At 59.3% G+C, this 230,686-nt stretch carries 187 protein-coding genes and 4 tRNA genes (2 of these 191 only partly in view); 98 read left to right on the forward strand and 93 right to left on the reverse strand.

The window, feature by feature from the left end; all coding sequences use genetic code 11:
* Positions 1 to 336, forward strand: the end of a protein-coding gene (locus ACWUI2_RS13350) for a PAS domain S-box protein (protein WP_486983349.1). 1,089 nt of this gene lie to the left of the window's left edge; the window shows 336 of its 1,425 coding nt (coding positions 1,090-1,425); its start codon lies beyond the left edge, outside the window; the stop codon is at positions 334 to 336.
* A 66-nt stretch (positions 337 to 402) separates the two neighbouring features.
* Here the strand turns inward: ACWUI2_RS13350 and ACWUI2_RS13355 are convergent, their stop codons facing one another.
* Positions 403 to 942, reverse strand: a complete 540-nt coding sequence (locus ACWUI2_RS13355) for a DJ-1 family glyoxalase III (protein ID WP_486983350.1) — start codon at positions 940 to 942, stop codon at positions 403 to 405.
* 152 nt (positions 943 to 1,094) lie between these two features.
* Between ACWUI2_RS13355 and ACWUI2_RS13360 the strand changes: the two genes are divergently transcribed.
* The gene (locus ACWUI2_RS13360) at positions 1,095 to 1,814 is read left to right on the forward strand and encodes a DUF502 domain-containing protein (RefSeq protein WP_486983351.1); all 720 of its coding nucleotides are present in this window, start codon (positions 1,095 to 1,097) and stop codon (positions 1,812 to 1,814) included.
* Positions 1,815 to 1,936: 122 nt separating this feature from the next.
* Here the strand turns inward: ACWUI2_RS13360 and ispF are convergent, their stop codons facing one another.
* The 12 genes from ispF to ACWUI2_RS13420 all read right to left on the reverse strand — a co-directional run bounded on the left by ispF (position 1,937) and on the right by ACWUI2_RS13420 (position 15,071).
* A complete protein-coding gene (gene ispF, locus ACWUI2_RS13365) occupies positions 1,937 to 2,413 on the reverse strand; it encodes a 2-C-methyl-D-erythritol 2,4-cyclodiphosphate synthase (protein WP_486983352.1) in 477 nt (158 codons plus the stop codon).
* A gap of 147 nt (positions 2,414 to 2,560) precedes the next feature.
* Complete coding sequence (rpiB, locus tag ACWUI2_RS13370) at positions 2,561 to 2,989, reverse strand: ribose 5-phosphate isomerase B (RefSeq protein WP_486983353.1); 429 nt, start codon at positions 2,987 to 2,989, stop codon at positions 2,561 to 2,563.
* A gap of 29 nt (positions 2,990 to 3,018) precedes the next feature.
* Complete coding sequence (gene ispD, locus ACWUI2_RS13375) at positions 3,019 to 3,738, reverse strand: 2-C-methyl-D-erythritol 4-phosphate cytidylyltransferase (protein ID WP_486983354.1); 720 nt, start codon at positions 3,736 to 3,738, stop codon at positions 3,019 to 3,021.
* A 21-nt stretch (positions 3,739 to 3,759) separates the two neighbouring features.
* Positions 3,760 to 4,449: an orotidine-5'-phosphate decarboxylase gene (gene pyrF, locus ACWUI2_RS13380; RefSeq protein WP_486983355.1), complete on the reverse strand. Its 690-nt coding sequence runs from the start codon at positions 4,447 to 4,449 to the stop codon at positions 3,760 to 3,762.
* Positions 4,450 to 5,073: 624 nt separating this feature from the next.
* On the reverse strand, positions 5,074 to 6,417 hold the full coding sequence (gene sufD, locus ACWUI2_RS13385) for a Fe-S cluster assembly protein SufD (RefSeq protein ID WP_486983356.1): 1,344 nt from the start codon (positions 6,415 to 6,417) through the stop codon (positions 5,074 to 5,076).
* Positions 6,418 to 6,541: 124 nt separating this feature from the next.
* On the reverse strand, positions 6,542 to 7,948 hold the full coding sequence (gene sufB, locus ACWUI2_RS13390) for a Fe-S cluster assembly protein SufB (RefSeq protein WP_486983357.1): 1,407 nt from the start codon (positions 7,946 to 7,948) through the stop codon (positions 6,542 to 6,544).
* 67 nt (positions 7,949 to 8,015) lie between these two features.
* A complete protein-coding gene (sufC, locus tag ACWUI2_RS13395; RefSeq protein WP_486983358.1) occupies positions 8,016 to 8,774 on the reverse strand; it encodes a Fe-S cluster assembly ATPase SufC in 759 nt (252 codons plus the stop codon).
* Between the two features lie 104 nt (positions 8,775 to 8,878).
* Positions 8,879 to 9,325 (reverse strand): Fur family transcriptional regulator, encoded by a 447-nt coding sequence (locus ACWUI2_RS13400; protein WP_486983359.1) that lies wholly within the window; start codon positions 9,323 to 9,325, stop codon positions 8,879 to 8,881.
* 301 nt (positions 9,326 to 9,626) lie between these two features.
* Positions 9,627 to 10,307: a hypothetical protein gene (locus tag ACWUI2_RS13405; protein ID WP_486983360.1), complete on the reverse strand. Its 681-nt coding sequence runs from the start codon at positions 10,305 to 10,307 to the stop codon at positions 9,627 to 9,629.
* A 6-nt stretch (positions 10,308 to 10,313) separates the two neighbouring features.
* Positions 10,314 to 10,835, reverse strand: a complete 522-nt coding sequence (locus ACWUI2_RS13410) for a hypothetical protein (protein ID WP_486983361.1) — start codon at positions 10,833 to 10,835, stop codon at positions 10,314 to 10,316.
* A gap of 225 nt (positions 10,836 to 11,060) precedes the next feature.
* Entirely contained in the window at positions 11,061 to 12,350 is a 1,290-nt protein-coding gene (gene odhB / locus ACWUI2_RS13415) for a 2-oxoglutarate dehydrogenase complex dihydrolipoyllysine-residue succinyltransferase (protein WP_486983362.1), read from the reverse strand.
* 3 nt (positions 12,351 to 12,353) lie between these two features.
* The gene (locus tag ACWUI2_RS13420) at positions 12,354 to 15,071 is read right to left on the reverse strand and encodes a 2-oxoglutarate dehydrogenase E1 component (RefSeq protein ID WP_486983363.1); all 2,718 of its coding nucleotides are present in this window, start codon (positions 15,069 to 15,071) and stop codon (positions 12,354 to 12,356) included.
* Positions 15,072 to 15,173: 102 nt separating this feature from the next.
* Between ACWUI2_RS13420 and ACWUI2_RS13425 the strand changes: the two genes are divergently transcribed.
* Both ACWUI2_RS13425 and ACWUI2_RS13430 read left to right on the forward strand, forming a co-directional pair.
* On the forward strand, positions 15,174 to 15,524 hold the full coding sequence (locus tag ACWUI2_RS13425; protein ID WP_486983364.1) for a hypothetical protein: 351 nt from the start codon (positions 15,174 to 15,176) through the stop codon (positions 15,522 to 15,524).
* Entirely contained in the window at positions 15,524 to 15,916 is a 393-nt protein-coding gene (locus ACWUI2_RS13430; RefSeq protein WP_486983365.1) for a translation initiation factor, read from the forward strand. The genes ACWUI2_RS13425 and ACWUI2_RS13430 overlap by 1 nt, the downstream gene beginning before the upstream one ends.
* 67 nt (positions 15,917 to 15,983) lie before the next feature.
* On the opposite strand, the gene ACWUI2_RS13435 is transcribed toward ACWUI2_RS13430, so the two are convergent.
* From ACWUI2_RS13435 to ACWUI2_RS13450, 4 genes are all read right to left on the reverse strand, one after another.
* Positions 15,984 to 17,261: an ABC transporter permease gene (locus ACWUI2_RS13435; RefSeq protein WP_486983366.1), complete on the reverse strand. Its 1,278-nt coding sequence runs from the start codon at positions 17,259 to 17,261 to the stop codon at positions 15,984 to 15,986.
* Between the two features lie 13 nt (positions 17,262 to 17,274).
* Positions 17,275 to 17,982 carry an ABC transporter ATP-binding protein gene (locus tag ACWUI2_RS13440; protein ID WP_486983367.1) on the reverse strand — a complete coding sequence of 236 codons (708 nt, stop codon included), beginning with the start codon at positions 17,980 to 17,982 and terminating at the stop codon, positions 17,275 to 17,277.
* 5 nt (positions 17,983 to 17,987) lie between these two features.
* Positions 17,988 to 19,655 carry an efflux RND transporter periplasmic adaptor subunit gene (locus ACWUI2_RS13445; RefSeq protein ID WP_486983368.1) on the reverse strand — a complete coding sequence of 556 codons (1,668 nt, stop codon included), beginning with the start codon at positions 19,653 to 19,655 and terminating at the stop codon, positions 17,988 to 17,990.
* Positions 19,656 to 19,871: 216 nt separating this feature from the next.
* A complete protein-coding gene (locus ACWUI2_RS13450; protein ID WP_486983369.1) occupies positions 19,872 to 21,596 on the reverse strand; it encodes a TolC family protein in 1,725 nt (574 codons plus the stop codon).
* A gap of 398 nt (positions 21,597 to 21,994) precedes the next feature.
* Here ACWUI2_RS13450 and ACWUI2_RS13455 point away from each other — a divergent pair.
* From ACWUI2_RS13455 to ACWUI2_RS13520, 14 genes are all read left to right on the forward strand, one after another.
* Positions 21,995 to 22,071 (forward strand) — tRNA-Val (locus ACWUI2_RS13455).
* Positions 22,072 to 22,081: 10 nt separating this feature from the next.
* Entirely contained in the window at positions 22,082 to 22,552 is a 471-nt protein-coding gene (gene ilvN / locus ACWUI2_RS13460; RefSeq protein WP_486983370.1) for an acetolactate synthase small subunit, read from the forward strand.
* 45 nt (positions 22,553 to 22,597) lie between these two features.
* Positions 22,598 to 23,626, forward strand: coding sequence for a ketol-acid reductoisomerase (ilvC, locus tag ACWUI2_RS13465; protein WP_486983371.1), 1,029 nt, complete (start codon positions 22,598 to 22,600; stop codon positions 23,624 to 23,626).
* Between the two features lie 287 nt (positions 23,627 to 23,913).
* Positions 23,914 to 24,768: a hydroxymethylbilane synthase gene (gene hemC, locus ACWUI2_RS13470; protein WP_486983372.1), complete on the forward strand. Its 855-nt coding sequence runs from the start codon at positions 23,914 to 23,916 to the stop codon at positions 24,766 to 24,768.
* Positions 24,768 to 26,324 carry a uroporphyrinogen-III C-methyltransferase gene (cobA, locus tag ACWUI2_RS13475; protein WP_486983373.1) on the forward strand — a complete coding sequence of 519 codons (1,557 nt, stop codon included), beginning with the start codon at positions 24,768 to 24,770 and terminating at the stop codon, positions 26,322 to 26,324. Before hemC ends, cobA begins: the two co-directional genes overlap by 1 nt.
* A gap of 370 nt (positions 26,325 to 26,694) precedes the next feature.
* Positions 26,695 to 27,351: a phosphoribosylanthranilate isomerase gene (locus tag ACWUI2_RS13480; RefSeq protein WP_486983374.1), complete on the forward strand. Its 657-nt coding sequence runs from the start codon at positions 26,695 to 26,697 to the stop codon at positions 27,349 to 27,351.
* Positions 27,352 to 27,403: 52 nt separating this feature from the next.
* Positions 27,404 to 29,038, forward strand: a complete 1,635-nt coding sequence (locus ACWUI2_RS13485) for a 1-acyl-sn-glycerol-3-phosphate acyltransferase (RefSeq protein ID WP_486983375.1) — start codon at positions 27,404 to 27,406, stop codon at positions 29,036 to 29,038.
* 213 nt (positions 29,039 to 29,251) lie between these two features.
* Positions 29,252 to 30,553, forward strand: a complete 1,302-nt coding sequence (locus ACWUI2_RS13490) for a Gfo/Idh/MocA family oxidoreductase (RefSeq protein ID WP_486983376.1) — start codon at positions 29,252 to 29,254, stop codon at positions 30,551 to 30,553.
* A gap of 200 nt (positions 30,554 to 30,753) precedes the next feature.
* Positions 30,754 to 31,374, forward strand: coding sequence for an HNH endonuclease (locus ACWUI2_RS13495; protein ID WP_486983377.1), 621 nt, complete (start codon positions 30,754 to 30,756; stop codon positions 31,372 to 31,374).
* Between the two features lie 219 nt (positions 31,375 to 31,593).
* Positions 31,594 to 31,950: a c-type cytochrome gene (locus ACWUI2_RS13500; protein ID WP_486983378.1), complete on the forward strand. Its 357-nt coding sequence runs from the start codon at positions 31,594 to 31,596 to the stop codon at positions 31,948 to 31,950.
* A 26-nt stretch (positions 31,951 to 31,976) separates the two neighbouring features.
* Positions 31,977 to 33,293, forward strand: coding sequence for an FCSD flavin-binding domain-containing protein (locus tag ACWUI2_RS13505; protein ID WP_486985064.1), 1,317 nt, complete (start codon positions 31,977 to 31,979; stop codon positions 33,291 to 33,293).
* Between the two features lie 33 nt (positions 33,294 to 33,326).
* The gene (locus ACWUI2_RS13510) at positions 33,327 to 34,373 is read left to right on the forward strand and encodes a YeeE/YedE family protein (RefSeq protein WP_486983379.1); all 1,047 of its coding nucleotides are present in this window, start codon (positions 33,327 to 33,329) and stop codon (positions 34,371 to 34,373) included.
* A 62-nt stretch (positions 34,374 to 34,435) separates the two neighbouring features.
* Positions 34,436 to 35,227 carry a thiosulfate oxidation carrier complex protein SoxZ gene (gene soxZ / locus ACWUI2_RS13515; protein ID WP_486983380.1) on the forward strand — a complete coding sequence of 264 codons (792 nt, stop codon included), beginning with the start codon at positions 34,436 to 34,438 and terminating at the stop codon, positions 35,225 to 35,227.
* A gap of 152 nt (positions 35,228 to 35,379) precedes the next feature.
* Positions 35,380 to 36,411, forward strand: coding sequence for a cysteine synthase A (locus ACWUI2_RS13520; RefSeq protein ID WP_486983381.1), 1,032 nt, complete (start codon positions 35,380 to 35,382; stop codon positions 36,409 to 36,411).
* Between the two features lie 46 nt (positions 36,412 to 36,457).
* Here the strand turns inward: ACWUI2_RS13520 and ACWUI2_RS13525 are convergent, their stop codons facing one another.
* The 5 genes from ACWUI2_RS13525 to ACWUI2_RS13545 all read right to left on the reverse strand — a co-directional run bounded on the left by ACWUI2_RS13525 (position 36,458) and on the right by ACWUI2_RS13545 (position 42,034).
* Positions 36,458 to 37,936: a TonB-dependent receptor gene (locus ACWUI2_RS13525; protein ID WP_486983382.1), complete on the reverse strand. Its 1,479-nt coding sequence runs from the start codon at positions 37,934 to 37,936 to the stop codon at positions 36,458 to 36,460.
* Between the two features lie 362 nt (positions 37,937 to 38,298).
* Complete coding sequence (locus ACWUI2_RS13530) at positions 38,299 to 39,105, reverse strand: response regulator (protein WP_486983383.1); 807 nt, start codon at positions 39,103 to 39,105, stop codon at positions 38,299 to 38,301.
* Positions 39,102 to 39,746, reverse strand: a complete 645-nt coding sequence (locus ACWUI2_RS13535; protein WP_486985065.1) for a response regulator — start codon at positions 39,744 to 39,746, stop codon at positions 39,102 to 39,104. Before ACWUI2_RS13535 ends, ACWUI2_RS13530 begins: the two co-directional genes overlap by 4 nt.
* 288 nt (positions 39,747 to 40,034) lie before the next feature.
* A complete protein-coding gene (locus tag ACWUI2_RS13540; protein ID WP_486983384.1) occupies positions 40,035 to 41,318 on the reverse strand; it encodes a WcaI family glycosyltransferase in 1,284 nt (427 codons plus the stop codon).
* Between the two features lie 401 nt (positions 41,319 to 41,719).
* Positions 41,720 to 42,034 (reverse strand): septal ring lytic transglycosylase RlpA family protein, encoded by a 315-nt coding sequence (locus tag ACWUI2_RS13545; protein ID WP_486983385.1) that lies wholly within the window; start codon positions 42,032 to 42,034, stop codon positions 41,720 to 41,722.
* 553 nt (positions 42,035 to 42,587) lie between these two features.
* On the opposite strand from ACWUI2_RS13545, the gene ACWUI2_RS13550 reads away from it, so the two are divergent.
* Together ACWUI2_RS13550 and ACWUI2_RS13555 are read left to right on the forward strand one after the other, a co-directional pair.
* Positions 42,588 to 45,272: an endo-1,3-alpha-glucanase family glycosylhydrolase gene (locus ACWUI2_RS13550; RefSeq protein ID WP_486983386.1), complete on the forward strand. Its 2,685-nt coding sequence runs from the start codon at positions 42,588 to 42,590 to the stop codon at positions 45,270 to 45,272.
* A gap of 39 nt (positions 45,273 to 45,311) precedes the next feature.
* Complete coding sequence (locus ACWUI2_RS13555; RefSeq protein WP_486983387.1) at positions 45,312 to 45,584, forward strand: GxxExxY protein; 273 nt, start codon at positions 45,312 to 45,314, stop codon at positions 45,582 to 45,584.
* A 30-nt stretch (positions 45,585 to 45,614) separates the two neighbouring features.
* Here ACWUI2_RS13555 and ACWUI2_RS13560 read toward each other — a convergent pair whose 3' ends face one another.
* From ACWUI2_RS13560 to ACWUI2_RS13680, 25 genes are all read right to left on the reverse strand, one after another.
* Positions 45,615 to 46,895 carry a glycosyltransferase family 4 protein gene (locus ACWUI2_RS13560; RefSeq protein WP_486983388.1) on the reverse strand — a complete coding sequence of 427 codons (1,281 nt, stop codon included), beginning with the start codon at positions 46,893 to 46,895 and terminating at the stop codon, positions 45,615 to 45,617.
* Positions 46,892 to 47,485 (reverse strand): WcaF family extracellular polysaccharide biosynthesis acetyltransferase, encoded by a 594-nt coding sequence (locus tag ACWUI2_RS13565; RefSeq protein WP_486983389.1) that lies wholly within the window; start codon positions 47,483 to 47,485, stop codon positions 46,892 to 46,894. Before ACWUI2_RS13565 ends, ACWUI2_RS13560 begins: the two co-directional genes overlap by 4 nt.
* Entirely contained in the window at positions 47,466 to 48,650 is a 1,185-nt protein-coding gene (locus tag ACWUI2_RS13570; RefSeq protein ID WP_486983390.1) for a glycosyltransferase, read from the reverse strand. Before ACWUI2_RS13570 ends, ACWUI2_RS13565 begins: the two co-directional genes overlap by 20 nt.
* On the reverse strand, positions 48,647 to 49,876 hold the full coding sequence (locus tag ACWUI2_RS13575; protein WP_486983391.1) for a glycosyltransferase family 4 protein: 1,230 nt from the start codon (positions 49,874 to 49,876) through the stop codon (positions 48,647 to 48,649). Before ACWUI2_RS13575 ends, ACWUI2_RS13570 begins: the two co-directional genes overlap by 4 nt.
* A 16-nt stretch (positions 49,877 to 49,892) precedes the next feature.
* Entirely contained in the window at positions 49,893 to 51,260 is a 1,368-nt protein-coding gene (locus ACWUI2_RS13580; RefSeq protein ID WP_486983392.1) for an O-antigen polymerase, read from the reverse strand.
* Positions 51,261 to 51,275: 15 nt separating this feature from the next.
* Positions 51,276 to 52,433 carry a glycosyltransferase family 4 protein gene (locus tag ACWUI2_RS13585; RefSeq protein WP_486983393.1) on the reverse strand — a complete coding sequence of 386 codons (1,158 nt, stop codon included), beginning with the start codon at positions 52,431 to 52,433 and terminating at the stop codon, positions 51,276 to 51,278.
* 50 nt (positions 52,434 to 52,483) lie between these two features.
* Positions 52,484 to 53,752, reverse strand: a complete 1,269-nt coding sequence (locus tag ACWUI2_RS13590; protein WP_486983394.1) for a glycosyltransferase — start codon at positions 53,750 to 53,752, stop codon at positions 52,484 to 52,486.
* 6 nt (positions 53,753 to 53,758) lie between these two features.
* The gene (wecB, locus tag ACWUI2_RS13595) at positions 53,759 to 54,913 is read right to left on the reverse strand and encodes a non-hydrolyzing UDP-N-acetylglucosamine 2-epimerase (protein WP_486983395.1); all 1,155 of its coding nucleotides are present in this window, start codon (positions 54,911 to 54,913) and stop codon (positions 53,759 to 53,761) included.
* The gene (locus ACWUI2_RS13600) at positions 54,910 to 56,208 is read right to left on the reverse strand and encodes a glycosyltransferase (RefSeq protein ID WP_486983396.1); all 1,299 of its coding nucleotides are present in this window, start codon (positions 56,206 to 56,208) and stop codon (positions 54,910 to 54,912) included. Before ACWUI2_RS13600 ends, wecB begins: the two co-directional genes overlap by 4 nt.
* Positions 56,209 to 56,229: 21 nt before the next feature.
* Positions 56,230 to 57,294 carry an NAD-dependent epimerase/dehydratase family protein gene (locus tag ACWUI2_RS13605; RefSeq protein WP_486983397.1) on the reverse strand — a complete coding sequence of 355 codons (1,065 nt, stop codon included), beginning with the start codon at positions 57,292 to 57,294 and terminating at the stop codon, positions 56,230 to 56,232.
* A complete protein-coding gene (locus ACWUI2_RS13610; protein WP_486983398.1) occupies positions 57,295 to 58,359 on the reverse strand; it encodes an NAD-dependent epimerase/dehydratase family protein in 1,065 nt (354 codons plus the stop codon).
* Between the two features lie 11 nt (positions 58,360 to 58,370).
* Positions 58,371 to 59,711: a glycosyltransferase gene (locus ACWUI2_RS13615; RefSeq protein WP_486983399.1), complete on the reverse strand. Its 1,341-nt coding sequence runs from the start codon at positions 59,709 to 59,711 to the stop codon at positions 58,371 to 58,373.
* 9 nt (positions 59,712 to 59,720) lie between these two features.
* A complete protein-coding gene (locus tag ACWUI2_RS13620; protein ID WP_486983400.1) occupies positions 59,721 to 61,043 on the reverse strand; it encodes an ABC transporter ATP-binding protein in 1,323 nt (440 codons plus the stop codon).
* 19 nt (positions 61,044 to 61,062) lie between these two features.
* Positions 61,063 to 61,893, reverse strand: a complete 831-nt coding sequence (locus tag ACWUI2_RS13625) for an ABC transporter permease (RefSeq protein WP_486983401.1) — start codon at positions 61,891 to 61,893, stop codon at positions 61,063 to 61,065.
* Positions 61,894 to 61,922: 29 nt separating this feature from the next.
* Positions 61,923 to 63,245 carry an NAD(P)H-dependent oxidoreductase gene (locus tag ACWUI2_RS13630; protein ID WP_486983402.1) on the reverse strand — a complete coding sequence of 441 codons (1,323 nt, stop codon included), beginning with the start codon at positions 63,243 to 63,245 and terminating at the stop codon, positions 61,923 to 61,925.
* 2 nt (positions 63,246 to 63,247) lie between these two features.
* Positions 63,248 to 63,823 carry a dTDP-4-dehydrorhamnose 3,5-epimerase gene (rfbC, locus tag ACWUI2_RS13635; protein ID WP_486983403.1) on the reverse strand — a complete coding sequence of 192 codons (576 nt, stop codon included), beginning with the start codon at positions 63,821 to 63,823 and terminating at the stop codon, positions 63,248 to 63,250.
* 17 nt (positions 63,824 to 63,840) lie between these two features.
* On the reverse strand, positions 63,841 to 65,037 hold the full coding sequence (gene rfbG / locus ACWUI2_RS13640) for a CDP-glucose 4,6-dehydratase (RefSeq protein ID WP_486983404.1): 1,197 nt from the start codon (positions 65,035 to 65,037) through the stop codon (positions 63,841 to 63,843).
* A 6-nt stretch (positions 65,038 to 65,043) separates the two neighbouring features.
* A complete protein-coding gene (gene rfbF, locus ACWUI2_RS13645) occupies positions 65,044 to 65,892 on the reverse strand; it encodes a glucose-1-phosphate cytidylyltransferase (RefSeq protein WP_486983405.1) in 849 nt (282 codons plus the stop codon).
* 305 nt (positions 65,893 to 66,197) lie between these two features.
* Positions 66,198 to 67,238, reverse strand: a complete 1,041-nt coding sequence (locus ACWUI2_RS13650) for a glycosyltransferase family A protein (RefSeq protein ID WP_486983406.1) — start codon at positions 67,236 to 67,238, stop codon at positions 66,198 to 66,200.
* Positions 67,195 to 68,376, reverse strand: coding sequence for a glycosyltransferase (locus ACWUI2_RS13655; protein WP_486983407.1), 1,182 nt, complete (start codon positions 68,374 to 68,376; stop codon positions 67,195 to 67,197). Before ACWUI2_RS13655 ends, ACWUI2_RS13650 begins: the two co-directional genes overlap by 44 nt.
* A 435-nt stretch (positions 68,377 to 68,811) precedes the next feature.
* The gene (mrdA, locus tag ACWUI2_RS13660) at positions 68,812 to 70,713 is read right to left on the reverse strand and encodes a penicillin-binding protein 2 (RefSeq protein ID WP_486983408.1); all 1,902 of its coding nucleotides are present in this window, start codon (positions 70,711 to 70,713) and stop codon (positions 68,812 to 68,814) included.
* Complete coding sequence (locus tag ACWUI2_RS13665) at positions 70,710 to 71,240, reverse strand: hypothetical protein (RefSeq protein WP_486983409.1); 531 nt, start codon at positions 71,238 to 71,240, stop codon at positions 70,710 to 70,712. Before ACWUI2_RS13665 ends, mrdA begins: the two co-directional genes overlap by 4 nt.
* Positions 71,237 to 71,962, reverse strand: coding sequence for a rod shape-determining protein MreC (mreC, locus tag ACWUI2_RS13670; protein ID WP_486983410.1), 726 nt, complete (start codon positions 71,960 to 71,962; stop codon positions 71,237 to 71,239). The genes ACWUI2_RS13665 and mreC overlap by 4 nt, the downstream gene beginning before the upstream one ends.
* Positions 71,963 to 72,188: 226 nt before the next feature.
* Positions 72,189 to 73,217: a rod shape-determining protein gene (locus ACWUI2_RS13675; protein ID WP_486983411.1), complete on the reverse strand. Its 1,029-nt coding sequence runs from the start codon at positions 73,215 to 73,217 to the stop codon at positions 72,189 to 72,191.
* 259 nt (positions 73,218 to 73,476) lie between these two features.
* Complete coding sequence (locus tag ACWUI2_RS13680; RefSeq protein ID WP_486983412.1) at positions 73,477 to 74,739, reverse strand: Glu/Leu/Phe/Val family dehydrogenase; 1,263 nt, start codon at positions 74,737 to 74,739, stop codon at positions 73,477 to 73,479.
* Between the two features lie 113 nt (positions 74,740 to 74,852).
* Here ACWUI2_RS13680 and ACWUI2_RS13685 point away from each other — a divergent pair, with 113 nt between their 5' ends.
* Positions 74,853 to 76,250, forward strand: coding sequence for a hypothetical protein (locus ACWUI2_RS13685; RefSeq protein ID WP_486983413.1), 1,398 nt, complete (start codon positions 74,853 to 74,855; stop codon positions 76,248 to 76,250).
* A gap of 148 nt (positions 76,251 to 76,398) precedes the next feature.
* Entirely contained in the window at positions 76,399 to 78,873 is a 2,475-nt protein-coding gene (locus tag ACWUI2_RS13690) for a PAS domain S-box protein (RefSeq protein WP_486983414.1), read from the forward strand.
* A 6-nt stretch (positions 78,874 to 78,879) separates the two neighbouring features.
* Here ACWUI2_RS13690 and ACWUI2_RS13695 read toward each other — a convergent pair whose 3' ends face one another.
* On the reverse strand, positions 78,880 to 79,566 hold the full coding sequence (locus tag ACWUI2_RS13695) for a M15 family metallopeptidase (RefSeq protein ID WP_486983415.1): 687 nt from the start codon (positions 79,564 to 79,566) through the stop codon (positions 78,880 to 78,882).
* A gap of 181 nt (positions 79,567 to 79,747) precedes the next feature.
* Between ACWUI2_RS13695 and obgE the strand changes: the two genes are divergently transcribed.
* From obgE to ACWUI2_RS13710, 3 genes are read left to right on the forward strand one after another with little or no spacing between them, the layout of a single operon-like run.
* Positions 79,748 to 80,779, forward strand: a complete 1,032-nt coding sequence (gene obgE, locus ACWUI2_RS13700; protein WP_486983416.1) for a GTPase ObgE — start codon at positions 79,748 to 79,750, stop codon at positions 80,777 to 80,779.
* Positions 80,780 to 80,805: 26 nt separating this feature from the next.
* A complete protein-coding gene (locus ACWUI2_RS13705) occupies positions 80,806 to 81,300 on the forward strand; it encodes a hypothetical protein (RefSeq protein WP_486983417.1) in 495 nt (164 codons plus the stop codon).
* A 21-nt stretch (positions 81,301 to 81,321) separates the two neighbouring features.
* Positions 81,322 to 83,034, forward strand: a complete 1,713-nt coding sequence (locus ACWUI2_RS13710) for a GspE/PulE family protein (protein WP_486983418.1) — start codon at positions 81,322 to 81,324, stop codon at positions 83,032 to 83,034.
* Positions 83,035 to 83,055: 21 nt separating this feature from the next.
* On the opposite strand, the gene ACWUI2_RS13715 is transcribed toward ACWUI2_RS13710, so the two are convergent.
* Entirely contained in the window at positions 83,056 to 83,262 is a 207-nt protein-coding gene (locus tag ACWUI2_RS13715; protein ID WP_486985066.1) for a hexameric tyrosine-coordinated heme protein, read from the reverse strand.
* 269 nt (positions 83,263 to 83,531) lie between these two features.
* Here ACWUI2_RS13715 and ACWUI2_RS13720 point away from each other — a divergent pair, with 269 nt between their 5' ends.
* Together ACWUI2_RS13720 and ACWUI2_RS13725 are read left to right on the forward strand one after the other, a co-directional pair.
* Positions 83,532 to 83,933 carry a DUF1428 domain-containing protein gene (locus ACWUI2_RS13720; RefSeq protein ID WP_486983419.1) on the forward strand — a complete coding sequence of 134 codons (402 nt, stop codon included), beginning with the start codon at positions 83,532 to 83,534 and terminating at the stop codon, positions 83,931 to 83,933.
* The gene (locus ACWUI2_RS13725; RefSeq protein WP_486983420.1) at positions 83,920 to 84,699 is read left to right on the forward strand and encodes a DUF899 domain-containing protein; all 780 of its coding nucleotides are present in this window, start codon (positions 83,920 to 83,922) and stop codon (positions 84,697 to 84,699) included. The genes ACWUI2_RS13720 and ACWUI2_RS13725 overlap by 14 nt, the downstream gene beginning before the upstream one ends.
* A gap of 25 nt (positions 84,700 to 84,724) precedes the next feature.
* On the opposite strand, the gene ACWUI2_RS13730 is transcribed toward ACWUI2_RS13725, so the two are convergent.
* Entirely contained in the window at positions 84,725 to 85,840 is a 1,116-nt protein-coding gene (locus ACWUI2_RS13730; RefSeq protein ID WP_486983421.1) for a LacI family DNA-binding transcriptional regulator, read from the reverse strand.
* A gap of 4 nt (positions 85,841 to 85,844) precedes the next feature.
* A complete protein-coding gene (locus ACWUI2_RS13735) occupies positions 85,845 to 88,379 on the reverse strand; it encodes a DUF4838 domain-containing protein (RefSeq protein ID WP_486983422.1) in 2,535 nt (844 codons plus the stop codon).
* Positions 88,380 to 88,669: 290 nt separating this feature from the next.
* Between ACWUI2_RS13735 and ACWUI2_RS13740 the strand changes: the two genes are divergently transcribed.
* Complete coding sequence (locus ACWUI2_RS13740; RefSeq protein WP_486983423.1) at positions 88,670 to 89,785, forward strand: alpha/beta hydrolase family protein; 1,116 nt, start codon at positions 88,670 to 88,672, stop codon at positions 89,783 to 89,785.
* A 297-nt stretch (positions 89,786 to 90,082) separates the two neighbouring features.
* Here the strand turns inward: ACWUI2_RS13740 and ACWUI2_RS13745 are convergent, their stop codons facing one another.
* Positions 90,083 to 91,402 (reverse strand): 3-deoxy-D-manno-octulosonic acid transferase, encoded by a 1,320-nt coding sequence (locus ACWUI2_RS13745; RefSeq protein ID WP_486983424.1) that lies wholly within the window; start codon positions 91,400 to 91,402, stop codon positions 90,083 to 90,085.
* Between the two features lie 185 nt (positions 91,403 to 91,587).
* Positions 91,588 to 93,423: an ATP-dependent zinc metalloprotease FtsH gene (ftsH, locus tag ACWUI2_RS13750; protein ID WP_486983425.1), complete on the reverse strand. Its 1,836-nt coding sequence runs from the start codon at positions 93,421 to 93,423 to the stop codon at positions 91,588 to 91,590.
* 258 nt (positions 93,424 to 93,681) lie between these two features.
* Between ftsH and ACWUI2_RS13755 the strand changes: the two genes are divergently transcribed.
* The 4 genes from ACWUI2_RS13755 to ACWUI2_RS13770 all read left to right on the forward strand — a co-directional run bounded on the left by ACWUI2_RS13755 (position 93,682) and on the right by ACWUI2_RS13770 (position 97,111).
* Entirely contained in the window at positions 93,682 to 95,625 is a 1,944-nt protein-coding gene (locus tag ACWUI2_RS13755) for an ABC-F family ATP-binding cassette domain-containing protein (protein WP_486983426.1), read from the forward strand.
* Between the two features lie 438 nt (positions 95,626 to 96,063).
* Positions 96,064 to 96,399: an ElaB/YgaM/YqjD family protein gene (locus ACWUI2_RS13760; protein ID WP_486983427.1), complete on the forward strand. Its 336-nt coding sequence runs from the start codon at positions 96,064 to 96,066 to the stop codon at positions 96,397 to 96,399.
* Between the two features lie 2 nt (positions 96,400 to 96,401).
* A complete protein-coding gene (locus ACWUI2_RS13765; RefSeq protein ID WP_486983428.1) occupies positions 96,402 to 96,791 on the forward strand; it encodes a phage holin family protein in 390 nt (129 codons plus the stop codon).
* Positions 96,770 to 97,111 carry a hypothetical protein gene (locus ACWUI2_RS13770; protein WP_486983429.1) on the forward strand — a complete coding sequence of 114 codons (342 nt, stop codon included), beginning with the start codon at positions 96,770 to 96,772 and terminating at the stop codon, positions 97,109 to 97,111. Before ACWUI2_RS13765 ends, ACWUI2_RS13770 begins: the two co-directional genes overlap by 22 nt.
* A 268-nt stretch (positions 97,112 to 97,379) precedes the next feature.
* Here ACWUI2_RS13770 and ACWUI2_RS13775 read toward each other — a convergent pair whose 3' ends face one another.
* Both ACWUI2_RS13775 and ACWUI2_RS13780 read right to left on the reverse strand, forming a co-directional pair.
* Complete coding sequence (locus ACWUI2_RS13775; RefSeq protein ID WP_486983430.1) at positions 97,380 to 99,056, reverse strand: putative manganese-dependent inorganic diphosphatase; 1,677 nt, start codon at positions 99,054 to 99,056, stop codon at positions 97,380 to 97,382.
* A 143-nt stretch (positions 99,057 to 99,199) separates the two neighbouring features.
* Positions 99,200 to 99,952, reverse strand: a complete 753-nt coding sequence (locus ACWUI2_RS13780) for a type II secretion system protein (protein ID WP_486983431.1) — start codon at positions 99,950 to 99,952, stop codon at positions 99,200 to 99,202.
* A gap of 281 nt (positions 99,953 to 100,233) precedes the next feature.
* Here ACWUI2_RS13780 and ACWUI2_RS13785 point away from each other — a divergent pair, with 281 nt between their 5' ends.
* The 3 genes from ACWUI2_RS13785 to ACWUI2_RS13795 all read left to right on the forward strand — a co-directional run bounded on the left by ACWUI2_RS13785 (position 100,234) and on the right by ACWUI2_RS13795 (position 102,980).
* Positions 100,234 to 100,710 (forward strand): deoxycytidylate deaminase, encoded by a 477-nt coding sequence (locus ACWUI2_RS13785; RefSeq protein ID WP_486983432.1) that lies wholly within the window; start codon positions 100,234 to 100,236, stop codon positions 100,708 to 100,710.
* Positions 100,711 to 100,998: 288 nt separating this feature from the next.
* The gene (locus ACWUI2_RS13790; RefSeq protein WP_486983433.1) at positions 100,999 to 102,237 is read left to right on the forward strand and encodes an allantoate amidohydrolase; all 1,239 of its coding nucleotides are present in this window, start codon (positions 100,999 to 101,001) and stop codon (positions 102,235 to 102,237) included.
* Complete coding sequence (locus ACWUI2_RS13795) at positions 102,234 to 102,980, forward strand: cysteine hydrolase family protein (RefSeq protein ID WP_486983434.1); 747 nt, start codon at positions 102,234 to 102,236, stop codon at positions 102,978 to 102,980. The genes ACWUI2_RS13790 and ACWUI2_RS13795 overlap by 4 nt, the downstream gene beginning before the upstream one ends.
* 52 nt (positions 102,981 to 103,032) lie before the next feature.
* On the opposite strand, the gene ACWUI2_RS13800 is transcribed toward ACWUI2_RS13795, so the two are convergent.
* Positions 103,033 to 103,791 (reverse strand): PEP-CTERM sorting domain-containing protein, encoded by a 759-nt coding sequence (locus ACWUI2_RS13800; RefSeq protein WP_486983435.1) that lies wholly within the window; start codon positions 103,789 to 103,791, stop codon positions 103,033 to 103,035.
* A gap of 274 nt (positions 103,792 to 104,065) precedes the next feature.
* On the opposite strand from ACWUI2_RS13800, the gene ACWUI2_RS13805 reads away from it, so the two are divergent.
* From ACWUI2_RS13805 to ACWUI2_RS13815, 3 genes are all read left to right on the forward strand, one after another.
* Entirely contained in the window at positions 104,066 to 106,720 is a 2,655-nt protein-coding gene (locus tag ACWUI2_RS13805) for a hypothetical protein (RefSeq protein ID WP_486983436.1), read from the forward strand.
* A gap of 83 nt (positions 106,721 to 106,803) precedes the next feature.
* The gene (locus ACWUI2_RS13810) at positions 106,804 to 107,781 is read left to right on the forward strand and encodes a PocR ligand-binding domain-containing protein (protein WP_486983437.1); all 978 of its coding nucleotides are present in this window, start codon (positions 106,804 to 106,806) and stop codon (positions 107,779 to 107,781) included.
* A 22-nt stretch (positions 107,782 to 107,803) separates the two neighbouring features.
* Positions 107,804 to 109,705 carry a family 20 glycosylhydrolase gene (locus ACWUI2_RS13815; RefSeq protein ID WP_486983438.1) on the forward strand — a complete coding sequence of 634 codons (1,902 nt, stop codon included), beginning with the start codon at positions 107,804 to 107,806 and terminating at the stop codon, positions 109,703 to 109,705.
* Between the two features lie 295 nt (positions 109,706 to 110,000).
* Here ACWUI2_RS13815 and ispG read toward each other — a convergent pair whose 3' ends face one another.
* Genes ispG through uppS form a run of 5 tightly spaced genes read right to left on the reverse strand, consistent with a single transcriptional unit; the run spans position 110,001 to position 116,318 of the window.
* Positions 110,001 to 112,031 carry a (E)-4-hydroxy-3-methylbut-2-enyl-diphosphate synthase gene (gene ispG, locus ACWUI2_RS13820; RefSeq protein ID WP_486985067.1) on the reverse strand — a complete coding sequence of 677 codons (2,031 nt, stop codon included), beginning with the start codon at positions 112,029 to 112,031 and terminating at the stop codon, positions 110,001 to 110,003.
* Between the two features lie 44 nt (positions 112,032 to 112,075).
* Positions 112,076 to 113,536, reverse strand: coding sequence for an RIP metalloprotease RseP (gene rseP, locus ACWUI2_RS13825; RefSeq protein WP_486983439.1), 1,461 nt, complete (start codon positions 113,534 to 113,536; stop codon positions 112,076 to 112,078).
* Positions 113,529 to 114,698, reverse strand: coding sequence for a 1-deoxy-D-xylulose-5-phosphate reductoisomerase (dxr, locus tag ACWUI2_RS13830; RefSeq protein ID WP_486983440.1), 1,170 nt, complete (start codon positions 114,696 to 114,698; stop codon positions 113,529 to 113,531). Before dxr ends, rseP begins: the two co-directional genes overlap by 8 nt.
* A 13-nt stretch (positions 114,699 to 114,711) precedes the next feature.
* Positions 114,712 to 115,560: a phosphatidate cytidylyltransferase gene (locus tag ACWUI2_RS13835; protein ID WP_486983441.1), complete on the reverse strand. Its 849-nt coding sequence runs from the start codon at positions 115,558 to 115,560 to the stop codon at positions 114,712 to 114,714.
* Positions 115,557 to 116,318 carry a polyprenyl diphosphate synthase gene (gene uppS / locus ACWUI2_RS13840; protein WP_486983442.1) on the reverse strand — a complete coding sequence of 254 codons (762 nt, stop codon included), beginning with the start codon at positions 116,316 to 116,318 and terminating at the stop codon, positions 115,557 to 115,559. The genes ACWUI2_RS13835 and uppS overlap by 4 nt, the downstream gene beginning before the upstream one ends.
* 1,122 nt (positions 116,319 to 117,440) lie before the next feature.
* Here uppS and ACWUI2_RS13845 point away from each other — a divergent pair.
* The 8 genes from ACWUI2_RS13845 to ACWUI2_RS13880 all read left to right on the forward strand — a co-directional run bounded on the left by ACWUI2_RS13845 (position 117,441) and on the right by ACWUI2_RS13880 (position 130,225).
* Positions 117,441 to 120,566: a type I restriction endonuclease subunit R gene (locus tag ACWUI2_RS13845; protein WP_486983443.1), complete on the forward strand. Its 3,126-nt coding sequence runs from the start codon at positions 117,441 to 117,443 to the stop codon at positions 120,564 to 120,566.
* A gap of 20 nt (positions 120,567 to 120,586) precedes the next feature.
* Positions 120,587 to 121,432 (forward strand): DNA damage-inducible protein D, encoded by an 846-nt coding sequence (gene dinD, locus ACWUI2_RS13850; RefSeq protein WP_486983444.1) that lies wholly within the window; start codon positions 120,587 to 120,589, stop codon positions 121,430 to 121,432.
* Positions 121,433 to 122,043: 611 nt separating this feature from the next.
* Positions 122,044 to 123,429 (forward strand): restriction endonuclease subunit S, encoded by a 1,386-nt coding sequence (locus tag ACWUI2_RS13855; RefSeq protein WP_486983445.1) that lies wholly within the window; start codon positions 122,044 to 122,046, stop codon positions 123,427 to 123,429.
* A 31-nt stretch (positions 123,430 to 123,460) separates the two neighbouring features.
* Positions 123,461 to 126,106, forward strand: coding sequence for a TrlF family AAA-like ATPase (locus ACWUI2_RS13860; RefSeq protein ID WP_486983446.1), 2,646 nt, complete (start codon positions 123,461 to 123,463; stop codon positions 126,104 to 126,106).
* The gene (locus tag ACWUI2_RS13865; RefSeq protein WP_486983447.1) at positions 126,088 to 127,257 is read left to right on the forward strand and encodes an RNA-binding domain-containing protein; all 1,170 of its coding nucleotides are present in this window, start codon (positions 126,088 to 126,090) and stop codon (positions 127,255 to 127,257) included. The genes ACWUI2_RS13860 and ACWUI2_RS13865 overlap by 19 nt, the downstream gene beginning before the upstream one ends.
* 36 nt (positions 127,258 to 127,293) lie before the next feature.
* A complete protein-coding gene (locus tag ACWUI2_RS13870; protein WP_486983448.1) occupies positions 127,294 to 128,988 on the forward strand; it encodes a type I restriction-modification system subunit M in 1,695 nt (564 codons plus the stop codon).
* A gap of 55 nt (positions 128,989 to 129,043) precedes the next feature.
* A complete protein-coding gene (locus ACWUI2_RS13875; protein ID WP_486983449.1) occupies positions 129,044 to 129,796 on the forward strand; it encodes an REP-associated tyrosine transposase in 753 nt (250 codons plus the stop codon).
* 234 nt (positions 129,797 to 130,030) lie between these two features.
* Positions 130,031 to 130,225: a hypothetical protein gene (locus tag ACWUI2_RS13880; protein ID WP_486983450.1), complete on the forward strand. Its 195-nt coding sequence runs from the start codon at positions 130,031 to 130,033 to the stop codon at positions 130,223 to 130,225.
* Positions 130,226 to 130,376: 151 nt separating this feature from the next.
* Here ACWUI2_RS13880 and ACWUI2_RS13885 read toward each other — a convergent pair whose 3' ends face one another.
* Both ACWUI2_RS13885 and ACWUI2_RS13890 read right to left on the reverse strand, forming a co-directional pair.
* On the reverse strand, positions 130,377 to 131,096 hold the full coding sequence (locus ACWUI2_RS13885) for a hypothetical protein (RefSeq protein ID WP_486983451.1): 720 nt from the start codon (positions 131,094 to 131,096) through the stop codon (positions 130,377 to 130,379).
* A gap of 151 nt (positions 131,097 to 131,247) precedes the next feature.
* Positions 131,248 to 133,302 (reverse strand): ATP-dependent DNA helicase, encoded by a 2,055-nt coding sequence (locus tag ACWUI2_RS13890; RefSeq protein ID WP_486983452.1) that lies wholly within the window; start codon positions 133,300 to 133,302, stop codon positions 131,248 to 131,250.
* Positions 133,303 to 133,386: 84 nt separating this feature from the next.
* Between ACWUI2_RS13890 and ACWUI2_RS13895 the strand changes: the two genes are divergently transcribed.
* A complete protein-coding gene (locus ACWUI2_RS13895) occupies positions 133,387 to 134,025 on the forward strand; it encodes an SGNH/GDSL hydrolase family protein (protein WP_486983453.1) in 639 nt (212 codons plus the stop codon).
* Between the two features lie 338 nt (positions 134,026 to 134,363).
* The gene (locus ACWUI2_RS13900) at positions 134,364 to 135,791 is read left to right on the forward strand and encodes a hypothetical protein (protein WP_486983454.1); all 1,428 of its coding nucleotides are present in this window, start codon (positions 134,364 to 134,366) and stop codon (positions 135,789 to 135,791) included.
* Between the two features lie 1,157 nt (positions 135,792 to 136,948).
* Here the strand turns inward: ACWUI2_RS13900 and ACWUI2_RS13905 are convergent.
* On the reverse strand, positions 136,949 to 137,158 hold the full coding sequence (locus tag ACWUI2_RS13905) for a hypothetical protein (protein WP_486983455.1): 210 nt from the start codon (positions 137,156 to 137,158) through the stop codon (positions 136,949 to 136,951).
* A 152-nt stretch (positions 137,159 to 137,310) separates the two neighbouring features.
* Here ACWUI2_RS13905 and kdsB point away from each other — a divergent pair, with 152 nt between their 5' ends.
* Positions 137,311 to 138,093, forward strand: coding sequence for a 3-deoxy-manno-octulosonate cytidylyltransferase (gene kdsB, locus ACWUI2_RS13910; RefSeq protein WP_486983456.1), 783 nt, complete (start codon positions 137,311 to 137,313; stop codon positions 138,091 to 138,093).
* 45 nt (positions 138,094 to 138,138) lie between these two features.
* Here kdsB and ACWUI2_RS13915 read toward each other — a convergent pair whose 3' ends face one another.
* The 3 genes from ACWUI2_RS13915 to ACWUI2_RS13925 all read right to left on the reverse strand — a co-directional run bounded on the left by ACWUI2_RS13915 (position 138,139) and on the right by ACWUI2_RS13925 (position 141,729).
* Entirely contained in the window at positions 138,139 to 138,660 is a 522-nt protein-coding gene (locus tag ACWUI2_RS13915) for a hypothetical protein (RefSeq protein WP_486983457.1), read from the reverse strand.
* 228 nt (positions 138,661 to 138,888) lie between these two features.
* Positions 138,889 to 141,048 (reverse strand): immunoglobulin domain-containing protein, encoded by a 2,160-nt coding sequence (locus ACWUI2_RS13920; protein ID WP_486983458.1) that lies wholly within the window; start codon positions 141,046 to 141,048, stop codon positions 138,889 to 138,891.
* Positions 141,049 to 141,051: 3 nt separating this feature from the next.
* Entirely contained in the window at positions 141,052 to 141,729 is a 678-nt protein-coding gene (locus tag ACWUI2_RS13925; RefSeq protein ID WP_486983459.1) for a hypothetical protein, read from the reverse strand.
* 93 nt (positions 141,730 to 141,822) lie between these two features.
* On the opposite strand from ACWUI2_RS13925, the gene ACWUI2_RS13930 reads away from it, so the two are divergent.
* Positions 141,823 to 142,770 (forward strand): TIGR01777 family oxidoreductase, encoded by a 948-nt coding sequence (locus tag ACWUI2_RS13930; protein WP_486983460.1) that lies wholly within the window; start codon positions 141,823 to 141,825, stop codon positions 142,768 to 142,770.
* A gap of 235 nt (positions 142,771 to 143,005) precedes the next feature.
* Here ACWUI2_RS13930 and ACWUI2_RS13935 read toward each other — a convergent pair whose 3' ends face one another.
* Positions 143,006 to 143,791 (reverse strand): SDR family oxidoreductase, encoded by a 786-nt coding sequence (locus ACWUI2_RS13935; protein WP_486983461.1) that lies wholly within the window; start codon positions 143,789 to 143,791, stop codon positions 143,006 to 143,008.
* 230 nt (positions 143,792 to 144,021) lie between these two features.
* The gene (locus tag ACWUI2_RS13940; RefSeq protein WP_486983462.1) at positions 144,022 to 145,263 is read right to left on the reverse strand and encodes a hypothetical protein; all 1,242 of its coding nucleotides are present in this window, start codon (positions 145,261 to 145,263) and stop codon (positions 144,022 to 144,024) included.
* Between the two features lie 218 nt (positions 145,264 to 145,481).
* Here ACWUI2_RS13940 and ACWUI2_RS13945 point away from each other — a divergent pair, with 218 nt between their 5' ends.
* From ACWUI2_RS13945 to ACWUI2_RS14005, 13 genes are all read left to right on the forward strand, one after another.
* Complete coding sequence (locus ACWUI2_RS13945; RefSeq protein WP_486983463.1) at positions 145,482 to 147,437, forward strand: DUF4838 domain-containing protein; 1,956 nt, start codon at positions 145,482 to 145,484, stop codon at positions 147,435 to 147,437.
* The gene (locus ACWUI2_RS13950; protein WP_486983464.1) at positions 147,421 to 148,614 is read left to right on the forward strand and encodes a TolB family protein; all 1,194 of its coding nucleotides are present in this window, start codon (positions 147,421 to 147,423) and stop codon (positions 148,612 to 148,614) included. The genes ACWUI2_RS13945 and ACWUI2_RS13950 overlap by 17 nt, the downstream gene beginning before the upstream one ends.
* Positions 148,615 to 148,672: 58 nt before the next feature.
* Complete coding sequence (locus ACWUI2_RS13955; protein WP_486983465.1) at positions 148,673 to 150,511, forward strand: alginate lyase family protein; 1,839 nt, start codon at positions 148,673 to 148,675, stop codon at positions 150,509 to 150,511.
* Positions 150,512 to 150,623: 112 nt separating this feature from the next.
* A complete protein-coding gene (locus tag ACWUI2_RS13960) occupies positions 150,624 to 151,733 on the forward strand; it encodes a GntR family transcriptional regulator (protein WP_486983466.1) in 1,110 nt (369 codons plus the stop codon).
* Positions 151,734 to 151,979: 246 nt separating this feature from the next.
* Positions 151,980 to 152,789 carry a hypothetical protein gene (locus ACWUI2_RS13965; protein ID WP_486983467.1) on the forward strand — a complete coding sequence of 270 codons (810 nt, stop codon included), beginning with the start codon at positions 151,980 to 151,982 and terminating at the stop codon, positions 152,787 to 152,789.
* 56 nt (positions 152,790 to 152,845) lie between these two features.
* Positions 152,846 to 153,598 carry a type II secretion system protein gene (locus ACWUI2_RS13970; RefSeq protein ID WP_486983468.1) on the forward strand — a complete coding sequence of 251 codons (753 nt, stop codon included), beginning with the start codon at positions 152,846 to 152,848 and terminating at the stop codon, positions 153,596 to 153,598.
* A gap of 57 nt (positions 153,599 to 153,655) precedes the next feature.
* Complete coding sequence (locus ACWUI2_RS13975; RefSeq protein ID WP_486983469.1) at positions 153,656 to 154,474, forward strand: hypothetical protein; 819 nt, start codon at positions 153,656 to 153,658, stop codon at positions 154,472 to 154,474.
* 72 nt (positions 154,475 to 154,546) lie between these two features.
* A complete protein-coding gene (locus tag ACWUI2_RS13980) occupies positions 154,547 to 158,296 on the forward strand; it encodes a DOMON domain-containing protein (RefSeq protein WP_486983470.1) in 3,750 nt (1,249 codons plus the stop codon).
* Positions 158,293 to 162,672, forward strand: a complete 4,380-nt coding sequence (locus ACWUI2_RS13985; RefSeq protein WP_486983471.1) for a hypothetical protein — start codon at positions 158,293 to 158,295, stop codon at positions 162,670 to 162,672. The genes ACWUI2_RS13980 and ACWUI2_RS13985 overlap by 4 nt, the downstream gene beginning before the upstream one ends.
* A gap of 35 nt (positions 162,673 to 162,707) precedes the next feature.
* On the forward strand, positions 162,708 to 163,805 hold the full coding sequence (locus ACWUI2_RS13990; protein WP_486983472.1) for a hydroxyacid dehydrogenase: 1,098 nt from the start codon (positions 162,708 to 162,710) through the stop codon (positions 163,803 to 163,805).
* A 34-nt stretch (positions 163,806 to 163,839) separates the two neighbouring features.
* Positions 163,840 to 165,489, forward strand: coding sequence for a hypothetical protein (locus ACWUI2_RS13995; RefSeq protein WP_486983473.1), 1,650 nt, complete (start codon positions 163,840 to 163,842; stop codon positions 165,487 to 165,489).
* A gap of 73 nt (positions 165,490 to 165,562) precedes the next feature.
* Positions 165,563 to 168,163, forward strand: a complete 2,601-nt coding sequence (locus tag ACWUI2_RS14000; protein ID WP_486983474.1) for an exo-alpha-sialidase — start codon at positions 165,563 to 165,565, stop codon at positions 168,161 to 168,163.
* A gap of 280 nt (positions 168,164 to 168,443) precedes the next feature.
* Positions 168,444 to 169,658, forward strand: coding sequence for an AGE family epimerase/isomerase (locus ACWUI2_RS14005; RefSeq protein WP_486983475.1), 1,215 nt, complete (start codon positions 168,444 to 168,446; stop codon positions 169,656 to 169,658).
* Between the two features lie 126 nt (positions 169,659 to 169,784).
* Here ACWUI2_RS14005 and ACWUI2_RS14010 read toward each other — a convergent pair.
* Together ACWUI2_RS14010 and hpf are read right to left on the reverse strand one after the other, a co-directional pair.
* Positions 169,785 to 169,861, reverse strand: a tRNA-Arg gene (locus tag ACWUI2_RS14010).
* Positions 169,862 to 170,052: 191 nt separating this feature from the next.
* A complete protein-coding gene (gene hpf / locus ACWUI2_RS14015) occupies positions 170,053 to 170,421 on the reverse strand; it encodes a ribosome hibernation-promoting factor, HPF/YfiA family (RefSeq protein ID WP_486983476.1) in 369 nt (122 codons plus the stop codon).
* A 98-nt stretch (positions 170,422 to 170,519) separates the two neighbouring features.
* On the opposite strand from hpf, the gene ACWUI2_RS14020 reads away from it, so the two are divergent.
* Positions 170,520 to 171,314: an SDR family NAD(P)-dependent oxidoreductase gene (locus ACWUI2_RS14020; RefSeq protein WP_486983477.1), complete on the forward strand. Its 795-nt coding sequence runs from the start codon at positions 170,520 to 170,522 to the stop codon at positions 171,312 to 171,314.
* A 36-nt stretch (positions 171,315 to 171,350) separates the two neighbouring features.
* Complete coding sequence (locus tag ACWUI2_RS14025; protein ID WP_486983478.1) at positions 171,351 to 172,157, forward strand: RluA family pseudouridine synthase; 807 nt, start codon at positions 171,351 to 171,353, stop codon at positions 172,155 to 172,157.
* A 130-nt stretch (positions 172,158 to 172,287) separates the two neighbouring features.
* Here ACWUI2_RS14025 and ACWUI2_RS14030 read toward each other — a convergent pair whose 3' ends face one another.
* Positions 172,288 to 173,043, reverse strand: coding sequence for a M14 family metallopeptidase (locus tag ACWUI2_RS14030; protein WP_486983479.1), 756 nt, complete (start codon positions 173,041 to 173,043; stop codon positions 172,288 to 172,290).
* Positions 173,044 to 173,179: 136 nt separating this feature from the next.
* On the opposite strand from ACWUI2_RS14030, the gene ACWUI2_RS14035 reads away from it, so the two are divergent.
* From ACWUI2_RS14035 to ACWUI2_RS14060, 6 genes are all read left to right on the forward strand, one after another.
* Positions 173,180 to 174,094: a 2-dehydropantoate 2-reductase gene (locus tag ACWUI2_RS14035; protein WP_486983480.1), complete on the forward strand. Its 915-nt coding sequence runs from the start codon at positions 173,180 to 173,182 to the stop codon at positions 174,092 to 174,094.
* Positions 174,095 to 174,447: 353 nt separating this feature from the next.
* Positions 174,448 to 175,395 carry a Gfo/Idh/MocA family oxidoreductase gene (locus ACWUI2_RS14040; RefSeq protein ID WP_486983481.1) on the forward strand — a complete coding sequence of 316 codons (948 nt, stop codon included), beginning with the start codon at positions 174,448 to 174,450 and terminating at the stop codon, positions 175,393 to 175,395.
* 11 nt (positions 175,396 to 175,406) lie between these two features.
* Complete coding sequence (gene lpxB / locus ACWUI2_RS14045) at positions 175,407 to 176,582, forward strand: lipid-A-disaccharide synthase (RefSeq protein WP_486983482.1); 1,176 nt, start codon at positions 175,407 to 175,409, stop codon at positions 176,580 to 176,582.
* A gap of 130 nt (positions 176,583 to 176,712) precedes the next feature.
* Positions 176,713 to 177,273 (forward strand): YqgE/AlgH family protein, encoded by a 561-nt coding sequence (locus tag ACWUI2_RS14050; protein WP_486983483.1) that lies wholly within the window; start codon positions 176,713 to 176,715, stop codon positions 177,271 to 177,273.
* Positions 177,274 to 177,360: 87 nt separating this feature from the next.
* Positions 177,361 to 177,486 (forward strand): type B 50S ribosomal protein L36, encoded by a 126-nt coding sequence (ykgO, locus tag ACWUI2_RS14055; RefSeq protein WP_486983484.1) that lies wholly within the window; start codon positions 177,361 to 177,363, stop codon positions 177,484 to 177,486.
* Between the two features lie 22 nt (positions 177,487 to 177,508).
* On the forward strand, positions 177,509 to 177,757 hold the full coding sequence (locus tag ACWUI2_RS14060; RefSeq protein ID WP_486983485.1) for a type B 50S ribosomal protein L31: 249 nt from the start codon (positions 177,509 to 177,511) through the stop codon (positions 177,755 to 177,757).
* Positions 177,758 to 178,555: 798 nt separating this feature from the next.
* Here the strand turns inward: ACWUI2_RS14060 and ACWUI2_RS14065 are convergent.
* From ACWUI2_RS14065 to ACWUI2_RS14085, 5 genes are all read right to left on the reverse strand, one after another.
* A complete protein-coding gene (locus ACWUI2_RS14065) occupies positions 178,556 to 179,368 on the reverse strand; it encodes a hypothetical protein (protein WP_486983486.1) in 813 nt (270 codons plus the stop codon).
* A gap of 50 nt (positions 179,369 to 179,418) precedes the next feature.
* Positions 179,419 to 180,369 carry a hypothetical protein gene (locus ACWUI2_RS14070; protein WP_486983487.1) on the reverse strand — a complete coding sequence of 317 codons (951 nt, stop codon included), beginning with the start codon at positions 180,367 to 180,369 and terminating at the stop codon, positions 179,419 to 179,421.
* A gap of 5 nt (positions 180,370 to 180,374) precedes the next feature.
* Positions 180,375 to 181,307 carry a ParA family protein gene (locus ACWUI2_RS14075; protein ID WP_486983488.1) on the reverse strand — a complete coding sequence of 311 codons (933 nt, stop codon included), beginning with the start codon at positions 181,305 to 181,307 and terminating at the stop codon, positions 180,375 to 180,377.
* 230 nt (positions 181,308 to 181,537) lie between these two features.
* Positions 181,538 to 182,524: a sensor histidine kinase gene (locus tag ACWUI2_RS14080; RefSeq protein WP_486983489.1), complete on the reverse strand. Its 987-nt coding sequence runs from the start codon at positions 182,522 to 182,524 to the stop codon at positions 181,538 to 181,540.
* Positions 182,525 to 182,593: 69 nt separating this feature from the next.
* Positions 182,594 to 183,895: an MFS transporter gene (locus ACWUI2_RS14085; RefSeq protein ID WP_486983490.1), complete on the reverse strand. Its 1,302-nt coding sequence runs from the start codon at positions 183,893 to 183,895 to the stop codon at positions 182,594 to 182,596.
* A 254-nt stretch (positions 183,896 to 184,149) separates the two neighbouring features.
* Here ACWUI2_RS14085 and purH point away from each other — a divergent pair, with 254 nt between their 5' ends.
* The 4 genes from purH to ACWUI2_RS14105 are packed head-to-tail and all read left to right on the forward strand — an operon-like array spanning position 184,150 to position 188,750.
* Positions 184,150 to 185,697 carry a bifunctional phosphoribosylaminoimidazolecarboxamide formyltransferase/IMP cyclohydrolase gene (gene purH / locus ACWUI2_RS14090; protein WP_486983491.1) on the forward strand — a complete coding sequence of 516 codons (1,548 nt, stop codon included), beginning with the start codon at positions 184,150 to 184,152 and terminating at the stop codon, positions 185,695 to 185,697.
* A gap of 56 nt (positions 185,698 to 185,753) precedes the next feature.
* Positions 185,754 to 186,515: a ComF family protein gene (locus ACWUI2_RS14095; protein WP_486983492.1), complete on the forward strand. Its 762-nt coding sequence runs from the start codon at positions 185,754 to 185,756 to the stop codon at positions 186,513 to 186,515.
* 41 nt (positions 186,516 to 186,556) lie between these two features.
* On the forward strand, positions 186,557 to 187,447 hold the full coding sequence (accD, locus tag ACWUI2_RS14100; RefSeq protein WP_486983493.1) for an acetyl-CoA carboxylase, carboxyltransferase subunit beta: 891 nt from the start codon (positions 186,557 to 186,559) through the stop codon (positions 187,445 to 187,447).
* A gap of 22 nt (positions 187,448 to 187,469) precedes the next feature.
* A complete protein-coding gene (locus ACWUI2_RS14105) occupies positions 187,470 to 188,750 on the forward strand; it encodes a bifunctional folylpolyglutamate synthase/dihydrofolate synthase (protein ID WP_486983494.1) in 1,281 nt (426 codons plus the stop codon).
* Between the two features lie 18 nt (positions 188,751 to 188,768).
* Here the strand turns inward: ACWUI2_RS14105 and ACWUI2_RS14110 are convergent, their stop codons facing one another.
* Genes ACWUI2_RS14110 through ACWUI2_RS14120 form a run of 3 tightly spaced genes read right to left on the reverse strand, consistent with a single transcriptional unit; the run spans position 188,769 to position 192,225 of the window.
* Complete coding sequence (locus ACWUI2_RS14110; RefSeq protein ID WP_486983495.1) at positions 188,769 to 189,698, reverse strand: phosphodiester glycosidase family protein; 930 nt, start codon at positions 189,696 to 189,698, stop codon at positions 188,769 to 188,771.
* Positions 189,699 to 189,745: 47 nt separating this feature from the next.
* Positions 189,746 to 191,089, reverse strand: coding sequence for an erythromycin esterase family protein (locus tag ACWUI2_RS14115; RefSeq protein WP_486983496.1), 1,344 nt, complete (start codon positions 191,087 to 191,089; stop codon positions 189,746 to 189,748).
* Entirely contained in the window at positions 191,086 to 192,225 is a 1,140-nt protein-coding gene (locus tag ACWUI2_RS14120) for a site-2 protease family protein (protein WP_486983497.1), read from the reverse strand. The genes ACWUI2_RS14115 and ACWUI2_RS14120 overlap by 4 nt, the downstream gene beginning before the upstream one ends.
* A 96-nt stretch (positions 192,226 to 192,321) precedes the next feature.
* Between ACWUI2_RS14120 and ACWUI2_RS14125 the strand changes: the two genes are divergently transcribed.
* Positions 192,322 to 193,875 carry a sigma-54-dependent transcriptional regulator gene (locus ACWUI2_RS14125; protein ID WP_486983498.1) on the forward strand — a complete coding sequence of 518 codons (1,554 nt, stop codon included), beginning with the start codon at positions 192,322 to 192,324 and terminating at the stop codon, positions 193,873 to 193,875.
* A gap of 588 nt (positions 193,876 to 194,463) precedes the next feature.
* On the opposite strand, the gene ACWUI2_RS14130 is transcribed toward ACWUI2_RS14125, so the two are convergent.
* From ACWUI2_RS14130 to ACWUI2_RS14145, 4 genes are read right to left on the reverse strand one after another with little or no spacing between them, the layout of a single operon-like run.
* The gene (locus tag ACWUI2_RS14130) at positions 194,464 to 194,898 is read right to left on the reverse strand and encodes a metallophosphoesterase family protein (RefSeq protein WP_486983499.1); all 435 of its coding nucleotides are present in this window, start codon (positions 194,896 to 194,898) and stop codon (positions 194,464 to 194,466) included.
* Positions 194,889 to 196,016 carry a 3'-5' exoribonuclease YhaM family protein gene (locus tag ACWUI2_RS14135; protein WP_486983500.1) on the reverse strand — a complete coding sequence of 376 codons (1,128 nt, stop codon included), beginning with the start codon at positions 196,014 to 196,016 and terminating at the stop codon, positions 194,889 to 194,891. Before ACWUI2_RS14135 ends, ACWUI2_RS14130 begins: the two co-directional genes overlap by 10 nt.
* Positions 196,013 to 196,591 (reverse strand): isochorismatase family protein, encoded by a 579-nt coding sequence (locus ACWUI2_RS14140; RefSeq protein ID WP_486983501.1) that lies wholly within the window; start codon positions 196,589 to 196,591, stop codon positions 196,013 to 196,015. Before ACWUI2_RS14140 ends, ACWUI2_RS14135 begins: the two co-directional genes overlap by 4 nt.
* 2 nt (positions 196,592 to 196,593) lie before the next feature.
* Complete coding sequence (locus ACWUI2_RS14145; RefSeq protein WP_486983502.1) at positions 196,594 to 197,259, reverse strand: metallophosphoesterase; 666 nt, start codon at positions 197,257 to 197,259, stop codon at positions 196,594 to 196,596.
* A 270-nt stretch (positions 197,260 to 197,529) separates the two neighbouring features.
* Between ACWUI2_RS14145 and ACWUI2_RS14150 the strand changes: the two genes are divergently transcribed.
* Together ACWUI2_RS14150 and ACWUI2_RS14155 are read left to right on the forward strand one after the other, a co-directional pair.
* A complete protein-coding gene (locus ACWUI2_RS14150) occupies positions 197,530 to 198,063 on the forward strand; it encodes a hypothetical protein (protein ID WP_486983503.1) in 534 nt (177 codons plus the stop codon).
* 105 nt (positions 198,064 to 198,168) lie between these two features.
* Positions 198,169 to 199,068: an EamA family transporter gene (locus tag ACWUI2_RS14155; RefSeq protein ID WP_486983504.1), complete on the forward strand. Its 900-nt coding sequence runs from the start codon at positions 198,169 to 198,171 to the stop codon at positions 199,066 to 199,068.
* Between the two features lie 306 nt (positions 199,069 to 199,374).
* Here ACWUI2_RS14155 and lipA read toward each other — a convergent pair whose 3' ends face one another.
* Together lipA and lipB are read right to left on the reverse strand one after the other, a co-directional pair.
* Positions 199,375 to 200,253 (reverse strand): lipoyl synthase, encoded by an 879-nt coding sequence (gene lipA, locus ACWUI2_RS14160; RefSeq protein WP_486983505.1) that lies wholly within the window; start codon positions 200,251 to 200,253, stop codon positions 199,375 to 199,377.
* Positions 200,246 to 200,914 carry a lipoyl(octanoyl) transferase LipB gene (lipB, locus tag ACWUI2_RS14165; RefSeq protein ID WP_486983506.1) on the reverse strand — a complete coding sequence of 223 codons (669 nt, stop codon included), beginning with the start codon at positions 200,912 to 200,914 and terminating at the stop codon, positions 200,246 to 200,248. The genes lipA and lipB overlap by 8 nt, the downstream gene beginning before the upstream one ends.
* A gap of 142 nt (positions 200,915 to 201,056) precedes the next feature.
* Here lipB and ACWUI2_RS14170 point away from each other — a divergent pair.
* The 5 genes from ACWUI2_RS14170 (at position 201,057) to ACWUI2_RS14190 (ending at position 205,034) form a co-directional block, all read left to right on the forward strand.
* A tRNA-Val gene (locus tag ACWUI2_RS14170) sits at positions 201,057 to 201,133 on the forward strand.
* A gap of 264 nt (positions 201,134 to 201,397) precedes the next feature.
* Positions 201,398 to 201,772: a prepilin-type N-terminal cleavage/methylation domain-containing protein gene (locus tag ACWUI2_RS14175; protein WP_486983507.1), complete on the forward strand. Its 375-nt coding sequence runs from the start codon at positions 201,398 to 201,400 to the stop codon at positions 201,770 to 201,772.
* 72 nt (positions 201,773 to 201,844) lie between these two features.
* A complete protein-coding gene (locus ACWUI2_RS14180; RefSeq protein WP_486983508.1) occupies positions 201,845 to 202,576 on the forward strand; it encodes a hypothetical protein in 732 nt (243 codons plus the stop codon).
* 9 nt (positions 202,577 to 202,585) lie between these two features.
* Positions 202,586 to 203,518: a hypothetical protein gene (locus tag ACWUI2_RS14185; protein ID WP_486983509.1), complete on the forward strand. Its 933-nt coding sequence runs from the start codon at positions 202,586 to 202,588 to the stop codon at positions 203,516 to 203,518.
* A gap of 70 nt (positions 203,519 to 203,588) precedes the next feature.
* Positions 203,589 to 205,034 (forward strand): glycosyltransferase, encoded by a 1,446-nt coding sequence (locus ACWUI2_RS14190; protein ID WP_486983510.1) that lies wholly within the window; start codon positions 203,589 to 203,591, stop codon positions 205,032 to 205,034.
* A 238-nt stretch (positions 205,035 to 205,272) separates the two neighbouring features.
* On the opposite strand, the gene ACWUI2_RS14195 is transcribed toward ACWUI2_RS14190, so the two are convergent.
* From ACWUI2_RS14195 to ACWUI2_RS14210, 4 genes are all read right to left on the reverse strand, one after another.
* Positions 205,273 to 205,842, reverse strand: coding sequence for a hypothetical protein (locus ACWUI2_RS14195; RefSeq protein ID WP_486983511.1), 570 nt, complete (start codon positions 205,840 to 205,842; stop codon positions 205,273 to 205,275).
* Between the two features lie 598 nt (positions 205,843 to 206,440).
* Positions 206,441 to 208,426, reverse strand: a complete 1,986-nt coding sequence (locus ACWUI2_RS14200; RefSeq protein WP_486983512.1) for a response regulator — start codon at positions 208,424 to 208,426, stop codon at positions 206,441 to 206,443.
* Positions 208,419 to 209,870, reverse strand: a complete 1,452-nt coding sequence (locus ACWUI2_RS14205; RefSeq protein WP_486983513.1) for an ATPase domain-containing protein — start codon at positions 209,868 to 209,870, stop codon at positions 208,419 to 208,421. The genes ACWUI2_RS14200 and ACWUI2_RS14205 overlap by 8 nt, the downstream gene beginning before the upstream one ends.
* Before the next feature lie 205 nt (positions 209,871 to 210,075).
* The gene (locus ACWUI2_RS14210; protein ID WP_486983514.1) at positions 210,076 to 211,197 is read right to left on the reverse strand and encodes a hypothetical protein; all 1,122 of its coding nucleotides are present in this window, start codon (positions 211,195 to 211,197) and stop codon (positions 210,076 to 210,078) included.
* 154 nt (positions 211,198 to 211,351) lie between these two features.
* On the opposite strand from ACWUI2_RS14210, the gene lysS reads away from it, so the two are divergent.
* From lysS to ACWUI2_RS14225, 3 genes are read left to right on the forward strand one after another with little or no spacing between them, the layout of a single operon-like run.
* Entirely contained in the window at positions 211,352 to 212,842 is a 1,491-nt protein-coding gene (lysS, locus tag ACWUI2_RS14215) for a lysine--tRNA ligase (RefSeq protein WP_486983515.1), read from the forward strand.
* A gap of 25 nt (positions 212,843 to 212,867) precedes the next feature.
* Positions 212,868 to 214,106 carry an FtsX-like permease family protein gene (locus tag ACWUI2_RS14220; protein WP_486983516.1) on the forward strand — a complete coding sequence of 413 codons (1,239 nt, stop codon included), beginning with the start codon at positions 212,868 to 212,870 and terminating at the stop codon, positions 214,104 to 214,106.
* Positions 214,099 to 214,785 (forward strand): ABC transporter ATP-binding protein, encoded by a 687-nt coding sequence (locus ACWUI2_RS14225; protein WP_486983517.1) that lies wholly within the window; start codon positions 214,099 to 214,101, stop codon positions 214,783 to 214,785. The genes ACWUI2_RS14220 and ACWUI2_RS14225 overlap by 8 nt, the downstream gene beginning before the upstream one ends.
* Positions 214,786 to 214,817: 32 nt before the next feature.
* Here ACWUI2_RS14225 and ACWUI2_RS14230 read toward each other — a convergent pair whose 3' ends face one another.
* Positions 214,818 to 216,119, reverse strand: coding sequence for an MFS transporter (locus ACWUI2_RS14230; protein WP_486983518.1), 1,302 nt, complete (start codon positions 216,117 to 216,119; stop codon positions 214,818 to 214,820).
* Between the two features lie 16 nt (positions 216,120 to 216,135).
* Entirely contained in the window at positions 216,136 to 217,311 is a 1,176-nt protein-coding gene (locus ACWUI2_RS14235; protein WP_486983519.1) for a cysteine desulfurase family protein, read from the reverse strand.
* Positions 217,312 to 217,459: 148 nt separating this feature from the next.
* Here ACWUI2_RS14235 and ACWUI2_RS14240 point away from each other — a divergent pair, with 148 nt between their 5' ends.
* The 11 genes from ACWUI2_RS14240 to acpS all read left to right on the forward strand — a co-directional run bounded on the left by ACWUI2_RS14240 (position 217,460) and on the right by acpS (position 228,501).
* A complete protein-coding gene (locus tag ACWUI2_RS14240) occupies positions 217,460 to 217,699 on the forward strand; it encodes an OadG family protein (RefSeq protein WP_486983520.1) in 240 nt (79 codons plus the stop codon).
* Between the two features lie 14 nt (positions 217,700 to 217,713).
* Positions 217,714 to 219,498: a sodium-extruding oxaloacetate decarboxylase subunit alpha gene (gene oadA / locus ACWUI2_RS14245; RefSeq protein WP_486983521.1), complete on the forward strand. Its 1,785-nt coding sequence runs from the start codon at positions 217,714 to 217,716 to the stop codon at positions 219,496 to 219,498.
* A 271-nt stretch (positions 219,499 to 219,769) separates the two neighbouring features.
* Positions 219,770 to 220,963 carry a sodium ion-translocating decarboxylase subunit beta gene (locus tag ACWUI2_RS14250; RefSeq protein ID WP_486985068.1) on the forward strand — a complete coding sequence of 398 codons (1,194 nt, stop codon included), beginning with the start codon at positions 219,770 to 219,772 and terminating at the stop codon, positions 220,961 to 220,963.
* Between the two features lie 194 nt (positions 220,964 to 221,157).
* Positions 221,158 to 221,233: transfer RNA gene (locus tag ACWUI2_RS14255), tRNA-Thr, on the forward strand.
* A 93-nt stretch (positions 221,234 to 221,326) separates the two neighbouring features.
* The gene (gene rpmI / locus ACWUI2_RS14260; RefSeq protein ID WP_486983522.1) at positions 221,327 to 221,521 is read left to right on the forward strand and encodes a 50S ribosomal protein L35; all 195 of its coding nucleotides are present in this window, start codon (positions 221,327 to 221,329) and stop codon (positions 221,519 to 221,521) included.
* A 124-nt stretch (positions 221,522 to 221,645) separates the two neighbouring features.
* Positions 221,646 to 222,017, forward strand: coding sequence for a 50S ribosomal protein L20 (rplT, locus tag ACWUI2_RS14265; protein WP_486983523.1), 372 nt, complete (start codon positions 221,646 to 221,648; stop codon positions 222,015 to 222,017).
* 267 nt (positions 222,018 to 222,284) lie between these two features.
* Entirely contained in the window at positions 222,285 to 225,152 is a 2,868-nt protein-coding gene (locus ACWUI2_RS14270; protein WP_486983524.1) for an aconitate hydratase, read from the forward strand.
* Positions 225,153 to 225,215: 63 nt separating this feature from the next.
* Positions 225,216 to 225,728, forward strand: a complete 513-nt coding sequence (locus ACWUI2_RS14275) for an STAS domain-containing protein (protein ID WP_486983525.1) — start codon at positions 225,216 to 225,218, stop codon at positions 225,726 to 225,728.
* Positions 225,729 to 225,744: 16 nt separating this feature from the next.
* Positions 225,745 to 227,196: a SpoIIE family protein phosphatase gene (locus tag ACWUI2_RS14280; RefSeq protein WP_486983526.1), complete on the forward strand. Its 1,452-nt coding sequence runs from the start codon at positions 225,745 to 225,747 to the stop codon at positions 227,194 to 227,196.
* Between the two features lie 136 nt (positions 227,197 to 227,332).
* Positions 227,333 to 228,091, forward strand: a complete 759-nt coding sequence (locus tag ACWUI2_RS14285; RefSeq protein WP_486983527.1) for a pyridoxine 5'-phosphate synthase — start codon at positions 227,333 to 227,335, stop codon at positions 228,089 to 228,091.
* Positions 228,088 to 228,501: a holo-ACP synthase gene (acpS, locus tag ACWUI2_RS14290; RefSeq protein ID WP_486983528.1), complete on the forward strand. Its 414-nt coding sequence runs from the start codon at positions 228,088 to 228,090 to the stop codon at positions 228,499 to 228,501. The genes ACWUI2_RS14285 and acpS overlap by 4 nt, the downstream gene beginning before the upstream one ends.
* Positions 228,502 to 229,091: 590 nt before the next feature.
* On the opposite strand, the gene ACWUI2_RS14295 is transcribed toward acpS, so the two are convergent.
* Positions 229,092 to 229,832, reverse strand: a complete 741-nt coding sequence (locus ACWUI2_RS14295; protein WP_486983529.1) for a GntR family transcriptional regulator — start codon at positions 229,830 to 229,832, stop codon at positions 229,092 to 229,094.
* 152 nt (positions 229,833 to 229,984) lie between these two features.
* Between ACWUI2_RS14295 and ACWUI2_RS14300 the strand changes: the two genes are divergently transcribed.
* A protein-coding gene (locus tag ACWUI2_RS14300; protein WP_486983530.1) for a Gfo/Idh/MocA family protein crosses the window boundary here: on the forward strand, positions 229,985 to 230,686 show its 5' portion. Its footprint extends 309 nt past the window's final position; only the first 702 of its 1,011 coding nucleotides appear in the window; it begins with the start codon at positions 229,985 to 229,987; the stop codon falls past the right edge of the window.

The raw sequence follows: 230,686 nt of genomic DNA on the forward strand, positions 1-230,686 counted from the left end.
ACCATCAATGTCGGGGACCTAAGGGAAGAGCCGTGGTTGCGGATCTTCCTGTTCGAGGTGACGCGTGAGCTTTTGTTGAATATTGCCAAGCACGCCGAGACGGACCGGGTTGCGATATCATTGGCCGTTGATTCGGAGATACTAAAACTAGTGATTGAGGATTTTGGGCGAGGTTTTGTTCCGGAGCAGATTGTCCGGTTGGGCGGGTCGGGGACGGGCCTCTTGAATTTACAGCGACGAATTCGGCTGATGGGGGGTGCCTCGGAAATCCAGAGTGCTCCTGGTGAAGGAACTCGAATTGAAATTTCCATGCCGTTATCGGTCGGGGAAGGGTAGGAAGTAAAGATTGTCCAAAAGGTGAACACCGGATGTTCGTTGTTTCGCCGCCACCGTATTCCCGTCTCAAGCGCAGATGGCCTTGCGGATTTCGGTGGCTTTGGTCCGACCGCAGAGGTGCTCGACCAGTTTCAGGGCGAATTTGACGGCGGTGCCGGCGCCGCGGGAGGTGACGATGTTGCGGTCTTGAACGACCGCTTTTTCGGCGACGATGTCGGGGAGATCGGCGGAGACTGATGGGTGGGCGGTATATTGGTGTCCGTCGAGGACTCCGGCTTGGAGCAGGACGGTCGGGGCGGCGCAGATCGCGGCGAGGAGACCACCCCGTTCGGCTTGGCGGCGGGCGAGGTCGAGAATGGCCGGATCTTTGCGCAAATGCCGCGCGCCGGGGCCTCCGGGAAGGACCACCAAATCGAACGTTTGAGCGATGACGTCGGCGAGGAGTTCGTCGGCGACGACCTGGACCCCCGTCTTGCCTGTGACGAATTTGCCATCGTGCTGCGCGGCGACGACACATTGGATGTCGGCGCGGCGCAGTATATCAATCACGGTGATGGCTTCGATCTCTTCGAATCCTTCAGCCAAAACGACCAAGGCGGTAATCATGAGGCGGAATTCTACTCGGTAAGCCGCTTGGACCCAAGGGGAAAAAGAAAAAAGTGTAAAAACGGTGGAGGGAACGGAAGTTCGGTGCTTCGCGAATTCAAATGAGAATCCGATCGCCGGGACGGGCGTTCAGGATTATAATGGTCGTGAGTATGCTCGCAAAATTCACTCGGACCTTTTTTCGGGGACTGATCGCATTGTTACCGATCTTGATCACGGTATACCTCATTTTCCTGCTCGCTTGGTGGGCGGAAGAGACGATGCGGGGGATCATCACCTTGGTTTTACCCGATCCGGATCCGGAAACCCTGGAAGAAGGCGAGCGGATGCCGCGGGTGCGCTATTATCCGGGAATGGGGTTGGTCCTGGCGGTTGGGGTTATCTTTTCGTTCGGGTTGTTGTTGAACGCTTATTTGGTGAAACGGTTTTATTTGTTGGCTGAAGCGACCATGCAGCGGATTCCGGTGATCAAGAGCATTTACGGGGCGACAAAGGATTTTCTCGGCTATTTTTCCTCGGTGCGCCGTCAGCAGATGAGTCAGGTGGTGCTGGTTCGGCTCGATGGGGGTGACAAGAAGCTTCTCGGTTTGGTTACCTGCGAGTCGTTCGATGATCTGCCGCCGGAAATCGGCGGGGAGGGGGAAGTCGCGGTCTATTTGCCGATGAGTTACCAGATGGGAGGATACACTGTAATTCTTCCACGGAGTCAGGTGGAGCCGGTCAACATGTCGATTGAAGATTGTTTGCGGTTCGTTCTGACCGCCGGGATCCGGGAAAAGAAAGGGGAAAACGGATTGGACTCGATCGGACTGCCGTCGCCGGAATCGGAGGGGGAGACCACCAATCCGGGCGATCGACCCCGGGGCCCTTGAATCTTAAAGCAGTAGTATTTAGCCGCGAGAAGGCACAAAAGGCGCAAAAAAGGAACTTAAGCGGAAGGGTCGATTCACTCAGCGGGGTGAGTGGTGAAAGTCGGTTTTGGTTGAACCTCGGGTCAACCTTCGAGGAGACAGACGGCGTGGGCGGCGATCGCTTCGCCCCGGCCGATCGAGCCGACGGATTCGTTGGTTGTTGCCTTGATGCCGATGCGGGAGGGGGAAAGGTCGAGGGTGCGGGCGAGTCGCTCCTTCATGGCCGGGACGTGTTGCTGGATTTTCGGACGTTCGGCGATGATGGTGGTGTCCACGTTCTGGATGCGATATCCTTCGGCGTGGATCAACACGACGACCTCTTCAAGAAGTTTCTGCGAATCGATGTCGCGGAAACGTTCGTCGGTATTCGGAAAATAATGACCGATGTCGGCGAGGGCAGCTGCGCCGAGGAGCGCGTCGCAAATGGCGTGGGTCAGGCAGTCGGCGTCGGAGTGGCCGTCGAGGCCGAGTTCGGACGGGATTTCGATGCCGCCGAGGATGCATTTCCGTCCGGGAACGAGCCGGTGGATGTCGTAGCCGTGTCCGATGCGAAGATTCATGGCAGGAAGTGCGAAGAGTGGGGAGGTTGTCTGGTGACGCCGTTATACAGGGAGGGATGGCATCCTGCCGTCCACCGTCGGATTTGGCTTAGCTGCGGCGGTGAATTTTGTCGGCTGGAAGCCAACCCTCCGATTTGCTGAGGGGGGTCAGGCGTCGATCAAACGGATTCGGTTAAGGTGGCGGCCTCCTTCGAATTCGGTCGCGAGCCAGACGTCGACGATTTCGAGGGCGGTCTCGAGGGAGACCATCCGTTCGCCAAGGGAAAGGACGTTGCCGTCATTGTGGAGGCGGTTCAGTTTGGCGCTTTCGAGGTTCCAGCAAAGGCCGCAGCGGATGCCGCGGACGCGGTTGGCGACGATCGCCTCGCCGTTGCCGGATCCGCCGAGCACGATGCCGCGCTCGAATTCGCCGCGGGCGACCGCTTCGGCCACTGGACGAATGTAGGTCGGGTAGTCGCACGATTCGGCGGAATCGGTGCCGTAGTCGCGGACTTCATGGCCGCGGGCGAGGAGATGTTTTTTGATCTCCTCCTTGTAACGGAAGCCGGCGTGATCGGATCCAATGGCAATTTTCATAAGGGAGCAAAAATGAGCGGGAGAGGCGGTTACTGCAAGGACTCTGTCGGGGATTTTAACAGATATTCGATGAATCGGAGGTCGGCGGGAGTGGTCAGTTTCGGATTCGGATTGGGGTTTTCAACCAGCGCGACCGGGTGGCCGGAACGCTCCAGCGCGGCGGTGTCGTCGGTGATTCGTTCTCCGGCGGCGGTGGTCCGTTCGTAGGCTTGGAGAATCAGCGCGTGGCGGAAAACCTGCGGGGTTTCGACCGCCCAGAGTTTGGACCGGTCGACGGTCTGGAGGGGGGCGGGGGTGGAGGTTTCCGTTTGGGGGGAAACCTTTATGGTGTCGGTGACCCGGCGGGCGAGGCAGGCGGCGCCGGTTTGGGTGGCGGTGTCGGCGAGTTTCCGGATGGTCGCCGGAGGGAGGAGAGGGCGGGCGGCGTCATGGATGAAGACCAAATCGGTTTCGGCGGGGAGGGCGCGAAGTCCGTTCAAGACGGATTCGCAGCGTTCGCTTCCCCCGGCGGTCCAGGTGAAATCCGCCGGGGAAAGGCCCGCGGCGCGGAGGGCGTCGGCGAGCACGGTCCGCTGGGACTCGTCGCGATAGAGGATCGCGATCCTTTTGACCGAGCCGCTCTGGCGGAAGGCTTCGATCGAGTAAAGGAAGGCGGGACGGCCGGCGAGCGGGGTGAGGATTTTGTCCGCCACCAATTCTTGGATACGGGTTCCGCGTCCCGCGGCGAGGATCAGGGCGGCGTTGGCCATCTCGGGAGGGGGAGGGTTGGTTCAGCCGATTTCGGCGAGGATGTCGCGGACCGCTTTTTCCGGATCGGGCGCTTTCAGGATGGGACGTCCGACAACGATATGGTTGGCTCCGGCTGAGGCGGCCTGGCGGGGAGTCATGATCCGTTTTTGTTCGTCGGCGGAGCTGTCGGCGGGGCGGATCCCCGGGGTGACGAGGACCGGCTCGGGGCCGAGCTCGCGGCGGATCAATTCGATCTCAAGCGGGGAGCAAACGAGCCCGCCGATGCCGGATTTTTCGGCGAGCCTGGCGAGGAGGGAGACCTGGCTCTCGGGGGAGGAGGCGACGCCGGTTTCGGCGAGAGCTTCGGCGTTCATCGACGTGAGGACGGTGACGGCGAGCAAGGTCAGTTCCGGGCGGAACGATTCGCGGGCCTTGTGGGCGGCGGCCATCATCTCGGAGCCGCCGGAGGCGTGCAATGTGAGCATCGAAATCGGGAGGGTCGAGAGGGATTGGACCGCTTTGGCGACGGTGTTGGGGATATCGTGCAGTTTCAGATCGAGGAAAATGTCGTAGCCGAGGGCGGCCACCTCTTCGACGAACGGAGGGCCGTAGCGGGTGAACAGTTGGAGGCCGATTTTGACGGTCTTGAGGGAAGGTCCGATGCGTTTGAGGAGGGCGAGTCCCTCTTCCTTGGTTTCGACGTCCAGCGCGAGAATTAGATTGCAGTTCATACGAGGCCGGATCGTAGGGGGCAGGGCGGCGGGGAACAAGGAGATTTCCCGATTTGGAAAATCGGGGATAGTCTAGACGATGGGAGGAAGCCAACTCTCCGATTTGTCCAGCAACCCTGTGAAACGCTCGCAGAACCAGCCGATGACACACCCCACCGCTCTGGCGAGCGGTCCCCCCCTCTCTAGAGGGGAACTTTTTCACGCCGATCCCCTCTTGAGAGGGGGGGACCATGCGCCAGCATGGTGGGGTGTGTGAGCAGTGGGGTTGGCTTCGTCGTCCCACCTTTCGGTGCGGTCAAAATGCCCGGGGGTTTTGCGGCTTGTCTGTGACGCGGGGGATCGATGGGGTTGGGGTGTTGCTGGCCGCTGCTGTCGGGCGGCGGAGCCAACCCGACTACGGCGAGCAGCGAAACGGTTCCCCCGTCACTGGGAGGGATGGCATCCTGCCGTCCGACGTCGGCGTCGGTTTCAGACACAGATCGGGCGGCGGAGCCGGATCGCCGGATGGCGGGGGATTCGTAAACGAAAAAAACCAAGGTAGGCCTCATTTCTTTTGGCCTACCTTGGGCTGCTGGGAGAGCGTTAGCCCGGGGGGATTTGCTTCCGGCAGTCCTGCCGGTTTCCCTACTTCCGGGCGAATTTGGTGCGGATCTTTTCGCGGAGTTTGTCGGCGATCGGGTCGTTTTCGAGTTTCGCCAAAACTTCGTCAAAGAAGCCGAAGACCAGGAGCTCTTTGGCGACTTCCGGAGGGATGCCGCGGGCGAGCATGTAGTAGAGTTGGGCTTCCTCGATCTTCCCGGTGGTGGCACCGTGGCTGCATTTGACGTCGTTGGCCAGGATCTCCAGGCCGGGGAGGGAATTGGCTTCCGCTTCAGGACTGAGGAGGAGATTGCGGTTGGTCTGGTAGGCGTCGGTCTTTTGCGCGTCGGGCTCCACCCGGATCAAACCGGAGAAGAGGGTCCGGGCTTTGTCGAGCAAGGCGTTTTTGTAGAGCAGGTCGGAAACCGTGTTCGGTGCGACGTGGGTTTGCAGGGTCCGTTGGTCGAACTCTTGGGTCTCGTTGGCGACGGTGAGCGACAGCATTTGGCTGTGGCCGCCGGTGCCGAGGGCCTGGTTGTGCATCTCGGAGCGGGAGAAGCCGCCGCCGAGGTTCAGGTTCAGCGAGGTGACGAACGAGTCGCGGAAGGCCTGGGTCGAGTTCAATTGGAGGGCGATGCTGCGGGTGCCCCAGTTTTGCGCGCAGACGTAGGAGACCTTGGCGCCGGAGCCGGCGTAGAGGTCGTTGACTCCGCAGATGAAGTTGCGGGCGTCGGTCGCGTGGGCGTCGAAGAAGTCGACCAGGGTGACCTTGCTGTTGTCTTCGGCGATCAGCAAGGTGTGGGGGAAGAGGGCGGTCTCGCCGGAGTTCGTCCAGTGGTGGGCGACCAGCGGCAGATCGATCTCGACTCCCTTCGGCACGTAAAGGAACGTGCCCCCGGCGCAAAGGGCGCTGTGGAGGGCGGAGAACTTCTCGGAGCCGAGTTTGATCGGCTGGGCCATGAAGTGTTTTTTCAACAGCTCTTCATGTTCGACGATCGCCTGGGCGAGCGGCATCCAAATGACGCCCTTGGCGGCGAGCTCGGCGCTGATCGGCTGGTGTTCCAGCAGGGTGTCGCCGGCGAAAACCAGTTTGCCGGCGGTTTCGGCCAATTCGTTCGAGCGGGCCAGCAGTTCGGCAGCGGCCTCGGGGGAGGTTTCCCCGGGGAGGCTGAAGCCGTCGAGTGTGAGGGCGTTGACGTTGGCGAAGCGCCACTCCTCGTCCTTGCGGGTCGGCATCGGCAACTCCTGGAAACGGGCCCAGGATTCGCGCTTTTGGTCGATCCACCATGCGGGGAGTCCCTCCTGGCGGGTCAGGAAGGCGTCGAGGAGTTGCGGGTCGCTCAGATTGTTGATGGCTGGTTCCGGTTGAGTCAAAGTCTGTGAGTTCAAGATAAAAAATTCTGATTTTGGATTTTGGATTTCGGATTTTGGATTTGCGAGAGGATCACTGCGCTCCCGATGGGTTTGGATTGAAACAAATCCAAAATCAGCATTCCAAAATCCAAAATTTCTTCTAGCCCACGGAGCCTTCCATTTCAAGATCGATCAGGCGTTTGAGTTCCACGCTGTATTCCATCGGGAAGTAGCGGGTGAGGTCGTTGACGAAGCCGTTGACGCTCAAGCTCATCGCCTGTCCCTCGGAGAGGCCGCGCTGTTGCATGTAGAAGATCTGCTCGGCGCTGACCTTGCTGACGCTGGCCTCGTGTTGCACGGAGTTGCCGTCGCCGCGGATGCTGATCGCGGGATAGGTGTCGGTGCGGGAGTTGGTGTTGATGAGCAACGCGTCGCACTCGGTGTTGTTTTTGCAACCCTTCAAGTGCTTCGGCATGGTGACGAGGCCGCGGTAGGTCGAGCGGCCCTTGCCGATGCTGATGCTCTTGGAGATGATGTTGCTGGTGGTCTCGTCGGCGGCGTGGATCATCTTGGCGCCGGTGTCCTGGTGCTGACCGTCGTTGGCGAGGGCGATGCTGAGCACTTCGCCGCGGGCCTTGCGACCCTTCAGGACGACCCCGGGGTATTTCATGGTGAGCCGGGAGCCGATGTTGCAATCGATCCATTTCACCTCCGCCTCCTCATGGGCGACGGCTCGTTTGGTGACGAGGTTGAAGACGTTGGAGGACCAGTTTTGGACGGTGATGTATTGGATCTTCGCTCCCTTCAGCGCGACCAGTTCCACCACGGCGCTGTGGAGGGTGGCGGTGTCGAATTTCGGCGCGGTGCAACCCTCCATGTAGGTGACCTCGGAGCCCTCGTCGGCGATGATCAAGGTCCGCTCGAACTGGCCGAAGTTTTGGGCGTTGATCCGGAAGTAGGCCTGGAGCGGGTGGCTGACTTTGACCCCCGGGGGGACGTAGATGAAGCTGCCGCCGCTGAAGCAGGCGCTGTTGAGGGCGCTGAACTTGTTGTCGGAAGTCGGGATGACCTTGCCGAACCATTTCCGGAAGATTTCCGGGTGTTCCTTGAGGCCCTCGGTGCTGCCGACGAAGATGACTCCCTGTTTGGCGACGGTATCCTTGATGTTGGAATAGGCCGCCTCGCTGTCGAACTGGGCTTCGACCCCGGCGAGGAACTTGCGCTCGTTTTCGGGAATGCCGAGCCGCTCGAAGGTCTTCTTCACGTCGTCGGGCACGTCGTCCCACGACTTCTTGGGCGCGCGGTCGCCGGCCAGGTAGTAGCGGATCTTGTCGAAGTCGATGACTTCGAGGTCCTTGGTCGCCCAGTTGGTCGGAAGCGGTTTCTTGCGGAAGGTGTTCAGGGCGTCGAGGCGGAAGGTGCGGATCCAATCCGGCTCCTCCTTGACGTTGCTGATGTAGTTGATGACCTCCTCCGACAAACCGATGCCGGCGTCGTAGGCGTGTTTTTCGGGATACAGGAAGTTCCCGATGTCTGTCTGGATTTCTAGATCTGGTGTGGTCGACATGGCGTTCGCGCGCGGGGCGCGGTTCGAAGTTGCAAGTTCAAGATTCGGTGGTTGGCGGGAGGGCCTCTCAGTGGGCTCCGGCCAGTTCCTCCTTCACCCAGTCGTAACCCTTTTCCTCGAGTTCGAGGGCGAGTTGTTTGTCGCCGCTGCGGACGATGCGTCCGTCCCACATGACGTGGACGACGTCGGGGACGATGTATTCGAGGATCCGTTGGTAGTGGGTGATGAGCAGGATCCCGAGGTTGGGTCCCTTCAAGGTGTTGACTCCGTGGGAGACGATCCGGAGGGCGTCGATGTCGAGTCCGGAGTCGGTCTCGTCCATGATGGCGTATTTCGGTTCGAGCATCGCCATCTGGAGGATTTCGTTGCGCTTCTTTTCACCGCCGGAGAACCCCTCGTTGACGGAGCGGGCGGTGAATTTGCGGTCGATTTGGAGAAGATCCATCTTCTCGTAAAGGCGGCGGTAATAGCCGGTGGCGTCGAGTTCCTCGCCTTCATCCATGCGGGCCTGAACGGCGGCGCGAAGGAAGTTGGCGATGCTGACCCCCGGAATCTCGCTCGGGTATTGGAACGCCATGAACAAACCGGCGCGGGAGCGTTCGTCGGGCTCCATTTCGAGGATGTTTTCCCCATCGAGGAGAACCTCGCCGGAATTGACTTCGTAATCCGGGTGACCCGCCAAAGCCTTGGCCAGGGTGCTCTTGCCGGTGCCGTTCGGCCCCATGATGGCGTGGACCTCCCCCTTGGGTACGGTCAAGGAGAAGTCCTTGAGAATCTGCGTTCCTTCGACGGAGACGTTGAGGTTTTTGATTTCCAACTGGTTCATAGTAAAAAGTGGTTTCGGTGACCGGGAGTGATCTTAATAAACGGATGAGTCTTCGGTGGATTGCGGCGGAAGGCGAACTTCGGCAGCGGTTCAATTGATACGGATCAAGTTCGGGAGGAATGTTCGGGTTGGCATGCCGGGCAAAGGCCGCGGAAGTTGATTTCGAATTGGTCGACCTGATAGCCGGTCCCGGCGGCCGAGGCGAGTTGGTCGAGGACGGAATCGGAGAGGTCGATGTCATGGACCGCGCCGCAATGGTTGCAGTAAAGATGGCCGTGCTCCTTGAGGTTGCCGCAAAAGCGGGAGGAGTCGCGGTCGCGGTTGACCTGACGGATCAAGCGGCACTCGACCAATGTTTCGAGGCAATTGTAAACCGTTGCCAGCGAAACGGAAGGCAACTGCTCGCGCACCTTCCGCAAAACATCCTCGGCGGTCGGATGCCCCCGTTCCTTCATCAGGACGTCGTAAACCAACTGGCGCTGACGGGTCATCCGCAGGCCGTTGTCGGCCAACGCTTCGTCGAGCACTGTTTTGGACTTTCCGTCGAGCATCGTAAAAGGGAAGAGTTACCCTTCTTTTTAATGATATCAAGAATTATTCTAAATAAATCTGAGGGATTGGGCTCTTTTCATCTGATCGATTTGTTGGAGTTCAGATTTTAACCACGGAATACTCGGAATACACGGAAGGAGGAAGAGTCGGTGATTTGTTGAGCAAGTTCCGGCTTCAGCCGGTCTTTTTGTTGAGGCTCGGGACCGCATGAATGCGGGACTCCAACAGGAACAGTGCCGACGGTGGACGGCAGGATGCCATCCCTCCCAGTGGCGCGGGAGGAGTTTCACATGGGGTCGTTTATTGGCCGTATCGTGGTTCGGTCGGAAATGGAAACGTGTAGGCGAGGGTCAACTCGCGGGCGATGTGTTCCCAGTCTTCCGTTGTCAGGGTTCCGTCGCGGCGGGCGTCGCGGTAGGCCATGGCCTGGGCTCGGACGGTGGCGCCCGGGAGCAAATCTTCTTGGCTTGCTCCATGGATCAGTGAAGTGAGGCGGGCGATGGTCCGGGCGTAGTCCTCCGGGGGGACTTTCCAGCGGCGTTCCTTCCACCAGAGCAATTCCAGCCGGGCGGCCTCGGCCGGATCGAATTCGCCGTCGAGTCCGCGACGGATGATTTCATAGTATCGTTCCAAGGCCGGGAGGCAGCGGGGATCGTCGGTGTCGGCGCGGAAGTGTTTCGCGGCGCGGGCGGCGTGGAAGGAGAGTCGGGCGCCGTCCCACCAGGAAAACCGGTATTGCGAACAGGCGACCTGCATCGCGGTCGCTCCGAGGCGGAGCCACCGGTGTTCATAATAATAACGCCACATGTCGGCCTCGAGTTGGCCCATCCGGGCCGGCTCCATTGCCTCCCGGTCCGGTTGGGCGCGAAGATGTTGGACCGTCACCAGCCCGATCGCGGCGGCGAGGGTGACCACGGCGACGTTTCGAAGGGTCCGCCACGGCCGTCGAGGGCGGGCGGATCGGGGTTCGCTTTTGGGCATGGCCGATTATTTCGAAACCCGGATCACCCAGTCGCAAATAGTTCGGTTTCGAAAGATCAGGAGGAAGGCGAAAAAGGTCATGGTGATCGCTTCGATCGGTCCCCGGAACGGCCAGTAAGGGACGGATCCCCGGCGCCCGTCCGTCGCTTCGGTCCTGAACCAATCGATGCCGAGCTCGATCACGGCGGGGAGGTATCTGACCAGGAAAAAGAATCCGAGGAGAGCCAGCCCGACCTGCAAGAGCGCGGTCCCGTTGATCTGTCCGGCCGTGATCACGTTCTCCCCTTCGATGAACAGCAACCGGGAGATCCGGGGCGCCAAAATCACCAATACGACGCCCAGCAAGGCCTTCACGGAATAGCCGGCGATGATCCACGCGAGAAAGGCCGCCCGTCCCTCTTCCAGATGACCGGCCATCAGAAACGCCTGCTGGATGAAATGAAAGGCGGAGAGTTCGGCGATCACTTGATAGATGAGAAAGAATCCGGTGAGCCGGAGGATCACGGTGGAGAATGCAATCTGATTCATCGATTCATAACTGTCTAAAGAAAAGCAAATGTCCAGCGGTTTGAAGGGGAAGGTTTCGGTGTTTCGTGTAACTTGCCGTCCGAGTTCCTTTCCTGCGGTTTCCGTAGCATGCCGGCTTTCGCCGGATGCTTGTGCGGGAAAGAGCCCGGCCGGTCACCGAGCGAAAACTTGATGCTTCGGGGCCCGGACAGGAATGTCCGGGCTCCTTTGCGGTGGTGTCGGGACTTACAGGCCGAGGAGGAGGCGGGCGGGGTCTTCGAGGGCGTTTTTGATCCGAACCAGGAAGGTGACCGCTTCGCGGCCGTCGACGATGCGGTGGTCGTAGGAGAGGGCGAGATACATCATGGGACGGATCTCGACTTGTCCGTTGACGGCGACGGGGCGCTCCTGAATGGAGTGCATGCCGAGGATGCCGCTTTGCGGCGGATTGATGATCGGGGTCGAGAGGAGGGAGCCGAAAATGCCGCCGTTGGAGATGGTGAACACACCGCCTTCGAGGTCGTCGATGGTGATTTTGCCGTCCCGGGCTTTTTTGGCGTAGGCGGCGAGTTCTTGTTCCAGTTCAGCCATGCTCAGTTGGTCGCAGTCGCGAATGACCGGAACCATCAGGCCGCGTTCGGAGGAGACCGCCACCCCGATGTCGTAGAAGTGGTTTTGGACGAGGACGTCTCCTTCCAGCTGGGAGTTGAGTTGCGGGATCTCCTTGAGCGCGTCGACGGTGGCTTTGATGAAGAACGACATGAAGCCGAGCTTGATGCCGTGCTTTTTGACGAACTGGTCCTGGTAGCGGGCGCGGAGTTCTTTGACGGCGGTGAGATCGACTTCGTTGAAGGTGCTTAGGATCGCGGCTTCCTTTTGGGAGGCGACGAGACGTTGCCCGATCCGCTGGCGGAGCGGGGAAAGTTTTTTGCGGGTCTGGCGTTCGCCGGATGGAGCGGTCGAACGGGCGGCGGCGGGTTTCGGTTCGGCGGGGGCGGGGACGTCGGCCGCGGGGGCCGGTTTTGCGCCGGCGTCGGGTTGGGCGCCCTGTCGCTCCGCGGCGGCGAGCATGTCGCCTTTGGTGACCCGGCCGGTTTTGCCCGAGCCTTGGACGGTCGAGGGATCGATGCCGGTTTCGGCGGCGAGGCGGCGGACGGCCGGGGAAATCTCGGCCGCCGCGGCATTGACTCCCTTGCGGAGTTCGGGCGGAAGTTCTCCGCCGCCGGATTCGCCGGATGCGGGCGCGGCCTTCTTTTCTTCGGCGGGGGCGGGGGATTCGCCGGAACCGCCCGCTTTCTGAGCCGATTCGTCGATCTCGGCGACCACTTGTCCGATGGTGACCTCGTCTCCCTCCTGGACCTTGAGGGAAATTTTCCCGGAGGCGTCGGCCATCCCTTCGGAGGTGATTTTGTCGGTTTCGAGTTCGAAGATGATTTGGTCGCGTTCGACCCAGTCGCCCTCTTTGACTCGCCAGGCGGAAAGAACTCCCCCGGTGATCGATTCTCCCATCGGAGGAACTTTTACTTCTTTAGCCATGGTTTAACTGCTGAATGCGGCGTTGAGGAATTCGTTGAGTTCGATTTTGTGGACGGCCAGGGAGCCAACGGCCGGGCTGGCGCTGGCGCCGCGTCCGACGTAGTCGAATTTGCGGCCGGCCAATTCCTCCAGTTGCGGAGCGAGGAACGACCAGGCGCCCATGTTCTGTGATTCTTCCTGGCACCAGATCAGTTTTTCCACGCCGGAGTATTTTTTCAAGATCTTCCGCAAAGCGTCGGTGTGGAGCGGATACAATTGTTCCAGGCGGACGATCGCGGTGTCGGTGATCTTTTCCTTGGCGCGATGGTCGGCGAGATCGTAGTAGACCTTGCCGGAACAGAGGATCAATCGGGACGGTTTCTTCGGCGATTCCTTTTCCTCGAGGACCTCCTGGAAGGTGCCGTTGGTGAATTCGTCGGCGGTCGAGACGACGTCCTTGTGGCGGAGGAGGCTTTTCGGCGCCATGATGACGAGCGGCTTCCGGAAGGAGCGTTTCATCTGGCGGCGCAGCAGGTGGAACAACTGGGCGGGGGTGGTGACGTTGCAGACCTGGATGTTGTCCTCGGCGCAGGATTGGAGGAAACGTTCGAGGCGGGCGGACGAGTGTTCGGGCCCTTGGCCCTCGTATCCGTGCGGGAGGAGGAGGACGATGCCGCTGACCCGTTGCCACTTCGATTCGCTGGTGGTGATGAACTGGTCGATGATCACTTGGGCGCCGTTGGCGAAATCGCCGAACTGGGCCTCCCAGATGCAGAGCATTTGGGGGAAATCGAGGGAGTAGCCGAAGTCGAAACCGAGAACGCCCGCTTCGGAGAGCGGGGAGTTGTAGACGCAGAACATCGCCTGGTTGGGGTCGAGGTTGAGCATCGGGACGAACCGCTCGCGGGTTTCGATGTCGTAGAGGGCGGCGTGGCGGTGGCTGAAGGTGCCCCGTTCGCTATCCTGTCCGGAAAGCCGGACGGGGGTGCCGTCGAGGAGCAAGGTGGCGAAGGCGAGGGCCTCGCCGGTGGCCCAGTCGATCGGGAGATCGTCCTTGAGCATCCGGCGGCGGGTGTCGAGTTGGCGTTTGATTTTGGAGTTGATCCGGATGGTGTCGGGGATGGTGGTCAAACCCTTCAGCGCCTTTTCGAGCATCTTCCGGGAGACGGCGGTCTTGACCGGTTTGAAGGAGTAGGGAGGTTGGAAGTCGGCCCGGGAGCCCTCGAACTTCTGCTCCTGGTGTCCGCTTTCGCGCTCCTTGGTGACCTTCTCGAAGGCTTGGTCGAGGATCTCCTGGAACTCGGCGCCGATCTTGCGGGAGGTTTCCTCGCTGAGCGAGCCCTCTTCGATCAGTTGGCGGCTGAGGACCTCGCTGACCGGCGGATGTTTGGCGATCGAGCGGTAGAGGAGCGGCTGGGTAAACATCGGCTCGTCGGTCTCATTGTGACCGTATTTGCGGTAGCAATACATGTCGAGGACGATGTCGCGTTGGAAGGTCTGGCGGAATTCCAGAGCCATTTCGACGCACATGATCACCGCGAGCGGATCGTCGCCGTTCACGTGGATGACGGGGGCCTCGATCATCTTGGCCATGTCGGTGCAATACGGAGTCGACCGGCCGTCGGTCGGCAACGTGGTGAAACCGATCTGGTTGTTGACGATGATGTGGAGGGTTCCGCCCGTGCGGTAGCCGGGGAGTTGGGAAAAGTTGAGGACCTCGGCGACGATCCCCTGGCCGGTGAAGGCGGCGTCGCCGTGGAGGAGCACCGGCAAGACCTGGGAGCGGCCGGTGTCGTTGAGCAGACGCTGACGGGCCCGGGCGTTTCCCTGGACGACCGGATCGACCGCTTCGAGGTGGCTTGGGTTGGAGGCGAGGAAGATTTTGACCGGATCGCCGCTTTCGGTTTTGCGGATCGATTCGTAACCGAGGTGGTATTTGACATCGCCGTCGCCGCCGACGGTGTTGGGGATGTAGTTTTCCGAGAACTCTCGAAAGATGAACTCGTAGGACTTTTGCATGATGTTGGCCAGCACGTTGAGGCGGCCGCGGTGGGCCATCCCCATGACGATCTCCTTGACTCCGGCGGCGGGGGCGCGTTCGACCAAAGCGTCGAGACAGGGGATCAACGTTTCTGAACCTTCGAGGGAAAAGCGCTTTTGTCCGGCGTATCGGGTATGGAGGAAGTGTTCGAACATCTCCGCTTCGAGGATCTTGCGGAGAATGCGATGCTTCTTTTCCTTGGAGAAATTCGGCCGATTCAAGGTCGGCTCCATCCGGTCGCGCAACCAGCGACGGGCCTCCTTGTGTTGGATGTGGTTGTATTCGATCCCAATGGTCCGGCAGTAGGTTTCCTGGAGGTTGCCGACGATTTCGCCGAGGGAAAGTTCCTGGCCGCCGAGGTAGTGGGGAATCGAGAACCGTTCGGAAAAGTCCTCTTCGCCGAGGCCGAATTCCTGGAGGCGGAGCCGCGGGTAATCGAATTGGCGGAGGCCGAGCGGGTCGAGGTGGGCGGCGTTGTGTCCGAGGGAGCGGTAGGCGTAGATCAAGCTGGCGACCCGGGCCTGTTTGGCCTCCTTTTTCGGAGAGGTCGCGGACGTTCCATTTTTTCCCCGGGCGAGTTCGAAACCTTCGAAGAACGCGCGCCATCCGGCGTCCACTTCGGCGGGATCCCGCTGCCATTGTTCGTAGTACCGATCAATCAGCTCTGCATTCGCGCGATTGGCAAATGATGAAATTTTCATCCTGTCTTATTTGAATTCTCCGGAAAAATGAAACTGCTCTAATTACTGTGAAGAAACGAAGGACTGGTCCGGCCTCCATGGAATTACCGCTATGCGGCCACCATGATCACAATAAAACAACGACTGCTGCTTTACAAGCGGGAAGGCCTGGGCATATCCTCCCAATGTATGACTGGGAGCGATTTCAACCGCAAGAATGACCCAATGATTCACCAAAAGATTAAGGAATTACTCGAACAATTGCAGAGTGGTATTAGCAAAGCTGATAGCCACGCGATCACCTACTCATTGGGGGAGTTGGACCGCGTGGCGCGGGAACATGGATCGGAAATCGATCCGCAGTTGATGCATTTCCTGCAGCGGCGGAGTTACGACAAGGCCCGGTCGTTCCTGGCGGGGGAGGCCGACATCCCGGCCGGGATCTGCGGGGGACGTCACGGAAAGAAGGGGTGATGGGCGTGAAAAAACGGATCGACGTCGGCGGCGGAGACGGCTTGGGACAGAATCCTTTTGCCGCCTTGGATGGGACGGGATTGCCGCAGGCGGCGCCGGTGCGGCCGACGGAGTCGGAAAGAAGGGTTGAGCCGACAAAGAAGAACCGCGGCCGGGTGGAGATCCGCCGGGAGAAAGCAGGGCGCGGGGGAAAGACGGTGACCACCGCCCGGGGTTTTCAGCAGGCGGCTTGTCCGGCCGAGTTGGAGGAATGGACCGCCCAACTCCGCAAACGGTGCGGCACTGGCGGTTCGTATAAAGCCGGCGTGATTGAAATCCAAGGCGACCGGCGGGACGATATTTTCCGGTTTTTCGAGGAGAAGGGATTTCGCCCGGTTTTGGCCGGAGGGTGAAGGGGGAAATTTAGGATTTTAAATTTTCCGTGGAATCACTGCGGGGACGCCAATCCCAAATCTAAAATCACTCATGCCTGAGGGCTTCAATCGGGTCCATGTTGGCGGCGCGGGTGGCGGGGTAGAGGCCGAAGACGATGCCGATCAGGACCGAGATGCCGAAGGCGAGGAGGAGCGAGGGGAGGGTGATGATGGTGACCATGTTGGTCAGATGCGCGACCACCACGGGGATCAGGATCCCGGCGGCGAGGCCGATGATGCCGCCGCCGACCGAGAGGACCACGGTCTCGACCAGGAATTGGGTCACGATGTCCTTTTTCTTCGCTCCCAACGCCCGGCGGACTCCGATTTCACGGGTTCGTTCGGTGACGGTCGCCAGCATAATGTTCATGATGCCGATCCCGCCGACCAAGAGGGAGAGGGCGGCGATGGAGCCGAGGACGATGTTGAAGATCCGTTTGGTTTGCTCGGCTTGCCGGAGGAGCTGCAGCGGGACGATCAGTTCGTAGTCGTTCTTTTCGTGGAAGGCCTGGAGCAAGGTGCGGAGTTGGTGGGAGCCGGTTTCGACTTGGGTGACGTCGTGGAAGCGGACTGTGATTTGGTGCAACTCCACCTGTTCGAATTCGCGGCTGCCGGAGGTGGCCCGGACGATCAATTCGCCGAAACGGCTGCGGGCGACGGATAGCGGGATGTAAACGAAGTGGTCGGCGTCGGAAATGCGGGGAGCGTTCGCGTCGCGCGAGGTTCCCGGAGGATCGGCCACCACGCCGACCACCCGGTAATAGTGGGAGTCGATCCGGATCTCGCTGCCGATCGGTTCGCGGAAGTCGAAAAGGCGGTTGGCGAGACGTTCGCTGAGGACGGCGACATTGCGCTGGTAGTGCTGATCCAATTCGGTGAGGAAACGGCCGCGTTGAATCGGTGCGTTGAGCAAACCGAGGTGGGAAGGGAGGGTGCCGGTCACCTGGGCCTGGATCTGCCGGGTGTCGAACCGGACGTTTTCGCGGAAAATCCGCATCGGGAAAACTTCGTCGATTCCCGGAATGGTGCTCCGGATTCGGTCGGCGTCGCGGTAGGTGAGGCCGAAAGCGACCGCCATTCCCTGTTGGCCGCCGCTGGCTTGTTCCGCGGCGGGCGGTTTGACGCTCTGGATGATGACGTTGTTGCTTCCGAGCCCCTTGATCGCTTCCTGCGCCTCGTGGGAGGCTCCTTCGCCGATCGCCAGCATGGCGATCACCGAGGCGACTCCGAAGATGATGCCGAGCATGGTGAGCGCCGACCTCATCTTGTGGAGGAGGAGATTCTTTATCCCGAGGCGGATGGTGTTGAGGAGGCGAAAGGACACCGGAAATCGAAGGTTAGGCTTTGGCGGGAGATGGTTGGCGGTTGACCACCTTGCGGTCGATCAAGCCGTCTTTCAGGTGAAGGACGTATTGGGCGCGGTCGGCGACATGGTCGTCGTGGGTGACCATGATGATGGTTTTTCCTTGGCGGTGGAGTTCGTCGATCAAATCGAGGACCTCGTCTTCGGTTTGCGAATCGAGGTTGCCGGTCGGTTCGTCGGCGAGGATGACCGGCGGGTCGTTGGCGAGCGAGCGGGCGATCGCCACCCGTTGCTGTTGTCCGCCGGAAAGTTCACTCGGACGGTGGTTCAACCGTTCGCCGAGGCCGACCCGGGTCGCCAGGTCGGCGCAGCGTTGAAACGCTTCCGGCGAATCCTGGTTCTGGTAAAACAACGGGACGTGGATGTTCTCCAGGACGGTCAACTGGTCGATCAGGTTGTAGGACTGGAAAACAAAGCCCAGCCGGCGGCCGCGGATGGCCGAAAGGGTGTCGTCGTCGAGATCGGAAACGTCGTCTCCGCCGAGGAAGTAGCGTCCGCTGGTTGGCCGGTCGAGGCAGCCGAGGAGATTGAGCAAAGTCGATTTGCCCGATCCGGAGGAGCCCATGATCGCCCAATAGGAACCAGGGGCGATTTCGAGCGAGACGCCGCGGAGGGCTTTCACTTCGACCGACCCCAGGTGGTAGGTTTTGTGGACGTTGTCGATGCGGATGATCGGTTCCATCGCCGTCAAATTTGGGAATCGCCCTCCTGGGGACGGCGCCGCTGGCGGGGTTCGCCCCCTTCGCCCCGGCGGGCGGCCGGAGAGGCATCGGCGGCGTCGGGGCGGGCGGGAGAGGCCTCGGTTTCGGCGGTTTCCCCGCGGGCTTCGGCGATACGTTCGACATCCTGGTCGCCGATCGCGAGCGGGAGGAAATCTTCATCCAAAGCGCGGCGGGGAGGGGAAAGGCGGATTCGGTCGCCAATGCCGAGGCCGTCGACGATGTGGACGTGGGTGTCGTTGAACATCCCGAGTTTCACCGGCACCTGCTCGGTGCGGGATCCGTTTTGGCGGAAGACGACCCGTTCGCCCCGGGAAGTCGACACCGCCTGGATGGGAACATGGATCACGTTTTCCAGTTGGCTGACGACGATTTCGGCCCGGGCGGAGACGCCGGGGTTGATCTCGGGAAGGTCGTCTTCGATCAATACCTCGGTGGTGTAAACCTTCAAGTTGGGGTTGAGCCATTGCTGCTGGGAGTCGGGCAGGACCGCCACCCGTTGCACCCGGCCGCGGAAACGGCGGTCGGGGATGGAGTCGATGGTGACGAACGCCAGTTGTCCCCGGCGGACCTGAGAAACCTGCGACTCGTGCACCTTCACCTCCGCCAGCATCCGGGAAAGGTCGGGCAGTTTGATGATTTCCTGGCGCTCCCGGACGGTCGCTCCCTCCTCCATCGGAGTTTGTTCGCGGCCGACCCGGCCGTAAACGACCAACCCCGCCTGGGGGGCGAGAATCCGGGTGTTTTGCAACTGGCGCCGGATCCGGGCCAACCGGGATTCCTCCAACTCGTAGGTGGCGCGGCGGGCGTTGAGGGTGGCTTCGGCCTGGCTCAATTCGGCGGTGGCGCGGGAGCGGGCCCGTTCGAGGGAAGCTTTGGCCTGTTCGAGGTCGGACTCGAGTTGGCGCAGGCGGCGGGGGCGTTCGTATTGACGCAGCAGGCGGGCCTCCTCCTCGGCTCGGTTGAGTTCGATCTCGCGGCGGGTCACGCTCAATTCGTCGGCTTGGAGTTCGGAACGGGTGGCGTAGCCTTTCCCTTCGAGAACGATGGTATAGTCGAGACGCTCGCGGGCCCGGGCCAATTCCTCCTTGGCCAGTTGGATGGCAGCGGCGGAATTGCGCTCCTGCTGGGGCCAGTCGCCGTCGATGTATTTGGCCTGGTCGGTCTTGGCGAATTCCAGGGCGAGTTCGGCCAAGGCGATGGCGCTTTCGGTTTCGCTCCGTTTGATTTTCAGGTTTTCCCGGGCCTCGGTGAAGCGGGAAAAGGCGTCTTCGAAGGCGATCTCGCGCTGGCTGAGCGACTCCTCGAGTTCCGACGAATCGAGTTCGACCAGGAGGTCGCCGCGTTCCACCTGGGTTCCCTCCGGGACGAGGAAAAGAATGCGGGTGGTGCCCTCGACCCGGCTGACGATGCTCACTTCGTTGGCGGAGCGCAAGGTGCCTCCCTCGACAATGGAAACGAGCATATTGCCTTGGCGGACCTGGTGGTATTCACCGGTTTCCGTGCTGCCGCTTTCGCTGCGCGCGACGAAGAAAAGTCCGCCGGCGAGAACGGCCAGCGCCGCTCCGCTGGCCCAAAGACGGCGGGAACGACCGGTGCCCTTGACCGGCGAGGATGGTTGTTTAGGTGCGCTCATGAATCGGATGCGTTATGGGATTAAGAACGATGGATCGTGAAATCGTTCCGGTGGATGTCGGAATGCCGGTGGGTTAACCACTAATAATCACTAATAAACACTAATTAGTGGGTTTGAGTGGGGCAGCGAGTAACGCTGGGGATTTCCGTTGAACATTAAAATTTTCATTCGTGGTGATTAGGAGTTGCAGGACCGTGTTCAAGTCTGGTTTTCGAGTTATGACCGGCGGAAAAGTTCGTCGGGAGTGATGACCGGGGCGTCGGTTTGCAAGCGGCGTTCCGGGGGGCCGTCGGGAGTGTCGTCGGTCCGGTAGGCGAGGTCTTCGCGGATCCAGAGCCCTTCTTCGTCGGTCTCGAGGATGCCGAGGTCGCGGAGGAAGGCGTAGCGGCCGATGTGGTAATCGATCAACGAACGGGTGAGGGCGTTGCGGGCCTGGAGCTGGGCCGCCTCGGCTTCGAGGACGTCGCGGACCTCGGCGTTGCCGGCCCGCAGGAGCAGTTGGGCGGCGTCGAGGCGGCGGTCGGCCAGATCGACCGCGCGGCGCTGGATGGCGTAGTTTTGCTCGGCTTGAGAAAGACCCCGGAGGCCCTGGCGCAGATCGTTGCGGGTCTGGTCGATGGCGAGGCCGAGGGTGCGGAGCTGGCGTTCGAAGGCGATGATCGATTGGCGGTAGTTGTTGCGCTGGATGCGGCGGTCGAACGGAAGATCGAGCGCGAGGCCGACGTCGGCGCGGTAGTTGTTGAGATCGAAACGGGTGTAGTCGTCGGGATCGGATTGGAGGGAGACGCCGCCGAAGAGATTGAGTCCCGGTTTGAGTTGATTGGCGGTCACGGCGATCCGCCGTTTGGCGTCCTCGAAGCGGTCGATCTCATTCAGGAGATCGAGTCGGGTGGCGAGGGCGATTTGCAGGGCTTCGGCCTCGGTGTAAGGGACCGGGATCAAGCCGGCGTTTTCGAGGTCGCGCAACGGTTGGTCGTCGAGGGCGAGTTCGTAGCCGGGAGGGATGCGGAGCTCCAGTTTGAATTGGTCGAGGGAGTTCAGGTAATCCTCGACCGCGAAAATGTAGCGGCTGCGGGCCCGCAACTCGTCCTGGCGGGCCTGGTCGGCCTGGAGTTCGCTCGCCCGGTCGAAGGCGAGCGCTTCGACTCGTTCGCGGCCGCGGATCAGGTTTTGGTAGGTGTTGTATTCGTTGCGGACGGTGTCCTGCTGCTGGATCAGCCGGAGGTAATTGCCGACGATGCGGACGGCGAAGGCCTGTTGGAACTGGGAGAAAGCCCGGATCTCGTAAATGACCTCGCGTTCGGCTTGGGTGAGGTTTTCCGCGACGATGTCGCGTCCGGCCCCGCGCAGCAGCGGTTGGACGATGTCGAGGGAGATCAAGGTGGTGGTGGTGCGGCGTGGATCGCCGGTGAAAAAACGGAGGATGTCGGTGGAGACCGCCGCTCCGATCTCGCCGCCGGTCTGGAGGAGCTGGGAAACGCCGGTTTGGCCGGAGACGTTGCCACGACGTTCGCCGTCGGCGGTGCGGGTGGCGCTGACGTCGGCCGAACCGAAGAAACGCGGGCGGAACCGGTGATGTTGGCGGCTATATTCGAGGGCGGCGAGGAAGAGGTTTTCACGGCGGGTCTGGAATTCCCGGCTGTTGCGGATCGCCATCTCCAGAGCCTCGCTGAGGGTGAGGGAAATTTCCCCTTCGGTCAGGCGGCCCTCGACGATCTCGTCGGCCGGAATCTCGGCCGGATCGCGTTCGGAGTAATCGGTTTCGATCCGCCACCCCATCTCCTCGCCGAACACCTCCTTTTCGCGCTGGCGCAAAATATCATACATCTCCTCATCGGCTTTTTCGCGGTGATAGGCGGTGGAGCAACCGCTGATCAAGGCGAGCATTCCGATCAGCCCCAGCCGGACCGGCGGGAACAATGAAAGTAATGGATTTCTCAAGAAGTGGATAAAATGAAAAGGTTCGACGAAACCGGACAGACTCGTTTCTGCCTATAGGGATGAACCCGCACAAGCCGGAAAAGTCGCAACCGGGCCTGAGGTTTTTACCGATGGGGGCGTCGGTTCGCGGGCAGTGGGGGGAGAGGAGACTACGGCATACGCGGAATACCCGGAAGAAGGAGGGTTTTGTTGGAGTTCCGCCTTTGGGCGGTCTTTTCAGGAGGTACCGCATAAAGGCGGAACTCCAACGAAGATCGGCGAAGTTATTCGGGTAAGGATCACTCCGCCGCGGAAGGGGGGGTATCGGCCAGATGAAAAAGCCCTGTCGGGAGCCGTGCGCGGGGGCAAATTTGTTCTTGCTATCGCCAACCGCATGGCTCTTAGTTTGACGTTTTTCCGGACGGCTAGCTCAGCTGGTTAGAGCATCTCGTTTACACCGAGGGGGTCGGGGGTTCGAATCCCTCGCCGTCCACCATTTTCAGGTCATGAGGCATACATTATCCGTATTAGTCGAGAATCAGTTTGGCGTTTTGGCGCGCGTCGCCGGGATGTTCAGCGGTCGCGGCTTCAACATCGACACGCTCAACGTCGCTCCGACGCATGATCCTTCCCTTTCCCGTATCACCGTAGTGGTTCGCGGAGACGACAAGGTCCTCGACCAGATCACCAAACAACTCCGCAAATTGATCAACGTCGTCGAAGTCCGCGATTTTAACGACGCCCAGGCGGTCGACCGGGAACTCGTTTTGGTTAAAATCGGCGTCGACGCGAAGTCCCGCTCGGAACTGATCCAGGTCTGCGACATTTTCCGGGCGAAAATCATCAACGTCAGCTCCGACTCGATGATCGTTGAAATCACCGGCGACGACGGCAAAATCAATGCTTTCCTCGGTCTGCTTGAACCCTACGAAATTCAAGACATGGCCCGCACCGGAAAATTGGCCCTCAGCCGCTGAATCCACCCATCATTTTTTTGCACCGCAAGAATCACAAGGAACCTTATGCCAGCTAAAGTATATACAGATAAAGATGCAGACTTGTCGCAGTTCAAAGGGAAGACGCTCGCCGTCATCGGCTTTGGCTCGCAGGGACACGCCCATGCCCTCAATTTGAAGGAGAGCGGTTGCAACGTCATTATCGGATTGTATCCAAAAAGCAAATCGAGACCGGTCGCGGAAAAGCTCGGTTTCAAGGTGTTCGACACGGCGGAAGCCGTGAAGGAGGCCGATGTCATCATGGTCGGCGTACCCGACATGGTCCAGGCCGACGTCTATGAAAAGGACATCGCTCCCAACCTCAGCGCCGGCAAGTGCCTCTTGTTCAGCCACGGTTTGGCGATTCATTACGGTCTGATCAAGACCGCCGACGACGTTGATGTGATCATGGTCGCTCCGAAGGGCCCCGGCCACGTGGTTCGCAGCCAATACAAGGAAGGCAAAGGCGTTCCGGCGATCATCGCGGTGCACAACGACGCGACCAAGAAGGCGAAGAAGATCGCCTTGGCCTGGGCCAAGGGAGTCGGTTCGACCCGCGCCGGAGTCTTGCAAACCACCTTCAAGGAAGAGACCGAAACCGATCTCTTCGGCGAACAAGCGGTTCTTTGCGGCGGTGCCTCGGCATTGGTCCAAGCCGGGTTCGAGGTTCTGGTCGAAGCCGGTTACCAGCCGGAAATGGCTTACTTCGAGTGCTTGCACGAATTGAAGCTGATCGTCGACCTGATGAACGAGTCCGGCATCGCCGGGATGCGTTTCTCGATTTCCGAAACCGCCAAATACGGCGACATCACCCGCGGCCCGCGTGTCATCACCGCGCAGACCAAGAAGGCGATGCAACAAATCCTGAAGGAAATCCAGAGCGGCAAGTTCACCAAGGAATGGGTCGCCGAATACAAGGGCGGACTCAAGAACTACAAGCAACTTCTGAAGGAAGGCGAAAAGCACCAGATCGAAAAGACCGGTCAACGCCTCCGCGGGCTGATGCCGTGGGTCGCCAAGCGCAACCTGAAAGGCGTCCAAGCTTCTTTCAGTTAAGAACAAGCGGATTTTAAATCACGTTTTATGAAGGGGACGGCCGAAAGCCGTCCCCTTTTTCGCGTCGGGGTCGTTTCACAGAAGGGAACGAAGGGAAGCGAAGTTGGAGTGACTGGCAGAATCATTGTTGGGAAAATCATTTGCGAACAGGGGCTTGCGGTTCAAAGGAATGATTTTGCCACCCATGATTTTGTCGTCCTCCGTCTTCCTCTCATCGCAATCCGCTTGCCCCAGGGGGGATTCGGGGTTCTTCTTCTGGATTCTTCACTTCCAGAGAGATTCATACCGTGTCCGACCAGAAATTGATCATTGCCACCCGAAAAAGTCCGCTTGCTTTGGCGCAGACGGAGATGGTGATCCAGCACTTGCGCCGTCAGATGCCCGGCGTCGAATTCGAAATGCTCCAGCTTTCGACTACCGGAGACCGGCAACGGGATTGGTCGTTGGAGAAGGAGGGAGGCAAGGGACTTTTCACCAGTGAGTTGGAGGAGGCGCTGCTTCGGGGAGAGGCGGATCTGGCGATGCACAGTTCCAAGGATTTGCCGACCGACATCAGCGAGGAGTTGGCGCTGGCCGGATTTCTGCCGCGCGACGATCCGCGCGATGTCCTGGTTTTGCGGGAGGGAGTTGCGACTCCCGCGCTCCTCGCGACCGGAAGCCCCCGGCGGCGGGCTCAGGCGGCCCGGATCTTTGCGGGAGTCGAGTGGCGGGAAATCCGTGGAAATGTCGAAACCCGTTTGCGCAAGATCGCCGATGGTGAGGCGGACGGCACCGTCTTGGCTCGGGCCGGATTGGACCGGTTGAAGATCGACGCCTGGCCCGGGGTGGTGTTTCGCACCTTCTCGACCGAAGAGATGGTGCCGGCGGTCGGTCAGGGCGCGGTCGCGGTCCAATGCCGCGCGGCGGAGACCGAAAAATTCCGGCGGTTTCTTGATGAACCGACCCGTTTGGCGGTGACGGTCGAGCGGACGTTTCTCTCGAAATTGGGCGGGGGGTGTCATGCCGCTTTCGCCGCCCATTTTTCCGATGGAGCGTTGGAGATCTTTCATGAAAAGACCGGGTATCGGCGGGTCTGTCTTCCGGATTTGAAACCGGAGGAAATCGGTCCGGCGATCGACACCATCGTGGAGGGGCTTCTGTGATGGCGACTGCTGGAAAAAGAGGTCGGGTTTATTTGGTCGGGGCCGGTTCCGGGGATCCGGGATTGATCACGGTGCGGGCGAGAGAACTTCTCGAACGGGCCGATGCGGTGGTTTATGATTATTTGATTCACCCCGGTTTGCTCGATGGATGCCGACCTGATTGCGAGCGGATTTATGTCGGTAAGAAGTCGGGATTCCACTCGGTGCCGCAGACGGAGATCGAGAAGATCCTGGTCGCGAAGGCGAAAGAAGGGAAGGAGGTCGTTCGGCTGAAAGGGGGCGATCCCTACATTTACGGCCGCGGCGGAGAAGAGGCGATGGCCTTGGCGGCCGACGGGATTCTCTTCGAGGTCGTGCCCGGGATCACCGCCGGGGTGGCGGCCGGGGTCTATGCCGGGATCCCGCTGACCCATCGGAACACCAGTTCTTCGCTCATCTTTCTGACCGGTCACGAGGATCCGGAGAAAAAACGGCTCGCGGTGAAATGGCGGGAGTTCGCCCGGCTGGACGCGACGCTTTGCATTTACATGGGGATGGGCCGTTTGACGGAGATCGTCGGCGAACTGCTGGCGGGCGGAATGAATCCCGAAACTCCGGCGGCGGTGGTTCAATGGGCGACCCTGCCCCGGCAGCGCAGCCTTTTCTCGACGGTGGGCCGTTTGCCCGAGGAAGTCGCCGCGAAGAAGCTGACCTCGCCCGCGATCGTCTTGATCGGCGAAGTGGCCGCGCGAAACGAAGGATTGCGGTGGTTCGAGAACCGGCCGTTGTTCGGTCGGCGGGTGGTGGTGACCCGCAATCAGGAGGGGGCGGGCCAACTTCGGGAGAAGCTCGAACTGCTCGGGGCGGAGGTGTTGGAAATCCCGTTGGTCACGGTCACGGCGGATGTCGATGCCGCGACCGCCGACGAAGTTTTCGCCGAGTTCTGGGGATACGAATGGATTGTTTTCACCAGCGCCAATGGCGTGCGCCACTTTTTCGAGGAATTCAATCGGCGGTATCCCGACATTCGGGCGCTTGGGGGAGTCCGTTTCGCGGCGATCGGCACGGCGACGGCGCGGGAGATCGAGTCACACCGGATCGCGGTGGAGTTGGTCGCGGAAAAGTCGATCGCCGAAGGGATGGCGGAAGCGCTGATCGCCACCGACAGTCTCGACAGCGCGAAGGTTTTGGTGGTGACCGGTAATCGCAATCGAAGGGTATTGGTGGATCAACTACAGAACGCCCGGGCCATCGTCGACGAGTTGCCGGTTTACCGGACCGAGCTGGCGGCGTTGGAGGAAAATCCGGTGGTGGCGGATTTCCGGGAGGCCGGGGCCGATTGGATCGTATTCACCAGTTCCTCGGCGGTGACCTCGTTCGTGAAACAGCTGGCGTCGTTGAAGTTGGCCCCTAACGCCGTGCCGCCCAAAGCGGCCAGCTTGGGACCGATTACCAGCGGGAAGTTGACGGAGCATGGAATCCGGGTCGCGGTCGAGGCCGAGCAACAGAACCTCGATTCCCTGGTGGAAGCCCTGGTGAAGGCGGGGGATTCGGTGGACGAGCAGCGGAAGAAATGAAGAGGACCCTCCGCATGCGCCTTCAGCCCCGCAGGGGCGAAATCCAACAGCCCAGGGCAACGTCCTGGGGATTAGTCCAAATTGACACGTCAGCCCTGAAAGGGCGACATCCGGGGGAATCGGGTGTGCGTCTTCAGCCCCGCAGGGGCGAAATCCAACAGCCCAGGGCAACGCCCTGGGGATTAGTCCAAATTGACACGTCAGCCCTGAAAGGGCGACATCCGGGGGAATCGGGTGTGCGCCTTAAGCCCCGAAGGGGCGAAATCCAACAGCCCAGGGCAACGCCCTGGGGATTAGTCCAAATTGATACGTCAGCCCTGAAAGGGCGGCATCCCCGGGAGCCGGAGTTCGAACGGCTTTGATAATTAGGATGAGCGCACTTTCACGAGTCGAAATCAAGGTTTGCGGAATCACCCGGCGTCCGGACGCCGAACTGGCGGTTCGTCTCGGGGCGGGATTTCTCGGCTTCATTTTTTACCCGAAATCTCCCCGGTGTATCGGGGCGGATGCATACCGGACCTTGGCCGACGGACTGGGTCCGGTGAAGAAAGTTTATGTGCAGGTTCGTCCGGAAAGGGAAGAATTGGCGCGGGCGGTTGACGAAGGGTTCGATTATTTCCAACTGCATTTCGCGGCGGAGGAAGGCGGGCGTTTGGCGGAGGAGTGGGCTGAAACGGTATCCCGGGAGAAACTCTGGCTCGCGCCGCGGATTGCGCCGGGCGAGCCGTTTCCGGAGCGGTTGTTGCCGGTTGCGGATACGTTTTTGATCGATACCTACCGGTCGGACGGTTTCGGTGGAAGCGGGGCGACGGGAGACTGGGGGCGCTTTCGGGAGTGGTCGGAACGCCATCCGGAAAAACGGTGGATCCTTGCCGGGGGGCTCGATCCGTCGAACGTGGTGGCGGCGGTCGAAGCGAGCGGAGCGGCGGCGGTCGACGTCAACAGCGGAGTGGAAGCGGCTCCCGGACAGAAGGACCACGACCGGTTGCGGGCCGTGTTCGCCGCGTTGAAGGGGACGGAGACGTGACGGTGGCGGAGGAGTGATGCGGCAGGTCCTTCCTCCAAGAAACCGCTGGTTTGTGCCGGCGCTGTTATTCCGTGGTCTGCTCTACCTGGTGGTCCGGCTGGTGTATTCGGTGTCCGCATTTGGCACGGAAAACGTTCCCCGGAAAGGACCGGTGATGTTGGTCGGTAACCACCTCTCATTCGTCGACGTCCTTTTGTTGCAGGCGGCGTATCCAAGATTCATCTACTTTGTGGCGAACGAATACCTCTTCCGCATCTGGTGGCTCGGTTGGTTCATGCGGATGATGGGGGTGGTGTCGATCCAGCCGCGGAATCCGCGCGGGGCGTTCCGTCAAGTGATCGCGAAGCTCCAGGAAGGGGCGGTGGTCTGCATGTTTCCCGAAGGCCAATTGAGTCAGACCGGTTTTCTCGGACGCATGAAACCCGGCTTCAAGGTGCTTGCCGGACAAGCGGGTTGTGTGGTTCAGCCGGCGTATGTCGACGGCGTGTGGGGATCGGTCTATTCCTATGCCGGAAACCGGTTTTTGGGGAAACGAGGCTTGCCGTGGCGGACGCCGCTGCGGGTGGGGATCGGTTCGGTCCTTCCGCCGGACGAAGACCTGCTCGTCCGGACCCGGCGATCGCTTTGCGATCTCGGCGCGGAGGCGTTCGCCCGTCGCCCGTCGTTGAACGAAAACATCGGTCGCCGGGCGGTGCTGATGTTGGCCCATCGGCCGTGGCGGCGGCGGTGGACTGACGGAAAACGGACGTGGACCGACGGACGTCTCCTGGCGACGGCGATCGTAGTGGCCCGCCGTATTCGGAAAACCATGCCGGAGCCGTCAATCGGCTGGGAGGCGAGGTCGGATCTCCGGCATGTCGCGGCGAATTTGGCGGTGACGTTGGCGGGAAAAGTTCCGGTGGTTTTGCCGAAGGGCGACGTTGGGAAGGTGCGGAAGGTTGATTGGGATCGGGATTGGAAGGAGGCCGGAGGGAGCGTTGGGATTTGGATCGGCTTGATTTACCTTCTGCCGGGGAAAGTCGTCGCCCGACTGATCGGCGCCTCGCGAACCGGTGGAGATCGGGAGGCGATTCGATTCACCGGAAACGGGAAGCCGATCTGTTTCTCTCATCGGAACGTGATGGCGGCGGTGGAGCAGCTCGGAACGGTGAATTTTCTGTTTCCGGACGACCGGGTGCGGTGTCATCTCGATCCGGCCGCAAGTGTCGGTGGGATTGTTGGCGTTTGGTTACCGATGTTGCGACCGACGGCCGGACGGCGGTGGTGTTTGGGGGAAGATCTCGTGGGAGTCGGGCGGGATTCCACGGTTATATTGGCAACCCAAAGGGATGAGGGGCAAGAGCGGCAAGGGGCGAAAGGGTCTCGGAAGTTTGTGATGGGGACCGCACCCTTGGCCGCGGGGGACGATCGATTCACCCTTTACGCGGATGCGATCGAAGGATGGGTTCTCGGCGGAAATTTTCCCGGACCGCCGGCCCATGCATCGCCTACGGAGACCGCAGCGAAAGTCGGTTCGTTCGGACGGATTTTTCCCGGAACGACAGTGCGGGTGGACGAGAACGGACGTTTGCTGGCGAAAGGGGCGTCCCTGTCGGACGGCGGGAAGACGAGTTGGGTGGCGATCGCTCCTTCGGTCCGGATCGATGAAGACGGATTCGTATTCCCGGATTGCGGTTGCGACGGCTGAAGCTGAAGTAGGAGCTTCGTTCTTTAGGTGAAGACCGTGCGGCTGAGGAGTGGCTGCTTCGTTGGAGTCCCGGCTTCAGCCGGTCTTTAAATCGAGTTGGGGACCGGTTGAGGATGTTCGGGATCCCGGTTTGTTCAACTATTGAACAAGTGTCGGTTGTTTATGGCAAATTGTCCGGCAGTCTGGAGAACGAAACTGTTTTACCGTATCGATATGGCCAGGAAATCTTATGTAATCGTGGGCGCGGGTGGGCGCGCCGTCATGTTTCTCGATCCGATCGCCGGGGATTACCGGGAGGTCGCGGAGCTTCGCGGGATCTGTGATCTGAGTCGGACTCGGGTTGATTATCATCGGAAGCGGTTGCGCGAGCGGTTTGATTACCCGGATGTGGCCGGATATGGAGCCGACGAGTTCGACCGGATGTTGGACGAGCAAAAACCGGATGCGGTGATCGTCTGCACCATGGATTCGACCCACCATGATTACATCATTCGCAGCGTCGAGCGCGGTTGCGATGTGATTTGTGAGAAGCCGTTGACCATCGACGCGGAGAAGTGCCGGGCCATTCAGGAAGCGGTTCGACGGACCGGTCGGAGCGTGCGGGTCACGTTCAACTACCGGTGGGCGGCGGTGGCGACTAAGGTGTATGAATTGCTGCGGGAAGGGGTCATCGGTAAGGTTTTGCACGTCAACTACGACCATGTGCTGGATATCTACCATGGAGCCGACTATTTCCGGCGCTGGCATGCGAAACTGGAGAATTCCGGCGGTTTGCTGGTTCACAAGGCGACCCACCAATTCGACTTGATCAATTGGTGGCTCGGGGCGGTTCCCGAGAGCGTTTACGCCTCCGGTCGGTTGGCGTTCTACGGCAAGGAGAACGCCATCGCGCGGGGCGAAGAGGAGCGGACCCGTTACGGTCGCTATCTTGGCGAAGGGGATCGCAAAGACCCGTTTTTCATCGACATGCGGGGGGAGCAGACGTTGGTCGATTTGTATGTCGATGCGGAGAAAGAGAGCGGATACATCCGGGACCGCAATGTCTTCGGCGATCACATCGATATTTACGATTCGATGTCATTGGTCGTCAAATACACCGACGGCGTCCAGCTCAGCTACAGTCTGAACGCGTTCAGCCCGTATGAAGGGGGCAAAATCAGTTTCACCGGGGAGAAAGGCCGGATCGAATTGGAAACCTGGGCGACCGGTCACGTCATCAAGGGCCAGAGCGACAGCGAACTCGCCCATGAGCAAGACCGGCAGAAAGTGGAGCGGATCACGGTCAGGCCGTTGTTCGGCAAACCGTATGAAGTGCCGATTCCTGAAGCTAAAGGGGGCCATGGCGGCGGCGATCCATTGATCATCCGCGACATCTTTAATCCCGAAGCTCCCGCCGATCCGTATCACCGCGGCGCGAATTTCGAAGAAGGGGTGGCGTCGGCGATCGTCGGCATCGCCGCCAACGAATCGATCCGCACCGGGGAGGTGGTCCGGGTGAAAGATTTGCTCGGTTGAAGCGGATCGGGTTGTTTGATGCTCCGCCACGTTGTTGGAGTTCCGCATTTATGCGGTCCGTCTGGAAAAGCGATTCCGTGCGTGAAGACCGGCTGAAGCCGGGACTCCAACAAAACGGCCAAATGAAATAGCGGCGGCACTTTCCCGCGAAGAAGCGTTTGACATAGGCACGGCACCTGCTTTCAATTCCGGCAATTGCTATGGAATCGGCTATTTCATCGCAGGTGTTGGTGCTCAACCGCCTTTGGCAGGCAGTCAACATCATTGGCATGGAACGAACGTTCAGTCTTCTATGTCAGGAACATGCCCAGGTGATTCATCCCACCGAGGAGAGTTACCAGGTTTTCAGTTTGATGGATTGGATCGACTTCTCCCGGGAAAATCCGCCGTTGGAGGAGATCGATTGCGTTCATACTGTGAAGCACCGGATCCGGATGCCGCAGATCATTTTGTTGACGGTGTTTGACAAACTTCCCCGCAAGGAAGTGAAGTTCACCCGCAACAATGTTTTCGAGCGGGACAAGAACCAGTGCCAGTATTGCGGCAAGACTTTCGACCGGAGCGATTTGAATCTCGACCACGTGATTCCGCGACATTACGGAGGTAAAACCACGTGGGAAAACATCGTTTGTTCCTGTGTGCCGTGCAACGTCCGGAAGGCGAACCGGTTGCCCCACGAGGCACACATGCGGCTCCTGAAAAAACCGCATCGTCCGAAGTGGCGTCCGTTTATCAGTTTCGTGCTGAAAAGTCCCGCCTACGAATCGTGGAAACACTTCCTCGACCTGGCGTATTGGAACGTCGAATTGGAGGAGGGCTGAGCGAAGGCTGGGTGATTCGTTTGGCGTTCGAACCGCCGGGATCCGCTCCAGGCCGCCCGGTGATGGGTGATATTGATCTCGTCCGGTCGCTCCAACGTGCGAACCGATGAGCCCCGAGGCTTGACCCGTTTACGGGGAAAAGCTTTGCTCGCCCCTTATGAGAAAAAAGTCCGCCACTGCTATCCCCGTCGTGATTCGGCGGAAATCCGGGAGGTTCTTATGCGCTTAGTCGTTCTCGTGGGCCTGATCGCCCTGGGGGGCGCGACATTCATCCTTTCGTTGCGGAGCTCGACCGAGCCCACGCAAGGGGCGTCGGCGGAGACCCCGTTCGAGGCGAGGATCGCGCTTGTTGCGGCTACTTGCGCGAATTGTCATGGGACGGACGGGCGTCTTCGGACGGCTATCCCGCCGATCGCCGGTATGCCTGAGTCGTTTTTGCAGACACAGTTGCTTGCCTTCAAGAATGGCGAAGTGCCCGCGGCCACGGTGATGCCGCGTCTGGTCAAAGGATACACCGACGAAGAATTGAAAGCGCTGGCGAGTTATTTTGCCGCTCTCCCGCGTGAGAGAGAATGAGTCCATCAACCCTCGACATGGCACCTATGAACGCAAAGGGAATGAATCGCCGCGAGGCATTGAAGTATTTGGGATTGGCGGGAGCCGGATCGTTGTTGGCCGCCTGCGGGATGCCGCTCTACGCGACCCGGGGAGGCGCGGGGCAGCGTGTCGTCGTTGTCGGGGGCGGATTCGGCGGCGCGACGGCGGCCAAGTACCTTAAACGCCTGGCTCCCCGCCTCGAAGTGGTCCTGATCGAACCCCAGCGCCGCTATTACACTTGCCCATTTACCAACCTTTATTTGGGCGGACTGCGGGAGTTCGAGACCCTCGGCCATGGTTACGACGAATTGCGGAACCGTTACGGGGTGCGGGTGATCCATGATTTGGCGGGTGATGTCGATTCCGAAGGACGGCGGCTGACCCTCGGAAATGGAGAACAACTTTCATGGGACCGCTTGATCCTCTCTCCGGGGATCGATTTCCGATGGGGGGCGCTGGAAGGGTATGACGAAGCGGCGGCGGAAAAAGCCCCTCACGCGTGGAAGCCCGGGCCGCAGTCGCGTTTGCTGCGGCAGCAGTTGGTCGACATGCCGGATGGTGGAACCTTTATTCTGGTCGCCCCGGAGAATCCTTTCCGTTGTCCGCCCGGGCCGTATGAGCGGGTGAGCATGGTCGCCCATTATTTCAAGCAGCATAAGCCGCGGTCGAAGATCCTGCTTCTCGACGCGAAGGATAATTTCTCCAAACAAGGCCTGTTTATGGAAGGCTGGAGGGAAAACTACGGCGAGATGATCGAGTGGGTCGGCCGGTCGAGCGACGGAAAGGTGGTGCGGGTCGATGCGGAGAATTTGGAGGTCGAAACCGAATTCGGCGAAATCCACCGGGCGTCGGTCTTGAACGTCGTTCCGCCGCAACAAGCGGGATTAATCGCGAAACGGACCGGGGTGGTGGACGGGACCGGCTGGACGCCGGTGAATCCGCGGACATTCGAGTCGAAAGCGGTCCCTGGGGTTTATGTCATCGGCGACGCGGTGGAGGCTGCGCCGATGCCGAAATCCGGTTTCGTGGCGAACACTCAGGCGAAGGTGACGGCGCGGGCGGTCGTGGCGGACCTGGCGGGCGAAGAGCCGCCGGAACCGAGTTGGACCAACACCTGTTACAGTGTGATCGCGCCGAATTGGGGGATCACGGTGGCGGGCGTTTACGAAGTGCACCAAGGCGAATTGAGGGAGGTGCCGGGATCCGGTGGAGTGAGTCCATTGGCCGCCGCACCGGACTTCCGCCAGAGGGAGGCGCTTTACGCGGAAGCGTGGTATGCGGCGATCGCGCAGGACACCTGGGGGACGCGTCCGGCGGGTTGATCCGATTTTCGCGAAATTTGCCGGCTTCGAGATATGGAACACACCGTAGTGGTATTATGGGCGGCGTTTGGCATCGGCTTGGTTTTCGGGGCGGTCGGCCAGCGGATCGAGTTCTGTTTTTCGGGAGGATTGCGTGAATGGTGGCGCGACAAGGATCCGCGACGGGCCGGGGCGGTTTTGTTGGCGATGGCGGTGGCCTTGGCCGGTTCGCAGGTTGTGGCGGCGTTGGGTTACGTCGATTTGTCGGAATCGATCTATATCCAGCCGGGGTTTTCCTGGTTGCTCGTTCCGGTGGGCGGTTTGGTTTTTGGATACGGGATGATCGTGGCCAGAGGGTGCGGCGCTCGGGCGTTGGTCCTGTTGCCCGACGGAAACTTGCGATCGCTGGTCGTCCTTCTTTGTCTCGGGATTTCGGCTTACGCCGCCCTGACGGGAGTTCTGGCGTCGTGGCGGTTGACGATCGCCGAGGCGACGATGGTTACGCCGGGGTTGCCGGTGGTTTCGGTGCCTGGGGTTCTGGAATCGTGGGGAATGCCATCGGGCGTAGGATGGATGCTGCCGACCATTCTCCTCGCGGGCGGGCTGTCGGTTTATGCCCTCGTCGGCCTGAAGTTGATCCGCCATCCCTGGCAGGCCGTGGGGGCGGGGGTGGTCGGGTTGACGATCCCGGCGGGTTGGGTGGTGACCGGACATTTGGGCGCGGATGATTTCGATCCGGTTCGGGTGGAAAGCCTGACGTTTGTGGCGCCGATCGGGGACTCGATCCAGTATCTGATGTTGTCGACGGGAACGCCGATGGTGTTTGGCGTGGCCGTGGTGGGCGGGGTTTTGCTCGGGTCGCTGGCGGTTTCGCTGTCGACGGGAGCGTTTGAGACCCGGAGTTTCGAACGACCGGGCGATATGGTACGATCGGCGGGCGGAGGCGTAATGATGGGGATCGGCGGCGCGTTGGCCCTGGGTTGTTCGGTCGGTCAGGGAATGAGCGGATTTTCGACGCTTGCGCTGCCGTCCTTTCTGGCGGTTGCGGCGATTTTCGCGGGGGCCTTTCTGGCGGTGCGCGGTCCCTTGCGGGTGTCATAAGGGGTTGCGCATTTCGCTCTCTGCTGTTCCTTTATCGGATGATGACGCGTTTTCTACCATTCATGAAACGAGCACTGCCGTGGGTAGTCGCGATTTTTACGTGCGCCGGTCTGTTGTCTTCGGGGGCGATGGGCCAGAGTCGCGCGCCGTGGGAGCGGATCGAAGTGGTCCGCGAGATGTTGAACGGGGATTCCCCCCGGACCGGACCGGTGCATCTCGAACTGCCGGCCGTCACGCAGGATGGAAGCGCGGTGAATCTGTCCGTGAGGGTGGATCATCCAATGGAGACGGACCATTACGTCGAATCGCTCTACCTGTTCGCCACGGGTAATCCGAATCCGGAGATCGCGGAGTTTCGGTTTTCGCCCATGGCGGGGAAGGCGTCGATCTCGACGAGAGTTCGCCTGGATGGATCGCAATCGGTTGTCGCTTTGGCCCGCACCAATCGCGGGGAATGGCTGGCGGGATCGCGCGATATCCGGGTGACGGTGAGCGGCTGCCTGAGTCAGGGGAGTTCGTTCGACGCGGCCGATTTCATGCGCGCCAGGGTGCGCGCGCCGAACCGGGTAGTGCGTGGTCAGCCGGTCGAGGTCCGCACGCTGATCAATCATCCGATGGAGACTGGATTGCGCAAAGGAAGCGACGGAGCGGTGATACCGGAGCGGATTCTCGAACGCTTCAGTGCTGAATTGAATGGAGAGGCGGTGGTAAGCGCCCGATTCCACCGGGCGCTGTCGGCCAATCCGTATTTGCTTTTCCATGTCGCTCCCGGACAGTTCGGAGAGATGAGTCTCGAATGGCAGGAAGACACCGGAGCGGTGGCGACGGAGCGAGTGGTGATCCCCCGGGCGTAATCCTTGGATACGGTTTGGGCCCGTCGGGATACCGGAAAACGGGGAGTGTGATGCCCCCGGGGAGTTCACGGGCCAGCCTGGACGCTTGACCTTTGGGGGCGTTGGCCGGAGCATGATCAGCTCTTCGACGACTAACCATTCGATTCAAACTTATGAAAGACTCTATCCGTCACGGATTCTGTGGAACCATTGGGAACACTCCGCTCATTCGATTGAACCACCTGTCGGAAGCGACCGGGTGTGAGATTCTCGGCAAGGCGGAATTCCTGAATCCGGGCGGTTCGGTGAAGGACAGGGCGGCGCTCGGATTGATCGAGGACGCCGAAGAGAGGGGTTTATTGAAACCGGGGGGCACCGTGGTCGAGGGAACGGCCGGAAACACGGGGATCGGTCTGACCTTGGTGGCTAATGCGAAAGGTTATAAGACAATCATCGTGATCCCCGACAACCAGTCGCAGGAGAAACTGGACTTATTGCGTGCGATGGGAGCGGAAGTCCGCCCCGTGCCGCCTGCCCCCTACCGGGAGGAAGGAAATTACAACAAGGTGGCCGCCCGACTGGCGGAGAGCATTCCGGGCGCGTTTTGGGCAAACCAGTTCGACAACACCGCCAACGCTCGAATTCATTATCGGACGACCGGCCCGGAAATATGGGAGCAAACCGGAGGAAAAGTGACCCATTTCGTTGCATCGATCGGTACGGGCGGGACCCTCAACGGGACTTCTCGATTCCTTAAAGAGAAGAATAAGAACATCAAGGTTGTGTGCGCGGATCCATATGGAGCCTCGATGTGGTCGTGGTTTAGCAACGGAAATTTGGATACAGATGACGGCGACTCGATCGCCGAAGGAATCGGACAGGGACGGGTAACTCGAAATGTCGAGGGAACGCCGGTCGACGAGGCTTACCGGATTCCCGATCGGTTGTTGATCGAGCTCGTCTACCATCTCCTGCATCAGGAAGGACTTTTTCTCGGGACCTCGTGCGGAATCAACGTGGCGGGGGCGTTGAAGGCGGCGTTGGTCGGAGGAAAAGGAAGTCGAGTGGTGACTGTCCTGTGTGATGGCGCGCAGCGTTACATGTCTCGGCTATTCAATCCGGCTTGGCTGAAGGAAAACGACCTCGTTCCTCTCGGGTGGTCGGTGGAGAGAATCCTCGAGGAGATTGACCGTATCGGCAAATGAACGAGCGTCCGGCCCCGCGGGTTTGAACCGGGCTGGAAAGACTCGGTCAGTTCGATTTGGAACCGTATCCAAAAAGTCGACGCTCCTTGACCAGGCGGGCGACTTCCGGGGGCACCATCTTCTCCCAGTCGCTTTTTCCTTGTCGAATCTGTTCGAGAATCTGGGGCGAAGAGAGTTCAGGCAGATTCGGGTCGAAGTCTTCGATTGAGACGATGCCCTCGTTGCATTTCAGGTGTTCGTAAAGGTGTCGAATGTGCGGGAAGACTTGAAGATTCTCGGCGGTGACGAATTCATCGGGTTCAAGATCCTGCGGGGCCGGGCTTCGCTTTTCCCCCATGGCTTCCTGGAGTGTGATGTGTTGTTCCAAAACATATCTGCGCATTGGATACACGTAAAGGCGGACGGTGTTGCGGAAGAGGCGGCCGAAACTCTCCAGGATTCCCCCTTCGAGTTGTTCGTAGTATTTTTCATCGAGGACCTCGACCAGGTTGTTGATGCCGAGGACGATACCAACCATCGCCTTGGTGTAGCGCCGGAAGTAACTGGCGAGACGGTAATACTCGGGATAATCGGATATGAGGACGTTGAAACCGAGGGCGCAGAGGATGTCGACCCGGGCGAGGAAGTCGGCGGGGTCGACGCCGCCGGCGGTGAGAAGATTTCGCATGGTGATTTCCATCAGCACCACGGTTTGGTCGCCTTGGACCTCCGGTTCTTCGGAAAACTGTTTGAGCCCCCGATGAAGCATGTCGAGGTTGATATGGGTGACCGGCCGAAAGCTGCCGCGTTCGACGAAAACGGCCTTTTTGTAAAGCACTTCGGAAGGTTGGACCACTTCGCCGCCGGAGGAAAACATGACCGCCCGGGTCAGGCCTTGTTGGATCAGTTGGAGGCTGACAATCCGGTTGTCGACTTCGGCGAACGCGGGTCCGTCGAATCGAATCAGGTCGACCTCGATTCGATTCGGGGTGAGGTTGTCCATGAGCGAACCGATGAGTCGGGCGGGTTCGGTCTGGAAGTAGAATGCGCCGTAGATGAGGTTGATGCCGATAATGCCCAGGGCGTGTTGTTGCTGGATGTTTTCTGGATCGAGCAGGCGGACGTGGATAACGATGTCGCTCGGTTTTCCCATCGGTTCGGCTTGGAAGCGGATGCCAAGCCAACCGTGGCATTCGTGGGTCCCGCGATAGCTCTTGGCGGCGACGGTGTTGGCGAAGGCGAAAAAGGTGGAGGATTCGCCGCGGGTTTCGGCCAAACGTTCGTGAAGCAATCTGTATTCGTATTCGAGCATCCGGCAGAGGCGGTCCTCGGAGACGTAACGTCCGGACTTGCCGTAAATCTCGTCGCTGAACTTCATGTCATAGGCCGAGATCGATTTGGCGATGGTTCCGGCCGACCCCCCGGCTTGGAAGAAGTGGCGAGCGGTTTCCTGGCCGGCTCCAATCTCGGCCAGTGTTCCGTATTTCAAGCTGTCGAGATTGATCGTGAGCGCCTTGCGGTTGGTCGTGAGAAGTTGGTTTTCCATGGATCCAAGTGTGCCTGAATGACGGGTAAGTGAATGGTGCGACGTTTCTTCGGTCGCCCAATACCCGAGATTACGGTAAAGGAACCGGTGAGGATGGCAACCGTCTTTGCGCCGGGGCGAAATATGCGCTGCCCGTCCGGGGTTAGGAGTGACGCGTTTCGACCGCCGTTGTTTTGCCGGGCGAAGGGTGGGGGGACGTTCTCCGTGGCCGGGGGCTCCCGGGAGCGACGCACGTCAGCCGCACTTCACTTCAGTCGTCGACGTGGGGCGGTCGGAGTTCGTTCCCTTGTTCCGGCGGTCTACGGCTGAAGCACGAATTTTGAAGGACGAAGTTCCTTTGGGGAGCAACTCGGGTCAGCGTTTCAGGAAAAATCGCCCTCGTAATAGGCCCAATGGAAGGCGCAGGTCACCAGGGCGGCCATGCTTTTCAACCCAAGTTTTCGTCGAATGCGGCTCAGAATGGCACTTAAGGTTTTCGGGCTGATGGACAGTTCCTGTTGGATCCTGTCGCGGGAAAGGCCATCGCCGAGAAATTGGAAAACCTGAAGTTCCCGATTGCTCAATGAATTGACGATCGATCCATTCAGATAGTCGTTGGAGCGATCTTCCCGGGCGACCCGATCCTCCCGCTCGATACGTTGTTTTACCCGTTCCGATAAATAGGTTTCACCGGCGAGGATGCGCCGGATCGCGGTGGCGAGTTCGGCGGGCTGCGCCTCTTTCATCAGGTATCCTGCCGCGCCGGCCTGGAGGGCGCGGCGGGCGAAGATGACCTCCTCGTGATAGGCATAGGCCAAAACCGGAATCGTCGGATAGAGGCGCCGGAGCCGTTTCAAGTGGGAGAATTCGAACGGCCCGGTGATCGACAGTTCGAAGACGATGATGTTCGGTTGACATTCGGCCAACGATCCGAAGGCCTCCTGGGGGGTCTTGGCTGAGCCGACCACCAGGATGTCGGATTGGGCCCTGAGAAACGAACTGGTCCCCAGAATCATCAAGGGATGATTCTGCATCAGGAAGACATGGGCCGACGAAGGTCGGCTCGTGTCCCGTGGGATCGGGAAGTTTTGAATGATTCCCGTCGTTTCTTTCACGTCATGACGACAAAGTGCGGAGCTGGCGCGCGCGGTGATTGTCGATGGAACATCTTCGTCTTCGGCGGTGATCATGAAACCTGATGCTCAACCCATTGGACGCAGAACTTGATCAGTTCCGGACCGTTCTTCAATCCGAGTTTCTCCTTGATGTTCGCGCGGTGCGATTCGACCGTCTTGACGCTCACGTGGAGGTGGGCGGCAATTTCGCGGGTGGTTCGGCCTTCACCGATCAATTGGGTGACCTCCAGTTCGCGGTCGCTGAGGCGATCGACGGGGGAGCCATGCGGATTGGCCCCGCCATTGACGATCTGATGCAACATTTGCACGCCCACCTTTTCGCTGACGTAGATGTCGCCCTTCAGGATCCGACGGATCGCGAGAAGAACCTTGTCGGGGGCCTCCTGTTTCATGACATAGGCCAAAGCCCCCGCGCGGAGCGCCCGTTGGGCGTATACTCCCTCTTCGTGCATTGAAAGCACCAGAATGGGAAGGTCCGGATGGAGGGACTTGATGTTCTTGATCAGTTCGATCCCGTTGTAGCCGCGCAACGAAATGTCGACGGTGACAACGTCCGGTTTGGCCATGTCGATCCCCTTCAGGGCGTCGGGCGCATCCTCGGCTTCGCCGCAGATGTGCATATCGGCCTCCTTATTGATCAGTTGGGCGATTCCCGTCCGCACCAAAGGATGATCATCGACCAGGAAAACCTGGATTTGACCTCGGGACCCCTTGGTCTGAGTTTTCGTGGAATCAGAACCTCTGCTATAGGTTGGTGGATTATTAACGAGCATTTGTTGGCTTGTATTTAAATGGGAAATATGGTCCGGCAGAACCTGGATTTGTAATGAACGGACAAGAAGGTGTCCACCTAAAAAACTTCGGTGTGAACAACTAATTCTCGCCGTTTGGCTCATCGCAAACGATTCATTAGATCATATTTCCCCCGGTTATTATCTATAAGGAAATCCAGTATATTTTAGTTAGTGGAATCCATTAATTCTCTAATCAGTTGGGTGGGCCAGCATGTTTACGGACCGTGGTGATCCGCTGAATCTGGCTTCCAGGTGTTGGAGAAAATTCTCCAATACGTTTTTTCGTGAGAATGGTTGGATCCATCGTGATCCTGCTGTCGCCATGGCGGTGAGTTCGCTGGGGTTGGAGGCGAGGGCGGTGATGGCTCGGGCGAGCGCGGTGGGATCTCCGGGGCGGACATTGCGCCCGAAATTCCCTTCATTGACTGAATTGGCCAAGTCGCTGTCGTCGTCGGCGACGGTCACCACGGGGCGTGCGGCGGAGAGGATTGTGATGAGCTTGCTGGGGAAAAACAAGGATCCACCGCCTTTTTGTTGGGTGACGAGGCAAAGGTCGGCATCCTGCAGCATCGCCTTGAAAATCGGTTCTGGTTGAAGTGGCAGAAGGCGGACCGGGAGATTTTCGGCCTCGATCCGGGTCTGCAATTCCTCTTTGGCCGCGCCTTCGCCCGCGATGACGAATACCACCTTGGGGCTTTTCGCCGTTGAATCCAGTTCCTTGGCTGCGTCGAGGAGGATATCGAGACCTTGTTTCTTGCCGAGATTTCCCGAATAGAGGACGAGAAATTCGTCCGGGGCCAGTCCATGGGCCTGACGGAAGGCGCCGTGTGGCAGATTCTCTGCGGTCGGCGTCGCAGGGGAGCGCTGGATAATCCAATTGGGAAAGAGATACTGCTGTTCCTCGGGGACGCCCTTTTTCGAAAACATCTTCAACATGCCGCGGGTGATTCCGCTGATGGCTGAGGCGCCGCGGAAGGCGAAACGTTCGAGTTGGTAGAGAATGGCGGTGAGCGGACCAGGTTTGATCAACCCCAAGGCGAGCGCGGCGTCGGGTTGCATGTCCTGGACGTGAAATTGGTAAGGGCAACGCTTCAGGAGGCAGCCGAGCCAGGCGGCGGCACCGAGCAACAAGGGCGGACTCACGACCAAGGCTACGTCGGGGCGGGGACTTGAAAGAAAACGCCAGAACGAGGTGAAGACGAAACTGGCCTCATGGACCATCCGCTTCCATGCGTTGGGCCGACGGGGGACGTAGAGCCAGCAGCGGAGGATCTCCACGCCGTTCCGCCACTCCCGGCGATAGGGGAGGCCCCGCGCATCTTCCGGCTTACGCCATTGCGGGTAGTAGGGGAAACCGGTGACCGCCCGAACTTCATGACCGCGCTCGCTGCAATACTCGGCGAGGTCGGTATTATAAGGTCCTATGCCAGTCGGCTCTGGTGCGTAATTGATTCCCCAAATAGTGATTTTCATGTGCGTCTTCAGTTGGAGAACGAGCCTTCAATCAGGTGGTTCCCGACACTGACGCTGCGGATAATAGCAAACCGGAATAGGACAAACTATCCTGAATCGGATGGTCCGGAAGTAGTGCATTCCCTTAAGAGTATGGAATCCAGATTCTGGATACAAATGAGGAACCTTTTGGCGGGAGGCGACTTCGGACGAATTAGGGGATGGGGGAACCCGGCAAAGTTGGGTGGGGAACGAGGGTGGGGAATGGTAAGAAATCGTGGATCATGCAGGCCGGGGGCGCGAAATCGGAGGGCGGTCTTCCGGTCCACCGGGACCAGGAGCCTTCGCGACGGCGGGTGGCAGGGGTGCCATCCCTACCGATGACGCGGCAGCTCACTCACCCTCGAAAACCGGTTTCACACTCACTCGTCTGCCACCGGTCGGACTTCGACCTGGACCAAGCCATGGTCGAGATCCGCGATTTTCTCGAAGCTGGCCTGGGAGAGGTCGATCAGACGCCCCAGTCGTCGGTTGGGGCCCCGGTCGTTGATCCGGACGATCACGCTGGCGCCGTTGTTGAGGTTGGTCACCTCCAGTTCCGTTCCCAGTGGATGGAACCAGGAGGCGGCGGTTAATGCCGCCGGGTCAAACGGCTCCCCGGAGGCGGTGGGGCGACCTTCGAGTTCGGGTCCGTACCAGCTGGCGATTCCGATGAGGGCGGTGAGGAAATAGATCATAGAGGGAAGTTGGTTGGAGAGTTTGTTGGCGGCCGGGTGAGGTGGCCGATGGTTGATGAGGCCAAGTTTACGTGAGAGGACGTTTCCCGCCCATCGGGTGAGCGCTTGCGCGCAGGGGGGTGTTTTCGTGGCCGGGTCGTCAGCGGATCTATTGAAGAGGGGTTGGGCGAACCCCCAGTGGCGGAAGATCGGGGGGCACCGCTGTCCCCACATGATTTCCATCGGGATGGGTGGAGGGGGTTGGTGCGGGCTTTTCGGGGCGGGGTGATTGCCTCGGCTGATTTTCGGGGAAATTGGGCAAAAAAAGTTCCGGACAATCCAATTGACGGATAATCAGTTGGATAAGGTCGAAAAACGCGGAATTTCGCTCGGGATTTTTAATGGAATGACTTGATAATTCGGCATCTTTTTTCCCATTGGAGGCATGGGGATTTGTTGCAACTCGAGCGTAGGGGAAACCATCAGGCCGCCGGTCGTGATTCGACTGAAGCGGGGTGGCAGGCGCCCGGCCCATACGGTGGTGAGTTTCACCTAGTCGATCATGTTCCCGACAATGGCTTCCCACCGACAAAGTTGCGAAAATGGCCGGCCCGGACGACGGGATCCGCGGTCGATTTCCCTGGCGGCGGTGTTCGCTTTGGTTTTTCTCATCGGGCCGATCCCGGCGATGGCGGAATCAGCCGAGGAGGAACCGGAAGAAGTAGCGAACATCGCTGGCGACCGGGAAAAGAAGGTCTTCGTCCACCACATGGGGAGCATGAATGTCGGTCGTGGGGCGATGGCTTGGCATACTCGGAATCCTGATCTGGGTCATCCAACGATCTCCAACGGCGGAGATTATCGGGCCCTTCCTTTGGCTCCCTACGACCTTTACAACCTGACTTTGGAGGAGTCGGCCGACCTGCAGATCCGCCGAGCGATGCGGATCGGTATCGATGGATTCGCGGTCAACGCGTGGGCGGGCGACAATGAGGCCAAGGAGTTCCTGGCCGCGCTCTTCAAAGTTGCCGAGGAAAACGATTACCCGTTTGAAATCAGTATCTGTCCCGATCCCAATACGATACCTCAACCGAACGGTCTCACGGAGGCGATCGCGGATACGATCATCCATCTGCTCGAGCATCATGGCGACAGTCCCAAATTGGCCCGTCGTGACGGCAAACCGATTATTTTCGGGTATCAGTCCGCTTTTCTTTGGGTCCACTACCTGGAGCAGCTCTACAATGGCGACCGCCACCAAGTCGACATCGCCCGGACGACCCCGGAAGGGTGGGCCTTGGTGGGGGACGCTTATGCGAACCTTGAAGCGATCGTCGGGCAGGAGCTTTATTTCCAATTCGACCTCGGCTCCTTTTACCACGGTCTCCAAACCGTCTGGGAACCTCAAAACGGAAACGTGCTGGCGGCGGCGGTGATCGCCCAACATCTCCCGGCGGTGACCGAGTTTCTTCCCAGCATGCAGGTCGGAGAGATCGGACCCTTGGTGACGGCGGCGGGAGCCGAGTGGGGGCAGCCGGTTTACTTAAATTACGACAACCCGCGGATCAATTGGACCCATGGGGGACCCGGGACCGACGAGCTTCGTCTACGCTGGCAGCAGGCGCGCGACAGCGGGGCCACCCTTCTGCAATTGACGACCTGGAACGATTACCACGAAAACACCAACATCTCGCCGGGCACGACCACCCACTACGCCTATTACGATCTGATGGGCTACTTTATCCGTTGGTGGAAAACCGGTGAGCAACCCGAGCCGGACCGCGACCGGGTTTACATTTTTTCTCGGAAATATCCCGGGGGATTGACATCGTATCCGTTTAATAAATACAATGAGAGCGAAGGGGTAATCGAAGTGTTGACCATTCTTCCGGAACCGGCGTTCGTCCGGGTTCCGGGCCGGGGCGATTATTATGCTCCCGCCGGACTTTTTACGCGGCAATTTCCCGTGACTCCCGGTCCGGTGGAGGTCGAACTTATCCGGAACGATTCGGTCAAACTCCACTTGGAACTCCCGGAGCCGATTACCATTCGTCCGTTCCGCCAGGACAACGGTATCACCGCGATTTCCAGCGAATGTTGGCGCCATTGGAAGAAGGATTTTGGCGACGCGCCGATGGAGCTGCACGCGGAATATGGGGATGTCGATGGAGACGGCCTTCCCAACTGGTTTGAGATGTATTGGTTCGGGCATTTCGGCGACTATTCAACAGCCACAATAGCCGATCCGAACGCCGACGTGAACGGCGATGGATTTACCAATCGCGAAGCTTACCTCTTGCGCCGGAGTCCGGTCGCTCCCCCCGGCACGCAACCCATTCAGTCAAAGCCAGAGGAGCGGGGCCCCTTCCATGGGGTGCCGATGACAATCCCCGGCCGGATCCCGGCGGCGTTTTTCGACCGTGGAGGGCAGGGTATCGCCTATTTCGATACAAGTTTCTTTAACGAGGGTGGAGGGTTGCGTTTCCAGGAATACGTCGACCTTGAAGCGACGACCGATGAAGGCGGAGGCTACAACGTCGGCTGGATCGCTCCCGGGGAATGGCTCTTATACACGGTCGACGTGGAGGTGGCCGGGTTCTATGACCTCCACCTACGCGCGGCCGCCACGCAGGACGGATGTTATCTGCAGATCGATTTCGATGGGGGGGAGCATATCCGCTTCGATCTCCCGAACACGGGAGGATGGCAGATGTGGGAGACGGTAACCGTCCCTGGGGTCTTCTTGAAGGCAGGAAAGCAGACGATGCGGGTGGTCGCCGGCACCGCGGGCTTCAACATCAATTATGTCGAAGCTGAATTCATTTCCGGCTTATCGCCGCTCTCTTACGAGGAGTGGCGGGCGGCGGCTTTTACGCCGACCGAGTTACTCAATCCGATGGTGAGCGGCGATACGGCGGACGCCACCGGGAATGGAATCCCCAACCTGTTGCAATACGCCCTCAACAAGGACGCCCGGGAGACCTCCCGGAAAGGTTTGCCTCGCCTGGGCACGATGGCGATCAACGGCCGGAGCTACTTGACGCTTACCTTCTCGCGGCCGGCCGGGGTGAAAGGAGTGGTTTACCGCGTGGAGGTGAGCGGCGATTTGACCGATTGGAACAGCGGCGAGAACCACGTGATCCCGGTCTCCCGGACGGTGCAGGGGGGAGCGGAAAGAATCGTGGTGCGCGACGCCAAGCCGGTCGACGTATCCACCAACCGGATTATGCGTCTGCGGGTCAAGCTTGCCGCCGATTAATGGGGCATCGAACAATCTCAACTGGAAAGGACAACTTAAATGGAAAACAAGAAAACGTCGTCGGACAAAAAGGTCGGTCTCGCCCTTCAGGTGAACCGCAAGCCGGGTGCCGGCATGATGGAGCAAACGTGCGAATACGGTTTTATCGGAGAGCTAAACTCCGATAAAATGATTTACGACACCCAGGTCAAAATGCCGATCGCCGGCAAAACTCGCCAAGTCAAACAGAACTACCGGGTCGACTTCGTTCTCAGCGGGAAAATGATTGTCGAGCTAAAGGGAATGCTCCCTCCGCCGAGACTCCATTCCTAAACGGAAACGCCCCCCGGCCCCAGGTGTCACTCAGATCGGGGTTTCAAGTTTTTGCGAGCGCGCCACCATTGATCCCGGGATCTCGCGGAGGTTGTCGCGCAAGGCGTCCAACGAAAACCGGTCATCGACCCGGCTCTCTCCCGCCATTGCCTCGAGTCGGTCCGGGTGGGCGACAAAGCCCTGCAAAATCTCGCTTAATTTCTCGCCGGTCAACGGGTCCAGAACGACACCATTGCGACCATCTTCGACGACGTCCCCGCAATGACGACTGGCGACAATTGGCAGGCGATACGCCTGGGCCTCGAGTTGGGTCAAGGCGAAGCCATCGGACAGGGTCGGGAGGAGAAAGACGTCCGCCTCCTTGTAATATCGAACAGTTTGCGAACGGGAAACCGCCCCTTTCCACGTCACGTTGGGCAGCGAAGCGTAGGGTTCCGGGATCTTAACGTCGGAGGGGCCGATCATCCAGAATTCGACCGGCGCGTCCCGAAGGCGGTCCATTGCCTCCAGGACCAAAGCAAGACCTTTTCTCAGGTTGACCTGGCCGAGGAAGAGCGCTCGCAACGGACGGTCGCGGTCGAACCGATCCGGGATGGAACGTTCGATAGTTCCGCGAGGTGGGTTTTCGTAAGCCAATGGAATGATTCGGACCCGATCGACCGGGAGGCCGCTCTCCTGCAAGGCCCGTTTGCTCCAGGATGAGTTGACCAGGATGAGGTCGGCGAGCTCCATCTCTTTCTCCCATTCCCGCCAATAACGGACGGGAGCCCTTTTCCAACTGGTCTTGAGTTCCGGGTGCCGGGCGACCTCCGCCGCGACGATGTTCTCTTCCCGCACCGCCGGATCGATCTGGCCGAGCAGGGTGGTCCATCCGAGATCCTTGAAGAAGCGGAACAATTCCCCGGCGGCGTAACTGTAGGCGAAGAAGATTCCCGGTGGCCCGTTGCGCAACTCGGCGAGGTAATAACGTCGCAACAACCGGATCAATTCGCGTTGGAACCAGTAGTTGCGCCGCATGATGGTCTCCCAGGCCGGCCATCGGCGCTGTTTGGCATGGACATCGAAGCGGATCCGTCCGAATCCGAGATCTTCGATCCGGGCGTCGGCGAGGTCGGGATGGCGGCGCTCGGCCAGCTTTTTGATACCCTGGACGGGCCAACTGTTCAACGTTTCGGGCCGTCGCGACCAGAAGTCGGTTAACAAGAGGGAGAGCGCTCCCTCCCGATGCAGCACGCGCGGAATGGCATAGTGCTCCCGCGAACCGAGCTGACAGCAAATCCATTTGGTGCCATCCATGTTTTCGAATTTCATTTTTTCCAGCGCGGCCGGATCGGCACGCACGGGTTGCCTGAGCAGATCATGCTTCTCGGCAGGTTTTGAGTGATGATGGAGCCGGCGGTGGCGACTGCCTCCGGGCCGACCGTGACCCCGGGACTCACGAACGTTTGAGCTCCGATCCAGCATCCCGGCATCAAGTCGATCGGAGCGTTTCTGTATTTGAAAGTTGGATCTCTGAAATCGTGATTACCGGTGCACAGGAAGGCACGCTGGGAAACGCACACATGACTGCCGATCCTCACGGGTTCGAAATTGAGAATGAAGGCCTCCTCGCCGATCCAAACATGATCGCCGAGGGAAAGCTTCCATGGGAAATGAATGTTCACCCGCGGCTTGATGACCGCTCCCCGGCCAATCGTTGCTCCGAACATCCGGAGCAATCTGGTCTTTAGGGTGTTCGGCCATGGCAGGGCGGAAAGAAAGAAAAAAGTCTTCACCAAATACCAGGCAACCTCGACCGGTTTGGATCGGCCGCGGTCAAGCCCCGTCGATCCGTTGAAGCGATCGAGACGGACTCGGGTTTCCGAGGGCACGGAACGGGTGTTATCGGCAATGGTGTTCACAGGCGTCCAGAATTGTTCGGGAGATCGCCTCCCAAGTGTAGCGCTTTTTCACCAAGGTAAAGGCGGCTTCCCCTCGTTGACGAAGTTGCACCGAGTCGGCGGATAACGCTTGGTCGAGCGCCCGGGTGACGGATTCGGGAGACGGATCGCATTCGAATCCCCCGCCGTCGGCGGCGAGTTCGGGGAAGTTACAGGGCCGGGAGGCGAGGACCGGAACCCGGCAGGCCATCGCTTCAAGAATGGCGACGGAGAAGCCTTCGGAATAGGAGGTAAGCGCGAATAGGTCGGCGGATTTCAGCAAGGCGATCTTCTTCGCGCCGGTCACGACACCGGGGAAACTGACGCAGTCGTTTAAACCGTGTTCCCGGACGACTTGTTTGAGCTCCGCCAAGTGACCGTTCTCATCGGGACCGGCGAGGATGAGTTCCCAGTCCCGCCTTTGGCGGGGAAGGGCGGCCCAACTTTTGAGCAATAGTGCGATCCCCTTCTTGGGATGGAGGCGGCCGAGGAAAAGGAGGCGTCGCCGTCCTTTGGGCAGCGGCTTGATGGAGGCGTCGGTGAACGGATCGAGGCGGATGCCATTGGGGGCGACCACGATCGGCGCGCGGATTCCCTGGGCTTTGATCTGATCGGCTTCCTTGCCCGTCAAGGCCCGCCAGAGCCGGGCGGCTTTGAAGTTGCTGTTCTCGAAGAGGAGGTGGGCGATCCGTTTTTTCCAGGGAGAACGCTCCAGGATCCATGGTTCGAAGAAACCATGGGGATGGTAGATCAACGGTTTCCGGCGAAGCCGCGCCTTGCTTCCGAAGATCCAGTTCGTGGATACATAAAAGCCGTGTCCGTGGATCACGTCGGATTGATCGAGGAGTTGGTCCGCTTCGCGCCAGAGGCCGGGAGAGAAGAACGCTTTATCGGGACCGGTCCGCAGGTATTCCCGGGTGCCCGGCAAAAGATTCGGGGCGTTGTCTCCGCTGGTGGCGACCAACTGCGATTCGGAAGCGGCGTGGATGAATGCTTCATGCAATTCGAACGCCGCCCGACCGAGTCCGCCGCCTTGGAGTGCTTCCAGAGATTGGACAAAATGGAGATGACGGAGCAGGCGGGTGTGGCCGGAGCGTGTGGCCGCCGGACGCCAGGCGGACGCTGAATGGAGGCATCTTGAGGTCATGTTGGAGAAATCGGCGAGAGGTTCAGGTTCGCGACAAGATGAGGAGCGGCGGCCGAGGCGGCCTGGAGGGCTCCGGTGGCGAAGCGTTCGCACCCCCAATCGCGGATGATTTCGCGGGATCGTTTTCCCATTTGCCGCGCGGTCTCGACATCGGCGAGAGTCGTGAGGGCTTCGGCCAGTTGTTCGACCGAGTCGGGATCGAATGTGAAACCATTTTGCCCCGGTTTGACCAAATCAGCGGCGCACCCGGCGGTGCGGGAAACGATGACCGGCAGGGAACAGGCCATTGCTTCGTTGACCACCAGCCCCCATTCCTCGTAGGCGCTCGGTAGGACGAAGGCGCTGGCTGTCGCGTAGAACGAAGGGTTCTCCTCGATCTGGCGGAAACCGTAGAAGTGGACGCCCGGGGGAGTGGATGCCGTGGTATTGTCCGGCGATTGGTTTGCCGGGTGGTCGAAGATGGGGAGATTGTTGCGCTCGCACGTTCGCCGGAGCGTCGACTCCACCTCGCCGGATCCGACGAAGACGAGGTGGTGGGGATCGTTGGGGTGTTTTCGGCGGAAGGCGGCGAAGGCATCGACCAGAACCGGAAGATTCTTTTTTTCCACCATTCGTCCGAGGCTCAGAAAATAACGGTCGGGAAGCTGGAGACGCTCCCGGACCGGAGCCGGGTCGCGCCGAACTATCTCGGCGGCCTCCGCGAAATAGCGATTGTCGATCGCGTCGTATCCGGGAAACAATGTCGCCGGAACCATGCCGAGGTTGGTGAAATGTTCAATGTGCGGGGTGCCTCCGACAAAGCCGCCGTGAAACGATCGGACGATCCGGCGTTTAAGGCTCTTTTTCCACCCGGTGGCTCGCTGGGTGCCCGCATGGCTTTCGTTCATCATGATGATTCGAGCTCCCCGAAGCCGGGCCGTGAGGTTCGCGAATAGCGACCAATGCCAGTAGGAAGGGACGAAGACCACGTCGCAGCGTAAGCGCAGAAGAAGAGGCACCAGATGTCGGGTGAGCAGGAGCGGATTGAACTCGGTTTCCTTTTCGCCGACCTTGAGGTGATGGACCGCCGGGTGGCTCCGGGGTTTCTTCCAATCGTAAACGCCGCTGGAGGGGAAGAGCTCCAGTCCGTGAACATCGACCCCGGACGCCTTGCCCCGCTCGTGAAGAGCCCGGAAGCGGGCGTAATGATAGGGACCCCAATTGCCCCAGATGATCAAGATACGCATAGGAATTGAATCGGATTTACCCATCGATCCTGGTGGACGGATGGTTCGAATACGGTCCGGAAATGTATTCGGATTCCTCTTCCCATTCGTCGGCGGGATGCGCAACGGGCTCGGGGAAGAGATAGATCGCGAGGAATCTCCAGACGATGATCGGAAACAACGAAAAAAGAAGAAACTTGAAGATAGAGATGCCGCCATCGCGGAAGAATTGAACGATGACCGCGTTGAGAATGATGAACATGAAACCGTAATAGAGATTGTGTTGATTGCGGATGAACCAGTTGTAGGCGAGGCCGAGCAGACAACCGGCGACTGTCATCGTGATGAACACTCCGAGCCAACCGCCACTCATCCAGCCGTCGCCGACCAACGATGGGGTGAGGCCGAGAAAATTTCCGTAGTCGTTTAGATTGAAGAAGACGATGGGCGGCCCGACCGGCTTGTTCTTCCAGATCTGACGGGGAATCGGCTCGGTGAAAAGCTGAAGGTATTGGGTGCCGTAGGTGTAGGTGTCGGTTCGTTCCGGGACAACCGCCGTGATGTAGGTGAGGTAGTCGAAGTTGGCGAAGTCGAGGGTGTCGAAACGTTCGGCGAACGTCTCGGAAGTATCGAGGATGTCCCGGCTCTCCTCGACGTTGCCGGAAATCAGATTTTGGAAGTAGGTGCGGTCGAGCCCGAGGTTGGCGAACAGGATGAAAATCAGCGGCAATGGGAGGAGGAATTTCAGTGAGGGAATGTTCCGCCTTTTTTCCCATGTATGGCAGAGGACGACCGCGAAAATGGTCAGAATGATCGTCCAACGCCCCCATCCTTCGCTCGCCCGGTAGCCGAGGAAAAGGATGAGTGGCAGAAAGGCGTACCAGCGCCATCGTCCCATGACCGCGATGAAAATGGTGATGGGAATGAGGACTTGTTGAAGGTCGTTCAGATAACCGCTGGTTCCGGTCATGACGAAGACGCCGTCGATATGTTCGCCGTCCGGCGCGGCTTTGATCACGGAGAAGATCCCGAGAGGAGTGAGGAGGGCGACCATCGTCCAAAACGCTTTTCGGTCCGATGGAGTGAATTCTCGTTCGGCTTCGACGAATTTCGGGCCGCGTTCCCGTGTGGCGAGGGCGAAGCCCGTGCAAAAGAAGACCAGGCCGGCCGAGCTGAGATAGAGTGTGAACGACATCTCCGGTTCTGTTGGGAAGAAACCGATGTAGTTCCAGACCATGTCGAAATCGAAGGCGTAAATCAGTGTCGGGCGGATACAGAATACGATGGCGTGAAACGCGAGGTAGACGGTGGTCGGATGGAAGATGGTCAGTTGGCCGCGAGCCCACATCACGAAGACGACGATGGCGAAAATCGCCCATTGGATCAGGATGTCGGAGAATAGCATCGGATGATCGTCTGATTACGCGGCGGCCAGGGGTCGGAGGATTTCGCGGACCTTGGCTCCGGCGGTTTCCCAGTTGAGTCGGTGTCGAAATTCGGAGGCGGAGGAGCGGGCGAGGTCGACGTATTCCTGGGGGTGGCGGAAGAGGTTTTCCACATACCGGGCGTAGTCGACCGGAGCCGCCGCCGGGGTGAAGAGACGGCCATTGATGTCATTGCGCACGACGGTTGGGATCCCGCCGACCTCCCGGGCGAGACAAGGAACCCCATAGGCGTTGGCTTCGCAATAGACCAAGCCGTAACATTCGGCGATCGACGGCACGATCAGGAAGTGGGATTCGGCGAGAAGCCGTTCGAGTTGGGCCGCGTCATCCTCGGAGTCTTTGCTGAGAAAACCCTCGCAACGGACGAAATCGGGTTGGCGGCGATTGTGAAACGGATTGCAACCGACAACAGTCAATTCGGTGGGCAACCCGATCTGGTTCAATTCGCGGGCGACCGCCACCGCGGTGTCCCCTCCTTTGCGTTCCCAGTCGATTCCAATGAAAAGCAGTTTGCAATAACGGGTCGATCTGCGGTGGATGGTCTCCGTGACCTCATCGGGCGAGGGAGGGTGGTCGAGATTCGCTCCGAACGGAACGACGTGGACCTTTTGCGGGTCGGCTCCATAGTCGCGCACCGCGCTTTGGGCGGCCCAATCCGACGAGAAAATAACGGCACCCGCCCGATCGATGGCGAGTTGTTCGATGGTGTGACCGGCTCGGATGGTCTCGGCGGAAAGATTGGAATATTCGGGGTAAAAGTCGAACAGGCAGGCGTGGGTGGCATCGGACCAAAACGCGGTTGGTTTGTCGGTTTCGAGAAAGGCGATCGGGATGGTCCCGGGGCTGAAAATGAGCTCGGCGTCGGCCTCCTCGCGAAGCTTCTGATCGACCGTGGCCGCGAAATGCCGGGCAACGCTCAAATCGTGACCGGAGTGATACCGGCGATGGAGCACGTGATTATAAATGAATCCTTTCGCCTTCAGAATCGGCCAGCGGGCCCGGGGACGCGCCAGTGGTCCGATGAAGTCGAGGTCGAATCCTTGCCGAGTCAGGGCTTGGGCCATGAAGCTGCCGGTCCCCGACCAATTGCCGACATCGAGCGGGTCGTAATCCGTGACGTATCCGATTTTCATCGCCGGGAATGGATTAACCAGGAATGGGAACGCGTGGGCATAAATCGGATTCAATGAGAATCAATGACAGACTTCACGGTTCGTTCCCCTTGATAGAATTCGGCTAATTGGCGGGCGATGCGAAGCCAGGAAAATCGTTCGTAGAGTGTTTCCGTGGATACGCGGAAATCTGGTCCCTTGACTTGAAGTTCGCGGACGGTTTCCCGAAAACCATCGAGCCACCCTGGCAGATCGGCTTCGCAGGTGAAGATTCCGTCCAACTGGTCGGTGAGACGAGCGGCCTCGCCAATCCGGCTACAGAGCACCGGCGTCCCTCCCGCGAGATGATCGGTCAATTTGTAGGGGAGGCGATAATGATTGAAATCGCTCCGTCGCATCGGAACCAGACCGAGGTCGAGGGAGGGGTTGAAGCGGGCGAATTTTGCCGCCGGCAACGCACCCAGGTAATCGACCCGGTGGGCGATTTCAGGGAAGTCTTGTAACCGATGTGAGGGATCGCGTCCGGTAATCGCCAAACGAAGATTGGGAAATTCATCGCCGAATTGGCGAATCGCCTCCAGACACCAGTCGATTTCGCCCGACCAACCCATCAAGCCGACGTAAAACGCATCGGGTTTCAACCCGAGGACCGAGCGGCATTCAGCCTTGTCCTTTAGCGGGACGGGCCAGACCCCATTGTAAATCACTCGGCTGTCGGGTGCTCCACGCTCTGTCGCCAGCCGGGCGAGCGGATGACTGACCGCCGTGGTGAGTTGGCTCGCGCCGGGAAGTTTTCTTTCCAGGCGTCCCACGCACCAGGCGGTCCATCGGGCTTGAAGAGTCCGGGGGCTCTTCAGGCCGAACTCGTCGTTGATCCAGAAGTCATCCCAGTCGTAGACAAAAAGGCCGGGGCGGCGTTTCTTCAACCAGAGCCACGGGAGGGCGGCGGTTGGGAACGGTTGGAACAGATGATAGACGTCGGCGGGTTCGATCCGGGTGAGCAAGCGGCGAAGAATGTTCGCCGGATTGGTCGGGGGAAGAATCCAGCGGTTGCCTGGCACCGTGGGCGAGAGCACGTAGGCGACGCCGTCTCGCAGTTCGGTTGATTTCCGTATCCGATTTGTCGAGCATTGAGAATAGACCGTCACGTCGTGCCCGAGTTGACGAAGCGCGCAGGCCAGATTGTGGGATCGGAAATAGGTTCCGGTTCGGCGATCCTCGGGAGCGAGGAAAGCTATCCGCAGGCGGCTCCGCGGGTACGGTTCGAGGTGGCTTGACTGCCCGCCCGAAGGAGCCTGGAACGAGAACATCGGCAAGAGAAGATGCGAACGTTTTAGCATTGCGGGTCAACGGTCGGTCCACGCGGTCGCTTCTACATGCCTGTTTCGGTCGCGGCCGACGTCGTCGAAATCGAGAATCACGTCGAGGATCCGTTCGGCGGCGTTGCCGTCTCCGTATGGATTTGGCGCCAATTCGGGAGGCCGTGATTCCACCACTTGTTGGAGGACCTCGCTCGCTTCGCGGACGATTCGGCCCCGGTCGGTGCCGACCAATTGGGAGACACCGGCTTCCAGTCCTTCCGGCCGTTCCGTGGTGTCGCGCATGACCAGAACGGGAACCCCGAAGGTCGGGCCCTCCTCCTGAATCCCACCGGAATCGGTCAGGATTAGCGAGGATGCCTTCATCAGGTGAACGAATTCCTGGTAGCTGGCGGGCGGAAGGAGCCAGACGTTCTCGACCTCGTGCAGTAATTCGTTGGCAGGTTGCTGGACGTTTGGATTGAGGTGAACCGGGTAGACGAATTGCACTTGAGGGAATCGGATCGCCAAGTCGCGGATTGCCAGGCAGAGTTGACGGAACGGTTCTCCAAAACTCTCCCGGCGGTGCGCGGTGATGAGGACCAACGGAAGCTTCGGGTCAATCTCGCGGAATGCGCTGCGGTCCCAGTCGAACGGTTGGCCGCTGACCTCCAGCAAAGCGTCGACCACGGTGTTGCCGGTGACATGGATTCGTTCGGGGAGGACTCCCTCGCGGATCAAGTTGTCGGCCGTGGCGTCGGTTGGGGCGAAGTAGGCATGGGCGATCAAGTCGATGGCCCGACGGTTGAACTCTTCCGGAAAGGGACGGCGATTGTCGTAAGTCCGCAGGCCGGCCTCCACGTGACCAATCCGGATGTTATGGTAGAAGGAAACCAACGCTCCCGCCATCGCCGACGTGGTGTCTCCCTGGACCAGCACCCAATCGGGAGATACCCTTGATACAACCTCGTCGAGCTCGCGGACCAGGCGGGCGGTCAGCGCGGACAGCGTTTGGCCCGGCGTCATCACATTGAGATCGAAGTCGGGAGCGATATCGAACAGTTGCAGGACCTGATCGAGCATCTCACGGTGTTGGGCCGTGATGCAGACCACCGGGGAGAGTCCCCGTCGTTGAGCTTCCTTGAGAATCGGAGCCATTTTGATGGCTTCCGGTCGAGTGCCGAAGATAAAAAGAATTTTCATAGATTACGGTTCAGGAGAGTCGCCGGGGTGGCGCGGACGGGGGATAGGTCAGGACGCGCCGATTGGGGGGATTGGGCCATCGATTCGCGCAAGAGGGCGATGAGCGGCGTCACTTGTTCTTCCATGCAGAGGGTGGATTGGAACAATGAGTGGGCGGCGGCCTTCATTTTGGAAACCTTCCGCGGGTTTTCAAGGAGGTATGTAATGGATTTCCGGATACCGTCATCGGTCACGGGCCGCGGAAAAAACAGGCCGCATCCCGCAGCGGTCGTTTCGGCCCGAATACAGCATTCGCTGTCGGATAGGATGGCCAAACCGCATTTTAGATACTCGTAGAGTTTTCCTGGTGCGGAGAAACGGGTGTTCAACGTGTCGCCCCGGTAGGTGGCGAAGCCGACATCGGCTTCCTCGAGCACGTGGGGGAGTTCCCGGTAGGGGACCTCGTCGATCCAATCGATGTTTTCCGGATGCCGGGTTTGCCTTAAGGCCGATTCGACTTCGGATTCGGCGAGAGGATGTTTCGGTCCGAGAAGAAGCAGATGAACGCCGTGGGGGAAGGAGCCGACGGCTCGGATCAGACTGTCAGCCCCGTAACGATTGCCAATCGCTCCGCTGTAGATGATTCGAATGGTTCCGGGGGCGCGGTCGGCGAGAATTCGCATCGCTTGGCGGGTGCGTTCCGAGAGGGGTTCTCCGGTGGATCCGTGGGAGGTTCTTCGCGGAGCGTTTTGAATCACCATTGTTTGGCGGGCGTTGCAGTCGGGCCGCAAGGCCAAATGGAGCGCGAGGCGCGAAACAGTCGGGGTCACAATGGCGTCCGCCCGGCTCCAGCATGAAGCGCTGAAACGGAAAAGTTGACGTTCGGCCAAGCTGAAGCGTTCGAGTTCGGGATATTCCAGGAGCCAGTTAACTCGGTGTCGGACATTCCGAGGACCGGTGCAGCGTTGCAGAATCGAGGCCGGGTCGTTGAAGGCGATCAGAACCTCCGGATTCTCCCGAAGGATAAACGAGCGGGCGCGGATCAGAAATTCGAAGAGGGCGGCCGGCTTGCGTAGTTTATCCCATCCGATCCGACGGGATGAGACCGGCAACCGGACAATATCGAATCCGGGTTCGAGCCGTTCGTGTTCGGGTAGTTCGCGGGCTTGATAACCGACGAGTGTCGCCGAAAAGCCGGCCCGGGCGAGTTCCGCGGCCGCATTGAAAAAAGGGGGGACGTTCCAGATCGGATGCGCGGCTACCAGGATGGCCTTCGGGCCGTGTCGATGGTTGGCGGATACATTGGATTCGAGCATGGGTGATGAACTGGGAGACGGTTAAGCGCCGGAGACAGTGAGCCAGTCCGGATGGCTGGCGGCATGCTCGGCGATTTCATGGAGAATTTCCCGGATGGAGGTTTGCGGCTGCCAATTCAGTTCGCGGTTGGCACGCCCATGGTCGAGGACCATCCAGGGAATGTCGAATTCGCGGGGCGCCGGATCGGAGGCGACATTACCCCCGGGGAAACGGGCCTCGCACCAATCGGTCAATTGGCGAAGCGACATTGAATTGCGGATTCCCCCGCTGAAATTGAAGACTCGTTCGCTCGTCTGCGGTCCTTCCAGTTGTCGGCGGATTGCCGGAACGAGATCGCGGGGATGGAGGCAGTCGCGGACCTGATGTCCGTTTCCTCCAAAACCGATGTAACGAAGCGGCCGCTTCTCGCGGTATGAGTGAATCCAATACGAGAAGATGCCTTGGTCCGGACGTCCGAATTGTCCGGCACCCGCAAGGACGCCGCAGCGGTTGATCCAAGCGGGAAAATCGAAAGCCGATCCGTATTCGAGGGCGAGTTGCTCGGAGGCGAGTTTGGTTGTGCCATACAGGGAGAGCGGCGGTTGGGTCGGGTAGGACTCGTCGATTCCGGCAGGACTGAGACCGGGCGGAAAGGAGGAATTTTCCACTGGATGAAAGCGGTGGTCGTTGACCTCGTATTTGATGTCGTTCAGCGGTTGGATGGAATAGACCCGGCTGGTGCTGAGCAGGATGAAACCGGCTTTCCGGGCTTTGCAGAATTCGAGAAGATTGACGGTCCCCCAGAGGTTGTGCTCGATCAATTGCCGGCTGCTGGTACGCCCGTCAACTCCGGCCAAGACGCTGGGGTTGGCGGCGGCGTCGATGACGAAATCGACATTGGGAAGGACTTCGAGGTCGGATGGATTCCGAATGTCTCCATGGAGAATCCGAACGCCGAGGGCCGTCAATCCCGAGCGATTGCGCTCGCTCCCGGATCGGCTGAAGTTATCGAGTCCGATAATCTCGATGCCGTCGGTCGCCTCGATCAAGGCCCGGGCCAAGGTGCTTCCGGCGAAGCCGGCTATTCCGGTGATCAGAAACCTCATTCAGACGGCCGCGAGAGAGGTGCGGGTTTGCCATGCTTCGGTTATCTGGCGAATGATCTCCTCCAGCGGAACGGTGATACTCCATTTGGGATAATGGGATTTCATCTTTCGGAGGTCGCTGTAGTAGCAGATGTGATCTCCGATCCGGTGTTCGTCGCGATAGGTGTAGATTTGTTCTCGGCCCGAACATTGGGCGACCAGATCGAAGGCTTCCAGAATCGAACACGAGTTCTCCTTGCCACCACCGAGATTGTAAACTTCGCCGGGTCGCGGGTTTTCGAAGAAGGCATGCATGAATCGCACCACATCAAGGGCATGGATGTTGTCCCGGACTTGTTTGCCTTTGTATCCGTAGACCTGATATTCCCGTCCCTCCAAGTTGCATTTGATCAGGTAGCTGAGGAAACCGTGCAATTCGACTCCACTGTGGTGCGGACCGGTCAGACAGCCGCCACGCAAACAGCAGGTCGGCATGTTGAAATATCGTCCGTATTCCTGGACCATCAGGTCGCCGGCCGCCTTCGAGGCGCCAAAGAGGGAGTGAAGGGATTGGTCGGTGGGAAAGTTCTCGGCGATGCCGTGGTTAAAAGCGGGATCATCGAATTCCCAACGGGTTTTGAGTTCCTTGAGTTTGATTCGGTTGGGCCGGTCGCCGTAGACCTTGTTGGTCGACATGTGGATGAAGGGCGACTCCCGGCAATGGTTGCGGGCGGCTTCCAGGAGATTCACCGTGCCGACCGCGTTGATGTCGAAATCGACCAGCGGAATTTTTGCGGCCAGGTCATGGGACGGTTGGGCGGCGGTGTGAACGATCAGGTCGGGACGAGTTTTGCGAAGTAAATCGTCGACGGCGGAGCGGTCGCGAATGTCGGCCTCCGTGTGGACGAAATTCGGCAGCGAGGAGATCAATCGCTGCTGATTCCAGCGGGTGTCTCCCTGCGGTCCGAAGAATTTTTTTCGTTGGTTGTTGTCGAGACCGAAGACTTGAAAACCTTGTTCGTGGAAATACGAACAGACTTCCGAGCCGATCAGTCCGGAGGAGCCAGTGACGAGTATTTTTTTCATGAGAGGAAGGTTCAGGAGCGATGGATCGCGGGATTGAGTAATGAATCGTTTGACCGTGCGCGGTTGGCCTCGCCACGTAGGAGAGAAGGCGCCGGGTTCGCGAGGAGTCGGGTTCGGAATTGATCCGGTGAATATTGTTTCCGTGCGGCGTGTCGGCGCTCTTCGGCGCTCGCTTGAAATGATGTAATCTGGTCGGCCATCCGGAGAATCGCGTCGACCAGGCTATCCACGTCCTCGTTTTGAAAACCGATGCCGGCGGCGAACTCGCGGGCCATTTCTTCCATCCAGGTTCCTTGGGTGTAAACGAGTGGAATGCCGGAAATCGCGGCCTCGATGGCGACCCGGGAGACGCGGGCGTAATAGGAGTTCACCCGATACGGGAGAATCATAGCGTCGGTTTCGGCGAGGTATTGCCGGTAGCGTGCTCCATCGACCGCTTGAGTAACGAAGGTCACAGCCGGATCGTTCAACAGGAATGGATCACGAGTGACTGGTGTGCCATCGGGCATCGGGAAGTCGTCAACCCATTGCACCACAAACCGAATGTCTCGGTCGGGGTGTTTTTGGCGAATGGCCAGGATGGCGTTCTGCAGAAGGTCGGAACCTTTTTCATGGCGGGCGAAACCGAAACACGAGAACGTGAGGCGGTGACCGCTTTCATCGAGGGATGGACGGCGGGGTTTCACCTCGGGAAATCGAACCGGGTGGGGAAGGAGCCGGAAGGGGAGGCCGCAAAAATTTTGATACTCGCGGGCCATACCTTCGGTTTCCGCTGCCAGTATCACTTCGCCCGTCTCGACCAGCGGACGGAGTCGGCGGAGGAAGAAGCGGAACATCGCGGTTTTCGGATTCCGGGGAAAACGGGGGGCGGTGTGCGGGCCCTGATAAACGCCCTGGCCGTTGACGAAGAAGAGAACCAGCCGATTGTATTTGGACTTTCGGTACTTAGTGGCGAGGATCGACCAAGCGATCAAGTGATGGATAAGGATGGTGGGGGCCAGAATGGTGTCGTTTTTCCGCGAGTCGCGCAGATAGGCATCTACCGCGCGGAATAAGCTCCAGTTGTGGCGGAAAACTCCGAGATAACGAAGGATCGGATTGGGATGATCCTGGCGGCGGTCCCAAGCCGATCGCGGCAGGATCGGAAGGGCGTTTAAATCTTTGAGAATTATCGGATCGGCCTCACGGTGGGCGATCACCGATACGGAATCTCCTCGATCGCGGCAGGCGTCGCGGATGGATTGAATGTATTCAAACCAGTGTCCCTTCAGGGTGTGCAACGCTTCTTCGACGATGAGCAAGCTGCCGGGGGCAGGGCTCGGTTGGGCGTCGGTTGGTGCGGTTGCTTTCATGGTGGCTGTTCAGGAGATGGAGGTGAATGGCCGGGGAAGTCCTCCGGCGTAACTCCAATCGGCGTCGACATTGAACGGGAACCAGGCCCGGTCGGTGGTTACTTTACCGGTTCCATAGAAATCCCCCGCTTCCACTTCGAAACAGGCGATCGGTTCGGTTGGAAAGTCGCACAGGTCGGCGTCCCACTCGACACGGGCGTAAACGAGGTAGCGGCCCGGATTCAAGGGCAGGCGCCGGATGCGGCAATGGAATTCGCCGTTGGAGTCGAGGTGGTGGAACTGGTCCCCGGTGTGGTAATTGTAAAGGGTGAAGAGTGGGTCGCCATTAAGAGCATGGACGCTGACCCCGACCGCTATGTTGCCGCGGATTTCGGAGGCTTCGGATTCGTAGCCGATGGCGAGGGAAAGGTCACCGCCGGAGAGGGCGGCTCCGATCTCGTCGCCGGTCGGCTCCATCAAACGAAAACCGTTGATACGGATCCGACCATCGCCCTCGCGTGGCAGGTTGCGAATATCACTTCCGTCGACTGACTCGCTGCATTGTTTCAGGTATTCGCGGATGCCGGTTTTCGGGTCGGTGATCATCTTGATCCGGCCTTCCTCCATCACGATCACCTTTTGGCAGAGGCGTTCGATGCACCCCATGTTGTGACTGACGAAGAGCACGGTCCGGCCATCGCCCCGGGCGACGTCCTGCATTTTGCCGATGCTCTTTTGCTGAAACTGGGCGTCGCCGACCGCCAGGACTTCGTCGACGATCAGGATCTCGGGTTCCAAATGAGCGGCGACGGCGAAGGCAAGTCGAACCATCATCCCCGAGGAATAGCGTTTGACGGGCGTGTCGATGAACCGCCGGACTCCGGAGAAATCAATAATTTCGTCGAACTTCTGGTCGATCTCCCGTTTCTTCATTCCGAGGATCGTGCCGTTGAGATAAACGTTCTCCCGACCGGTTAGTTCCGGATGAAAACCAGTCCCGACCTCCAACAAACTGGATACGCGTCCGAATACTTCCACCTGTCCCCGCGAAGGATCGGTGATTCGGGAGAGGACTTTGAGTAACGTGCTTTTGCCCGCGCCGTTTCTTCCGATGAAGCCGACGACTTCCCCCCGTTTAATTTCGAAATTGACGTCGCGCAAGGCCCAAAGCACGTCGGGATTCTGCGACTCCGCTTCGGAGAATCGACTGAGGCTTCGCAGGTAGCGGAAGTTGCGGAGCGGTTGTTTCGCCCATTTTAAACTGGCCGAAACCAGCGAGTCGGAGATCTCCTCCCGGAGTCCCAGGCGGAAGCATTTACTCAGGTTTTCGGCTCGAATCGCGGTCGGAGTCATAGGTTTTGAAGATGGGCGCTCATGCCACGTCGGCGAAGACGCGCTCCATGCGACGAAAGTAGAATGCGCCGGAGACGAAGAGACCGGTGGCGACTATCGCTCCCAAGGCGATGTAATCCCACGGCATCGGGTTGGTGCCGAGAAGGGCCGACCGGAATCCCTCGATCACCCCCACCAGCGGGTTGATAGCGTAAAAGAGCCGGAGGTGTTCCGGGATCAAAGTCACGGAGTAAACGACCGGGGACGCGTACATCAGGAGTTGCACGGCGAAGTTCATGCCGTAGCGGACGTCGCGGAACTGAATCGCCAGGGCGGTGAGCCACATGCCGATTCCGGCGACCGTCAAGGTCATCAGCAGGATCAATACTGGAAGGAAAACGACGTTCCAAGTCGGCATGACTCCGAAGAACGGCATCAGGATCAGCAGAAGAATGAAGGCGATGGTGAAATCGACCAGCTTCGCCATGACCGCCGTAAGCGGAATCATGATACGAGGAAAGTAGATCTTTTTCAGCATCTCCGCGCTGGTGACCAGGCTCGAACTTGAGTCGGTCATCGCATTGGAGAAGTAGGCCCACGGAACCATCGCGGTGAAACTGAAGATGGCGTATGGAACGCCATCGGAACCGATGTTGGCCAGTCGTCCGAAGATGATCGTGAAAATGATCATCGCGAAAACCGGCTGAATCACCGCCCATCCGATGCCCAGGACGGACTGCGCGTAGCGAACTTTGATATCCCGCCAGACGAGGAAGTAGAATAGGTCGCGGTAGTGGACCAATTCCCGACAATCGATTAGTTGCCATCCAGTCCTGGGTTTGAGAATGAAGTGCGGAACGGTCGTTGACATTTGAATACGCAAACGAAGGCCGGAGGGAATTAGATCGCTTGCGGCAACGGCTCGGTAATCGCCGGGGTCGGCAGGAGGGCGCATTGTTCCTGCCACAGACGGTCGCAGAGGCGTCCGGGAGGGACTTCCAGGTCGTCAAAGGTCAAGACTGTGTCGCGGGGAATATCGCGAACCACGCGGCAGCCTTCCGCCAATCCCATCGGGAGGAGGTTTTCGGAGCGGGCAACCGCCGCCTTTTCCGCCTGTCCGTAAATCGTGTAGCCCCCGATGCCGTCCAAAGTTTCGCCGGCTTTCAGGTCCCTTTTGGCCAGGGCGATCACCTCCACCGAAGGGGCGCCGAGGGGGGCCATGACCGGGTCCCGGAAGTCGACCACCCGGGCGATTGAGTTCGGGATCTCCAGGAAGCAGAGATGATAAGGAATATAGAAACTGTAGAGCGGACCGTCGCCGAGTTTGTAGAGTTTGAGGTTTTTTCGGACGAATGGGTCGTCGGACTTGGCGAAGATGAAGACGCCCGGACCGGGTTTCGCGCCAACCACGTAATCGACCGCACCTCCGATTTGTTCAAGTTCGTCCGCGTCGTATGCGGAGGTGAGCTCGTCGACGTGGCCGGAGAAGTCGCGGCCGATCATCCCGCGGCGGGTGACGGTCATCCCGGTGGCGTTGGCGATAGCCGCCTGCTCGAAGGAAATCTTGGTGCCATCGGCGAAGCTGGTGACCATATTCGCCCCTTGATCCCATTTGCGAGCGAACTCTGCCTGGGTGGCAGGGGTCCGGTAGGGGTCCTGGAGGCCCTTGATGTTTCCGCAGAGGAGGGGAGTAAGCCCCATGCCGCGGACGAAGCGGTGGAGATTGAGAGTGACACCCGGTTGGTCGCCGTCGGAACCGCTGAAGAGAACTCCGGCGTCATCGGCTCGTTTTTTCAAAATCGGGCCGAGAGTCGCTTCCAGTTCGGCGTTGACGAGAATGACTGGCTTTCCGTGAGCGAAGGCGTCGAGGCAGATGCGGCTGGCGAAGTCGATCGTACCGGTCACTTCCAGGATCACGTCGATCCCTTCCGCCTCACACAGGAGGGAGGGGTCGTCGGTGCAGCAAGGAATGCCGGCGGCGATATTTTGTTCGAGTTCCGGGACGGTCCGGACGTTGGAGAATTCGGTGACTTCTGCCTGGGCGAACGCTCGTTGCGCTCGTTCGAGATGGCGATTGGAGAGGGCGGCCACGGTGATTCCCGGGGTGTGCCGCATGATCTGGTGGACGATGGCGGTGCCGAGGGTGCCGGCGCCGACGATTCCGGCGCGGATCGGGCGGTTCTGCGCGGCGCGCCGGGCGAGTGCTGTATCGATGAGCAACATGGTTAGACGATGTTTTGTGCGGTTCGAACGTCGACTGGGGCTTCGATGGTTTGACCGAGCAACGGCCAGTTGGCGTCTTTTTCGGAAATGGATTCGACTGGCAGAGGCCAGGACAACTTGAGTGACGGATCGTCATAGCGGACGCCGCGCTCGTGTTCGGGGGAGTAGAACGCACCTGTCTGATAGAAGACTTCGGCGTCGTCGGTCAAGGTCTGGTAGCCGTGGCCGCACATCGGGGGAACGTAGAGGGCCCGGCGATTGTCGGCGGTCAGTTCGACGCCGACATGTTTAAGGAACGTCGGGGATTCCGGCCGGAGGTCGACGATTTGGTCGAAGATCGCGCCGCGGAGGCATCGGACGTATTTCGATTCGAGGGCGGGTGCGACCTGGTAGTGCATTCCCCGCAGGATTCCTTTGCCTCGGTTCACGCAGATATTGCATTGCGCCACCCGCGGGTTCAGGCCGTGCTCTTCGAATTCGCGGGAACAGAATGCCCGCGCGAAGAAGCCGCGTTCGTCGCTCTTCGGGTCGCATTCGATAATGAACGCCCCCTCGATTTCGGTTGGAATAAACTTCATGATGTAAGGATGAGAGATCAGGCAGGTTTGAGATATTCTTCGGCGTTCGGTCGTCGGATTCGGTTCGGCATCACCGCCGGAGCGAAGGCGTCGCTCATGTAGGTTTCGATTTGATCGCGGGTCATGGCGGCGATCTCCGTGGCGTTGCCACTCGCGGCGGCGCGGTACCAGGTAGCGGTCTGTTCGATGGTTTGCTCGAACGACCATTGTGGACGCCAACCGAGCAACCGGGTGGCCTTGCTGATGTCCAAGGTGAGAAGGGCCGCTTCATGGGGGGCGAATTCCGGCGAGTAGTCGGTCCAGTCGCCCGGCCAATGGAGGAGAAGTTCCTCGACGAGTTCCTTCACGGTCCGTTCCGATGAATAGTCGGGACCGAAATTGAAGGCGTCCATCTCCCGGTGGTCCGCGGTCTGCTCGGAGTCGTTGTCCGGATGGATCCGTGCGCCGAGATGGAGATAACCGCCGAGTGGTTCCAGAACATGTTGCCAGGGGCGGATCGCATGGCGGTTGCGGACCGGAATCGGAGTATTCGTCATTAAATGCCGGATACAATCCGGAACGATCCGGTCGGCGGCCCAATCGCCACCTCCGATGACATTGCCCGCGCGGGTGGTGACCACTCTGACTGGTCCCGGTTGATCATCCTCCCCGCCGAAGAAGGAGCGGCGATAAGAACTGACCGCCAGTTCGGCGCAGGCTTTGCTGGAGCTGTATGGGTCGTGGCCCCCGAGTTTGTCATCCTCGCGGTAGCCGTGTTTGACGCCGGTGTTTTCGTAGCATTTGTCGGTGGTGATCATCACCGCCGAGCAAGGACGATTCCGGATCCGCAATGCCTCCAGGACCCGGAGGGTGCCGAGAAAGTTGACCTCCAGAGTTTCCACCGGATCGGTGTAGGAACGTCGCACCAGCGGCTGGGCCGCGAGGTGGAAGACGACGTCCGGCTGCCAATCGTCCAAGAGCCGTGCGACCGCCCGTCCGTCGCGGACGTCGCCGATTTGATGGCGCATCCGTTTTTCAAGTCCGAGTTGACGGAACAGGGACGGGTCGGTGTCCGGTTCGAGTGAGAGTCCGGCGACGTCGGCCCCGAGCATCAGGAGCCACTCACAGAGCCAGGCACCCTTGAAGCCGGTGTGCCCGGTGACGAGAACTCGTCGACCCCGATAAAAATCCTCCAGCCCCGGAAGGGTGGTGCGTGCGTAAGGAATCGTATTCATGGTCGGTCAGACGACGCCGGTTTGGGCGAGCCGCGTGGGGAAGGCTTCGGTGTGACAGGCTTTCTCCTCGCGGCCCCAGATTTTCCAGGGCGCTTTGCCGGCGTCCCACATCCGGTTGAGCATCAGGAACTCCTGGTAGGTATCCATCGGCTGCCAGAAGTCCGTGTGAAGGTAGGCGTTCAGTTTGCCGTCGGCGCTGAGATTGCGGAGCGGATCCTGTTCGAGCATCATGTTCGGGTCGTCCGGCAGATAGTTGAAGATCTCGCGATTGCAGACCATGTAGCCGCCGTTGATGTAGCCGCCTTCGACTTGCGGTTTTTCGTTGAACCCGCTCACCTCGGTTCCCCGGCGCATTGCCAGTTCGCCAAAGCGCCCGGGGGGATGGACCGCGGTGAGGGTGACTGCTTTGCCGGAGGCCCGGTGGTGGTCGATGGATGCCGGAATGTTCATTGGGCCGACGCCGTCGCCGTAGGTGAAGAGGAACTCCTCGTCATCGCCGAGGTATTTCTCGACCTGGCGGAGCCGGTAGGCGGTCATGGAGTTTTCTCCGGTCTCGGCGAGGGTGACGCTCCAATCTTCCTCGGTGTGGCCGTTGTGAAATTTGGCGTCCGGTTTATGGCCGAGTTGGAGGGTGATATCGCAGGTATTCCAGATGTAGTTGCGGAAATAGTCCTTGATGATATCACCCTTGTAACCGAGGCAGAGAATAAACTCTTTAAAGCCATGGTGGGCGTAGATTTTCATGATGTGCCAGAGGATCGGACGGTTGCCGATCGGCAGCATTGGTTTTGGGCGGAACTCGGTTTCTTCGCGTAACCGGGTGCCTTTGCCTCCACATAGGATCACTACTTTCATAATATTTCTCAGGAGAGATGGTTGGTGGTTCGTGTGGTTAGATTTCGATTCCGCGAGGCGGCCCATCCTGATTTCGAGCAGGCTTCGCCCCGTCACTTCCCCTCTCGGGTTGTTTCTTGAGAGTCATAAAAATCGGGAGACTGAGACGTTGAAGTTTCAGTTCGGAGCCGGCTTTCGCCTGCTCCCTCGGTCCGCGAAAGAGAATACAAGAGGTGGAGACGGCTTTCAATCGGGGTTCCTCCCCTTCCGCTGTTGCGAAAGATTGCCTAGAAACCCTGGGGCAAAGCCGCATGACCGGCCCCGGGCTACGGATTGCTGGAGACTTCGGGTGGATTCCGATTCAGTCGGGCCCGCAAGGCTTTGTAATAGAACCGGAGGACGGTTCGAACCAAGGCCGGATTGAACCGGGCGGTGATCAGTTGTTTGATGGTTTCGAGATCGCCCGGCCGCTCGAAGAAGTTGATGGACTCCAGGTAGGCTTCGGCGGTCATTTGATCCACTCCATCCAAAATCAGTCGTTGTTTGGCGGGGTGGTGCGACCGGATCAGGTTCTGGAGAGCGTGATCTTTGCGGACGAATCTTCGGAATTCCCGGCCCGCTTCGTCGATCGAATTCGAAGGCGTTCTTTGAGTCTGTTGAAACTGATGGGCGCGAAAGTAGAAAACGGCCTCCGGGCAGAAAACCACTTGTCCGGCAAGCGCCAGTTGGAGGAAAATAAGATTGTCGGAATTAAAGCCGCACGTGAAAGGCTGGTAGCGTAGCCGCCGCATCGATTCCGTTCGGGCCATGATCGTGACCAGGTTCGACACCGGCAGATTGTCGTGATTCCACAACCAGTCGATCGTGAAATCGATACCCTCCCGGACCGGGCTCGGGGAGCGAGGGAGTGTGTGCGTGATGTTACCTTCGATGTCGATGGCGGCGTTCGCCGGAATGGCGACGGTGGCGCGGTTGTTGCGGAGCAGACCATCGGCCAAGTGCCGGATGAAGGATGGATTGATCCGATCGTCGTCGGAAAGCAGTACGAAGAACTCCCCTGATGCTTCGGCGAGGAGTTGGTTGAAATGGCTGATGATCGGAACCCGGGTTTCGTTGCGTCGGTAGCGGAGGCGAGGGTCGGCGTCGACCATAGGGGCGACGAATTGTTGGGTGCCGTCGGTGGACCCGTTGTCGGAGATCAGAATCTCGAGGTTTTCATAATCCTGATCCAATGCGTCGCGGATACTCTCACGCAGGTAGGTGAGGCGGTTTCCGGTGGGGATCGCCACAGTCACGGACGGCTTCACCTTTTTCGGCTTTGCCTCAGCCTGACGCCGGGGACGGGAAGAGGTCTTCGAGTTCGTCATAAATTTTAGAATACAAGGTCGCTTGTTGTTGAAGGGAAAACCGTTCCACAGTGATGCGACGGGCTGCTTCCCCCATCCGAGGAAGCGCGTCGCGGTGGTCGATCATCCAACGGATTTTCCGGGCCAGTTCGGCGACGTCGCCGACCGGGGCCAACAGACCATTTTGTCCGTCGATTATCATGTCGGGGATTCCTCCCGCCGCGAAGCCGATGACCGGGGTGCCGCAAGCCATCGCTTCGAGAGCCGTCAGACCGAAAGCCTCCTGGACTGATGGAATGATAAAACAATCACCCGCGCTGTAGAACAGCGACAGCAAGGTATCGCTGGACATGTGGCCGAGGTGGATGTGTGGGAAAGGAGTCTCGAAACCCTCTTCGGCATTTCCGGCGGAGAGCAGGTGAAGCGGTGTGTCGGGGGGGAGAGTTTGCAGTGCTTCGAGGAGCAGGGAGAATCCTTTGCGGCGATTGCTCAGGTGGTCGGCGGCGAACAAAACCACGAAACTTTCCGGCGGGATCTCAAGAGCGGCGCGCAAGGAAGCTCCATCCCGCGGACGAAACGTCTTCGGATCGATCCCGCAGTGGACGATGCGAATGTCGAAACGGGAGAACAAACTGCTGTTGGCCGCTTCCCTTGCCATCCAGCGACTCCCGGCTACAATCCGGATTTTTTCGGGGGACAGGTGGGCCAAGGCGTCCGCTTTTCGCCGATGGATCGCATGGGAGAGGTCAGCCGGATCGGTGGAACCGAGCTGGGGACAGGCGCCGCATTCGTTCCGGAATTTGCCGCAACCCAGATCGTAGTGGCAGCCTCCGGTGAACGGATTCATGTCGTGCAAGGTCCACACGATGGGTCGGCGGCTTCCCGCAAACGAAAAGAATTTCCGATAATCGATGAAGTCGGAGATCCAGTGGAGATTCAGGAGGCCGGAGTCGGGAAGTTGCCGAAGGAGATCGCCCCCGAAAGGCGACCGATCATCGCGGAAATGTTCGCATCCGGCCGGACGGGTCGGGTGGTAACGGGCTTGTTCGCGGTAGAGGAAATGTTTCCGAAGGATCCGTTGGATTCTGGGAAGCGCGGCAGGGGTCGGCCGGTATTGAATAGTATCAGGTTCTCCGGTTTCCTTCTCAAGGACGAACATCCGCGAGTCTACCTCACGCTCACGTAAGGTATGGTGAAGTCGGTAAGCGGCTCTGGCGGCACCGCCGGATCTCTCGGAGGCGCTGACATGCACGATTTTTCGTCCAACGGGTGCAGAACGTTGCGCCGCAGCGGGCCAGGCTCGGCCGCCGGGATGGGACCGAACGATGATGTCGTGATTCGTGGGCATGGCTTCGGAACAAACGAACCGGAAGGGGCGTCGCCGGAAGACAAACGTTCCAAAAAGAGCCTACCCCACGAATCGACGGTAAACCATCGGGCACCGCCTTATCAACCGCTAGGAAACAACGGGGCCGAACGTCGGGGAAAGCGGCATTTCCCTACGGATCTGCAAGCGATTTGTTCGGGCCGAACCTGCCTCAGACTGATTTCGCGTGGCGAAGCTCGGCGGGAGAGCGAGAAGTCGGGCGCGATCTCAGTGGAGCGTGACGTGGGGGTTGCCGGGCGGGTTTTTTTCGAAGTATTGGATCATCAGTTCCCGGGCGACCGGGGCGGCGGTGGTGCCTCCAGCGTAATTGTCGGCGAGTTCGGTGCCCTCGAGCATGACCGCTACGGCGATGCGGGGATCGTCGGCGGGAGCGTATCCAATAAACCATGCCAGGTGCAGCGTGCCGCCTTGGGCGCGGACCTGGGCGGTGCCGGTCTTCCCGGCGACGCGGATGTCGGGAAGGCGGGCGAAACGGGCGGTGCCGTTCATCACGGCGGCTTCCATGCCGGCCCGGAGGGTGTCGAGATAGGAGGCGGGGAGGTCGATGGGGTCGGCGTGTTGCCAGGAGGCCGGACCTTCGGGTTGGCGGAAAAGGGTCGGTCGGGTGCGGGTTTCTCCGCGGGCGAGGGAGGCGGTGAAGGCGGCCATTTGGAGGGGGGTGACCAAGAGATCGCCTTGGCCGATGGAGACGTTGGCGGTGTCGCCGGGGAACCAAGGCATTCCGTGGCGTTCCCGTTTGTAGGCCCGGTCGGGGACGACCATCCGGCGGGTTTCGGCGGGAAGTTCGATGCCGGTCGGTTCGTGGAGGCCGAAGAGACGGGCCTCGGCGGCGATTGATTCGATGCCGGTGGGGAGGGAATGCTCGTAGAAGTAAACGTTGCAGCTGGTGCGGATCGCGTCGATCAAGCCGATTTCTCCGTGGCCGGCGCGCGAATGGCAGGGGAAGGATCGTTGGCCGACCTGGTAGCGGCCTCCGCAGTAGGAGGTCGTGTGGAGATCGATGGTCCCCTGCCGGAGGGCGCTCATCGCGGTGATCAATTTGAAGGTTGATCCGGGGGCATAGACGCCTTGGGTGGCCCGATCGAGCCACCCCCCTTGTTCTTCGATCCGGTTGGAGACGGCGCGGGGAAGAAAAGGGGTAAAATCGTTTAAATCGTAATTCGGTTTGCTGGCCATCGCCAGGACTTCGCCGGTGCGGACGTCCATGGCGACGGCGGCGCCGACGCGGGCGCCGATGGCGCGTTCCGCGACGCGTTGCAGGTCGAGGTCGATACTGGTCACCAGGTCGCCCCCCTGGACCGGAAGGCGGCGGTAGATCGGGGTGCCGTAGCGGAAGCCGCTCGGGTCGACGACCCAAATTTCGCTGCCAGTGGTCCCTTGCAGGTGCTCGTTGAAGGAGCGTTCGAGGCCGGATCGTCCGGTGCTGCCGTGAATGTTGAAGGTCATCAGCCGTTCGCCCGGCAGGTCGCCGCGGGGAAGGTCGTCGGTGGAGGAGACAAAGCCGAGGATATGGGCGGCGGTTTCGCCTTGCGGATAATGGCGGGAGCTTGTCGTCAATAACTGGATACGGGAGTCGAGTGGGATTTGCTCGATGATGCGGGCGTATTCGTCGGGCTCAAGATCGCTGACCAGTGGGAAGGGAAGGAGGAGACGCCGGTGGAAGTGAAGGTTGAGTTGGCGGCTGTCGACGGTTCGGTTTTGGCCGGTGATTTCGTTGATTTGATCGAGGTAGCGTTGGACTACCGCGGCGCGGGCTTTGAGTTCGAGGTTTTGCCCCCGGGTTTCGAGGCCGGCCTGGCGGTATTCGCGAAAAAGGGTGAGGTATTCGCGGCGGAATTCGGCCCGTAGCTCGGCAAGGTAGACCACGGCGGAAAAGCGGGGTTGGTTGCCGACCAGGATCCGTTCTTCGCGGTCGAAGATATTACCGCGGGGTCCGGGGAAGAGGACGCGGCGCTGGTTTTGTTGTTTTTCCCGTTCGCTGTATTGTTCGGTTTGGAAGAGCTGGAGTTTGGCGAGTCCGCCCAGCAGAAGAAGGACGATGGCGAGGACCATCGCGTAAAAAATCCGGAGTCTCGGATCGTAGTTCTTATGGCTTTCGACAACGCTCATTCCGTCTCTCTCTGTTCAGCATCGAGATCGACCCCGGCGAAGGCAAGAGCGGTTCTTTGCAGGGCGAGAAACCACGGGGCGACGACCGCCAGGACGATGGTGGAGAGAAGCAGGTCGAGGCCGAGGCGTCCCCAATAGGCGGCGGCCGGATGGGGTCCGCCGGCCGCGAAGAGGCCGAGGGCGGTCATCAGGATCAGGTTCAGGGAGATGGCGATCAGAAGGTTGGAGCGGAGACTTTCGCGGGCGAAATTGCCGCGGAGGCTGAACAGGATGGTGTGGAGGACGAGGATCAGGATGAATGTGTGGCCGAAAGGGAGTGGATTGGCGGCGTCGAGGAAGAGCGCGGTGAGGCCGTTGGCGAGAAGGCCCTGTTTGAGGCCGAGGTGGAAAACCCCGAAGACCAGGAGCAAACCGCCGAGGTAGACGTGGAGGGACCAGATTGCCAGGCCGTGGTTGAGTTCCCCGACGAGCCAGATCAGCAGCAGGTTGCAGAAAAGCACGAGGATCCAGCGGACCTTCGGATTCATCGCTCGTTTTTCTCCTCATCGAGGGGAATCAGCACCGCGACCTCCCGGAGGCGGTTGAGGCGGGGATCGAGAACGACTTCGCCGGATTGGAAAAGTCCGTCCGGGCTGGCGGTGAGACCGCCGATTTGGCCGATGACAAAACCGGGCGGGAAGACGCCGCCGAGGCCGGAGGTGAGGAGTTTCCGGGGGCGGTTGGGATCGAAGGAAATATCGGAAGGGACAAATTCGACCCGGCCGCGGGGAGGATGGATGGGAGGATTGATGCCTCCTTGATAACTGACCGGGCGTTCTTCGCCTTCGATGGTGGCGGCGAGGCGGACATGTTGGCTGGAAACGAGATCGACGACGGCGGTGTGACGTTGGACTTCGCGGACCCGGCCGACAACTCCTCCGGTGAACAGAACCGGGTATCCGACCCGGATACCGTCGGCTTCGCCCTTGCGGATGATCATTTGTTGCCACCAGCCATTCATGTCGCGACGGGCGACGCGGGCGACTTCGTAGCGGTAGCCGGGGAGGGAGGGGAGGCCGAGCATTTCCTCCAGGCGGGAGACTTCGCGGCGGAGTTGGTCGCTTTCGTGGAGGCGGAGTTCGTAGGCGGCGTTGAGGCGGACCAGATCCCGGATTCCTTCGATCAGCTCCGGTTTGGAGTTGGAGCGGAGAGCCCAGTAATCCTGCACGTCACGGACGGTCGAACCGGCGACCACGGCGGGTGCCTGCATCTGGAAAAAGCTCAACTCGAGCCAGGATTTGAGAATAGGGGGAAAGAGAAGCCAAGTGAGCAGAATAATGCCCAAGACGGCGAATGGTCTGGCCTGGACAAAGTTTTTCTTCTGCAACGGTTTGGATCGGGTGATTCGTGGGCGGAGGCGCGGCGAGGGAGAGAGCCGGATCCCGGATCAACCTGAGGCGGGGGCGGGTTGGACCGCCCCCGGCGGGGAAGCGGGATCAACTCTTATAATGGGTGACATGTTCCAGGACGAAGCTGAGATCCTCGAGGACGAGGCCGGTGCCGTTGGCGACGGCGCTGAGGGGGTCGTCGGCGACGATGACCGGCAGACCGGTGGCGTCGCTGAGGAGCCGATCGATGTTGCGGACCATGGCCCCCCCTCCGGCGAGGACGAAACCGCGGTCGACCAAGTCGGCGGAAAGTTCCGGCGGGCAGCGTTCGAGGGCGGTCCGGACCAGATCGACGATCGCGTTGACGGTATCGGCGAGGGCTTCGCGGATTTCCTGGGAAGTGATGTGCAACGTTTTGGGCAATCCGGCGACGGAATCGCGCCCCTTCACCTCGAGGGTGAGTTCCTCCTCGAGTTCGGCGGCCGAGCCGATCCGGATTTTAATTTCTTCGGCGGTCCGCTCTCCGATCAGGAGATTGTAGGCCCGCTTCATGTAATTGATGATGGCGGAGTCGATTTCGTCGCCGCCGACCCGGATACTTTTTGAGAAAACGATGCCGGAAAGGGAGATGATGGCGACCTCGGTAGTACCGCCTCCAATGTCGACGATCATGTTGGCGGCCGGTTCGTCGACCGGGAGACCGACGCCGATGGCGGCGGCCATCGGTTCTTCGAGAAGGAGGACTTCGCGGGCGCCGGCGTGGATGGCTGATTCGCGGACGGCCCGTTTTTCGACTTCGGTGATGCCGGAAGGGACAGCGACGACGACCCGAGGCGGGACGACCATGCTGTTGTTCACCTTCTTGATGAAGTAGCGCAACATCGCTTCGGTGATGTCGAAGTCTGCGATCACGCCGTCTTTCATCGGGCGGATGGCGGTGATGTTGCCAGGAGTGCGGCCCAGCATCCGCTTGGCGTCGGCACCGACGGCCATCACTTTGCGGGTGTGGGAGTTGATGGCGACCACGCTCGGCTCACGCAGGACAATCCCCTTGTCCTTGGCGTAGACGAGGGTGTTCGCCGTCCCGAGATCGATGCCTATGTCGTTGGAAAAAACTCCGAAAATTTTGCCTGCCATACCATTTGAAAGCTGAAGATGCCCCGATTCCGGCTAGCATCCTCCCGCAAGCTTAATTGTCAAAGGAATTTGCTGGCCGCCACGCCGCGCGGATGCGAGGCGAAATCGTCATCGAATGCGAAAGGACAGCGGCAGGCGAGGAAAGTTACGGAAAATTTCATGCGGAAGCATCAACTCGGCCCGGTCGCTGCCTGACGGCGACGCGGGCATTTTAACCAAGTTTTAACCATCCGCCGGGAAAGCGGGCGGGAGAGGGGGATCACGGGAAGAGACCGCGGGAGGCTTTGGCGTCGGCGACGCGACCGACACCGAGGGTGAGGGCGGCGAGCCGGGGCGGAAGTTTGTATTTCTCCCGTTGACGCAAGACGCTTTCGCGGGCCCGGTCGAGAATGCCGTAGAGCCGTTGGAAAACCTCTTCGCGACTCCAGAAGATACTTTGGAGATCCTGGACCCACTCGAAGTAGGAGACGATGACGCCTCCGGAGTTGCACAGAATGTCGGGGATGACCTCGATGTCGCCTCGTTCGACGAGGATCCGGTCGGCGGCGTTGGTGGTCGGTCCGTTCGCGGCCTCGGCCAGGATCCGACAGCGGAGTTTTCCGGCGTTTTCTTCGGTGATCACTCGTTCGAGTGCGGCGGGGACCAGCACGGTGCACTTGAGTTGAAGGAAATCGTCGGCGGAAATCAGCTCGCCTCCCTTCCAGTCGTGGAGGTTCCGATGGGACCGGACGTGGGCGATGGCGTCGTTCAGGTCGATGCCGCGGGGATTGTGGTAAGCGCCAGTGACGTCGCTGATGCCGATGATTTTGCAACCATACTCGTCGAGGGCGACGGCGGCTTCGGATCCCACGTTTCCGAAACCTTGAATCACGATCGACGCGTCGCTCACCGCGATGCCGAGTGATTCGAGGGTGCGGATGACCAAGTGGGCCACTCCGCGACCGGTGGCTTCCCGGCGGCCCTCGGAGCCGCCGACAGCGATCGGCTTGCCGGTGACGACGGCGGGCACTGAGTTGCCGATATGGTTGGAGTAGGTGTCCATCATCCAGGCCATCACCTGTTCGTTGGTCCCCATGTCGGGGGCCATGATGTCGGTATTCGGGCCGACGAACGGAATCATTTCCTGCATGTAACGCCGGGAGAGCCGTTCCAGTTCGGATGGGCTCAGGGTGGTCGGGTCGCAGGCGACTCCTCCCTTCGCTCCGCCGTAGGGGAGTCCGGCGAGGGCGCATTTCCAACTCATCCACATCGCGAGGGCGGCGACTTCGCCGATGTTCACCGCCGGGTGGAACCGGAGGCCCCCCTTCGTCGGACCGAGCGAAAGGTGGTGCTGGACCCGGTAACCTTCGAACATTTCCATTTTCCCGCTGTCGAGACGGACCGGCAAAGCGACGGCCATGCTGCGCTTCGGGTATTTAGTCCGTTCGCGGACGGTGTCGGGGAGGTTGATGATATCAGCGGCCAGGTCGAACTGACGGCAAGCCATCCGGAAGATATCGCTGCTATAAAGACGAGAGTGCATGGAAGGATCGATTTACAAACTTAACGAAGATCTCTATAAACTACGAGAGCAAATCGTGACGTCAAACGCAACAAAATCGGTAAAAAAATAAAAAATTAACAGTGTGGTTGCTGGTGATACATTTCGGGTCCTGGCTGTGGCGCCGGGTGGTGCCGCTGATGCTGTTGTTTGTTTTGGCGGTCACTGGCGCCGCGCTCTTTTTTTACGCGCGGGATCATCTCGATCTTGAGCTGGACCGGGCGCGCCAGCTGGAGGCGTTGCAGGAGACTTACGGACGGCTGACGGCGCTTCGCGAGGAGGCGGAGCAGCGGTTGGAGGCGGTTCGGGCCGAGGCGGAGTTGGCCCAGGAGCGTTACCGGAGGGCGGAGCGGTTGCTGGCGAACCTCCAGCGGCTGACCGGTTTTTGGGAAAATCTCTTCCGGTCGCGGGAAGACCGGGATTGGGAACGCGATCGGATCGCCCGGGCGGAGAACTTGAAGGAGGAGATGGGGTGGTCGATGCGGGATGTGATGCTGCGGTTGGAGGCGGCGGAAACGAATCTGCGGGATCTCGACCAACGGCTGGCGGAGTTGCGCGGGGAACGGGAGCGTTTGGAAGCGGGGGAGTCGGAGGTTCTGTCGTATGCCTCCCAAGGTTGGGCGGCGGTGCGGGGACCGTTGGTAATCGGGGCGGCGGTTTTTTTTGGCGGGCCGACCTTGTGGAAAGTCTTTTGTTTTTATCTCTGGGCGCCGTTGATCGGCCTCGGGCAGCCGATCCGGTTGCGGGAGGAGGATTGCGGGAGACTGGAGGCGCGTCCGAGCCAGGTTTCCCAGGAGGTCGTGGTCGGGCCCGGGGAGCGGGCGGTGTTGAAGGAAAAATTCCTGCAGGCTTCGGATGAAGCGCTCCGGCGGCGGACGCGCTTTGTATTCGATTGGAGGATACCTTTCAGCAGCGCGGCCTGCGGGTTGATCGAGCTGACGGAGATGGTGAATACAGGCGAACAGGAATTGACTGTGACGTTTTCCACCCAGGAGGAGGCGATGACGGAGCTTTCGGTGGTCGACCTGCCGGCGGGGTCGACGTTGGTGTTGCGGCCGAGCCATTTGGCCGGGGTAGTGACGCGGACGGAGGAGCGTCTCCGGATTGACCGGCATTGGCGGATATTATCGGTGCACGCGTGGGTGACGTTCCAATTCCGTTATTTCGAGTTCCATGGCCCGTGTCGATTGATCGTTTGCGGCAAGCGAGGGGTGCGGGCGGAGAAACTCGGTTCGGTGGAGGGCGGGGGGCGGTCGCGGAGGACCAACCAGGACTCGACGATCGGATTTACGCCGAATTTACACTACCATTCGGTCCGGGCGGAAACGTTTTGGGCGTATTACCGGGGGCGGAATCCGTTGTTCGACGATCTGTTCCGGGGGGGCGGCGGGGCGTTTCTATGCCAGGAAATTTCGACCCGGGGCGCCGCGTTTTCGGTCCGGCGGTTTTGGTCGAATTTCTGGGGGGCGGTGCTGAAAGTTTTCGGCTTGTGACCCAGGCGGCGCCGGGCTGAAAGAATCGGATTCGGCGTTGCCAGAACCATTTTTGGCTCTATAGTCGCTACCTTTAGAAAAAGTAAGAGGAGATGGGAGGCCGTTTCCTTTTCGGAGGGAATACGGTCTTCTTCCACGTTCATTGAGCATGAGAGAGTATTTGCAATATGCCGGCGAGGTTTCCGATCCAGCGTTGCTGCGGTTGCTGGGATTGGGGCGGCAGATCTTTCAGGGAGAGACGGTGTGGCTCCTGGTTCGGGAACCGGATAATCCGTTTCCCCTGTTGTTTCATGAAAATGGTCCGGTCGCGCATGTCGTGGAGTCGGATTGGCAATTTCCCACGGGCCCCCGGATCGATGCCGCGGCGATGCGGGCTTGTTTTCCGGCCGTGGCGGACGTCGCGGAAGAAAAAGGCCTGACATTGCAGGCCGGGGTGGCGGTGCCGGCGGGTGGCGGGCGGGCCGGTTATCTGATTTTCGGAACCCGGGAGGGGCGGGCCTGTTCGCCCACCGATTGGCGGGCATTGGAGGATTTGGCCGAACAAGCGGCGGTGGTTTTGGAGCGGAACCGTCTGGCGGGGACGCTGGAAGAATCGCGGGCGGGGGAGAGGACGGCGAGTCAAGGGTTGGCCCATCTGCAGCACGATTTTGCCCTGGTGACCGATCATGTGCTGGAGATGATCTGCAAGATCGACCTGAAAGGGGTGGTCCGTTTCATCAGTCCCGCTGGGGAGAGGCTGTTTGGTTATGGCCATGGTGAATTGGCCGGGCGGAGGATTTTCGATCTGATCCACCGGGATGACCGGAAAGCCGCGGTGGAAGCGCTGCGCGAATGGAGGAACAACGGCCATTTTGAGTTGGAGGTGCGGTGCCGGTGCAGTGACGGGTGTTTTTTGCCGTTTCTTTGTTTCGGGACGGCGTTGCACGACGATCCGATGGTTCCGAGCGGTTTTTTGGTGGCGGGGCGAAATATCGTGCGGCGGAAGAAGGCGGAAGAAGCGCTGCGCAGGCTCCAGACCCGTTTCCAGCTGGTTTGGGAAAACTCGCGGGACGCGATGCGCCTGATCAATCGGGATGGCATCGTTCTTCAGGTCAACGATGCCTATTGCCGGTTGATCGGAAAACCACGCGAGGAGTTGGTCGGCAAACTCTTTTCGGTGGTCTATACCTACGACGATCCCGAAGCCGCGATAGCCTCCTACCGGGAGAAAATCTCGCGGAGGACAATGCCGGGGTCGATCGAACGGGAATTGACTTTATGGGATGGGTCCCGGCGGGTTTTTCAGCTCTCCAATTCTCTCTTCGATGTCGAAGAGTCGACCTTGTTGTTGACCATTTACCATGACATCACCGAGCGCCGGAACCGGGAGGGGGAGTTGAACCGGTTGAACGAGGCGTTGCGGCAACGGGCGGACCATCTCGGCGCGTTGACGTTGCAGTTGACCCGGGTGGAGCAGGAGGAGCGGCGCCGTTTGGCGCAGATTTTGCACGATCACTTGCAGCAACTTCTAGTGGCCGCCCGAATGGGGATGGAGAGGGTTCGTGCCCGGATCACCGACGAACCCTCCGCGACCACGTTGGCGGAAGTGGAAAGCCTTTTGGAAGAGTCGATCAAGGCCTCCCGTTCGATCACGATGGAGTTGAGTCCTCCGGTCCTGCATGACGGCGGGTTGATCCCTGCGTTGGAATGGCTGGCGCGCCGCATGTTGGAAAAACACCGGTTGGAAGTGCGGATATTCGCTGATCCGGGCGTCGATTGCCCGTCGCCCGACTTAAGGGTTTTCTTGTTCCAGGCAGTGCGCGAGCTTTTGTTCAACTGCTACAAGCACGCGGGAGTCGACCAGGTCAATGTGACCGTTCAACCTCTTGGCAAGCAACGGATCCAGATCGAGGTGCGGGATCACGGCAACGGGTTCAGTTTGGAGGAGACGGCGGCCGGCGGGAAGCATTCCGGGGATTGTTTCGGGTTATTCAGCCTGCGGGAACGGACCAACCACATCGGCGGGATGCTGACGATCAAGACTTCTCCGGGCAATGGCACGGCGGTGACTCTGGTCGCTCCCCTGGAGCCGAGGACCGCCGAGGGGCTCGGGGAGGAGGCGATGGGCGTCCGCCGCCCTGTTGCCGCGCAAGAGACGCCATCGCTCGATTGCGAAGAGCGTGGTTCCGGTAACCAAGTGCGTTTGGTGTTGGTCGATGACCACAAAATCATGCGGCAAGGTCTGCGCGAGTTGCTGCGGGAACAGGAAGACATGATTGTCGTGGGCGAGGCTGAAAACGGATTGGAAGGGTTGAAACTGGCCCAGCGTTTGCGCCCGGATGTGGTGATCATGGATATTTCGATGCCGGTGATGAACGGGATCGAGGCCACCCGGGTGCTGGCCGCCAAATTACCGGAAATTAAAGTGGTCGGGCTTTCCATGCATGTGAAAGAGGACATGGCCACGGCGATTCTGGACGCGGGTGCCGCGGCGTATGTCACGAAGTCGACCGCTTCGGAAACGTTGACCGACACCATTCGACAGGTCGTCGGCCTTGCCGTCGGGGACGCCGGGATTCAGCCGGAGGAGTTCGTCAAGCGGAGCGGCGGTCCGGCGACGGAGGAAACCCGGCTTGATTGGTGACCCCGCTCAACTGCCGGGAACCGGATCGATGTTGGTCACGTAGCGTTCGAATATTTCGACCAGCCGGGGGCGAATGGTTTCGATGCCGGCGATCTCTCCGGTCCCGAGTGATTCCTCAACCAGTCCCGGAGTGAGGCGATCGAGGGCCGGAACGGCCACCGGGGCGAAGCTGATGTGCCACGGTTCGGGTGAAACGCCGCCTCGGTCCGTTCGATATGGAAAAAAGAAACCGAATCTCCCCATGTTCTCTTCCAGCCAGAGATGGAGCCGGGAAAACGGTCCGTTCGCAGCGTATTCGTCCGGGTGCAAACGGGAAGCGTAGCCGGAGGGCACCGCCGCGGAGTCGATCACGTCGAAATCGGATCCCCAATGATGACGGCTCGCACCGGGGAGGGCAGACCAAACCAAAATGGCGTGCGCCAGTTCGACCGGATTGAGCGCCGCGGGATCCAGCGGGTGCCCGGAACGGTCGAGCAGCGGCCGTTTTCCGGTCCATTTCGCATTCCAGATCGCCGCTTGGCGGTCGAAGTCACGGAAGGCGCTGACGGCCTCCATCTGGATGCCGTCGACGGCCGCCGCCCTCTGTAATTCCCCAAAGACCGCCGCCGCCCGCGGATGCATCCGGATCGCCGGATGGTGGGGGGACGGCTGGACATGGGAGGGGGTGCGGCCGGTCAATTCGAGCGGAGACATATTAAAAAGAATTTAAAAGATTGGTTTGCGACTGCTCCGACGCTTGATTTGTTGCTGGCAGGCTTGACCTTCGGTTTTCGCCCGATGGATGATTTTTGAAACTTCGCCATTCGAAGGCGGACTCACCGTAATCGAGTCTGGACGGGCAACAACCACAATTTTCGGAGCGGAGAAGCAAGAAATGTTTATCGATGAGGTGACAATCGCCGTCAAGGCGGGTGACGGAGGGCACGGATGCGCCAGTTTTCGGCGGGAGAAGTTTGAGCCGTTTGGCGGTCCCAACGGCGGGGACGGCGGCCGGGGAGGGGACGTGATTCTCGAGGCCGACGGCAACACCAACGACTTGACCGCTTTCCGGTTCAAGCCAAAACACCAGGCGGGCAACGGGGAACCGGGGCGTGGCTCCGACCAGCATGGACACGCCGGGAGCGACTGCGTGTTGAAACTCCCGCCCGGCACGGTCGTCACCGATCTGGAGACGGGAAAGGTCGTGGCGGAGCTATTGGAAGAAGGGGAGCGGGTGACTCTCTGCAAAGGAGGCAACGGCGGTTGGGGGAACATTCACTTCAAGAGCCCCACCAACCGGACCCCGCGCCGGGCCAACGACGGTGAGCCGGGAGAGACCGGCGACTATCGTTTGGTGCTGAAAACGATCGCCGACGTCGGCCTGGTCGGTTATCCGAACGCCGGGAAGTCCTCGCTCACCAATCTCATCACCCGGGCTCATCCGCGGACCGCCGCTTATCCGTTCACCACCCTCCATCCCCAGATCGGGGTGATCGAGTATCCGGAGGAGTTCGAACGGGTCTTTTTGGCCGACATCCCCGGTCTGATCGCCGGAGCGAGTGAAAACCGCGGCCTCGGGCACCGTTTCCTGCGTCACATCGAACGTTGCAAGATCCTCCTCCTCATGCTCGACATGGCCGCGACCGATCAACGGGACCCGGCCGAGGATTATGAGAGCCTGCTGACCGAACTTCGGTTGTACGATCCGGTTCTTCTGGAAAAACCCCGGATGGTGGTCGCGAACAAAATGGACGAAGAGGAGTCGGCGGAAAATCTGAAAACGTTTCGCAAGAAGTTCGACGTCGAGGTGATTCCCATTTCGTGTCTTTCGGAGGAGGGACTCGATGTCTTGAAAAAACGGATACTGGAGGAAGTCCGGGCGCACCGGGCGGTCGCTCCTTCGGCGGAGACGCCGGAGATCCCTTGAACATTCATTCCGATCAATCAATTCCCATGAGTAATCATCGTTCCCTTTTATTGCGTTCCAACCGGGTTCTGGGAGCCAGCCTGGTGGAGCACAATCTGGTCAATATCGAACACTTGGAAGCCGCCAACGAGCGACTTTTCGAGCTCCTCAAGAACGGTGTCACCCGGCAATCGAACCTTCTTTCGGTTCTCCTGGGGGAGATGGGAAGCGTGAGCGAAACCGACCTGATCGCGTTCGTTATCCGGGAATACGGCCTGGGTTTGATCCAACTCAGCGATTGCATCGTGCCGGAGGAGTGCCGCGAAATGGTCGACCCCGAACTGATTTGGGCGACCTGGTCGTTGCCGTTCGATCGGGAAGACGGATTCACCTTTATGGCGACCAGTTATTACCTCAGCCTGGCGGCCCGGGATTATTGGGAAAAGCGGATCGATGGACCGATCATCTGGTATGCGACGACGATGAACAGTATTGCGGATTTCGTCGACCGGGTGAAAGAGGAGGCGAAACAGGCTCGATAATTTTTCCACAGGACCGAAACCATGGCTTTAGGGCGTATTCAAACCACCGTGATCAATCACCTGCGGGTGATGCAGTTGCTGACCGACGAACAACACGAGGAGATCGTTGCGGCTCCGGGTGAAATGAGCGGCGAGGCGCTCGACAAGCTTCTCTACGATCAGTACGGAATTTCTCCGTTCAAGATCATGGTGGCCAAGGCCAAGGCCGGCGGCTTGCCCCCGATCAATGTCGTCCGTTGCCGGCACCAGCCCGACATTTTCGAGAAACTTCCCCGCGAATTTTGTCAAGAGCACAAGATTTTCCCGGTCAGCATGCTGGATGGGTTTCTTTCGGTCGCCTTCTCGAATCCGTTCGCACTGGCCGTTTCCAGTCGCATCGAAGAGATGTCGGGATTGAAGGTGGTGCCGTTGCTGGCCCCCGAGAAGGATATCCTGAGCAAACTCAAAGGCGAGGAACCGCAGGAGGCAGTGGAGTTCCACGATGTCGTCGATGCGATCGGCGCCGAGTTCGCCGACGCGGGCGGTGGTGTCACGGCGGAGGATTTGGAGGACGAGGAGAGCAAACCGATCATCCAGCTCGCCAACCGAATCATTGAAGATGCCTTCAAATCCGGGGCGAGCGATATTCACGTTGAACCGTGGGAAAAGGAAGTGATTGTCCGCTACCGGATCGACGGCATTTGTCAGGAAAAACTTCGTCTCCCCGGGAAAGTCAACGGGGCGCTGGTCGCTCGCTTGAAGATCATGTCGAATCTCGACATCGCCGAACGGCGGATGCCCCAGGACGGTCGGATCATCTACAAGCATTTCACCAAAAAGAACATCAACATCGACTTGCGGGTCTCCACCGCGCCGCTGAACCACGGCGAAGGGGTGGTGATGCGTATTCTCGACAAGGAAAAGTCGACCCTTCCGCTTCCGATGCTGGGATTCTCGGATGAAAACCTCGCCCGCTACCGCGAGGTCATCCGCCAGCCCTACGGGATGATTCTCCACTGCGGACCGACTGGCTCGGGGAAATCGATGACCCTGTATTCGGCGTTGAATGAAATCAATTCCCCGGAACTGGTGATCCGCACCGCCGAGGATCCGATCGAATACACCTTGAGCGGCATCAACCAGATGCAGATGAACCGCCAGATCGGCCTGACCTTCGCCAACGCGCTCCGGGCCTTCCTCCGGCAAGACCCGGATATCGTGCTGGTCGGGGAAATCCGCGACAAGGAAACCGCCAACATCGCCGTCGAGGCCGCCCTCACCGGTCACTTGCTTCTGAGCACCCTTCACACCAACGACGCCCCCGGCACCGTCGCCCGTTTGACCGACATGGGGATCGAGCCGTTCATGATCTCGTCGTCGCTCCTCTGTGTCTGCAGTCAACGGCTCATGCGGCGGATCTGTAAAAAGTGCCGGATTCCCTACGAACCGGAAGGTCGCGAAGCCAAGATCATGGAAAAAGCGATCGGCTGGACCGGGACCATTTACAAAGCCAATCCGAAAGGGTGCTCGGTGTGCGGAGGTTCCGGGTACAAAGGACGGGTCGGTATCCATGAATTGATGGTGACCACCGATGAACTGATTCATGCGATCAACCAGGAAAAGGAGACCGCCGAATTGAAACGCATCGCCGTGCGGAACGGGATGAAGACGCTTCACCAGGACAGCATGTATAAAGTCCAGGCGGGAGTCAGCACGGTGGAGGAAGCCCTTTCGACCGTTCCGCCCGATTTATAATCCGCCGGGCGGAGTCCCGACTCAATCGCCGCGCCAATGATTGTTCGCCGCGGCGATCGTCTGGAAATGGACTGCTACCACGCGGGAGGCCGCGATCAGAGCGTCGTGATTTTTTGAGTAAACCTCGCGCAGCCGAAACAACGTTTCCCGGTCGCGCTGCGCCTCCGTGACCCCCCGCCGCGCCAACCGGATCGCCAGCTGGAATCCTTCCTCCGGCGTCGCGGTGATGAGACTCCACGACGAGGCTTCCGCCGATCCGGTGGAGGCCGGATTCTTCTCCGACGGCTTTTCAGTTTCCGCGGCCAGGCCGCCGCCGGCTAGGGCTCGCCCTGTTGGAGTCCCGGCTTTAGTCGGTCTTTGAGCCGAGGTGGGGACCGCCCTGAAGGCGGGACTCCAACAATTCACATTTCCGCGCGTTGACAAACATACCGGACGGTATGTAGATTGTCGGGCGTGAGTTTCTCGTGACACCGAAACAACGAGCAGAAAGGAATGGGATGAGTGGTTACGTGGATGGGTTCGTTCTTCCCCTGAAGAAGGACAAAGTGGAAGAATACCGGCGGGTGGCGTCGGCGGCGGATAAGGTCTGGATGGAGCATGGGGCGCTGCATTGCCTCGAATGCGTGGGGGATGATTTGGACATCGCGGAGGCTTTGTCCTTCCGGAAGATGGTCGGGGCCAAAGAGGACGAGACCGTCGTCTTCGCCTGGATCACCTACAAGTCGCGGGAACATCGTGACGAGGTCAACGCCAAGGCAAGGGTCGATCCCCGAATGAAAGAACTATGTCCGACCGTCCACGGCCTTTTCGATCCGGATCGAATGGCTTTCGGCGGTTTCCGGTCGATCTGGGAAAGTGGAACTACGATTGCGGAGGAAATGGAAAATGCCAGTCGCTAGAATACCGACCGAACAGGAACTCGCCGACCATCCGGTGGTCGGGCGCGAGGAATGGATCGCCGCTCGCCGGGAACTGCTGGCGCGCGAGAAGGAGTTGACGAAACGAATGGACGAACTCAGTGCCCGGCGCCGGGCGTTGCCGTGGGTGAAGGTGGATAAGGAATACGTTTTCGACACGACGGCGGGGAAACGGACGCTCGACGATCTCTTCGACGGCCGCAGCCAGTTGATCGTTTACCATTTCATGTTCGGTCCGGACTGGGAAGAGGGGTGCGACGGGTGCTCCTTCCTCTCCGACCATTTCGACGGGGTCAACCTCCACCTCGCCCACCACGACGTTTCCTTGGTTGCCGTCTCCCGGGCTCCGCTGGAGAAACTGTCGGCCTTCAAGAAACGGATGGGATGGCGCTTTCCCTGGGTTTCATCCAACGGGACCGATTTCAACTACGATTTTCACGCTTCTTCCCGACCGGAGGACCTCGCGTCGGGCGAAATCCTCTACAATTTTGAAAAGATCGACGGCAGCGACGCCGGGGAGGAACACCATGGGATCAGCGTCTTTTATCGGAAGCCGGACGGCGGGATTTACCACACCTATTCCTGTTATTCCCGCGGAGTCGATATCCTCTGCGCGACCCACAACTTCCTCGACCTGACTCCGCTTGGGCGCAACGAACGCTCGACGATGGATTGGGTCCGACTGCACGACCGCTACGAAACGGCCTCACCGGAATCCGGCTGCGGCTGTCACGAGAAGCAGTCATGAACCGCGACAAAAAAATTAACACCTGTTAGTTTTTTTGTCGCGCGGCGCGGGGGCGGCAGGGGGCCGTCGTGGCGCCGGGAATGAATTCGGTGGCGATGGTCCGGGTGATGCTGCGGGTTCGTCCCTGGGATTCGATCACGTCGAGGAGCGTTCGTACCGCCGTTTCCCCGAGATAGCGCTGGTCGTATCCGATGGTGGTGAGCTTCAACGGGGGCTTGCCGACGGTCAGTCCGAGATTGTCGAATCCGACGACAGAGACGTCCCGGGGGACACGTTTGCCGAGTTCTTCGAGTACCGGCACCGCGGTTTTAGCCAACGAGTCTCCCATGACGAAGGCCGTGTGTCCTTTGTCGAGGCGGGCTCGCAAATGATTTTTCAGGAGGTCGCGCAAGGCATCGCCGGCGACGCCGTGGGTGTGGAGCGGATCGGAATTTTTTTGTCCGGCGGCCTCCAGAGCGTCTTGATAAGCCCGGAAACGTTCGACGGTCGCCCAATGGGTTTGATTCCATCCGGCGAAACCGATCCGGCGGTGACCGAGCTCCAGCAAATGCCTCATTGCGAGGAGGCTCCCATGGTAGTAATCGGCCGCCACTCCGCTGACCGTCGGCCGGGGAGGTTGGTATCCGACCAACGCCAACGGAATGCCCGCCTCATGCAGCCGTTGGGCGTAACCGCGGTCTTCCATTCCCATGCCGACCAGGATCGCGCCGTCGACTTGGCGGCTCTCCAAGCTACTCAACAAGACCAAGTCGTCCGCCACGTGACCGGCGGCCGCCACCAGACTGGGACGGATCTTTTGCAGGCCCAACGTATGGTTGATGCCTTCGATGACGCCGACGGTGCTGGCAGTCATCGGCGTCGGTCCGGACGGGAGGTGGACGTAAACCACGAGGATATCCAGCCCCTTGAGCGACCGCGTCGCCGCCGGGGATGGGCCGCGTCGCCTCCGCGAAATGTAGCCGAGTTCGCGGATGGCTTCCTCCACCGCCTCCCGGGTTTCATCGCTCACGAAACCATTGCCGTTGGTGACGAGCGAAACCGTGCTCGGCGCCACTTTCGCGCGGCGGGCCACTTCGAAAATGGTGACGGCCTTCGCCTTCTGCTCCAGCCGGTTCTCTTCTGCCAGGATCCGTGTCGACATCGGTTCAATCAATCAACTCGGCGGGAACCAGCAAGCCTCGGGGATCGAGGGCGAGGTAGGCCGGCACGTTCAACAAACGGGGCGTTCCCCGGTAACCTCGGATACTCCAGACCGTGCCGGCCTGGCCGTTGGCGACCGGCAGATCGAAGTAGCCGGGATTGCCTTCATGCTCGAAGACCTTGTTCCCCTCGGCGTCATGGATGGTCGCCGGACCTTCCAGATAGCCGACCACCCGCTCGTTCTCCCGGGGGACCACGAAATAGGCGGTCAACGGTTGGGTGACATGACGGACCCCGCTCGTTTCGCTGCTCATTTCGTAGGTCAGAGGCAACTCCGGTTGCCACGCGATCTCCATGCCGCCCGAGCCGCTGATGACTTCGATGCGGTGGAGCCCCGGCTGAGTCGTCCGCAATTCCACCGTGCGCGTGACGCCATCGGGAGGCACTTCGGCTTGGTCGACCGGCAGATCGTCCGGCGCTTCATCCGGGATCAGATAGACGCGGACCGGGCCGCGGTTCTGGTGCATCCATCCTCCGGTGACGTCCAAAACGATCTCGGCCGGAGCGTCATGGATCCACGTGTAAAACGACATCGTTCCCCAGCCGTTCACCCGATGCCTACGGGCGGAGGCCTGGGCAACCGTATCCAAAAACTTCGACGCCGGAACCAGGTTTCGGGAAAATGTCCGCATATCGAAATCGAACAGTTGGTGGCGGGCGATGCCGTCGCGGATCAGTTCGTCGATCTCCTCGGCCGTGTAGAGCGATTCCGGTTTCCACGGATTCTCACCTTCGGGCACGTCCCAATCCATTTCGTCCGGCGGCACCAAAGTCGATCTGGCGCTGAAGGCCGCCGCCCACCGGGCGCGCACATGGATCATCATCGAGTGACGCGACTTGTAGGAATGGCTCAGCATCCGCCCGAGCGCTTCCAGCCGTTCATCTTCGGCCGCCTCGTCGAACTGGCGGTAAAGATCGACATAGCGGGTGTAGAGGGCCAGATCGTGGATCCGGGCCAGGATCCGGGGATCATCGGTCAGCTCCGACGCTTGCGCGAGATGACGATACATCCGGCCGACCAAATCTTCCGAGAGCAAAACGGGTCGTTCGCTGTAAAGCAGTCCGAAGAACGCTTCCATCGGTTCCCGGGCTTCGCCGAAGGAGCGAGTCAGGAAATCGTCGACGATCGTATCGACATCTTCGTGACGGTCCCACATCAATCGCTTGGCCACATAGTAGCCGAGGCCGTAGCCGCCCCAGGTGTCGGTTGACTGGCCGCGCAGGAACCGGACCCCTCGGTCGTGGAACGCCGGGATGCTTTTGCGGAGGAACTCGAGGTTCGTCACCGGCGCGCGCCCCGGAAGGTCGTAGGTCGTGATATTGCGGGAGTAATACTCGTAAACGCCGATCGTCGCTCCCTGGCGATGCCAGCCGTCGATTAATTCGTCGGCGGTGAAGCCTCCCTTGATGAATTGGGTTGCCACGCTGACGATCACGTTCGGATGGACGGTCAACGCCGGTGGGGGAGAGTGGTAATTGTAAGCCAACACGCCGACGTAGCGGTCGGGTCCAAACCGTTCGACCACCGCCTCGGCGACCTCGTTGGCGAGAATGACCACCTGATCGCTGATGCTTCCCATGGCGGCGCAATCCTCGCATTCGCACCAGAAACCGAAATCGCTCGGATCGATACTGATCGAATCGTCCGGGGCTCGCTCCAGTTCGGTGATCCGATCGGCGACGATAAATTGCCTGACCTCCGGTTGCGAGAGACAGAATTTGACCCCGCTGTTTCTCGCTCCCCGGGGTTTCCGTTCGCCGTCGACCAAGGCGAGGTAGTGCGGATTGGCTTCGAGGAATTCGCGATGCCGCTCGTAAAGCAACCGAAACGCATGGCGGTCCTGCAGGCTGAACCCGATCGCCCGATTGCGCCGCAACCATTCGTGGTAATGGTCGCGGTTGAAATCGTGCAACCCCCAGGTCGACCAAATCTCGCGGGTGTAAAACGAAGGAGATTCCATCACGTCCACCGCGATCGAAAGAGTCGGCGTGTGGGGCACCACCTCCCAATTGGGACCGGGGAAATATTGGCGGTGGCCGATCCGGTGGAGCAGATCCCACGTCGCGAAAACGACCGCCTGCGGCGTGGCGCCGATCACCCGGACGCCGTCGTTTGTCGACTGGAGCAGGTAATGTTGCAACCGCCCCAAACCCTCGCCCGCGAGCCGCTCTTCCACGTCGAGCGCGGGGAAATCCTCCGTCACTCCGACGGCGATTCCGTTGCGGCCGTCGCCCGGCTGGACGGTGAATTCGCCCCCCGTGATCCGCCCAAGTTGTTCGGCCAACTCCTCGGCCGCGTGACGGACCTCCTCGGAGGCGTCGGCCGCAACGACCACCGGCAGGACGGCCCGTCCATCCCGGGCGAGCACCGCCTCGGGCGGACCCGCGAAACCCGTCGATTGAAAGCCGAGGCCGATCAGTAAGCTCAATCCGGCCAGGCAGCGTTTAAAAACAGGGAAGCGGGGCGTTCCGATTCGCATGGGTGTGTCTCTCCGTTGAAATGAAGGTGGTGTGCGACTCGTTCGAAATCGCGCGGATACTCCGAAATTAGCAATCGATCTTCGTTCGTCGATCGATTTTTTTATCAAAAAACAAAATCTAATTTCATAATGGCATTTTTTTGCCCCGTCTCCATTCGCTTTGACTTCGATTTCGCGAAGGCCATGGTGGAATCGATTTTCACAAGAAGCGACCGGGCTGCGGGGAAGTCGCACGCGGTTTTATGAAAGAGGCAGCGATCATATTGGGCGGGATATTCATGGTAACGGCGGTGTCCGCGGCGAACGACTTGTCGCTGCCCGATCCGCTTGTGACGCGTTCGGGCACGATGGTCGCGACGCCCGAGGAGTGGCACGAGACGCGGCGTCCGGAGACGTTGGAGCTCTTTCGCGAACATATATACGGTCGCACCCCGGTCGGTCGCCCGGAGACTCTTCGATTCGAGGTGAAGGATACCGACGCCGGAGCCATGGACGGAATGGCGACTTTGCGGCTGGTCGATATTCATTATTCGGGGCCCGGCGGGGAGGGTAAGATCGAATTAGTCGTCTTCATTCCGAACGAAATCACCAAACCGGCCCCCGCTTTTTTGCTTATCTGCAATCGAAGTCGACAGAACATCGATCCGACCCGAAAGGATCGAACCTCTTTTTGGCCGGCGGAACGTATCGTCGAACGGGGTTATGTGGCGGCGGCGTTTCACAACGCCGATGTCGCGCCGGACAGGCCCGGGATGTTCCGCCACGGCGTGCACGGTATTTTCGAGCCGGGACCAGGCGCGCGATCACCCGATGCCTGGGGAACCATCGCCGCATGGGCCTGGGGGGCGAGCCGGGTCATGGATTACTTCGAGACCGATCCGGACATCGATGAAAAACAGATCGCCGTGGTGGGACACTCGCGAGGCGGAAAGGCCGCACTTTGGAGCGGGGCCGAAGACGAACGGTTCGCGTTGGTCATCAGTAATAATTCGGGCTGCACCGGCGCGGCATTGGCCCGGCGCTTGGAAGGCGAGCGAGTCGGACGGATCAATCGAGCGTTTCCGCACTGGTTTTGCGCCAACTACGATAAGTTTAACGAAAATGAAGAGGCGCTCCCGGTCGATCAGCATCAATTGATCGCCTTGATGGCGCCTCGTTTGGTTTATGTCGCCAGCGCTTCGGAAGATGCGTGGGCGGATCCGAAAGGGGAATTCCTGTCGGCGGTTCACGCCGGCCCCGTTTACGAGCTTTTCGGATTGAAGGGCGTCGGCACCGACGAATTTCCCCCCAGCGGTCGGCCTCTCCACACCGGCCACATTGGGTACCATCTTCGCGAGGGAAAGCATGACCTCATCGAATATGACTGGAACCGCTTCATGGATTTCGCGGACTGGCATTGGAGGTAGGGTCTGCGAACGCCGGTAATCTACGACACGCCCCACCATGCTGGCACGTGGTCCCCCGGCGCGAGAGCAAAAATCCGGGTTGCGCCCGGGGAACAACGTGGAATGAAACTCCCTCGCCACTGGGAGGGATGGCATCCTGCCGTCGGCCGTCGGCGTCGTTTCACGATAAGGTCGGCTGGAAGCCAACCCTCCGATTTAGCACTGCGACCCGCATGAACAGTAAAGAGCGGTGGGTGTGTCCCGTCCTACTCAGAGTCCGAACGCCCTTTTGCCAGCTCGACCACCCTTGGATGGCGGTTAGGTGGCGGGTTCGACGATCTCGGAGAGGGCTCCGACGGTGGTGTCGGTGGCCCCGCGGTTTTCGGCGTGCCAGCTCTTGGCGGCGTTGGCCATTCGGATCCGTTTGGAGCCGTTGCGGAGCAGGGGGAGAGCGTGTTCGATGAAGTCGATTTCGTCGCCGACGACCAGCGCCCCGCCGCAATCGACTAATTCCCGGGCGATCAGTCGGAAGTTGCTCATATAGGGACCGTAAATCAGCGGTTTGCCGAGGGCGGCCGCCTCAATGGGGGTTTGCCCCCCGTCGTTGGGGGGGAGGCTTTTTCCGACGAACACCAGGTCGGCCAACTGGGTGAGGCGGACCAATTCTCCGGTGGTGTCGCCCACCGCGACGTCGACCGGTCCGGGTGCTTCTCCGGCGGAACGAAAATGGGTGGTGAAGGGGAACTCGTTTAACAATTCGGCGATTTCCCCCCGCCGCTCGGCATGGCGCGGGACCAGCAGCAGTCGGCAATCGATTCCTTCGCCGCGGGCCCGCTGCATCAGGCGGAGCAACGACCGTTCTTCGCCGGGCCAGGTGGAGGAGCCGAGGATGATCAGGGAGGTGTCGCGGCCCGGTTCCATCAAGCCCAGTTCCTTGCCGAGGGAGGTTCGCTCGCGGTCGGAGAGGATCGGGTCGATGGCGACGTCGAGTTTGATGTTGCCGCTGACCACCGTCCGTTCTTCGTCCGCCCCAAGGGTCAGGAATCGATGCCGGTCTTCTTCGGAGGCGGTCAAAATTAGGGTGAATTGGTCGAGCATGGCGGCGGCGAACAGTCGGAGACGGTTCAGGCGGGCGAAGGTGCGGTCGGACATCCGGGCGTTGATCAAGATCACCGGCACCTCACGGCGGCGGGCTTGGGCGAGATGTTCGGGCCAGATTTCGGCTTCGAAGAGGACGCAGGCGTCCGGCTCGATCCGTTTCCACGCCTTCGCCACGAACGGCCAGAAATCGAGCGGGAAGTAGGCGATTCCGATGGTCGACTCCGCCAATCGTTCCTTGGCCAGGGCGTAACCGGTGCTGGTGGTCGTGGTCAGGAAAATTTCGTAGTTCCTTTCTTCGCGAAGGCGCCGGATGATCGGGGTCACTGCGAGGATTTCCCCGACGCTGACCGCCTGGATCCAAAGCCGTTTGACGCCGTCGCGGCGGGCGGGAAGGGGATCGATGAGGCCGAATCGGGTCTGGAAGTCCTTGCGGTAACCTCCCCGGCGTTTCATACGGAGGAAGTAATGGGGCGCGAGCACCAGGAAGACGGGAAAGAAAAGGATGCGGTAAAGCCAAATCATGAAAGCGATCTTCATACCTTGGCCGGGCGCATGAAGACAAAGCAAATTGTCGGTCTGCTCTGCGGAATTGGGCGGGCGCGACCGCAAGATTGGTAACGCGGGAACTTCCGCCCCGCTTTCTTCCCAGCAAAAAGGGCGGCTCGCTCTGGAGCCGCCCTTCGCATGGGAGGAGAGGAAATCTGCTCGGATCCCGCTCCGGATTAAACTGTCAACGCTTCGGTCCGGCTTTCCGGAGTCGCGTCGTCGGCGGGAGCCGTTTCACTGCTTTCGGCCATCAAGGCGTCGACTTCCGCTTTCGTCAAGGTTTCGCGTTCAACGAGGGCCTCGGTCAGCCGCACGACTTTGTCGCGGTGGGTCTTGATGATCCCGATCGACCGTTCGTATTCGGCGGAGATGATCCGACGGATTTCTTCTTCGACCGCCCGTCCGCCGCTGCCATGGGTGGAAAGATATTCGTCGCTCCGGTTTTCGTAGCGGACCATCCCGATATCGGAGCTCATTCCCCATTCGCAGACCATTTTCTTGGCGTAACGGGTGGCGGCTCCGATGTCGCCGCTGGCTCCGCTGCTGATGTCCCCCAGGAAAACTTCTTCGGCGGCACGGCCTCCCATCAGGACGCAGATGGTGTCGAGCAATTTCAATTTGGTTTCGCCGTATTTCATTTCCTCCGGAACCATCAAGGTGACGCCGAGCGCTCCTCCCCGGGGAATAATCGTCACCCGCTCCAGCCGTTGGCCGTGTTCCATGAAGTGGTTCACCACGGTGTGGCCGGCTTCATGGTAGGCGGTGAGCCATTTTTCGCGCTCGTTCAACTTGTTGCCGCTTTTGTCGGAGCCGAGCAAAATACGGTCGCGGGCGGTGGCGAGATCACTGGCGGAAATCGAATCGGCCCCCCGGCGTCCGGCGGCGAGGGCGGCTTCGTTCATCAGACTGGCCAGTTCGGCCCCGCTGAATCCGGGGGTCATCTTGGCGATTTCGGTGAAATCGATCTCCGAGGAAAGTTTCACGGAGCGGCTGTGGACCTTGAGGATCGCTTCGCGGCCCTTGATGTCGGGGAGACCGATGTAGAGGGAGCGGTCGAAACGGCCGGGGCGGAGGAGTGCCTTGTCGAGGATCTCTTTTCGATTGGTGGCCGCGACCACGATCACCCCTTCGCGCCCGCTGGCGCCATCCATCTCCACCAAGAGGGCGTTCAGCGTCTGGTTGTGTTCGCGGGCTGCGCCTTCGCCGCTGTCGGAGCGACTGCCGCCGACGGCGTCGATTTCGTCGATGAAGACGACGCAAGGAGCCTGTTTGCGGGCCTTTTTGAACAAGGAACGGACCCTCGCGGCACCGGTGCCGACGTATTTCTCCACGAAGGAGGAGCCGCTGATCTCGAAGAAAGGAAGTCCGGCCTCGGTGGCGATCGCTTTGGCCAGCAATGTTTTGCCGTTGCCCGGAGGACCAACCATCAGGATGCCCTTTGGAATGGTGCCCCCGAGTTGGGTGATGCTGGCCCGCTTCTTGATGAGGCTGATCACCTCCATGATTTCGTCTTTGGCGTCGTCGATTCCCGCCACGTCTTTAAATTGGATTTTCGGCGAGGTGATGCGTTGGCCGACGCTCGGGGCGAGGTTGACCACGCCGAGCATTTGGGCCATGAAAAGGCCGAGGAGGATCAAGACCAGGATGTAAACGATGATCAGGGGCGGGAGGGACGCGCCTCCGCTGTTTTGTTCGATTGCGGCGAAACCGTGTTGGGCGAGAAGGCCGCTGAGATCGGATTGGTATTGCAGGAGGACCGGGGAAGTGAAGCCGACGGTTGCGCCGGATTTCGCGGCGTATTCGCCCTCCAGTTTGCTCCGCAGATTGTTCGAGCTGACAATCTTCACTTCGGTGATTTGTCCCGCCTCCAGCTTCTGGACGAACTCGGGGAAGGTCAGGTTTTCCTGTTTCCCGGAGGAGTTGAAATAGACGGCGGCTGCGAGGGCGCAAACGGCGACGGCGGCTGCCAGTGCGAGGATCCAGCTCTTCTTTTTGTTTGGACGAAGACTCATAATTCAGTTCGAAAAAGGTTATTGCGGAACAATGCCAACAGAGGGGAAAACCGGGGGAACGCAAGCGGAGGTCGGTTTTTTTCCGATTCCTTTTCTCGGGGAAAACCTGATGGGAAACCTACGTTGGACCGGAAGGCCTGGGTTGGTCGCCGTTGTATTAAAAAGGAAAGTGGACCCGTATTATCCGGGTAAGCGACCCAATCGTGGAAGCAAGCTTGATTCGGAGCGCGATCCTTCCAGTGTAAGGGGTTTCGAATTATGCTCACGCTTTCCCAAGTCAGTAAGGCCTATGGCGACCGGATTTTGTTTCGCGATGTCGCCCTTCAAGTGAACCGCAGTGACCGGATCGGGTTGGTCGGGCCGAATGGCGCTGGAAAGACGACCCTGTTTTCTCTGATTCTTGGGGAAAATAGTCCCGACGCCGGCACCATCGTCGCCGAGAAGAAGATGACGCTTGGTTTCCTGCCGCAGGAAAGCGCTCCGGTCGGAAGCGAAACCGTCCTGGAGTTGGCGACGGCGGCGACTCCGGAAGTGGCGGCGCTGCGTTCGATGATCCGGGATTTCGAGGAGGGGAGGAGTCAGGATATCGAAGCCTATCACGAGGCGCGCGAGCGCTTTTCCGATCTCGGTGGTTTCGATCTGGAGCCGAAGGCGAAGAAGATCCTCGGCGGACTCGCCTTTCGCGAATCCGATTTCAGCCGTCCGGCCAAAACGCTGAGCGGTGGATGGATCATGCGGGCTCACTTGGCCCGTTTGCTGGTGACCGAGCCGGATCTTTTGATGCTCGACGAACCGACCAACCACCTCGATTTGGAGACGCTCCAATGGTTTCAGAATTATTTGAAACAATATCCGGGGGCGATCCTGATGATCTCGCACGATCGGGAGTTTCTCAATCAGTTGACCGACAGTATCATCGAAATACGGCATGGGCAGTTGCACCGTTACCGGGGGAATTACGACTCCTTTTTGGAGCAGCGGGAGGCGCGGGCGGAGCAGCATCAGGCCGCGTATGAAAATCAACAGCGGGAGATTAAGCGCCTGCAGACCTTCGCCGACCGGTTCGGGGCGAAAGCGAGCAAAGCCTCCCAGGCGCAAAGCAAGTTGAAGCAGATCGACCGGATGGAGAAGATCGAGGCTCCGATTCAGGAGAACCGGAAAATCCGATTCCGGTTTCCCCAGCCCCAGAAAAGCGGGCGAAAAGTGATTACTCTGGAAGACGTCCATCATGCTTACGGAGATTTGGTCGTTTACCGCGGGATCGACTTCGAAGCGGAGCGGGGCCAACGGACGGTTTTGGTCGGACCGAACGGAGCGGGAAAATCGACTATGCTGAAGATTCTGGCGGGAGTGCTACCGTTGCAGGAAGGGCGGCGAGAACTCGGTTTGAATGTGAAAGTCGGCTACTATTCCCAGCAACGGGTCGAAATGCTCGACGAAAGCCGCACCGTGCTGGAGGAGGCGATGGACTCGCCGCAGGTGGTCTCGGAGCAAGACGTTCGGACCTTGCTCGGGTCGTTTCTTTTTCGGGAAGAAGACGTTTTCAAACCGGTCCGGGTCTTGAGCGGAGGGGAAAAAAGCCGGTTGGCATTGGTAAAACTACTGCTCGATCCGCCGAATTTGCTCTTGATGGACGAGCCGACGACCCACCTCGATATGTCGAGTATCGATGCGCTAGTGACGGCCCTGGAGCCATTCGAGGGAACGTTGATTTTCATCAGTCACGACGTCCATTTTATCCGGGCCTTGGCGACCACCGTCCTGCACGTGAACGCGGGAAAGCCGACCTTTTACGCGGGGAATTACGACTATTACCTGCAAAAAACGGACGCTTCGTCGGCCCGGGCGGCGTTGACCGCCGGAGACCGTCTCCAATCGGATGGACGGCCGGATTCCGGTCCGGCGGCGAGTAGTCCGCATTTCAAGAGCAAGGATCAAAAGCGCCAGGAAGCCGAAGAGAGGAAGCGGGAAGCGGCCACCCGCCGGGCCTGGGAAAAAGAAGTCGCTCGCCTCGAAGCGAAGGTGATGGATTTGGAGAAAAGGCAGAAGGAACTGACCGCCCAGCTGGAAGCCCCGGAAACCTACGAAGATTCGGGGAAAGCGATGGCGGTGAACCGCGAGTTGACTCAAGTGACCGACGACCTCGAAAGGTTCACCGAGGAGTGGGAAGAGCTCGCCAGCCGCGACAGCGCGACGATTTGAGAAGGGAGGGTTAGCGTTCGCCGGATCGGCTCCGCTACACACCCCACCGCTCTTGCGAGCGGTCCTTCCTCTCAAAAGGGGGCCTGTTTGTGAGCAATTCCCCTCTGGAGAGGGGGGGACCATGCGCGAGCATGGTGGGGTGTGTTGTCCCGCTGTTACAGCCAGAGAACGACCGAAAACCTTTTCGGATACCCTCTGTTTAGCCGCGAGAAGGCACAGAAGGCTCAAAATTAGAAACTTAAGCGGAAAGGCCGACCTCTCATGAGCTATCCCATGCTTTTGTGTATTTTGCGCTTTTTTGCGGCTTTCATACTGCGAAGTTAGGATTAAGGTTTACCCTTATTGTAACCGGCTTGCTTCCTTGTTACCTTGATAGCACGACTGGGAGCGACTTTCCAGTCGACTATGTTTGTTCGAACGCGAACTGAGGATTTGGATATGGTCCAGAGGAAGGAAAAAGTGAAAGAACCGGAGACCGATGATCGGCCGACCCCGCGGGAATTGATTTTGAATCTGCGGGACATGATCGACGAAGCGGAAAATTTGATCATGCAAACCGCCAGTCATCAGATGGATGAAACCGTGGAAGAGCTTCGCGAACAATTGCAGGCGCGAATCGATCGGCTGAAAAACGCTTACCAAACCGCGGAGAATCACGTGGTCAACGCTGCAACCGCCACCGATCAGGCGATCCGGCAGAAACCGTATCAGGCGGTGGGGATCGCGGCCGGCATCGGTTTGATCGTCGGCATGTTGCTCAACCGAAAGGATTGACCATGGAAGGCGGCGAAAAAATCAGCGCCGGTTTGGCGGGATTGCTGAGAGCCATTGCCGCGAATTTGGCCGCGATCCTGCGAAGCCGATTGGAGTTGATGTCGGTCGAACTCCAGGAGGAGCGCCATCGTTTGATCCAAGGATTGATCTGGGCGAGTGCGGCGATTTTCTGCGGGGCGATGGCATTTATCATGATCAACGTCACTTTGGTGTTTTTGTTTTGGGAGGGAGCCCAGTTGGCGGTCTTGATCGGGTTGACGTTATTTTACACCCTTTCCCTCGCGGGGATCGCCATTGGATTCCGGCGTTATTTGAAGCGGCAGCGGATTCCGTTCGCCGACACCGTCCGGGAATTCAAAAAGGACTACGAATGTTTTCAAAAAAGGAACTGAGTCCGGTTGAGAGGAAGAAGCAGCGGATCATTGCCCGCTGTGACCGCTTGCGCGCCGAATGCGGGCAAATCATGGGGGCGGTCGGGCAGCGGGCGGAAATCGCGGAGGAGGCGGGACTCGGGCGTTTGCCTTGGCTCCGACCTGCTCTGTCGTTCGCTTCGGTGATGGGACTTTCTCTCATGCGGCAGCGGGCGGGGGGACACCGGGGAGTCCGTTACCTTGGCCCCTTGTTATCGGCCGCCACCGTGGCCATGGACATTTCCCGCCGAACGAGCGCCCGGGAGCAAAGCGAGATTCTGCGAGGCCGTGGAGTAAACTGAGGTTTCCCGGCTCGAGTATTCCGCGGGGACACACCCCACCGCTCTGGCGAGCGGTCCCCCCCTCTCAAGAGGGGAACGGGGCACCCCCCACCGCTCTCAAGAGGGGAACTGGGACACCCCCACCCCTCTCAAGAGGGGAATTTTTTCACGCGGATCCCCTCTTGAGAGGGGGGGACCATGCGCAAGCATGGTGGGGTGTGTCGGCTCTTCCACCAGGCTCCGCGTTCCGAAGCAAAGCCTTTTCGGACAGGCGCCGCCTCCGCTGCGGTTAACTCGACACGCCGAGGCCGAGGGAGCGGAGGAGTCCGGTCAGGAAGGGAATCAGCTGTTTCTTTCGGCTGACGATTCCCGGAAGATCGAAGATTTCGTTTTTCTGGACAGCGACATACGGGATCCGCTCGATGAACTCCGGGTCGCCGGCGACGGCCAGAAGGGAGTTTTGGCTATTGATGTCGGTGACCAGCATGCTGGCGAAAAGGAGGTCTTCTTTGACCTGAATATCGCGCAAGGCTTGCAGCAGGGCGTCGGAATGGTCCCAGAAATTGGTGAATCCGAGCTCCTCGACCTGGGAAACGCAGAAACGGACGCCAAACTCCTGATAAATTTTGGAATCGCTCCGGACCACTTTTTCCGGCGGGTTGTCGAGGATCACAGAACCGGAGGAGAAAATCAGATGGGCCAGGTCGTCGGCTTCGACTTCGGCGATTTTGCTCAGCCAGTCGAGGATGATGCGATCCTTTTGAGTGGTGGTCGGGCCGTTTAGGTTGAGGGTGTCGGAGATGATTCCCGACATCATGATACCGGCGATCTGGGGAGACGGGGTGAGGCGTTCCCGGCGGTAGAGGTCGGCGATGATGGTACAGGTGGAGCCGACCGGTTCGTTGATGAAAAGAATCGGCTGCTGGGTATGGAGATTGCCGAGGCGGTGATGGTCGACGATCTCGAGGATATTGACTTCGTTGGCTCCGGGCACGGCTTGGCTGAGCTCGTTGTGATCGACCAGAATGATGTTGGTCGGAACCGGTTTGAGGATGTCGGTCTTGGTGAAGATCCCCAGCAACTTATGGGATTCGTCGACCACCATGAAGGCGGAGCTGTTGACTGAGGCGACCTTGCGCCGGGCTTCGGCCAACCGCACGTCGGGTCCGAAGTGGACGCTGTCGCGTTCGATCAGACGATCGATGGTGGAGGCGGTGCGGATCAACCAACCGGTGGTGGCGGAGTCGTAGGGGCTGACGATCAGGTTAACTCCTTGTTTGCGAGCCTGATCGATCACTTCATCCTCAACCTTCAATCCGCCGGTGATCACCAGCAAACGGACGCCGATTTGAACCGATTTTTGTTGGATGTCCCAACGGTCGCCGACGACGATGATGCTCTTTTCAGGCGGAATCGCTTCTTCGGAGGTGAAACGGCCGAAGGAGCGGATATCCATGGCGCCGACCCGGACGAAAAGATCTTCGACCCGGTCTTCCCCGTTCAAGTTCAGGACCTGGGCTTTCAGGGTCCGGACGATCGAAGCGACATCGGCGTGGACCCGGCGCATTTCGCGCAATTCCCGGAGTTTCGGGATGAAAAATTCACCAAGCTGGAAGACCGAGACAAAACCTTCCAAGGTATTTTCTTCGTCCACCACCGGGATGATGCGGATGTCGTGGTTGTCGATCAGTTCGAGGGCCTCTCCACAAGTCGATCCGGGGGAGATTTTGATGACATCGCGGGTCATGATGTCGCGGAGACGGGGGGTCACATCGCCGAGAAAGTGGGGGAGATCGAAGTTGAACCGCTGTAAGATCGTATCAATGCGGGCGTTGGAAATACCGCAACGGGCGGCGACACACTGCTTTTCGCCGGTCTGTTGTTTGAAATCGGCGTAGGCGATCGCGGAACAAATGGAATCGGCGTCCGGGTTGCGGTGGCCGATGATGTAGGTAGTTGAAGACATGGTTTCGGAAGAATAAAAAAAAGAAAGTTTAGCAGAATGGCGCGGCGAGGGACAGTCGAAAACGGGGAAAGGGGAAGTCCGGATAAAAAAAGAGCCAGGTCGGATGACCTGGCTCTTGAAGAATGAATCTTTACTGAAGCGGCTTAGTTGCCAGCGGCGTTACCCGAGAAGGTGCCGGCGCCAACCGCCAGCAGTTGGCGATCCGCCGGGGTCGCTGCTGCCTGGACTGCTTCCAGGATGTTGGAAGTCCGTCCGTCGGTTCCGGTGCCGCCCACGAGACGATTGTCGTTCAGGAGGTTCCGGTAGAAGGCGACGTTTCCGCCCAAGAAGACGATGTGTCCGCCGTCTCTGCGGTAGACGCTCGCTTCGGTGTTGGCCCACTCGCCGTTTTGTTGAATACCACGAGTCACGGCGATCGGGGTAGTGGAACGCATTCCCATGGTCAAGCCGGTGAAGGCCTGGAACGAGATGTTGTTCGCGTTGGCTGGCGTGAAATCGGTATGGTAGCTCTGACGGGTGTTGTTCAACACGGTCGACGGATTGGGATTGGGACGGCGGGAGTCACTGCCGGAATACCAGATTTGCGCGTCGTTCAAACCACCGTTCAGGGCGAGGGCGGCGGCAAATTCCCGGATCGTGGTGGATCCGTTCGGGAACGCGCCGTTGGCCATCGCTCCGAGGTTCTGCGGCGGGAGACGCTCGCGGTTGTCATTGGCGTAGATCAGAGCAGCTTGTCCGATCTGGCGGATGTTGCTGGCATCAACCGTCCGACGGGCCGATTCGCGGACGCGGCCGACGGTCGGGATAAGAATCGAGGCAAGAATGCCAATGATTGCGATAACGGTCAAAAGTTCGATCAGGGTGAAACCCTGCTTAGCGGGTGTTATTTTCTTCATAGTTGCGTTTGTGATTGGACTTTCCAAAAGAGAATTTCCTACTTCTATCACTAGTTTCTCCCCTTTTTCACGATTCCCGCAAAAAAAGATAGAATTCGCGATTGAACGCGAGAAATACCAGGAATTGACGAATCTAAGCGGCATCGACGCGAATGAGGCAAGAAAAATATTCGGGGAATCTTTAGGCGGAAGGCCATGGAGCGGGCCGGGGAAGAGCGCTTGGATCGGCGGGGGGGCGGGAAACGGCTTGCCTCTCGCCGGGAAGGGCTCTGAATGGACGCATGGAGACGGGTGTCCAAAGTTTGGTCGATCAAGTCATGGGGGTGACGGCGGGATTGGAGGGAAGGCCGTCGTGGGATGATTATTTTATGGCGACCGCCGTGTTGCTGGCGTCGCGGTCGGCTTGCGAACGTCTGCATGTGGGGTGTGTCATCGTTTCCGGGGGGGATGAAAAGAATCGGATCATCGCGGCCGGTTACAACGGTTTTTTGCCGGGCACGCCTCATCTCTCGCGGGTGAGGGACGGTCACGAACAAGCGACGGTCCATGCCGAGCAAAACGCGATTTCAGATGCGGCCCGCCGCGGCATCAACGTCGGCGGGGGGATCGCTTACGTAACTCATTTCCCGTGCATCAGTTGCGCGAAGATTTTGGCGGCGGCGGGGATTCGCACGATCAAATACCACGTTGATTACAAGAATGATCCGTTGGTGGCCGAGATTCTGGCGGAGGCCGGTGTCGGGATCGTGCGGTTTTAGCAGTTGAAGAAGAGACGGTTACACACCCCACCATGCTTGCGCATGGTCCCCCCCTCTCAAGAGGGGAACTGGGACACACCCCACCGCTCTGGCGAGCGGTCCCCCTCTCAAAGAGGGGAATGTCTGAGAAGTCTTTTCTTGAGGGTAGGGGGCGCTCGGTAAATCCGGGGGCAAATCGGGGGTTGCCCCGTTACCTGTTTGCAGGCAGAATGAAAGAGATGGGCGGAAATGAAGGTCCGTCTCTTTTTTTGTGATATGGGGAGAACGCGGGAAAAAATTTGCATCGATATGACACGGCTCCAGAAAGAGATTCTGGAGTTGGGGGCGATCGGACAGGAAGAGGATGGCGGGGTTTACCGGATGGCATTCACCGACGCCGATATGCAAGGGCGGGAGTGGTTGAGAACCCGTTTGGAGGAAGCCGGCATCGAGGGGGCGATCGACGGGGCGGCTAACGTGACCGGCAGGGTCGACGGCGGCGAAGGGCCGTCGATTTTGATCGGATCGCACCTCGACAGTGTTCCCAACGGAGGGAAACTGGACGGAGCGCTCGGGGTTTTGGTCGGGCTCGAATGTCTTCGCCGAATCAAGGAAGAGGAAATCGAGACCCGGTTGCCGGTGGAGATGATCGCGTTTAGTGACGAGGAAGGCCGTTTCGGTGGTTTGCTCGGATCCGAGGCGCTGACCGGAGAACTCGATCCGGAGCGGATCATGCAGGCGCGCGATTTAGATGGAGTGAGTTTGGCGGAGGCGATGGCGCATCATGGGTTCGAGCCGATGGCCGTTTTGGCGGCGCGACGGGATCCGAACACGATCGCGGCTTTCCTGGAGGTCCACATTGAGCAAGGGCCGGTGCTGGATGAGGCCGGGATCAGTATCGGGGTGGTCGAGCAGATCACCGGTTTGTTCAAATGGTCGGTCCGATTGAGCGGAGTGGTAAACCATGCCGGGACGACTCCGATGAATATGCGGCGCGATCCGTTGATGGGATTGGCGGAATTCGCCGGAGAAATCCCCCGGATTCTTGAAGAACATGGGAGCGGAGCGGCTCGGGCAACGATCGGGAAGGTCGATTTGATTCCCGGGGTGGCGAACACGATTCCGGGCGAAGTGGTCTTTTCGCTCGATGTGCGCGACATTGTTCCCGACAAGCTGGAGGAGTTGCACGACGGTTTCCGCCGGGTGTTGTCGACGCTGGCACGGCGCCGTTCGTTGATGTTCGAATTCGAAATCCTCAGCCGGGTGGAACCGGTCCCGTGCGCGACCCCGATCATCCAGGCGATCGAGAGGAACGTGAACGAGTTGAACCTTCCCTCCCTGCGGATGCCGAGCGGAGCGGCGCACGACAGTCAGGTGATGTCGCACGTCGCACCGGTCGGAATGATCTTCGTTCCAAGCAAAGGGGGGCGGAGTCATTCGCCCGCCGAATGGACCGCCTGGAAGGACATCGAAGACGGCGCGAATGTCGCCCTTCAAACTATTTTGACTTTGGCCAATTTAACTCCCGCTGAATTATCGAACTCATGAGCTCATCCAAATCCGCCGACCGTGAACCGGTCATTGATCCAATCAGCATCGATCCCCTTCGCGAAACGTATCACGAATCGGTGGTGGAGAATCCGGGACACATCCGGAATCTGAAGAAACATGCCACTGCTCTGCTGGTGATCGATCTGCAATATCTCGACGCGGCCCGTGGCTACGGGATGTTCGCCGACGGAATGGCGAACGGCGTTTCACCTGAAGCGCAGGATTATTATTTCGACCGGTTGGATCAAGTGGTCGTGCCAAACGTCGCCCGGTTGCAACGCCATTTCCGGGAGCACGATTTGGAGGTGATCCATACCCGGATTCAATCGCTCACCCAGGACGGACGCGATCGCAGCGCCGGGCATAAACGGCTCGGAATCCTGGCCCCGCCGGGATCGAAGGAAGCGGAGTTTCTGCCCGAGATAGCGCCCGTCGGGGACGAAATGGTCATCAACAAAACGTCCAGTGGGGTGTTTTCGACCACCAACCTGTTTTACGTATTGAAGAATATTGGCATCGACGCCTTGTTTGTGGTCGGTGTTTACACCAACGAGTGTGTCGACACGACGATTCGGGCCGCGTGCGACCTCGGGTTCCTCGTGAGCCTGGTCCACGACGGCTGCGCGACGGTGACCCCCGAGTTACACGACGCCACCATCGCCACCCTCCGCGACCGTTATGCCCGGGTGATCGACACGGACCAGGCGATCCGTGAAATCGATCGGTATGTGACCGAGTGACCAGCGTCGCTGACGGCTCCAGGTGACGACGGCTCAAGCGCGCCGCTTTTTTTTAGCGGCTTCCCAACCGCTTGCGAAAGGCAATCAAACCGAAAAGGGCGGTGGCCAGAAGAAACCCATAGGTGGAGGGCTCCGGAATGACTTCGATGTACGGTTTGTTGGCGTGGTCCGCGGTATGGAAAATATAACGGTTCCATTGGCCGTCGGAATTGGGAAGCGCGTTTTGTTGGCTGATTTGAAAGCGGAAGGCGAGGATCGTGTGGTCGGCGGCCATTTCCTGTTTGGCGAAGTCGGTGATGTCGAAGCTCAGAAAGCCGTTTGGCGTCGAGGTGGTGACCGCCTGTCCATGCAAAAGAACGACCGAGGTATTCTCGTAGTCGGTGTGACTGGCTTCAAGGGTGGTCCGGTTGGTGAAGCCGTAAATGTCGACCGTTAGATTGAGCGTCTCCTCACCGACCGCGACATTGGAAACCCCTGACTTTTCCCCGAGGGATATATTGAGGGTGATGGCATTCGGGGTGTTCGGCGCGTTGAGAATCGCGGCGGTTTGTTCCGACGAAAGGAGGCCGAACGGGAGATAATAGCGTCCCTGCTCTCCGTCGATCGATCCGACCTCGCCGACGTGGGCGAGGGTTCCGGCCACGTTACCGAAAGCGTCGCCGGTTCCGCTGCCATTCGTATCGCGGACCATCCGGTCGAGCGGGTTGGCGATGATGATCGTGTTGGCCGTGGCTGCAACGGGTGCCAGGAGGGCGGCGACGGCGACTACGCTGAGAAGGTGGAGACGGAGAGGGCGGTATTGTAGTTTCATATCGTAATGGTGATAAACCGGGAACAGGGAAGTTGCCGGAGAAGTCTAATAAACCCATCCCGGAAAATCTATGGCGGGCTTTATCAAGATTCATGATATTTTTTGCGGATATTGGGTTGTGGAGGTAGACGGAGGTTGCGGGGAAAGTCCGCCTCTTTCGACCATCCAGGGAGAGGGGCGCAAAAAATGTTAGAAAAATGGGTCGGAAGTATCATTGGGAGTGGCCGGCTTCGCTCGGTAGAATGGGGGGAAAGCGCACGCCGGGAGGAAACCAATGAACGAAAAATCAAAAATGCTCGCATACCGACTGTTGGGACTGGTCTGTTTGGTTTGTGGCGGACTTCCGCAACCGGTGGCGGCCGATGAGGAGACCTGGGTCGTGGTCGCCCACGAAGCCGGTCGTGTGATTCTGGATACGAATCGCGACGGAACTGGCGACTCAGTGAACACGGCGCACCATTTGAGCCATGTGGGCGAGTTTCAAACCGACGCGAATCAGGCGCGGGCCTATTGGCCGTTTCTTCTCGATGCGGAGGCGCGGCAGGCGGTCGCGGCGGGTCGCCGGGTGAACTTGAATTTCTTCTTTGGCGCGGCGGGCAACACGTCGAACGTCGAGGTCGATGGTGGAACGATCGATTTGATCGTCGACCTCTATGGTTACCGCGAACGGACCGAAGTCGCCGCGAGTCCCGCGGATTACGACGCGACACACGTTTCGCTGGTTTATCCGGCGGTGGTGACCGTGGCGACGCCGGTGGAGCGGTTCATTTCGTTGGACGTCACCGAGTTCGTCAATACGGCGGCGGCCGAGGGGGAGGTAGTCGCGTTCCGGTTCCAGATCCGCCAGGAGGAGGCACTGCCGAACGCCGAAGGGAAGGTCAACCGCTACATCTTCCATTCCCCGAACCACCCGACCAACAAGCCGTATTTGGAAATCTTGCCGCCAATCGTCCGGGAATTCCATTTTCATCATTGGTCGCTGGTGCATGAACCGAAGCATGCGACGGAAGGATTGGTCAACCGGAGACAGGACATCGCCTATTGGACGGAGCGCGGGGTGCGAGCCCAACGGTGGCGGGGTGGCCGGTGGGCTTTCGATCAGGGATTCAACACCCCTGAGACGATGGCTGACCATTGGCTGCAGGATTCCGAGTGGGATTGGCCCGGCATCCTGATCGACGAAATCACCGGACAGCCCGAAAGTCGCGATGTGATGGGAGATGCGTTGCTGCTGACCCGCGAACGGCGTCCGGATTTGTATATCGCGGCTTACGTGGTGCCGATGATTGACCGGGAGAAACTGGTCCGGGGCCTGCGGGAGGCGGCCGACCGGGTGTTGATTGAAGCGTATGAAACCAGTGCGCGCAACGGCTACAGTCGTATCCGGAATCGGTGGGCTTCGGCCGTGACACACGATTTGGTCGAAAAGTCCCTGATCTGCCTCGGCTTGTCACAGACCTGGATCACCACGCCCCAGGAACTGCGGCGCCAGCTTCACTTTGTCCGTTTCAATAGTCCGGAGGCTTCCGGAGTCAGTTTCTTTGGCGCGGCGCCGGCGGAATTATACGAATACATCGACGAGTATCTGGGGCGATACTTTGTCGGTCCGGTGGTGCGGGCGGAAGTGGATGAAACCGGGGAACTCCGAGTCGAGAACATTGGTGCGTTTGCCACGCCTCCGACCGTCGTCCGGCTCCAGTTGGCCGACGGGGGCGGACCGACGGAAGTCCCGGTTCCGGTTTTGCAACCCGGTGAGTCCATCCGGAAGCCGGGGCATTCGCCGGACGACCTGCCGGTCACGGAAGTCGCCGGGACCGGCGTCCAAGTGATCGGTCCACCTCTGCTGTGGACGGAAGAACCGCCGTCGGTGCGGCCAGGAGCGGAGGATCCGTGGCCGATTTCCGGTACGACCTCCGACCTCTTCGAAGTCGACTTCACCGCCGAACCGAATTTCACCTATGAATACGATTCGTCGGGAAATCCTGGATACCACGGGAACCGGCAAGCGGCGTTGTTGGCGGTTCCGGCTTCCGGGGATTCCGCGGTCGATCTTGAGTTCGACCTTCATCTCGAAACGGTGAATCCTTATGGACGGTTGTCGGTCGGCCTCACCGAGGGGGGTGGGTCATCGATGCTTCAGCTCGAGGTATTCCGGGGAGACGGGGACACCGCCGCCTATTTGGTCCTGACCGCGAGGAACGACGAGGGGCATTTCGTCCGGGAAGACCTGGCCCTTCCGATGCGGGCGTCGGAGAATTTCAAAGTAAGGGCGTCGTACCAACCGGGCCACTACATCCGGACGCGGATCGAATCGGCCGAAGGAGCCACGCTCTGGGATACGGGGCGAATCCCGATGCCAGGTGTGGTGCGATTTGACCGGGTTCGCTTCGGGATCACCGCCGGAGATGGAAGCTTGATCGTCTGGGACGAAGACGCGAACAACCTTTATCTCCGGGGGCAGTTTCCCAACCCGCAATATCGAATCGAGGGTCGGGTCGATTCGGTGAAGTTGCGTTACATTCAGTTGAGTCCATTGGTCCGGTGGAGGACGAAATGGTTTACGCCGCGGGAGCTGGAGGATCCGGAGCGTAGTGGGAACGCGGTTTCGTTCGTCGACGACGGAATGCCGAACCTGATGAAATTTATGTTTGGGTTGAATCCGCGGAAGCCGGCGACGGTCCGTTTCCCGCAGGTCGAGTTCCGGCAAGGAGAGGCGGTGGTCCGGTTTCCCATCGCGAGCGAAGCGGAAGGGACGGAATGGCGGTTGGAGGTTTCCGAAGACCTCCGAAATTGGCGGGACGATCGGACCGAAAGTCTCGGAGAAGAAGAGCAGGCCGGAGTGAACTATTTACTGGAGCGGATCGTCGGGTCCCTCGGGTTGGATCGAGCGTTCATCCGCCTGGTGGTGGAACCGGAATCGAGCGAGTGATGGTCAAGGAAACAAAGAGGGCAACGAACGGGGCCACCCTTCCAACCGACATTCCGCCAGCGTCCAAAACGCCGCTCGAGACGATGATCGATGAGCTGGAGAAGCTCACCGGCATGCGTATCTGCATTTATGATTTGAGCTTCTTTCTTAATGAGTCGCCCAAGTTGCGGGTCCCGCGCCGTCTTTGTATCCACGATTCCAAGTTTTGCCACTTCGTGAAGAGCAATCCGGAAGCGTATGCGAAATGCATTCAAACCGAAAATCTGCGGACCGAACGGGCCGGAGCGATGGACCGTCCGCTGCTGCATACCTGCCACGCCGGCTTGACCGATCTGATTTTGCCGGTTCGAGTCGACGGCCGCCAAGTCGGTGCCGTCTTCATCGGGCAAGTCTTTATCGACGATCCGGAGAAAACCGCCCGTGTTTTGGAGGAATTGCGTGTGCGATATGGATACGGGGAAAAGGAGTTCGGTGAAATGGTCGCGACAGTGAGGACGGTGCCGCCTCAGGAGTTGGCGAAGATGGGAACCATCCTGGGCGTGATCACCGATTATCTGGAGCAGGCCGAGCAGTTGAGCGCCTTGCAGGCCGAACGGGAATATTGGGTTCATGGGAAAAACGCTTATGAGGCGCTTCCTCCCGGCAACGTGGATGTGGAGCAGTTGCCGACCCCGTTGCTCGACCGGCTTCAAGTCGATCTTCATGCGAAAGGCGATGAACGGATTTTAAAGGCGATCGAGCTGATCCGGAAGAATTATTGGAACAAGGTCTCGGCCGGCGAAATCGCCCGGGCGGTCGGGATGAGCCAATCGCATTTCAGCCGCGAGTTTCACAAGGTGGCGGGCATGAGTTACCGGCAATGTCTCCTGGAATGCCGATTGAACGCGGTGTTTTATTTGATCAAACGAAACCGTTATACCATCGAGGAAGCGGCGGTGGCGGTCGGCTACGAAGACGGTTGTTCTTTGCAACGCGCCTTCAAGAAGTTCACCGGAATGACCCCCCACCAATTTTTCCGCCGCTACCCCCGGGCGTTCATGTTGGAGCGGTTTGAAACTTAAACGGGGAGCTACCAAAAAATCTATGAGCAAGATGAACAATCTTCGAAACAAAATACGGGTGAATTGGGATGGAGTCCCGGTTGAAATCGAGAAGGGGTTGTGGGCGATTCGGGAGGAGTTTTCGGAGTGCTTCGACGATTCCGCGGAAGGAACGATCCTGGTGGAATTCCGGCTGGAAGCCGGGGAGACGAATTGGGCCGCGCGGTTGGAGGACGGAGTCTGCGAAGTGCGCTTTTGTCAGCCGGTTGACGCCTTTCGCGCTCTCGGGCGGATCCTCGGTGCCCGGATCGGTCCGGATTTTTTTTCGGAAAGCGAAAACTGCTCGTTCACGACCTTGGGAGCGACGATCGACGTGTCGCGCAACGCGGTGTTGACCCCGCAGATGGCGAAATCGTTTTTTTGCCGGCTCGCCCTGATGGGTATCAACACGGTGATGCTTTACATGGAAGACACCTACCAGGTGGATGGCGAACCGTTCTGGGGATATTTGCGCGGCGCCTACAGCGAGAAAGAACTGCGGGAGATGGATCACTTCGCGGAATCGCTCGGAATCGAAATGATTCCGTGTATCCAAACTTTGGCGCACTTGGAACAAGTCCTGCAATGGCCGGCATACGCGGGGATCCGCGACACCGAACGGGTGCTGATGGCCGAGGAGGAGGAGACCTACCGCTTGATTGAAAAGTTGATCGCGACGGTGGCCCGCTGTTTCCGGTCGCGGCGGATTCACTTGGGAATGGACGAAGCGCAGGGAATCGGCAAAGGGAATTTTCTGAAAAAGCACGGGGAGAAGAGCGCGTTCGCCATCCTGCAGGATCACCTGAAAAAAGTGGGCGAGATTTGTCGGACCCACGGATTGAAGCCGATGATCTGGAGCGACATGTATTTCCGGCTCGGGTCGAAAAATCACACCTACTACGATCCGCAGACTGAAATTCCCGACTGGGTGAAGGAGACGATCCCAGACGACGTGCAATTGGTGTATTGGGATTATTACCACCTGGACCCCGCGTTTTACCGGGATTGGATCGACCGGCATATCAGTCTGGGAAAACTCCCGGTTTTGGCGGTCGGCAGCTGGACCTGGAGCCGATTTTGGGCTGCCTTGCCGTATGCCTTCGCCGCCATCGACGCCGCGATGGGAGCGGCCCGCGAGAAAGGTCTGCGGGAGGCGTTCTGCACCGGTTGGGGCGACGACGGGGGCGAATGCGATCCGTTTTCGATGCTCCCGGCGATTCAACGGTATGCGGAGCACGCCTATCGGGGAGGGGTCGACGAAAATCGGCTGGCGGAGAATTTCCACGGAGCATGCGGAGGTGTGTTGAAGGATTGGATACGGGCGAGCTGGGTCGATATTCCGGAGCAGCCGGAGGAGCCGCCCTCCTTGGGGAATCTGGGGAAGATGTTGTTGTGGCAAGACCCTGTGCTGGCGATTTTTGATCCGTTGGTTAAACCGCAAACATTCGAGGAGCATTACCGGAATTTGGCGGAGGAACTCGAAGCGGCGTCTGAGGAGAACGAGGAAGCCGGGCGTCTGCGGTTTCCCGCGAAACTCTGCCGGGTGCTGGAGCGGAAATGCGGCTTACGCCGTCGGATCGGGGAGGCGTATGCCGCGGGCGACCGGGAGACGCTGCGCGAGATTTGCGCCTCGGATATTCCGGCGGTCGACGAACGGATCGACGAACTCAGGCGAGCCCATCGCGATCTTTGGATGGCAACCTTCAAGCCGTTCGGATGGGAAGTGATCGACGGCCGTTACGGCGGATTGCGGGCGCGGTTGGAGACGACGCGGTATCGATTAAACGAATACCTGGATGGCCGGGTGGAGCGCCTCGCGGAACTCGAGGCGAAGTTGCACGAAGTGCACATTCAGATCGATCATTCCCGCCACGCCCGCGCGGTGACTCCGAGTTGGATTAAGTAGAAGCGTGAAACAGGCATTCCTGCCTGTCTTCCTGCATCACGGGGATTCCATGTAGCGAGGACGGGTTCGCCAATGCTGGAATGGTCCCAACCAGTTGCTGTCGGGCGGCGGATTGCGCCTCCAGCGTAGTGGGGTTGGCTTTGCCGCCCCACCTTGTGGCGTCCGATATGTCGGAACCCATCGAGGGCATCGGCGACGCGCGAAATCAAACCCGGGGTCCACGTTCCAACCCGCTGCTGTCGGGCGGCGGAGCCAACCCGACTACGGGGACGCGTCACAGACAGGAATGTCTGTGTCACACGGCGACCTCCGGCTCGATCCATTTGCCGTGTTCTTTGATCAGGTCGATCAGGCGGGCGTCGGCTTCGGCGGCGGGGACGTGGTAGCGGACGCACTCTTTGCCGACGTAGAGATTGACCCGGCCGGGGGCGCCGCCGACGTAGCCGAAATCGGCGTCGGCCATCTCCCCGGGGCCGTTGACGATGCAGCCCATGATCGCGATTTTGACCCCTTTCAAATGGCCGGTTTTTTCACGGATGCGTTGGGTGGTCGTCTGGAGGTCGAACAGGGTCCGTCCGCAACTCGGGCAGGCGACGAATTCCGTCTTCGATATCCGCGCTCCGGCTCCTTGCAGGACATTGTAGGTCAACCGGGCGGCGCGAACGAGATCGGTCTCGGTTTCGATGCTGACGATGTCGCCGAGTCCGTCGCAAAGCAGACTTCCGCTCAAAATGCTCGCTTCCAGGAGGTGGCCGAGGAAGTCGGTGGCCGGTTGCAGGGAGTTGGCGGCGGTGTTGCGGATCCAGATCGGGGCGCCGAGGTTGTGTTCGCGCAAAAACGCCGCCATCGAACGGTAGCCGCCGATCGCATGAACCTCCCCGAGGGGACGGGAGAGGGCGAAAATCAGCGGCTGGCCGTGTTCCGTCGCGGAACGGATCGCCGGGGCGAAGGCCGACGGAACCGCGCCGGGAAGATCGAGCGCGGCGATCGCGCCGGTGTCGCGGGCGAGGCCCAGGAAACGGTCCAACTTATCGGCTTCGGCGGCGGTTTCGAACCGGCGCACGAAAATCCACGAAAGCGACGACTTGGGCAGCGCGAGTCCCGCGATCTCTTCGAGATCGAAACCGGGCGCCAAATCGAGCGCCACCGCTTCGATTTTTCCGGCGAGCGGAGTCATCGCCCGGAGGACGGAATCCAGTTGATCGCGGGAGGCGATCGGGAGGATCAATCCCTCCACCGGCGTATCCTTCAGTTTGGTGGCGGCGGCGGCGAGCTTCTGGGGGAAATCGGCGGCCCGCCAGTCGGTTTCGGTCAACCGGATCAAAACTCGGGGCGGTTCGGCGGTCGCCACCGCGGTGGCGTTTCCGAGGGTCAACGGCTGGATTTCGCGACGCTGAAATTCGTAGGGGGTGGCGGTGAAGTTGCATGGTTCGGCCGGTTCGTCGACCGCGTCGTCGGATTTCCATTGGGCCTCGATCCGGCGGGCGAGGGCTTGGGCGACCGGGATTTCGTAAACGGGATCCTCGGTGAGCGAGACCCGGATGGTGTCGCCGAGGCCGTCGGCGAGGAGACTGCCGATGCCGATGGCGCTCTTGATTCGGCCGTCTTCGCCGTCGCCCGCTTCGGTCACCCCGAGGTGAAGCGGATAATCCATGTTCTCCTGGTCCATCCGGGCGACGAGGAGGCGGTAAGCCTGGATCATCACCTTCGGATTGCTCGCCTTCATCGAGAGGATGATGTCGCGGTAGCCGTGCGATTCGGCGATCCGGAGGAACTCCAGCGCAGACTCGACCATCCCGAGCGGGGTGTCGCCGTAGCGGTTCATGATCCGGTCGGAGAGGGAGCCGTGGTTGGTGCCGACCCGCATCGAGCGGCCGAGTTCCTTGCAGCGCTTCACCAGCGGGGAAAAAGCTTCGTGCAGGCGTTCGAGCTCCTCGTCGTATTCGGAATCGGAATACTCCCGGACGGCGAACTTCTTGCGGTCGGCGTAGTTGCCCGGATTGATCCGGACCTTTTCGACATGTTCGACCGCTTCCATCGCGGCGGCGGGGAGGAAATGGATGTCGGCGACCAGCGGGACCTTCACCTTTTGCCGGTCGAGTTCCCGGCGGATGTCGCCGAGGGCGCGGGCGGCGGTCGCGTTCGGGGCGGTGATGCGGACGATCTCGCAACCGGCTTCGGCCAGGGCGATGCTTTGGGCGACGGTGGCGGCGACGTCCTTGGTGTCGGTCGTCGTCATCGACTGGATACGGATCGGATTGCTCCCCCCGACGGCGACGTCGCCGATCATCACCACGCGGGCGCGGCGCCGGATGGTCCGGGTCAACGAGCGGCAGTAGGGAAGGGAGGCGGCGGAAAGGTGGTGGTCGCTCACTGTGGCTCTCCTTCGCGGCCGTTGCCGCCGTTCTCCTCCTCGACCATTTCCGGCTGGATGTAGGAGCGCTCCTGGCCGGCGTCGCGGACCCAGCGGGTGATGTCATGATAAGTCACATACACCATAAAACAGAGCAGGACGATGACGAACAGACTTTGGGAAGCGCCGACGAAGTTCGGGGGCAACGGCTTGCCGCGGAGCTTGGCGATGGTGGCGTAAAGCATGTGTCCGCCGTCGAGGACCGGGATCGGCAGGAGATTGAGGATGGCGAGGTTGATGTTGACCAAAACCGCCACCCAGACCGCGATCCGCCAATCGATGGAGGCGGCGGTGTGGAAGAAACGGGCGATCCCCGCCGGTCCGGCCAGGTGGCGGGCGCCGAGATCGGAAGCCGGATTGAGGAGGGCGCCGAGAACGTTGAAGGTCATGCGGACCACGTCCGTGACTTGTTCGACCGGATTCGGATAAAGGATAACGGGCCGCGCGGCCGGTTGGATGCCGACATCGGCCACTTCCATCCCTTCGCGGACCTCCCGGCGTCCGGGAGTCATCGCAATTGTCACCCGGCCCTCGTCTTCGCGCTCGAAGGTGAAAGCGATGTCGCGCTCGGCGTTTTCCTGGATGTGGGAATGAACCTGGGCCCACGAGTAGACCGCTTCTCCGTCGATCTCGACCAGGACGTCTCCCGGCCGGACCCCCGCCTCCGCCGCCGGGAGGTTGCGCATCAATCCGCCGACGACCACGGTGTGCAGGGGAGCCATCCCGATCTGGCGGAGGCGTTCGTCGCCGTAGAGGCGCGGGTAAATCGTCTTTTCGATCAACTCATCGTCGCGCTCGATCACGAACCGGGCCATCGCGCGGCCCGCCTGGTCGCGTCCGGTGCCGGTGGCGAGATGTTGGGGAATGTCGGTGAATTGGGTGACCGGTTTGCCGTCGATCGAAACGATTCGATCGCCCTTTTGCAGACCGGCTTCCCGGGCGGGGCTCTCGACTTCGGTGCCGTCGGGCAGGACGAAGGTCGGCACCACGTAGCCGACGCCGGTGCTGAGGGCGGTTTCGGAAGTCGGTTTGCCGACGAACCAGATCAGGCAGGCCAGGAGGATGGCGAAGATGACGTTGAAGACGGCCCCCATCACGGAGACGATCATCTTGTCCGACCAACTCAGCGGCGGGAGTTGCCGGGTGTCGTGGCCCGATTCCCCCTCGATGCCCGACATTTCCGCCAGTTGGGGAAGGGCGACGTAGCCGCCGAGCGGGAGCCAGGAGAGGCGGTATTCGACCCCGTTGCGGGTCCAGGAAAAGATCTTCGGGCCGAATCCGATCGAGAAACGCTCCACCAGCAGGCCGCGGCGGCGGGCGGCGAGAAAGTGGCCCCATTCATGGACGAAGATGGAGCCGCCGAAAAAGAGAATGATCAGGACGACGGGCCAGAAATTGGAGAAAATAAACTCAAGCATGGGCGGTCACGAAACGAAGGGATTCGCGGCGCGCGGCGGCGTCCGCTTCAAGGATTTCATTGAGGTCGGAAGGTTCAAAATGGTTCGAGAGCTCTAACGTATTACGGATGAGCGCCGGTATTTCAAGATACGGGAGCCGATTGGCCAGGAAGGCCTCCACCGCGATCTCGTTGGCGGCATTGAAGATGGCCGGGGCGACTCCTCCCGTTTCCATCGCTTCGCGGGCCAACCGAAGGCAAGGATATCGGGCCTCTTCCACCGGACGGAATTCGAGCTGGAGCCGTTGGCTGAAATCGAGTCCCTTTTCGACGCTCGCACGACGGATCGGGTGAAGTAAGGCGTGCTGGATCGGAAAGGTCATCGAAGTCGGGCTCAGTTGGGAAATCACCGAGCCGTCGCGGAATTCGACCATCGAGTGGACGATGCTTTGGGGATGGACCACGACGTCGACCTCGGCCGGACCGACGTCGAAGAGCCAGCCGGCTTCGATCAATTCGAGCCCCTTGTTGGCCATGGTGGCGGAGTCGACGGTTACTTTGCTCCCCATCGCCCAAGTCGGATGGCGCAACGCCTCGGCGGGGGTCACCTCGGCGAGGCGGTCGAGGGGCCAGTCGAGGAACGGTCCGCCGGAAGCGGTCAGGATCAGCCGGGCCAGGTCGGCGCGGGGGTGCCCCTGGAGGCATTGGAAAATGGCGTTGTGCTCGCTGTCGACCGGGATGATCCGGGAACCGTGGCGGGCGGCGGCGGCGGTGACGAATTTGCCGGCGAGGACCAGGATCTCCTTGTTGGCCAGGGCGATGTGTTTCCCGGCCTCGATGGCGGCCAGGGTTGGGCGGAGTCCGAGGGTGCCGACCACCGCCGATAAGACGGTGTCTCCCTCCGGCAGCAGGGCGAGCTCGGTCAGGCCGGACAACCCGGACCGGATTTCCGTTCCGGCCGGAAAAAGTCCGGATTCGCGGGCTTTGGCGGCGGCGGTTTCGTCGAAGACGGCGACCTCGGTGACGTTGAAGCGCCGGGCGATTGCGGCCAGATCCTCGAAACGGCTGTGGCAGGCGATGGCGGCGAGTTCGAGGATGTCGGGGTTTTGCTCGATCACCCGCAACGCGCTGGCGCCGATGGAGCCGGTCGCCCCCAGAAGAATGATGCGTTTCCTATCGCTCATGGGAGGCGGACGGTCAATTGGCGGTCAGGATCAGTAAAACGCCGTAGGCGACCGGCGCGCTCAGGATCAGGCTGTCGGTGAGGTCGAAGGAACCGCCGATGCCGGGAATGGTCCGGCCGGAGTCCTTGACGTTGGCGGTCCGTTTGAAAGCCGATTCGACCAAATCGGAGACGATGGAAACGGCGGCGATCGGCAGGGCGGCGACGGCGGCGGTGGCGGGGGTGAGGCCGGGCGGGATCAGGCCCTGGCGTTGGAAAAACCAGACGTAGGCGGCGCTCATCGCGGCGGAAATGACGACTCCTCCGGCGGCTCCCTCCCAGGTTTTGCCCGGACTCAAGGTCGGCGCCAGCTTGTTGCGGCCGAGAAAGGTGCCGGTGAGGTACGCGCCGATGTCGGCGAATTTCACCAGGACCACCACCCAGAAGGCGAGGATCAATCCGGCGGTTTCGTCGGCCGGGAGCCGGAGGATCAGGAGGAAGTAATGGAGCAGAAACGGGACGTAAACGAAGCCGGCGAAGGAGGCGACGAGGGTGTTGACCCGGTTGGGGGGATTGGTGACCACGACGGCGACGGCGAGGATGACGAGGGCGAGGGCGAGGCCGTTGAAACCGATCTGGTAAAGCGCGGGATTGGCGAGGAAAGCCGGGGCGAGATAGGCGGCGGCGAGATAGAGGATGCCGAGGGCGATCCCGAGGCCGCGCATCGGTTGGAAGCCGCTTTTTTGCAGCATTCCGTAAAGCTCGTATTGGGTGGTGGCGGCGAGGAAGATCACCAGCAGCGCGCCGGCGGGCGCCCCGAAAAAAGCAAGAAGCCCGCCGATGGCGAGCCAGAGAACGACGGTGCTGATGGTGCGTTTGATCACGGAATGGCGAGGGAGGAGGGGGCGGAACCCTGTTGAATTTGTTCGCCGGTGCGGCCGAAACGGCGTTCCCGGGTGCCGTAATGCTCGATCGCCCGCAGGAATTCGTCGCGGCGGAAATCGGGCCAGAGGACCGGGGAAAAGAAAATCTCGGAATAGGCCCCTTGAAGAAGGAGGAAATTGCTCAACCGGGTTTCGCCGGAGGTGCGGATGATCAGGTCGGGGTCGGGGAGGTCGGCGGTGTAAAGGTATTTGTTGACCGTCTCCCAGTCGCAGGAGGTCGGATCCTCGCGTCCGGCCGCCACCGCTTCGCCGTAGGCCCTGAAGGCATCGGCCATTTCGGTGCGGGCGCCGTAGTTGAGGGCGAGGTTGAGGTGCCACTGGTCGAAGGCGGCGGTCGCTTCGAGGGTCCGGTCGATTTGGGCCCGGACGGCGGCGGGGAGGGCGTCGGTCCGGCCGATGGTGCGGAAACGGACCTTCCGTTTAACCAATTCCTTGGTCTGATCGCGCAAAAACTGTTCGAGCATCGCCATCAGCCCGTCGACCTCGTCGCGCGGCCGTTGCCAGTTTTCGACCGAAAAAGCGTAGAGGGTGAGGTGCCGGATCTTGAGGTCGGCGGCGGCCCGGACGATTTCCTTGACGGAATTGGCACCATTGCGGTGGCCCTCGATCCGGGGCAAGCCGCGTTCACGCGCCCAGCGCCCATTACCATCCATGATAATGGCGACATGCTGTGGAACTCGCGACGGCACTGAACTCATCAAAAAAGGTGACTCTTTACGGTTGGAACGACACTGATTTCAACGGGAAAGGTGGGAGAGTAGGAAAAAAAACCGCGAAACGCAATTGCCAGTCTCGGAAACGCCCCGATTTTGTTGACCCGCCCTTTCCGGGGAGGGACCAGCTTCGTCTGGTCCGCAGGATGGGCTCCGCATGGCGAAGCCAATTCCACTACTCACACACCCCACCATGCTGGCGCATGGTCCCCCCTCGCAAGAGGGGATCGGCATGAAAAAGTTCCCCTTCTTGAGAGGGGGGGACCGCTCGCCAGAGCGGTGGGGTGTGTCGTCGGGTCGATCTGGCGAGCGTTTTCATAGTCGGGTTGGCTTCGCCGCCCGACCGCAGCCGGACTGGATGCTGAGGTTGCCGGGGAGATTCATTTAACAGAAGGAAGCAAAGGAAGCAAAGGCTGGTGAGGCTGGTTTCTCTCCCATTCCGGCGCAAAAGGTTGGAGTCCCGCATTTATGCGGTCTTTACATCACGGAGAGCTGAGCAGAAAAGAGAAATTAACCACGGAACACACGGAATACACTGAAACAAAGCCAACGTATGTGGTAAATCATTCGTCTCATCCATCCGGAATTCTAAACCGCCGGCTTCGCTCAAGGTCGCCAAGATCGCGAAGATGAGAGAAGAAAACCGAGCCGGAGCTACCTCTATTCTTTCCTTTGCGCTCTTCGCGGCCTTTGCGGTTTAAACCTCTTCTTCCCTGTCAGGCCAATTAGTCTCCATGAGTTTCATCGCCGCAAAGAGGCGCAAAAGAACGCAAAATCTTGTAGCCAGCTTTGGAAAAAGTGGGACGAGCCAGGGCCGGCCACTCAACAAACGAATCCCACTTCTTTCGAACCATGCTACATCCTCGTTGGAGTTCCGCATTTATGCGGTCCGGTGGAAACCGCGAGCTGAGCCCGCCGAAGTGGCCTCGCTCCGTCGCGATTCATCGGCGTCCATCTTTGGCAGATACCGGGGAAGGGCCAAAGCCATATGCATTTGACAAGAGTCAAGACCTGACGTCTTCCGGCCTTCTCAAACAATCCGTGATTTGGGGGCAAAAACATTTGTCCACGGCGTGTTAGCCGCGCTAAGGTCCTCCCCAATATTCGATGAGAGCCTCAAACTCCACCTACAATTCGAGCCCTGAACGTCACGACCTCGCGGTCCGGGAGCAGGACATCGAATCCGCTTTCATCGAAAAGCTCCGCGGCCTCAAATACGCGATCCGGGCCGACATCCGCGACCGCGCGGCGCTGGAGGCGAACTTCCGCCAGAAATTCGAGTCCCTCAACCGCGTCCGCCTCACCGATGGCGAGTTCGCCCGCCTGCTCGACGAGATCGTCACCCCCGACGTCTTCACCGCTTCCAGAATCCTCCGCCAGATCAACGCCTTCACCCGCGACGACGGCACCCCGCTGAACTATCGGTTGGTCAACATCGACGACTGGTGCAAAAATGACTACGAGGTCGTCACCCAGCTCCGGATCAACACCGACAACAGCCACCATCGCTACGATGTGCTCATCCTCATCAACGGCGTGCCCTGCGTCCAGGTTGAGCTGAAAACCCTCGGCATCAACCCGCGCCGAGCCATGGAGCAGATCGTCGATTATAAGAACGATCCCGGCAACGGCTACACAAAGACCCTCCTCTGCTTCCTCCAGCTCTTTCTCGTCAGCAACCGCGACAATACCTACTACTTCGCCAACAACAACGCCCGCCACTTCGCCTTCAACGCCGAGGAGCGTTTCCTGCCGATCTACCAGTTCGCCGACGAGTCGAACAAGAAGATTACCCACCTCGACGACTTCGCCGCCACCTTTCTCGTGAAATGCACGCTCGGCACCACCCTCAGCCGTTACATGGTGCTCATCGCCAGCGAGCAAAAGCTCCTCATGATGCGCCCGTATCAGGTCTATGCGGTCAAGCACATGGTGAAGTGCATCCACGACAACAGCGGCAACGGCTTCATCTGGCACACCACCGGCAGCGGCAAGACGCTCACCTCCTTCAAGGCCTCCACCCTTCTCAAGGACAACCCCGACATCGAGAAATGCCTCTTCGTCGTGGACCGCAAGGACCTCGACCGCCAGACGCGCGAGGAGTTCAACAAGTTCCAGGAAGGCTGCGTCGAGGAAAACACCAACACCGCCGCCCTCGTGCGCCGCCTCCTCTCCGAGGACTACGCGGACAAGGTCATCGTCACCACCATCCAGAAGCTCGGCCTCGCGCTCTCTGGGAACGCCGACGTCCCCGTCGGCAATGGCCGAAGAGCCGGGAACGCCGGCGCTCCCAGGCGCGGCACCTTTCGCGCGCTCCTGGAGTCCCTGAAAAACAAGCGCGTCGCCTTCATCTTCGACGAGTGCCACCGCTCCCAGTTCGGCGAAAACCACAAGGCGATCAAAGAGTTCTTCCCGAAGGCCCAGCTCTTCGGCTTCACCGGCACGCCCATCTTCGAGGAAAACGCCTCGTTGCAGAAGATCGAGGAGGACCAGGCCTCCATGCGGACCACGGAGGACCTGTTCGAGAAACAGCTCCACGCCTACACCATCACCCACGCGATCGAGGACGGAAACGTCCTCCGCTTCCACATCGACTACTACAAGCCGACCCCGGGAACGCCGACGTCCTCGTCGGCATTGGAGAAAGAGCCGACGGGGACGTCGGCGCTCCCGGCAAAAGCTCCCGCGAAAAAAGCCGTCATCGAGGCCATCCTCAGCAAACATGACGCCGCCACCGGCGGACGCCGCTTCAATGCCCTGCTCGCCACTTCCTCCATCAACGACGCCATTGAATACCACGCGCTCTTTGCGGAAATGCAGGCCGCGAAACAGGCCGCCGATCCCGACTGGACCCCGTTGAATATCGCCTGCGTCTTCTCCCCGCCCGCCGAGGGCGATCCCGATGTGAAGCAGATCCAGGAAGACCTGCCGCAGGAAAAGGAGGACAACGAGCAAGACCCCGAGGGCAAGAAGGTCGCGCTCAAAGCCATCCTCGCCGATTACAATACCCGCTACGGCACGAATCACCGCATCTCCGAGTTCGATCTCTACTACCAGGATGTGCAAAAGCGCATCAAGGACCAGCAGTGGCCGAACGCCGATTACCCCGCCGCGCAGAAAATCGACATCACCATCGTGGTCGACATGCTGCTCACCGGCTTCGATTCCAAATACCTCAACACCCTATACGTCGACAAGAACCTCAAGCACCACGGCCTGATCCAGGCCTTCTCCCGCACCAACCGCGTGCTCAACGGCGCCAAACCCTACGGCAACATCCTCGACTTCCGCCAGCAGCAGGACGCCGTCGACGCCGCCATCGCCCTTTTCTCCGGGGAAAAGAGCAGCGAACAGGTCCGCCAAATCTGGCTCGTGGATCCGGCTCCCGTGGTTATTCAAAAACTGGAGACCGCCGTGCAGAAGCTCGACGCCTTCATGAAATCCCAGGGCCTCGACACCGCCCCTGAAGCCGTGCCTAATCTCAAGGGCGACGCCGCCCGCGCCGCCTTCATCAATCACTTCAAGGAGGTCCAGCGCCTCAAAACCCAGCTCGATCAATACACCGATCTCACCGGAGAAGACGCCGCCGCCATTGAGCAGATCCTGCCGAAGGAAAACCTCCTTGGCTTCCGCGGCGCCTATCTGGAGACCGCCCAGCGCCTCAAAGCCCAGCAAAAACCCGGGAACGCCGACGTCCCCGTCGGCTCTTCCCCCATCGATCAGATCGACTTCGAGTTCGTCCTCTTCGCCTCCGCCGTCATCGATTACGACTACATCATGGGCCTCATCGCCCGGTTCTCCGAGCAGGAGCCCGGCAAGCAGAAGATGAGCCGCGAGCAGCTCATCGGCCTCATCAGCTCCGACGCCAAGTTCATGAACGAGCGCGAGGAGATCTCCGAATACATCAGCACCCTCAAGGCGGGGGAAGGTCTCAGCGAAACCGCCATCCGCGACGGCTACACCCGCTTCAAGGCGGAGAAGAACGAAAAGGAACTCGCCGCCATCGCCACCCGGCACCACCTCTCCACCGACGCCCTGCAAACCTTCGTCGACGGCATCCTCGACCGCATGATCTTCGACGGCGAGCAACTCAGCGACCTGATGGCCCCTCTCGACCTCGGCTGGAAAGCCCGCACCCAGGCCGAACTCGCCCTCATGGCCGATTTATATCCCCTCCTCACCAAACGCGCCGGCGGCCGCGACATCTCAGGACTCAGCGCCTACGAACAATAATTCCTCTTCTATCTATCCCTATGGAATCCAACCAGATTCAGATGATGACCGAGACCTTCGAAGGCCACGCCCAGCGGACAGAGAACGGCGTGGAGTTCTGGCTCGCACGCGATCTTCAGTTTCTCCTCGGCTACACCGAGTGGCGGAACTTTCTCAAGATCGTCACCAAAGCCAAGACTGCCTGCGACGTTTCCGGGCACCGCGTGGTAGACCATTTTGTTGACGTCAACAAAATGGTTGAAATCGGCTCGGGAACTCATCGGGAAATCGACGACGTGATGCTCACCCGCTACGCCTGCTACCTGATCGCTCAAAACGGGGATCCCAGGAAGCAGGAGATCGCCTTTGCCCAAACTTATTTCGCCGTTCAAACCCGCCGCGCCGAGCTGATCGAGCAACGCCTCCTCGAATGCGAGCGTCTCTCCGCCCGAAAAAAACTCAGCGATACCGAAAAAGAACTCTCGCAGGTCATCTACGAACAGACCGGCGGCAACGACAACTTCGCCCTCATTCGCAGCAAAGGCGACCAGGCTCTCTTCGGCAAAAGCACCCAGGATATGAAGGCCCAGTGGCGGGTGCCCGACAACCGCCCGCTCGCCGACTTCGCCCCGACGATCATTCTCAAGGCGAAAGATTTCGCTACAGAAATCACCATCCACAACGCCCGCACCCACAACATGCGCAGCGAACCCCAGATCTCGCGGGAGCATGTCACCAACAACGCCGCTGTGCGCCACACCCTCCTCAACCGAGGCATCCGGCCTGAAACCCTGACCCCGGCCGAGGATGTAAAGAAGGTTGAGCGCCGACTAACCTCGGACGAGAAGAAAGCGCTTAAAAACCCGGAGAAATTGGAAGGGGCATGAGTCAGGAAACCACCAAAATCCTCTCCAGCCCCAACGGGGCGACTGCATACCAGCGAAGGGTGAAACCCTGGACAGGGCAACGCCCTGGGGCAACCGCCCCCACATTCACAAGCCCTGAAGGGGCGACACATCTCCGGACCCACCGAGTATGAGCAGTAAGACGACGGTTCCAACTACGGCGAATTCGCCACTTTTAAAGGTCTCGAATTCGAGAGGTTTAGAGTTCCGCCCAAATTCTAATTCCATCGAATTCGATGGAATTAAAACCATCGCAACCGATCTCCAGGCAGAATTCCCGGGAATGGGTGGGCCTACCCCACGAAACCTGCTCTCAATGAGGATCTTCACCCGAGAGTTCTCCAACGACCCAATTGCGAAACAATCTGTTTCACAATTTCCCTCGGGCGAGATCATCCGCCTCATCCAGAGGGTGAAAGACCACGCCCCCACGATTTCTACTTCCGTGAAACCCTTACCCACGGCTGGAGCCGCAGCATCTCGAAATCCAGCCCCAACGGGGCGAAACATCCCAGCCCAGGGCAACGCCCTGGGACAACCGCCCCCACACCACCCAGCCCTGAAGGGGCGACCCATTTCCGGACCCAGCGCGCATGAGCGGTAAGACGAAAGTGAGCAGTAAGACGAAAGTGGCCGGAACTTCCAGCTCCAAGGCTCATCAAAGGGAGCAGGATGCTCCCACCTCACTGGTGCCGAAGTTACGGTTTCCGGAGTTCCGTGGAGCGAAAGCTTGGGCATCGGTGCCGATGGACGAAGTGTATTCATTTAAAGGCAATACCTCACTTTCTCGCGACAAGTTGAACTACGTGGTCGGCTCCATTAAGAACATCCATTACGGTGACATTCACACCAAGTTCTCGACTCACTTCGACATCACGAGGGAGCGTGTTCCATTCATCAATGAATCCGAGGAAAACAATGTTCGCGAAGGGAACCTGTGCGCTGAGGGCGACATGATCTTTGCGGATGCTTCCGAGGATATGGCAGACATTGGCAAGAGCATCGAACTTGTGAGCCTCAACGGAGAGCGTGTCGTTTCAGGATTGCACACCATTCTCGCCCGTCGGTCAGCGGATCGAATCGCTTTGGGCTTTGGCGGACATCTCTTCAAATCGGGATGCGTTCGCACTCAGATTCAGAAGGAAGCGCAGGGAGCGAAAGTCCTCGGTATTTCTGCCAATCGGATGCGGAACCTTCGCTTGCCTCTTCCACATGACGCACCCGAACAACAAAGAATCGCCGAGTGCCTGAGTTCAGTGGACGAGCTGATCGCCGCGCAAGCGCGGAAACTGGACGCGCTCAAGACCCATAAAAAAGGGCTGACGCAGCAGCTTTTCCCCCGCGAAGGCGAAACCCGACCCCGCCTCCGCTTCCCCGAATTCCAAAATGCTGGGGGTTGGGCGGAAGAGAAGCTGTATGATTTAGTCCACTTTCAAGACGGCTTTGCCTTCAAATCAACCGATTTCGTGAAATCACAAGAAGGTGCGACGCAAGTCATCCGGATTACCGACATCAACAACAAGAACGCCAACGAGGGAAAAGTTTATATTCCCGATGAATTCATCAGAGCGAACAAGCTGGATAGGTATAGCGTTAATAACGGCGATTTACTCTTGAGCTTAACCGGAGCCGCTGGATTCAACTTCTTTTTCTGGGACGGTGGACCAGCCACCATCAATCAACGAACCGCAAAAGTCACTGCTAGGAAGAAGGCGGGACGTGCTCTGCTCCGGCTGCTTGAGCCATTGATCCACGAAAAAATCAATGCGCGAGGCGAAGGCCAAAACAATAATTTATCCAGAGAGTTTCTGAGCAGTATCGTCCTAACCGTACCGAAATCCGCCGAACAACAACGCATCGCCGATTGCCTCACTGCCCTCGACGACCTCATCACAGCCCAAACCCAAAAGCTCGAAGTCCTCAAGACCCACAAGAAAGGGCTGATGCAGCAACTTTTCCCGTCCCCGGAGGTGCAATGAAGGATGGATGTTTCAGGAACCTGACCCTACCATGAGCAAGATGACTTCAACGAATGACAAACAGTTTTCCCGCGGGGCCGAATGGGTGCGCGTGGATTTTCATCTGCACACGAAGGCTGACAAGGAGTTCAGATACAGTGGAGACGAAAGCTTCTACAACAGCTCCTACGTTGAGGCGCTTGAGAAGGCGGGCATCCGTTTGGGAATTATTACCAACCACAACAAGTTCGACTTCGAGGAGTTCAAATCTCTCCGGGCCACCGCACGAAAGAAGAAGATTGGACTCTTGCCCGCCGTGGAGCTTTCCGTCAACGATGGGGCGAACGGAATTCACACACTCATTGTGTTTTCCGATGCCTGGCTGGAAAACGGTCAGGACCACATCAATCCATTTCTAACAATTGCCTTTGAGGGTAAAACCCCCGCGCAATACGAAAAGGAAAACGGGCGATCCTCCTTGAGTCTTCTCGATACGATAAAGAAGCTCGAAGGCTACCATAAAGACTTCTTTCTCATCTTTGCTCACGTGGAGCAGTCTAGTGGGCTATGGATCGAACTCGATGGCGGTCGCCTTTCAGACGTGGGAACAAGCGAGTTTTTCCGGCGACGGACGCTCGGCTTCCAAAAAGTTCGCACTCACGACGGCGCGGGAAAAGGCAGGCCGTGTCGTTTGCTGGTGCGGCAGTGGCTAAAGCACTGCTATCCTGCCGAGGTCGAAGGCAGCGATCCGAAAGCCATCGACGAGATCGGAAAGGGCAAGCCCTGCTATCTCAAGCTTGGAGAGCTGTCTTTCGAGGCGGTCAAGTTTGCTCTCTTTGATCATGAGCATCGGGTTCGATCCGCAATGCCCGAACCTCGTCAGGCCGTGCTTCTGCGTCAGGTCCGTTTTGATGGTGGTGCCTTGGACGGGCTTGCCGTGCCGTTCTCTCCCTCGCTGAATTGCCTGATCGGTCCGCGCGGGAACGGCAAGTCGGCGGTGATCGAGTGCCTTCGTCACGCCCTTGGCTTCCGGGAGGTGTCCGACGAGCGCTACAAGTCCGGACTTGTGGAGCGGATGCTTTCTCCGGCGGGCAAGGTCGTGGTGGATGCGGTGGATGATTTCGGGCGGGAAGTGCGCGTGGAACGTGAACGCACCGGCCAGCCATCGGTTTATCTGGATGGCACGTTTCGCGACATATCGCCCGGTTCGATCCTGAAAGACATTCTCTACTTCGGACAGAAAGACCTCTCGACGCGGTCGGAGTCCTTCGACGAGAGCTTTCTCGACAAGCTGCTGGCGGATCGGCTCGACCCGAGACCACAGGAGGAGGCCGCATTGATTGAGGGCGTGCGGCAAGCATCACGCCAACTGAAAGAAACGCTGGAGGCCACCGAGAAGATCGCCGCTCTACAGAAGGAAAAGAACGAACTGGATGCACTGCTCCAGGTCTTCACGGACAGGGGCGTGGACAAGAAGCTCGCCGACATGACCCTCTTCGATAGTGATCGCCAAGCCATCGTGGCGTGGCAACAGGCATTGAAGGCGCTGGGCACGAACCTCAAGGAATCAGCGGATTGGGACGATGCCGATGCGGCTTTCCCAACATTGAAATCCAAGCGAAGCGAGTCAATCGCCAGCGATCTCATCTCCGCCAAGGCGAAATCCGATGCGGCCAAAGCGGGGGCGATAGCGGCACTCCAAACTTTGCGGGAAGCATTTACTGCCGTGGGCGAGGCTCTTCAGAAACTGGCACCAGTACAGGAAGAGATGAAAAAGGAGGTAGCCGAACTTCAAAAAACCCTGAATGAGCCCCAGCTTGATTTGGAACTGTTCCGCAAGAAGAAGGCCCGGCTCGATCAGTTGGTGAAACTGCTGGCGGCTGGTGCCCAACGCGCCAAGACCGAGCAAGCTGCGCGTGACCTTCTCGGGGCGGCGGTCAACAAGCTGCATGACTTCTGGCGGGATAGGTTCACGGAACGGGAAGCTGAGGTGCGCCGCCTCGAATCGGAACTTCCACCGGAGATTCGGCTTAAGACAGCCTTCAAAGGCAAACGCCGTGCGTTTGGGGATTTCCTCCGCTCCAAGTGCAAGGGCTGCGGCTTGCAGGCAACCTCTTACGAAGCAATCGAAGACGCCTTTATCGATGGGCGCGAACTGTATCAGAGCCGCGCGGATCTGGAGAAGCACATAAGCGAGAATGCTGCGGTGAAGGTCCGTGCGGTGTTGCTGGAGCATCTGGCGGACTTTCTGAGTTTCCGTACTCCCGACGAAACGGTCATCGTTTTCCAGCAGAATCCAGAAGGCGCACACAAGCCGCTGGGAGACTATTCGCTCGGCCAGCGCGCCACCGTCATCTTGCACATTCTGATGCACCTGCAGCGCCACCCGGTCATCCTGGTCGATCAGCCCGAGGACGATCTGGACAACGAAACGCTCTACAGCCATTTTATACGTCAGTTACTGGAGCGGAAGGAACTGACACAGTTCATCTTCGCTACCCACAATCCGAATATTCCGGTGCTGGGCGATGCGGACCAGGCTATCGTCTGCCGGAAGGAAGGAGAAAAATTCTCCTTTGAACATGGTAGTATCGATAACAAGGAAATCCAGAAGCGCATTGTCACAGTGATGGAGGGCGGAGAAGACGCCTTCAGGCGGAGAAGGGAGATTTACCAACTATGGAAGAGTTCGAATTAAGGGACCAGATTTTGCTGGGCGAAGACAGTACCCGACAGTTCAAACGGGAGCCCTCGGCCGATGCCAAGATGGCCGGCGAGATTGTTGCCTTCGCCAACAGCGGGGGCGGCCGCATTTTTGTGGGCGTGGAGAAGGACGGCACGATACTCGGCTTGAGCGGTAGCGAAGCGGAAAAAATCGGCGAGGACATGGCAAAGATCGCTTGGGACGCAGTTCGTCCACCATTCTCCATTCTGTCGAAATCGGTCCCAACGAGCGACGGGATCGTCGTCGTCATTGAGATTCCCGATGGACCCTCCAAGCCGTATTGCGACAATAAAGGGGTGTACTGGGTGAAGAACGGGCCGGACAAACGCCGCGTCCAAAGCCCCGAGGAGTTGTCGCGACTGTTTCAAGCGGGTGAAAAGTTCTATGCGGAAAGCCAGGTAGTGGCAGCCTCGACCTTGGAGGATTTTGACCACGACCGTTTCGCGAGATTCTACGAATCGAAATATTCTGAAACGCCACCTTCTCGGAGCGAGGAGGGCGAAGCCTACCAGCGGACACTGGAGAACCTGGAACTTATGGATTCCGGCCGCGTGACTGTGGCTGGGCTGCTCCTGTTCGGAAGCCGCAAACGCCTTCCGATTCTTTTGCCGGAAATGAAGATCGATGCGGAGTGGTTTAAAGGCACTGAACGAGCATCAACGGAATGGCACGACCGCCGGAAGATCGAAGGCGCTTTACCCGATCAATTCGAGGAGGGCATGGGCTTCTTGAGGCGTTGGAATTCGCGAATTCAGGGAGAGGGATCTTTTAACCAGGCTGGAAGCCTTGAGGTGCCGGAAACGGTTTTCGAGGAACTGCTGGTCAATGCGTTGATTCATCGCGACTACTTCATTAAGGATTCCATAAAACTGTTCATCTTCGATGATCGCATAGAGATTCGTAGCCCAGGGAAACTGCCGAACAGTCTGACGGTCGACCAAATTCGCCGTGGCGTTCGTCGAAGCCGCAACGTTCTATTGTCCTCGTTCGCACCCGATCTCTTAAACTTTCGCGGCATCGGAAGCGGGATTGTCCGTGCTTTAAAGATTTGGCCGTCGATTTCCTGGGTCAACGATGTGGAGAGCGAGGAGGTGGTAGCTACTATCGGGCTCAGTCATGCATAGTCTGACAATGGCCAAATCCGCTCTTGTTCCAAACACATGACCGAATCCAACCAGAAACAACTGGGCAAAACCCTCTGGGCCATCGCCGACCAACTGCGCGGGGCGATGAACGCGGACGATTTCCGCGACTACATGCTCTCCTTCCTCTTTTTGCGTTACCTCTCGGACAACTACGAGACGGCGGCAAAGAAGGAGCTGGGGCGGGATTACCCCGATGTCGGCGGGGACGCCCGCAAGGTCCCGCTGGCGCTCTGGTATGCCAACAACGTGGACGACATCCCCGAGTTCGAAAAGCAGATGCGCCGCAAGGTGCATTATGTCATCCAGCCGCAGCACCTCTGGAACAGTATCGCCAACCTGGCCCGCACGCAGAATGCCGAGCTGCTGAACACGCTCCAGGCGGGTTTCAAATACATCGAGACCGAGTCCTTTCAAAGCACCTTCCAGGGCCTCTTCTCCGAGATCAATCTCGGCTCCGAGAAGCTGGGCAAGACCTACGCCGACCGCAACGCCAAGCTCTGCACCATCATCCAGAAGATCGCCGAGGGCCTCAACGAGTTCTCCACGGACATCGACGCGCTGGGCGATGCCTACGAATACCTGATCGGCCAATTCGCCGCCGGGTCCGGCAAGAAGGCGGGGGAGTTTTACACGACGCAACAGATTTCGAACATCCTCTCCGAAATCGTCACCCTCGATAGCCAATCCCCCGACCAGGGACCGAAGAAGCGGCTGGACAGCGTGCTCGATTTCGCCTGCGGCTCCGGCTCGCTTCTCCTCAATGTCCGCAAGCACATCGAAGAAGCCGGGGGCACCATCGGCAAAATCTACGGACAGGAAAAGAACATCACCACCTACAACCTGGCCCGCATGAACATGCTGCTGCACAGGGTGAAGGACACGGAGTTCGAAATCTACCACGGCGACACCCTCCTCAACGAGTGGGACATGCTGCGCGAGCTAAACCCGGCGAAGACACCGAGCTTCGACGCCGTCGTGGCCAATCCGCCTTTCAGCTACCGCTGGGAACCGACCGCTGCCCTGGGCGAGGACGTTCGCTTCAAGAATCACGGCCTGGCCCCCAAGTCCGCCGCCGACTTCGCCTTCCTCCTCCACGGCTTCCACTACCTGAAAGACGAAGGCGTGATGGCCATCATCCTGCCCCACGGTGTACTCTTCCGGGGCGGCGCCGAGGAACGCATCCGCACCAAGCTGCTCAAGGACGGCCACATCGACACCGTCATTGGCCTACCTCCGAACCTATTCTACTCCACGGGCATCCCCGTTTGCATCCTCGTGCTTAAGAAGTGCAAGAAGCCCGACGACGTGCTCTTCATCAACGCCGCCGAGCACTTCGTGAAAGGCAAGCGCCAGAACCAGCTGACGGCGGAGCACATCGCCCGGATCATCGACACCTACCAGTTCCGAAAAGAGGAGAAGCGTTATTCCCGGCGGGTGGAAATGGATGAGATCGAGAAAAATGATTTCAATCTAAACATCTCCCGCTACATCAGCACCGCTGTCGCGGAGGAAGAAATCGACCTTGCGGCCACCCACGGAGAGTTGGTCGAAATCGAGCAACGAATTCAGGAGGCGACCGAGAAGCATAACGCGTTTCTGAAGGAGCTGGGATTGCCGCTTTTGCCAACCATGGCGAAACTGGAGATTTCAGCTGTCAAGGAATCCTCGACGACTTCATCGCGGCGCAAACCCAAAAGCTCGAAGCCCTGAAGGACCACAAGAAAGGCCTGATGCGGCAGCTTTTCCCAGTTCCGGAGGAGGAGGCATGAGCGCCCCTGGGAACGCCGACGTCCCCGTCGGTCCTTCCTCTCATGCCGACTCGTGTTTTAATGCCGACGGGGACGTCGGCGCTCCCGGGTCTAAAGAATGGTATTCCCGAGGATATCTTCCCCACCGGAATGCCTGGGGTGTTTTCCAATCCATCACCTACCGCCTCGCGGACAGTCTTCCGCAGGCCAAACTCAAATCGCTCGAAGTCGAACTGGCTGACCTTGCGGAGAATAAACGGGAAGTCGAACGGAGGAAACGTATCGAAGCCTGGCTTGATTCCGGCATTGGTTGCTGTGCCCTCGCTCATCCCGAGGTAGCCCGTTATGTACAGGATTCATGGCTGAACTTCCATGGGAATCGCTACGTCCTGCACGCCTGGTGCGTCATGCCCAACCACGTCCACGTTTTGGTCGAGCCTCTGGAGGATCTCGCAACCATTGTGCAGGGCTGGAAATCATTCACCGCCCGCTGGATCTTAAGACAAAATGAGGCCCTGTCTCTCCGCATTCCGGAACCCGATCGCTTGTGGATGCGGGACTATTGGGATCGCTTCATGCGCGACGAAAATCACTACCGGAAGACCATCGCCTACATTCATCAAAACCCGGTAAGTGCCGGGCTTTGCGCCACTCCCGAAGATTGGCCGTGGTCCAGCGCTTTCCCCGGGAACGCCGACGTCCTCGTCGGCTCTTATCCACAGGCCGGCGGGGACGCCGGCGCTCCCAGGAAAAACCAGGCGACTCAATAATTCCAGTCGGGCAATAAAACTGGTAAGCAAAAGTGCTCAGGCCATTGTTGTTGTTTCTCAGAATGCCGGAAAAAGTGGCACGCCGAGCATTGCGATGTTTTTTTCTGCACTGGCTCTTGAAGGGATGAATCTGGCGGGCCTTTATTGGGGCTTTTCCCGTGCGTCGGCAGGAAGTACCCTGACGCCATCACGGGGTAACCCAACGCCGTCGAGGAGTCGCCCAACGGCATAAAGGTGTTACCCGACGCCATCGAGATGTGGACCCAGCTCATCAAGGTGTGGACCAAGCTCATCAAGGAGTCGACCAACGTCGTCAAGGCGTCGACCAACGTCGTCAAGGCGTCGACCAACGTCATCAGGGAGTGGATCAACCTCGTCAAGGTGCGACCCAACGGCGTCGAGAGGGTACCTGACGACATCCTGGTGTGACTCTTCCGGACTCTTCTCCGCTCAGCGAAGCGGGGATGGTGGCGAAGCCATGTCCGGACTCCTTTCGTGTGAGACGCAAAAGACGTCTACCCACAGGTTTTTTTTGACGTCCGGCCGCGGCGATGCCGCGGCCGATTTTTTCGCGTTCAGGTCAAACTGAATACGGCGCTGACGGGCGCTTTGCTTTCCGCCGACGGACCGCTACCGCGCCAATGAGAGCGAACAGCCCGCCGATGAAGGCATAGGTCGAGGGTTCCGGAATTACCCCTTCGAGGCGGACCGCGAAATCGGAGTTCCGATTATGCAGCCCCTCATGGGTCAGGAATCGCATTTGAGATCCTTCCGTCGGGGCGGCGCTGTTCCACCAGCCAATGTCGGGATTGGCTCCTACAAGAGAGGCATTCTGGTAACCGGCTGCGTTGATCGCTCTCCAGGAAGCGGAGGTTCCCTGATTATGAATAACCCAGATAAAGTTGGCGGGGACCTCAACGCCGGGACCGCTGAGAGTGACCGGGGCATTAGATTGGAGGGTGACCGCCGTCGGACTGAAACCGCCGAGGAAGCTGCCGACCAAATCGTCGCCCGTCTGAAATATGCCGTCAGCCCCCGGATCAAGGCTGAAGAAACTGACCGTAAGAGTACCGGTCACTGAAGAAACGTGCACCGGGGTCACAGTGATCGAGGAGATGGTTGCGGGAGCTCCGAGCGAGATCAAATTCCCAAAATACTGGTTAGGATTTACGAACCCTTCGTGGAGATTCGCGACCGTATTGCTGTCGTAAATTACCGTTTCGCTGGCGCTGACGGGAACCGCAAGCATGGCCGAGGCGAGGATCCCGAGAGCGGGGTTATAAAGATATTTTCGATTCATATAATAGTTCCTGATAGGGACTCATCGTCAATGACCCGACCATTCACAAAATCAACCGAAATTCCTCTAAACAGGGCATAGACCCCAGCAAACAAGCAAAACCCACCCCAGTCTATTGCCAGCGCGCGGTGTTCAATCGGGAAAAGATGGCTTAGCGGCGGAAGCGTTCGAGGCGGGTTTCGCGGGTGAGGACGCGGTAGTCGGTGACCGGGAGGCAGGAGAGGAAGAGGCGGCCGTATTGTTTCAGGAGGACCCGGGAGTCGAGGATGGTGATTACGCCGCGGTCGGATTTGCTGCGGATTAACCGGCCGATTCCTTGGCGGAACTGGATCAGCGAGGCCGGCAGGGTGTATTCGGCGAATGGATTGCCGCCGTTTTCGCGGATCCATTCGCATTTGGCTTCGGCCACCGGATGGGTCGGGTTTTCGAACGGAAGGCGGGTGATGATCACTTGCGATAGGGCCGGGCCTTGCACGTCGACTCCGGTCCAGAAACTGTCGGTGCCGAAGAGAACGGCGTTTCCTTCCTCCTTGAAACGGCGGGTCGCTTCGGAGCGGCCGTAGTCGCGGCCTTGAATGAAGAGGGTGCGTCCGGCCCGGACGAAAGCTTCTTCGGTCAGTTCCGCGACCTTCCGCATGTCGGAGTAACTGGTGAAGAGCGCCAAGGTGCCGCCGCGGACTTTTTCGACGCAGAACAGGATGTAGTCGGCGAGCGCGTCGATCGAGAGGCGGGCTTTTTCCCGGGTCGGGAGCGGGACGTCGCGGGCGACGAAGACCCGGACGTTTCGTTCGTAGTCGAACGGAGAATCTTCGATGGCGGAGGGGATGTCGGTGGCGCCGGCTTGTTTTTGGAAGATGGCCATGTCGCGGTTGAGGGCGAGGGTGGCGCTGGCGAGGACGACCGAGGTTTTGCGTTGAAACAACGCTTCGCGGAGGTAGGGGGCGACATCGAGCGGTGCGGTCCGGAGGGTGACGATTTGTCCTTTTTGTCCGCTTCGCTCCAGCCAATGGACATGGTCCTCCTCCTTGAGGGCGATCATTTCGGAGATGCCGGTGTTGTAGGTCATCAGCCGGTTTTTCTGATCGAGCATCTCGTTGCGGGCGGGTCCGTCTTCGAGGAGGTCGGCCAGTTCGGCGGCGACGTCGATCACTTTGCGGAGCGGACCGGCGAGGGACGGTTCGCACCAGTCGGATTGGCGGATCCGGACGATCGAGCGTTGGTCCAGGAGGAGTTCCCGGATGAACCCGAAAAACTCGTCGGCGGCTTCGATCGCCTCTTCAACCGCGCGGCAATGTTTCGGTTGGCCGTAGCGGTAGAAAAAGCCGCGGCTGGTCCTCGGGTTGAAGAGGGATTTGAGCAATCGGTCGAGACCGTAGGAACTGATCCGGGCGCCGAAGTGGTCGGTGGCGATGGCGGGAACGGTGTGGGCCTCGTCGAGCACGAGGAAGTCTTTGGGAAACAGAATCCCGGGGGGACGGAACGCCTCCGACATCCCGGCGTTGATCAAGGCGAAGAGGAGGCTGTGGTTGAGGACGATCAAGTTGGCCTCCTGGACGGCGGCGCGGGCCTTTTGGTAAAAACAGGTTTTGGGGGAGCAAGTGCGGCGGTTGCAGGCGGAGGAGTCGGCGTTGACCCATTCCCAGACGGTCGGGGTGGGGGAAGGGCTGAGTTCCTGGCGGAGGCCGGACTGGGTGCGGTAGGACCATTCGATGATCCGCTGGAGTTCGTCTTGGTCGGGGCCGGGAAACAGGTCGGCTTTGGTGGCGACCGCTTGGCTGAGACGGGTCGGGCAGAGGTAGTTCGATTTGCCGAGGAGCAACACCGCCTTGAAATCGGCGAAGCGGGTCAGGTCGGGGTGCGATTGGAAGAGTCGGCGGCAGATTTGGAGGTCGTTTTGGAGGATCTGTTCCTGGAGGGCGATGGTGGCGGTGGAGACGAGGAAAGGGCGCTCCTGTTCCACCGATTGGATCAGGCCGGGGAGGAGGTAGGCGAGGCTCTTGCCGACGCCGGTGCCGGCTTCGAACAGGATCGAAGCATTTTTGGCGAAGGCTCCGGCCACGGCGCGGGCCATTTTCTCCTGTTGGGGGCGATGCTCCAGTTGGAGGGCGTGCTGGAGTTGGCCGCCCGGGGCGAAGATCTGGGCGACCCGGGGGAGCAGGGCGGGCGGTGAGGCGGGGGCCCGGAGTTCGTCTTCGAATCCGATCATGGGAGGGGAGGCCAAGGAAACAAACTCCCGGCGGCGGCGGGAAAGGTTTTGCTATCGGAAGTCGTTTGAATTGAAACCATTCGAATGAATCTGGAAACGGGAGCGAAACTGGTGTTTATCGGTGACAGCATTACGGATTGCGGACGGACGGGTCAATTCCCGCCATTCGGTCAAGGTTACGTCGCGTTCCTGCGGTCGCTGTTCTTGGTCCGGCGTCCGGATCTGAAACTGAAGTTCGTCAATCACGGGATCAGTGGCAACACCATCCGCGATCTTGCGGCCCGGTGGGATACGGGGGTTCTCGCGGAGCAGCCGGACCTGTTGTCAGTGATGATCGGGATCAATGATATTTGGCGGGGGTTCGTCGCGGCGGAGCGGGCGGAGTTCCATGTGCCGTTGGCGGAGTTTCGGGAGACTTACCGGGATCTGGTCGCCCGGAGTCGGGCGGCGGGGATCGGGCGGATCGTCTTGTGCGGTGCCTTTTTCGTGGAACCGAACCGGGAGGAGCCAATGCGGCGGATGTGTGAGGACTATAATGGAGCGGTGGCGGATTTGGCCGGTGAGGCGGGGTGCGAATACGTGGACATGCAGGCGGTGTTCGACCGTTTCCTGGAGCATCAGCATCCGATGGCGATTGCCGCCGACCGCGTCCATCCGGAGTCGTTCGGACATTTGGCGATGGCGGAGGAGCTTTGGCGGCGGTTGGACGGCGGTCGGGGTTGATCTTGCGGATTGCACGGTCGAGGAGTGCGGGGTTGCAAGGTCTGGAGATGGCGGCGGTTTTATCTGGGCGAAAGTTGGAGTCCCGCCTTTAGGCGGTCCCTACGACTCAAAATGCGGCTAAAGTCGGGACTCCCACCGGGGAGACGCTGCACTGCGGGAAGGATGCCCTGTCGTCGAGGGAAAACCCGATGCTCCCGAATACCCGGACAGGAATGTCCGGGCTCCTTTGGGGGGAGATTGGCATCGTTTTAGCTGCGGAGGGAAGCGATGCACGACACAAAACCAGCGAATCTCCATATTCCGTTCAATCTTTCAGCGAGGAAGGGAGGGGGAGCGGTATGAATGCGGAACGATCGATCGCGAATTTTGATTCGGCGTCCGGCATGCTTCGGGCGATTGGGGCTTATCTGCGGCGGGAGGACTTTCCGGCGCTGGGGGTGATTCCTCGGCCAATGATCGCGCCGATGCGGGGGGTGGGGAGTCTCGTCAACGCCATGCCGCGCGCGCTGCGCGAACAGGTTTACATCTGGAGCGGCTGGAATGAGGCGGTCCCGGCTTCGAAAATTTCCGAGGTGAATATGGACACGATCGCCGAGTGGGCGGTGAGTCAATATCCGGAGCGGAAGTATCCCGCGGCGATGATCGGGTCTTCGAATGGCGCCAACGTCCATTTGTGTTCGGCGATGGGGATTCCGTGGTTGCCGCAGACGGTGTTGGTCCCGGTCCGGCGGTCGGGGCCGCACGCGGACAAACCTGAGGAAGATATCGAGTGGGGGGTGGAGCCGGCGCGCGCCTTTTTGGAAGCGAATCCCGATGTGGAGCTTCACCATATGCACGATCCGAATCAGGACCGTCTGATGGTTCAACGGATGTGTTATTTCCGGGTGAAACGGCGGCGGCTCGGGAAGGCTTACGAGCAATTTCTGCTGCGCAATGTGGAGCCGGGGGGAACCCTTTATGTGGTCAATTGCACGTTGCGGTGGCCGACGATTACCGTGCAGGAGCGGCATCATTTTCAGTTTGGCGCGTTGGGTGGGGCGGAGATCGATGAGTTTATGCACGGAAGCAATCGGGTTCGCCGGTATTTAAAGCGATACGACTCGGAAGTCGAGAATTGGGATCCGCCGCAAGCCGATAATGAACGGCCGGAGGCCGAGTGGGGTTTCGACGCGCCATTGGCGGACGACATCCGGCGATTCGCCAACCGGCACGGTTACCGGGTGAAGACGATATCCTTCGAGATGCCGGAGGATTTCAGTCCGGTGGTGGCCGATTTTCACCGGGAATTGAATCGCGAGCGGGGGATCGTCGGCAATCGCTTGCTGGTGGAGTCGTTCGTGTTGTTGGAGCCGTATTGGACGGCGCGGACGGGATCGGTCCCTTATTGGATGTTCTTCAACAAGGAACCGTCGTTGGCGGCGATCCGGAAGTATTTGGAAAGCCGCGAACCGTTCGAGGAGATTTTCATGACCCTCTTCTCCCATGGCGTTGATTCGGTCGGATTGGCCACGATCGACCAATGGAGGACGGTCCTGGATATGGCCGAGCGGCGAGGAGAGTTTGTCGGGGTCGACACCGATGCTTATCCGCGCGATTTCGCGGTTCTCCCTCATTTCCGGGATTCGATCAAGAAGAAGATCCGCTCCCGTTACCCGTTGCCGCCGCCGGTCGACATCGCGAAGGTCGATCGCTTTCTCCGGGAGTTGCCCGAGGAAAGTCCGGTCAAGCTGGAGGAAGGCATTCCGGAGTCCGTCTTCGCCAAATAGAGGGTATCCGAAAAGGAGAGGGGAATTGCTCACAAACAGGTCCCCTCGTATGGAACTTCACTGTGCATACGGGTTGCCGGGCGATCATGTTTTCGCGCGAAGCGCTTTGGAGTGCGGTGCGTCCCCGCACCGCTTTCGAACGGTCAGCGATAGCCGCGCGCCCGGCAGCCATTCGACGCCCGGAGCTCTTCCGCGCGCACCAAAGCTCCGCGAGGACGCGGAGCACTCCAAAGAGGCTCCGCCTCAAAACCAAGTTTCATTCTATGTCGTTCCCCCGGGCGCAGCCCGGATTTTTGCTCGTATGGAACTTCACTGTGCATGCGGGGCGCCGGGCGATCCGGTTTTCGCGCGAAGCGCTTTGGAGTGCGGTGCGTCCCCGCACCGCTTTCGAACGGTCAGCTGACAGTTGCGCGCCCGGCAGCCATTCGACGACCGGAGCTCTTCCGCGCGCACCAAAGCTCCGCGAGGACGCGGAGCACTCCAAAGAGGCTCCGCCTCAAAACCAAGTTTCATTCTATGTCGTTCCCCCGGGCGCAGCCCGGATTGTTGCTCGTATGGAACTTCACTGTGCATACGGGGCGCCGGGCGATCCGGTTTTCGCGCGAAGCGCTTTGGAGTGCGGTGCGTCCCCGCACCGCTTTCGAACGGTCAGCGATAGCCGCGCGCCCGGCAGCCATTCGACGCCCGGAGCTCTTCCGCGCGCACCAAAGCTCCGCGAGGACGCGGAGCACTCCAAAGAGGCTCCGCCTCAAAACCAAGTTTCATTCTATGTCGTTCCCCCGGGCGCAGCCCGGATTTTTGCTCGTATGGAACTTCACTGTGCATGCGGGGCGCCGGGCGATCCGGTTTTCGCGCGAAGCGCTTTGGAGTGCTCCGCGTCCCCGCGGAGCTTTCGAATGGTCAGCTGACAGTTGCGCGCCCGGCAGCCATTCGACGACCGGAGCTCTTCCGCGCGCACCAAAGCTCCGCGAGGACGCGGAGCACTCCAAAGAGGCTCCGCCTCGGAAACCAAGTTTCATTCCATATTATTCACCGGACGCAGCCCGGATTTTTGCTCTTGAGAGAGGGGGACCGCTCGCAAGAGTGGTGGGGGGGCGGAGCCGATCCGGTGAACGCCAACCCTTTTCGGACGGGGTTTAAATAAATAAAGCCGGAGGCTACAGGAGCACCAACCCGGCGATCACGACGACAAAAAGAGTCGCGAGGGAAAGGATCAGGAAAAGGTTGTATCGCCGGCTGTCGCGGAGGCGGGATTGGTTCGCGGAGTCGGAGGGCGGCTTCGTCGCCGGGATGGCGGCGGGAGTGGTGGGGGCGGGAACCGTGGGTTCCGGGGTTGGGGCAAGCGGTCGGGCGGCGGTTTTCATCATAGGGAAGCGTTTAAGGATGTTGAAGGCGACGGAGTTTTCAATTATGCACTTCAAGAGGAACAATGAAAAGTGAAATCGGTTCCTTCGAATCTGGTGGATTCGAGTGGCATCGATATTGAAATCCTCCGAAGCACCGCATAGGGTGATGGTTTATGGCTGATACCGTGATCATTGTCCCCGCCCGTCTGGAATCGACCCGTTTCCCGCGCAAGCTGCTGCACGAGGTTCGCAACAAACCGTTGTTGCTGCATGTCGCCGAGCGAATTCGTTCGCAGTGTCCCGAATATCCGCTGATTTTCGCGGTGGATGACCGGGTCCTTTACGACATGCTCGAAACCAACGGGTTTTCCGCGGTGATGACCGCCACCACCCACCAGAGCGGGTCCGATCGGTTGGCCGAGGCCAACTTGAACGTCGGGGCGGATTACGTGATCAATGTCCAGGGAGACGAGCCGTTGATCACCCGGAAGCAGATCCTGGAGTTGGGTCGGTTGATTTCCGGCGATTGCGACATGGCGACGCTGGCGACTCCGTTTGCGCGGCAAGAGGATTTCTTTAATCCGAATCAGGTGAAGGTGGTGTTGGATCGAAACGACCGGGCCTTGTATTTCTCGCGGGCTCCGATTCCGTATCCCCGGGACGCCGGTAAGGAATTGTCGGAAGATTGGTTCGTCGACCATCACGTCTACCGGCATCTCGGATTGTATGCGTATACCAAGGATTTTCTGAAAGAGTTCACCCATTTACCCCCGGGTGATCTGGAACGGATCGAAAAGCTGGAACAACTCCGCGCGTTGGAGAACGGTTATACCATTCGGGTTGGTTTGAGCGAAGAGCCGACCATCGGGATTGACGCGCCGGAGGACGCCGACGTCTACGAGGCCCATTTGGTAGCGGCGGGCGCCCGGGACGGGGTGAAGGACGCGGATTCGTAAGCGAGCTAAACCCGTCGGGTGACCGGGATCTTGCCGCGGGATCGGTCAGGGTGCCTCGTCCGCGTAAGGATATGGATAATCCTCGCGGGAGACTTTCGCGGGCGGCAGAATCATTTCGTCGAATTCCTGCGTCAGGCGTCCGACTAGGGCGGGCAACTCCTCGGCGGCTGGATGGGGGTGGTTTTCCGCGGTTTCGCGGGCCAGTTCCAGGGCTTCATCCTGACGGTCGAGCAGGACGAGGAGCATGATTTTCCGTCGAATCAGGTGGAGGTCGAGCGGATCATCACGAAGTCGTTTGTCATAAATGAGTAAGGCTTCCTGGTAGTGAAAGCGGGCTTCATCGGTGCCGTCCAATCGGGTCAGGGCCATCCCCCGTCCGACCCAGGCTTCGGTCCGGTCGGGATCGAGCAGAATAGCTTCGTGGAAAGCTTTGTCCGCCTCCTTCCAATTCCCTTCGTGAAGAGCCTGCTCGGCGATGGCGAGTTGCTCGTCTGCTTCCTTCTCCACCATTTCGCGGCAGGAAGTGAGGAAAACCAAGAGAATCGATGTGAGAAGGAGTCGGCGCATGGGAAAGCTCGCCGACCGAAGGGACTGACGAGGCAAGTCTATCGGACCAATTTATATTTCAGATTGACCGGAGCGCAACTGTTTTGTCCGCCACCCGTTTTTGGTTTTTTGGCGCCGCGGACTTTCCGGAGCGAGATGGTCCGCGTCGCCTCCCGGCCGTGATATCGGGGCCGCGCTGGGCGGACCCGGTGGGGCGGCGTGCCGGCGTGCTCGCCCCACTGCCGACGATCAGAAACCCGGTTCGTTGAGAACCCGGAGGCGAAGGAAACGGCTGGATTGGTAATTCATCCACTGGACGTCGTGGACGATGACGGTTTCGGTATCGCCATTGTCGATGATGGTCTCGTGTGGATAGATCGTGTACCAGAATCCAAGGGTGTCTGCCGCTTCGGGTCGGAATTGGAGATCCGGATCGCCTTTCCGCCGGGTATAGGTGAGCGTGAGGCGGTGCATCGGAGTGCCATGGAACAACTCAACGGTCCGCCCGACCGTCGGCAGTCCGCTGCGGTCCGGTTGAAGGGGATCCAGGGCGAAGGCGTAGCGCAACAGATTGGGCACACCGAATCCGCCGGGATCGTCCTCAAGACCGCGTTGTCCGGCCGGTAGAACCTCAGCCCAGGTGTGAAACCCGCCCGGAGGTGGGATGTCGCCGGTGAAGACAACCTGATCGACCCAACCCCGGCTTCCTTCGCCCATGTCATAGTTCCAGCGGAGATGGTGGAGACCTTCGGGGAGATGGAAAGATTGGTGCTGCCAACCCGTGGTCGAAGCGCCCTGGTGGTTTTGCAGGCCGGCATGCCAGATGCCATTTATCCAGAAGCCGAATCCGCCGCCCCATCCGAAATCCCGGTCGACTTTCCAGTAGAAGCTGATCGATCCGGGGCCTTGGACGGTTGTGTCGAGGTAGCCGGGAGCGTATCCATCGACCGGTCGGGTTTCGGCGGCGTCGACGCCGTCCAGGGAGTCCAACGTTTGGCCGACCCATCCGTGGCCGCCGTTAACCCAATCCAATTCCGGTGCGTCCAAAGCTTCGCCGAGCGGGACCGCGACCAGGAGACGGGCGGGACGGCTGATTTCCAGGCCGGCGGTCGTCCAGAGATTGACCGCGTATAATCCGGCTTTGGATGTATCCACATTTTCGAGCGTCAAGGTCGACTCGTTCGCCCCGGGAATGATCTGACCGTTCTCGGTCCATTGGTAGGAGAGAGGGAGGGCGGCTTCGGCTTCGATTTCGAAGGTAGCGGATTCGCCCGGATTGACCACGATATCGCGGGGGTGGGCCAGGAGGTTGGGACGAAGCGTCAGCAACATTTCGATACGCCAAAGGCTTTCCTCCACGGCGGCGGCGGTCAAGTCGGGCAGCACTCCGGCGAAAGTCGGATCGGGGAGAGTCCCCTCCACTGCCTTATCGTCGACGAAATTGGGCAGCAAGGCACGGACGTCGACGGCGTTATCGGCGAAGAGCGGTGCGAGGTAAACGTGAAAAGATTCGCCTTCATTTTCGTCGAGGTCGATCGGGTTTTCCATCGCTTCCTCGATCCTGCCGAGGATTTCCCGGAATTCCTCTTCGGCTTCCCAGTCTTCCGCCTCAAGGACGAAGAGGCGGTCGTCGCGCCCGCTTTGGCGAAGGAGGGGAGAGGCGGCGTTGAAGAGTTGGATCGCTTCCGTGAGCGCGGTGCCGGCCTGAACCCGTTGTTGGCCGTCGGCTAGGGAGAGGAGCGAAGCGTTGTCTTCCAGCAGCCGGGCAAGGGTCAGCAGTTCGGTGTCCACCAAGGCTTGTATGGCGTCGGCGGATACGTTGAGATCGTTGCTGGCGATACCGAGCCGGAGGGCGGCTTCGACCGCCTTCAGGGCGGCGCGGAGGACCAGGATATCGGCCCGGTCGACGACGACGGAATCGCCGTTGCCATATGGGTTCGGAGTTTGTCCGAAATCCTCCGGGACGAGACGGAGGGTGAAGTTCGCGCTGTTAATTTGGGCCAGGTGCATTTGGGTAACCATAAGTTCCTGGAGGATCACGTCGGTTACGAATTGCTGCAGCTGTCCGCTGGTGGCACCCGCCGGCGGCAACTCCGCTCCCTCGATGATGTCGGCTTCCCAGTTGTAGATATCTCGCCCGCCGGAGTCGACTTGCCAGAAGTCGAGCAATTGATTTGTCCGCGGGTCGGCGGATAAGGCTACGAACCGGGTGATGGCGAGCATCGCCTGGGCTTTTTCGTTGCCGGGATCATTGGCGACGACGGCGGCGAAGGCGTCGCGCGCCTGAATCAATTCCTGGGCGTGGAGGTGGGCGCGGGCCCCGGTGAGGGCGGGATCCTGGTCGAGGCCCGACGCTCGGAACGGGAGCAAGGCCGCGGCGATCGCGAGATAGGTTAGGTATTTTTTCATAGGTTATTGGTTAGGTTGAAATAGATTGGACGAAAGATCGGGAGTTTGGGAAAGCGGCCATCGGAACGGGCGGCCCGATTCATCGGTCCAACCGAGGAAGCCCGCTTCCGGACCGTCGAGATGGATCGCGGCCCGCTGGGCGGTTTGTGCGCCGTCCGCCGCGTAAATGACGGCGGAGCCGGGGAATCGCCAACTGTCCGGAGCAAACGTCAGTCGGTCCGATTCGATCCGCCATGCGGCCGGTTGATTTTCAAACGAAAAGCCGCGGACTTCGGTGCGGGCCGAGTCCGTGACGCGGGCGATCTCTTCGGCGAACGCCTTCAACACCTCGGGGTTGGCTTCGTCGGAAAGGAACTGCAGGCGGACTCCCTGGATGACGACGACCGGGAGAATTCCGATCCGGAGAAATCCGCGGCGTTCGTTTTCGACGAAGATCCGGTCGATTCTGAGGCGGGCGACGGGATCTCCAGTTGCGTCGGAAAATGAAGTGAGCACCAATCCGCGAAGGTCATGTTGACGGGAAAGCAAGACGTGGGCTTTCCCCGGGTCGGTCGCCATGCCGGACGGACCGGCGATGGCAAAAAGCCAAAACAATGCCGCGACGAATGAACCGAGCGAAATGAATCGGATCGGTCGATGCGTGGTGCCAAGCCCTGCCGGACGTCGGATCGAAGCGAACATATTTAAAGAAGGTTGGGCAATTACCGGAAAAAAGCCGTTTTGACTACCTCGAAATTCGAGTATTTTTTAGAGGAAGCGAAACGAAGGAATCGGATGGCGGACAAAAGGGGATCAAATACGGGACGAAGCGGACGGGTGGTCGCGATCACCGGAGCGACCGGGTTGGTTGGTTCGGCCCTTACGGATCTGCTCCGTCAGGCGGGCCATACGGTCCGGAAGGTGTCGCGCGGAGACTCGGGAGACATTCGTTGGAACCCGGAAGCGGGACAACTCGCCCCGGCGGATTTGGAGGGAGTCGATGCCGTCGTTCATCTCGCCGGGGAACCGATCGCGAAGCGTTGGACGGCCGACCGCCGTAAACGTATCTTGGAAAGCCGTCGGCGGGGAACCCGATTGCTGGCGGAGACGGTGACGAATTTGGAACGTCCGCCGGAAGTTTTTGTGTCGATGTCGGGAATCAATGCTTACGGATTCGAGCGGTCGGAGGAGCTGACGGAGGAAAGTGAATTGGGCGACGGGTTTCTGGCTGAAGTTTGCCGGGAGTGGGAGGCCGCGACTGATCCGGTCGATGCGGCCGGTATCCGGAAAGTGGTGATTCGGTGCGGTATGGTGTTGAGTCCTCGCGGCGGGGCCTTGGCGATGATGTTGCCGGTGTTTCGGTCGGGTATGGGCGGACCGATCGGGCAAGGGGAACGTTGGATGAGTTGGATCGCGCTCGACGATATTGCCGGAATTTTGCGGCAGGCGGTCGAGGACGATCGTTATCGAGGCGTATTGAATGGCGTCGCACCCAACCCGGTGCGAAACAAGGAGTTTGTCCGGGCATTGGGCAAAGCTCTCGGACGGCCCGCGGTGGCGGCGGTTCCCCCGGTCGCCTTACGATTGAGCTTGGGAGAAATGGCCAAGGAGACGGTTCTCGGCGACCTGAAGGTCGTGCCGGCGCGGTTGCGGGATCTCGGTTTCCGATTTCGCTATGCGGAGTTGACGGAAGCGTTCGAACATTTGCTCCGCACCTCGGGGAAGAAGGAGAGGGGCGGGTGAATCACTTTCCCCGTTTTTGAGCCGATTTCATAGAAGCCTACATCCCCGCTGCGCCCGGGCGAATATCATAGAGGGAAACCTCCCTGCACTGGGAGGGATGGCATCCTGCCGTCCGCCGTCGGCGTCGGCGTCGGCTTCAGAAGAAAGTCGGCTGGAAGCCAACCCTCCGATTTTGTCGCCCTGCAACCCGCATGAACAATGAAGCAGAACAGATTGCAGGTTGATGGAAAACGGGTCACCAGGCCGTCCAACCGCCGTCGACGGCGAGGGTGTGGCCGGTGACATAGGTGGATGCGGAGGCGAGGAGAAAAAGGACCGCGCCGGAGATTTCGTCCGACCGTCCGATTCGGCCGAGGGGTGTTTTTTCCGCCAGATTTCGGATGAACTCCGGACTTGTGTTCTGCTGAGCTGGAGAGGGGAAAGGACCGGGGGTGATGCAATTGCATCGGACGTTGCGGCGTCCCCAGTGGGCGGCAAAGTAGCGGGTCATTGCTTGGATTCCGGCTTTGCCAACGCCGTAGTCGATCGGGTTGGGCGAAAGCGGGGGCGGGTAATTCCGTGGTTCGGGGGCGATTGTCCCATACATGCTCGAAAAAAGGACTAACGAACCCCGACCGGCTTCGGCCATGGCGTTGCCGATGGTCCGGGATAGGGCGAAAGTGGCGGTGAGGCCGACGTGATTCACCTGGTCGAATCCCTCGGGAGTGAGTTCGTCCAACGGTTTCCCGGACGCGCCGTAGGTAAGGACCACCGCGCCTTGGGGGACTCCGCGTTCCTGGAGGGCCTTCTGCAGAAAGCCCTCGGTTGCCGCGCAATCGCCGACGTCGAGGTTGGCGGGGGTCACGCTCGCCTCAAGCCGGGCCTGGGAGACGAAATCCGCGGCCTTGGAGTCAAGGTCGGCGCAAAGGAGGGTGGCTCCGGCTTCGGCGAGCAGGCGGACGGTCGGTTGGCCCAGGTACCCGGCTCCTCCGAACACCCAAATATCGCTGCCGGTAAGATCGAACTGGTTGATAAGCGCCATGATGGGAGAATGAGAGTTCATTGCTGAGAGTCGAAACGAAAACGGAGGAACATGCTGGTAAATTGAAGTCACCGGCAATCTCTGAAGCAGGGACAGTTGCTCCGCACTTTCACAAGGCGACGATGGGGCCAAATTGCGGAGGAGACCTGAGCGAACTCTGATTCGCATAGAGAATGGATCGATCGGACGGCGCCTCACGACCGATTGTAAAAGTTTAGCTCATGGGTTGGTCAAACCACGGCATCTGATAGGCGGACGGACCAAAGGTAACTGGAGCGGGAGTGATTATCGTTTTCGGCGAGATAGATCACTCCTTTGGAGTCGAGGCAAAGATCGTGGATTCGCGCGGGGCGTTCGGCACTGTGAGGATCCACGAGGTCCTCCCAAATCTCCAGATGTTCGGTGTTTGGATTGAAGCGGCAAATGGCTGTTTCTCCCTTCATGCCGCCTGCTCCGTAGAGGCAATTGTCTTTTCCCCAACTCATCGCGGGGAACCGGCCGGATTGCATGATATTGGCGATTTTCTCTACGCGATGATCTTTCACGTCGATTCGGCAAAGAACCCCGGCTACTGTTCCGGCATAAATATAGCGATCTCCATCGTAAGACATGCTGTCGCAAAAACCATAATCCTCCTTGTGCCGAGTTTCGTTTAAATCGGCATTTGAAAGTTTCGCATGGGGTGGGTCGGGAATTAATTGGCGGCATTCCGATTTTCTAGACAAGCCAAATTCGAACCAAACAAATCGATCATGGTCGGGATCGTATTTAAATAACCTTATTGGACAGGGACCCGACCGTTCGTCCCAAGCCCGCGTTTCCGCGCAAGTTCCCCAAAGGCATCCATGCCGGTCCACCACCGAATTGTGGGGCTGGGCCAGATGCAAGGCGTTTCCCACATAACCGAGGATGCGCGTTTTCCCGGTAGTCATATCATAACGGAACAAGAACTCGGCCGGATAGGTGAAGCCATAGATGATGCTTCGCTGGGGATCCAAGGCGATTGATTGAAGGTATAGAGAAGGAAATGGGATGCAAAGAATTGAGTATGTGTCGTTCCGCCAATCGTAGCGAACCAGTTTGCCCCCCGGAGCCTCGGTTTGCTGGTCCAGATCGTGTAATAGTGACGTCGAGAAATAGAAGCAATCGTCAGCTGGATTGAGTAATAATGTCCGGTGGATTTTTGAATCAAAGGCATCCGTCCACCGCCGGGTGTTCAGGCTGACAAAGGTTTGATCGATGGGGTGGAACCGGTAAAGGAGATCGCCGTCAATGGAATTGAGGCCGCAATAGATGCCATTGTCTCCGGGATTGAACGTGATCGCGTCAAAGCTGATCCAGCCGTGACGCCATTCCGGATTCGCGGCAAGGTCTCGATAGTGCCATTTCCCGGCAATTGTTTCATCCCAACCGTTTAGTTTGACATCGCGAAGCGCGTGGAGGTTTACCTGCAATGACGGTAACGAGTCCATTTGGGTGCCGGATGAGAATCGGACGGATTTGAGTTCGGATTTGGTGAAAATAAAAAGATTTACAATCCAGTAAAGTATTTGCAAGGATAATAAATCACTGATTGAAATTGTTTATCCTTTTTCGCAATGTCTCTTGGACCCTGCTCAGCAACTTCTAACGGATCCCCCAAGGTCGTCGGGCGGATGCGATCGCGGAGGTTTCGGGTGGGGACGCTGTCATGAATACTCGATCATCCCGCGGTTCTTTTGTATGGATTTCGCTTACCGATGATTCACTCGATGTCGGACGCCTTCCGGGATCCGGGGATTTCCGGGCGGCGATGGAGGATCTGGAGGAAATCCTTTCCCGGATCCTTGGCCGGACAATCACCTTGATCGATAAGGGGTATCCAGTTCTTGAATTTCGCGGCTTCGGAACGGGTGAAACGAACGACGCGGTGGATGCCTTTCAGATTGTTGCCGCGGGGGGGCGCGTTTGTGTCACTGCTTCCGATGAAAGAGGCTGGTCGGCGGCGATATACTGGATGTTGCGCGAGTGGATCGGAGCCCGATGGGTTTGGCCGGGGCCAACCGGAGAATGTCTTCCGAGGTTTGAGGAAATCAGGATTCCGGAAGGAGAGTGGAAAATCGAGCCGGATTTTGTCTTCCGTGGACTGGAGCCCGATGGTCCGGTTTGGGAATGGAGAAGTATCCGGGAGGCGCAGGCCGAACTCGGGGTGGATCCGGCCTTGGAAGAATCCTTCGCGCTTTGGCAACGGCGGAATCTTTTCGGAGGTTGGCGGGTGCAAGACGGGCACCAGATGGTTCGCCTGCTCGACCCGCGGGTCTACGGGGAAGCCCATCCGGAATATTTCGCACTGGTGAATGGGACGCGGCAGAACAAGTTTGTAAACGGGAAGCACGGCAACCATCCATGCACCTCGAATCCGGAGGTGGTCGAGGTTGTCGCGGAGAATGCCTGTCGCTTGTTCCGGGAGAGTCCCGAGCTTGAGGTGCTCAGTATCAGCCCGAATGACGGCGCCGGGTTTTGCGAATGCCCCGACTGTCTCCGGCTGGACCCGCCGGCGCCGTCCGGCGAGGAAGGGAATGACGGGGCCTTCCATGAAGGAACCGAGGCGATGCCGCGGCGTTCCATCACGGATCGAATCTTCGGCTTCGCCAATGCAGTGGCCGAGCGAGTGTATCAGCAATTTCCGGACAGGCGCTTGCTGTTACTGGTTTACAGTGCTTACCGCGACCCGCCGCAACGGACGAAACTGCATCCGATGATCATCGCGCAATTCTGTTGTCAATGCAGTCGGTATCGCAACCGGAGGGTCCGGGAAATCGATCGATCCATCGCCAAGGGATTGAAGCGATGGACAAACGACCGGGGCATTTACGAATACTTTGACCAGGGGGCCTGGCCGGGTGTTATTCGCTTGTTTCCCCGCTGGATAGGAGAATCCGTGCGCGAGTGGTATGAGGAAGGCTTTCGGTATTACCGTCCGCAGGCTTCATGGGGATTCGGGGCGGGCGCGCCGAATCTTTATGTTCTGAGTCGAATGCTGTGGAACGCCCGGGAAGACTGGCGGGAAGTGTTCGAAGAGTTTTGCCGGACCGCGTTCGGACCGGCTCACCGGGAGTTGCAGGATTACTTTGATGGGTTCGCGCAGAGGTGGGACGAATACCAGTCCGAACTGGAGATGGAAGCCGGCGACACCTCGGCTCGCGGAGGAAGCTTTGCGGACATAGGAGAGCTTTATCCAGCCGGGTTCATGCGGCAAATGGAAGGGCTGCTCCGGCGGGCGCGGGAGATTTTGACGGAAAGCCGGGAATTCCTCGACCGGTTGCGGTTGATCGAACAAGGCTTCTCCTTCACCGCCAGTTACATTGCGGCATCGGCGGCCCTGGTTGAGTGGTGCGAGGCGGGAGCTGGGAAGCTCGACCCCGGGGGACGTCTGCTGTGCGATCCGGAATGGATCGATTCGGAACAGAAACGAGCCGGTCTTCAGCAGTTGCTGCGGCTTTGGCAGTCGGTGGAGGCACAGATCGATACGGCGCGATCGGAGCCGACCCTGAGTTTTTTTTGGGTGCGTTATCACCGCGATTACCGGATGCGAGGAGAACCGCTCGCCTCCCTTCGCGCGGTTTGGAACGACCTGGCAAGCGATACACATGCGCAATCCTCCTGAAATTGAAACGCGGCACCTCCCATGGCGCCGGATCTCCCCGGAGGGGCAGCACTGCTTCTTCGGCTATTACGACCTTCCCGCGGTTTCTCGCAACTCCGGACGCTGCCTTGGTCACCGGGTTCGATTTCGCGACCGGTTGCCCACCGCATCGGATCCGGCCGAGATCGGGTGGTTTAATCCCGCCGGAGAGCCGGAGGGATTCCATCCGATTGCCACCACACGGACCTGGAACTTTCAACAAGGGTCATTTCTTCAATGGCTGGGTGGCGGCCACCACGCTCTCTTCTGGAATGATGGACTTCCTGATGAACCGGGTCACGGGGTGCGATTCGATCCCCGCACCGGCGACCGGTCCCGGATCGAACGTTCCCTGGCCAGTGTGAGCCGGGATGGCCGTTTCGGATTATCGTTTTCGTTCGAGCGACTGATCGACTTCCGCCCCGGCTACGGTTACGCGAATCGTCCGGATCCCCGGCGAGACGAATTATCTCCGGACGACGACGGAATTTTTGTGGTCGATCTCGACCGGAACGAATCCCGTTTGCTGATCTCCCTCGCAACCATCCAGGCCGCGATGGAAGTGGATGGGTATCCGGGCGGACGGAAGATTCTGGTCAATCACGTCACCTTGAATCCATCAGGCGACCGGTTCATTGTGCTCGCGCGGAATACCGATGCCGCCGGCAAGCGCTGGGGGACTTTTGCCTTCACCGCCGACCGGCAACGGGGAACGATCCGGCCGCTGATGCCGTTTGGCCTCGTATCCCATTATTGGTGGCAGAATGACCGGGAGCTCTTAATCTGGTGCGACGGCCCCGAGGGGCAGCAGCTTTACCTCGTGGAGAGCGATACCGGAGAGAAGCGCGCCGTCGATCCAGGATTTTTCCAGCGGGACGGACACATGAGTTTATCGCCGGACGGTTCGACGATTCTTTACGACAGCTATCCCGATTCGGATGGGATCCAGCACCTCTACCTTTACTCGACCGGCCGACGGCGGGGATGGGAGATCGGTCGATTTCCGGCGTTGCCGGTGCCGATCCGGGATCTCCGCTGCGATCTGCATCCCCGGTGGAACCCTGATGGAAATGGGATCACCTTCGATTCAACTCACGAAGGGTATCGGGCGGTGTATGCGATCGATCTGAGCGAAATCGCTTCCGAACAGCAGAACTGAAATGACGACTCATAATCAGAATGGCCTGAAGTCTGGCCCCGGAACTTTCGGGGGAATTGTGAAACGAGGAGCCGCGCTTCGCCGGGGACTGGAAGAGCGAATGCCGGATTACGACCGGTTGCTCCAACGCTACGACTTCTTTGAAATGTTCCCGCTCGACGGCGGGGGGTACTACGTCTTTATCGATATTTTGGGTACACTCCGAGACCTCGAGATCGCCGAGAAGGTTGTGTTCGGACAGGCCTTGGATCGGTGGGGAGAACTCGGGCGACTTGAATTTGCGGCGCGGGCCGATTGGGGGAGCATCGAGCAAACAATGTGGCTGCAACGGCTTTACATTCTTCCCAGCCTGGCCCGGGCCTGGTGGCTGACGGGCAAACGGGAATACCGGGAGACCGCACTGCGTCATTTGTGGGACTGGATGGAGAAACATCCCCCACCGGCGGACCTGGAGGCGAACCTTTTGGAAGAACGTCAGCGGTTTGCCTCGCAAGGACGAGCGCCCGGACCCTACATTCGCGCCTGGTTCGATTTTCAGCCGGCGACGCGGACGCTTTACCTCTTGTGGACGCTTCACTTTTTAAAGGAAAGCATGAGTGACGAGGAGATCGGACGAGTGGCCGGTTTGCTCGACGATCATGGACGCGTCTTGTTGGCCCATTTGGATGTCTGGCCGGAAATGGAGGGGAATCATGCCTGCTTTTGGGCGGTGTCGTTGTACTATTTGGGATGTGTGCTCCGGGAAAGCGACCGGGCAGGTGAATGGCGGAAACGAGGAGCGGAGCGGTTGGCTTTTCATTTCAGCCGGGAGATCGATGCGGACGGATTGTCTCTGGAGGGAAGTCCGAGTTACATGCTCCTTTCTGCCATGCAATACCGGGAAGGGTGGGCGTTGGCTCAGCGCAACGGATTCGAACCGCCGGTCTCCACCGCCGCCATGGTGAAGATGCACGAAAGCCTGGCCCACCTGGTAATGCCGGACGGGACCTGCGCGCCCTTGAACGACGGGTACCGGGCGAATGCCCGGCCGCTGATGGAGTTGGCGGCGGCTTTTTGGGGAGAGCAGATGTCCGGTGCCGGGGATGCCGAATCCGGTCGGCCGACGGCTCGCGTATTCGAAGGGGCTGGGTATTCGGTGGCGAAAGCCGGTCGCGGGGAAGCCGCCGCCTACGTGATGCTTGACGGCACGCGGTCCACCTGCGTCGGCAAGGCCACCCACGCCCATGCGGGGAAGCTAGGAATCATATTTTATGCCGGCGGATGTTGCCGGATTTGTGACAGCGGGACCGGACCCTACAACGACGAAAGGTTCGGTCAGTGGTACCGGCGGTCTATGGCGCACAGCACGCTCATGATCGATGGACAGGAAGATGCCGATTACCTGGGGGAGTGGGAGTGGGACCGGTTGCCGTCGATCACGCATCAGCCCGTGCGGATGACGGAGCAATGGGCGTGCCTCGGAGCCAGTCAGGACGGTTTTCTCCGGTTGCCGGATCCGGTGAAATGGACGCGTGAAGTCGCGCTCGATCGCGCCGGGCGGTTACTGATCCGCGATACGCTCGAAGCGAAAGAGGAGCACGCGGTCGAGTGGCGTTTCCGCTTGCCCGCCGGGCGGGTGACGCAGACGGAAACCGGTTTCAGGATCTGTCCGGATGGGGCGGAAAATAAACGGTTTTTTTTGACCCTGCTCGAGGGAGACGGATTCGAGTGGGCAACCGAATCGGGCCACTGCTATGAACTGACAGACGCGCGCCGGACGCCGACCGCGAAATATGGCCGTTCGTTTCGAGGACGACTATGCGCAACCTTCGCCGTGACGTCCGATCCGGAGGCCGATCCGGCCTCATTGATGGCACTTCGGGAATCGGCCTGGCCGAAACCGCCGACGATTTCTTGAAAATAAATCTTTACAATCCTGTTAAGTACTGACTATCTTTATAAAACCAGGCGAACCCAATCTGCCCATGTCCTTCGCAAATAAGAAAATCCCCCGAATCTCCCCGTCCCGAATGGCTGCCGAGGCCTTACGGCGCCATCTCCGTTCTCCGAAGAAGACCGGTTACAAGCTCCCCTCGACCGGGGCCTTGGCGAAGGAATTTGGAGTATCGGTTCCGACGATTCGCAAGGCGCTGGCTCAGTTGGTCGACGAAGGGTTGCTGAAAGCGGACAAGGGGAGCGGTTATTTCGTGTCGAGGCAGATTGTGCCGGAGGCCCCTGTTGGTTTGCTGTATGATTTGGATTTCCGGACCTTTCCATCGGCGGAGCTCGGTTCGATTCTGGACTGTCAGTCCGCGCTGGCCGAGTTGGGACGCGAAAGCCGGGTTTACCTGGGGCAAAAAGAGAACGGTGACCCTTCGACGGCTTTGAGTGCGGTCGATCTACTAAGCGATTTGAGTGCCGGAAAGCTGAGTGGCGTACTCGATCTGTCGGGTCGTCCCTCTCCCGAGCTGGAGGGAGCGGTTAACAAGCTGAATCTCCCTTTGCTTGGCATGGGGCGGTATTATCCGTACGGGGTCTGTGAGGATTTCGAAGCATTTTTTTGCAAGGCACTGTCAGTGGCCCGGCAGCACGGCCGCCGGAAGATCGCGTTTTGTGCCATGCAGTATCTCTTTCCGGAGCAGGCGGCCGATTCGGATGCGGTGAAACGAATCATAAAAGAAGCCGGTCTTGAAGTCCGGGAGGCATGGATCCGCACCGACTGGCACAATAGTTGGAAAGGGGGCGGCTGGGACTCTTTTCGTCGGCTTTGGCGGGCCTCGGGCAAAAAGCCGGATGCCCTGATTCTGGGTTCCCCCGCGTTTGCCGAGGAGGTTCAGACGGCCATGGATGACCTGGGATTGCGCCAACCGGAGGATCTCCTGATTGTCTCGGCAGCCATTCGCGGGCGGCGCCCGAGGGGTGGACGGGATAACTGGGCGTATGTCGAGGCCGACTCGATGGAAAAGGCGCGGGTTTTGTGCCGGATGATGGATGATTTGCTGGCGGGACGTCCTGTCGATATGCGCAAGCGTAAGCTGGATGTCTGGTCGATCGATGATCCGATCGCGATTGATGAGCCGGATCTGGCCACCGCTGAAAAAGATGAACCGGGGGAAAAATCCGCCGTTCCCAAGCTTTAGGAAATAAGGAGCCGGAAAACGATACCCGGCTTTAAACCAACCCGAAATACAACGGAAAACCCATTAGAAAACATGAAAAGAGAGGTCAGGAGTATCCCACTTGGTTTGCTGTCGATTTTCGCCCTCGGGGCAGCCGTTATTACAGCGCCGCTTCAGGAAACATCGGCGGCTGACGTAATTTTGAGCGAAAGCTTTCAATCCCCCATTGGCGGCTTGCCTGTTGGCTGGACGCATAACTCGGATGAGGTGAGTGGAGAAGGCGTGACGCGGATGATCCAGGAGTGGGGATCGCCGGGGGCGCCCGCCCACGGAGTCTTATTCCGGCGGGACGTGACCAATCAGAACCGGGCGAACATGTGGTACGCCGGGGTGGATCCGGATCCCCAGTTCAACGATTTCCAGGGCTCGATTCTGATGGGTGTCGCGAGCGGTTCAGCGGCCTCGATGTATGCGGGGGTTCTCATGCGGGCTCAAAATCTCCAGCGTACGGGCACAACCGGTTATTGGGCGGGAGTTTGGAATGAGAATCAACTGGTCATTTCAAGGGACCCGCTGGGGGCGCATCTCAATCCCGGCACCGTTCTGAATTCAATGACGATTTCGAACATTGCGACGCACACCATTAAACTCGATTTTTCGGCGGCCGGAAATGTGTTGTCGGTTTCGGCCCGGCGGTGGAACGCCGATGCAGAAAATTGGGATTTTCTCGGTAGTCTCAGCGCAACGGACAACACCTATACGCAGGGCCGGATCGGAACAAGAGTGGCCTTCACCAGCAACAACCGGCAGGTGTTATTCGCGGACTTGGTTGTGACCGAGTATGTGGAGTCCGTCGAACCGTTCCGGGTCGAAATTCTGCCGATGACGGTCGAGGGGCACTTTCGGTTAAACGTCTTTGGGGAACCGAATCAGGATTTTGTGATCAGCGCGTCGACCGATCTGGCCGACTGGGAGGATGTCGCGATCGAATCGACCAATGCGGAAGGAGTGTTCGAGTTTACCGATCTGACTTCGGGCGGTTTCGATCGCCGTTTCTATCGGGCGACACCGCAATGATGAAACTTTAAGAATCTTAGGCGACACGCTCTGAAGTCACCTTCCACACGGGCATTATGAAACGATATCATTCAGCTGCTTTCCCCGCCGCAGCGAAGGTTAGACGGGGGTTCACCCTCATTGAATTGTTGACGGTGATCGCGGTCATCGGAATTTTGGCGATGATCTTGATTCCGGTAGCGTCCCGGGTGCGGGAATCGGCGCACGGCACAAGGAATGCCAGCAACCATCGAGCCATCATCGTCGCTCTCCTGGCATACACCCTGGAGAACAACGACACGCTTCCGTACGCCGACGACGACCGGAATTTGCCCGGTCAGCCCGACACGCGGCGAAGCACTTATACCCGGTTGCTGGTTACGGGGGGATACATCGGCGATCCCTCGGTCTTTTTCGCGCCGAAAGCGGGGGATTGGTACCGGCACGAAGGGGCACTCGACAGTCCGTCGATTCAAAGCTGGGTCCCCTGGTATTATACGAATTACGGGGCCAATCGTTATGGAGCCATGCCGCGCGCGCCGCAGGACGGGAATCGGCGGCCGGTCAATCTCAATCAAATTCCAGATCCGTCGCAGCTGATGGTTCTTCGCGACGTCTGGCGTTCGGGCCGGGATGAACGCGGAGGAGGGGAAGCTATTTTCAGCACGACCACCTACTTTCCGCCTCTCGACAAGCGCTACAACGGTCGCGTTTATGCATCGTTTCTCGATGGCCGGGTCGAAGCCTTCGATGGTGACGAACTGCTCAATATCCTTGGGAACAACCCGAGAACGGGGCCGCCCCTTTTTGAAAACGTCTTCACCCAATGATTGGTGCTTTTGAAGCCCTAATCATCACAACAACCCATACGCAATCGATGAATGACCATGAAAGTTCAAATAAAAAAGCCCTTCCTCCGTTTAGTATCAATTCTATCGCTCAGTGCTGCGGTTCTATGGCCGGTTCAAGAAGCATCGGCCCAGTTACTCTTGTCTGAAAGTTTTCAGTCACCCGTCGACGGTCTGCCTGCCGGGTGGAGCCATAATTCGGATGTGGTAAGCGACGTTAGCGTAATGCGCGGCATCCAGGCGTGGGGTGCAGCTGGCGCACCGGCAAATGGAGTCCTCTTTCGAAGGGACGTTACCAATCAGAACCGGGCTAATATGTGGTATTCCGGCGTAGATAGCATTTTCGATGATTTCCAAGGTTCGATCCTGATGGGGGTCGCGAGCGGTTCAGCGGCATCGATGTACGCCGGAGTCTTGATGCGATCAACCAATACCAGCAGGACGGCTACGACTGGTTATTGGGCGGGAATCTCAAATGAGAATCAACTGGTCATTTCGCGGGATCCATTGGGAGCCCATCTCAATCCGGGGACCGTTCTCAACTCAATGTCGATTTCCAATATCGCGACAAACACCGTGAAACTGGACTTTTCAGCCGTGGGAAGTCTGCTTTCGGTTACCGCCCACATTTGGGATGCAGGCGAGAGCAGTTGGTCCCTTTTGGGCAGTATCAGCGCCACCGACGAGACCTACACCGCAGGCCGGGTCGGAACACGGGTCGGTTTTGCATCCAACAACCGCCAGGTCTTTTTCGGGGACCTCGAAATGTCGGTTATTCCGGAGCCCCGCGCTTATGCGTTGTTCGCAGGGTTCGGGGTATTGGCCCTTGTGGTCATTCGCCGCCGGTTGCGCCGGTAACCGAAGGCTGGATTTCCTCCCTCCCTGCCGGACGGCAGGGGGCTGGAGGAATGGCCTCTGGATAAAAGATACATGAAGGCGTTTTTCTTATCGATCGTTCTAGTGGTCTTGGCAGGATGCGGCGGGGCGGGTTCGTCCAACTCGGATGCACAAAATAGCCAACCCGAGCCTGATCGATACCTTCGCCTGGAAGGCGACCAAACTCTGCCGGGGCAACGAATGCTCCGGCTCTTGGGAGCTTCGGAGGAAATTGACGCCGCGTTGGCGGACCGGCGTTTGCATGTAAGGGACGCCGCGGGAACGGAGGATGGCGGCGATCAGGCGGGCGACTTTCGGGCGATTTTCGACTTTTACCCGGTCGGCACCCGGACGAGTTTTGCGGTCAGCCGTGATGAGGCGAACCTTCATATCCGTCTGCGGGCAGACCGTCCCCCCGAACGCGGTCCGGCCGGAGAGCGGGTTTGGATTCTGCTCTCTCCGGGGCGGGACGATCCCCGCTTCGTCCAAATCCAGGTGGACGCCACCGGGCGGACGACGGTCCTTGGCCCGCCGGAGCCGCCGTCGCGGGCGCCCGGCGTCGTCCGGCGTATTATTCATTCAGGCGAACGCCTGGACCCTCAGATCACCGGAACGGTCGGGCGAATCGCCGGGGCCTGGACGGCTGAAGTGACTATTCCATTCGAGGAACTCGGGGTGGAGTCGCCAGGTGCGAGCGATGTTTGGCGGATCAATCTGATTCGCGACCGGGCCGGGGTGGATCCGGTCAGCAGTTGGTTTCCGCTTCTGCGTGGATACATGCGGGTCGGTTCGGAGCCGTCGTGGGATGTGATGGGGAACCTCGCTCATTCCCAGAATCGATACGGAGAACTGGTGTTTGACGGGAGCGCCGAGCCAACGCTAGGGAGCGGAGTGAAACTTGAATTTATCGATCCACAAACCAAACGGATTCATCTGACAAGCGATGAGTTGATGGCGGCGGACGATTGGGAATGGAGTTGGTTTGGGCCGGATGGAGTCCGGAAGCCGATGGAGGTCCGGGATGTGGAATCGAACGGACGGGTTGTTGATGTGATTCATCCTCATCCGGCGGCGCCCGGTCGCTACACGATCGAGGCTTACGACCATTCCGGACAATGCCGGTTGGTTCTGGCGATGGATCGCGAGGCGATGATTCGGGCCGGGGCGGCCGTGCACCGTGCGTTGACGCCGATGGTCGAGAGGGAGCGGAAACCTGTTTCCTGGGGGCGCCCCTCGGGCGAAGCAAAACGATTGTTGGAGATGATGCCGGAATCCAACGGCTTTTGGCGGGTCGGCTCACCGGCGGCGAAGGACAACAGCCGCGACCGCAGGGGAGGCTTCAGCTGGAGCGCGGAGAAACCTCATCAATTGGTTTGTCTCGAAAGCGGAACGGTGTTTCCGAACGAGAGGAGTTATCCGACCAGTGGAGTATCGGTCTTCCGGAACCAGCGCGGCTTGCCGGTCGAGTTTCCTTACATCACCCGGGGCGATGGGGTGAAGTGTTACGTGGAGCCCACTCTGCGAATGTATCAGATCACCCACATCGTCGATCGTCTGCCGGAACTCGCAAAAAGCGATCCGGCCGGCGCCGCCCGCGTGCTTTATGAATTGGCCCTGCGTCATTCGAATTTCGTGGTGCTCTACGATCAGCGTTGGGCGCCTCCCGGTGCGGTCGAGTCGATCGGGCCGCCCTGGCGGCAGATGGGAGCCGGCGTCTGGCGACCGTGGCCGGAGCATGACGAAGTCGAGCCGGTGGTGAGGCTGGCCGAAGCCTTGCGAACGATTCGAGAAACCGACGCGTTGGATCATCTCTCCGCCGAAGTGGAAGAGGATGCCGGCGCCCGAATCGAGTATGGAATGATCCGGTCGAGCATCGAGCGGATGCGTTCGTTTCCGATCCAGAATCATAATATCGACGGCTACGGTTTCGCCCATTGGATTGCCCTGGGCAAAGTGCTTGGAGAGCCGGATTACCTCCATGATGTCTGGGAGCGGGTGGAGAGCCTGGCGGCCGATGAGTTCCTGGTCGATGGATTCTTCAATGAGGTCACGCTCTCCTACCATCGGCAAACGCTCAACCGGTCGATCAATTCCATTGCCCGGGCGCTATCCGATTGGGCCGATCCGGAAGGGATGATTTCACCCCGCCTCGGACGAAGGTTGGACAACGATGAATTGCGCGCGCATCTTGCGGAGGCAAACCCGCATTTACACCGGGCATTCGCGCTGGCCGACGAGATCGTGTATCCAAACGGTCGATCCTTGCCGGTCCAGGATACCTGGGCGTCGGATCAGCTCACCTCAAGATCCGCCGCGGAACCGCGATTTTTTACCGGCTCGAAGCTGGCCCGTCTGGAACGGGAAACTTCGACTGGCAAAGCTCAAGGATGGTTGCTGTTTCATCCCAAATACACCGGTCACATCCACGATGACGTCCTGAACCTGGCATTGTTCGACCAGGGACGTGAACTGATCCCGCTTCTCGGATACGACCGTTCGCGCATCCGGAGCTGGTCGCAATCGACCCTCGCCCAAAACACGGTGGTGGTCGATTCCCGAAACTTCAACGGATCGGGTGTTGAAAGAGGAGGCGACATCCGGATTTTCGCTCCGGTTTCATCCGGTCTGCAAATCGTGCGGGCGAGTCAGCACAACGTCAGGCCGGGCGTGGTTTCACGGTATGAACGGGAATTTTGGATGGTGGGACGTCCGGGAGGCGACACGTACTACGTGGACCTGTTCCGGGTCGCGGGAGGGCAACGGCACGAATACACTCTCAATGGAGAGGCATTGCACGAAGCCACCTATACCACCGATCTTTCACTCGAGGCGAACGCGGACACTCTCCTGTCGTCGGCAAATGGCGCCGGTCGATATCCGCCGTATGAGTTTCTTCGTGACGTCCGGATGGGGCGGGTGGCGAGCGGACGGTATGAGCTGCATTTGGAGGCACGGGAAACCAGGTTTGAAAGGGACCGGTTTGTCGATACGGGAAATCCGATTTCCGGATACCGGCTGACGGGGTTTGTGAGCGAGGAAGGCGAAAGCAAGCTGTTTCTCGGACGGGCTCCCTCCTTGCGGCCGGCGCGGTGGTCGCGGAACGCCCGGGACCGGTTGTGGAATGATCATGCGGCGATGGAGCATTGGATGCCGAAAATGGTGGTGCGCCGGGAAGGGAACAACCTGGAGAGCACCTTTGTTTCGGTTATCGAACCCCATGCCGGCGGAGGCGAAGCCGTTTCCACGGAAGTGCGACGGATCGAACGTCCGGGGCTGGTCGCGCTTTCATTGAGGTACGGAGCGACGGAAGACATCCTGCTGAGCGCGGATGACCCGGATGTGGAGCATATCTTAGGGGAGATTCGATTTTCCGGATCGGTTGGATTTATCCGTCGGCAAGGAGGCTCGCCCGTCGAGCTGGCGATGGTCGGCGGCACGCGGTTGCGGGATGGCGAACAGGAATTGAATGGCCGCGGACGGGCAACGGGAAGGATCCTCGAAACCCGCCGGAAGGCCAGCGGTGATTCGCACGATGCCGTGGTGGTCGACGTCGAGCCGGCGGAAGAATGGGTCGGGACCACGCTGATCGTCGAGCACCCGGATGGGGAAACCAAGGGGTTCGCGATTCGGGAGGTTCATCCGGGCCCGAAAGACGGGATGGCTTTGGTCGTTCTCGCCTGCGATCCCGGTTTCAGGATTTCCAGGCATGGAAGTTCGGGAAAAGTTTACTTTCCATTCACCCAGTGGGCGGATGGAGCGCACGGTTTTCATATTTCAACTCACGCGAAATGGACGAAGCAATGAGATGGCCTGTCCCATTACCGGCCGGGCGCTTTTCGGGCACCCACAGCAAATTACTTGTATTTGTCATTTGGATCGTTTCGGGCCTTCTGGCTTTCCCCGGTGGGGTAAACGCCCAGGCCGGAAACTTCGAGGGGCCGTTTCGTTCGGATGGGTTGGCATTTTACGTCGTGCATCCCGGAGGGAATTTCAACGCTACGCTCGATTTTCAATTCGGATCGAACATTTCATGGGGAGTCACTTCTCCGGCGAAACTCATCGTCCGTTTCTTTGACGCGGAGGAGAACCTGGTCGATTGGTCGTATCATAATTTGCACCGGGAAGGCGTCAGTTCGAAGAATGTTTCGTTCTCCTTGCCGGCTGCTCCGGCCGGAGTTTACCAGATCCGCTATGCGGCGACTTCGGTCAGCATCCCATCGGTATCCATTCAATTGAATTCCGGGGCTAAATTTGGAATTATGCCGCTCCGGTTTATCTCCACGGCAAGGACGGATCAGTTCAACGAAGCTTATATGTTGATCCCTCCGGGGGCGGCGACCCACATACCGCCGAGCACCAATGTGGCGGGTCACGGGCGTTACCAGGTATGGCTCAAAGGAACGGGCAGCGGGACATTATCGCGGGTGGGCGGTCCGGTGCTCGCCACGTTTTCCACGAGTGGAACATTCAATGTTCCCGTCGCGCCGGGAGATGAAGGAACGGTTTGGCGGTGGTCGCTCAATCTCGCCACCACCCCCGGCACTTTCTTTTTTCATGGGGGAAGTTTCGACGGAATCTTGTGTCCCGATATAGAAACCGCCCAGGCGATCGGAGGAGGGATTCACGTCGCCCCGGATGGCAGCGTCTTTCCCCATCGGTTTCAGCTCGAGATGTATGATTGGGTTCAGAATCTGACCGCCGGGGACCTCGCGGTGCCATCCGTCAACATGGCGGATTATGCGGCAGCCTGGGTCGCGGAACCGCGCAACATCCATTTGTTGGGACCCTTTGGAGCGTTTTCGGCGCTTCGCCATATTTTCGCGAATCAAACGAAAACCAATCCGATGGCCTCGCACGCGCCGGCGGTCGCCCTGGCCGCGGCGTATTCGTTGAACGAACCTTTTAATCCGTTTTACGGTGACGAAGGAGTCGCCCGGAGATTGCTGTTATCGGAGTTCTCCACCTTGCTTCGTTTGCGGGAGACCGAATCCTTGTCGAGCCACAACGGGCAGGAGCGCACCAGTGCCAGTGACGCGTTTCCAACTGAACGCCTGGCTTTCGGGATCGCCGCTCCGCTTCTTCCCTGGCCCGAACTCCGGGATTTATATACCGAAGGATCGCGCCGTGGGCTGGATATCAATCCGCATTCACGGATGAGCGGTGAGAACCGGAGTATTCATTGGGTGTTGAATCATCAATACATGTATGAAGGAAGCGGGATCGAAGATTATTCCGAGATCGCGCAGGACTTCCTGGAGGCGATGATCGATCCTGTTTTGAATCCCCCCTCGGTCACCGGTTATTTCATGGAGGAATATGGCCCGGACGCGACTTATTCGGGCATCACCGCCGCTCATCTCGCTTGGTACCATGGTTTGACCGGGCACCCGGGCGCCCTGGAGGCGGCGGGAAAAATGTTCGATCTGTTCAATCACACCGTGGCGCCGGAGCCGAACGGGGCGAGGGAAGGGGCGAGCAACTTCAGTCACCGAACGCCCGGTTCATGGGCTCAACGCCAGTATGGAGGAGGGTCGCTGCCGTTGTCCGCGTATTTGCCCGAGGCCGCTGCCTGGCATCAAGGAGGAATAAACCCCAATTTTGCGGCGGCGATTCAGGAGAGCCTGGAGCATTATTGGTATGGTCCGGTCCGGACGGTGGACGGGGCTTCTTCCTATCGTTTTGCCAACAATTACCTGTTTTTCCCGGAAACCATCCTGGAAGCCGGGCTTCCAGTCGCCACCTCTTCGAATTTCACGCGGACATTCGGAGATGAATTCATCGCGGTGCGCCGTCCGGGGTATTATGCCCTGGTTTATGTCGGCAAGCCGGATCCGGACGTTCCGAGGATTCGAAACAGGGATCTGCCACATCTGCTGCAACGCCGGACCGGCGGCGGGCTGTCGATGTTCTGGACCCCGGAATACGGCAACATGATTCTGTCGGAAAACTGGCACGCCGACACCAATCAAATGGTGCGGGCCGATCTCGGTAACGGGGCGGTCGATTGGCCGGATTACTGGAGCCTGGAGGCAAATTTCGATCCTGCGGCGGGCCAACTCGTGACCACCAGCAGCTTTATGTCGATTCCCTCGAGTATCCATCGAACCACCACGTTTGGAGCGGAGACGGTGAGCCAGAATCTCGCCATTCAACTGAACTCCCCGACAGCGGTTGGAATGTTGGTCGAGCAGATTCCCTTTTTGATGAGGGACGGGAAACCGGACGGGCTGCTGCGGCGGCAGAATGGCGAATGGGTGGATTTCTTCGAAGAGTCCTCCGCGCCTCTCGTCCTTCAGGCGTTTCCACAGGCGGATGGGGCCAACGACTTTGAGTCGGGGTGGTCGGTGAGTTGGTTTGGTGCGGCCGGGCAAAACGAAGGGATCGTCGCATTCGGGCCGTTGCCGGGGTCGGACGAGTTGGCCCTCCGGATGGAGCGGACGACCGCGCCCGGGGGCAACAGCTTCGTTCCCTACACCGGATCGTTCGGTCCGATTGAAGGCGGGCGGTTTTCTGATTTCCGCGCCTCCGCGGTGATTCGTCCAACCGGGGCCGCCGCCTGGCGGGGATTGTTGGGCCGGGCTCAGTCGACGGGCTATAATTCACCTGGGTACTATGCGGCGGTGGATACAGGAGGAAACCGCCTGGCGATTTTCCGTGACCCGCAATCGCATATCAATCAGGGGACCGAATTGGTGGGAACAACCTTGCCCGCGATTTCAGCCGGAGTCGATTATCGTCTGAAGTTCGATGCGAAGGGACCTTTGCTGAAGGCTTCACTCTTTGGGTGGGATGCGGACGAGCAGGACTATACGATTCTCCTGGGGCAGGTCGAGGTTTCGGATACCGTCCATGGGAGCGGATATCTGGGTCCGAGAATCGCATCGGGCTCCAACGGGCGAGGCATGTATCTTCGCAAATTGGAGGTCCAGCCGATCATCCCGGTGTTGGAGGCGTTTTCCGAAGAGGATGCCGGAAACGAATTCGAGGAGGGATGGGTTGTCCGGTGGTATTCGGGGTCCGGTCCCTCATTGGGCATCGCCGAGATCCAGACGCTGCCTGGTTCCGACAAGCTTGCTTTGCGGATGGAGCGGACTTCTTCCACCGCCGCCGGAGGAAACAGCTTCGTTCCTTACACCGGTACCATCGGGAGCGTGGAAAACGGACGCTGGTCGGACTTCCGGGCCACGGGCATCGTCCGTCTGATTGGAAGTGCCACATGGTGCGGGTTCATGGGACGGGCGCAGACTTTGAGTTATACCTCCGCCGGCTACTACGCCGCGATCATCACTTCCGGGCGCCTGGCGATTTTCCGGGACCCCCAGTCGCACATCAACCACGGCACGGAATTGGGTGGGGTTGATGTGCCCGGCATTGCGTCCGGGGTCGATTATAGGCTTTCCTTCGAAGCCAACGGAAATCTGTTGAAGGCCACTTTGTATGGCTGGAATCCAGATGAGTCGGACTATACCAATCTGCTTGGCGAGGTGGAAATCAACGACAGCGCTTACACCGGCGGATATTTCGGACCTCGAATTAGCGCGGGATCTCATTCGCGCGGGATGTATGTTCGCAATATTCATGTCGAGTCCCAGACCAAAGTTCGTTCGGCGGAGGCGGTCTGGATCGGGCAAGGGGAGAATGGGGTCACCATTCAGTTTGATTCCTCCCGCCTGGTGCGCCTCGCCGCCGAGACCGTCGGGGTCAGCGATTCGACGGCCAGCGGCCAGACGCAAGTCGCCGGGCAGCGGCGGGGACTGTTGCAAATCATTTTGACCCCCAATGCCGGCGGACACGCGGCCCTGCGATATTCCCTGATCCCATCGCAAATTCCAACGGGAAACGGCGACAACGGCGGCAACGGCGGGGGGAATGGACCGGACCTCGATCCTGACCAGATCCATCAATTGATCGAGCCCCGCTTTTCACTCGCCGTGGACGGGGGAGGGGATCGCTTTGCCACAATCACATTTCGTTGGCCGTTCGGCGAAGGGGACGATGTAACCTATACATTGGAAGGATCAGACGATCTGGGAACATGGACCGAGTTGCAGGAAGGGCAAGAATACATCCTCACCACTCTTCCGGATGATGGCGAAGGACCTCGTTTATCGGCAACGCTGACGGATTCCGTTGAAGAGAGATTTTTTCTGCGGATGCGAATCCATTTGAATACGGATTAACCCGCCGCGCGTGAGCGGCTTTCTCTGACGACATTATGTATGACGATCTTACACACGGCCGAACCGGACCGATCGGAGACGACTCGAAGAGGGACGGGCTTTGGAATACCTTCCGGGGAAGCAAGGATTCCCCTTCCCGTTCTAAAGGAGGAATCCTCGTCTGCCTGAATCCGTTTGAACGGGAGAATTTTCTTCCCGCCGAATTGGAGGCTGAATTGAGGAGATTGGGAGAGCCGGTGCGGATCCTCGCACCACCCGGGGATACGCCAGCATTGACCGCGTTGCTCAACGAAACCGAGGCGAGGGTGCTTGTCGGTTGCTGGAGTCTGCCTCCCCTGCCTGCTGAGCGAAGCGCTGCTCCGGCGCTGGAGTATTTTTGTTATCTCGCAGGGGACCATCGTCCAAAAGTTTCGGATACGGTTCTCGAAGACGGATTGTGGTGCACCAACTGGGGAGAGAGCATCGGGAGGGTGGTGGCGGAACATGCGTTGCTCCTGGTGTTGATGTGCCTTCGCCGGGCGGCCTACTGGTCCCTGGCCATGCACTTGGAAGGAGGGTGGAAATCGAAGGAAGCCGCCGATGAAAGAAGTCTGATCGGTCGCCGTGTCGGTATCCATGGGTTCGGGGCGGTGGCCCGCGCATTGGTGCCTATGCTTAAACCGTTCGGCTGCCAGTTGGCGGCCTTCTCGGAAGGTCCGCCGGACGAGTTGTTTGTCGGAAATGGGGTGACCCGCATGTCGAACCTGGACGAACTCTTCGAATGGGCGGAGATCGTGGTGGAAGCGGAGGCTCACAATGAACGGACGAATGCCTGCGTCCGCGAAAGCCATTTGCGCGCGCTCCGGGACGGGGTTTTCGTCAATGTAGCCCGGGCTGAATTGGTCGATGAGGATGCCCTTGTCCGGGTGGCTAAGGAAGGGCGGTTGCGCATCGGACTCGATGTCTACCACACCGAACCATTGCCGGGAAATTCACCCCTGCGAGGGTTGCGCAACATTTGTTTGCTGCCGCATATCGCGGGACCGACGGTCGACCGGAGAATCGATTCCGGTCGACTGGCCTTGTCACAGATTCGGAGATACCTCGCGCGGCAGATTCCTCTCAACCCGCTTCCGCGGCAACAAACCGTATAAATCTCATGCACCGAAGTTGCATGATGAAAAAATTATGACGATCAAACATTCTGAAAAAGGATCCGAGGCGGCGCCTTCGATTTTACCCGCTGCTGCCGAAGACAGTTCCCTTGCCAGCGAATCCACTTCCTGGATACTCCCGAATGGGATCGAACTTCCCGCTGATTGGCCTCCGAAACGGGATTCTCTGACACTCGATCCGATCCCTGTGCCTTACCTGAAATCTCCTCCGGAGGTGATCTCCATCGCCGAAGGACGACAGCTCTTCGTCGACGACTTTCTCATTGAGGAGTCGACCTTGACCCGCACCTGGCATAAACCCGTCTGGCACCCGGCCACCCCGGTGCTGGTGCCCGACAAGCCGTGGGAAAGAATGGTCGAAGGCTCGGGCCCCAGTGCCGCCTATTCCCTGCCCAGCAGCGATGGCGTATGGTATGATCCGGAAGACCGGCTGTTCAAAATGTGGTATCTGGCCGGTTTGAAATTCAAGACCGCCCTCGCCCTCTCCGACGACGGGATCCACTGGCGAAAACCAGAGTTGGAGGTTGTTCCGGGGACCAATATCGTGCTCGACCGTCCCCGGGATTCTTCCACGGTTTGGCTGGACCATAACGCCGCTGATCCGATGGAACGATTCAAGATGTTTCGTTTTGAAAAGAAGCCTCGCCGGGGATTCTATGTTCATTATTCCCCCGATGGGATACATTGGTCCGGCCCGGCAGCGAAGACCGGCCCGTGTTTCGATCGTTCGACGGTGTTTTACGATCCGTTCCGGCAGCGCTGGGTGTTCAGTGTCAAGGGGTGGAGCCCGCTGGAGGGCGAAGAGCGGCGTTACCGCCGCTTCTGGGACACGGCGGATCTGAAAGGCCCTTACTGGAAGGAGGCCGGCGAGGCCACGGTATGGATTGGAGCCGACCGCCTCGACCCGGTCGATCCGGAGCTGAACGTCCAACCCGAATTATACAATCTGGACGCCGTGGCTTATGAAAGCGTCCTGCTCGGGTTATTCAACATCTGGCAGGGGCAGCCGGACCCGGAGACCAGCGGCAGGCCGAAACGAAACCAGGTTTTCGTCGGGTTCAGCCGGGACGGTTTTCATTGGGACCGGTCGTTGCGCGAACCGTTCATCGGCGTATCGGAAGATCCCGGCGCCTGGAATTGGGGGAATATCCAATCCGCGGGCGGAGGCTGCCTGGTCGTCGGTGACGAACTCCATTTTTACGTTAGTTGCCGGGGTGTGGACCACGAGGAAAAGGCGGAGCGAGGATACGCCGGAATGGCCGTCCTCCGTCGCGACGGGTTTGCCTCCATGGATACGGAAGGAACCGGAGTGCTGACGACCCGTCAGGTCACCTTCTCCGGAGGACACATGTTTTTGAATACAAAGACCCGCAGTGAATTGAGAGTCGAGATTCTTTCGGAAGACGGGAGGCCGATTGAGCCATTCACTTCCGGAAATTGTTTGCCGGTTCGAGGGGATTCCACGTCAGTGCGGGTCCGGTGGAAGGGAGAACCGGACCTGGCGGAGCTCGCCGGACGACCGGTCCGTTTTCGTTTTCATTTGAGCGAGGGGTCCCTTTATGCGTTTTGGGTCACCCCGGATAGCAACGGTGCCAGTGGAGGTTACATTGCCGCGGGAGGCCCCGGCTTTACCGGTACGAGGGACACCTTTCCCGGCAAATGAGAAGCACATGAATCTTATGATGAAACGAACGCTCTTCCCGTGGAAATCTCTTTCGACCCTCGTTATGATGCTTATGTTATTTGCCCGTCCGCTGTTGGTCGCGGATGACGCAACGGTGATTATCGATCACGTGATCGCCTGGCCGAATCTGACCGTTCTTTCCGATGGCGCTATTTTGCTGGCCGGTTTTGATCAGCCGAGTCACGGACGGGTGGAGGGGGATGTCGCCGGGTGGGTGAGCACCGATGAAGGGAAGACGTGGCGCTTGCGGGGGAGGTTAACGGAGCATGAGCCGCGGACCAATCGTATGAACCATTCGGTGGGATTGAATCGTCACGGGGAGTTGGTCGCGTTGGTCTCCGGGTGGAGCGACATCCAACAACCCGAAGCGGAGAAGCAAAACGCCTTTCGGGATAAAATCCTGCGGCCGTGGATTTGTCATTCGAAAGATGACGGAGTGACTTGGAACGTTACGAAGGACGCTTTTCCGGCGGATCCGTCCGGGCGGGAATTGATTCCATTCGGGGACATCGTGCTGGCGGATGACGGGAGCCTGCGGGTGGCCGCTTACTCGGCTCTGAGCGGGGGTGAGCCGAGTTCCTGGAAGGTATTTTTTGTCGTGAGTGACGACGACGGCACCTCGTGGCGGATTCGTTCGGAAATTGGAACCGAAATCAACGAGACGGCCTTACTCTCTCTTGGCCGGGGGGAATGGCTCGCGGCCTCCCGGGGGGAGGCGCTCACCCTTTTCCGGTCGCACGACGACGGCGAAACCTGGGAGAACTTGGGAACCGTGACCGAGCCATTGCAATACCCAGCGCACTTTTTAAAGTTGAACGACGGACGAATCGTTCTGACTTACGGAGACCGCCGCGAGGGGCATTATGGTGTCGGGGCCATGATCAGTGATGACCGGGGAAAGACCTGGGGGGATCCGCACGTTCTTGCATCAAGGCCGGCTCGGGATGGCGGGTATCCGGCGAGCGTGGAGCTGCCGGGTGGACGAATCATGACGATTTATTACTCCCGGAAAGGACCGGAGAGAGACTATGCGGTTTTCAGGGTCACCTGGGACCCCGTGGGCGACGGCAGTTCCGCGGTAAACGGATCTGATTCGCGGATCCTTCCCAACGGGATCGAACTTCCGTCCGATTGGCCTCCAAGACGGAGTTCGCTCACGCTCGATCCAATCCCCGTGCCTTACCTGGAATCGCCTCCGCCAGTGATCTCTATCGCCGAAGGGCGACAGCTGTTCGTCGACGACTTTCTTATCGAGGAATCAACTTTGACCCGCACCTGGCACAAGCCGGTCTGGCATCCCGCCACCCCGGTTCTGACCCCCGACGAACCGTGGGAACGCCTCGGCGAAAGCAAAGGTCGCAGCGCCTCCTACGCGATGCCCTTCAGTGATGGAGTCTGGTACGACCCGGAGGATGGGTTGTTCAAAATGTGGTATTTGGCCGGTCTGCTTCACTCGACGGCTTTGGCGGTGTCCGATGACGGGATCCACTGGCGGAAGCCGGAGCTGGATGTGGTTCCGGGCACCAATGTCGTCCACAACCATCAACGCGATTCCTCCCTGGTTTGGCTGGATCATTCCGCTGCCGATCCCGGGGAACGATTCAAAATGTTCCGCTTTGAAAAGACGCCCCGGCGAGGATTCTTTATCCATTTTTCCGCCGATGGCATTCATTGGTCGGAACCAGTCGCACAGGCGGGGCCAAGCTTTGACCGGACAACCGCCTACTTCGATCCCTTTCGTGGACGCTGGGTTTTCAGCGTGAAAGGATGGGGCGATTTGGAAGGGGAGGATCGTCGTTTTCGGAGATTTTGGGATACCACGGATTTGACGGGGCCGTATTGGGAATGGGCCAGCGGAGCCACGGCCTGGATTGGAGCCGATCGTCTCGATCCAATCGACCCGGAGCTCAACGTGCAGCCGGAGATCTACAATCTGGACGCGGTGGCGTACGAGAGCGTGTTGCTTGGTCTGTTTACCATCTGGCAAGGGCAGCCGGACCCCGAGACCAGCGGCAGGCCCAAGCGCAACCAGGTTTTCGTTGGGTTCAGCCGGGACGGATTCCATTGGGACCGGACTCTGCGGGAACCGTTCATCGGTGTTTCGGAAGACCCCGACGCGTGGAATTGGGGGAACGTCCAGTCCGTGGGCGGCGGGTGCCTGGTCGTCGGCGACGAGCTTTACTTTTATGTGAGCGGCCGCAGTGCGGGAATAGGCGGGGACTTCGAACGGGCTCACACCGGACTGGCCGTCTTGCGCCGCGATGGATTCGCCTCCATGGATGCGGAAGAGACGGGAGTGCTCATAACTCGCCCAGTCATTTTCGATGGGAAATATGCGTTTGTGAATACGGCTACCCGCGGTGAATTAAGAGTGGAAATAGTTTCCGAAGAAGGTTTGCCGGTGGAGCCCTTTACCGCTGAGAATTGTGAGCCGATTCGGGGGGATTCCGCTTCTCATCGTGTTCGATGGAACGGGCAATCGGATCTGGCAAGCCTTTCTGGGCAGATCGTGCGCTTTCGGTTTGAACTCACGGAAGGCTCGCTTTTTTCATTTTGGGTGAGTCCGGAGACCAGCGGAGCCAGTCGAGGCTATGTAGCGGGGGGAGGCCCGAGCTTCACGGGGGCGCGAGACACGCTTGAAACCGCTCCTTAGGGGCGAGTCACTCCGTTCAAACTGTCTCGATGGTTTACCCACGATCGTGGCATTCTCGCGAGGCGAAAGACTCGCGGAGGCAATGCGGACACTGGCGGCCGAATGAACGGGATGAATGAGAAGCAATGCGGGGGGGGCATGGACGAATGACGATTATTTCCAATCGCTCTCGTTATTGGTTGGAACCTCATACATATGAGGAGAATAATTTCGCCATGTTCCGGATTCTTCCCTTGAATTGATTTTAATGGATGCTCCTGCGATCAGTTCAAGAAATCCCGTGCGTTTAGAAGGTTATCTTCGTCGGTTATTGTTCGACGACGTTCTTTCTTTTTGGGAGGAATATGCGTTTGATCCCGCGGGAGGGTTGAACACCTGTATCCAGGACGATGGGACAATCGTTAACCGGGACAAATGGCTCTGGAGCCAGTGGCGGGCGGTCTGGGTGTTCAGTCGATTATACAACCAATTTGGTAACGATGCCAAATGGTTGACCTACGCTCGGCATATTTATGAATTTGCCATTCAAACAGGCTGGGATGATCGTGCTGATGGTTGGCGTCTTTGCGTGGATGGCGCCGGAAACTCTCTCAAGGGTTGCGACAGTATTTATGTCGATGGTTTCGCGATGTACGGACTCGCGGAATTCCTTCAAGCCACCAATGGTGACGAGGAAGTGAAGACTTGGTTGATACGCACGGCGGAGAGCGTCGCGCGCCGTTTGGAGCTTCCCCATGATCGAATTCCGCATTTTCCCTATCCGGTTCCGTCCGGAAGCAGGGTCCACGGAATTCCGATGATGTTTTCCCTCAACTTCGCCGAAGCCGGTTTCGTGTTGGGCAATGAAGAGTATTTGCGCCAATCCCGCCGTCACTCGGACGAGGTCTTGAAGAAGTTTTATCGGGAGGACCGTGGATTGTTTTTGGAGCGGATTCGAATCGATGGATCCGAACTGCCCGGTCCGGCGGGAACCGCAGTGGTTCCGGGCCACGTGATCGAGGATCTTTGGTTCCAGATGTATCTCGATGACCGGTTTGGGGAGCGCTCGCGGATGGAATTCTTCCGCGATCAAATCCTCCGGCATCTCGAACTGGGCTGGGACCCGGAGTGCGGGGGAGGAATCCTGCTCGCGGTGGATGCCAGTGGCGGGCCCACCACCGGGTGGGATTTCGCGGACCGGAAGTTGTGGTGGCCCCACACCGAGGCATTGTATGCTGTCCTTCTTGCCCACTCGCAAACGGATTCGGTCGTGTATTCCGACTGGTATGACAAGATTCTCGCCTATTCACTGGCGAATTTTTCGGTCGAAGGCCGAAAGGAGTGGCGGCAGAAACTCGACCGAGAGGGTCGTCCGATCGACGATGTGGTCGCGTTACCCGTAAAGGATCCGTTCCATCTGCCCCGTTCCCTGATTTTGCAGATCGAACTTCTCGAAGCTCAAAACCGTGTTACGCCCCAGGAACAATCATCTCCGCAGGAGCGACGGTCCACCTGACCGCGCGCGCTGATTTTGGGAGCGTGAGTCGATCATTGACGGGGCCTTCCCGATTTCGTGAGACGGAGGCGGAATCGCATAAAAAAAGGACTCATGTCCTTGCGGTCATAAGTCCTTAAAGTTGAATGGCGCACCCGTAGGGAGTCGAACCCCAAACCTTCTGATCCGTAGTCAGACGCTCTATCCAATTGAGCTACGGGTGCTCCAGAAAGGAAAGAAGGTGAGGCAGTTCGCGGGGCTTTTCAAGAAGAAGTTGCCGGAAAATGAAAAAAAATCCGGCCGGGGTTCACCCGAGCCGGATAAGTGCCGCGGATTCGCGGCGATTCGGGGCTGGACCTCGCCGCCGACCTCGGTTGATCCGAGGCAGGCGGCGGGGTTTGAGCAAGCAAGGTGGTCAGGCGGTTGCCACTTTGGGCAGCATCGCCGGGATTTCGACCGAATGAGGATGGTTCCGTTTGACCTTCTTCAGCCGTGAGCGCCGCCGGATCATCCGGTCGAGTTTGTTCACCAGGAGGTCGATCGATTTGTGCATGTCTTCGGATGTTTCCGAGGCCACCATGTCCGGGCCGGTGATCTCGATGATTCCTTTCGCTCGAAAAACCATCTCTTTCGTCTGGAGTCTTTCGGCGTCCAATTCGACGCGAATCCGGAGGATTCGGTCTTCGTGTCGAAAGAGTTTCTCCATCTTCTCGGTTACGAAATATTTCAAGGAATCGGTGAGTTCGAGGTGACGTCCGGATATGATTAGCTCATTATTCTTCATTTTTGACTTCCTTTCGTTTTAGGTGAACGACGGTGGTCCGACATCGGACCGGTGTCGTTATGGAAAATGCGGGGAGCAGCAACAGAGAGAGGCACGCTATGCGTGGAATAAAAACAGTGGTCGTGACCGGGGGTTCTTCGGGAATAGGAGCTTCTTTTATTCACCGAATTCAAAGTTTAGGGGGGGATATCGGCTTTTGCAATATTTCTCGGCAAAAACCGGAGATAAATTCGTCGATTTTTCCGTTCCGCCACATCCCGTGCGATTTAGGCCGGCGGGAGCAATTGGAGAACGCCGCGCGCGAGGTTGGGGCGTTTTTAGCGGACCGGCCTGGTAAAGTCCTGTTGATCAACAACAGCGGCTTCGGTGCTTACGGTCACTTCCCGGAACCGGGGCTCGAACATACCCTCGACATGATCGAGGTCAACGTGAAGGCGGTGGTCCATCTGACCGGGCTGTTGTTGCCGGAAATCAAGGCGCGGGGAGGGGCGATTCTCAACGTCGCCTCGACCGCCGCCTTCCAGCCGACGCCCTATATGGCGTCCTACGGAGCGACCAAGGCTTTTTTGTTACATTGGAGCCTCGGGCTGCGCGAAGAGTTGCGACCGGACGGGATCGATGTGTTGGCGCTCTGTCCAGGACCAACTTCGACGCAGTTCTTCAGCCGGGCCGGTTTCGAGCATCCGGTGGTCTCGGACCGGCTGGGGCAAACCGCCGATGAGGTGGTCGAGGCGGCACTCGCCGCGTTGGGGCGGAAGAAAGGTCTGGTCGTTTCGGGGAATTTGAACAAATGCCTCGCCGGGACTTCTTCGTTGTTGCCGAAGTCGTTGGCGGCGCGGTTGAGTGGAAAAGTGTTGCGGCGGCTCCGGTTGGAGCAACATCAGGGAAAATGATCAATGGACGAAAATTCGAATAGGAATCGTGGTGGTATGGGGACCGGGCGAGTCGGCGCTGAGGAGAATGAGGGTGCGTCGGCGCCGTTGATCGCGCCGGAGCAGCTGGAGGAGTGGGTCCTGTACGAGGATGAGCATCTCTTGCTGGTGAACAAGCCGGGCGACATCGTTTGCCATCCTTCGAAAAACGGTCCGTGGTCGAGTCTGGTGGGAGCCTGTCGGGAATCCCGGGGATTGGAAACGATTCATCTGGTCCATCGTCTCGACCGTGAAACCAGCGGCCTGGTGATGATGGCCAAGGACCGGCAATATGCCCGGTTGACCCAAATGGCCTTTCAGAACCGTCAGGTAGACAAATCTTATCTGGCGATTCTTGAAGGGGAGATGGCGGAACCGGTCCGAGTGAAGCAACATTTGGCCAAGGATTTGGAGAGTCCTGTTTACATCAAGCAAACGGTCCGCAGATCGAACAGTTCGCAGAGCGCGGAGACGTATTTCGAGCCGCTTTTTGCGGGGAATGGTTTCTCGTTGGTGAAGGTGGCGCCGGTGACCGGGCGGAAACATCAAATCCGGGCCCACGCGCTTTGGCTGGGACATCCGGTGGTGGCCGATAAGATTTACGGGCGGGACGATACGTTGTATCTCGAATTTATCGAGCATGGTTGGACGGAGCGATTGGCGGCGGCGCTCCCGCTCCGGCATCAGGCGTTGCACGCGTTTTCGTTGGAGTTCCGGACTCCGGGATTCGAGCGGCGGTTCGTGGCGCCTCTGGTCGCCGATATGCGGGAATTTCTGGTGACGCGACTCGGTTTGAGGGACCCGGAGCAGCTGTTGGGGGTCTGAGCCCGGCTTGAGCCTAGTCTAATAGCCAAGAGGCTTCCGCCTCGAAAGCCATGTTCCATCCACGTTGTTCCTCGGGCGGAGCGGTGGATGTTTCGTGTCGTCGCGTGGCCAGCCCATGGCCGGTCGCCGATCAATCGCCGTCGGCGACCGCTTCGACGGCGGCGGTGACGGCGGCGCGCATGGCTTCGACCCGGGTGTGAAGGGCGAAGGAGGAAGGGGTCTCCAGCGTGTAGTTGAGCCGGTTGTGGTGGGTGAACAGATATAGGGCCTCGGGCCAGTCGGTGCGGCGGAGGTCGCGTTCACCGGGGGTGATGATGCCGCCGCGAATCGGGTGTCCGTCGATTTCAGGAGCGTGTTCGATGGGACAATAGGGGGTGACGGCGTGGATCATCGTTTGGGCGACGCTGAACTTGGCCGGGGTGGGGTTGAGCTCGAAGGCGTAAAAGCCGTTCGATTCCCAGTCTTCGTGGAGGAAGAGAGCCAGATCGATCCAGTCGAGTTCGCTCAACCACTCGACGTGAGCCCGGGTTTCGGGTTGTTTCAACGAAAGGTAGTCGCGGTTGAGGTCGACGTCGTTGAAATTGTTGCGGGTCCCGGCCTTGAGTCCGGTGGGATTTAAAACCGGACAAATGTTCCAGGCGACTTCGCGGGAAAGATCTCCTTCGATGAGGTCGAGGAGGGCGAGCGGGCCGGCCGGTTCGTCGCCGTGGATTCCGGCTGAAAGGTAAACCGTCTTTCTGCCGGGAAGGGCCGGGCGGGAAAAGGCGAGGCAAGGAAGACCCTCGACTTCGGTCAAGGTCCGCACCGAAAATCCATTTCTGCGGGCCGCCCGGCAGAGGTCGTCTATCACCGGTTCGATCGAAACTGTTTTGCCGAAGTAAGGCATGGCTCAGTATTTGGAACAATAGGGGGTATTCGACGGCGGGTAAAGCTTTTCAGGTCGGGATGAGACTCATTTTCGTTTTGTCCTCCCCGGATTCTTCTGTCAATTCGAGGGGCACATGGGGGCGTCGAAGAGAAAAATGAAGATCGCCATCGTCGGCTCGGGGGCGGTGGGGAGTTATTACGGAGGGTTGCTGGCCCGGGTCGGGCGCGAGGTCCATTTTCTCATGCGATCCGATTTGGAAGCGGTGCGTCGCGACGGGTTACGCATCGAGCAGGGGGAAGATGTGATTCACATTCATCCGGCTTCCGCCGCGGGGACGACCGCTGAAATAGGTCCGTGCGACCTGGTGATCGTGGCATTGAAGGCGACGGCGAACGCGTCGCTTCCGGAGATCATTCCGCCGCTGTTGAAGGAGGAGACGTTGATCCTGACGTTGCAGAACGGTTTGGGAAACGAGGAGTTTCTCGGTCGACATTTCGGAGGTGAGCGGGTGCTCGGCGGGCTTTGTTTTATTTGCTTGAACCGGGTGGCTCCCGGGGTGGTGAAAAGTTTTTATCCGGGTTATATCGTGATCGGAGAGCGGGACGGCGCGCCTCGGGACCGGACCCGGTTGCTCGGCGAGATGTGGTCGGAAGCGGGGGTAAAGTGCCAGATAGCCGACTCGCTGGCGGCGGCGCGGTGGCGGAAACTCGTGTGGAACGTGCCGTTCAATGGTCTGACGATCGCGGCGGGCGGCATCGACACCCGAGCCCTGTTGGCGCAGTCCGGCATGGAAGGGGAAGTCCTGGGACTGATGAAGGAAATCCAGGCGATCGGCCGGGCGGCTGGTCATGAGATCGAGGATACGTTTTTGCGGCGTCAGTTGGAAGTCACGTATTCGATGGGACCTTACAAGCCGTCGAGCCTGATCGATTTCCAATTGGAGCGGGAAGTGGAAGTGGAGGCGATCTGGGGCGAAGCCCTTCGCCGCGCCGAAGTCCTTGGGGTCGCGGTGCCGCGTTTGGCGATGTTGTATGTTTTACTGAAGACTTTGTGCGGGAAGAACCGGTGATGACGCAGTATGGCTTTGCGCCGGGAGGGTATGTCACCCTTTCAGGGCTGGTTTTCACGTGATTGTCAGACCCAGGGCTTTACCCTGGGCTGCTGGATTTCGCCCCTTCGGGGCTTGAGGTGATTCCGGCGGATTTTGTGGCTGTTGGATTCGCCCCTTCGAGGCTTGAGGTGATTCCGGCCGGTGTTGTGGCTGTTGGATTTCGCCCTTTCGGCGCTGCAGGGGATTTGTTGGGGGGAGAGGCGGTGCGGAAGATGGGGCGCGAATGGAAAGGTGGCGTCTTTTGTTCGCAAGCTGGCGGAAACGCACGACTTGAAACTTGCGCTTTTTTCGGGAGGGCGGCTTTGTAAGGCATGGCGCAGAATCAGAAGAAGATACGGGTCGGGGTGGCTGGCACCGGTTATTTGGGACAGCATCATGTGCGGATCTATTCCGGATTGGAGGGTTGTGAGCTGGCCGGACTGTATGAAGTGGATGACGCGAAGGCGGCGGAAGTTGCCGGACTTTATGACTGTGAGCGGTTCACTTCGTTGGAGGAGTTAGGAAAACATTGCGATGCGGTCAGCGTGGTGGTTCCGACCGACCGGCATTGCCAGGTGGCGTTGCCGCTCCTGGAGGCTGGCTGTCATTTGTTGATCGAGAAGCCCCTTTGCATCAACTTGGAGGAAGCGGAAGAGATTCTTTCCGCGGCGAAAAAGCATGAGCGGATCGTGCAGGTCGGGCACATCGAGCATTTTAATCCGGTGATGGCTTTTTTGGAGAATGCGGTTGATCACCCGCGGTATATCATGGCCGACCGATTGGCTCCCTTCCAGCCGCGCGGAACGGAGGTCGGTGTGGTGCTCGATCTGATGATCCACGATATCGGTATCGTTCTCCAGTTGGTGAAGTCGCCGGTGGAGAAGATCGAAAGCGTCGGAGTGAATGTCCTCTCGACGACTGAAGATATCGCGAATGCCCGAATCGTCTTCCAGAACGGTTGCGTGGCCAATTTGAACGCGAGTCGGGTCAGTTTGAAAAAATTGCGGGAGCTGCGGGTCTTCCAATCCTCGACTTATCTTTCCCTCGATTTCATGAACCAGAGCGGACACCTCATTCGGAAAGACGGCGCGGCGCTGCAGCGGGAGGATATTCCGATCGAGCGGGACGAGCCGTTGAAATTGGAGTTGGCGGCGTTTTTGGAGAGCATCCGCCAGGCGACAGATCCGAAAGTCGGGGCCGCGCTGGGGCGATCGGCTTTGGAAGTGGCGATCACGATCACGGAGCAAGTCCGTGAAGGATTGCGGCGCGGCGGCGCCTGAGGGAGGACTCGATGAAGCATCGAATCGAATTGCCACCGCCAACGGATGGTTCGCCTGACCTGTTACTGGTGGTGGGGGAACACTCCGGCGATCAACACGCGGCCTTGGCGGTCAGGGCTTTGTTGGCCAGGTCTCCGGGGTTGAAAATCGCCGCGCTGGGCGGTCCGGCCCTGGAGGAGGCGGGGGCTCAGGTGTTATACGACATGACCCAGGCGGCGGTGGTCGGACTGGTGGAAGTCGTGCGGAACCTCCGTTATTTGAAGGAACTCTTCACGGCTTCGGTCGATTGGATCGAGAAATACCGGCCTCGGGCGGTTTGTTTCGTCGATTACCCGGGGTTCAATCTTCGGTTGGCCGGGGAGTTGCACCGGAAAGGTTTGTCCCGCAAAGGGGGCGGAGGCATCTCGCTCTTGTATTACATCAGTCCGCAAATCTGGGCGTGGAAGGGAAAGCGCCGGTTTTCGATGGCGAGGATGCTCGATGGAGCGGCGGTGATTTTTCCGTTCGAAGTCGGCAGTTATTCAGACACGGAGCTACCGGTGGAGTTCGTCGGGCATCCGTTTCTTTCGACCGATTTTGAGCCGTCGCTCTGGTATGATCCGGAAGGACCGTTGTTGTTGTTGCCGGGGAGTCGGCGGATCGCGGTGGCGCGGATTTTCCCGGTGCTCCTGGATGCGTTCGCGGAGTTGCGGCGGAAAATGCCGGGGCAGCGGGCGGTGGTGGTGTATCCCGATGGGACGATTCTGCAGATCCTGGAGGCGGAACTGGAGCGTCGGCCTGATTTGGCTGCGGCCATTGACTTGCGGGAGAAAGACGGCCGTTTCGGAGCGCGGGCGGTTTTGACCAGTTCGGGGACGATGTCTTTGTCCTGCGCGTTGGCGGGGATCCCCGGGGTGATCGCTTATCGGGTGAATTGGTTCACTTATATGATCGGCCGGATGGTGCTCAAAATTCCGTATCTCGGTATTTGCAACTTGCTCTTGGAAAAGCCGATGTATCCGGAATACATCCAAGGGGAGGCTAGTCCGCGGGCGTTGGTCCGGGAAATGCGGCAATGCTTGGAGTCGCCGGAGCGGTTGGACGAAACGCGGCGGGACGCGGAACGATTGCGGCAGGTGCTGTCCGCGCCGAGCGCAGAGACGATCGACGCCTGGCTGGAACGGCGGTTGTCGGAAGGGACGGCGTAGAGATCCCGCAGATCCGGTCGGTCCTCGTGGTTTCCCTTCCGATCAAAAGGATTGCGATCCGGCGGATTCCGGATTTTGTGTTGGAGTCGACCGGTTCGCTTGGAGCCGGCTTGTTTCAATGGAACATCGTATGACACCATCATTCCCCACGCCATCCAACCTTTCCGGAGCTTTGGTCGTGGCCCATCCCGGGTTGTTCGACCCGAATTTCCGGCGGACGGTGGTATTGATTTCGTCCCACACGGACGAAGACGGGGCGATCGGAACGATCCTCAATCGATCGCTGGGAAAGAGTTTGGGGGAATTCGATCCGGAATTTGCCGGAGAACCGTTGGGGGAGGTTCCGTTGCATGAAGGGGGGCCGGTCGCCGCGGCCGAGTTGGTTTTCCTGGCGTGGAAGTGGTCGCCGGAGGAGTCGGTTTTCCGCCTCGCTTACGGAATCGACCCGGAACATGCCCGCCGGTTGCTGGCCGAAGGCGGTTATGAAGTGCGCGCGTTCCTCGGTTACGCGGGGTGGGGGAAGGGGCAATTGGAGGAGGAGATCGCTCATCAATCGTGGGTGGTTTCGACGGTCGACAACGAGCGTTTGGAGGAGAAGGACGGGACCAGGCTCTGGAAGAAAATCGTGGCGGAGGTCAGTCCCGCAATGAAAGTCCAGGCCGAAGCTCCGGAGGATCCGGGGTTGAATTGAGGATGGGGGATCATCGGGAAAATTCCTCGCGAATTTCCCCAACAATTCATTGACAGTGGTATCCTTTTGGACTTCTTTGGTCCCCTTATGAAAGTTGTATCTTCATTGAAGTCCGCAAAAACCCGGCATCCCGACTGCCAAGTTGTCCGCCGTCGCGGGCGGGTTTATGTCATTTGTAAAAGCAACCCGCGCTTCAAGGCGCGCCAAGGTTAATCAACCGTTCAACGGAGCCGTCGTGAAACAAGATATTCATCCTAAACTGAACCCGGTCGCCTTCGTCGATGTGTCGTCCGGCAAGCGATTTCTGACTCAGTCGACCATGCGGTCCTCCCGCAAGGAGACCATCGACGGGGTTGAGTATTTCGTCGTGCTTCGCGACGTGACTTCGGATTCGCATCCGGCCTACACCGGCGAAAAGCGTTTGATCGACACCGCCGGACGCGTCGAAAAGTTCACCAGCAAATTCCGTCGTCAGCGCGGTTAAGCAGGAGACTGTCGATAGTTTTTAAATTCAACGGCCGCCGTTCGAAGGGATTCGAATGGCGGCTGTTTCGCGTACGGATGGTTTGACAGAAGGGAGCGAAGGAGAGGAAGGGAAGCCGGGGGCGACGGGGCTTGGACAAAATCATTGCCGGGCAGAATCATTGCTGATCAGGAGGACAGTGGATCGGTAGATGATTTTGCCAAGGCTTTGGTTCTTTCTGTGGAACGAATTTGTTCGGTTTTACAGAAGGGAACGAAGGAGAGAAAGGGAAGTCGGGAGACGGGGATTGGACAAAATCATTGCCGGGCAGAATCATTGCTGATCAGGAGGGCAGTGGATCGGGAGATGATTTTGCCACCCATGATTTTGCCATGGCTTTCAGGGAGGCCGGGGGAGACGGGGATTGGACAAAATTATTGGTGGCAGAATCATTGCTGATCAGGAGGGCAGTGGATCGGTAGATGATTTTGCCATGGCTTTCAGGGAGGCCGGGGGAGACGGGGATTGGACAAAATTATTGGTGGCAGAATCATTGCTGATCAGGAGGGTAGTGGATCGGTAAATGATTTTGCCATGGCTTTCAGGGAGGCCGGGGGAGACGGGGATTGGACAAAATTATTGGTGGCAGAATCATTGCTGATCAGGAGGGTAGTGGATCGGGAGATGATTTTGCCATCCATTATTTTGCCATGGCTTCGGTTCCTTCTGCGAAGTGAATAAAAAAACGAACCGGCCGGAGCCGGATCGGTGAGTGGGGGATAGTGAAGGACTAAGAAAGCGGAGCGAGAACGGTGGTGCTCAGGTTTCGGCGGCGCTGAGTCGGGCGTTGAGTTCGTCTTCGCGCTGATCGAGTTGGGTTTCCCGTTCCACGAGCATCTGTCCCTTTTCGCAAAGGAGGTTTTCGCTGTGTTCGAGGAATTCTTCCCGTTCGCGCAGGGCGAGTTGTCCGGCTTTAAGTTCCTCTTCGCGCCGTTCGAGTTCCTCTTTCAGGCGCATCATGGCGTCGGCGTCGAGCAGGTGTTTTTCGCGAGCCCGGATGTCGGCTTCCCGGGTCTCCAGTTCGAGTTGGGCTTCCTTGAGGGTTTTTTCGCGTTGGTCGAGAGCCCGTTTCAATTCGACCATGGCCGGGCTCGATTCGGATGAGGCGGACGATTGGGCCATCCGTTTTTCGCGTTCTTCGAGGACGAGTTCGCGGGCGCGGAGGAGGGCTTCGAGTTCGCGAAGGTTGCGCTCCCGTTCCGCCCCGATTTTTTCGGTTTGCGCGGCCCGGCGGCGGAGTTCTTCGAATTCAATCTCCTGGAGAAACAGGGCGCGTTCGCGGTCGCTCAAGGCGGCGGCGCGGGCGCTTTCTCCGGGATAAGCCCGGTTTTCAACCACGAGGGTTGAAGAATCGCCCGCCTCGGTCCGCTCCAGAACGAGCCGCAGTTTCTTTTGGACAGGAGGCTTGGGAAGACTCTTCAACGGCGGAAGACATTTGGGAGCCATGCGTCCGGACGGGGGGGCGTCGGAGGGTCGTTCCGACCGGTTCCCATTCTCCGTGACGCTGGCGGCGCGGGCCGCTTTGGGTTGCGAGTTTTTCCGGGAATAGAATGGTTTAATCGGATTGATCATGGCTGAAGGTGTTCGAGTGAATGAGACGAAGTGTGTGGACCGGACGGTTTTTATCGTTTTGAACCGAAGAAACCGGCGACCCGTTGGAATAAACCGGCCGGCTTTTCTTCTTCAATGACCGGTTCCGGCGGAGGCGGTTTGAAAAAGTGTTGGGCGATGCGCGCGGCGGCTTGTTCTAGCGCGGGATCGTTGAGGGAGTGGAAGTAGCGTTCCACGGATTCCTCCATGAAAACGGTTTCTTTCAATTTAATGGCTTCGGTGGGAAACCATTCGAGGAGTTGGGGAATTTGCCGGAGCAGGCTTTCTTCCGCGGCAATCGCTTCCGCGGTGGCGGAAGTCGAGACCAAGCAGGCGATTCGTTCCGTTTCGGGCAAGTTGCGGATCATCAACCCGATCGCTTCGGCGAGGTGAAGGCCGCGGGCGCCGGCCCGGAGGGGGAGAAAGGAGGCGAGGCCGGCTTCGTCTCCGTGAGCCAGGCAGTTCAACAGGTGACGGATCTCTCCGCCGAGGATGACGTTTTGGGCCATCCGCTGGAACAACGCGACGCATTGTCCGATGGTGACCGCCCCTTCGCCGTGGCAAAGCGATTTCGTTTCGGGGGAAAGGGCGGTGAATTCCAATGGGAAATCGGGCGGGATCGAGAGCTTCAGCAGGAGTTTGTCGCTGGCGGCCGCCGTCTGGGACGGATCGGGGGAGTTGTCGATCATCTCCTGGAAAGGATCGTCGAAGGAGGCGGTCTCCTTCAGGATGTCGAGCAGGAGTTGGAGGCGGGCCGGTTGGGCGGCGAGGGTGGAGGTGGTGCTCAATTCCTCGAAGCTGTATTCGAGATATTTCGCGGGGGTTTCGTCTTTTCCTTTGGCGGGCCAGGAGAGGCCGATGTTCTGGGCCAATTTGTGGAGATGGATATCGACGAGGATCGAACCCATGAAATGGGCTCGGAGTTGGTTCCAGTCGTCGGCGGTGTAGGTGTAGGCGGGACGGTCGGGAAGTTTGTTGCTCATGGGGATCAGAATGGACGTTGAACTGAATCGGAACGTTCGGGTGAAAGTGATTCGCGGGCGGCGGCTTGGTTGATCAATTCGTCGGTGAGCTGAAGGTAGTCATCCGCCACGTTTTCGGTGGCTGACTGTTGTCCGACGAGGATGACCGGGAGTCCGAGCGTCACCGACCGGCGCACGATGATCGCGTCGCGGATCACCGTATTGAAAATCTTGGCGTTGCGGGCGGCTTTCTTTTGATTCCGGAATTGGTTCAGGCGAAATTGCATCCGCATTTTGGGTACCTCGATGTCGACGTTTGTCTTGACCGAGTTGAAGATGATGCCTTGGACCTCGGCCGGGGGATTCATGCCGGGTTTGCGGAAGCTGGCGGAAAGCTCTTGGAACTGGACGAGTTTGTCGACGAAAAGGGTGAAGCCGATGAGGCTGAGGGCGTCGGGATTGGAGGGGACGTAGATTTCGTCGCTCGAAAACATGGCGCACTGGGAGGCGCGCAGGACGTTGGGGGGGCAATCGAAAAGGATGAAATCGTAGTCTCCTTCGATCTCCGCCAACTGGTCGCGGAAAATGGTGTAGGGGGGGCGGGAGGAGTCGGCCTTGTATTCGTGTTCCAGATCGATCAGACGGAACGTGGTCGGAATCAGATCGAGATTGGGGAGCAATTTGACCCCATTGCGGTCCTCCAGCACACTCTTTTGGACCGAGTCCCGCAGGTGGGCGCCCGGACAATCGAAGATGGAATAAACCGAACCGGTCGGTTGGTTGTTCAGGACATTCCATCGTTCCAGCCGCATCATCCAAATGCTGGCGTTGGATTGGGCGTCAAAATCGACCAATAAGACCCGGTGGCCCTTGTGGGCCAAGCAGGCGGCGAGGTTGACGATGACGGAAGTCTTTCCAACGCCACCTTTGTAATTAATGAAACTGATTTTTCGCGCCATGGGTGTTTCTTAATACAAAAAAAACAACAAATTGAGGAATTCAACAAGTTGGAAATTGTCGCCGTCGATTCCGGGGGGAGTTGGGATTACACAAGTAGCTTTGCCTCAATGAGAAAACCCCGTGTTAAACAACTGTAAAACGGATTTTCCCGGGTTCCCGGGCGGGAGGCAGCGGCGGGGGATTCGGGGATTGGGAACGGCGGAACCTATTACACGATTTGATCCTTTGGTCAGGCCAGGATCGGCCAATGGAACCATGACAAAAATGAATTTTGCCGAATCGTCGCCCCGAGGTAACCGTCGCGGACGGCTTGGTCGGGGGTGGGAACCCCAAAGGCGTTCGCCACGATTAACCGGCAGATTTCGAGGCCGAGGCCTGATCCGGTCGTGCTGAAATTGTTGGCGAAAATCCCCTCTAGAGAATCGCCGAGGGAAGTGTTGAGGGCGTGCGCTTGCTCCGGGGCGATCGAGTTCGCCACGACGAACCGGAGATTCGGTTGCCCTTCGCCCGGCATCGTCAGACAACGGATCCCGACGACCGGTTCCGAGGCGTGCCGGGCGGCGTTGTTGACGAGATTGTAAAGCACCCGGTCGAGACTGCCGAATTCGATGCACCGTTCCGAGATGTCGCCGTCGAAATCGGATTCGAAGTGAAAGTGGATTTTCCGTCCGCCCGCGAACATTTCGGCGTCCCGCCATTTTTCCGCGAGAAGTTTCGCGCTATGGGGTTTCGTCTCCATGTCGCGGGTACGGGCCGGATCGTCGATTTCCAGGAGGGTGTTGCGCATGATCTTCAGATGATCCCGGGCGAGCAGGAAAATGGGCCGGGCCTGTTCCGCGACGGAGATCCCGGCCTCCACCAACTGAAGACGGCCGAGGAGGGCGGTCAGCGCGCCGCCCCGGATATCGTGGAGGGCCTGCCAAAGGTCAGGCGAGGTCCGGGGGGTGTCGTTTCCGAGATCGCGCGCCGCTCGGATGAGGGCCGCCGCCTTGCCGTCTGCGGCGAAGCCGGCGGGGGCGTCGGCCGTCGACTCGGCGGTCACGGTGAACAATTCCCGTAGCGCATCGTAGATCTCCCGGATGCGGACTTGGTCGCGGGGGCCGATCTCGGAAAGGCTCACGCACACATCGTCTCCTTTATAACGGGTCGAGCGATAGTTTTTCAGTGTTTCGGGAGCAAGCGCGCGGGCGGCGGAAGTCGATGGCGGAAGAGTCATGCGCCGGTATCCTTTTCCAACTCCCGGCGCCTGTCAAAGGCTGAACGCGGGGGGCGGAGGTCGGGGGAATCACCGCATGTCGGCCGGCCTTTCGGGGGCGAGAATTCCCCGGGCCACGTAAACGGGACGGGCCTGGCGGCGTAGAGCGGGGAGGCTGATCGCGAAGGCGATGCCGGCGAGGATGCAAATCGAGGCGCCGGTGACGATCACCGGCGGAACGCCGAAAAGTTTTCCGGCTTTCCCGAACAGCAGTGCGCCGACCGGCATCGCCCCCATGAAGGTCATGCCGAAGAGGCTCATGACCCTTCCTCGGCGTTCGTCGTCGACCAATGTCTGGATCACGGTGTTCGCTCCGACCATCACAATGATGTTGGCGCAGCCGGCGGCCATCAGCAACGGCACCGAAAGCCACAATCGGGTCGATTGACTGAACAGGATGATACAAAGACCGAAGACCACGACATTCCAGGTGATCAGGCGTCCGAGGCCGAGGACGGAGGGGCGCGAAGCGAGGAAAATAGCCCCTCCCAAGGCGCCGATGCCGCCGGCTGATAATAAAATGCCAAACGTTCCCGAGCCGCCTTGGAGGATCTTCTCCGCGAAAACCGGGAGAAGCGTCGAGTAGGGAAGGCCGAAGAAAGCGAGCGCTCCGGTGAGCATCAACAACGCCCTGACCGGGGCGAATCCGACGGCGTAACGGAATCCGTCGGCGATTTCGGTCAACAATGGCTTGCGCGGGGCGGAGGAGGTGGTGCTTTTCATTCGAATCGCCGACAAAGCCAGCAGGGCCGCCACGTAGCTCAGTCCGTCGAGCAGGAAGCAGATTCCTTCGCCGAACTCTCCCGCGAAAGGAATGATCAAACCTCCCGCCAGCATCGGTCCGGTGAGGCGGGCTCCGTGGAAGACCGAGGAGTTCAAGGCGATCGCGTTGGAAAGGTTTTCCCGGTGTTCGACCACGTTGGCTACCAACGCCTGACGGGCCGGCATCTCGAACGCTTTGGTGGTTCCGAGCACCGCGCATGCCGTCAACGCGTGCCAGACCTCGACGGAACCGGAGAGGGTCACCGTGGCGAGCAGAAGCATGGTGGTCATGTTGACGGTGAAGCAGGCCATCATGACCTTTCTCCGGTCGAGGCGATCGCTCAGCGCCCCACCCATCGGCGAAAGGAGAAAAGTTGGAATGTGCAGGCAAAAGCCGATTAATCCGAGCATGAACGGATCGCCGGTGAGGCGGTAGACCAGCCAGCCCATCGCGGCGAGCGTCATCCAATGTCCGGTGAGGGAAATCGATTGGCCGAAGAAAAAGAGCCGGTAATTCCGATAGCGGAACGTCCGGAACAGGTGTCTCAGCCTGTTGGCGGTGTGGGACATTGATTGATTCAAACCATCCCTCCCGGGGAGGCAAGAGCGGCCTTCGTTCCGACGAGTTTCCGGCGTTTCGATTGCGGTAGCCTATGTCGCCCTTTCAGGGCTGTTTTTTACGGTGACCGCCGGACACCCAGGGCGTTGCCCAGGGCTGTTGGATTTCGCCCCTTCGGGGCTTGAGGGATTTCGGGCGTGGAATCGCGATCCAATTCGTTGCCTTTTGGCTTGCTATGATTTGCCTCAGGGAGAGAAAGGGAAGGATGGATAAATTCGCCCTTCTTTCCGTGAGCGATAAAAGCGGTTTGGCGCCTTTCGCCAAGGCGTTGGTGGAGAAACATGGCTATCGGCTGTTGTCGACTGGGGGGACCGCCCGGTTGCTGGCCGAGAGCGGTTTGCCGGTGACGGAGGTCAGTGAGCACACCGGTTCGCCCGAAATCATGGAAGGACGGGTCAAGACCCTCCATCCGAAGATCCACGGAGGTTTGCTTTGCCGGCGGGACAACGACGATCATCTCCGCCAGGCCGCCGAAAACGGCATCGCCCTGATCGATTTGGTGGTGGTCAATTTGTATCCATTCGAACAGACCGTCGCCAAGCGGGACGTCACTTTCGAAGACGCGATCGAAAACATCGACATCGGCGGTCCATCCATGTTGCGGAGCGCGGCGAAGAACCATGAGAGCGTGACGGTTGTCTGTGATCCATCCGATTACGATCGGGTCCTGGCGGCGATGGGTGACGCGAAGGCCCTGCAGCAGGTCCGCCGGGAGTTGGCCTTGAAGGTCTTTCGGCGCACCTCGGCCTACGACGAGGCGATCTCGCGTTACCTTCAAGGGGAACTGAGCGGTGCTCCCGAGGCGGACGAATTGTCCGGTTTGCCGAAAACCTGGCAGATTTCTCTGCCGAAAGCGAAAGATCTGCGTTACGGGGAAAATCCGCACCAGCAGGCCGCCCTTTACGGCAATTTCTTCGATCACTTCGAGCAATTGCAGGGGAAGGAACTCAGCTACAACAACATCATCGACATCACCGCCGCGACTTACCTGATCGGGGAATTCGAACGTCCGACGGTGGCGATCTTGAAGCACACCAACCCGTGCGGTGTAGCCAGCGCCGACACGTTGGCCGATGCCTGGGAAAACGCCTTCGCCACCGACCGGCAGGCGCCTTTCGGCGGGATCATCGTCATGAATCAGACGGTGGATGAAAAAGTGGCCATGGCCATCCGGGAGATTTTTTCCGAGGTGATCATCGCACCCGGATTCAGCGAGGCCGCCCGGGAGATCTTCGGGAAGAAGAAAAACCTCCGTTTGATGACGGTGAAAGGGGGGATCGGCGCCGATTCGTTGCAGGAAATGCGGTCGGTCATCGGCGGTGTGTTGGTGCAGGACCGCGATCAACCGGTAAAACAAGCCGGTTGGACGGTGGTGACCAAGCGGCAGCCGACTGAAGAAGAGTGGCGTGGAATTCAATTCGGCTGGCGAGTCGTGAAGCACGTCAAATCGAATGCGATCGTTTACGCGGGGCCGGAGCGGACGCTCGGGGTCGGCGCGGGACAGATGTCGCGGGTCGACAGTTCGAAGATCGCGGTTTGGAAGGCCGGGGAGGCGGGCCTCGATCTGAAAGGATCGGTGATCGCGTCCGACGCCTTTTTCCCGTTTGCCGACGGCCTGGTCGCCGCGGCCGAGGCGGGTGCCACCGCGGCGGTGCAACCGGGCGGATCGGTCCGCGACCAGGAAGTGATCGACGCGGCGAACGAACGGAATATCGCGATGGTGTTTACCGGCCGCCGTCATTTCCGCCACTGAGCGGAATCACGCGGAGGGGGCGGGGAGCACCCGTCTCCGACCTTATCCCCAGGACGATGACGCGAGCCGGAGAGACGGACGGAGGCTTTCGGGCGGTTCAACGGATCGCCGACCGGGCGCTCGACCTGTTTTTCCCGCGGTCATGTGTCGGGTGCGGTGATCCGGCCGACGAGGCGAGCGGCTATCGTTTCATTTGCTCGCCGTGCGCCCGATTGCTCACGATCGCCCGCCCTCCCTCCTGTCGGAGCTGCGGTTTTCCGTTTTTCGGGGAAGTGGAAAGCGAACGGACGTGTCCCCATTGCATCGAACTCTCGCCGGAATTCCGGGAAGCGCGGACGGCGATTCTGATGAAAGGGCCGGGCCGGCGGTTGGTGCATGAATTGAAATACCATGGCCAGGTCCATTTGCTCGAAGACATCGGTCGAATATTCTGTCAGGCGGAAGGTTTGGTGGAATTCGCCCGGGGTGCGTTGTTGGTTCCCGTCCCCCTCCATCCACGGAAACGGAGGGAGCGCGGGTTCAATCAAAGCCGGTTGATCGCCGAAAAATTGGCGGCGTTAACGGTCGGGGCGGAGGTCAAGGACGTGGTGGAACGGGTGGTCGATACCGAATCGCAGACCCATTTCGACCGCGACCGCCGAAAACGTAACCTCAAAAATGCCTTTGCAATCAGAAAGAAGTGCGATTTAAATCCGCGCCGTAGAATAATTCTGGTGGACGACGTCTTCACAACCGGCTCCACCCTCAATGCCTGTGCGACCGCCTTGCGCGGCTCGGGCGTCGATCTTATAGATGTCATAACGTTTGGTCACGGATAGCAAAGAAAGTTCAGTTTCAGGCGTCAGTGCCCGTTTCACATATGTCCCTTTTCAGCAAGCCGAAGTATTCGACCGTCACGGTCAAAAAGAAGAACATCCCGGAGGGCCTTTGGAAAAAGTGTCCGGTCTCGGGTGAATTCATCTTCAACAAGGAACTGGAGCAGAACCAGATGGTGGTGCCGCAAAGCGGCTACCACTTTCCAATCGATCCGCACCGTCGGCTCGCTTTTCTGCTCGATTCCGGGAGTTTCGAGGAGACCGACGCCGAACTCGCGTCGGTCGACGTTCTCGATTTCAAAGGCGCCGCCAACTACGACGAAAAGTTGGCGCAAAGCGAAAAAAAGACCGGGATGAACGACGCCGTCCTCTGCGGCGTCGGCAAGATCCATGGGATTCCGGTTTCGGTCGCGGTGATGGATTTCCGCTTCATGGGAGCCAGCATGGGAGCGGTCGTCGGAGAAAAGATCACCCGGTCGATTGAGCGGGCCCTCGAGCGGAAGATCCCTTGCATCGTGGTTTCCGCCTCCGGGGGTGCCCGGATGCAGGAGGGCGTTCTCAGTCTGATGCAAATGGCCAAGACTTGCGCCGCGCTCGGACGCTTGGCGAAGGCTGGTTTGCCGTATATCTCGGTAGTCACCAATCCGACCTACGGCGGGGTGATGGCGAGTTTCGCCTCGATCGGCGACGTGATCATCGCGGAGCCGGGTGCCTTGATCGGATTCGCCGGACCGCGGGTGGTCAAGGAAACAACTCAGCAGGCGTTGCCGGAAGGTTTTCAAACGGCGGAGTTTTTGTTGAACCACGGTTTGGTCGATCAGATCGTGAGCCGCGTGGAAATGCGCGACCGTCTGAAAACGATTTTGACCGCCCTTTATTTGAAAAAACGGGTGGAAGAAGAAACGACCGTCGCGGCCGAAGGCTCGGCGGATTGAACCGGTTTCAGACGACGGGTCGATGGATTACCTGGCGGCCAAGGACTACCTTTTCGGGTTAAAGGGAAAAGGTTCGAAATTCGGCATCGAGCGGATGCAGGTTTTCGTGGAGCGACTCGGTCACCCGGAGCGGGGCTTGCGAGTCATTCACGTGGCCGGGACCAATGGCAAAGGGTCGGTTTCGGCGATGTGCGAGGCGATCTGCCGGGCCGCCGGATACCGCACCGGACTTTACACTTCGCCTCATTTGGTTCGCCTGGGGGAGCGGGTTCAGGTCGACCGGAAGATTTTGACCGAGGAAGAAATTGTCGGATACACCATGGAGTTGCGCGAGGTGGCGGAGCGGATCGCCGCGGAGGTCCCGGAAAATCACCCGACCTTTTTCGAGTTTATGACCGCCATGGCGTTTCTTCATTTCCGGCGGAAAAAGGTCGATGTCGCGGTCCTTGAAGTCGGACTCGGGGGCCGGCTCGACGCCACCAATGTGGTCGATCCGATGATCTCGGTGATTACGTCAATCGGTTTGGATCATTGCCAGCAGTTGGGCAATACTCTGGCGGCGATCGCCGGAGAGAAGGCCGGTATCATCAAGCCCGGGAAGCCGGTGGTGGTCGGGCGAATGGAGGACGAGCCGCGCGAGACGATTCGTCGAATCGCCCGCGAACGGGGCTCTCCCATGGTGACGGTGGAGGAGCGGTTTGGCGCGGATCCCGAGCGATGGCCGCGGCCGGCCCTGGCCGGAGAACACCAACGGGCCAATGCCGCCACGGCGACTTTGGTCTTTGAAACCCTGGGGGAAACATTACCGGTGCCGACTCGGGCGGTCGCGGAAGGGTTGGCCGGGGTGGAGTGGGCGGCCCGTTGGCAGACCCGCGAAATCGGGGGGAAACGACTGATATTTGAAGCGGCGCACAATCCGCAAGGGGCGGAGGCGCTTGACCGGCAACTCGCCGCGTTGGTGGCGGAAACCGGACGGCGCCCGGTGGTGGCGGCCGGTGCCCTGGGCAGTAGCCGGGCGGAAGCGCTCCTCGGGGTCATCGCCCGGCACGCCCGGGAGATTTATCTTTTCGAGCCAAATCAATCGCGGGCGACTCCGGTGGCCGAATTGAAGGCCGCGATTCCCCCGGGATTCGCGGGACTGGTGGCATCCCGGACGGTGAAGGAGGCGTTCGGGCATGGAACTTGCGCCTTGGGCGAGCCCGGGGAGACAGTCGTGGTCACCGGCTCGATCTACTTGATCGGCGAAGTTCTGGAACGACTCGAAGAGCCGTTGCCAGTCCAAGAGGGAACCCTGCAGGATTGACGCGGGCGGGCCGAGGGATCAGTCGACGAAGTAGAACCCGAGGTTGTTGCCATTGCGGCGCTCGCCGCCGCCGGGCGGTCGGTTGAGGAGGATGGCTTGGCCGACGGTCGGGTTGTCGGGATCGCCGTTTTTCCAGCGGACAAGGGTGGTAGAACCGCCGCCGTCCATGTTGATACCTTGCGAGGAGCCAAAATGACGGAGCCATTCGCCGACTTCGCGATGGGTCGCGCCGTCGCTGAAGGTCGGTTGACGCCCATCGATGGTCATCAGGACCAAAAAGCGGTTTTCCGCGCATAACCCGTATCCGGTGCGGGGGGCGAGAGGCCCGGATTGGCCGGTCGGTTCGCCATCGTTGAGGACGAATTGGAAACCGGAAACGGCGGTGACGATTCCGGAAAGATCAGTTTCGGGGGGAGAAGCCTGCATCCGGGCGGTTCCATCTTTTAGGAAGACGAGCGACGGGCGGTTGTTGGCTTCGGAAACGAGCTCTCCCTCGGAGATGGCGAGACCGAGGCGGTCGGCGAACGTGTGGATGAAAGGGCTGACCCACGGTTGCCAGGGGGCGGCGTTGACGGCAATCACCATATTCATGCCCTCGGCGCGGCGGGCGGTCAGGTAATCGCGGGTGCTCTTGCGGCGGGTCCGAATAAGGCGTTCCGGATAATCGGGCATCGGTTCGCCCCAATTCTCGGCGCGGCCGGTGGTGTGGGCCCGGATTCCCGGTTGGGTGAGGTCGATCCGGACCGCTTGGATTTTCATCAGGCGTGGTTCGTCGACCGCCACTTCGGCGTGTTTGATTCCCGGATACATTTCGTCGATTTCGTCCCAGGAGAAAATCCCTGGGCCGGCGAGCAATCCGGGTGCGGCCAGCGTAAAACAAACGAAGAGAACGGCGGCGAAGGAAGCGAACAATGGAAACGGCGAAGGCTTGGGTCGACGTGCAGGCATAAACCGGAGCCTAGTCGGGAGGCGCGGATTGTCGAGAGCGGTCTCGGTCAGGCGGTGAACGGATAGGTTTCGGGGAGTTCGTCGGTCTGCCAATGGATGCCGCGGTCGAGGGGTTCGACGGCTTCGGTGCGGTCGAGGTGGATGACGAAGTCGAATTGATCGAGGAGGCGCGCCTGGTAGTAGTGGCTCGTTCGTTCCGTTTGGGGACGGTAAATCACCCCGATCGCTCGTTGCAGGCGTGCCGGAGTAAGCAAGGCGCGGAGTTCCGGGCCGGGATCCCGGAGGTCGAGAAAGAAGCGGGACAGGCCGGAGCGGTGGAAAAGCGCTTCCCAACTGTCGGGGAGGGCGGGTAGGACCGATTTTCTCTCGGTCGGGCTGTTCCAGTCGGGGGCGGCGGTGACGCTGCCGTCGTAGGTGGTGAAGCCGACGGAGGCGACCTTCTCTTCGTGGCGTTGGCGGAGGATTTGGCCGAGGTTGATCTCGCCACGCTTCGCCATCGAGGTGGCCCGGGCGTCTCCGAGGTGGGAGTTGTGGGCCCAGACGATCAATTTGGTGGGCAACCCGAGGTCCTCGCGGTGTTCGAGGAGTTCTTCCACGGTATCGGCCATGTGGGTGTCGCGCAGATTCCAGGTCGCGTGGCGTCCCTGGAACATCGACCGGTAGTATTCCTCGGCGTTGCTGATGAGCCGGGCGTTCTGCTGAGCGGAAAAGACGGCGTCGGCGCAACGCAGGTTATCCCGGTTGCCGTGCTTCAGGAAATCGGCGGCGTGTTTGCGGAGTTCGACCAATTGGGCGATGACCTCCTCCTCGCAGTTTTTCGCCTGGTTGGTGGCGGTTTGATAGCCGTAGCGCTGAGGATCGCCGTCGAAATGATCAAAGCAGCCGTAGCGGTCGCGAGCCCGGGCGGCGGCGGCCGGATCCCGTTTCTCGAGAAAGGAGACCACCGCGTCGATGGAGGCGTGCAAACTGTAGAGGTCGATGCCGTAAAATCCGGCTCGGGAGGCCGGATCGGATTGTTCCGCGTTGAAGTGCCGCAACCATTCGACGAACTCGACCATGACCCGGTTCCGCCACATCCAGGTCGGGAAACGCTTGAAGCCTTCCAGGGCGGTTCCGGCGTCCGGATCGGCGGATTCCCCGCGAACGTAGCGGTTGACGCGGTAGGCGTCGGGCCAGTCGGCTTCGGCGGCGACGACGTTGAAACCTTTCTCCCGGATCAAGCGGGAAGTGATCATCGCCCGGTCGTGGTAAAAGTCGTGGGTTCCGTGGGAGGCCTCGCCCAAGAGGACGATGTCGGCGGGGGCAAGCGCGTCGATCAATTCATCCCATTCCGCTGGATTCGGCGGAAAGGGCCGTGCTTCCCGGCGCAGGCTGAGGGCCGGTTCTTTCATCCTTCCGGTGGGCGGGAGGCGACCGGATGAGCAGGCTCGCCGTGAGGGCGACGCGGGCCGGCCTGGTGTTGAAGGCGGTGCGAGGCGATCAAAGCGTCGATATTTTTGGTGTCGAGGACGCCGATCAGACCGCCGAAGGAATAAACCGGGTAGAGCCGTTGACTGCTTTGCGCGATCATTTCGATGAACGGGTCGAGGGGCCAGCCGGCTTGAAGAACCGAAAACTTTTGGATGCAATGTTCTCCGGCCGGATCGTCGAGCTGTCCGCGTTTGGTGGCATCCCGGATCATTTTCGTAGTCAGGTAACCGCGCGGAATATCGCCGTCCATCACCAGAAGCTCTTCAGGACGAAACGCATCGAACAACCGGGCCGCTTCGGCCATCGGGCTGCCGGACGGGATCGAAATAAAATGTTTCCGGGTCAGGTCTCGGACGAAAATTCCGCTGGTGGTTTCGCGACGCTTCACCATTCGGTATTCCATTTCCCCGCCCAGATAAATGAAGGCGAAGAGGCAGATCAGCAGCGGGCTCGGAAACTTGAAGGCCGCGATAAAAATACCGGTGACGGCCAGCACCTTGGCGAGTCCGACGGCGATCGAAGTCGCCTTCAAATAAGTGAGCCGCATGGCCAGCAACGCCCGCAACACTCGACCGCCATCCATGGGAAAGATCGGCAACAGGTTGAAAAGGCCCATGATGACATTCAGCAGAAGCAACGCGTGGATCATCGCTTCACCGGTAAGCGGGAGGGCCGCGGGCGGCCAGAGGGGCACGCTGAGCCACGGAAGCAGGGCGATGACGATGACCAGGTTGACGGCGGGGCCGGCGAGCGAGATCAGGATTTCCTGGCGGGGATTGCGGGGGATCCGTTCGAACTGGGCCATCCCGCCGAATGGAAGCAACAGGATCCGCGAAACCGGAATCCGGTAATGGCGGGCGGTGAGGCTGTGGCCGAGTTCGTGCAGGACGACGCAGGTGAAAATCAGCACCAGGAGCAGGGACGCCCAGGGGATCCCGGCCCATCCGGCCTCCCACCATCCGGCGAAGCAAAAGAGCGCCCAAAGGAGGAAAAAAGTCAGGTGGACTTCCAACTCAATGCCGAAGATCCGGAATAAGCGAATTGACCAAGAGCCCATTACCTTTAACTAGACGTTGGGAAGATCGACATTTTTCGGGCGGCCCGAGCGGGAGTTCCGCGGCTGATTGCTCGCATTCACCATTTTAGACAACCTATGACCACCGAGGCAAAAAGTCCAAACATTCTTGTAATCGACGACGACAACGAGGTTTCCTATTCGCTGGCCCGGGTGTTGTCCGCGCAGGGATACGGGGTCGTCACCGCCGGCAGCGGGGAGGAGGGGTTGCAGGTCCTGCAGGCCCGCGGGCCCGAAATGATTTTTCTCGATATCCGGATGGGCGGGATGAACGGGCTCCAGGTGTTGCAGCGAGCCCGGACCATTGATCCGCAGGCCGTGGTGATTCTGATGACCGCTTACGGCACCACCCAGACCGCCATTGAGGCGATGAAGTTCGGCGCGTTCGATTACATCGTAAAACCGTTCGACGTTCAAAAGGTGGTGCAGTTGGCGGAGAGCGGCCTGAAAGCGCGCCGCGGCCTGATGGAGGTGAAAACTTCCGGGCGGGTGCTCAACAGCGACGATTTCGAACAGGGCATCGTCGGGCAGTCGGAAGCGATGCAACAAGTTTTCAAGTTGATCGGCCAGGTCGCCCCGAGCGATGTCACGGTGCTGGTGACCGGCGAGAGCGGCACCGGCAAGGAGTTGGTCGCCCGTTGCATCCACCAGCACAGCGGGCGCAGCCGGAAACCGTTTGTGGCGGTCAATTGCGCCGCGATTCCGGAAAATCTGATCGAAAGCGAGCTGTTCGGTCACGAACGGGGGGCGTTTACCGGGGCCACCGGTCAGCGGGTGGGACGGTTCGAGCAGTGCGACGGCGGCACCATTTTCCTCGACGAAATCGGGGATATGGCGTTGCCGACCCAGACGAAAATCCTCCGGGTTTTGCAGGAAGGGGAAATCCAGCGGGTCGGGGGTTCGGGGACGATCAAAGTCGACGTCCGGGTGATTGCCGCCACCAATCGCGACTTGGAGGAAATGGTCGCCGCCCGCACCTTTCGGGAGGACCTTTATTACCGGTTGAACGTGGTCCGCCTCCGGCTGCCGCCCTTGCGGGAACGGATGGAAGATCTGCCGTTGTTGGTCGATTTCCTGCTGCAAAAGCTGGAGCGCTCCGGCAAGACTCAGGCGCGGAAACTGGCGGCCGATGCGATGAATTTGTTGGCTCAACACCGCTGGCCGGGAAATGTCCGGGAGTTGGAGAACGTCGTCTATCGCAGTGCCGTGATGGCCCAGGGCGACGTGATCCTGGCCCGGGACTTGCCGAACGAATTGCATGGAGCCGGGGAACCGGTCAATTCCTCCGCCGTTTCGGGGGCGCCGGCTCGGGAGAGGCCGCCGGTTCCATTGCCGGTCGCTTCGCCTTCGGCTCCGGTGGCGTCGGCGGCGCCGGCCGCCGTTGGGGGGGCGACCGGGCAGCCCGTGGAGACGATCGGCCGAGCGCGGGAGGATTCGTCCGGCCTGTTTGACTCGCTCTACGCGGAATTGCGGCGCGAAGGGGGCGAAAACATTCTCCGGTCCATCGAGAAGGAGATGATCTCGCGCGCTCTCCGGGAGACCGAGGGCAATCAGGTGAAGGCTTCCGCCATCCTCGGAATCACTCGCACCACCTTGCGCAAGCGGATTCAGGAACTGGCGCTGAAGCTGTAAGCAAGCTGGATCTGCCCGGAGGCTGATTTCGGGGATTGTTTAGAGGAGCCAACATCCGGGCTGCGCCCGGGAAACAACATGGAATGAAACTTGGTTTTCGAGGGGGAGCCTCTTTGAACCGCAACGCGGTTCCGCCCCCGTCCGATCCACCATCGCACGGTCGCCAGGGCGCAACCCCTTCAGGGTAGATCATTCCGCAACCAATTCCCAGGGTAGCCGCGCATTCGCGCGGCAACCCTGGGCTGGAGGGTGAAACGCCGTTGGCGTATTAGGCAAAGTGGCGGGGCCGTCCCGGCTCCGTGCGGTTCCCAAGCCACCCGATCCGATCCCCAGCCACCCGATCAGCAGCCACAGCCCACGGCACCGTACCAAACACCGCACACGGAGGCGGGACGCCTTCCGCCACTTTGTGGCGACCGACACCAGTGCCGCAGTTCCATAGCCCAACGGGCTTACGCCCTTCAGCCCAGGGTTGAGCCGAGGAAACGAGGCCTACCCTGGGGACCGATACCCGAGGGCCACGAACCGCAACGCGGTTCCTTCGCGCGAAAACCTGATCGGCCTGCAACCCGCATAAACAGTGAAGCTTCATACGAGGGTCAGGTGCCAGGTGATTTGGCCGCCTTCGACGTCGAGGAGGGCGAAGCTGGCGGGGGCGCCGCGGTTGGGGCGGGTGATGCAGCCGGGATTGAGGAAACGGACGCCGCGGATGGTTTCGTCGCGGGGGACGTGGGTGTGACCGTGGAGGACCACGTCGCAGCCGTCCGGGATTGCGTGGGGCGGAATGTGGATCAGCAGGAAACGGAGGCCTTCGCGTTCGAGGAGGCGGGTAAGGGGCCAGGTCATGTTGTCGTCGCAGTTGCCGCGGACGTGATAGAGTGGTTTCCCGGCGGTTTGGAGCTCCAGCAGGATGGCGTCGTCGCAGACGTCGCCGAGATGCCAGATTTCGTCGGCGCTTTCGAGCCGGGGAAGGAGAGACTCCGGGAGGCGGTTGTGGGTGTCGGCGATGACGGCTATTCGCATCGAAGCGGGTCGGGTTCGGTGGAAACGGTTTCGTCGGCGGGAGTTTCCCCGTCGGTGGAGTCGGAAGTGGTGGTTTCCGGGGCGGTGTCCGCCGTGTCCACCGTTTCCGGTGCCTCGGGGGGCGGTTGAGTCCGGGCGGGAGTGGTCAGGACGGGAGCCTTCAAGCCGGGCATGTATTCGGAAAATTCCGCCGAGTCCTGGGTTTGGCGGAGGGCGCTTTGGACCATTCCCATCTTGGCGTCGAGGTTGTCGATCATCGAGACGAAGACCGCTTCGGGGGTGGCGGCCATGGCGGCGGCGCCCCATTCGAGTTCCCCTTGGTGGCTGAGGACGATGTGTTCGAGACGTTCGAGAAGGTCGTTGTCGAGCCGAACGGTCATGCCGGCTTTGCGGACGAGGCGATAGCCGAGGACCACGTGGCCCTGGAGGATGCCGAGGCGGGTTTTTTTGATGCTGAGTTGGCCGGTGTATTCGAGGACTTTGCCGACGTCGTGGAGGAGGCAGCCGGCGATGGCGAGGTCGGCATCGACCTCCGGGTAAAAGGGAAGGAGGGCCCGGCAGGCGCGGGCGAGGTGAACGGTGTGTTCGAGGAGGCCGCCCCGGTAGGCGTGGTGCATGGAGATCGCGGCGGAAGATTCGGCGAAGGCCGGCTTGATCTCGGCGAAGGCGGATTCGACCGTCGCGCGGATGCCGGGATGTTCGATCGCGGCGATGAAATCTTCGAACTCGTTCAGGAGGCGGCCGAGGTCTTCGGGCGACGATTCGACGAGGTTTTCCATCAGGCCCGGCTCCTGGAGTTCCTCGTCGGTGAGGAAGGTGAAGCCGAGGATTTTCGGGGAAAGGCGGTCCTGGTAATGGTCGATCTGGCCGGAGACGCTCACCACTTTGCCCTCGACCCCGCTTTGCAACTGGTCGAACAAAGGATTGTCGTTGAAGCAGACGAAGGAGAACGAGCCGGTTTTGTCGCCGAGTTCGACGTGGAGAAACGGGTTGTTGTTCTTCGCGGTCCGGCTGGTGACCTTGCGGACCACGAGAAGGCTGCGGAAGGCGTCGCCCCGGGAGCGGGACGGGTTCTTCAGATGTTGAACGGAAAAATAGCCGCTGGTTTCCTGGCTCATGGTTTGGAAGGGGTAGGGGACTGGTTCGATTGTTTGACGAGGGCGGTGAACGGCTTGAAGGCCGGATGTTCCGCGCCGCCGAGGATTGAGTAAAAGACGGTTTCGGAAGGAAGCAAGTGGCAACCGATCCGGGCGAGGGAGTCGAGCACCGGTTGGCGGTCTTCGAGGCGGCGTTGTCCGACACAATCGGTGAGGACCGTCATCGCTTTTTCCTCGTTGGCGGCGTCGATGGCGGTTTGGTAAACGCAGATCGGGGTTTCGAGGCCGGCCAGGATCAAGTGGTCGATTTCGTGCTCGCGGAGAAGATCGGTCAGGCCGGGAGCCTGCAAGGCGGAAAAGGCGGTTTTGGCGAAGGTGTTGGAGTCGTCGGCGAAACGGGCGAGCGACGGCGTGACCGGGCCGAGTTTCTCCGGGACCTGGAGGGTGAAGAAGGTCCGGATTTGGAGGAGCCGGGCCGCTTCGACGGCGAATTCGCACCGGCGGAGGAGGGCGGGGGCCTCCGGGATCGCTTGCAGGAAGGAATCCTGTAAATCGACCACCAGCAAGGCGACGGAAGGAAGAAACGTGTCGTTCATGTTCAAATGTAGGGGCGGCGGGCGGGGATCTGGACGATTTCGCCGGCCGGCAGGATGAAAGCGGTCAGAAAACCGCCTTGAACGCAACCGGTATCGATCCCGATCGACCATTCGAGCCGGCTATATTGCGGGCGGGGGGTGTGCCCGTAAACCACAAAAGGAGGGCCATGCCAGAGGGTCGACCAATGGGGGGCTTCGGGCCGTTTGGAACGTTTGCGGGGGCGTCCCCGTTTGTCGACCACCTGGATCCGGGTGACGACTTCGGGCGATTGGGTTTCCCACGGGTGGCCCGGCAGGAAACCGCCATGGACGAACACCGTGTCCAACTCCGGGACGTGGTGGGTCAGTCTCATGGTTTCGAGGTAAGCCCAATCTTCGTCGGTGAGCTGGCGCAAGGTGCTGCGGTCGGCTTTCTTCAGTTTTTTTGCATCGCCGTCGCGCCGGTAGCGGAGGAGCCGGTGCTCGTGATTGCCGAGCAAGGGGATCGCCCCGGCCTCGCGGGCGAGGGTGACGGCGCGGTGGCTGTCGGGGCCGTTGTTGACCAAATCTCCCAGCATGATCAATTGGTCGCGGGGACCGGGATTGACGGTTGCGAGGAGTTCCTCCAGTTCCTCGTGGCAACCGTGGACGTCTCCGATGGCGATGTAGCGTTCCGCAGGCAAGTTCAAAGGCGGTTGGGATTCAGGTGTGGGGAGGTTGTTGGGAGAGACGCACCCCACTCCCGGCAAACACGGGATAACACACCCCACCATGCTCGCGCATGGTCCCCCCCTCTCAAGAGGGGATCTGTGAGGAGAAGTTCCCCTCTTGAGAGGGGGGGACCGCTCGCCAGAGCGGTGGGGTGTGTCGTCATGCGGTTGCGACGCAATTGGAGGTTGTCTCCATCGACGGATCGATGCCAAATGAAATCATAACTGAATCTCGCACTTTGATTGACCATGCTCTGGCAAATTAAACCATTTTCCCACCGCTGTTGCGTTTCGAACGCACCGTTCGAGGCAGGTGACGCATACGTTAGTTACCTGACCTTCGACGACAACAACGAACTCCAGCGGTTCGATGTGGCCGACGCGCACGATGAAGGGTTCGAACCGGTGGGGCAACTTCTTTGCCGGTGGCGCCAGGTTTACAAAAAGGAACCGGAGAAGGACGACCGGGGCCGCCGTCAGCGGGAAACAGCGGAGGGATTGTTTTTGTCATTATACGAGGAGCCGCTGGATGCAGAGGGCGCGGATGGTGCCGAAGACGGCGGAGAAGCCTGGGGCGCGGAAGAAGGGGAGATTATGAAAAAGTTTCTGGCGTTGCTGTTGGAGCGGAAGCGGATTTTGCGGCCGCGGGGCAGTTCGCCGGACGGACAGTTTCGTTTGATGGAGCATGGTCGCAGTAAAAACATCTATCCGGTGCCGTCCGGGGAGATCGCCCCGGAAGAATTCATGCGGATCTCCGAGCGGTTGAACACGCTGGTCGGGTGAACACGAAATTCGGCGGCTTATTGACGGGGCCGGGCGGAGTTGCGGGAGAAGGTGGAACAGGCATTCCTGCCTGTTTTTTCCACAGACAGGAATGTCTGTGTCACGATGACGGGGGCGGTTGAGATGACGATTTATTGGCTTCCATTGTTGGCGGCGATTGGCTACGCGGTGGCGGCGCTGATGTTGAAGCGGGCGATGGCGTTTGGGGTCGGACCGTGGCGGGTCAGTTTTTTCTCCAACTGGGGGATGGCGTTGGCGGCGTTTCCGTTGTTGCTGCTTCCGGTGGAGCCGATGGCGGAGGGGTTGGTTTGGCATTTGCCGATTTGGACCGCATTGACCTTCTTCTGCGGACAGATCTTCACTTTTTTGGCGTTATTCCGGGGGGACGTGTCGGTGGCGACGCCATTGATGGGGACCAAGGTGTTGTTCGTCGCCGCGATCACGGTCTTGTTGCTGGGGGAAACGGTATCGATGGGGTGGTGGGTCGCGGCGTTTTTGGCTACGGCGGCGCTCGGACTGCTTGGCGGAGGGAAGTCGGCCCTGGCGGCCGGGAAGTTGTGGCCGACGGTGCCGTATGCTCTGTCGGCGTCCCTCTTTTTCGCGCTGACCGACGTCTTGATCCAAGGATGGGGGCCCGGATGGGGAGCGGGGCGGTTTTTACCGGCGATGTTTGGACTGGTCGGCCTGTATTCGTTCGTGTTCATGCCATTTTTCCGGAACCCGCTTTTTTCGGTCGCTCCTGGAGGGTGGCGGTGGCTCGGTCCGGGAGCGATGTTGCTGGGATCGCAAGGGGTTTTGCTCGGTTATTGTTTGGCGACCTGGGGGCAGGCGACGGCGATGAACATTTTGTATAGTTCGCGGGGTCTCTGGAGCATCGTGCTGGTCGTTTTGATCGGGAAATGGTTTATGAACGACGAACGTATGCTTGGTCGAGGCGTGATGGTTCGACGGGCGATCGGGGCGGCGATGCTCTTGGCGGCGGTGGCGTTGGTCTTGTTGACGTAGGCTGGAGAATCCTCAAGAGCGGAGGCTCCGCCGCCCGGCCGCGGCGACCGGGGTCAACTCACGGCACATCGACCATAAAAACAGTAATATTTAGCCGCGAGAAGGCACAAAAGGCGCAAGATAGGAACTTAACCGGCGGGCTGATTCACCCAACGGATGACTGGTTGTAATCGGCCTCTCATGAGCTACCCATGCATTTTGCGGATTTTGCGCTTTTTTGCGGCTATTCCAACTGCGGAGTTTAGGATCATCTCGGAAATGGGGCGGCGGAGCCAACCCCACTACCTTAGGAAGATCTGAAAAGCGTCAGGCGGTGGCGATCGGTTGGGGGCGGAAATTGTATTTTGCGGATTGGGCGTCGGCCCGGTAGGAAGAACGGACCAACGGGCCGGATTCGACGACGCCGAAGCCGATCGAGAGGCCGAATTCCTTCCACTCGGCGAATTCTTCCGGGGTGACCCAGCGGTCGACCGGAAGGTGGTCGGGCGATGGGCGGAGATATTGGCCGAGGGTCAGGATGTCGACGTCGTCTTCGCGGAGCGTTTCGAGGGCGTCTCGGATCTCGTCTTTGGTTTCCCCGACTCCGAGCATCAGGCTGGTCTTGGTGACGAAGTCCCGCTTTTTGGCATGGCGGAGAATGGAGACGGAGCGGTCCCAGCGGGCCTGGACCCGAACCTTTTTTTGAAGCCGTTTCACCGTTTCGACATTGTGGTTCAGGATGTCGGGTTTGGCGTCGAGGATGATATCGAGGTGATCGAGGTTGCCTTGCATGTCGGGGATCAGGACTTCGATGGCGGTGTAGGGGTTGCGGTAGCGGATGGCCCGGATGGTGGCGGCCCAAACCGAAGCTCCGCCGTCGGCGAGTTCGTCGCGGGTGACGGAGGTGATGACGCAATGCTTGAGATCCATTTTGCGGACCGATTCGGCGACGCGGGCCGGTTCGCCGAGATCGAGTTCGGTCGGGCGGCCGGTTTCGATGGCGCAGAAGGTGCAGGACCGGGTGCAAACGTTGCCGAGGATCATGACGGTGGCGGTGCCGCGCGACCAACATTCGCCGAGATTCGGGCATTGCGCGCTCTGGCAGACGGTGTGCAGGCCGTTGGTGTCAACGACGTTGCGGACTTCTTTGTAAGCCGGGCTGCTCGGCAGTTTCGCCCGGAGCCAGTTTGGTTTGCGTTCAGTCATCCTTCTTTGTCTCGGTGAAAAGTTTCCAGAATTCGGTGGCCAGTATGCATCGGACCTCGTTCAGATCAACGGTTATTCCCAACTCGCGTTGCATGGACGTGACAGATCCGTCGGTAATGCCGCACGGCACGATGCCATTAAACGGCTCGAGGTCGTTGTTGGCATTCAGGGCGAATCCGTGACAACTGACCCACTGTTTGACCGCGACCCCGATGGCGGCGATTTTGCGGTCTTCCAGCCAGATGCCGGTTTTGCCGGGCCGGCGGTCGGCGACTAGCCCGAAACGGGCGACGGTGCGGATCACAGTTTCTTCGAGGAGCCGGAGATATCCATGCAAGTCCCGCCAATGGGAGAGGTCGAGGATCGGATAGCCGACGATTTGCCCCGGGCCGTGATAGGTGATGTCGCCTCCCCGGTTGGTCCGGACGAGATCGATGCCGAAAAGCCGGAGCCGGTTTTCGTCCCAGACCAGATGTTGATCGGCTCCCCGCCGGACTCCGAGGGTGAACACCGGCGGATGTTCGACGAAAATCAAGGCGTCCCCGACCACGCCGTTTTGGCGGTCCCGCAGGCGGCGCAGTTGCCGGTCCCAGGCGTCGGAGTAGGGAAGCGTTCCCCAATCGAGGGTTTCCGGTGGCGGGACTGTTGTCTGGTCATTCAAGCGGTCAATATAGCACAGAAGCCGGAGGGGTTGTCAGGGGAAAACTGCGGCCTTCCGCCCCGGATCGGAGTGAAAACGAAAAAAACCGCTGGCAGAAGCCTTGACAATTTCTCCGGCGCTCCTCTTTTAGAAGGGATCCAACGGTCGCTTAGCTCAGTTGGTTAGAGCGCCTGCTTCACACGCAGGAGGTCACAGATTCGAGTTCTGTAGCGACCACCATCCCTGGGAAATTCCCCCTGCTGCTTTCTTAAGATCGCCCGCCCTCTTTTCCTTAAACATCCTCTTGGGTGATCCTTGATTTTGCCTGGGAATGGCTTGTTGTCAGGGTTTGACGAGAAAACGGGTTAAAGTGTTTGCGTTCAACGCTTGTCAAGTTTTTACAGCTTTTTGACAGGGAAAAACCTTGTCAAACCCTAAGCCCCCCCTAATGCTTTTGCCTACTCCGATTTGGAGTTTTGCAAAAATAATCAACCAAGGTATATCATGAAAGTTGTTACAAAATCGAAAAAAGGTTTCACACTCGTGGAAATCATGATCGTAGTCGTCATCATCGGTCTTTTGGCCGCCATGGCGATTCCCGCGTTCAATAAGGTCCGCGAAACTTCCCAGGAGAAGGCGTGCGTGAACAATCTCCGACAAATTGAATCAGCCAAAGATCAGCATGCCCTTGAGGCAGGTTTGGCTGATAACGCAACGATTCCAGACGGCGCGTTGGATGGTTACATTAAGGGAGGAGTACCCACTTGTCCGGTCTCTACAGGGGTGTATACTATCGGCAATGTTGGTCGCCCTGTGACTTGCAGTGTTCATGGTGACTCCGATGATGATGATGATGATGATGGCGACGACGACGAATGATAGTCTTCAGTTGAGCCTAATTCGATAGCATTTTAAGCCGCTCCTCTATTGGGGGGAGCGGCTTTTTTGTGCTTGATTGAGAAAAATAAAGTTATTTGCGAAGTGAAACGGATGGATGCCTATCGTTATCGCCTGCCAATCCCAGCCGGTTCGAAACTTCAATCACTTATTCAGTTTCCGACGATCATTATCATCATCGGTCTGGTTTCGTTAAAAATTGCTTCATTGTTGAGTGACGTTGTTATCTCCGATCCTCTTCGCGCAATTGGAGAATTGATTTTTTATCTTCTGTTTTTGATAATTGCATGGCGAAGCCTTGATTTGGGGACGGTTTTTCAGAATGTCCGAAGATGGCAACGGGCTGGGATTGTCCTGATTCTTATTTTGCTGATTTCTGCTCAACTCGGCCGTATCTCAGTAAAGACTTATCCATTGGTGAGTTGGACAATGTATTCATCTCCTCGACCGATCACGCTCGAATACCATGACGTCATTGGTGAATTGGCAGGAAACGAGGAAGTCTCGCTTTGCGCAGGTAGTTTAATCGGGGCTAACCCGCGTGCGTTTATGCGGAAGTTGGCGGCTCTGGGAAAAAGGTCGACTGGGGAGGATTCCGGTGAAGCCAGGAGACTTTTGGAGCAATCGCTACAGGAATTGGGCCGGGGATATAACGCGAAATACTCTGGGATGGTGACAACCGTCGCGTTGGTGCGGAGAGAGTTGTCCGAAACCGGCGAGGTCCTTCGAACGGTTCGACTTGCGGAAGTTGCGATTAATCCGGTTGCGACCGGGTTGGGAGATTGATTTTAGGTTATGCTATATCAACGTGCTGCTCCCCAAGGCTTGGCGTTAATTCGTATATTCGCCTACGGGTTGTGGATTTACCTTTTTTTTCGCGGTCATCCAACCGCGTTTGTTCCGTCCGAGCTTTACCAGGTTCGCGGAGTTTTTCATCTGATTCCAGAGCGACTTCTCTTATTTTTCTTAAGCGAGGAATTCAGAACCATTTTCCCTTTCCTATTTGTTCCGGTGGTGCTGGGTGCCGCGTTGGGGCTAGCTCCCTTTCGTTTATGGGCTTTTTTGTCTTTTGTCATGATTCTGCTTTTCGATGGGTTGGCGAAGGGCTTCGGGGATTTTGTTAACCACGCTCAAGCTGCTTGGTTGTTCGTGACGTTGTTTTTGGTTTTCGCCCCTGCTGGAGATGTATTTTTCCTTGGATCAAGCAAACCGAAGTCATCAAGGGTTGAAGAGTATTCGTTCTTTTTGTTTTCGATAACGTTGGTGGTCCTTCTTTGCTATACTTTTATCGGCGTTCATCGATTCGTGTACGGAGGATTCGAGGTTTTTAGCGGGGACGCATTGCGTTCCTGGTTGTTGGTCAGAAGTCAGCAGCCTTCCTATTATAGTTTCCGGTTCGGGCTGACAATCGCTAATAATCCTGTCCTTTTTTACCTGTTCAACATCGGTTTTTTTATTGTCACCTTGGCAGAGGCTGCGTCTTTGTTTTGTTTGATGTATCGACGGTTTGCGATGGCATGGTTGGCCCTTATGACCTCGTTCCATATCTTGAGTTTGTTTACGCTGAATATTTTCTTCTGGGAAAACTTGATTTTACTGTGGTTGTTGTTCTTCCCCTGGGGGTTGGTTTTAAATCGGTTTTCATGTTCCCGACTGACTTGTAAGGCGGGAGACTCGGGACCGGAAGAGGCGGCAGATGCGTTGGTGTCGACCGAGCGGCCCAGGTAGAAAGGCCGATTGTATTTGGAGCGGTTTGCCATTTCGGGGGGATGCGGGGTATTTTTGCCCGGGATTGGAGATGGAGACGTTACCGGATCAGTATGCCTCGGTGGAGGAAAGGGAAGGAGGGCGGCCGCGGGAGAGGCGGAGTGGGTTCCAGAGGCAGTTGTTGGCGCTTTTTCGGCATCATATTCCGGAGGGGGCTCGGGTGTTGGATTGGGGGTGTGGGTCGGGAGATCTGTTGCGAGGTTTGAAGCCGTCGCGGGGATTGGGCATTGATCCGAGCGCGGAGTGGATCCAGGCGGCAAGGAAACGGAGTGACAATGGGGAGTGTGAATTTGAAATCGGCGATCCGGAGGAACGGGTGGTCGAGGAAAAGTTTGATCACATCGTGGCCAATTACCTGACGGGTCACCTGGAAGACATTCAGAGATTTTTCCATAACCTCCTGCGCGCGGCCGAGGCGAGGACGCGATTACACGTGACTTCGTTGAATCCCTTGTGGTTATTTCCGTTGACGTTGGGGGAAGACGTCGGGGCGATCATGCGGCATCCGCCCGATAATTGGCTTTCCGGGCGGGACATCGAGAATCTGCTCGAACTGAGCGGGTGGGAAGTGGTGTCGCGGCAGACGGAGCAGTTGTTTCCGTTCGAGTGGCCGCTGGTAAGTTCGGTGGCCAACCGGTTTTTGGTCAGGTGCCCCTATTTTCGCCGGTATGGAATCACTTTACACCTGATTGCCCGACCGCGGATCCGGCCCGAGATCCGTGGTCCGGTCTCTTGTTCGGTGGTGGTGCCGGCGCGCAACGAGGCGGGGAATATTCGCCCGGCGTTGGAGCGCATCCCAGTCCTGGGCGAGCGGACCGAAGTGGTTTTCGTCGAAGGGAACAGTGTCGACGACACTTGGGAGGTGATTCGCCGCGAGGTCGATCTTTATGATGGGCCGCACTTGGTCCGCGCGATCCGGCAGCCCGGCAAAGGCAAGTGGGACGCGGTGAAGTCCGGTTTCGCGGTGGCGCGGGGGGAGGTGGTGGTGATCCAGGACGCCGATTTGACCGCTCCGCCGGAGGATTTGCCGAAGTTTTACGAAGCGATTGCCAGTGGGGCGGCGGAAATGGCCAACGGCAGCCGCTTGGTGTATCCGATGGAAGCGAAGGCGATGCGATTTCTCAATCTGCTGGGGAACGGATTTTTCGCGGGGGCGTTGAGTTTTGTTTTGGGCCAACCGATCAAGGACAGTTTGTGCGGCACCAAGATGATGTTAAGGAAGGACTATCAGCGGGCGATGAAACGGTTGGAAGCATTTGGGGACTTCGATCCGTTCGGCGATTTTAGTTTGTTGTTCGGTTCCGCTCTGCTCGGGCTCCGGATCCGGGATGTGCCGGTGCGTTACAAGCAACGGGAGTATGGGGATACAAACATTTCTCGGTTCCGGCACGGAATGCAATTGATGCGGATGACGGTGTTTGGGTTGCGACGAATCCGGTTCTTTCCGTTGCGGATGCGTCCCCGGTGGAGAAAGTGACTCGGAGGGGACGTGACTTGGACGGGACGTAGCGATTGTGGTAGCATGCCGACTATCGCTGGATGAGTCAGCGTTGCGTGGTCGGGTTGGCTTTGCCGCCCGACGGCGGCGGACGGGAGCGTCGGATGAAGTTTAACGTCGGTCGTCGCGGCCGGGGGGAAAGGGTTTTCGCCGTTATGAACACCGTGGAAGTGGGGCGGCGAAGCCAACCCCACTACTCATCGGGTGAACCTTTGCGTTAGTCTTTTTCTTCTTCGGTTTTGTCCTCCTCTTCTTGATCGCGTTCTTCCGGGCGTTCGCCGAAGACGATCGGTTCCTCCAGGGTTTCTTCGAGGGCGGCCATCTTGGCGCCGCGGACGTTTTGGAGGACTTCGCCCAAAGAGGTCACTTGATCGAGGAGTTGTTGGTGTTGCTGATCGAGTTGGTTTTGCAGCTCCGCCATGCGCCGGTGTTCTTCCTGGAGATCCTGGTGGGTTTGGGCGACGTCGCGTTGTCCGCCGGCGTCGGCTTGTTGACCCTCGTGCAGGTCCATTTGGTGGCGGGCGATGTGGCGACCGTGGCGGGCGACGTGGGCCGCGTGTTTTTCCAGGACCGCTTCATGAGTAAGAAGGGCGGCTTGGGTTTCGGCGAGGATCCGCATCGCTTGCAGGTGTTCGAGCCTGGCTTCGGCGATTTTTTCCTGCCAATCGAGGTGTTCTTCCAAGGCCTGGCGGTGGTCGGCGCTCATTTCCCGGTGTTGCTCTTGTTGAGCGGAAAGCAAGGGGGTGGCGAGGAGCGCGGCTCCGATGATATAGCTGATTTTTTTCATTTTGATCGTTCCTTGGTTTGTGGATTTGTTGATTCCTCGAACTGGGAGCAAGGATGGTGCCAAGGCGGCGTCGGACCGGGATGGCCCAATTTCAGCGGGTTGCGGCGGGGCGAAGGGCGAGCATCAGTTGCACGATGCAAGACGGAAGGCGGGAAACCGTGCGTTTTTCGAAAAAATGCGGCCCGATCCGTCCCGCGGTCTTTTTCAATTTTAAAACAGCAGTATTGAGACCCCGTCCCGAAAAGGGTTGGCGTTCGCCGGATCGGCTCCGCTACACACCCCACCACTCTGGCGAGCGGTCCCCAGCTCTCAAGAGGGGGGAACTTTTTTACGCTGATCCCCTCTTGAGAGGGGGGGACCATGCGCCAGCATGGTGGGGTGTGTTGTCTTCTCCGCTTTTACTACCAGGGAACGACCGAAAACCTTTTCGGATACTCTCTATTCAGCCGCGAAAAGGGACAAAAGGGCAGAAATAGGAACTTAAGCGGAAGGGCTGGTCATCCTCCGTGGGACTGGTAAATCGGCCGCTCATGAAGCCATCCCATTGTTTTGCGTATTTTGCGCTTTTATGCGGCTATTCCAACTGCGGAGTGTAGTTTCAACCGGCCGCTGCGGGGAGGCAATCGGTGGAATTCCGTCCGCAACAGGACCGGATGGTCGCCGCGAGGGTTTCTGAGGCGGCGCCCTTCGTGATGTAGGCGCACGCTCCGGCATTCCGCATGTTTTGGGCCATGTCTTCTTCTTCGTGCATCGAAAGTCCGATGATCTTGACGTGGGGAAATTCGGAACGAATCAACCGGGTGGCTTCCACCCCGTTCAAGTGGGGCAGGTTGACGTCCATGATGATCACGTCCGGCTTGGCCGACCGGGCTTCTTTGATGGCCATCAGACCATCGGACGCCTCGCTGATCACTTCAATATCGCTTTGGGCCTTGAGGAGGGTCGCCAATCCGGCCCGGACCATCTGGTGGTCGTCAACCAGTAAGACCCGGATCACGTTCGGTCGGGAAAGGGCTTTTTCGCCTTCGGTCAACGCCTCGTCGGATGAGTCGTCGCCGGCGCAGGTGGTGGAGGGCTGGCGGGAGTCCTCCTCGATTTGAACCGGAAAAAAGAGGCTGATCGTCGCGCCTTTGCCAGGGGCGCTGTCGATGGCGATCCGGCCGCCGTAGAGCTCAAGGCGTTCACGGATGCTGAAAAGGCCGAATCCGCCTTGTTGGGATGATTGTTGGGACGGGTCGAATCCGTCGCCGGAATCGCGGACGGTCAGGACTCCCAGCCCGGGGGCGGCGGCTTTCAAGGTGACCGCGGCTTCTTTGGCTCCCGAATGTTTGATGACATTGAAGAGAAATTCCCGAACCGCTTCAAAGAGGAAGGCCTTCATGTCGTCGCTGGCCGGGGCGATTTCGTCGTCGCAATCGAGTTCGATTCTCAAATGGTGGTCGTTTTCCATTCGGCGGCTGAGCCACTGGATGGCGTTTCCCAGTCCGCCCTCATAAAGGATCGGCGGGCTGAGTTCGACGGTCAACGAACGGGATTCGTCGATCGAGCGGCCGATCAATTCGTCGATTTCGTGAAGGGCTTCCCGGTTTTCCGGCTCGGTGGCGCGGCTCTGGAGCATGCTGACCCGCAGCTTCGTGGCCACCAGCAGCTGCTGGATACTGTCGTGGAGGATGTGGGCGAGCCGCCGCCGTTCGCGTTGTTCGATCTCGGTCAACTCCGAGGCGAGGGCGCGTAGTTGGCGGTTTTTCTGTTCGGCGACGGCGGTTCGTTCGGCGACCCTTTTTTCCAAGGTCAGGTTGAGGGCTTTGAGTTGGTCCTCGGCTTCTTTCCGTTCGGTGATGTCGGTCGCGAAAATGGCGGTGCCTCCATCGGAAGGATAAAAGCGCTTCTCATACCAACGTCGGGTGACAGGGTGGAAGAACTCGATGCTGACTTCCCGTTTTTCGGTCGCGGCGATCTCCATGTGGCGGCGGTAGTTGTCATCGACCGCGTCGCCGATCACCTCCCATTTGTTCTTGCCGATCAGTTCTTCGACCGGCGCTCCGTACATTTCGCTGGCGCGGCGGTTGGCGAAAATGAAACGCCAGTCGTGGTCGACCATGGCGAACGAGTCGTTGATGCTGGCGAGGACGGTTTCGCGTTCGTCGAGAAGGTTGCGGACCTGGTATTGGCGCAACCGGGCTCGAAGGGCGACCTGGACGGAACTGACCAGTCCGAGGCCGTGGAGTGGCCGTTCGAGGATGTTGACGTTGCCGCTGTGATTGAAGATCCGCAGGTGTTGTTGAGGCACCGAGGCCGAGAAGCGGCTCGTCAGGAAGATGATCGGGGGGTCGGACCAGGCGGGTTGGTCGGCGAGGAATTTCTCGAACATCGCCATCCCCGCCGTATTGAGGGATTCCTCAGCGATCATGATGACCCCGACGCCCCGCTGCGCCTCCTCGCACAGGGCGGGGAGGGAGGCGCAGAGGTGGACATCGAGGTCGTAAGTTCCGAGAACCTGTTGGGCGAGGGCTCCGTCTTTTCCGGTGGGAGCGACCAGGAGCACCCGTTGTTCCTCGGGAGTTGCGCGGAGAGACTCAGGCACCCGATTCCTCCATCATCCGTTTGCTCGACCCGTAATATTCGGGCACCCCGGTCAGGACTCCGTGGAATTCGGTCAGCGGTTCGCCGACCTGCAATCCCTTGTCGGTGATCTTGAATTCGCGCAACGAGCGTTCGTGGCTGCCGGTTCGTTTCTTGATGACGGAGATCGCTTGCCGCACGTGTCCGTGGGCTTCGAAGTAGCGTAGAACGATGACTGTGTCGGACAGGTAGGTGATATCGATTTCCGATGGTCCGGAGATGACGCCGTGCTGGGTGGCGGTCAAGAGGGTCGTCACCTGCTGTTGGCTGAGAAAAGTGAGAAGCTCGTGGAGTTTGATATTGAGGAGCTTCTCGTTGGGCATGGCGTTCAGGAAGCCGTTCAGGCTGTCGAGGACCACCATTTGGACCTCATCTTGGAGGACGCAGTCTTTGATGGAGTGGGCGAACTCGCCGGGCGAAATCTCGGCCGGGTCGATCTGGCGGACCCGGATGAGGTCCTTTTCGACCATCGTGGCGAAGTTTGGGTTGATCACCTGGCACCGCGAGATGAAGCAATCGACCGATTCGTCGAAGGTGAAGTAGGCGGAGCGTCGGTTTTGGATGGCGGCGGCGTGCAGATAGTGGCCGGCCAACGTCGACTTTCCGGTCCCGGAGGGCCCCATGATCAGGGTGCTGGTGCCGCGGTCCAGGCCGCCTCGCAGCAGGCGGTCGAGTCCCGCAATGCCGGAGCTGACGTGTTCGTCTTTCTGTTTGTTGGCGTGCTCCGCCGCGACAAGGCGGGGAAAGACCTGCATGCCGCCGGTTTCCACCCGGTAATCGTGGTATCCCCCTTTGAATTTCGACCCGCGGATTTTTTGAATCAGCAGGCGGTAGCGTTGGGCGCCGTATTCCAACGGGAGTCCCTCCAGATGGATCACCCCGTGAGCGATGCTCTGGACCTGAAGGGCGGAGCTTTCCGTGCTGCGGTCGTCGATCAGGAGAACCGTCGCGTCGAAGCTGGCGAAGAATTGTTTCATCGCCAGGACCTGTCGGCGAAACCGGAACGGATCGTGGGCGAGCAAGCGGAGTTCGGAGAGCGAGTCGAAGACGAGGCGTTGCGGTTTGATGCGTTCGATCTCCTTGACCAGAATGTCGGTGGTCTGGTTCAGCTCGACCTCCGACGGGCGGAAAAGGGTGCTTTGGGCCTCCAGTTCCAGTTGTTTTTCGAGAGCGGAGAGTTCGAACAGGTGGATACCGTCCAACGACCATCCGTGGGAGGCGACGATTTCTTCGAGTTCGTCGCGGGTTTCAGCGAGAGAGATAAGGAGACAACTTTCGCCTCGGCGGCGTCCTTCCAAAAGGAATTGCATGGAGAGCGTGGTCTTGCCGACGCCCGGGTCTCCCTGAATCAAGTAGGTGCGGTTCGAGGGAAGTCCGCCTTCCAGGATCTCATCGAGCCCTGCCACACCTAAGGCGGTCCGTTTTCTTTGACTGTTTACCATAAAGTTGAGAGGCGGCAGGAGGAGAACGACTCTTCCCACTGACCTAGCGAGCATTTTACCAGCTAGGGTAAATCTGGTCAAATATCTAGTGTCGGATTGGAAGCGGTTTGAAGGGGATTCCGCAGGAAGCTTTCAGGGGAGAACCGACGCCTCGTGGGGGGGCGGGCGCTCACCCTCCGAGCGGGAGAGTGAGCACTGGAGCGGCCAAGCTGTGGGTTCCCGTCTCGAGTTGGAACAATTGGGAGACCAGATTGAAAGTCGATTTTCCTTCGAGGTCGGCGTCGTCGATATAATACCAATACCCGCGATACCGCACCGCCACCGCGGACCCGCGAGGCGCGCGGGCGGAGCTTCGGATCCGGATCAAATCGCCGAGAACCTCCGTCCAATCGAATTCGACCCCATCCTCGAATCGGGTGATCGTCACGAGTCCTCCGGCCCGATGTTCCTCGGGAACCTCGACGCTCTGCGCCAGGAAATACAGGACTCCCATCAACGAGCGGGTATTGAGGACCAACGCGTCGGGGGCGGTCGCGCCGATGGCGGTGCCACTCCGTATCGGGTAGCGGAGAATCGCCGGGTCGAGGCGGAGGAGTCCGGCGAGGGTTTGCCAATCGTCCGATGCGGCGGCGGTTGGCATGACGAACAGTTGAGGGATGGGCGAGGCGCCGCCGTCGGTTTCGAATCCGACATCGATGCCATCGCGGATTTGGAGGGAACGCAGGATGCGGGCGGCTTGGACGAAATTTTCGAATTGGGGCGGGTAGCCGGGGGTCGGGCCGGAGGCGTTGACGGCATTCCGCTCACCGTTCATCCGCTGGACGGTCAGGCGCAGGATTCGTTCGATGCTCCAGCCGGAATGGTAAAGGAGGAGCACCGATTCCAGGGAAATTGGACGGAGCAGATGCTCGGTGAAATCTTCGCCTTGGAGCGGGGAGTAGGAGATGGTCGGGGTGTCGGAGACCCCGATCCGGGCTCCCGACCCATAACCGGCCAACGCCCGCCCCGGGGAACGGAAATCGGCGGAAAGATCGGCGCCGAGGTCGAGACGCATCTGGGACGAGACGCTGCCGATTTGGAGGAAAAGAGGTGTGTCCCGGTATTTGAGCCGCACCAGATTGAGGAGCAACTGTTCGTCGTTGGTCCGCTGGATGGCCTCATTGTAGCCCTGCCGCCCCTCTTCGATGCCCCGCGGTCCGATGGTTTGGCACCCGGAGCCGGCCACGATAACGAGCAGCCAGAGCGGGATGGAAAAAAATTGGAAAAACCGGGAGGAGCGGTGAATACGCATCCGTTTATCACACGGCGGCAACGGACTGGGTCAACCCCTTGTTTCGAAAACTAAACATTTGGAGGCAGGTCGAAGCGGTTTGGTATTGCGGGAGAAATCGCCGGTCAGTTTCCGTTTGATATTCGGGGGCTTTCGACGTATTGGTTGCCGTTTTATGAACGAGACTCCGACCGATAACACGCACGATCTTTACGCCATGCGGCTGGGCAAGTTGCGCGAAATGCGCGACGGTGGCTTCGATCCGTTTCGGGCCGAATTCACTCCGACCCACACCTCCGCCGAGGCGGTCGCCGCCTTCCGCGACGAGGAAGAGGCGGAGCAGCCGACGGTCGCCGTGGCCGGTCGCCTGATGGTGGTGCGGGTGATGGGGAAAAGCATTTTCGCGAAGCTCCAGGATATGTGGGGGCAGATCCAGATCTACCTGAAGCGGGACGAGGTCGGCGACGAGGCGTTCGCGGCGTTCAAGCGGCTCGACATCGGCGACATCCTCGGCGCCTCCGGAGCCCTTTTCCGGACCCGCACCGGGGAGGTAACGGTTCGGGCCACCGGTTACACCTTGGTCTGCAAGTCTTTGCGCCCGCTGCCGGAGAAGTGGCACGGGTTGACCGACAGCGAACAGATTTACCGTCAGCGGTATCTCGATCTGATCGTGAACCAGGATTCGCGCCAACGCTTCTTCATCCGGAGCAAGGTTATCGCCAAGATCCGTCAATTTCTCGATGAGAGAAACTTCATGGAAGTCGAGACCCCGGTTTTGCAAGGGGTCGCGGGCGGGGCGGCGGCCCGTCCGTTCGTCACTCATCATAACTCCCTCGGAAGCGACTTTTTCCTCCGGATCGCGTTGGAACTTTATTTGAAGCGGCTCCTGGTCGGAGGCTTCGACCGGGTGTATGAGATCGGGAAGAATTTCCGCAACGAAGGACTCTCCCGGCGTCACAATCCGGAATTCACCATGCTGGAGGTGTATCAAGCCTACACCGACTTCCGCGGGATGATGACCTTGGTCCGGGATTTGGTCCAGACGCTCTGCCGCGACGTGCTCGGCACCACCTCGATCGAGCAGCCGAGCGGTCAGGTGATCGAGCTCGGCGGCGAATGGGCGGAGCGTTCCTATAAGGATTTGATCCGGGAAAAGACCGGCGACGCCGATTGGTTTTCGCACAGCCGGGAGGAGAAAATGAAGCGGGTCCGGGAAATGGGGCTCGAAGTGGCCGACGACGCGGAGGATTTTGAGGTGACCCACGAAATCTTCGAAAAGCGGATTGAGCCGACCTTGATCCAGCCGACCTTTGTCACCTATTTGCCGAAGGAACTCTGTCCGTTGGCGAAGATCAACCGGGAAGATCCGGGCACCATCGACGTGTTCGAGCTCTGCATCAACGGTCAGGAAATCGCTCCGGCTTATTCCGAGCAGAACGATCCGTTCGTGCAGCGGGAAATGTTCGAGGCGCAGGCCGGCGAGGAAATCCAGAATGTCGACCAGGATTTCCTGTTGGCGCTCGAGCACGGCATGCCGCCGGCCGGGGGCATGGGAATCGGAATCGACCGCCTGTTGATTCTGTTGACCGGCGCGGAAAGCATCCGCGACGTCATCCTGTTTCCGCAAATGAAGCGGACCGCCGCTCCGGCCCCGGCCCGGTCCTGACGCCGGGACGACGGTCGCACGTTTTATGCCCTGGCATTTTTATCTGGCCCTTAAGCAACTCTTTCCCTCGGGAAAACGGGTGCATTTCTTCACGGTCGTTTCGACCTGCGGGGTGATGCTCGGGGTGATGATTTTGATCATCGTGCAGAGCGTGATGAACGGATTCGGCGAGGAGTTGCGTTCCAAGATCGTGGATACGAGCGGTCATATCACGATTGAGACGGCGGCGCCCGGGGATGTGATGCGTGATGTCTGGGAAGTGCTCGACCAAGTCGCCGGGCATCCGGGAATCGCCAGGGCTTCGCCCTACGCGCATGGAGTGGTGATGGTCCAGCGGGATCAGCGGCCGGCCTTTCCGATGATCCGCAGCGTCGAACTCGATTCGGAGGAGGAAGTGATTCCGATCGAAGATTTCCTCATCATCGGGGAACTCGACGACCTCCACGACGATTCGATCTTTCTGAGTTCCGGGTTGGCGATTTCGCTCGGCGCCCGGGTCGGCATGACGGTGGAGGTTTATTCGCCGTTGATGTTGGATCGGTTGAAACGGGACGAGATTCTGTTGCCGAGGGAGTTGGAAGTCGCCGGGATTTTCGAAAGCGGCTGGCACCAGGTCGACGAACGGACCATGGTCGGCACCCGCCGGTTGATGCAGGATTTATACGGACTCGGCGACGGGGTGCATGGGGTGGCGGTTCGTCTGGAACGCGGCTACGATTCAGACCGGGTGGCCAACGAGTTGAACGCGATCCTCCCTCCCGGACTGGTCGCGCTCTCCTGGCTCGACACCAACCGCGACTTTCTCTTCGTGCTGCAGTTGGAGAAAAACGTCCTCTTTTTCCTTTTGTTGTTCATTATTTTGGTGGCGGCCTTCGCCATCACCAGCTCGCTTTTGATCACGGTGGTCCGGAAGACCAAGGAAATCGGGCTCCTCGGGGCGTTGGGGGCGCAACCCCGCCACATCGCGGCCTGTTTCTGTTTTCAAGGATTCCTCCTCGGGGTGGCCGGAACCTTTTTCGGCGTGATCGCCGCCCTGGTGGTGCTCCATTTCCGCAACAACATCGTCTACACCTTCGCGCGGCTGACGCAGAGCGAGGAAGCCTTGCGCCGGTTTTACCATTTCACCGAAATCCCGGTGCATTATGCCCGGGCCGATTTCGTGGTGATCATCGGATGTTCGATCATCATTTCCACCCTGGCCGGATTGTTGCCGGCGATCCGCGCGTCGCGGATGAAACCGACGGAGGCTTTCCGCAATGAGTGAACCGGTATTGGAGGCGGTCGGCCTCACGAAATCGTTCCGCAGCGGCGAGAAACGGATCGAGGTGTTGCGCGGGGTCGACCTACGGTTGTTCAGAGGAGAAAGCCTGAGTATCCGCGGCTCCTCGGGATCGGGCAAAACCACCCTGATCCACATCCTCGCCGGTTTGGAAGGGGGGGACGGAGGAACGCTGTCGTGGGATGGCGAACCGGTCCAGGCCGGGCGTCACGGCCGGATGGCGAAAGTTCGCTCGCGTTTTATCGGGATGGTTTTCCAGTCGTTTTACTTGATTCCGGAAATCAACGCGTTGGACAACGTCCTGATGCCGGCGCGAATCGCGGGCCAGCCGTTGCGCCAGGCGCGGCAGCGGGCGAAGGATTTGCTGGAACGGGTCGGGTTGGGCGAACGAATCGACCATTTGCCGTCGCAGTTGTCGGGCGGGGAAATGCAACGGGTGGCGGTGGCGCGGGCGTTGATGAACCACCCCCGGGTGATTTTGGCGGACGAACCGACCGGGAATTTGGACGAAATCACGGCGACGGCGATCATGGAACTGTTGTTGCGGGTCTGCGCCGAAGAAGCGGCTAGTCTGGTTTTGGTCACCCACAGCCGGGCCCACGCGGAACAAACCGCCCGCCGGACCGAGTTGCACCTTGGATTGCTGCACGAAGAGGGGACTTGAACGGAAGTCGGGACCTGAACGGGCCCGATTTTTTACCAACGGCTTTTCATCGGCATCAGGAAGATGATCGAGAGGGTGATCAAGCCGGCTGAAACGGCGGCGGAAATTCCGGGAGTGAAGTGGGTGATCAGCAGGAAGCCGATGTAGGGGGCGACTACGCCGCGAAGACCGGTGGTGAAGGTGTGCACGCTCATGTAGTTGGCCACTTTGTCGCCCGGGGCGAGCTTGGTCACCCAAAGATTCCACGCGATGTTGCCGCCGCTGGTGCCGATTCCGAAGATGGCTCCGGCGAGTCCGAGCAGCCAGATTTCGCGGGTGTTGAAGAAAATCAGGATCGAGATAAGGAAACAGGTGTTCAGGAGGGTTCGCACGACCACGAAATTGAGTCGATCGAACAGGTATCCCCAGAGGTGGGTGGTCAGCAGCCGGGCGACATAGGGAATCACCGCGATCACCAGGGCGATCTGGGCGTTGGTGGCTTCAACTTCGAACCGCGGGTTGGCCATGTATTCGACCCGGAGAGGGATGGCGATCAGGTTTCCCAGCCCCATCAACATCCAGACGGTGAGCATCAATCCAAAGACCCGGTCCTTCCAGGCGTAGCTCAGGTCGGCCAATGGGTTGCGACTGGTCGAGGCCGGGAGAGGAGTCGAGGGCATCCGGCCGACGGAAAACCCGCCGATCAATGCTGCGATCGCCATGGTGGCGAGAAGCCACGGGTAATTCGCCAAATCGCGGTCGAGAACAACTCCACCCGCATGGGAAAATAGGGCGGCGGTGATCACCGACAGCACGATGCTGTTGGACAGTTTCGACCCCCGGCTCTTCGGCGAGTAATTGGCGGAATAGATGTGAACCATCAATGGCACATGCTGGGTGAAGAGAATCGCCGAGCCGATGACCGCCACCGCGAACCAAAGGAGACTGGTGGAAAAAACGGCCAACAACAGTCCGGCGGCCGCCCCAAAGAAACAGAACGAAGCCGCCTTCGCCACCGTCGGACCGAGCCGGGCGATCAGAAAGAGACTCAATGGCGTCAACAGCAGCCCATAGGCGCTGGCCGCCGCGATGGAAGCTTTCGCTTCGGCGGAGGCCTCGAAGACCCGGACCGCTAGGAGGAGGGCGAAAACCTGCCAGCCGGTTTCGATCACGCCGCCACAGGCCCCTTTGACCAAATCGCAACGGAACGTTCGTTTCATCCGGTCTTGCGCTTCGCCCGCGGAGAGCTCGGGATCGTCGGCGATCTGGCCCGGGGGAAGGGGCGAAGGAGGGGGCGTCAAAGGATGGACTGGTCTTTCCTCGGAGGGACCGGAGGAGGCGCGTGGATCGTTCATCGGCCGAAATGATTTCTCACGGGCGGATCACCACCGTCAGGGGGGCGCCGTCTGGGCCGTCGTCCCGCATTTCCCGATACACTTCTTCCAGCGCGGAGGCCAACCGTCGCCAATCTTCCGCCGTCGTCTCCCAACCCGCGCTGATCCGGACTGCCCGGCGGGCTTCTTCCGGGCGGAAACCGAGCGCGGCGAGCACGTGGGAAGGACCTTCCTTGCCGGTGGCGCAGGCCGATCCGGTGGACGTCTGGAAATCGAGACGGTCGAGTTTGCGGACCCAGCGGTCGTTAGTTCCCGTCGGGAGAATGAGGGAAACCGTATTCCAAAGCCGGTCGCATGATTCGCCGACGAGTCGCGTTTCCGGTATTCGTTTTCGCACTTCGTCTTCGAAGTTTTTCCTCCAGAAAATCCGATCCGCGATCGGGCCGGGGCGAGCGATCCTGATTTCCGCCTCCTCCAGTGCGGCCACCATGGCAGCGACGGCGGGGTAATCTTCGGTTCCGGCGCGGAGGCCATGCTCTTGCTCGCCTCCGGTTTGACCGTGGAACTCCGATGCTCCGGCGGGAACGAGCAGGAAACCGCACCCTTTGGGACCGCCAAACTTGTGGGCCGACGCCGTCACGAAACTGCCTGGGCCGATCGCTAGCAAGGGGAGTTTTCCGGCCCATTGGGCGGCGTCGCAATGGAACCAGACACCCGCTCGGCGACAGATCGTGGAGACTGCTTCCGCTGGTTGCGTGATACCGGTCTCGTTGTTGGCGGCCATGATGGAGACCAAGGCGAACGGCTCGGCGCCGAGGCGGCGTTCGATCGACCCGGGATCGAGCCGTCCGGACGGATCGATCTCGCAACGCCGGACTCTTCCGGGGAAGAAGCGTTCGGCGGCGGCGACCACGCACGGATGTTCGACGGGCGAAATCAAGACCGCGCGTCCGGCGAGGTCGGGCCGAGAGGCGCAGTAAGCGAAAACGGCGTTTACCCCCTCGGTGGCGCCGGAATTAAAGACAACCTCGCCGGGTTCGCGGCCGAGGATCCCGGCCAATCGCCCGCGGGCGGCTTCAAGGAGGTTGCGGACGCGGGCCGCAGAGCGGTAGGGACTCGACGGGTTTTGCCACGATTCCTCCGAAGCCCGCAGCCAACTCTCCCGGGCGACGGGAAGCAAGGGGGCGGTGGCGTTGTAATCGAAGTAAGGCATGACCGTCCGGCCATGTTCGCATTCGCCGGAGCGATTCTCCAGCGAAAAACCGTCTCCGATCACGCGTGGATTGGGAAAAGTTCAGCATGGGATATTTTCACTGGATCGATGCTTGCCGAATCTTGGACCGCCTTGTAACGTGTTGGAATTGAATACGGAACAGTATCTCTTTGACGAAGCGTTATGGGTGATGCTCTTGGGGATGAGCATCGTTTTCGCTTTTTTAGGACTTCTGGTCCTGATGATGTATGGCACGCAGTGGGCGTATAGCCGTCAGCATGTGCCGCCTCCTCCGGCGCCGCCGAAAGGGGACGAAGGGGCGGATCTCGATCGCAAACTGATCGTGGCCGTCTCGGCCGCGGTGCATCGCTACCGGGCTGGAAAGTAACGATAAAAAAATCCATGGGAAAACTACAGATCACCGAACTCGTGCTTCGCGACGGCCATCAATCGCTGCTCGCGACCCGGATGAAAATCGACGACATGTTGCCGGCTCTCAGCGACATCGACCGCGCCGGCTTCTGGTCGGTCGAGTCTTGGGGCGGAGCGACCTTCGACACATGTATCCGTTTTCTGAACGAAGATCCCTGGGACCGGATCCGGACCCTCAGTAAAGCGATGCCGAATTCCCGGATGCAGATGCTGCTCCGAGGGCAAAACATCGTCGGTTACCGGCACTATTCGGATGACGTGGTCGAGGCGTTCGTAAAAACCGCCGCCGCCAACGGAGTGAAGGTCTTCCGGATTTTCGACGCATTGAACGACCTGCGGAACCTGACCGTCGCGATCCAGGCCACCAAACGGGCCAACCAATGGGCCGAAGGTTGTATTTCCTACACGACGAGTCCGATCCATTCGACAGAATCCTTCATCCAGCAGGGAATCGAACTGAAGGAGATGGGATGTGATTCGATTTGTATCAAAGATATGGCCGGTCTCCTCACGCCGCCCGCCGCCAAGGAGTTGGTGAAAGGCTTGAAATCGAAGGTCGGCTTGCCCGTCCATTTGCACACCCACGACACCGCCGGGTTGGCGTCGATGACCAATCTCGCCGCGATCGAGGCCGGTTGTGATATCGTGGACACTTCCATCAGCTCCATTTCCGGAGCTTCCGGGCACCAGGCGACCGAATCGCTGGTGGCGGCGTTGGCCGGGTCCGAGTGGGATACCGGACTCGATTTGCCGGTCCTCCTCCGGATCGCCCAGCATTTCCGCGAAGTCCGGAAGAAATACAGCCGGTGGGAAGGCGACCAAAAAGGAGCCGACGCCCGCATCCTCGTCGCTCAAGTGCCGGGCGGGATGTATACCAATATGGAAGGGCAACTCCGGGAGATGAACCAAGCCGACAAAATCGATGAGATTTTGGAGGAAATCCCCCGGGTGCGGAAGGATTTCGGTTACCCGCCGCTGGTGACCCCGACCTCTCAGATCGTCGGAACCCAAGCGGTCTTCAATGTCCTTTACGGCCGTTACAAAACCGTCACCCGCGAATCAAAGGATCTTTTGGCCGGGAAATACGGCAAGACCCCGACCGCCCCGGATCCGGAAGTGATCAAGCTCGCCGGAATCGCGCAGAACGAAATCGTCGAATGCCGTCCCGCCGATCTTCTCGAGCCGGAAATGGCCCGTTTCGAAGCGGAAGCCAAAGAGAAACTCGGTTCCAAATATCGCGGGGTGGAAGACGCCTTGACCTACGGGCTCTTCCCGAACTACGCCCCGGCCTTTTTCGAGACTCGCGGCCAGCCGTTGCCGCCGGAGAAGGATCCGACCCAACCGATCCAACCACCGGCTCCACCGGCGGGCGCAGCGTCCGCCCCGGCAGCGCGGGGACCGGAAACCTATCAGGTCACGGTGGAGGGCCGGTCATTCGAGGTGACCGTCTCGGACGGCAAGGGCGGAAAACCCGCTTCCACTGAGGTCCGGGAAACCAAACCGGCCGCCGCCGCGGCGGCGCCTTCGGCTCCGCGGGGCGCAGGAGAACCGGTGAAAGCCTCGATTTCCGGGGCGGTGATTTCAATCAAGGCCGGCCCCGGCACTTCGGTGAAGAAGGGGGATACGGTGCTGGTGCTTGAATCAATGAAAATGGAAATGGATGTGAAATCGCCGAGCGACGGCCAAGTGGGCGAGGTTTTCGTGAAACCTGGCGATAAAGTCGAGCCGGGCCAGACCCTGCTGACCCTCAATTAAAATCGCCTCGATGGACTTGCGGTTTCTTTTTGTCTTCCTGCTCCTCTTCTCGCTGGCGGGGCCCGTCGGGCTATCCGCCGAAGTGGAAGCGGAGACTCCTCCCGCCGAACAAGCGGAGATTCCCGTCGCTGCGCCTGAACCCGCGCCAGCTTCTCCGCCTGCCCACGGCCAGAACCGCTCGGCCGTGGAAGAGAATGAACCTGCGGAAGAGCGCCCGGTGGCGGGCGCCGCCGGGGAGGTGGTTGATCCCGACCAGGAAGTCGACCTGCGGATGTTTCCGGCGGTGCGGGAAGAACTGCCGCCGATCGACGAATTGATTTCGCAGATTGTCCGCAGCACTGGGATCTACCAATGGTTGCGGGGAGGGGAGCCGATCCACTCCATCGGGCAAATCGTGATGCTGGGAGTTGGTCTCCTGTTGCTGTATTTCGCCATCTTCAAGAAGTTCGAGCCACTCTTGTTGCTGCCGATCGGTTTCGGGGCTTTGTTGACCAATATCCCGTTGGCCGGCATCGGCGATCCGGGCGGCTTCCTGGATGTCATCTACACGCTCGGGATCCAGACGACCTTTTTTCCGTTGCTCATCTTTTTGGGAGTGGGGGCGCTCACCGATTTCGGACCGCTGCTGGCGAATCCCAAGACCGCCTTGCTCGGAGCCGCCGCCCAATTCGGGATCTTCGGCACTCTCCTGGGCGCGGTCTTGTTGAACGTCATTCCCGGAATCAACTTCAGTTTGGCCGACGCCGCTTCGATCGCGATCATCGGCGGGGCCGACGGTCCGACCTCGATCTTTCTGACGTCGCAGCTCTCGCCCCGACTCCTGGGGGCGGTGGCGGTCGCGGCTTATTCCTACATGGCTTTGGTGCCGTTAATCCAACCGCCGCTGATGCGTATGGTGACCAGTCCGGCGGAACGGAAAATCCGGATGAAACAACTCCGGCCGGTCTCCCGTTTGGAGAAAATCACCTTTCCGATCATGTTGCTGGCCTTGACCGCGCTCCTGTTGCCGAGCGCCGCTCCCCTGATTGGGATGTTGATGTTCGGCAATCTGTTGCGGGAGTGCGGCGTGGTCGATCGCTTGACCAAGACCGCCCAAAACGAGTTGATCAATATCGTCACCATTTTCCTGGGACTCGGGATCGGGTCCCGTTTGTCGGCGGAGACCTTTTTGAATCTGGAAACGGTCGGGATCATTGTTCTCGGTTTGGTCGCCTTCTCGTTGGGGACGGTGGCCGGATTGCTGATCGGGAAAGTGATGTGTAAAATGACCGGGGGACAGATCAATCCGTTGATCGGCGCGGCGGGCGTATCCGCGGTGCCGATGGCGGCCCGGGTGGTGCACAAGGTCGGTCAGGAAGAAGATCCGGATAATTTCCTTCTCATGCACGCGATGGGACCGAACGTCGCCGGCGTCATCGGATCCGCCGTCGCCGCCGGCGTTTTATTGGCAATCCTGGCTTTGTAACACGTCGCGGGGACTGCGGGTAATCGGTTTTTTGTTTATTTGGGAGGGCGTGCTGGGGTTCGCCCGGTAAAATTGAAACAATGAGTCTCTTGACATTTTCCCCGCGGTGGGAATCGTAGCTCCTTCGTTCTGTTCCTGTTCTGCTCGGAACTGGAAAAGGACGGGAGAGTTCAAGTGGCTCTCAAACAGATAATGCCGGCATAGCTCAATTGGCAGAGCAACGGTTTTGTAAACCGTAGGTTGTGGGTTCGAGTCCCATCGCCGGCTCCATTTTTCAGAAGGGAGAATTTAACTTTTTTCCAATATTCGCTTTACAGCGGGGGAGGGATTAGGTTCTCTTCTTCCTTTTCACTTTTTACAGTCATGCAAAAGACCAAGAAATCTATCGCGAAGCGCTATAAAATCACCGGATCCGGCAAAGTCATGCGGAGAAGCCCGGGGCAACGGCATTTGATGTCGTCGAAGACGCCGAAGCAGAAGCGCCGCAACTCGCAGGACAAGGAAGTCGCGCCGGGTCAGGCGAAGGTCATCAAGACCGCTCTTCCGTTCGGTCTGTAATCCATCCACTTTCGACCCTCGCGAGGAACAAACGTTCACCGCGGGGGTCTTTTTCGAACCGGCCGGGTGAAAATAACCAGGCGACCCGCCGGTTTCTATCCAAACCTAAACAAGGAGAAGAAACATGCCTAGAGCAACCAACTCACCCGCCTCCCGCGACAGACGCCGCAAAATGGTCAAGATGGCCAAAGGCTATCGCGGCAATAAATCGAAGCTTTTTCGCTATGCGAAGGAAGCCGTCGACCATGCGTTACAGCATGCCTATAAGGACCGCCGCCGCAAGAAGCGGACGTGGCGTTCCCTTTGGATTGTTCGGATCAACGCGGCCTGCCGTGACGCCGGCATGAGCTACAGCCGCTTCCAGGAAGGGCTCAAGCAGGCCGGAATCGAACTCAATCGGAAGGCATTGGCCGATCTCGCCGTCAGGGACGAGGTCGCATTCCAAGCGATCGTCGAAAAGGCGAAAGCCGCCTTGGAGGCGAAAGCGGCTGGTTGATCAAATCACCGTTTGTTTTTTCAAAAGGATTCCCGGTTCCCCCGGGAATCCTTTTTTTTTGGTGCGCCGGGCATGGCAACGGCAGGCCAGATAAAATAGCCCTGACCCGTAAAGCGTTTCTGTTGAATTGCCTCTTGCCTTGATCGGTTAGATGTTTTGAAACTAGGTGCCTTTTTTAGCGTCGGCTCCGGAAGCGGGCCGGTCGTTGGGGAAGGTTCATTGTTAAACAGATACGAATTTCTTGAAACGCACGTTCGATTCCAATTGATGAAGACTCCGTCCAATCCACTTAACAGCTTGCGAACTTTGGGTTCCGGCGCCGGCGAAAAGCGGTATTATTACTCGCTTCCGGCCCTGGAGGAAGGCGGCCTCGGTCCCATTTCACGCCTGCCGGTCAGTTTGCGCGTGGTGCTCGAATCCGTCCTGCGCAATTGCGACGGCAAGCGGGTGACTGAAGAGGATGTGAAAGGTCTGGCCCGCTGGAACGCGCGTCAACCGGCCAAAACGGAGATTCCGTTCGTCGTTTCGCGGATCCTGTTGCAGGACTTTACCGGAGTGCCGTTGCTGGTCGATTTGGCCGCGATGCGGTCGGCGGTGGCGAAGATCGGCCGGGAGCCGGGGCTGATCGAGCCGCTCGTTCCGGTCGATCTGGTGGTCGACCATTCCGTGCAGGTCGATCGCGCGGGAACGCCCAACGCTTTCCTCGAGAACTTGAAAATCGAGTTTGGCCGCAACCGCGAGCGCTACGAGTTCCTGAAATGGGGCCAGCAGGCCTTCGAAACCTTCGGAGTGGTACCGCCCGCCATCGGGATCGTCCACCAGGTCAACTTGGAATACCTCGCTCGCCTTGTGTTCAGTCAGCAGGCGGAGGATGGTCAAGTCCTGTATCCCGACACCCTGGTCGGAACCGATTCGCACACCACGATGATCAACGGACTCGGTATCCTCGGCTGGGGCGTCGGCGGAATCGAGGCGGAAGCCGGGATGCTCGGTCAGCCGGTCTATTTCCTGACTCCGGAAGTGGTCGGGGTTCATTTAACCGGCAAGCTGGGGGAGGGAGTGACCGCGACCGACATGACCCTCCGAATCACCGAAATGCTGCGGGCGGAAAAGGTGGTCGGCAAATTCGTCGAATTCTTTGGCGAAGGGGCGGAAAATTTGACTGTCGCCGACCGAGCCACCGTCGCCAATATGGCTCCCGAATACGGCGCCACCTGCGGGTTCTTTCCGATTGACGAGGAGAGTTTGAAATACATGCGGGCGACCGGCCGGACTGAAGAACAGGTGAATCTGGTGCGCGATTATTATCAGGCGCAAGGGATGTTTGGGATTCCGCGTCAAGGGGAGGTCGACTACACCAAGGTGCTCGAACTCGATCTCTCGAAGGTGCGCCCGTCGGTCTCGGGGCCGAAGCGTCCTCAGGACCGGATCGAATTGCCGAATTTGGCCGACCGTTTCAACGCCCTTTTCGAGGCTCCCGCTCTGGAGGGCGGCTTCGGTCTCGCCAGGGGCGACCGCGGGCGGCGCGAGATGGTGACCCTTTCCGCCGAGGAGTTGCCGAGTCGCCATCGCTCCGGCAGCCAGGCGATGTTGGCCGACGGCACCGGCGGCCGGATCTGGAGTGAAACTGAAATGGCCAACAACCGTCCGACCGACGTAGCCGAGGAAGGTGAACGGGTCCACATGCACGGGGAAGGGACCTTCGAGATCGGTCACGGTTCGGTGTTGATCGCCGCCATCACCAGTTGCACCAATACCAGTAACCCGAGCGTGATGCTCGGGGCGGGACTCCTGGCGAAAAAGGCGGTGGAAAAGGGGCTCAACGTTCCTTCCTACGTGAAAACCAGTTTGGCTCCGGGCTCCCGGGTAGTGACCGATTATCTGAAGGAGACCGGCCTCGACGAGTACCTCGATCACCTCGGGTTCAACCTGGTCGGTTACGGATGCACCACGTGCATTGGGAACAGCGGCCCGTTGGCGGCTCCGATCGAAGAAGCGATCGAACGGGGCAATTTGGTCGCGGCCAGTGTCCTTTCCGGCAACCGGAACTTCGAGGCCCGGGTCCACTCCGCCGTGAAGGCCAATTTCCTGATGTCGCCGCCGCTGGTGGTGGCGTTTGCGTTGGCCGGACGGGTCGACCTCGATTTGGAAAAAGAACCGCTCGGCACCGGCAAGGATGGAAAACCGGTTTACCTCCGGGATATCTGGCCGACCAGCGAGGAGATTCAGGATGCGATCAACCGTGGATTAAAGCCGGAGATGTTCCAGGAAAAATACCGGACCCTCGACGCCAATCCCGAGTGGAACGCGGTCGATGTCGCCGGCGGCGAGCTTTACCAGTGGGACGAAAACAGCACCTACATCCAGCATCCCCCATATTTTGAGGGATTCTCGATGGAGACGAACCCGATCGAACCGGTCAGCAAGATGCGCCCGTTGTTGATCCTCGGCGATTCGGTGACCACCGACCATATTTCCCCGGCGGGAGCGTTCAACGAGACCACCCCGGCCGGAAAATATTTGAAATCGAAAGGGGTCAAACCGGTCGAATTCAATTCCTACGGATCGCGCCGCGGCAACGACCGTGTGATGACCCGCGGGACTTTTGCCAACGTCCGGATCAAGAACCTGTTGGCCGACGGCAAGGAAGGCGGTTTCACCAAGCTGCTGCCGGATGGACAAGTGATGCCGATCCACGACGCCTGCGAAGAATACAAGAAGCGGGGCAACCCGTTGATCGTTTTCGCCGGGTCAGATTATGGCATGGGCAGTTCCCGCGACTGGGCCGCCAAGGGTACCCGGCTCCTCGGGGTGAAGGCGGTTGTGGCGAAGAGTTTCGAACGTATCCACCGGAGCAACTTGATCGGCATGGGCGTCTTGCCCCTGGAATTCGCCAAGGCGGATCATAACGCCGGCTCGCTTGGATTCGACGGCTCGGAACTTTTCTCGCTGAAGGGACTCTCAAATGATTTGAAGCCCGGTCAGCAACTCGATCTCGAAATCGAACGGAAAGATGGAAAGATCGAGACGGTTCCGGTTTTGGTGCGGATAGATACTCCAATTGAAATCGAATATTACCGACATGGCGGAATTCTTCCTTATGTATTGAGGGAGATTCTCAAAGAAAATCGATAAGCCAAAAATACCCGGCGCCGCAAAGGCCGATCAACCGATGCGGCGCCTTTTACAAGGACGAATATGTCCGAAAACGAAGCATCGGCATTCCTGGTGGATGTGTATTCAGACCCGGCGATCGTGAAGGTCACCGGGAGAGTTTCCTTCGTGAACAGTGGTCCCTTGCGCGATTTTTTCGGCAAGATGATCGCAACGGGGAAGCGTCAGTTCATCGTCGATTTCGCCGATTGCACCAGTATGGACAGCACTTTTCTGGGGATCATCGCCGGGGCCGCCCTCGATCTCCGTCGATCCGATCCCCCGGGCACCATTATTCTGTGCCGGTTGGGCGCCCGCAATCTGGAACTGGTGCGGAATCTCGGGCTGCATCGGATCATGACTGTCGATTCCGGGGAGCGGCAGACCGATCTTTCCCAGGAGGCGTCTCAATTGGAAACCGCCTCGGGCAAGGCCGAACTGGAAAACGCGAAACTGGTGCTGAAGGCGCACGAGAATTTGATCGAAGCCGACGAGCGGAACCGGAGCAAATTCCAGGACGTTGTGGGCTTTTTGAAAAACCAGGTCGAGCGTATGTGACCTTTCTTCGTCGTTTATGGTCTTCCTTTTCATTATCGCGGTTACCTTCGCGATCGTATTTGTCTCCCTTTACTTCCTGGCCAGACAAGATATCGCCCGCCTGGATGAAGAGAAGCAGTTGATTCAGCAGGAGAAGCAATTGGTCGTCGATTTCATGCACGACCTCGTGGAGGCGTTGGGAGAAGGGTTGAACCGGGAGGAACTTTTTCAGCGGATCGTCCACGCCGCGATTTTGAGCACCGGGGCGTTGAGCGCCTGCGTTTTCGAACGGACCGGGGAGGCGACGCTGAAAGGGAGCGCCGTGGAAGGCCTTTTTCCGCCGCAATCTCCCTTGCCGGAACGCTCGAAAGTGAAGTTGATCACCCGGGCCAAGTTCATCGAGCAGATTCTCAAGTCGGAGACGATCCCCTTTGGTGAAGGTTTGATCGGAATGGTGGCCGAAGAAGGGGAGGCGGTTCTGGTCCAGAACGGAGCCGAGGATTCGCGGGTCGTTCGTCACGATGACCCGGCCCTCGTGGTGAAGTCGATCATCGCCGCCCCGATCGTCTTCCGCGGACGGCTGATCGGAGTGTTGGCGGTTGCCAACCCGGCCGATGGGATGTCGTTCAACGAGACCGATTTTTCCCTGGTGCAAAGCCTCGCGGATCAAGCTGGGTTGGCGATTCACAACGCCGATCTGCTGAATCTTCAACTGGAGAAGAAGAAGCTCGATCTCGATTTGAGTTTGGCCAGCAACATCCAGCAGATGCTTTTGCCGAAGGAATATCCGGCGATACCGGAGTTGGAAATGGATGCGGTCTACATCCCGGCTCAAAAAGTCGGGGGCGATCTCTACGATTTTTTCCCCCTTTCGCCGACCCGGATGGCCCTGGTCATCGCGGATGTGTCGGGGAAAGGAATTCCGGCCTCATTGTTGATGACGATCTGCCGGTGTCATTTGCGTCACTTCTCCCAGCTTTACGATTCTCCGTCGCGGGTCTTAAGCGAATTGAACCGGGCGATGGCGCCGGACATGCGGCAGGACATGTTTATCACCCTGATCTACGCGGTGATCGATGTGGAGAAGGGGGAATTGGTCTTCGCCCGGGCCGGACACGAGTTGCCGTTGCACTGCCGTTATGATGCCGAGAAGGGAGTGCACGTGACAGAAATGGTCGCGTCGGAAGGGATCGCGGTCGGATTGGTCGATAACGAATTATTCGATGCGGTGATCGAAGATCGAATCGTTCCGTTCGAGCCGGAACATACCTTTGTTTTCTACACCGATGGCGTGACGGAAGCCGCCAACGATGAGGGGGTGGAGTTCTCCGGCAACCGCTTGGCCGATGCGGTGAAAACCCTCCGCAACCGTTCCTCGAAGGAGCTTAATCAAGGTATCTTGAATTCCGTCGAACGCTTCTCGGGCCGACGCTTCGGCGACGACATCAGCCTGGTGACAGTGAAACGTAAACGAACGTCTTCACCCTGAGGGCCTCGCCCAAGGCGGCCCTGGGCGGAATCCGGGTTCACCGCATCGCGGGCTGCCGGGCGACTTGAAAAGGACCGGAGAACTTACTTGCCCCGGTGGCCCGGTCGGGGTCATGATGCCGGGCTTTCTTCGAGTCATGTCTTCCCTCATCTTTCTTGGAGTCAACATCGATCATTGCGCCACGGTTCGGCAAGCCCGCTATCGGGAAAACGAACGGGGCAGCGGTCAAATGGTGGAACCGGATCCGGTGGCGCTCGCCTTGGCGGCGGAGCAGGCCGGGGCCGATGGTATCACGGCTCACCTCCGCGAGGACCGCCGGCATATTCAGGACCGCGATATCGAACGCTTGCGCGAATCCATTGCCACTCGCCTCAATTTGGAAATGGCCTGCACGGCTGAAATGACCGCCTTTGCCCGACGGATTCGACCGGAGACGGTTTGCCTCGTTCCCGAAAGCCGGGACGAGGTGACGACCGAAGGGGGGCTCGACGTCGCCGGTCAAGTCGAGCGGGTTCGTCCGGTGGTCGAAGCGATGGCGGAAACCGGGATCGACGTAAGTTTGTTCATCGATCCGGAACCGGCTCAGATCGAAGCGGCGGCCCGGTTGAAGGCGCCGATCATCGAATTGCACACCGGAGCTTATGCGAATGCTTATTACCATTCGGAAAACCGGAAACGCGAATTCGAAAAACTCCGGCGGGGGGCCGCTCTCGCCCACGAACTCGGATTGATTGTAAACGCCGGGCACGGGATCAATTACGTCAACATCGCAGAAGTCCGGACGTTGCCCTGGTTGCATGAATTGAATATCGGTCACAGCATCGTCAGCCGGGCCTTGTCGACCGGGATCGCCGAAGCGGTTCGTGAAATGAAAACCCGGATGAACACCCGATGAGCCTGGTGTTGCCCGAAGGAGGTTATTTGGTCGGATTGGGAACCGACCTTGTCGAGGTGGAGCGGATACGCCGGGTGATGGAGCGTCAGGGCGATCGATTTTTGAAGCGGGTCTATACCGCCGAGGAACTCGATTATTGCCTGGCGATGAAACACCCGCACAAACATCTCGCCGCCCGTTTCGCCGCGAAGGAGGCGGTCTCGAAGGCCTTCACGACCGGGATCGGCGCCTCCCTCGGGTGGAAATCGATATCCATCTACAAAGGGGAGCGCCAGGAACCGTTGGTCCGCCTCGATGAACAAGGCGAAAGGCTTTTGCGTGAGGTTGGGGCCACCCACGCCTGGATCTCGCTTACCCACACCGAACAGCTGGCCCAGGCGGTCGCCGCGTTGCTGCGACGGGAGAGATGAACCTAAACTCTGCAGTTGGAGTAGCCGCAAAAAGGCGCAGAATACACAAGAAGCATGGGCTAGCTCATAAGAGGCCGACTATTACCAGTAACCCGTTGGGTGAATCGGCCCTTCCGTTTAAGTCTTTGCCTTTGAGCATTTTGTGCATTCTCGCGGCGAAATGTATCCCATCCGAACAGGTCGATGGCCGACCGAACCCGCCGGGAGACGCACCCCACCGCTCAAGAGGGAAACTTTTCACGCAGATCCTCTCTTATGAAACGTTACTGTTCATGCGGGTCGCAGGGCTAAATCGGAGGGTTGGCTTCCAGCCGACCTTATCTTGAAACGACGCCGACGGCGGACGGCAGGATGCCATCCCTCCCAGTGGCGAGGAAGTTTCATTCCATGTTGTTCCCCGGGCGCAGCCCGGATATTGGCTCTTGAGAGGGGGGGCCATGCGCGAGCATGGTGGGGTGTTTTTTCTTCCCCGCGATAAAGCCAAATGAGCTCCGAATAACCCCCTAAATACCTGCTGAATGATGAACCGGTCTTGTGCGTGAGACCCAGGAGGGACGGCATTCAGCCGCCCCGCAGGGCGGAACTCGTCCTTAGACCTCCTCGACGGCGGAATAAGCCAAGCTGTGGCGGCCGGCTCGTTTTGCCCGCGAACCGAGTGGATTGAGGCTACGCATCTTGGCCAATTGCACGTCAATCCCGGCTTGGAGGTGTTCGTTCATCCGGTCCACCGCACGGGGTTTGTCGCGTTTTCGAATCGCTTCGAAAATCTTGAGATGGCTCTCCCAGACTTCGACCGGATTGTTGCGGTCGTCCTTCAATTCCTGGCCCGGCATGCTGGAAGGGGAGACCACCCGGTGGATGAATTGGAAACGAAGAATCTGTTCGAGGAGCAAATCGTTGTGCGCCGCCTCCACCACGGCGACATGGAACCGAATATCCTCCTTCCCGAGGATGCGCCACTCCTCCGCCGGAGAATCGGGCTCGAGCCGGTGGGCGACCTCGCGCATCGCTTCCAGGCAAACCTTGATCGCCTCCAGGTCATCCCGGTCGTGACGCTCGGCGGCCAACCCGGCGGCGAACGTTTCGAACGCCAGGCGAAGTTCGCATAAATCCTTGAACTCCGAAAAGCTCATCGACTTCACTACGGCCCCCAGGCGGGGGGTGATCTCGACCAACCCATCGTTTTCGAGTTGCAGGAGCGCTTCCCGGACGGGCGTCCGGCTGACTCCGACCACCCCGGAAAGGCTTTGAGCGGAAAGAAATTCGCCCGGCTTGAAATCTCCTTCGAGGATCTTCTGCCGGATGAAGTCATAGGCGACGTTGGAATTCATTGGGCTAACATTACCATGTATACAGGTAGGTGCAAGGACTTTCCACAAAATCAGAGAGTCGTTCAAATGGGTGCCTCCTCGGATGATTTTCGCCAGGAATTGGGATTGACAGCACATAAATACGCCTGCATACATGTTGCAGCAGTGGTCGGATGGACGCTGTTTTCGTGATGTCGGAATTTCAAATATTAATCGTGGGAGGGGGGAGCATCGGAGAACGCCATCTTCGATGTTTTCAACGGATCGAAGGAGTGTCGGCCGCCGTATGTGACAATAATACGTCGCTGCGGGACCGGTTGGAGCGAGAGTATGGGGTGCCGGGGTTCGGGGATTTGTCGGAGGCCCTGAATCGGTTCGAGCCCGGAGGGGTGGTGATTTGCACCCCCGCCCACCTTCACGTGGGAATGGCACGGCTGGTGTTGGAAGCGGGCAAGGATCTCTTGATCGAGAAACCGCTTAGCACGACGGAACAGGGCACGGAGGAGTTGTTGCGCGAGGCGGGGCAACGGGGGCGGGCGGTCGCGATGGCTTACGTTTATCGGGTTTTGCCGGCGTTGCGGGAGGCGCGGTCCCGGTTGGTGATGGGCGATCTTGGACGGGTCCTCCAGGTGAACGTTGTCGCCGGCCAGCATTTTCCAACTTTCCGTCCGGCGTATCGAGATATTTATTACGCTCGTCATGAGACCGGTGGCGGCGCGATTCAGGATGCCCTGACCCATTTGGCCAACGCGGTTGAATGGTGCGTCGGGCCGACGGATTCGCTGTATTGCGACGCTTCGCATCAGGCGCTCGAGGGCGTGGAGGTGGAAGACACCGTCCATGTGGCGGCTCGAAACGGAAAGGTTCTGGTGAGT

The organism is Verruconatronum alginivorum, from assembly GCF_056590205.1.

Bases quoted from the DNA above. Each gene is read 5' to 3' on its own strand.
- ACWUI2_RS13695 (WP_486983415.1), bottom strand. From the start codon at position 79,566: ATGTCTCCGCTCGAATTGACCGGCCGCACCCCCTCCCATGTCCAGCCG.
- ACWUI2_RS13765 (WP_486983428.1), top strand. From the start codon at position 96,402: ATGGAAGGCGGCGAAAAAATCAGCGCCGGTTTGGCGGGATTGCTGAGA.
- wecB (WP_486983395.1), bottom strand. From the start codon at position 54,913: ATGAAAATTCTTTTTATCTTCGGCACTCGACCGGAAGCCATCAAAATG.
- ispF (WP_486983352.1), bottom strand. From the start codon at position 2,413: ATGAATCTTCGCATCGGACACGGCTACGACATCCACCGGCTCGTTCCC.
- ACWUI2_RS13690 (WP_486983414.1), top strand. From the start codon at position 76,399: ATGAGAGAGTATTTGCAATATGCCGGCGAGGTTTCCGATCCAGCGTTG.
- rpiB (WP_486983353.1), bottom strand. From the start codon at position 2,989: ATGAAAATTGCCATTGGATCCGATCACGCCGGCTTCCGTTACAAGGAG.
- sufC (WP_486983358.1), bottom strand. From the start codon at position 8,774: ATGAACCAGTTGGAAATCAAAAACCTCAACGTCTCCGTCGAAGGAACG.
- ACWUI2_RS13775 (WP_486983430.1), bottom strand. From the start codon at position 99,056: ATGTCTTCAACTACCTACATCATCGGCCACCGCAACCCGGACGCCGAT.
- ACWUI2_RS14275 (WP_486983525.1), top strand. From the start codon at position 225,216: ATGTCCGAAAACGAAGCATCGGCATTCCTGGTGGATGTGTATTCAGAC.
- soxZ (WP_486983380.1), top strand. From the start codon at position 34,436: ATGAAACGAGCACTGCCGTGGGTAGTCGCGATTTTTACGTGCGCCGGT.
- ACWUI2_RS14050 (WP_486983483.1), top strand. From the start codon at position 176,713: ATGACACCATCATTCCCCACGCCATCCAACCTTTCCGGAGCTTTGGTC.
- ACWUI2_RS14000 (WP_486983474.1), top strand. From the start codon at position 165,563: ATGTTATTTGCCCGTCCGCTGTTGGTCGCGGATGACGCAACGGTGATT.
- ACWUI2_RS13545 (WP_486983385.1), bottom strand. From the start codon at position 42,034: ATGATCTATTTCCTCACCGCCCTCATCGGAATCGCCAGCTGGTACGGA.
- cobA (WP_486983373.1), top strand. From the start codon at position 24,768: ATGGCGACTGCTGGAAAAAGAGGTCGGGTTTATTTGGTCGGGGCCGGT.
- ACWUI2_RS13935 (WP_486983461.1), bottom strand. From the start codon at position 143,791: ATGGCGCTTATCAACCAGTTCGATCTTACCGGCAGCGATATTTGGGTG.
- ACWUI2_RS13495 (WP_486983377.1), top strand. From the start codon at position 30,754: ATGGAATCGGCTATTTCATCGCAGGTGTTGGTGCTCAACCGCCTTTGG.
- rpmI (WP_486983522.1), top strand. From the start codon at position 221,327: ATGCAAAAGACCAAGAAATCTATCGCGAAGCGCTATAAAATCACCGGA.
- ACWUI2_RS13480 (WP_486983374.1), top strand. From the start codon at position 26,695: ATGAGCGCACTTTCACGAGTCGAAATCAAGGTTTGCGGAATCACCCGG.
- ACWUI2_RS14295 (WP_486983529.1), bottom strand. From the start codon at position 229,832: ATGAATTCCAACGTCGCCTATGACTTCATCCGGCAGAAGATCCTCGAA.
- ACWUI2_RS13785 (WP_486983432.1), top strand. From the start codon at position 100,234: ATGGAGACGGGTGTCCAAAGTTTGGTCGATCAAGTCATGGGGGTGACG.
- ACWUI2_RS13710 (WP_486983418.1), top strand. From the start codon at position 81,322: ATGGCTTTAGGGCGTATTCAAACCACCGTGATCAATCACCTGCGGGTG.
- ACWUI2_RS14185 (WP_486983509.1), top strand. From the start codon at position 202,586: ATGCTATATCAACGTGCTGCTCCCCAAGGCTTGGCGTTAATTCGTATA.
- mreC (WP_486983410.1), bottom strand. From the start codon at position 71,962: ATGCAGGCACCCGCCGTGGTCGCCGGTTCGACCGTCCGTGACGTGCAG.
- ACWUI2_RS13585 (WP_486983393.1), bottom strand. From the start codon at position 52,433: ATGAAAATCGGATACGTCACGGATTACGACCCGCTCGATGTCGGCAAT.
- purH (WP_486983491.1), top strand. From the start codon at position 184,150: ATGGATAAATTCGCCCTTCTTTCCGTGAGCGATAAAAGCGGTTTGGCG.
- ACWUI2_RS13440 (WP_486983367.1), bottom strand. From the start codon at position 17,982: ATGGAACCGATCATCCGCATCGACAACGTCCACAAAACCTACCACCTG.
- ACWUI2_RS13665 (WP_486983409.1), bottom strand. From the start codon at position 71,240: ATGAATCCGAAGGTCCGCTGGATCCTCGTGCTTTTCTGCAACCTGCTG.
- ACWUI2_RS14025 (WP_486983478.1), top strand. From the start codon at position 171,351: ATGGGGACCGGGCGAGTCGGCGCTGAGGAGAATGAGGGTGCGTCGGCG.
- ACWUI2_RS14095 (WP_486983492.1), top strand. From the start codon at position 185,754: ATGACGCGAGCCGGAGAGACGGACGGAGGCTTTCGGGCGGTTCAACGG.
- ispD (WP_486983354.1), bottom strand. From the start codon at position 3,738: ATGGCCAACGCCGCCCTGATCCTCGCCGCGGGACGCGGAACCCGTATC.
- hpf (WP_486983476.1), bottom strand. From the start codon at position 170,421: ATGAAGAATAATGAGCTAATCATATCCGGACGTCACCTCGAACTCACC.
- ACWUI2_RS13795 (WP_486983434.1), top strand. From the start codon at position 102,234: ATGAGCTCATCCAAATCCGCCGACCGTGAACCGGTCATTGATCCAATC.
- ACWUI2_RS14085 (WP_486983490.1), bottom strand. From the start codon at position 183,895: ATGTCCCACACCGCCAACAGGCTGAGACACCTGTTCCGGACGTTCCGC.
- ACWUI2_RS13960 (WP_486983466.1), top strand. From the start codon at position 150,624: ATGGCTGCCGAGGCCTTACGGCGCCATCTCCGTTCTCCGAAGAAGACC.
- ACWUI2_RS13855 (WP_486983445.1), top strand. From the start codon at position 122,044: ATGAGCGGTAAGACGAAAGTGAGCAGTAAGACGAAAGTGGCCGGAACT.
- odhB (WP_486983362.1), bottom strand. From the start codon at position 12,350: ATGGCTAAAGAAGTAAAAGTTCCTCCGATGGGAGAATCGATCACCGGG.
- ACWUI2_RS14155 (WP_486983504.1), top strand. From the start codon at position 198,169: ATGACGGGGGCGGTTGAGATGACGATTTATTGGCTTCCATTGTTGGCG.
- ACWUI2_RS13945 (WP_486983463.1), top strand. From the start codon at position 145,482: ATGAATACTCGATCATCCCGCGGTTCTTTTGTATGGATTTCGCTTACC.
- ACWUI2_RS13360 (WP_486983351.1), top strand. From the start codon at position 1,095: ATGCTCGCAAAATTCACTCGGACCTTTTTTCGGGGACTGATCGCATTG.
- ACWUI2_RS13420 (WP_486983363.1), bottom strand. From the start codon at position 15,071: ATGAAAATTTCATCATTTGCCAATCGCGCGAATGCAGAGCTGATTGAT.
- dxr (WP_486983440.1), bottom strand. From the start codon at position 114,698: ATGAGCGATAGGAAACGCATCATTCTTCTGGGGGCGACCGGCTCCATC.
- ACWUI2_RS14175 (WP_486983507.1), top strand. From the start codon at position 201,398: ATGAAAGTTGTTACAAAATCGAAAAAAGGTTTCACACTCGTGGAAATC.
- ACWUI2_RS13560 (WP_486983388.1), bottom strand. From the start codon at position 46,895: ATGAAATTCGAAAACATGGATGGCACCAAATGGATTTGCTGTCAGCTC.
- ACWUI2_RS13815 (WP_486983438.1), top strand. From the start codon at position 107,804: ATGAGCAAGATGAACAATCTTCGAAACAAAATACGGGTGAATTGGGAT.
- ACWUI2_RS14150 (WP_486983503.1), top strand. From the start codon at position 197,530: ATGCTCTGGCAAATTAAACCATTTTCCCACCGCTGTTGCGTTTCGAAC.
- ACWUI2_RS14220 (WP_486983516.1), top strand. From the start codon at position 212,868: ATGCCCTGGCATTTTTATCTGGCCCTTAAGCAACTCTTTCCCTCGGGA.
- ACWUI2_RS14105 (WP_486983494.1), top strand. From the start codon at position 187,470: ATGGATTACCTGGCGGCCAAGGACTACCTTTTCGGGTTAAAGGGAAAA.
- ACWUI2_RS13870 (WP_486983448.1), top strand. From the start codon at position 127,294: ATGACCGAATCCAACCAGAAACAACTGGGCAAAACCCTCTGGGCCATC.
- ACWUI2_RS13885 (WP_486983451.1), bottom strand. From the start codon at position 131,096: ATGAATCGAAAATATCTTTATAACCCCGCTCTCGGGATCCTCGCCTCG.
- ACWUI2_RS13950 (WP_486983464.1), top strand. From the start codon at position 147,421: ATGCGCAATCCTCCTGAAATTGAAACGCGGCACCTCCCATGGCGCCGG.
- ACWUI2_RS14140 (WP_486983501.1), bottom strand. From the start codon at position 196,591: ATGAACGACACGTTTCTTCCTTCCGTCGCCTTGCTGGTGGTCGATTTA.
- ACWUI2_RS14225 (WP_486983517.1), top strand. From the start codon at position 214,099: ATGAGTGAACCGGTATTGGAGGCGGTCGGCCTCACGAAATCGTTCCGC.
- rfbF (WP_486983405.1), bottom strand. From the start codon at position 65,892: ATGAAAGTAGTGATCCTATGTGGAGGCAAAGGCACCCGGTTACGCGAA.
- ACWUI2_RS13930 (WP_486983460.1), top strand. From the start codon at position 141,823: ATGGCGGACAAAAGGGGATCAAATACGGGACGAAGCGGACGGGTGGTC.
- ACWUI2_RS14135 (WP_486983500.1), bottom strand. From the start codon at position 196,016: ATGAGCCAGGAAACCAGCGGCTATTTTTCCGTTCAACATCTGAAGAAC.
- ACWUI2_RS13430 (WP_486983365.1), top strand. From the start codon at position 15,524: ATGGGCGTGAAAAAACGGATCGACGTCGGCGGCGGAGACGGCTTGGGA.
- ACWUI2_RS13570 (WP_486983390.1), bottom strand. From the start codon at position 48,650: ATGACCTCAAGATGCCTCCATTCAGCGTCCGCCTGGCGTCCGGCGGCC.
- ACWUI2_RS13975 (WP_486983469.1), top strand. From the start codon at position 153,656: ATGAAAGTTCAAATAAAAAAGCCCTTCCTCCGTTTAGTATCAATTCTA.
- ACWUI2_RS14070 (WP_486983487.1), bottom strand. From the start codon at position 180,369: ATGAGCAACAAACTTCCCGACCGTCCCGCCTACACCTACACCGCCGAC.
- ACWUI2_RS13860 (WP_486983446.1), top strand. From the start codon at position 123,461: ATGAGCAAGATGACTTCAACGAATGACAAACAGTTTTCCCGCGGGGCC.
- ACWUI2_RS13575 (WP_486983391.1), bottom strand. From the start codon at position 49,876: ATGCGTATCTTGATCATCTGGGGCAATTGGGGTCCCTATCATTACGCC.
- acpS (WP_486983528.1), top strand. From the start codon at position 228,088: ATGAGCCTGGTGTTGCCCGAAGGAGGTTATTTGGTCGGATTGGGAACC.
- ACWUI2_RS13760 (WP_486983427.1), top strand. From the start codon at position 96,064: ATGGTCCAGAGGAAGGAAAAAGTGAAAGAACCGGAGACCGATGATCGG.
- ACWUI2_RS14120 (WP_486983497.1), bottom strand. From the start codon at position 192,225: ATGGGCTCTTGGTCAATTCGCTTATTCCGGATCTTCGGCATTGAGTTG.
- ACWUI2_RS13890 (WP_486983452.1), bottom strand. From the start codon at position 133,302: ATGATCGGATTCGAAGACGAACTCCGGGCCCCCGCCTCACCGCCCGCC.
- ACWUI2_RS13735 (WP_486983422.1), bottom strand. From the start codon at position 88,379: ATGCGAATCGGAACGCCCCGCTTCCCTGTTTTTAAACGCTGCCTGGCC.
- ACWUI2_RS14270 (WP_486983524.1), top strand. From the start codon at position 222,285: ATGAAGACTCCGTCCAATCCACTTAACAGCTTGCGAACTTTGGGTTCC.
- ACWUI2_RS14065 (WP_486983486.1), bottom strand. From the start codon at position 179,368: ATGATCAATCCGATTAAACCATTCTATTCCCGGAAAAACTCGCAACCC.
- ACWUI2_RS13610 (WP_486983398.1), bottom strand. From the start codon at position 58,359: ATGAAAAAAATACTCGTCACTGGCTCCTCCGGACTGATCGGCTCGGAA.
- ACWUI2_RS13505 (WP_486985064.1), top strand. From the start codon at position 31,977: ATGAACGCAAAGGGAATGAATCGCCGCGAGGCATTGAAGTATTTGGGA.
- ACWUI2_RS14075 (WP_486983488.1), bottom strand. From the start codon at position 181,307: ATGGCGCGAAAAATCAGTTTCATTAATTACAAAGGTGGCGTTGGAAAG.
- ACWUI2_RS13970 (WP_486983468.1), top strand. From the start codon at position 152,846: ATGAAACGATATCATTCAGCTGCTTTCCCCGCCGCAGCGAAGGTTAGA.
- pyrF (WP_486983355.1), bottom strand. From the start codon at position 4,449: ATGAACTGCAATCTAATTCTCGCGCTGGACGTCGAAACCAAGGAAGAG.
- kdsB (WP_486983456.1), top strand. From the start codon at position 137,311: ATGGCTGATACCGTGATCATTGTCCCCGCCCGTCTGGAATCGACCCGT.
- ACWUI2_RS13940 (WP_486983462.1), bottom strand. From the start codon at position 145,263: ATGGACTCGTTACCGTCATTGCAGGTAAACCTCCACGCGCTTCGCGAT.
- ACWUI2_RS13725 (WP_486983420.1), top strand. From the start codon at position 83,920: ATGCCAGTCGCTAGAATACCGACCGAACAGGAACTCGCCGACCATCCG.
- ykgO (WP_486983484.1), top strand. From the start codon at position 177,361: ATGAAAGTTGTATCTTCATTGAAGTCCGCAAAAACCCGGCATCCCGAC.
- ACWUI2_RS13905 (WP_486983455.1), bottom strand. From the start codon at position 137,158: ATGATGAAAACCGCCGCCCGACCGCTTGCCCCAACCCCGGAACCCACG.
- ACWUI2_RS13510 (WP_486983379.1), top strand. From the start codon at position 33,327: ATGGAACACACCGTAGTGGTATTATGGGCGGCGTTTGGCATCGGCTTG.
- ACWUI2_RS14030 (WP_486983479.1), bottom strand. From the start codon at position 173,043: ATGCCTTACTTCGGCAAAACAGTTTCGATCGAACCGGTGATAGACGAC.
- ACWUI2_RS13490 (WP_486983376.1), top strand. From the start codon at position 29,252: ATGGCCAGGAAATCTTATGTAATCGTGGGCGCGGGTGGGCGCGCCGTC.
- rfbC (WP_486983403.1), bottom strand. From the start codon at position 63,823: ATGAAGTTTATTCCAACCGAAATCGAGGGGGCGTTCATTATCGAATGC.
- ACWUI2_RS13720 (WP_486983419.1), top strand. From the start codon at position 83,532: ATGAGTGGTTACGTGGATGGGTTCGTTCTTCCCCTGAAGAAGGACAAA.
- ACWUI2_RS13745 (WP_486983424.1), bottom strand. From the start codon at position 91,402: ATGAAGATCGCTTTCATGATTTGGCTTTACCGCATCCTTTTCTTTCCC.
- ACWUI2_RS13805 (WP_486983436.1), top strand. From the start codon at position 104,066: ATGAACGAAAAATCAAAAATGCTCGCATACCGACTGTTGGGACTGGTC.
- ACWUI2_RS13605 (WP_486983397.1), bottom strand. From the start codon at position 57,294: ATGAGGTTTCTGATCACCGGAATAGCCGGCTTCGCCGGAAGCACCTTG.
- ACWUI2_RS13755 (WP_486983426.1), top strand. From the start codon at position 93,682: ATGCTCACGCTTTCCCAAGTCAGTAAGGCCTATGGCGACCGGATTTTG.
- ACWUI2_RS13520 (WP_486983381.1), top strand. From the start codon at position 35,380: ATGAAAGACTCTATCCGTCACGGATTCTGTGGAACCATTGGGAACACT.
- ACWUI2_RS14125 (WP_486983498.1), top strand. From the start codon at position 192,322: ATGACCACCGAGGCAAAAAGTCCAAACATTCTTGTAATCGACGACGAC.
- ACWUI2_RS13895 (WP_486983453.1), top strand. From the start codon at position 133,387: ATGAATCTGGAAACGGGAGCGAAACTGGTGTTTATCGGTGACAGCATT.
- ACWUI2_RS13590 (WP_486983394.1), bottom strand. From the start codon at position 53,752: ATGCTAAAACGTTCGCATCTTCTCTTGCCGATGTTCTCGTTCCAGGCT.
- ACWUI2_RS13400 (WP_486983359.1), bottom strand. From the start codon at position 9,325: ATGCTCGACGGAAAGTCCAAAACAGTGCTCGACGAAGCGTTGGCCGAC.
- ACWUI2_RS13630 (WP_486983402.1), bottom strand. From the start codon at position 63,245: ATGTTGCTCATCGATACAGCACTCGCCCGGCGCGCCGCGCAGAACCGC.
- ACWUI2_RS13600 (WP_486983396.1), bottom strand. From the start codon at position 56,208: ATGCTCGAATCCAATGTATCCGCCAACCATCGACACGGCCCGAAGGCC.
- ACWUI2_RS13980 (WP_486983470.1), top strand. From the start codon at position 154,547: ATGAAGGCGTTTTTCTTATCGATCGTTCTAGTGGTCTTGGCAGGATGC.
- ACWUI2_RS13425 (WP_486983364.1), top strand. From the start codon at position 15,174: ATGATCACAATAAAACAACGACTGCTGCTTTACAAGCGGGAAGGCCTG.
- ACWUI2_RS13410 (WP_486983361.1), bottom strand. From the start codon at position 10,835: ATGAATCAGATTGCATTCTCCACCGTGATCCTCCGGCTCACCGGATTC.
- ACWUI2_RS13530 (WP_486983383.1), bottom strand. From the start codon at position 39,105: ATGATCACCGCCGAAGACGAAGATGTTCCATCGACAATCACCGCGCGC.
- ACWUI2_RS14020 (WP_486983477.1), top strand. From the start codon at position 170,520: ATGCGTGGAATAAAAACAGTGGTCGTGACCGGGGGTTCTTCGGGAATA.
- ACWUI2_RS13355 (WP_486983350.1), bottom strand. From the start codon at position 942: ATGATTACCGCCTTGGTCGTTTTGGCTGAAGGATTCGAAGAGATCGAA.
- ACWUI2_RS13920 (WP_486983458.1), bottom strand. From the start codon at position 141,048: ATGAAAAAATACCTAACCTATCTCGCGATCGCCGCGGCCTTGCTCCCG.
- ilvC (WP_486983371.1), top strand. From the start codon at position 22,598: ATGCCAGCTAAAGTATATACAGATAAAGATGCAGACTTGTCGCAGTTC.
- lpxB (WP_486983482.1), top strand. From the start codon at position 175,407: ATGAAGCATCGAATCGAATTGCCACCGCCAACGGATGGTTCGCCTGAC.
- ACWUI2_RS13500 (WP_486983378.1), top strand. From the start codon at position 31,594: ATGCGCTTAGTCGTTCTCGTGGGCCTGATCGCCCTGGGGGGCGCGACA.
- rfbG (WP_486983404.1), bottom strand. From the start codon at position 65,037: ATGAATACGATTCCTTACGCACGCACCACCCTTCCGGGGCTGGAGGAT.
- ACWUI2_RS13680 (WP_486983412.1), bottom strand. From the start codon at position 74,739: ATGCACTCTCGTCTTTATAGCAGCGATATCTTCCGGATGGCTTGCCGT.
- ACWUI2_RS14115 (WP_486983496.1), bottom strand. From the start codon at position 191,089: ATGAAAGAACCGGCCCTCAGCCTGCGCCGGGAAGCACGGCCCTTTCCG.
- ACWUI2_RS14130 (WP_486983499.1), bottom strand. From the start codon at position 194,898: ATGCGAATAGCCGTCATCGCCGACACCCACAACCGCCTCCCGGAGTCT.
- lysS (WP_486983515.1), top strand. From the start codon at position 211,352: ATGAACGAGACTCCGACCGATAACACGCACGATCTTTACGCCATGCGG.
- ACWUI2_RS13405 (WP_486983360.1), bottom strand. From the start codon at position 10,307: ATGCCCAAAAGCGAACCCCGATCCGCCCGCCCTCGACGGCCGTGGCGG.
- ACWUI2_RS13990 (WP_486983472.1), top strand. From the start codon at position 162,708: ATGTATGACGATCTTACACACGGCCGAACCGGACCGATCGGAGACGAC.
- ilvN (WP_486983370.1), top strand. From the start codon at position 22,082: ATGAGGCATACATTATCCGTATTAGTCGAGAATCAGTTTGGCGTTTTG.
- ACWUI2_RS13655 (WP_486983407.1), bottom strand. From the start codon at position 68,376: ATGTTCGTCCTTGAGAAGGAAACCGGAGAACCTGATACTATTCAATAC.
- ACWUI2_RS13875 (WP_486983449.1), top strand. From the start codon at position 129,044: ATGAGCGCCCCTGGGAACGCCGACGTCCCCGTCGGTCCTTCCTCTCAT.
- accD (WP_486983493.1), top strand. From the start codon at position 186,557: ATGTCCCTTTTCAGCAAGCCGAAGTATTCGACCGTCACGGTCAAAAAG.
- ACWUI2_RS14210 (WP_486983514.1), bottom strand. From the start codon at position 211,197: ATGCGTATTCACCGCTCCTCCCGGTTTTTCCAATTTTTTTCCATCCCG.
- ACWUI2_RS14235 (WP_486983519.1), bottom strand. From the start codon at position 217,311: ATGCCTTACTTCGATTACAACGCCACCGCCCCCTTGCTTCCCGTCGCC.
- ACWUI2_RS13780 (WP_486983431.1), bottom strand. From the start codon at position 99,952: ATGAAGAAAATAACACCCGCTAAGCAGGGTTTCACCCTGATCGAACTT.
- ACWUI2_RS13770 (WP_486983429.1), top strand. From the start codon at position 96,770: ATGTTTTCAAAAAAGGAACTGAGTCCGGTTGAGAGGAAGAAGCAGCGG.
- ACWUI2_RS13580 (WP_486983392.1), bottom strand. From the start codon at position 51,260: ATGCTATTCTCCGACATCCTGATCCAATGGGCGATTTTCGCCATCGTC.
- ACWUI2_RS14250 (WP_486985068.1), top strand. From the start codon at position 219,770: ATGTTTCCGGCGGTGCGGGAAGAACTGCCGCCGATCGACGAATTGATT.
- ACWUI2_RS13525 (WP_486983382.1), bottom strand. From the start codon at position 37,936: ATGGAAAACCAACTTCTCACGACCAACCGCAAGGCGCTCACGATCAAT.
- oadA (WP_486983521.1), top strand. From the start codon at position 217,714: ATGGGAAAACTACAGATCACCGAACTCGTGCTTCGCGACGGCCATCAA.
- rplT (WP_486983523.1), top strand. From the start codon at position 221,646: ATGCCTAGAGCAACCAACTCACCCGCCTCCCGCGACAGACGCCGCAAA.
- ACWUI2_RS13650 (WP_486983406.1), bottom strand. From the start codon at position 67,238: ATGACGAACTCGAAGACCTCTTCCCGTCCCCGGCGTCAGGCTGAGGCA.
- ACWUI2_RS13625 (WP_486983401.1), bottom strand. From the start codon at position 61,893: ATGTCAACGACCGTTCCGCACTTCATTCTCAAACCCAGGACTGGATGG.
- rseP (WP_486983439.1), bottom strand. From the start codon at position 113,536: ATGCTTGAGTTTATTTTCTCCAATTTCTGGCCCGTCGTCCTGATCATT.
- sufB (WP_486983357.1), bottom strand. From the start codon at position 7,948: ATGTCGACCACACCAGATCTAGAAATCCAGACAGACATCGGGAACTTC.
- dinD (WP_486983444.1), top strand. From the start codon at position 120,587: ATGGAATCCAACCAGATTCAGATGATGACCGAGACCTTCGAAGGCCAC.
- ACWUI2_RS13865 (WP_486983447.1), top strand. From the start codon at position 126,088: ATGGAAGAGTTCGAATTAAGGGACCAGATTTTGCTGGGCGAAGACAGT.
- ACWUI2_RS13540 (WP_486983384.1), bottom strand. From the start codon at position 41,318: ATGAAAATCACTATTTGGGGAATCAATTACGCACCAGAGCCGACTGGC.
- ACWUI2_RS14035 (WP_486983480.1), top strand. From the start codon at position 173,180: ATGAAGATCGCCATCGTCGGCTCGGGGGCGGTGGGGAGTTATTACGGA.
- ACWUI2_RS13675 (WP_486983411.1), bottom strand. From the start codon at position 73,217: ATGGCAGGCAAAATTTTCGGAGTTTTTTCCAACGACATAGGCATCGAT.
- ACWUI2_RS14110 (WP_486983495.1), bottom strand. From the start codon at position 189,698: ATGCCTGCACGTCGACCCAAGCCTTCGCCGTTTCCATTGTTCGCTTCC.
- ACWUI2_RS13705 (WP_486983417.1), top strand. From the start codon at position 80,806: ATGAGTAATCATCGTTCCCTTTTATTGCGTTCCAACCGGGTTCTGGGA.
- ACWUI2_RS14280 (WP_486983526.1), top strand. From the start codon at position 225,745: ATGGTCTTCCTTTTCATTATCGCGGTTACCTTCGCGATCGTATTTGTC.
- ACWUI2_RS13925 (WP_486983459.1), bottom strand. From the start codon at position 141,729: ATGTTCGCTTCGATCCGACGTCCGGCAGGGCTTGGCACCACGCATCGA.
- ACWUI2_RS13985 (WP_486983471.1), top strand. From the start codon at position 158,293: ATGAGATGGCCTGTCCCATTACCGGCCGGGCGCTTTTCGGGCACCCAC.
- uppS (WP_486983442.1), bottom strand. From the start codon at position 116,318: ATGAGTTCAGTGCCGTCGCGAGTTCCACAGCATGTCGCCATTATCATG.
- ACWUI2_RS13845 (WP_486983443.1), top strand. From the start codon at position 117,441: ATGAGAGCCTCAAACTCCACCTACAATTCGAGCCCTGAACGTCACGAC.
- ftsH (WP_486983425.1), bottom strand. From the start codon at position 93,423: ATGAGTCTTCGTCCAAACAAAAAGAAGAGCTGGATCCTCGCACTGGCA.
- ACWUI2_RS13550 (WP_486983386.1), top strand. From the start codon at position 42,588: ATGGCTTCCCACCGACAAAGTTGCGAAAATGGCCGGCCCGGACGACGG.
- ACWUI2_RS13555 (WP_486983387.1), top strand. From the start codon at position 45,312: ATGGAAAACAAGAAAACGTCGTCGGACAAAAAGGTCGGTCTCGCCCTT.
- ACWUI2_RS13810 (WP_486983437.1), top strand. From the start codon at position 106,804: ATGATCGATGAGCTGGAGAAGCTCACCGGCATGCGTATCTGCATTTAT.
- ACWUI2_RS13615 (WP_486983399.1), bottom strand. From the start codon at position 59,711: ATGAAAGCAACCGCACCAACCGACGCCCAACCGAGCCCTGCCCCCGGC.
- ACWUI2_RS14080 (WP_486983489.1), bottom strand. From the start codon at position 182,524: ATGACTCTTCCGCCATCGACTTCCGCCGCCCGCGCGCTTGCTCCCGAA.
- mrdA (WP_486983408.1), bottom strand. From the start codon at position 70,713: ATGAGCGTTGTCGAAAGCCATAAGAACTACGATCCGAGACTCCGGATT.
- ACWUI2_RS14230 (WP_486983518.1), bottom strand. From the start codon at position 216,119: ATGAACGATCCACGCGCCTCCTCCGGTCCCTCCGAGGAAAGACCAGTC.
- ACWUI2_RS13900 (WP_486983454.1), top strand. From the start codon at position 134,364: ATGAATGCGGAACGATCGATCGCGAATTTTGATTCGGCGTCCGGCATG.
- ACWUI2_RS13790 (WP_486983433.1), top strand. From the start codon at position 100,999: ATGACACGGCTCCAGAAAGAGATTCTGGAGTTGGGGGCGATCGGACAG.
- ACWUI2_RS13800 (WP_486983435.1), bottom strand. From the start codon at position 103,791: ATGAAACTACAATACCGCCCTCTCCGTCTCCACCTTCTCAGCGTAGTC.
- ACWUI2_RS14190 (WP_486983510.1), top strand. From the start codon at position 203,589: ATGGAGACGTTACCGGATCAGTATGCCTCGGTGGAGGAAAGGGAAGGA.
- ACWUI2_RS14040 (WP_486983481.1), top strand. From the start codon at position 174,448: ATGGCGCAGAATCAGAAGAAGATACGGGTCGGGGTGGCTGGCACCGGT.
- lipA (WP_486983505.1), bottom strand. From the start codon at position 200,253: ATGACTGAACGCAAACCAAACTGGCTCCGGGCGAAACTGCCGAGCAGC.
- ACWUI2_RS13620 (WP_486983400.1), bottom strand. From the start codon at position 61,043: ATGACTCCGACCGCGATTCGAGCCGAAAACCTGAGTAAATGCTTCCGC.
- ACWUI2_RS13915 (WP_486983457.1), bottom strand. From the start codon at position 138,660: ATGCGCCGACTCCTTCTCACATCGATTCTCTTGGTTTTCCTCACTTCC.
- ACWUI2_RS13445 (WP_486983368.1), bottom strand. From the start codon at position 19,655: ATGAGCGCACCTAAACAACCATCCTCGCCGGTCAAGGGCACCGGTCGT.
- ACWUI2_RS14195 (WP_486983511.1), bottom strand. From the start codon at position 205,842: ATGAAAAAAATCAGCTATATCATCGGAGCCGCGCTCCTCGCCACCCCC.
- ACWUI2_RS13730 (WP_486983421.1), bottom strand. From the start codon at position 85,840: ATGTCGACACGGATCCTGGCAGAAGAGAACCGGCTGGAGCAGAAGGCG.
- ACWUI2_RS14285 (WP_486983527.1), top strand. From the start codon at position 227,333: ATGTCTTCCCTCATCTTTCTTGGAGTCAACATCGATCATTGCGCCACG.
- ACWUI2_RS13995 (WP_486983473.1), top strand. From the start codon at position 163,840: ATGACGATCAAACATTCTGAAAAAGGATCCGAGGCGGCGCCTTCGATT.
- obgE (WP_486983416.1), top strand. From the start codon at position 79,748: ATGTTTATCGATGAGGTGACAATCGCCGTCAAGGCGGGTGACGGAGGG.